The organism is Duganella levis (assembly GCF_009857605.1).
GTDB classification, from domain to species: Bacteria; Pseudomonadota; Gammaproteobacteria; order Burkholderiales; family Burkholderiaceae_D; genus Rugamonas; species Rugamonas levis.
Map to the genome: position 1 here is coordinate 56,435 of NZ_WWCT01000007.1, position 183,766 is coordinate 240,200.

A 183,766-nucleotide genomic window follows, 5' to 3' on the forward strand; every position below is an offset into this window, starting at 1 on the left:
GTTTGATGATAAGACGCACTTGAAAACGCCCATCATCAACCTCATGTCAGTGTAAATCTTTAAAGATTTACACCAATTTTGTGTCATCTGCTCCAAGGGAAATCAGTGTAAATCTTTAAAGATTTACATCGAGTTTGTGCCATTTTCTTCATGGGGAAAGTAACGACACGCCCCTGATATTCCTTCGGACGAGCTCTTGGGCTTCGCACAGTAGATGCGGCACTTAGTCTTGCTTTGGCAATCTGCAAATGCTGCTATTCGTCGCCATAGTTGCGAGGAGAATCATCGCCTGCGGCGATCTTCAAGCTCTTCGTTGAGAAAGTTTTTCGTTCAGTTCCAGATCAGTTAATTTCCAAAAGATCGACGCAATCGAGAACGTTTTCGCGCGACGCTAGAGCAATTCCAAGATTTGCCTTCGCAACCAGCTCCATCGGTTTAAGGTTCTGCACGTAATGACCATGCGTAATGCGATCCATGCCAGCGCCCGCCAGTTTGGCTACCGTCCGTAAGCTCGCCTCCAAAGCGACGCTATCAAGGCGCCCTCCGTGGAGTATCAGGTTACGCTGGCGATAGAGCCGGTGGAAGGATTCACCGATAGCATCCCTGATGGTCTTCAATTCAGGGCCAGGGTTGCCGAGTAGCTTTCTGAGGCGGTCAACTGCTGCTTCATCCGTAACCGAGGGCATCCGTGGCAATGCGCCATCGATAATGAGCTGGGCCAAAATGCGGCATCGGTCGCGGTTGGTCTCAGCATTGACGATATCGCTACAGACCTGAGGATGGGCGCCCTGCGCCTTATACGACAAAGCCGTCAGTTCCGCGCGTGGAAAAGAACAGGTGACCAGAGTCGCAAGATTATCTGCGGCAGACGCCCGGTCGCTTGGGTCCGCCAGCAGTCCTTCAATCGCACCCCAGCCGCCCGCGATCGCGGCCGGCGGGGAACTTCCCTCCAGATGCGCCAAGAGTTCCAGTGCGGCATCAACGCTGTGACTGGCGTCTGGAGAAAATACGCGGTCCTCGCGGAACAATTCTTTAACTCCGACGCCGCGAGCATCTTCCTTGAGAGATGCTGGAGCTATAGCTCCTTTGACCCACAGCCAAGGCACTCGGTTTAAAGGCTCGGCCATTGCAATTAACGAACGTGCAGCATAGCGGTCTGATTCGCTGCGTGCGGCCTGCGCGGCGCCAAATACGTCGCGGGCCTGGACCTTCAAAATGAGCGCGGCCTGCGCGCGCACGCCCGCGATGTCAAATCCGTTTTCCTTCAGCCAAGCGGTGATTGCTGGGCCTTGCAGCCAGCTCTGCGGCAGTCCATTGGGGAACTTCGGGATAGTCACGAATGCCAGGAGTACCTCAAACTCTCGGCGTGGATTTGCATTCACTTCATTCTGTAGCTCGTCGCATAGCTGAGGCAGCGTGATCGGTGCCGCCGCTTTCAAGCGACTCTTTACGAAGTTGTGCAGATAGGCACCGGAAAAGCCGGCGTCCAGCAGATGGGCTGCAACGCTGCGACCAAAGTGTTCTGGTGTAAATCGATTTGCGGTAACGCATTGGCCCCATCTCGCCAAGTAGTCAGCGGCGACTCTTCTTGAGAGGTCGCGAATGCCAAAATGCGAGGCCCCTTCGGCGCGAGGCACCTGCTGCACCTGTTCACGCAGGAATGCTTTTTCTTGATCTGTGAATGCAGGGTGTGCACCGACGCGCCGCTGGAGTGAGGATGCCATGCGTCTAACCGCTCCGTCACTTAGGTGCCCCTGTCTCATGGCAACGCAAGCCTCGAACAGCTCCTCCATCGCCAGGATCACGCCTATTCCCCAGAGCGAGCGGTGCCAAGGACGGGACGGAGACAAGAATTCCAGCAGCCTCACTACTGCGATGTTTTCACGCTGATTGACAAATTGAAGCATAACGCGTATATTATTTTCCGTGTGTTGACTAAATGTTGACCAACCGTCTAAGCGGGGCGCGACCCGGCCGGATAAGGTAGCCTAGCTACTAATTCCTAATGGCTCAAGCCCCCATCTATTGAAGGCCCTGCGTTGCAGGGCCTTTTGCTTTTCCGACGCCTCTCGGCGGACACTTGTATCGCGCCTTCGCGCGCGCTTGTTCTTCGGTGGCCATTAGCCGCTTGTAACAGGTTGAGGTTTGGTGTCAGAATATCTTTGCATAAACGATATGTCATTAAGGCCATGTTCGTCTAGTGGCAAATCGTTCCGCAGCATCCCAAGTCTTTTCCGAAATGGAGTTCCATGAGCACACCACTCGACCGTTTGCGCCAAAAAACTGAAGTCCTGAAGTCGAAGCGCAGCGTGCTCTCGACCCATCTGTTTGATTTGGAAAAAAGTTTGGCAGAGCTTTTCGACGGACTTGATATCAGAGCTCACACGCCCGACGTAACACTTGAGGAATATGCATTTGACGAGCGCACTTATGGCTATCTGTCCTTTTCAGATAGCACTCTGAGGGTCGCGTATCGAACTACAGAGCAGGATCGTGAGGAGGCGATGTATGGAGTACCAGAAGAGGAGCAAGGGTATAGCGTGCGCGCCCTCGCCAAAACATCGTCAGAATGGCTTGAAAAGCTGGCTACACCTGAAAACATCGCCACTCTTACCTCTCGCCTTGAACTAGCGCTCGACACACTGATAGCATCTACCGATTCCTCGATTTCGGCACTGACAAGAGTGTTTGAGTTTCAAACGGTCCAGGTGCATACCGACGCTGTTGAAACGCTGCAGTCCTTCGATTCAAACCTAGTTAAAGCCTGGAAGGAAGCGCACACTCAGATTACGGTCGCCCCGGCTGAATCGATCACAAAGAGCAGCAGTTACGTTGAGTCGATTTGTAAGCATATTTTGGTCGGGCTTGGTACGCCAATGCCGACGAAACAAGTTATGACTTCTCTTATTGGCGAGTGCGAAAAAGCGCTGGGGCTGTCAGAAGACAAACAAGCCGATCTTGACTTGAAGTCGGTAGTTGGCGGCATCAAGAGTATTTGCCAAGGTATTGGTGCGCTGCGGACGCATTTTGGAACTGCACATGGGAAGGAGCCCGGTGCTTATTTGATCAACGAGCACTACGCGCGGCTGATCAACACCTCTGCTGCTGCAGTAAGCGTGTTTTTGGTTCAGCGATATCACGCCAAGCGCCTGAGCAGCAATTCCCAGTCGACTGGCGTTTCGGCCAGCTAGACTTAGACGCCATTCATTGACTGGAGAAGGCAATGTTCTATGCATGGATTGGTGGTGCTTATCGGCAGCCAATCATTACAGGAGAACGCACAATTTGCAATTGCTGCGAGGGCGATTTGCTCGCCGTTGTACCTCACGATAACCGCGCTCATTGGAGGCACAAGGCGGGTGACTGTGACCCTTGGAGCGAGCCCGAGGGTGAGTGGCATTTGGCTTGGAAAGAGAAATTTCCGTTACACTCGCGCGAGGTGCCGATGATCGACCAAACGACGCAAGAACGCCACCGGGCGGATGTTTTTCTGCAGCTACCTGGTTGCGTAGGTACGACTATCGAACTGCAGCACTCTGCCATTTCTGAAAAAGAGCGCGACGCGCGCGAAGTGTTTTATTCAGCGCGGGGCCGAATGTTCTGGCTCATTCACATCCATAGTGAAACGAATTTCAACGCAATCTCGTTCCGGTGTTCATATAGTACGGAGTCGCCGTTCCAGTTCGGTGGATCCACTTTCTATTCGATGAGCTGGTATGGCCGCAGCAAGCAATTTATTGAGAAATGGAAGCGCTCTCGGACACATGTGTACTTCAACATCGACGGACACATTTTTTATCTTGCAACGATGGCGGTTTGTACCGCAGTGGTTCAAACGCAGCGGAAGGGTGAGTTTGCACTTTGCCACGTCACGGAGCAACAATTTCTCAAATCCGCCGGCGTATGAGTCTGGGTCTGCCGTGCAGATCTTGAGCCTCTCTGTAAGTTGGGGCTACCAGCCTAAATTGTAGTGATCACGACTTGATGTGACATTGGGTGTCAGATGAGTTGGAGTGTAAACTTTTTTCAACCTAGGTCATTGATCACTACCAGTGAGCAATCATGAACAATCGTGGACTGAAACGCCGACGCATCCTTTACCGTAGGGCAAAGGCACAGCGAACGATGCCCGCACGTTTGATTCTTACGCCTGAAGACACAGAATGGCTAAACATGTCACCGGTTGGACGGGAGTTTGGTAGCCCAGCGTTTGAAAATACACGATGCCAGTGACAAGCCTGATTGAGCAAGCCTGGATAGCGTCTCATACAGAATTGCTACTCATCTGACAGTTCCAGTCAGGTTCGATCTGAGCCACTACACCTAAACCACACATAGACCGGTCGCGATTACTGCTGGCTAGCGCGTCCCGAATTACGAAGTGTCTCCTTCATGTCCTGAATGCAAAACTGTTCACCGGCGCTTTCTGCCATGCCCTCGCTCGCGACTGAAGATTTTGGCGAATAAATTTCTTCGATGATTCGCGCGTGGAGAGAGTTGTTTGCTTTAGGCTTTTTCTCCCCGGATGACTTCAACATATAGACACCTTTCGCGATGGGGCGCCAATTTTTGCAAGTCGCCCCAATTTGCGCTGCCTGCTGTGCGTTCGGTCGAAAATCCTCCGCATGAGCAGCATTGAAAATCGTGGCCATTGTGACCGGGATCAGGATTGAAACTAGGCGCATTTTTCTTCACTTTCTTGTTAGGTGCTGGCGTGCATCAACTTAGGAATCGATCAGCGCAGCATGTACGGGTCACTATGATAAGCTAGCTCTGGTACCTCTTCGGATGGATCGCGACCCCTTGGTGGAAAATCTCTTCTCAAAAGGCATTTCCGTGGATATCGCATGCACCGATGATGGCAATGTATAAATGGCCCTGTTGATTTGATGAGCAAAGCATGACGAAATTTACCGACGCACAGATGGAGAAGGCGTATGCCCGTTTTCTGGAATCGCACCCATCGAGCAAAGATAGAATCGATAGTTTGGAGCAAGGTGAAGCAGATGCATTGGGCATCACCATGAATGAGCTGCGCAGTACTGAAATTATGCGTGACGTCCGGGCTATTGCTAAATCGCGGGGCATCGATTCGAACGAATTCTTCTGGATGTTCGTTGCAGACACGCGGGAAGAATATGATGAAATGATTGCGAAAAGTACCCAGGCGATGAAGGCTGCACTCGGAATCTAGCCCACTCTGATCTGCAGCTAGCGTCTAGAACAGGGACACCTGTTTGAAGACTGGGGATTCTGTATCTCCGCTATCATCAACTTCCTCATGAGAGCTTTCTTCTTTTGGTGCCGCAAAAGAAGAAAGCTCTTCAGCGGGCAATAACTCGATCAGAGCGCGTGCAAACTCCGGGTTTTTCGATCCGAGCCAATCATCATAGTGCTCTCGCCGGAGGATCGCTACGCCACGCTTTTCTTCACCAGGGCGATGGAATCTTCGAAGCAGTGGATGATGATCGGCATTCAAGGTGAAATGCGTAAAGGCGTTTGTGATCGAGCCGTCTTCCTCCTGCCAAGTCCGCCACATGCCTGGCAATCCGATGGGCTCTTTTGAACCAAGCTCGATTGCCCAGCGTTCGTGTGCTCCAGTTTCCCAATTCGGCTCAAAGACATTCAAAGCCGGCACAATGCAAAGCTGCTGAGCTAGCCAGAAGCGCTTGTAGTTAAGCTTGCTGCCGACTTCTTCGGCCCGGGCATTCATCGTATCCATTCTGATGCGTTTTGGCTTGGGTAAGGGCTTGCCCATCTCCATCGCTCGCTGCACAGCGCGATCGAACTTTTCTTGTTCCTCTTTAGTTAGCTTTTTAAGCGGTCTGTGTCGCTGGGGGACGAATCCGTACGAGCCGACCAGTGCCTTGCGCTGCCCCTGGTCGTCGTGGATGATGAATGGCGCCTTGCGATCCTTGTAGATGTCATTCTCGCGCCAGTCCTGATCCTCCTCAATAGGCGTGCGAAACCAGTCGAAACATATCTGCCGGCTGACCGTGATGTAGTTGACGCACACAGAGAGTCTCCTTTTCAACAATGTTTGATTGAGCCGCGATTTATCGACGGCGGCATATAGTCTTATCGACGACTCGCCGTGAGGTCACCGTCGCTCCCCCCTGAGAAACCTTCTATAGGCAATTTTAGTTGCTCAGGTCGATCTCCGGAAAAGAAGTACCGTTTAAAGCGCTCCCCAGCTCCTCTGGAGAAACCAACTGGCAAAATAAATGCGGCGTCGCTAAGGGTGCATAGATACACCATACGTTGATCGAATGGTGTATCTAAGCGACATCGGTGATAGCATAATGATTACCTGTCTTGGAATGATGAGTCATGCGACACAACCAAACCTTTAATTCTTTTGATGTTCAAAATGCAGCTCAGCGACTTGGCGAGCGTATTCGCGCGGCGAGACAAGCACAGAAACGCACGTTGGTCGATCTTGAGAAAACATGCCGCGTTCACCGGCAAACGCTCGCACGCCTTGAGCGCGGCGATCCCGGTGTTTCCCTCGGCGTTTTCTTGAGTGTGCTTGAGGCGTTGCGGGAACTGTCCAGTATCGAGTTGCTCGTCAGCCAGCCAGATACGCCCGTGCATATGCGGTCGGAATTCCAGGTGCCTCTTGAGCGAAATTTCTGATGGTAATCGAGCTTTGTAGTTTAAGCTGTTTTTGCAATCAAACGGAGCAAGACAACGCTATTGAAAATTCCGAGATTTTGTCGGAATCTCTCCAAGCATCTTGCTCAGGTCAACAAGACGCTTTGCGACCAGATGGGTGACGCCGCTATCGCTCTGCCAGATACCATACACGCCAAGTAGTTCGGCACCCATCACCTCTCGTCGGAACTCGTCAACAATACTGGACCAGCAAATCACGTTCACTGTACCTGCCTCGTCTTCAAGCGTGATGAATACCACTCCCTTGGCGGTGCCCGGTCGCTGCCTTACCGTTACGATACCGCAGCCGCGCGCAAGCTGGCCATTCTGGTAGTGGGCAAGCACATCGCTCGGCACGAAGCGCATGCCAGATAGCTTTTCACGCAGGAACGAGAGAGGATGGCTGCGTAGTGTCAGACCGAGATGCTTGTAGTCGGTTACAACGTCCTCTGCCTCCGTTGGCGCCTCCAGCTCTACGAGCTCTTCCGCAATTTCAGCCCGTCGCAGCAGACCTTTGTCCGGCACACTCGCTTTCGCTTGCCACATAGCTTGGCGTCGGTTTCCCGACAACGAACTAAGTGCGCCACTGCGCGCGAGCGCATTCATGTCGCCAGCATCCAACGTCGCTCTTGCCGCAAGGTCTGTAGCGCTAGACAGTGGCTTTATCGCGCGCGCCTCTTCAATGCGCCACGCCGCATCCTGCTTGAGCCCTTTGACGTTATTCAAGCCCAGCCGCACCGCAGGCTGTGTGCCTTGTGTTGCCGTTTCAAGAGACGCTTCCCAGTTACTGATGCTCACATCAACGGGGCGTACTTCAACCCCATTTCTCCTGGCATCCTGGACTAGCGATGAGCGCGAGTAGAAACCCATCGGTTGGCTGTTAAGGAGTGCCGCAAGAAATGCCGATGGCTCGTGCCGCTTCAACCAGCACGAGGCATACGCCAGAAGCGCAAAGCTGTGCGCATGAGACTCCGGAAAACCGTACGACGCAAAACCTTTCAGTTGCCCGATTATGCCTTTCGCGAAGTTTTCGTCGTATCCTCGCTCCAGCATTCCTGAGAGCAGGTCATCTTCGAACTGCGCCAGGTTTCCCTTGCGCTGCCATGCCGCCATCGCGCGGCGTAATGCATCGGCTTTGCCGGCGGAAAAGCCGGCAGCGACCATTGCGATACTCATCACTTGCTCCTGGAAGATTGGCACACCAAGGGTGCGTTCGAGAACGCCCTGGATTTCCGGGCTTGGGTAAGTGACTGCGTCCAGACCTTGGCGCCGCCGTATGTAAGGCTGAATCATGCCACCTTGAATCGGTCCTGGGCGAATAATGGCAACCTCAATGACCAGGTCATAAAATGTCCGAGGTTTCATTCGAGGTAGCATCGACATCTGAGCCCTCGATTCGATTTGGAAGACCCCCATCGTTTCGCCCTTACATACCATGTCGTAGGTGGCTTGGTCCTCCGCAGGGATATCGCCAAGTTCGAATCTCGAACCACGCTGCTGTGATACGAGATCCAATGTGCGGCGAATGCATGACAGCATCCCTAACGCCAAGAGATCAATCTTCAGCAAGCCGACTGCGTCAAGGTCGTTCTTGTCCCATTGAACCACTGTGCGATCATCCATCGCTGCCGGCTCGATAGGTACAAGCCGAGACAATTTGGTGTGCGATATCACGAAGCCACCAGGATGCTGAGAAAGGTGTCGGGGCGCTCCCATCAGCGCATCGGCAAGGCTATTCCACTTCTCTGCGATTGCTGATTCAGGATCGAAGCCGCAATGGAGCATGCGGCTGAACAAATCCGCCCGGCCACCCCAGGAGTTGCTGGCGCCGGCAATTTTCTCCACTATGCTGAGATCCACGCCGAGTGCCTTACCAACATCACGCAAGACCGACTTGGGACGATAGGAGATTACGACCGCAGTGAGTGCGGCACGCATCCTGCCGTATTTTTGATACACATATTGAAGCACTTCCTCGCGGCGCTGATGTTCGAAGTCAATGTCGATGTCCGGCGGCTCATTGCGCTCCCTTGACATGAACCTTTCGAACAAGAGTGTGCCGCGCGAGGGATCCACTTCCGTGACGCCGAGGCAGTAACAAACGGCACTGTTAGCAGCCGAGCCGCGGCCCTGACAAAGTATTTGTTTGCCTCGCGCGAACCGCACAATATCGAATACCGTCAGAAAATACGACTCATACTGAAGGTCGGCAATGATGTCGAGTTCATGTTCAAGTTGTGCTTGCACGTTTGCAGGGACTCCTTGCGGAAATCGCCAGTGGGCCCCGATATAGGCTTCACTGCGCAGATAGCTAATTGGCGTCTCGCCTTGGGGTACCAGCTCATGCGGGTATTCATAACGCAATTCGTCGAGCGAGAAGCTGCACATGTTAGCTAAACGTACAGTTTCTCCTAATGCCGCTCTTGGATAAAGATTGGCCAGACGCAAGCGCGAACGCATATGCTGCTCGGCGTTGGGTGGTAGCTTAAAGCCGCACTGCGAAACCGGGACGCTATGCCTGATTGCCGTCACCGTGTCGTGAAGCGGCTTATAGGACCTGACATGCATGACCACATCGCCGGTGGCGACGACCGGCATACTGAATTCGTCGGAGATCTCTTGAACAAGCTGACGATGCGCCGCATCCTTGTTGCGGTAGTGAAGTGCCAACGCGATACGCGCACGTCCTGGTGCACACTGCACAAGCCATGCGGCCTGCTGCTCCACGTCTTCATAGTTGGCGCAGTACTTCGGCACCAGAATGAATTGGCAATCAGGCAGGCCACGCAAATGCACCAGGTCGCCAACCGGTGTAGCGATGTCACGAGGACGCAGGAGGTACGAGCCTTTCTCGGCACGCATGCGGCCAACCGTAATGAGCTCGCTCAGGTTCCCGTAGCCGTTCTTGTTCATGGCCAGAATGATGAGGCGAAACGACGGGCTTCCCCCTTCTGGCGTGACTTCGACCTGACTACCGATCAGAAGCGGGAGACCGATCTCCTTAGCGGCGAGGTGAGCACGAACAACGCCGGCAAGCGAACACTCATCCGTGATCGCCAGCGCACTGTAACCAAGAAAATATGCGCGCTCCACAAGCTGCTCGGGCGCAGAGGCTCCGGTAAGAAAAGAAAAATGAGTCAGGCACTGCAGCTCTGCGTACTCAGGTAAAGATGCCGTTTGCGGCGGTATTGAGGATTGAGACTGAGACATAGGTCACGCGAAGAGTCCGTGCAGATACCAAAGAACATCACCTTGTATCCGTTCTCTATAAATCCAGTAGCAACTGGCGTCTGTGGATTGGGCGACGTAATAGTCGCGCGCCTCGATTTGATCACTCCACCAGCCGGCTTCAAGTCGCTCCGGCCCTTCAAGAATTTGAAGCTGACTGATATATACCGGGCGCTCGCCGCGGACCAACAGCTTGATTGGGTTTGGCAGTAACCAGAACGGGCGACCACCGAGTATTCCCTCAATCTGGGATTTAGGTTGTTTGGTCGTGGCCGGCACCCAGCAATTGTAGATCTCAGGACGGTGATCATCGACGCACGCCGGGACGAGGACGTGCTCGGCGCCGAGTCGTGCGGTCAGCAATTCCAATAGGCGTGTGTAATCCTGAGGTGAACCACCGGGTTCAGGGAATAGCGATTCATTTGGCGGCAACATGGGTTCCACATGCAATACCTCCAATCGTAAGGCGATCACCGGTCGTTCCAGCTCAACCTTCGCCAGGCGCTCCTTCAGCAGGCGAATAAGGTGATGCTCATGCCATGCCGGCTCAGCAAGCGCGATTTCAAGCGGAGTGGGCGCCACAGCGGCGCGACCTCGCTCATGCTCCATGAGTATCACGAATGTTCGCACCGATTGCTGGAGTGCTACAAGCCATCCAACGAGCTGGAGAATAAGACTGGTTGCCCCGTAGAGCAGTGCGTCGGCATGCTCGATCCGGTCAAATGTCTCAAGCCTCGCGCTAAACGTCAGAGGCGGCTGTATCCACTCATGCAGTTCAGGCGCTTCGCCATATGCTCGATCCAAGGCAGCAAGTAATTCCTTGCTGGTTCTGCGTAACAGGCCAGCGCGCGGCAACCGGCGCAGTGCCGACAGTCGCTTCGCGCCTACATCATTTAGCCAATCATGAAACAGCGCGGCAGCCGGGACGAGACTGCATGGCAACATGTCAAGGCGCCGATGCAATGAGGCGATTGAAAGTACACGTCGACGCAGGATCATCCCTTTCATACGATAGCTCTGGGCAAGCAGCCACGCAGCTTCAGCCGTTGGCGCAACGCCAAGCTGCGCGCTCAACCCCATAGCCTCAACGCTGGCTGTTACGCGCGCGCAGAGCGCATGGGGGCCGCGAAACAACGTGAGGCTCGCACTAACGTCAAGCAAGACCGAGAAATCCGGCTGAAAAGTTACTTCTGGGGTGAACTGCATCAGGGCCGTAGCGAGTGCATCGAGCGCCACCTCTTCGCGCTCCTGTGCTCGCTCAAGCACAATCGTGTTTGGCGATACAGCCGCGACGCCTGCGCTGCGCATGCCCACCTTCACGCCCTCCATCGCGGCCGATGGAGACATGGATATGACATCCCCTTGATCTACCACCGCAAACGAGCCCGGTTCAGACCAGCGCGGCCGCAAGGCTTCTAGCGGAAGTAGTGGCAGGTGCACGCTTAATAGGAGCTTCATGGTCTTTGTCGAACAGCCGGCGACCTGCAGGCATGTCAATGAGTGGAACGAAAAGAGGCGCTTCGCAAGTAGGTCCGCGTCGTTTAATGATGTCGGCAGAGACGCCACCATGCGCCGGCCTGAGCGCTATACGCAACGGCGATACCGAGGAATCGGCGGCAGAAGCCAATGGTCGAATCAGCCAGATCCAGGTATCAGTGGCCTGAGCGGCAAGATGTAACCGCCTCAAGGCTTCAGGCCGCACATTGGACTGCCAAAGGACCACAGCACCACAGCCGCCATTCTTCAGAATCTGCTCCGCTGACCAGAGGGCATCGGCTGAGCTTTGGGGGCGCAGCCATAGGAGATTTTTATCGTTCATATTCCATGACCGGCAGGCCATTGAGTACGGCAGATATGGGGGCTGGACGAACGCAATCCGCTGCTTCTGCGACAAGGATGCCAGGCTCGGTTTGAGCAGTTGCATTTCGCCTATCCCGTGGCGTTGAACCAACAGCTCAACTAGTTCGGAACGAGGCCATCCTTTGTTCGGTAGCTCTTGATCAAGTTGTACATGACCCGTCACCATCGTGGTAGCGCGAGAGACAGCAAGTTCGCTGGCACGCCAAACATCCCGCATAGCGAGAGCACCCGCCTGTCTGGCGGCGTCGGTGATTTGAAGCGGCGGGGAAAGCATGGCAAGTGTCCGAGGGCTGTCGCTATAATACTGTACATACATACAGTATCCATCATCCCAAACAAATCCGCAAGGTGAGCAGGGTGGATGGTTTTAAGATGGTGTCTTCGAACCAAGAGTAAAATCTGGTCGTGGTGGAGTCGAAGTCAAATTGACAATCTGCGAAGGACGAATAATGAGCGGTCACACTGAACCGGTCCCTGTCTTTGGGCAGGATTTCGAGCAGCTTCAGGCATTTCTTCTTGATGAGGATGGGGCAATATCCCCGATGCGCTTTGCGCGCGTATTCAGTCTTGATCTACCGACGCTGGCTAGTGCCGCACACATTTCTATGGAAAAGCTCAGCGAGACGCCGAGCGACGAAAGTGTTCAACGCTATTTACGCGAAAGCCTTCAAATTACTAGCGCTGCTACTGCAATTGCTCAAAGTGTCGAGCGGGCACTGTTGTGGTTCAAAGATGCGCCTCTCACGCCCTTCGATGACAAGACTGGTCACGAATTGGCGGCAGAAGGCCGGACACGTGATGTATTGCGTTATATCAGCTCCCTGCAGGAAGGATTCGCTGGTTGACGGCGCGCGGCCAGGTCGGGCGTGGCGCACATCAGAAGTAATGTCGCCACGTTATTCAGAAAAGCACTGCTAACGATTTAGCCGCCTATTGCGCGGTGAAGCCACCGTCGACCGAGAGACCGGAGCCAATCACAAAACTCGCACCAGGGCTGCACAGCCAAAGGACTGCCGCAGCCAGTTCGGTCGAATCGCCTAAACGTCCAATCGGCTGCGCTGCGATGACTTGATTCAATTCCTCCGGCTTGCTCTTTTTCATATTGGCCAACATCGGAGTATCGAAGACACCCGGGCATACAGCGTTGACACGTATCCCTCGTGCGGCATACTCAACCCCGGCGCTTTTAGTCAGGCCTAGTACCCCGTGCTTTGTGCCGTGATACGCCGCACGTCCGGCTTGACCGACCAGACCGCCAAGCGAGGAACAGTTGACGATCACGCCGCTACCCTGTTTCTCCATCTGAAGTAGCTCGTGCTTCATGCATGCCCAAACACCACGCAAGTTAACATTGTTGACTGCGTCGTAGGCCTCCGCGCTGGTGACAGTGAACGCTTCATGGGGACCTTGTATTCCCGCGTTATTAAAAGCCATGTCAAGGCGCCCGAATTCAGCAACAGTCTGCTCGACCAGTTTGGCGACATCTGCCTCATTAGCAACGTCACACACGATGGCAAGCACTTCGTGGCCTGCTGCAGCCAATTTCGATGCGGCCGAAGTCAGTGTCTCTTCTTTGTCAGCAGACATTACGACTTTTGCACCAGCTTCGGCGAACGCTTTTGCAGTCGCGAAGCCAAGGCCGGAACTAGCACCCGTTACCAAGGCTACCTGACCAGTAAAGTTGTAAGTTGGATTCATATTTTTCTTTCACTTGATATGGGTTATACGTGCATTACGCTACTGTCGCCGATGGCCGCCCGCGGCATGGGCGCTACCGATAATGCAGTCGGATCGGCATAACCGAACGAGATCCCGAATAGAAGCTTCATCTCATCGGGTATCCCAAGGTGTTCCCGAATCGGATCGGCGAACAAACCCAGTAGTGTTTGAGGTATTCCGGCATAGCCGCGAGCGGTCAGCGACAGGAGGAAGGTTTGGGCATACATGCCAATGTCGGCGGCAACGCGCACACCGTCACCGACGGACGGCATGAATAAGAAGGCGGCATGGGGAGCGCCGAAGAAATCGAGATTACGCAAGATAGCTTCATGACGCCCCGCCTTGTCTTCGCGTGCGATACCCAATGCTTCGTAGTACGCTTTACCTTGGGCGCGGCGCCGTTCATCAAGTCGCCCCGGAAAAGCTGTCTCATCCCAACTAAAGTCGGGTGAATAACTCGCCTTTTCCGCCTGCTCAATTAAAACTTGCGTCAACGACGCGCGCGTTGCGCCGGATACGACATGAACGTGCCACGGCTGCGTGTTGCAATTAGAAGGCGCGCGCTGCGCATCCTCCAGAACAGCCTTGATCTGTGTCGCTTCAAGCGGTTGAGCGAGAAACTGCCGCACTGATTGCCGTCGACGAACGAGGTCGTGAAAAGACTGCGACTGATCCATCATGCTTCCTTTATCGATTTACGTGACAACACTGCGAGCGATGAGGGTTATGATGCGACCACATCGAACCAACCGGGCGTGGCCTTGATAACGTCCCAAAGTTTGCTCGGAATACCTGTACGCGGTACGTCGGCAGCCGAAATCGAAAGGCGAACATCACTAGCTCGGCCATTGCGAGCACAAGCAACCCAATCCGGATTGATCACCAAGCTCTGTCCCACAGCGACGAGCGAAAGCCCCGTGTTGAGCGCGCTGTCAGCCTGGGCTGGCGTCTTGATGCGTCCCGCAGCCATCAGCGGGACGCGATCGCCTATATGGTCGTGCAATATGCCGACGATCGTGGTGCTGTATGTGCCAGACGAAGGCACCTGGTCTAATGCATTACCCAACGACGCGTGGATATAGCTTGCACCAGCGTCAATCACACGTGTGATCAACTGCAGCGAGTCAGCGATCTCCAATCCTCCCTCGATATTTTCCTCAACCGAGATGCGATATCCGAGTGCAAACGGTCCGTCCGCGTGCTCAGCAATTGTGCGCTTAACAGCTTCCACAATTGCTAGCGGAAAACGCATACGGTTCTCCAGCGATCCGCCCCATTGGTCAGTGCGCCGATTCGAATGCGGGGAGAAAAAGTTCTGGATCAGGAAGCCATGAGCTCCGTGAAGTTCGATCCCATCAAAGCCGGCCGCAATGGCACGCCTTGTCGCATCGGCGAATGCTTGCACTACAGCGATGACTTCTTCGTCACTCAACGCCCTGGGCATGACGGCCTGTGCAAACGGGCCGCCATCGCCCGGAACAGCGCTTGCAGCGACTACGTCTGACACCAACGTCGGCAAGGTCTTCACGCCAGCATGGAAGATTTGCAGGATAGCCGGCGCACCGCCGCTTTTGGCTGCGAGCGCCAATTTGCGCAGGCTCGGAATAAATCGGTCGTCGTGAGCGGCAAATTCACCGGTAAAGCCTACGCCATTTGCTTGTACGTGCGTGCAGCCGGTAATGACCAAACCTACGTCTTGAGCCCTTCGACGATAATACGCCTCCTCTTCATCGGACACGGTACCGTCTTCATTGCTGGCCCAAGTGGTCATCGGCGCCATCACGACGCGATTGCGCAATACCAAACCTGGTAGGAGCGCCAACGGCTCAAATAACTCGCTGTGTTTCACGGTATTTCACTTTCATTTAGAGATTGCTAGGCCGCCAGCGGCGGCGCTCTGAGACGTCAAACCGTATAGTCGATCTGGCTCATGTGTGCTTCACCCATCCGATCGCCGAAAACCGGGTATTTTCCCAGCATCGTGTCGATAGCAAGGACATCGGTGGCGGTCAGTTGCACGCGTTGAGCGCCGAGGTTTTCCAGCAGATGCACCTCGGTGCGCGTGCCTGGAATTGGAACGATGTTCGGGCCTTTTGCCAGCAGCCAAGCCAACGAGATCTGGGAAGGTGTCGCGCCTTTTTTCGCCGCATACGCTTTCAGCCATTCGATCAGCGGCATATTGAGTTTCAAGAACTCTTGCGAGAAACGCGGGAAGCCGGCGCGGAAGTCGGTTTTGGGATCAAACTTCGTATTCGTATCGATCTTGCCGGTCAAGAAACCAGCGCCCACCGGCGACCAGGGCACAAAGCCGATCCCTAGTTCCTTGCAGGTATCCAGCACGCCATTCAGTTCCACGTTCCGCGTCCACAGTGAGTATTCCGACTGGACCGCAGCCACTGGCTGCACGGCGTGCGCGCGACGAATAGTTTTCGCGCTCGCTTCCGACAGGCCGAAATGGAGTACCTTGCCCTGATTGATCAACTCCTTGAGTGCACCAGCGACTTCTTCGATCGGCACAGCCGGGTCAACCCTGTGTTGGTAGTACAAGTCGATGTGGTCGGTACGCAAGCGTTTGAGCGACTCTTCCACTACTTTTCGGATATGCTCCGGACGGCTATTTAGGGCGATCGTCCCGTCAATCGCGAAACCAAATTTCGTCGCGATCTGTACCTTGTCACGGAACGGGGCAAGCGCCTCGCCGACGAATTCCTCACTGATATATGGCCCGTAGACCTCCGCCGTATCAAAGAACGTCACACCGTTTTCGTATGCGGTGCGGATGGTTTTGATAGCCTGCTCCTTGGGGACGGGCGCGTTGTAATTGCCCGCGAACGTCATGCACCCGGCGCCGATTTCCGACACCTTCATTGTTCCTAAAGTGCGTTGTTTCATCTCATTTCCTCGCGTTGGTTGAGTGGTTTGATTGGTCTGCGCGCGTGCTGTACTCGCGCCGAGCATCGGACCGATTGCTGCTGATGCGCCAAGCAAGGCCGAGTGCTTCATGAACGCACGCCGTCCTGCATCAGCATTCGCCGAGCGATCGTGTGCCTGCGGCGGCACGCCAGGATTTTGATTTGCTGACATCGACTCTGCCCTTTTATCCGTGTTGAAGAAAAATGCTGTGACTTAATGACTCCAATGTAACCCCGCACGATAGATATGATTAGATGCGATAATCCTCTTGCGCTTATAGGCAAGGGTTATAAATGATTAAAGAGAGCATGGATGATTTGGGGGCGTTCCTGGTCGTCGCGACGCAACGTAGCTTTACGCGCGCCGCAGCTCAGCTCGGAATTTCGCAGCCCGCGCTGAGTGCCAAGATCACTGCGTTGGAGGCGCGACTCGGCGTGCGCTTGCTAACACGTTCAACCCGCAGCGTCTCCACTACCGAGGCAGGCGAGAGACTATTCAATGCGATCGGGCCACACTTCGACGGCATTGCATCGGGATTAAATGAATTGAGCGAGCTACGGGACAAACCTGCCGGAAGCATACGAATTACCTCAGTCGAACATGCGTCGCAGACTATTCTGCTACCTGCACTGGCGACGCTGCTTTCTGACTACCCCGATATCACTGTAGAAATCATCGACGACTACAGTCTTGCCGACATTGTGGCGGACCGGTTCGATGCGGGGGTACGTCTCGGAGAACAAGTGGCGCAAGACATGATTGCTGTACGCATAGGCCCCGACTTTAAGCAATGCGTAGTCGGTTCACCTGCATACTTCAAAAGATGGGGAAAGCCCCAAACGCCTCACGACTTAACTGAACATCGTTGCATTGCGTTGCGCCTGCCGACATCGGGGGGTGTCTGGTCGTGGCCATTTGAAAAAGAGGGCCGAGAATTGAAAGTTCGTCCAGCGGGGCAATTGGCGTTCAATACGATCACATTGCAACTTGGTAGCTGCCTGGCAGGAATTGGTCTGGGCTACCTGCCCGAAGATGTCGTGAAGGAACATATTACGGCTGGCCGCCTGCAACGAGTGTTGACGGAATGGTCGGCGCCGATGTCGGGTTATCATCTCTACTATCCGAGCAGGCGCCAGCACACCGCAGCATTTTCTTTGGTCGTCTCAGCTTTAAGCCTTGGAGGAAGACAGCAACGCACTCGGTAGCTTGCTTGGTCACTTGATGCTGGCGCACTGGTAATTTAGGCAAACGCGGGGAGCATGAATTTGCAATCCCGGAAAATCGAGTGCTCGAAACAAAAAAGCGCCCTGCGGTATTGAGGCTAGTCTTTCCCGACCTCGTTCGGATGAAGCCGTTGCGTTTCGTCGCTAAGAACATTAATCGGCTCCCAGGACAGCAGAGCTGCTGTTCGGTTTATCACCCACATCATATCGGTATCGGATCCCCAGCCGGTCCGAAGGAGGCGTGCTAGATATTGCTGGAGTATTTCCTGACGGGATAAGTGTGCGTACTTGCCTTTCTCGTTCAGCAAGCATCGCTCCACGAACTGATTGGCAAGGTCTTCGCAAAGCTCCCATCGCGCGAGTACTTCGGGCGGGGACGTGCCTGGCTCATAGTACTTACCGCCATAAGAGACCAGCGCGATCTTAGGTTGTGCGCCACTGATTGAAGCGGCCTGAGGTTGAGCGGGGAAGTCCGATGGAATCAGTGCTCGCTTAATCTCGACCTCTAGTGTCGACGAGCGTTCGCAATGAACTTTATCAGCAAGTGCAACTGCGGAACTGATCGTATTTTCAATGTCTGCGGCACTAGCACCTGGGGCGATGAGCAAGGTGGCCAGCAGGGTAGCTGGCGCATTTGCTAAAAATCCGGCGACAGCCGGCACCAAGTTTGGAGTGAGCTCATTTGTCTTTATGGCTCGAATTAGTTCTGCAGCCGCAACCGAGCCATCCAGGGGCAGTGATGCCAGGAAGGTGTCTACCTGATGCTGTGTGTCTGGTGTTGAATGTATGTTCTGCATCTCGATTTCTCCAAAGGCACCAACGAGCAAAATCCGATACGGTAGCGACGAATATCGGTGGCCTTAGTATTCACCACCGATGTGGATGACTTCGCCACCAAGGCTGACGATGCTGCGAAAACCTACTCCCATCCAAGGGCTGCGCAAATAACAGATGGACTCGTGCAAGTGACCATGAAAAGCTCTCTGTACACCTAAGCATTGCGCGAGGTGCGTTATCACCTCAAATCCAAATTCATGCAGACCTGGCGCTTCATGTGTAACCAGCACATCAGCAGACTGCTGGGATAGGTAAAAAACGTCTGCTGGAAAAATTGTAGTGAGGTGACGCAAAGGCAGTCCGCCCCGGAACAGATTACCTTTCCCAAGTGTTTTCGCGTATGCACTACCACTAAGCAGTGGATCGACTGCTACATCAGCTCTCGGATTCCACGGCTTTCTGAAAACTCCGCCCAATCCAGCGATGCGTACGCCTCTGATCGTTGCGACAGAACTGTGCAGATTGATGAAGCCGCTGTTGGTTAGATTGTCCCAATTCGATTCGGAGTCGCTGTCATGGTTACCCGGAATGTAGGCAACTTCAATATTGGCCTGAAGATCTCGTAGCTCGCTCTGTAGCGGACCGCGGCAATCGAGATCGCCTAAGAAGATAATTGCATCCGGGGTTCGATGATCTGTCGCGTTGAGAATGTGCGCGAACTCACCGTGGCAGTCTCCTGCAAACCAGATTTCCGGCATATTCCCGTTGGCGTGCACCATTTCCTCCATTGCCTTTCGTAGTGCTGTCTTTAATGCCGTGTAAAGTCTATCAACTCGTCTAGTCGCCCGGCTGCAGTGGTGACATACGGCAGGGCCTTTCCAATAGGACCGGTATGTCCGAAAGAAGCCACAGGCGCTAGGTACTGTTTTAAAATCGGGAATATGCCTTAGAATCCAACTGAAGAAGGATGCTTGTATGTTAAAGCTGTGGCGGTTATTCCGTATTTATGACGAACGTTCTACCAAGAAAAAAATAGAAGGCGCCAAGGATTCTATCTCAGTCAAAGCCCGTCTCACGCACATCAAACAGTTACGCAGCATCGAGATCGAGACCTCGATGAACCACTATAAATCGTTTACAGCGCCCAATCCGGACATCAAAGCGACTATATATTCCTCGGATCAGGTCGTGGTGGGTCAGGTAACGTACGCGGTATCACCCCTATTCGATAAGCTCTATATATTCGACATCACCATACACGATGCTTTCCGCCGTCAAGGCTTTGGTCTTGCTGTAATTGCGTATCTCGCGAATACGCATCGCCTGCCCATGGCTACGATCAAAGAGGTATTATCGGCAAGCGGATTTTGGCGTGCGGCTCGCCTGGCCAGCGGTCCAATTGAAACCTTATCCCTCAGCGAGATGGACTTAGAGCGTGAACGATGGGCTCATCTCAAGCCCCTGGTGGATCAATTGGATTCTCTAATCTCCGATCGATTGTCCAACAAGCGCGAGTCGTGGGAAATCGCTGTCGGCCGGGGACTACCGGACTGGCCGTCGTCGAAATTTACTCCGCTCGCGACGGCGGATCACTGGGGGTAAGGTGGGCAACTACGTCGCCACACAACATACAGAAACCCGCCTATTCTTTGCAATTACTTTTCACCGCCGAAGTTGGCAGCGTCTGCTCCCTGACTCAAGTCGGTATCCGGAGGGTCCCCAAGTAGGCAGCCTCATCTGAGTGATCTAAGTCGCGCCAGCTCTCATTCACGCCTGCATAGCCTTCGCAGTCGTTAAGGATCAATCCGGCTCGCCCCGCTTTATCGAACGTCAGCTTAGCACGGCAGTTAAGAGTGTCGCCAGTGAACATTCGATCGCCATCGAAATCGTGGTCTCCAGCCATGTCGCCATCTGCGTCAATGCTCCAGGTGACTCTGGCTTCCCACAAATTTTCAGTGGGAGGAATTTTGTAGGGCAGTTCAGCTTCGCTATCGAAAGAGGCATTCGTCTCGGACATGGCCGCTGATACATCATCTGAATTGGTGATCGCATCCACCATGACTTCGCGCGCGTAGTCGTCATAGAAATCGGGAAGATCTTTGTAAACCGGAACAGGTGCTGTGCTCGTCAGGGCAACTACACAAGCTTGAATTAGCTCGGTGATGTGACTTACACCGATCGCAAGTGCACGCTTCTGAGCGGTATCCAGGTTCAGCACCAACATTTCGGCATCGTCGAGATGGTAGGCCCGACTCTCGTCTCGTTCTTCTAAAACCAATGCGGCATAGCTGTGGTAGCCAAGCATGCCGGCTAAGACTTCCGCAATGCGAGAGCGTTTTATTGATTGACCGTTGTTGGTCAGAGAAATGAATGCGGCATGGGCGGCCGCACTAATAAGCGTAGTCATAATATTCTCCATGTTCGCTTGCGCTGGCCGTTTTGTCGCTGTCGAACAGTCGAAAATATGACGATTGGATGAGCGTTGTTTTACGATGCATGCCGTTTCAAGCTGGCCAGAGCTTAGGCGGGTCGCCTTGAGGTCATATTAGCCTGTAAGCAGTTGAAGGGCAACTCTTCTCGCGTATGTGGGCATAGGTTGTTTCAATTTGCGGCGCAGCTCTTTGTTTGGAATAAAATGTCCGAAACCAACTGACAAGAGCACTCGGCAAGATGCACGTCTCATCTCTTAAGCTATGGAATTTCCGTAAGTTCGGCGGCGACGCATTTGACCTGATCGCTCCACACCTCGAAGTGGGCTTCAGCCCGGGCCTCAATGTGCTTATTGGCGAGAACGACTCGGGTAAGACCGCGATCATCGATGCGGTGAGGCTCGTACTGAAGACCCACAGCTACGATTGGTCGAGAGTCGACGGGGACGACTTCCACAAGTCTGGGGAACGTCTGCGCATTGAGCTAACCCTGTCAGGACTAAAGCCAGAGGAAGGCAAAAATTTCACGGAGTTCCTGTGCTGGGAAGATGACAAAGAAGAGGTCAGGCCTTTCCTGAGATTGATACTGGACGTCAGGAAGAACCCAGCTACCGGCCAGATCTTGCCTTACGAGGTTCGAGCTGGTGGCGACGCTGACGGCAAACAGCTAAGTCCTGAGGCCAAAGAGTATCTGAAGGTAACCTACCTTAAGCCGCTAAGGGATGCCGAAGAGGAGCTCGTTGCGCGGAAGAACTCTCGTCTATCTCAAATCCTTATCGGGCACGAGGCGTTCAAGGGAAAGGGCGAAGGCCACGTCCTGATGGACCACTTGAAGAGCTTCAACCTCTCGTTGGAAAATTACTTCGAGGGAAACGACCACGCTGGCGAGCCGATCGATGATCAGCTTGGAAAGGGACTCAAAGACAGCATCGATGGCTATATCAAGCAGCTCTATCAACAGGGCAAGAAGACGGGCCTGTCGGTCACAGAGCGCGGACAATTGAAGGGGCTACTCGAAAAGTTGGAGCTTTCCATACTCGGTGAGACGAGACCCGGCCTGGGAACGCTCAACCGGCTTTTCATGGCGTCCGAGCTCCTCCACCTCAATAAGCTCAACTGGACGGGAATCAGGCTAGGGCTCGTGGAGGAGTTGGAGGCGCACCTTCACCCGCAGGCGCAAATGCAGGCCATAGAAACCCTGCAGAAGCAAACCGAAGTCCAACTCATGCTTACGACCCACAGCCCGAACATTGGATCGAAGCTCGACCTGAAAAACCTTATCGTATGTAATGGTAGCAAGGCATACCCGATGGGAGGCGAACACACCGAGCTCGATGCTGATGACTACGTGTTTCTTGAGCGCTTTCTGGATGTGACCAAGGCGAATCTCTTTTTCTCGAAAGGCGTAATCCTCGTTGAAGGATGGTCCGAAGAACTGTTCCTCGGCGAATTTGCGAGGCTTCTTGGCTACGATTTGACCGAAAAGGGCGTTGCTGTGGTCAATGTCAGCAGCCTTGCCTTCATTCGCTACGCGAACGTCTTCAAGCGGAAGGCTGAGCCCCACTTCGAAATTCCGGTGGCCGTGCTTACCGACGTCGACGTTCCTTTCGACGAAGAGGATGGTACAACGCCTGGCGACAAAGCTAATCTGGCTGCTGCAATAACCGCCAAGCAGAAAAAATACGATGGCCAGTGCGTAAGGTCGTTCATCTCCCCGAGGTGGACCCTGGAATATTGCCTTTCCAAGTCTAATGCATTCAAAGCGAAGTTCGCTGAGATCGTCATGGCAGCCCACAACCGCACAGATTGGACAGACTTCGACGCGACGTTGGCGGATAAGTTGAAACGCCAGGCACTCGCCAAGACTGAGATTTCTGCGCGACTCGCCCAGGCATTATCGAAAGGCGAAATTAAAAAAGAACAGGTGGCCGGCGACGTGCATGTGGAGTACTTAGTAAAGGCAATTGAATATGCCTGTGGAAATTAACCTAACTGAAGACGACATCGCGTATGCCGAGAGCGTGCTGCTGCCCAAAGGCGCGTCTTTCGATCACGAACGGAGGGAATTTATTCGCAACCTCGGCACTCTCGACCTCCAAGCCGTGCCGGGTAGCGGAAAGACGACCGCATTGCTCGCGAAATTGCTGATCCTGGACCGCTACCTACCGTTCGCGGACGGATCCGGGATACTCGTCCTCTCGCACACTAACGCCGCTATTGACGAGATTCGCTCAAGGATCGGGTCCCACTGCAAGGCGTTATTTAGGTACCCGAATTTCGTAGGCACCATTCAAGGCTTCGTGGACGATTTCTTGGCTATCCCCTATTTCACCAACCGATACCACCGCGTACCAGTCCGAATCGACGACGAGATTCGTGAGCAGAGGTTTGCGAACCGCCCGTTTAACATGCAGGGATTTTCCGCGCCTGAGAGCAAACGAGCTTTGCATTTCCTCAGGGTGAATTCGAAGCCTATACGCCTGTCTTATATGGACGGAAACACGGTCCTGACAGAAGGATACAGGGGCCCTAGATTAATAATCAAGAAGCCGCGCGGGAATACGAAGGCGGAAAACTATTCTGATTGGAGTTTGGACGAGAAAGCCAAGGTCGAGGAGTGGGTCACGAAATTTACTCGCAGAGTACTTGCGAGCGGCCACCTGTGCTATGACGACGCTTACTTCCTCGCGGACGTCTTCCTCACTAAAAATTCCCAGATAAAGGAGCTGCTCCAGGCGAGGTTCTCGCACGTCTTCGTTGACGAGATGCAGGACATGGAAATGCACCAGCATGACCTTCTTGAGCGCGTTTTCTTCGACGGAGGAAGCGCAGTGACAGCTTTCCAGCGTGTAGGCGACAAGAACCAGTCGATATACGATGGACGGACGGCCGCTACACAGGGTTTTTGGATTGACAGGGCAACAGTGCTCCAGCTCAACGGCAGCTACAGACTCAGTCCATTGATCGCCGAACTCGTAAGCAATTTTGCCATCGCGCCGCTTCGTATTGACGGGCGCGGGAAGAATTCCGACGGCTCGGAAATATCCGTAAGGCCAAAGTTCATCGTCTACTCGGAGAGTACTTTGGATCAGGTCCTCCCAGAATTCACTCGCGCCATACGCGAGGGACTCGACAACGGCTCGATTCCGGCGGATCCTCACAACAAGTACAGGGCCATAGCTTGGGCAACTAAGCCGGACAATGAAAAAGTCCGGCTTTGTAGTTACCATCCGAGCTTCTCGCGCGAAGAGCTGCGGCAAAAGCCCGACTACACAAATCTCCGGTCCTACATTCTCGCCTGCGATAAGAGGTCCTTAACTTTCGCTTCTGCTGAGCGTGGCATAACCGGCGCGATGCTCCAAGTGCTGAGGATTGAGGGAATCGGCGATGCAAGCGGCCGACCACTCAACAAGGCAAAGCTAAAAGAGTTCCTCGTTGGAGCGGATCCGGAGAGCTGGGCGGCACACGAAGCGAACTTGTACAGATGGTGCGTCCTGGTGGCGAGCGGGAAGGAAGATGACGTGGTCCAAGAAATGAAATCTTACCTGCCTAAACTCCTGGCACTTTTTGACTCCGCCGTTAAACTAAGCGCTGCGTTCATAAACGACACGTCTACAGTCTTCGCTCCCCCCGTGAGCGGAGCTCGCCGCAACGGCGCCAACATCTTCCAAGGCGAGGGTGTGAATATCCTCGTCTCTACCGTGCACGCGGTGAAAGGGGAAACCCACACAGCGACCCTCTACATGGAAACACATTACGAGAAGGGAGGAGGAGGAAGCTATGAGTCCGAACGGCTCGCGAAACAGTTGATAGGCACTCCGCTCGCTCAGAATGCGCATAAACTGGCCAAGCAGTCCGCCAAGATGGTTTATGTTGGTTTCTCGCGGCCCACACATTTACTTTGTTTCGCAGTACATGAGAGCAGGTTCACCGCTCTAGCGGTTTCGGTTAACACCTCCGGGTGGGATGTTCTAAGGCTGGTGGACAAAGCTCCTGTAATCGAGCAAGTGACTTAGGCTAAGCCGAAACACGAAAAATAGGGTCTGTGACAATTTACGAAAAAATGCTGATTTTTAGCGTTGCAAGTTATTGAAAACAAAGGAAATTCAGTCGGACCTTTGAAATAGACGTTGGCCCACGTAGTGGAAAATTATAAATAGCGCTCTGTGACATAAAAAAAACCATGCCCGCAAACGCCCTAAAACAACTTGGCCCGTGCCTGACCACTGAGCTCACTCAACATCTCGTCAAAATTCATGGCATTAGCCAAGCTGCCGCCCGGCAGCGGGTAGCGCGCGCGTCAGGTCCGGTAAAGAAGCTGAAGCACCTCCCGTTCGCGAAGGGGGTGAGATTTGTCTACCTTGAAAAGGATTTTCGTTCGCCGTACTATTGGCAACGACTTTTCGACGCGATCCTCGCAAGCAAGAGCGCTTATGCAAGGGCGCTTGTCGCAGTCCAAGCCAGAGGAATGGTCCAGGTGCCTCACTTCAATGCCGCATGTGGTGCTCCCGTCGCTCAGAAAAAGCACATCTCAGCTGGGACGGTATTGGAACGCATGGTAGCTGCGGGTGTGTTCGAGCGAGTTGACGTTCCGGGCATCGGTGAGTGCATCCTGACTAGGGAGCACAGCGAACGTGTCGAACACATGCCTCCCGATGTAGTTGCGAGGGTTCGGGCGAGATTGATCGCGGAAGGCATACTCCTGGAAAGCGTCAAGGAATGGTTACGCAGGCTAGGAATGGCGAGCTTCAACAAGGTCAAGGTGCGGGGGACCTCATCCGACATGCCCACGGTGGCCACCTACGCGTGGGACATGACTGCTCCCAGCTATCTGGGACCGCTCACCGCGTGGGGGAAAGACCAATCTCTCAAGCCAGGAATGATCGCCTGCGATGTTCTGTTGGCGGGGTCGCTCAGCCTCGCTAGCGCCGAAGCATTCCTCTACAAGGTCGCTGCACTCCAAGCCCTCAAGAATCTCAGCAAGACGTTGTTCATTTATGTGGCGGAGCATTTCTCTGCGGAAGCCTTCCAAGCGCTGCGTAGCGCTGGCGTTTTGCCAGCAACTCCAGAGACCCTATTCGGGAAAGACATGGCCGCCGGCTTCAAGGAACTTAGCAAGGTCCTTGCTGAGGCAGCACTCCGATCGGTCTCGTCGGACCGGTTCGACATGCTCTTTAACAGCCTCGGCAAGCTGGAGGGTGCTATCGGCAACATGAGGGGTTCCCTTTTCGAACTGCTTGTTGCGGAGGTTGCGAGGCGAGACCACCCTGCGGTGGTGGAGCTGAACAAAATATGCAGGGGCAAAGACGGGGCGAAAGCAGAAGTCGACGTTTGGTTTCTTATTCCGAACCGCCAAGCGCACTTCATCGAGTGCAAAGGCCACGCGCCTGGCTCCGCGATCGACGACGCGGAAATCGAGCAGTGGCTCACAAAGCGAATCCTTACAGTTCGCCAACACGTAGAACAATATCTGGACCCGAAGCCAACGGCTCTAATTTTCGAGCTCTGGTTTACAGGAAGGCTTTCCGCCGAATCACTAGCGCGCATAGAAAAGACTCGCGAAGCTAACCGAAGAAAGTTCGATATTGTGTTGGTGGGCCCGGAGGACATCAGATCGAAAGTCCGCGCGTTGCAAGATGTCTCGTTAATGAAGACCTTCGAGCAGCACTTCCTGCCGCCGCAGCATGCTCCAGTAACTTTGCAGCTTCGTAGACAAAGGAATAAACAGGAGGCCACACCTGCTGCGCTACCTCAAGAATCGGAGAGAACTTCTGAGTGAATGCCATGCACCCAGTTTGAGCCCGCCCCCGCATTGCTTGGCGGATGCCGGGTAAGTGGTCGGCAAATCCATTAAATCCCGATTCGCAACAGTTCTAGTTGAGTTGCTTTAAGCGGACCTTGCTTACGAGACTCGGAACGATTTGGTCTTCAGATAACGTAAAAATTGGAAGAGAATAGGTTAATTGCATTGGCATATTGTCAGCTCGATCAACCGCTCACGGATCTCCGACTCTCGGAGACATTTCGACGACTTGTAGCTGTCAAAAGTTGCCACGACAATCGACGCTGCAAGTGAGGTGACCGTGCCTGCGGCTTCCATAACGTATTCAATCATGCCATGCCCTCGAACGCCACAGCGCAGAAACCAAGCGCAGATATCCGATCGCTATATTAGCGAAAGACCTATTGTAATTACCATAGTACAATATTGGTAACCTGTAACCGCCACCATGCTGGTAAAGGCTTCTCTTTCCCGTATTGTTTGGCTGCATCTGATAGATGGTTGCGCACCTACAAACGAGTGGCGCAACGCGTGACGGCAATAACTTACGCTATAGGTGACCTGACTTTGGCCGTTGTTCCAACTCCTCATCCATAGGCATTCCATGAGCAAATTATCCCAAACGAAAATCAGAGTGCTGAATGAATTCGAAGCAAGAAATGATGAATGGTCATTCGGCGTGTTCGAAAGGGAACTCCAACAAGCCATGGGTGATCAATTCGGGAATTTCCAGACCGCAAAAATGACGATCATTGACGCGGACAGGGACGGACGATGGCCCGTAACTGTTGCGCGCTACGTACTGTCGAATTATCGCGCTTTTGGAAACTCCCCGGGCGAACTTGTGGGGATTTTCAGACGGATCTGGCCCATTCTCACCGAACAGGAAAAGGCATATTGGTCACCTAAGATCAATTGACGGACAAACTGCACGCTCCAACTACGGTGGAAATTAGTACTTCCGGGCATTAAGGTTTAAAAATTCTAGATAAGGGGGCGGGCGTGGCATCGAAGAAGAAAAAAGCATCTGGTGTTTCTATAAAGGTGATTTTTGGCTTAGAGCAGGCAGCGAATACTCCGCCGCCAGACGACCATATCCTGATCGTACCTGACAAAGATCGTTGGAATGATTTTAATTTCAGAACCAAAGTTGGCGTATACGCTCGTGTCGGCGGCAAAGATTGGAGTGGATTGGCCTACATTGGATTCTTAACCGATACGGTGGGTGGTCCAGCTGATGTCGATGCTATCACTCAGCAGTTTGATTCAAACAGTGAATTAACTATTCCTGTAATGGAGTCGACGCGGTTTTTCACTATGCTTCCGTCCATGAATGCATACCGAGAAGTCGTGTATACCTATGGCCCAGACATCGCCGTTCGCATACTACGAGCGATGCGCGACTTGGTCGTGTTAAGGGAGTTCCCCACAAAAGCAAACTGGCTGAATTTGGCGATTAATTCGCAGGTCTTTCAGCGATCGTTCATGCGAACATCTGAATCTTTTTTTACGTTTCACAACGCTGGTACTATCCTTCGAGGGCTCGATAAAGAAGAGTCTGGGCACCTGTCGAATTCGATTGGCATAAATTTCAGGCTCCCAGGGAGGGAAAGTGATCATCAACTAGTATTCCATTTTGACCGGCAGGATGATCTCCCAAAACGAATTGCTGTAGTGATCGGCAAGAACGGTGTTGGCAAAAGCCAGACCTTGGGACGAATTGTGACTGCTGCTCTTAAGGGGCATGGTGCGTTAATCGATGCGGACACGGGACATAGGCCGTTTATTAATCGCTTAATGGCTTTTGCTCCCACAAACGAAGCGAAATCTGCTTTCCCCTCTGATCGACAAAGGCGGCCCAGCATTTGGTATAAACGGTTTGCGCTTAATCGGTCAGAGCGCAACTCCCGTGGAGATGGAATAGCAGGCACAATCGTACAGGTGGCTCGATCTGAGGAACACATCCGAAACATATCACGCTGGGAAATATTTTTGGATGCGATTACTGCGATTCATCGCTGGGAAGAGATTCAGTTACCTGGTGTTGATGGATATATGCCAATGCGGGATTTGCGGTCCGCCGGAGAGGCTGAAATATTGCAAAAATTGGCTTTCGTAAATCAGAAAAAAGATCCAGTCCGTGTAATCGCCGGAAAGGGGTACCCGCTAAGTAGTGGTGAAATCTCTTTTCTGCGGTTCGCTGCGCAGGCCAGTTTGCATATCGAAAATGGATCTCTACTGCTATTAGATGAACCAGAAACACATTTACATCCTAATTTTATTAGCCAAATTGTGTTGCTTCTGGATAATCTACTTCGACTTACTAGCTCCGCTGCTATTATTGCAACTCATTCAGTATATTTTGTACGCGAAGTTTTCCCATCGCAGGTCACGGTCTTGAGCGTAGATGAAAGAGGTGGTGTGTTGGCTGTAAAGCCTCGGTTGCAGACCTTCGGTGCCGATGTCGGCTCTATTTCATACTTTGTTTTTGGTGAAGACGAACCATCGCGCCTTGCGTCACGGGTCGAGAGCCAATTGCTTAAAAATTTTAAAAACTGGGATGAGTTGTATCGCCGGTATAAAGACGAGTTGTCGACGGAGGTTTTGGGCGAATTACGCGAAGCAATGGAAGCGCGGGAGAAGAAATGAGAAAAATTCCTTTGCCCGTGTATAACGACAACAATGCATTTACAGCCTTGGCTGGCAATTCAGGTGTGAGCAGTTATCCAAATCTACAGCCTATTCTGCCAATAATTCTCGCCGCATATCAGCAGTACGTTATCGCTGGAGGCAACGCGAACGCGGTCTTAGCCGTGCCGTTAGCTCAGAACATTGCTGACTATTTGAGGGGACACTACAGTTCCCCGAACCAAGACTTGGCACATATCACTACGATGCGGAACGAGTCGGAACATGCTAGTTGCCCAATGTGCGGATCACTTCACAGTGGGACGCTAGACCACTTGTTACCTAAGAATGGTTTTCCCGCGTTTGCAGTGTTTAGCAAAAATTTGGTGCCGGCTTGTAAGTGTAATATAAAACGCAAGGAAATTTTGCTCGGGCCGCTTCCAAACCAGCGAATTCTCCATCCGTATTTTGATCTTTGTTTGGACGATCGATTGATCGGTGCTGAATTTACCGCACTAGGGGCTGTGCCCCTGGTCGCAATCAAGTTGCAGATTCCCCTCACTCACTTGGAGTTTGCAGCCATCAGTTTTCACGTTGAAAAAATTGTTGATCGTACGGGTATCAAGAAGTGGCTGGGTGCCAGATGGGCGAAGCTTTGTCGGAAACCTGGACTCGTTATCCGAGAGCTCAAAAAAAACCCCACTTCGTTATCCAATCTTGTTACCGTCCTTCAGCGCGAGCGAGACAATTTAGACGAACTTCACGATGGCAAAAACAATTGGGAGTCAGTTTTTGTGACGGGGCTTCTAGAGTTACCAGTTAGAACCTGGCTTTACAACAGGATGATTCAGCCAGGACGACCGGCAAACGGCCCACTTATCTGATTACGTTAAGGGCAGCGCAATCGACCCATACGCCTTCAGCTCTCAGGCAGGCAATCAAGCCTGCCAAATCCAGTAAGCAGGGGCACAGCCAAAACACCTTCAAGCGGACGTAGCGAATTGGGATTCAAGGGACCCTTACGACCGCGCGCTAGAGGTCGCAGGGCAATGGAGGGAGGTTCAAACGGAGTGGGTAAATTCGGCGCGCAAACGAATACTATCGGATCAAGTACTGATTTTTGCCCTTTCCTTCTAACCACTTCGGTGCGCGGCCACGACCTGTCCAGTTATCACCAGTTGTCTCGCCCTTATAATTGATTTCCACGGGCTTGCGGACAGTGTTCGTTTGCTCGCAGAATTGCCCCTCTCAGTTTGCCCCTCCGCCATACCCTCGCGAACGCCGCCACCCTGTCGTGAGACTCCTCGAATCCCAATTCCTTCAAGTCTTCATAGATCTGTTTCAGCGTACGCCGCTGCTTGCGTGACTTGGCCGCCTCGGTCTTAAGCAGTGCTGTAAGTTGGAATGCGTATTTATCGATGGCGCGGCCGGAACGCCGCTCAGAGTAAGCTTGCTCGATGGTTTCCGACCGCAGATAGCGTCGGACGGTGTTTCTAGAAGTGCCCAAACGCCTGGCCATCTTTAAGGTCTCGAAGATTTGAAATCAGCTTGTCCGGAGAAGCGGTCACCGACTCCCCCATCGCTACCTTCATGGAGGGGAAGGTCCTTACGTTTTTGCTTCCCCTTACTGACAATCGTCCGCTCTAATTTCTGTAGTGCCTTTCCTAATGCAGTTCCAGTTGCGGTTTCTTTCACACCACCTGGGAACATCCGTTCAAGTGCTTGTAGGCGACCATGTCCGGTGAACTCTTCGAATGCTCGCGCAATTTGAAGCATCACCGCCAAAGAGTCGCATTCACCACTTTCAAACCTCTTGTAGGTACGTATGGAGACCCCTGACTTAAGAGCGAGCTCTTCTTGGCTCAACCGATAAAGTTTTCTTTCGGCACGAACCCGAACCGCTATCCGATTAATCTCTTCTTGAATAAACGTTATCATTGTGACATGCATAAAAGTTAGGTACAGCTAATTATGGGCCATATCTGGCACTTTGCAAAAATATTTTTAGAAAATATTGTTGAAAACTGTGGATAACTTTAATTTGAACGAGTATGATTCATTCAGCGTGCTCATCCACGGCGTTGGTGCCAAAGCACTTTTAAGGAAAATGCAAACTGGGAAGATCGGCGGGTGAGCCGTTGCAGGCGAGTTCTAGGAATTGGTAGTCGTTTTGAAGACTGGGTAGGGGAACGCTTGGCGCAGAAAGTCAAAAGCCACCCCTAAGGATGGCTTTTAGACTCTTCTGCCAACATGGCGTCACCGGCTTGGGTTCCTGCAAAAAATGCGGGAGCGGGAGTGGGATCACATTGGGCTACCGGACAAGTATAAATAATTACTCAAAAATGAGCAACGAAAATCTGCAGCAAAAAAACATCCCCGCAACTCCGGACATTTCTGAGGTGCTGAAAACGGTCGGATCACCTCGCCTCGATCCGTACAGGGTGTTTTTTCAATGCGATTCGGACACTCAACTCCTAGGAGCGTATTTTTGGGGGCAGACAATTAGCGTTGCATTTCAGCCCACTCTTGCGATGTACGAGATTGCACTACGTAACGCTGTCCATCGGTCAGCATCAGATTTTAGCTCTAAAGGTACGAGCGAATCGTATCCATGGTACGACCGAGCTCAGGACGGAGCCGTTCGCATCGGCGGAAAAACGCTTCTTAAATTGAATGAGGTTTTGTACTCCGGCGAACCGCCGCTTCGAAGATCTCCACAGCCATCGCCAGATTCTGTCGTTGCGTCGCTCTCGTTTGGCTTTTGGCCCAGCATGCTCGCCGGGCTATCGAAGCGCGAGCAAACACTCATTTTGAGTAAGGCATTTCGCGCTCATCCAAAGTCACATCCCAGGTTTTGGGGTGTCCAAGAGAACGTCACTGACCTGATCAGCACGTTGAAGGGCATTCAGGATTTGCGCAATGCAGTAGCTCATCACGAACCAATCTGGAAGTCCCACCGCTTAAGCGGTGCGGAAACACACTGGAGTCAGTCGGTCCGAAGCCTCAGGGAAAAGCACGCAGCGATGCTCACAGTTATGGCTTGGTGTTGCCCTGCTTCGGCAGCCGCCGCCGAGCATAGCTTCGCTACCCGGCTATTCAAGAGCATCTGTTCTACGAACGCGGTGCTGGCTTTTAAGGTTGACCCTTTCGGTGCAGGGCGAATGCAGCTGTTTAACCCGCCAGTTTTGACTGCTGTATCTGCTGCGGGCCAGTAGGCTATAGCCGGTCCGACTCTTTGTTTGGCAGCAAACCCCACTGAAGCGCCACTAGGTGACGCCTGAAAGTGGAGACACAGTAGTCCTCAACTATTTTTCAGCGATTTGACAGTTGCTCGTCACTCAAGACACAACAGTCTCTGACTTTAGCTAACCTGGGGCGGTCACCTAAACGTGCTCACGCCCCAGAGTTAGTTCTCGACTATTTTTTGACGGATTATTTTCTATCTACGCAGCGATCAGAAGAACTTGTAGCTGGCGCCGACTTTGAAGTAACGGCCGATTGCGCCGCTTGCATCCATCGGGTTGTAGCTCATGCCGCCGTAGGTCAGCGGATCCAGCGGTGCGACTTTGTCGAACACGTTGTTGACCGAAGCGAACAGTTGGAACTGTTTACTCACGTTCCAACGGGCCGACAGGTCAACCGTGGTGAACGACGCGATTTTGCAACCGTTTGGTGCGTCAGCACCGCTGGCCAGTTTCGATGCGCACAGGTCGCCTTCGAACAGGACGTTTTTCATGTCCGAACGGTAGTTGGCGATAGCGCTGAAGTTCCAGGCCTGGCTAGGATCCCACGATGCGTTGACGCTGATCTTGTCTTTCGGCGTACCGGCGCAGTTCGAGGTGTCGCAGTTGCCGTGGGTGCCAGCAAACTGGTAACGCACGGTGGCGGACTCGGCGCGTACCCACGATGCTACATGGGTCCAGGTCAGGCCAACGCTGCCGCGGCCGTAGTCGCCCAGGCGCAGACGCTGTTTCACATCCAGGTCGACACCTTTGACTTCGGTGAAGCTGGAGTTGCGGTAAGGCGCCTTGGTGATCAGCAGCGTACCGGTGTTAGGCACTACCACGCCGTTGATGGTCAGGTTGTTGTCGGCGCGGATCGCGGTCGGCAGTGCAGCGGCTTCGTTGTACGGCAGCGGGTTGATCTCGTCGGAACGTTTGATCTTCCAGCCGTCCAGCGACAGCGACAGGTCGTTCAGCGGGTCCCACACCATGCCCAGGGTCAGGCCTTTCGAGGTTTCCGGACGCAGGTTAGGGTCGCCGATTTTCACAGCAGCCACGGAAGCCGCGCAATCGGTCGAGGTCGCGCCTGGCAGCGGCGTGCCGTTCGGGCAACGGATCGGATCGCGCACGGTCGAGGTACCGGTCGATTGCGACATCGCGCTGCTTTCTGCCGGGCCTGGCGCGCGGAAGCCTTCCGAGTAAGTGCCGCGCAGAGCGAAGCTCTTCACCGGGGTCCATTTCACGCCGGCTTTCGGCGTGGTCGACGAGAAGTGGTCGTATTTGTCGTAACGCACGGCAGCCGACAGTTCCACGGTTTGCAGTACCGGCGCCAGCAATTCAGCGTAGACCGCCGACACCTTGGTGTCGCCGAACGCTGCCACATAGCTGGCGTTGATGGTGCCGTTTTCGGTACCCGACAGCGATGGGTTCGACAGCTTGTCGCGGCGGTGTTCCGCGCCAACTGCCAGGCCGAGGTCGCCGCCTGGCAGGGTCATCAGCGAACGGGTGGCCTTGAAGTCGATGATGTCCAGCTTGGTCGACGAATGCGAGTAAGCGTGGGTCACCATCGCGGCATACAGCGAGGCCGGATTTTTCGAGGCCTGGTCGCCGATGTAGTACGGGAAGTACTTGCTGGTCGGATCGCCCAGCGCCGCCTTGACCACGGCCATGTTCAGCATATTGCTGTAATCCAGGTCCAGCTTGGACTCGGAGTGGGTGAAGCCGGTGTCGTAGTCCCAGCCCAGTGCCGAGCCCTTCAGGCCGACCACGAAGCGGGTGAAGTTGTTGTCCACGGCGCGGGTGCTTGGGCCGACGTCGAACGCGCTGTAGCGCACGCGGGCGGCGGCGCCGAACGGATTCTGCGGGTGCGACGGGGCCAGCACGATGGTGGTGCCAGCGCCGGAGCCGTAGTTGATCACGCCGGTCGGATTGGTCGCGTTCGGCGGGAACGCCACGGTCGGGGTGATCGACGGCGGGGTCAGGATGAACGAGGTGTTACGCTGCGAATAGCCGGCTTCCGCATACGCCTGGGTATTCTCGTTGACCTGCCAGGTGCCGCGGGTGTACAGGTTGATGCCTTCGATGTTCGGCTGCATCGAGCGGAACTGATCCTGATACCACAGGCAGCCGCCCTTAGGATCTTGCGGCGACGCGGTCGACAGCTTGGAGCAGCCTGGCAGCGACACGTAGTCCAGCGTGGTCGGATTGCGGATCGCGCCGACCGGGCTGGCGGCGGCGTTGTTGTTGCCGCTGATGTAGCCGGACGCGAACTGGGTGCCGATCGGGTAGCCGTATGGACGCAGGTCACCCTTGCCGATGTAGGCGCGGTCCTTGCGGTCGCTGTTCATCAGCGGGTCCGATTTGAAGTACTCGGCGTTGACCACGAAGTTGTACTTGTCTTCGTCCAGGTTGCCTTTGCCGTAGGTGACCGATGCCTTGTGCTGCTGGGCATCGCTGTAGCGCGACGCGCCGGTGTCAGCCTTGAAGGTCAGGCCGGTGAAGTCCTTGCGCAGGATGATGTTGACCACGCCGGCGATCGCGTCGGCGCCGTAGGTGGACGAAGCGCCGTCCTTCAGGATCTCGATGCGCTCGACGATTTGCATCGGCACGGTCGACAAGTCGGTGAAGCTCTTCTGGCCGTCATCGGCACGGGCGAATGGCGCCATGCGGCGGCCGTTCAGCAGCACCAGGGTCGAGGTGGCACCCAGGCCGCGCAGCGAAATGGCGGTCGAACCAGCGGCGAAACCGTTACCGAAACCGGTCGGCAGCGAACCGGCGCCGTCAGCGGTCAGGGTTTGCAGGTAATCGGCCACGGTGGCCTTGCCCGACTTCATCAGATCATCGCGGGAAATCACTTGAACCGGCGATGCAGTCTCGGCAGTTGCACGTTTGATACTGGAACCGGTGATCTCCACACGCTGGATCGGCCCCTGGGCTTCCTGCGCCTGCACATGCGCCATCATGCTCAACGTGGCGATGGCGAGACCGCCTGCAAACATCTGGCGCACCGAATGTGCCAGCACTGTTTCTTTCATCATGAACTGCTCCCTGAAGTGGCTTTTTTTTTGGTTGGTGAATGTTTAAGAAATACATTTTTTCTCAAACGGGATGATGGAAACACCCGTGGAAAATTGCGTCAATGTAGGGATTCCCCTATTTCTGCACTCCGCCACATTCATGCCAACCCTATCGTTGCAAAGCCACAACAGGGTAATTTCGAGCTTTAATCGCTCATTTATCGTCTATCTTCAGCCATTTTTTTTCGAATTAGTAATATAGAAACGCCGCCAACGTGTCAAAAACAGTCATGGCGGCGTGGCGAAAATAAACTACTTGCAATCTCAATCTGTCATTTTTAATCCACACTTTTGTCAGCAAGGCAAGCCTGAGTGAGTAAATTAATGTATCGCTATGCAAGCTTATGTAAATACGGCCCCGATCGGGGCCGTGTAAAACTTTACGATTTGGCGAAGGCCAGGAAGTCGTTGTTGAACTTCTCTTTGTGCGTGTCGGTCAGGCCGTGCGGCGCACCTGGGTAGGTGATCAGCTTGGCGTGTTTGACGATCTTGGCCGAGGCGATGCCGGCGGCTTTGATCGGCACGATCTGGTCGTCTTCACCGTGGATGATCAGCGTAGGCTTGTCGAACTTTTTCAGGTCTTCGCGGAAGTCGGTTTCCGAGAAGGCTTTGATCGAGTCGTAGGTGTTCTTGAAGCCACCTTGCATGCCCTGTGCATACCAGGCCTGGATGATGCCTTGCGATGGTTTGGCGCCAGGACGGTTGTAGTTGTAGAACGGGCCGGACGCCAGATCCAGGTACAGCTGGCCGCGATCCTTGATCGAGGCGGCGCGGATGCCGTCAAACACTTCCAGCGGCGTGCCGTCTGGATTGTCGGCGGTTTTCAGCATCAGCGGTGGCACTGCCGAGATCAGGCCCAGCTTGGCGATGCGTTTGGTGCCGTGACGGCCTACATAACGCGCTACTTCGCCGCCACCGGTCGAGAAGCCGGCCAGGATGATGTTGTTCAGGTTCAGCGCTTCGATCACTTGCGCCAGGTCGTCGGCGTAGTGGTCCATGTCGTTGCCTTCCCAAGGCTGGCTCGAACGGCCGTGGCCGCGGCGGTCATGGGTAATCACGCGGAAACCGTTATTGGCCAGGAAGAACGCTGCCGATTCCCAGCTGTCCGCATTCAGCGGCCAGCCGTGGCTCAGCACGACTGGCTGGCCGTTGCGTGGGCCCCAGTCTTTGTAATAGATCTCGACGCCGTCGCGGGTAGTGATGGTGCTGGCGGTTTTGGTCACCGGGCCGCCCTTGGCGGTAGCGGCTTGCGCTTCGGCGGTGCCCAGGGCAGCCAGCGGCAGGGCCACGGCGGCGGCGGCAGCGCCGGCGGAGTTGAACAGAGCGGTACGGCGGGACAGGTTGACGTTGGCGTTCATGATCTTATTCCTTTTGGTCGATGTATATATAAGCAGTAGTTGTGCTACAGTCTTTTCGTTCTGCAGCTGCGATGGAATGAATCTTAGGCCTCGCCAGACGTTTGTGGAACAGACAAGCCTGCAAGGCCACTTTGCAAAAATGCAGACCCCTCATGCCCACTAGTACCGACTTCGACTGGAACGACATCCCGCTGATCCTTGCCCTGGCCCGCAGCGGCAGCATGAGCGCCAGCGGCCGCCAGTTGGGCGTGGATGCCTCCACCATCAGCCGCCGCATCGCCGCCGCCGAAAAGGCGCTGAAGCTGCGCCTGTTCATCCGCGATAACACCGGCTACCAGCTGACCGACGCCGGCCAGATCTTCGTGGCCCATGGCGAGGCGGTATATGGCAATGTCCAGAGCATGCTGCAAGCCTCGTCGCAGGAAGCCGACGCCACCGCCGGCCCGGTCAACATCACCTCGATCGACTTCCTGTTCGACTACTGGTTGCTGGAGCACGTCCCCGCCCTGCACGCCGAGCACCCGCATGTGCAACTAACCTTGCAAGCGGAAAACCAGAACCTGTCCTTCACCCGCCGCGAGGCCGACTTTGCCCTGCGCCTGGGCAAGCCGGGCGAAGACGCCGCGCTGGTGATGCGCAAGCTGGGCGATCTCGGCTTTGCCGTCTACGGCCATCCCAAGTTTGCCGACACCCCGCGCGCCTGCTGGGGCACCCAGCCGTGGATCGCCTATGCCGACGAGCTGGCCGGCACCACCGAAATGCAATGGCTGGCCGCAATGTCGCCGCAGCCGCGCAAAGTGCTCAAGGTGAACAGCCTCAGCACGATGGTGCGCGCCTGCCACGCCGGCGTCGGCATGGCGCTCCTGCCGTGCATCATGGGCCAGCAACAAGGCTTGCAGCGCATCGGCGACCAAGTCGAGGTGCTGCGCGACATCTGGCTGCTGAGCCACCGCGATGCCGGCTCAATCGCCCGCTTTAAAACCGTCTCGGCCTGGCTGTCGCAGACCTATGCCGCCAGCGAACAGCTGTTGTGCGGCGCAGCTTCGCACCCCTAAAACGCATTCTGTCCCCCGTTTTTCGCAGTTCGTCACATCCCGGTGGATGGACGGGTAGCCCTTGTCTATAGTTCACTCAACGCAACGAACTAACCACCCACAAGGAGCTCAAAATGAACATCGCAAAAAACATGGAAGCCATCTTCGTCGCAGCCATCGTCATCGCTAGCGCCACCTCTTTCGCCACCGCCGCCGTGCGCGCACCGGAAGTCATCAGCGTCAAAGCCGAAGCGACCACGATGCCTACCGTGACCGTCACCGCCAAGCGCCTGACCGCTGAAGAAAAAGCTGCACTGTAATCCCACCGAGCCGACGGAGCGCATGATGAAAACATACCTGAAGGCCGCAATGATGGCGGCGGTACTGAGCAGCGGCAGCCATGCCGCGCTGGCCGACGACATCATCAGCGAGAGCCGCAGCGTGGATGCGCGCACCGTCAAGCTGGAACTGGATGGCGTCATCAGCATCAAGGTGAAGCAAGGCCCGGCGGCGCTGACGATTTACGGCGAACCGGAAGCCATCAAGAAAGTGGTGGTCGAACAAAGCGGCGAGACGCTGCACATCGGCACCCAAAAAATGAACTCGGTCCACTTTGGGAACAAGCGCGAACTGCGCGCCGAACTGACGCTGCCAAATCTGCGCGCGGTCACTTCAGGCGGCGTGGGATCGACGGAAGTCAGTGGATTCAGCGGCGACAATCTGCGCCTCTCGCTCGAAGGCGCGGGCTCGGTAAAAGTCGACGCACAGTATCGCAATCTCGACGTCAGGCTGGGCGGCGTGGGCGGCATCACCGTCAACGGCGGCAGCAGCGACAACGTCGATCTGCAACTGAACGGCGCTGGTCGCATCGAGATGACAGGCCAGGCCAAGCAATTACACGCCTCCCTCGGCGGCGTGGGTAGTCTGGATGCGCAGCAGCTGCGCGCCGACGCCATCGACATCGATATGTCAGGCCTCGGCAGCGCCACGGTGTATGCGAAGACCAGCGCCAATCTGAAATTGACGGGCATGGGGTCGGCCAAGGTGTACGGCAACCCGACCACGCGTAACGCCAGTGCACGCGGCATGGGTAGCGTGAGCTGGAAGTAAGGAATGCGCCGGTGTGTGACACCGGCACAGCAGGAAACACATGGGTGTGTTTTTCACCGTCCGGGAGGCGATCCCTCCTGGACGGTTTTTTTATTTCAGATACCGAATATCGTGACCGAGCACGATGCGCATGTCGGCATACGCCAAACCCGCACGCCGCTGCTCCAGCTGCTGTTCCAGCCGCAGGCCGAGACGCCGGCCCAGCGCCTGCGCCACCTGCCGCTGCGCGCGCGGATACTCGATGCGGCTGACCGGCACCACGAACGGCCGCAGATTCGACAAGCGCACCGTCTTCACGCCATCCCTTTCCAATGACCGCGCCAGCCGCGCAGCAGCGCCGGCAACGCCATTGCCGTTGCTGATCTCCAGCCGCAGCGTCGGCGTCGGCGCAGCTGCCGAATCTCCCGCTGCTTCACCGCTACGCAGCACCTCCACCAGCGCCGGGCCGAGACGCTTGATCTGCGTGCGCGGCATGCCGTTGACCATCGCTTCATCGCGCGCCTGCTTCAGCGTGGCGTAATCCTGCTTCACATCGTAAGTGCGCAGCGACGCCGCTTGCAGATACATGACGGCAGCGCGTTCGCGTTGTCCGGCGATTGCCAACGCCGCAGCCAGTTGCTCCCACCGCGCCGGATCGAGCGGATCGCGCATGCATGCCTGCTCCAGCGGCGTAATGCTATCCGCCACCGGTTCCGCAATCTGCACGCCGCTGCACGCCGCCAGCAGAACGCAGGCGGTGAGAAGTGATTTCTTCATCATGGCATCCTAGTGAGTTTGCTGCATCAAGCGGTAGACCTGAATGCCGGCAGGCCCGATCAGCACCAGCATCAAGGTAGGGAAAATACAGAAGATCAGCGGGAACAGCAACTTCAACGCGATCTTGGCGGCGGCTTCCTCGGCCATCACGCTACGCTTGCTGCGCAGGTTATCGGAATGGACTCGCAGCGAATCGCCCATGCTGGTACCGAAGCGCTCGGACTGGATCAGCATCGCCACCAGCGTATCCACATCCTCCACGCCGCTGCGCAACGCCAGATTGCGCAGCGCGCGCTCCTTGGTGAAGCCGGCGCGCATTTCCATCAGCGCCAGTTGCAGCTCCTGCGCCAGCGCCACGCTCTTGATGTGAATCTCGCCGGCCACCTTGGCCAGCGCGCGTTCCAGGCTCAGGCCCGCCTCCACGCATACCGTCAGCAAATCCAGTGCATCGGGGAAGTTCTCGAAGATATCGCGGCAACGCGCCGCCGCCTTGTGCGCCAATACCGCATTGGGCAAGTAGTAGCCGATGCCGGCCACCAGCAGCAACAGATACATGAAACCCTTCTGCGGCCCGTTCAGCGCAAAGGCGCCGCACAGCGCCACGATGGCCGGCAACGCCAGCGCCAGCACTGTCTTGGCGGCGAAATACAATGACGGCGCCGACGCGCTGCGCCAACCCGCATTCATGAAACGCGTCCGCAGCGGCGACTTCTCCCAGCCCTCCTCCGGTAGCGACAGGCGAGAAAACGGCTGCGCCACGTGCGCGACTTTTTCCACCCAGCCGGTGGCCACCGGATCGGACGCCGCCGCAGCCGGCTCCACCACATCGCTCAGGCGCTCGCGCAGCGCCAGCGGCGAGAACACCAAAAGCCCCGCCACCGCCACGCCGGCAGCCACCAAAAATACAATGGCCAGGAAGATGATTTGCGATCCATCCATCGTCGTCTCCTTCAAACACGGATGCGTATCAGCTTGCGCATCCATAGCACGCCAAACACCGCCACACCAAACGCGTACCACATCAACTTGACGCCAATAGGATCGGTCCACAGCAGGCGCACGTAGGCGGGATTGGAAATCACCATCAGCAGCATCACCCCCAGCGGCAGCACGCCCAGCACCCAGGCCGACATGCGACCTTCCGCAGACATCACCCGCACCTGCGCCAGCAGCTTCAGACGCGAACGTATCAGGCGGCTGATATTGCCTAGCACCTCGGCCAGGTTGCCGCCGGATTCCCTCTGTATCAGCACGGCGATCACCAGATAGCGCAAGTCCGTCAGCGGCACGCGCAGCGCCAGGTTGTGCAGGGCTTCGTTCATCGGCACGCCGTAGTTGATTTCCTCGTAGGCGAACTTAAATTCGCCGGCGATGGGATCCGGCAGTTCTTCGCCCACCATCTGCATCACGTTGGCGAAGGAATGGCCGGCACGCAGCGCGCGGCCGAGGAAGTCAGCCGCTTCGGGCAGTTGTTCTTCCAGCTTGCGCAGGCGCGCGCCGCGGATACGCATCAGCAGCAGCCATGGCAAACCGGTGGCAGCGGCCAGCACGCCGGCCGCCAGCAGCAACGGCATGGCGATCATCTGCAGCAGCACCAGACCTAGCACCATCATCACCAGCGACCCGCCGAGGAACTGCGCCACAGACCAGCGCACGCCGGCCTGCATCAGCAAGCGGTCCAGCGCGGCCAGTCGGGTGATGCGGCGCAGCTGCTTGTCCAGCGCCTGATGGCTGCTGTAAGCGCGGCGCTTGAGGATATCCACCCGCTCGATGCCGCCCTGCCCGGTGGCAGCCATCAGCCGCAGACGCTTGGCGATACGCCGCGCCGCGCCGCCATGCACGCCGGACCACCACAGCCAGGCGCCTTCCAGCATCAGGATCACGGCCGCGAACAGCAGCACGGCAAAGGCAGTAAAGACGCCGTCCATGGCGCTTACTCGTAAACCCGTTCCGGATCGAACACGCTGTCCGGCACACCCACGCCGAACATGCGCAGCCGGTCGGCAAAGCGCGGACGCACGCCGGTGGCGTAAAAACTGCCCTGCACCGCGCCATGCGTATCCACGCCCTTTTGCTCGAAGCGGAAAATCTCGTGCATGGCAATCACCTCGCCTTCCATGCCGGTGACTTCCTGCAGGCTGACCAGCTTGCGCGTGCCATCGGTCAGGCGCGACACCTGCATCACCACCGTCACGGCGGAGCAGATCTGCTGGCGTGTGGCGCGCGGCGTCAGGTTCACACCGGCCATGCCGACCATATTCTCCAGCCGCGACAAGGCGTCGCGCGGCGTGTTGGAGTGGATGGTGGCCAGCGAGCCTTCATGGCCGGTGTTCATCGCCTGCAGCATGTCCAGCGCTTCCGGCCCGCGCACCTCGCCGAGGATGATGCGGTCCGGCCGCATGCGCAGCGCATTGCGCACCAGCGAACGCTGATTGACCTCGCCCTTGCCTTCGATATTCGGCGGCCGCGTCTCCAGCCGTACCACATGCGGCTGCCGCAGCGCCAGTTCCGCCGCATCCTCAATCGTGACGATACGCTCGTGCGCCGGAATAAAGCCGGACAGCACATTCAGCATGGTGGTCTTGCCGGAGCCGGTGCCACCGGAGATCAGGATATTGACCTTGGCCTGCCCCAGCGCCTGCAATACCTGCACCATCGGCGGTGTCAGACTGCGGTATGCCAGCAGGTTGTCGATGCTGAGCGGGTTGACGGCAAAGCGGCGGATCGACAGGATCGGTCCATCGATCGCCAGCGGCGGGATGATGGCGTTGACGCGCGAGCCATCCGGCAGGCGTGCATCCACCATCGGACTGGATTCATCGATACGCCGGCCCACGCGCGAGACGATCTTCTCGATGATCTTCATCAGGTGGGCGTTGTCGTTGAAGGTGGTCTCGGTCAGTTCCAGCTTGCCGGCACGTTCCACATACACCTTGCTGGCGGTGTTGACCAGGATGTCCGACACGCCGGGATCGGCCAGCAGCGGTTCCAGCGGGCCAAAGCCCAGCATCTCGTGCTGGATATCCAGCACCAGGTTATGCCGTTCGTGCTGATTGAGCACGATGCGTTCTTCCTCGATGATGCGTTGGACCAGCAGCGCCAGCTCATGCTTGAACTGCTCCGGCGTCAGGCGCTTCAATCGTTCCAGGTCGATGCGGTCCAGGATCGTCTGGTGCATGCTCTTCTTCAGTTCCTGATACGCCGCAGCGGCCAGGCCCGGTGGGCCGTTGCTGCCATGGTGACTATCGTCTGCGTGTGACAGGCGTTCGCGTAAGCTCATCTCATCCTCCATCGTTACGGCCAAAGATGCGGTCGAACAGGCCTTTGCTCTCCGCCACGCGGCGCGACGCCACCAGTTCCACCAGCTCCGCCAGGCTGCGCGCCACATTGCTGCTGCGCGACAGCTGTAGCACCGGTATTCCCTGGTTGACCGAGTCGGTCGCCGACAGGTAATCGTTGGGCACCGTGTGCACCACGTCCGCGCCCAGCGCCTGCTCCAGGTCCGTCAACCGCAGCTTGCCGCCCTTCTCGTAGCGGTTGACGATCAGGCGCGTGCGCTCGTTGGGATAGCCCAGCGAACGGAAAATATCCAGCAGGCGGCGGCCGTCGCGGATGTCCGGCAGCGCCAGTTGCAGCACCGGGTAGATGGTGTCCGCCTGATCCAACGCCCGCAGCGAGATGGCATCGATCTGGCGCCCCACGTCCAGCACCACGAAGTCGTAGTGCTGCCGGGCGATGCGCAAGATGGTGTCCATGTGTTCCGGCTTCATGTCGACCGTGCGATTCGGGTCGTCCGCCGCCGCCAGCACGCCGAAGTTGGAGGCCACATGCACCAGGCAGGAATCGAGAAAGGCGCCGTCCATGCGGCTGATCTGGGCGCAGATATCGGACAGCGTCATCGCCGGCTTCTGGTCGGAGACATACAGCGTGGCGTCGCCAAACTGGCCGTGCAGGTCGATCAGCAGCACCTTCTTGTCCGCCAGCGCGGCCAGCGCGTAGCCGAAATTGGTGGATAAAAAAGTCGCGCCGCTGCCGCCCTTGCAGGAGATGAAGGCGAGCACCTTGCCTTCGCGGACGGGACTCAGGCCGGCCGCCACTTCAATGCGGTCCATGGCTTCGTGGAAGGCGCGGTGCACCAGCGGCAGCGGCAGCACCTCGCGCATGCCGGCGCGCATGGCGCGTATCAGCAGGTCTTGCTGTGGATCGCGCGTCAGCAGCATGAAGGTGGCGGACGGATACTGCTTGCTCAGGCGTTCAACCAGTTCACCCTCATGGTCCGCGATGTCGCTTGCGTCCAGCACCACCAGTTCCGGCACTTCCGGCAATTGGCGCTCCACCGCATCGCGCAACCCTTTGCGCGACGCCACCAGCTGCACCGGCGGCATGCGCGCCGAACCTTGCGCAGCAATCTCCGCGTGCAGCAGGCTGTCCTTGCTGATCATCAGCGCCTTCATTTCAGACCGCCGTTCATCACGGACGGCTGCTGTTCGCCGTTGGCTTTCTGATAGCGCTCGTAGGCGGCGCGCGCGCTGCGGCCGTCCATACCGGCGACAGGATCGGTGTTGCGGCCGGCGGCCGGATTGGCAATCTGCTGCGCCAGCGTCATGCGCGTTTCAAGGCCAAAGCGGCTGTCCCACTGTGGCGTGGTCTGGACGCATGAAGAAAGTGTGCCTGCCACCAGCAGGATCAAAAGATAGCGCATAGTCATTCCCTGGTTATTTGCGTTCCGTGCCCTGCTCCGGCGGCGCACCTTCCAGCTGGCCGCCGAGGAGCAACCTGGCGCGGCTTGGCGGGGTAACACTGTCGGTCGGCAGTTTGTAGTTGGCCGGTAGCGGTTGCACCAAGTGGGGTGTGACGACAAACAGCAGCTCGGTGCGGTCCTGCTGGAAGTCGGTGCTGCGGAACAGCGCACCGAGCACCGGCAGCTCGCCCAGGATGGGCAGGCCGTGGATGCTGTTGGTCTGGCTGTTTTTAATCAGGCCGCCGATGGCGAAACTCTGGCCATCGAACAGTTCGACGGTGGTGGCGGCGCGGCGCGTGGTGAACAGCGGCAGGATGGCGGCGCCGGAAAAGCCGGCGGCGGTAATGCCGATCCCTTCGCGCGAAATCTCGGATACCTCCGGCGCCACCCGCAGGTTGATGCGGCCGCCCGCCAGTACCGTGGGCGTGAAGCGCAGGCCGACGCCGAATTCTTTTTCCTCCAGCGTGACCTTGTTGTTGTCCTGTGCGACCGGCACGAAGATGCGGCCGCCGGCGAGGAAGCTGCCTTCCTGCCCGCTGATCGCCATCACCGTGGGTTCGGCCAGCATGCGCACCAGCGCGTCCTGCTTGTCGGCGGCGATGCCGCCATGATTGCCGCTGGCGCGGCCGATATTCAGCAGGCTTTTCAGCGTGCCACTGACAAAGTTGGTGTTGAGCGCACCGGCCCAGCTGCCGCCGCCGAAATTGAGCGCGAGGTTGGCTTCCAACTTTTCCAACAGGGACTTGGAGACCTCGGCGATTTTCACTTCCAGCATCACCTGTTGTGGTGCGCCGACGTTGAGGAAGTTGACGATGCGCGTGCTGGCTTGCGCGGCGGAGGCGTTGGCGGTTTGCGTGGCGGCGTTGGAATCCGCACCTTCGCGCCGCGCGCCTTCCAAAGCCTGCGCCGGACGGCGCACGAAGGCGGCAGCCAGTTCCAGCACCCGCGCGACGGTCGGCGCATCATCGACGGTGCCGCTCAGGACCAGCGTGTCGCCGGCGGCGCTGACCTGAATATTTTTCTGATCCGGCAGCAGCGCGGCCAAAGCCTGCTGCAAGGCGGTGGGATCGATGCCGACCACCACTTCGACCACGTTGCACATGCCGCTGCGGCCTTGCACGATCATATTGCTGCTGCCGATGTCGACGCCCACCACGTACAGTGTGTCCGGCGCCACCAGCATCGCCTGCAAGACGGCAGGGTTGCCGACACTGCGCGCCTGCACCGCTTCCGGCATGCGCATCAAAGTGGACTTCCCCAGTTGCAGCGACAAGCTGCCCGGTTGCGCCGCCTGGCCGGTGCAGCGCAGGCCGGGACCGTCGGTTGATAACGGTGCGGCCGGCCCGGCGGCCCACACCGGTCCGCCCAATGTCAGCGCGGCGGCAAACAGCGCCCATGCGTGATGATGAAGGTCCATGGTGCTCTCACAGGCATTCCTGCGTGCGATGCACGCCTGCGATCACACCCACACAGGCGCGCGGCGCAGCGGTGGCTACCTGCACGCGCGGCCTGGCCGCCACCGGCGCCGGCGCCGGCGCCAATGCCGGTGGCTGGGCGGGCGGCGCCGCAGCGGCAGGCTTCTGCATGCCAAGCAGCGTACCCTTGGTCGCGCCGTCCGTGGTGCCGGGACGCGGATCGACCTGGTTGCGCAGCGCCAGCGACAAGGTGCCCACGCTGCGCGCCAGATCCAGGTTCTCGGCCTGCGCCGGCGTCACCTCCAGCGTGACGGCATTGACCACGCGCGGCTTGGTCTCATCGCGCCCCACTTCCTGCGCCACGGCCAGCACCAGTATCCGCTCCAGCACAATCTTGGAGATGGCGCTGTCATTGGCCTGCGTGTTGACGATGATGTCGACAAAATTCCCCGGCAACGCGAAGCCGGCAACGCCCACCACATCGTTGACCCGCACGGTGATGGCGCGCTTGCCTTCGGCGATCAGCGCCGACAGGCCGCCCAGCGTGCCGGCCGGCGCCAGCTTGGCCTCACTCAACGGCTCGTCGCGCAGCACACTGTTTTTCAGCACGCGGCCAACCAGCTTGCCGCCATCGCGCAGCGCCCCGCGCGGCAGCGTGTCGGATGGCCAGTCGATCTGCTTGAGCATCTCCGGCGTCAGGCGCTGGCCCAGATTGACGTCCTGCGCCGCCACCACGATCTTGTTCGAGCCGCCCGGCGTCTGCCGCAGCAGCCAGCGCGAGGCCAGCGCCACCGCCGCCAGGCCGAATACGACGGCCAACGCCATCATCAACAGTGCGCGCCGATTCTTCATGCTATCCGCATCCCGACGTCATCGTCCGCCGCGCGCGTTCCGGTGGCGCCGCCACCGCCGGCGAACATGCTGATCCAGGCCTGGTCCAGCGTGGCGATGGAAATGCGCGCCGGCTCGCCCATGTAGCCGGCAAAATCCGCCACCCGGCCGATGATCTCGCGCGGATAGCAGGCCAGCAGCGGCAGGCCGCAACCCGCGTGCAGTTCATCCAGCAGATAGCGCAGGCCCGCCTCGTCATACACCACACCCATGCTCAGACACTGCTGGCGGAACAGCGTGCGGTAATTGGCGGCGCTCAGCGCGTCCACCGGAATCTTGTAGCCGACGCGGCGCAGCGCCGGCTCGTCCAGCAGCGCCGATGGCGGCAGGCTGGTGGCAAACACCAGCCGCAAACGGCAGGGCACCTGGAAGTGATAGCCGCCCGCCACCGACAGCACACTGCGCTCGGCCTCCTGCGCCTGCGCGAAACGGTTCAGCAATTCGGCGGCCGGCAAACGCTGGCGGCCCAGATCATCGACGATCAGCAAACCGTTGTTGGCCTTCAGCTGCGGCGGCGCGCGATAGCAGCCGCTGGCCGCATCCGCTTGCAGGTCCAGCATCTCGGCATCCAGCGCGCCATCCAGCGCCACCACAGGACGCTGGCACAGCACCCAGCGCGGATCGCTGCTGCGGCGCTCGGGCGTCTGCCGCATCTGGCGCGCCAGCGGCGCGCGGTGCACCGCCGCGTCATACACCTGCACGATGTCCTGTCCCACCACCAGCGCATGCGGCACCGCCACCAACCCTTGCTGCAAGGTGCCCAAGCGGCGCGCCAGCGTCGACTTGCCGCTGCCGGAGGGGCCGTACAGCAGCACGCTGCGACCGGCATGCATGGCGGTGCCCAGCATGCGCTGCACCGCCGGTGTCAGAAAGTCGTCGGCAAATTCGGCCGCCAGTTCATCGGCGCACGGCTGCGGCAACTGCCTGGCCTGGCGCTCGACCATGGCGCGGTAAGCTTCCAGCGTGACCGGCGCCGGCCCGGCGTATGGACTGCGCTCCAGCCACGTGGCGGCGCGCTGTTTGCCGGCGCCGGTCAGCTGGTACTGCACGTCGAGGTCCGACTCGCCGCGCCACGCCACTTCCACCACGTGTTCCGCCACCATGAAATCCAGCACTTCGCGCAGCACGTTGATCGACAGGTGCAGTCTGGTGGTCAGCACCGGCAGGTGGCTTTTTCCACTCTGGTACAGCGCCTTGGCGATCAGCTCCACAATCAGTTGCTGCGGCAGGCCGGTGTCGCGCACCGATTTCGGCGGTGGCGGCAGCATTGCATCCGGTTCGGCGTCCAGCAGCTGGGTGTAGGGGGATGGGGGTTCGAGGGCAAGCATCGTTATCTCCACAAGGCACTAATTTCGGTATGGAATTAGTCTATCCAGCCCTTGCCCCTCGGACATTGACGTGCAGCAAGCCCTGGTCAGTGATGGGTCCAGGCCAGCATACCGGCCGTGCCGAGCGCGATCGCCACGCCATACGGAATGCCGCCGACACTGGCAGTCGGCGCCAGCGGCACCGGCTGTAGCGGCACGCCGAGCAGGCGCAACAGCAGCGGCTTGCAGATCTGCCACAGATTACGGGCGCTGTCGCGCCAGCGTCCGCTGGCGACCAACATCAGCAACGCTATCACGCCGCCAATCAGGTAGGACAGCGCGGCGATGTGCAGCGCCAGCCCCGGCCCGGTGAAACCGCCCACCATCGCCATCAGCTTGACGTCGCCGGCGGCCATGCCGCGCAGCAGGTACAGGGGCAGGAATAAAAAAAAACCGGCGAGGATGCCGGCCAGCCATTGCGATAGCGGCGCCCACGGCGGCCCGCCCAGCAGGTGCAACAGCAGCGCCAGCAGCAAACCGCTCAGCACCAGCACGTTGGGAATCTTGCGCATGGCCAGATCGGTCAGCGCCGCCTGCGTCACCAGGCAGATCAGAATGACTTCAATCGCGTTCAGCATGAAATTTCTCCACGGAAAGACTTTCCAGCCTGGCTGCGGCTGGAAAGCCTGCTACTGTTTACGGCGATTTGATCTTGTTACCGATGGCCTGGAACGCATCGCTCAGCGCCGGCGTCAGGAAACCGAACGCGGCCACCACGGCGGCCACCATGGTCGCCGCGATCAAGCCGTATTCAATTGCCGTGATACCGTCCTCGTCGCGCGCAAACTCTTTTGCAATTGCAATCAGCGAGTTCATGTCGTACTCCTTGCTTGGTTGATGAAAACCTCTGGCGCGCTGTTCTGCGCCATTGCGTTCCACTATACGGACCGCAAATTTATAAGAGTTGACGTCACGCAAGTTTTCCATACGGAATCTTTTTTAGTCTATGATGAAGTCGATTGTCGGAAAAAGGTCTCATTCTTCATTTATGTAGGTTTTTTTTAGCACACAAGAATTGCCTTGATTGCAAAAAGCTATTATGCTGACCAGCTGTTTTTTGGAAAGGCAAATGGATTCCCTACTGAAACACATGGTGGACATGACCGGTCACCGCGATCACACGATGCTCGACATCTCGGTGATTTCGGCGGTGCAGGAGCTTGCTCACGCCACCCAGGTCCGTGTGTTGACGCTTGCCACGGTTAGGGGGAAGGTATTTGTCCGACCACGCGCCATCATCAGCGCAGGCGAAGCTGCGCGCATGGTCGATACCTCGGACCAGCAGCATCCGGGCGATTCCATTGACCTGTTCCCGGCGCTGGCCCAATGCATCGCGCGCCACGAATCCGGCGCCGATGTCGCCAACGAAGCCGACGAGCACACGCTATGGCTGCCGATCTGGCTGGGCGACAAGGCCGATACCTGCCTGGAAATCGTCAACCCGACGCCGTACACCAAGGAAACCATTCACGTCATTGGCGGCATCGTCAGTGTCTACCGCAATTTCCAGAACCTGCTGGACTACAGCGAACGCGATTCGCTGACCGGCCTGCTCAACCGCAAGACCTTTGACGACCAGCTGTCCAAGATGCTGGCTGCCAGCACCGAACAGGACGCGCTGACGCTGCCGGGCGAACCGGAACGCCGCTTCCACCGCCAGGAAGAGAAGCAATGGCTGGCCGTGGTGGATGTCGACCATTTCAAGCACGTTAATGACCGTTTCGGCCATTTGTACGGCGATGAAGTGCTGATCCTGATCGCCAACCTGCTGACCTCGTCATTCCGCGCGCAAGACCGCGTGTTCCGTTTCGGCGGCGAGGAATTCGTCGTGCTGCTGCGCTCGGCCACGCTGGACGACGCCAAGAAAATCATCGAACGCTTCCGCATGAACGTGGCGGGGCACGACTTCCCGCAAGTGGGCAAGGTGACGGTGAGTGTGGGCTTTGTCAGCATCAGCGCGCTGGAGGCGCCGGTGATCATTCTCGGCCATGCCGACCAGGCGCTGTACTACGCCAAGAGTCACGGCCGCAACCTGGTCTGCCACTACGACGAACTGGTCACTGGCGGCCTGCTGCAAGCCATCGAGTCCAACGATACGGCTGAATTCTTCTAAGGCTTACGCCACACTCAGGAAGCGCATCGGATCGACGTTCCACTTGGCGGGCGATTCGTGGCCGACGATTTTATCGCCGCCGCCAAAGCCCAGCCCGCGCGACAGATCCACGGTTTCCGGCTTGATGTAGACATTCTTCTTGGTATGGAAGAACACGTTGACCTTGGGCGCCAGCAGATTGGTCTCATGCGGCTCCACCACTACTCCCAAGCGCCCCGACTCCAGCAGCACCATGGTGCCCACCGGATAAATCCCCACGCAACGCATGAATTCCTGCGCATAGGTCGGGTTGAAGTGGAACTTGCTCCACTCATAAATCTTGCGCAGCGCCGCCGCCGCCGACATGCCCTTGTGATAGCAGCGATCGGCCGTAATGGCGTCGTACACGTCGACAATCGCGGCCATCTGCGCCAATTCGCTGATGTCGTCGTTGGCCTGCTTGCCCGGATAACCGCTGCCGTCGCGCCGCTCGTGATGGTGCAGCGTGATATCCAGCGGAATCGGGCCGATCTCCGGCGTTTGCTTCAGGATCTTGTAGCCATCTTCCGGGTGCTTCTTGATGATGGCGAATTCTTCGTCGGTCAGCGGTCCCGGTTTGTTGAGGATGGCGTCCGGCACCAGCGCTTTGCCGGTGTCATGCAGCAGCCCGCCCAGGCCGGCCTGATGGGTGACATCGGCCGGAATATTGCGCGAGCGGCAGAACGCCACCAGCAGCGTGCATACGCTCACCGAGTGCAAAAAGGTGTAATCGTCCTTGTTCTTGATCCGCAGCAGCCCGACCAGCGCGCCGGGATTGCGCAGGATCGACTCGGTGATGTTCTGCACCACCGGCTGCACCTGGTCCAGCTCGATCGCCTTGCCGAGACGGGCATCCTGCATCACCGTGCGCACCAGCGTCGACGCCTGATGGCGGATCTGCACCGCCCGCTGCATCTCTTCGCCCAGCGATACCCGGGTTTGCACCGGCGCCTTGGCGACGATTTCGACGATCTCGCGTTCGGTGGCGGCTTGCGCTTCGGCCACGGTCGGCGCATCCTGCACATCCAGCCCCTTGGAGCTGTCTATGACAACGTCGTGGATGCCGGCATTGAGGATCTTGCGGATTTCATCGTGGGTGGTGATCAGGAAGCGGTTGCGCACGAAAGGATGGGTCATCCAGTCGCAGCTCAGGTCATGAATATACATGCCCACTTTCAGCTGAGAAGAATCGACTTTCTTTAACATGCGTATACCCATCAGAATAGGGGCTGGAAGACGACCCGCGATGCAAGCAGTATAACAAACTGTGTTTCCCACGGGGATCAAATTTACAACTACAACTACTTTTAAGCAAGTCTCTACCCCTTACTTATTGGATATGGAACTTCGTCAGCTGCGCTATTTTGTTGCCATCGTCGACCACGGATCGCTGTCCCGGGCGGCGCTGATCCTGCACGTCGCCCAGCCCGCGCTCACCCAGCAGCTGCGCCAGCTGGAGGAGGAACTGGGGGTGCAATTGCTGCACCGCTCCGCCCAGGGCGTGCTCAGCACCGACGCCGGCAAGGTGTTCTACGAACACGCCCAGGCCATCCTCAAGCAGGTGGCGGATGCCCGTTCCGCTGTGGCGCAGTCGGCCGAGCGGCCCAGCGGCGCCGTCACGCTGGGGCTGCCGCACAGCATCTCCGGCGCGCTGGCGCTGCCGCTGCTGACCGCCACCCGGGCCCAGTATCCGGAAATCACGCTGCAACTGACCGAGGAATTGACCGGCAACCTGGGCGACCAGCTCAAATCCGGCCGTCTCAACCTGGCCGTGCTGTTTGACGATGGCCAGCTCGGCCAGTTCGCCACCACGCCGTTGGTAGAGGAAGAACTGCGCTTTATCTGCCGAACCGATCGGCCTTACGGCGAGGGTGAGCAGTCACTCACGCTGCAGCAGGCACTGGCCACTACGCTGATCCTGCCGGGATTGCAACACGGCGTGCGGCCGCGCATCGAGAGCGTGGCGCGCGCCGCCGGCCTGACCGTCGGCAACGTGATCGAGATCAACTCCATCGCCATCCTCAAATCCGCCTTGCTGGCGGACATGGGCGCGACCTTGCTGCCGTCCGCGCCTGTCCTGGACGAGCTGCAACGCGGCACCTTGCGCGCCCAGCGCATCGACCAACCGTCAATTTCCCGCACGGTCGTACTGTGTTATTCCCGCAACATCCCGCTGACCAATGCGGCCACCGCCATCAGCAGATTGGTGCGCCAGGTCAGCGAAAGGTTGTGCGTGGATGGGCTGTGGCCGGGTGCTACACCCATATAAGTTATTCTTATACCCCCATCGGCAAACGGTATTTCCGTATACGTCAACTCGCGCCCATACTGGGACCAAGCCGCTAACAATGCGGCACCATGGCTTGTGCCTGGCTCGCTTACCCGGCGTCCTCCAGTCCAAGCGCGATCTGATACCAAAAACGGAGACACCACCATGCCAGACGGCGCCAGCACCCTCACGTCCGTGAGCCTCGACGACAAGTACACTTCCACCAACGGCAAAATCTTCCTGTCCGGCATCCAGGCGCTGGTGCGCCTGCCGATGATCCAGCACGCACGCGACAAGACCGCCGGGCTGAACACCGCCGGCTTCATTTCCGGCTACCGCGGCTCGCCGCTGGGCGGGCTGGACGAAAACCTGTGGAAGGCCAAGCCGCATCTGGAAGCGCACAACGTGCAGTTTGTGCCGGGCGTGAACGAGGATCTGGCCGCAACGGCCGTCTGGGGATCGCAGCAGGTGGACCTGATCGGCGAATCCAAATACGACGGCGTGTTCGCCATGTGGTACGGCAAAGGGCCGGGCGTGGACCGCTGCGGCGACGTCTTCAAGCACATGAACCACGCCGGCACCGCCAGGCACGGCGGCGTGCTGCTGGTGGCGGGCGATGACCATGGCGCGTATTCGTCCACGCTGCCGCACCAGTCGGACCACATCTTCTCGGCCTGCATGGTGCCGGTGCTCTACCCTTGCAATGTGCAGGAGTATCTGGACCTCGGCATCCATGGCTGGGCCATGTCGCGCTTCTCCGGCTGCGCGGTGGCCTTCAAGGCGCTGGCCGACACGGTGGAATCGTCGGCCTCGATCGACGCCGATCCGTTCCGCGTGGAGACCAGGATACCGAAGGACTTCGTCATGCCGGCCGGCGGCCTGAATGCCCGCCTGTCGTCCGTGCCACTGGGCCAGCAGGCGCGCAATCAGGAAGCGCTGATGCAGGACTACAAAATCTACGCCGCACTGGCCTATGCGCGCGAGAACAAACTGAATCACACCACCATCGATTCTCCAGACGCCAAGCTGGGTATCATCGCTTCCGGCAAATCGTATCTGGATGTGCTGGAAGCGCTGGAAGAACTGGGCATCGATGAAGCCATGGCCGCCAAGGTCGGCCTGCGCCTGTTCAAGGTCGCCATGCCATGGCCGCTGGAGCCGGACAGCGTGCGCGAATTCGCGCAGGGTCTGGACGAAATCCTGGTGGTGGAAGAGAAGCGCCAGTTCGTCGAATACCAGTTGAAGGAACAGCTGTACAACTGGCGTGACGACGTGCGTCCGCGCGTGGTCGGCAAATTCGACGACAAGGGCGAGTGGGTGGCGCCGCGCGGCGAATGGCTGCTGCCGCCGAAGGCCGACTTCTCGGTGTCGCAAGTGGCGCGCGTGATCGCCAGCCGCGTGGAGCGTTACATCAGCGACGCCAACATCCACGACCAGATCAAGGCCCGCCTGACCTTCCTCGACGCCAAGGATGCGGTGCTGAAGAAGGCCATCAACACGCCCTTCCGCCCGGCCTTCTACTGCTCCGGATGCCCGCACAATACGTCGACCAAAGTGCCGGATGGTTCCTTCGCGCTGGCCGGCATCGGCTGCCACGTGATGGCCACCTCGATCTACCCGGAATTCAACAAGCTGACCACGCACATGGGCGGCGAAGGTGCGCCGTGGATCGGCCAGGCCGCGTTCTCGAAGATTCCACACGTGTTCCAGAATCTGGGCGACGGTACCTACTTCCACTCCGGCTATCTGGCGATCCGCGCGGCGGTGGCGGCCAAGGTCAACATGACCTACAAGATCCTCTACAACGACGCCGTCGCCATGACCGGCGGCCAGCCGGTGGACGGCCAGACCTCGGTGCCGATGATCGCGCAGCAGATGGCGGCTGAAGGCGTCAAACGCATCGCACTGGTGACGGAAGACCTGTCGCGCTACAGCGACCATTCGGCGCTGCCTTCCAATGTATCGCTGCACGACCGCAAAGACATGGATGCAGTGCAGCGCGAGCTGCGCGAAATATCTGGCGTTTCGGTGCTGATCTACGACCAAACCTGCGCCGCCGAAAAGCGCCGCCGCCGCAAAACCGGCGCGTATCCGGACATCGCCAAGCGCATGGTCATCAACGAAGCAGTATGCGAGGGCTGTGGCGACTGCGGCATTCAATCCAACTGCGTCTCCATCCTGCCGAAGGAAACGGAATTCGGCCGCAAGCGCACCATCGACCAGTCGTCCTGCAACAAGGACTACTCCTGCGTGAAGGGCTTCTGCCCAAGCTTCGTTACGGTGGAAGGCGGCGCGCTGAAGAAATCCAAAGCCGGTGCTACGTCGAGCGATGACGGCTGGGATGAACTGCCAGCGCCAACGCTGCCGGACTGCGAACACCCGTACAACATCCTGATCAACGGTATCGGCGGCACCGGCGTGATCACGGTCGGCGCGCTGATGGGCATGGCCGCGCACATCGAAGGCAAAGGCGCCTCGGTGCTGGACATGACCGGCATGTCGCAGAAAAACGGCTCGGTGACCTCGCACGTGAAGATCGCGCGCACGCCATCGCACCTGCGCGCACAGCGCATCGCCACAGGCGAAGCCGACGTGGTCCTCGGCTGCGACATGCTGACCGCCGGCGCCGCCGATGCAGTATCGAAGATGCGTCCTGGTCGCACGCTGGCCATCGTCAACCTGCACGAGCAGCCACCCGGCACCTTCGCGCAGAACGCCGACTGGGAATATCCCGCCGCCGACGTACGCGCGCTGATCGAGGAATCAGTCGGCGAAGGTGCGGCCGATTTCATCGACGCCACCAAGCTGGCCACCGCGCTGATGGGCGACTCGATCGCCGCCAACCTGTTCATGCTGGGCTACGCCTGGCAACGCGGCCGCATCCCGCTGAAAGAAGAATCGCTGCTGCGCGCGATTGAGCTGAATGGCGTGGCGGTGGCGTCGAACAAGAAGAGCCTCCTGTGGGGCCGCCGCGCCGCCGTGGACCTGAAGCGCGTCGAACGCACCGCCACGCCGGCGCAGCCTATCGTGCTGCAAATGCCGCAAAGCCTGGACAGCATCATCGCCAAGCGCATGGAGTTCCTCACTTCGTACCAGAACGCCGCCTACGCCAGCACCTACTCGGAACTGGTGGCGCAGGTGCGTGCGAAAGAAACCTCGCTCAGCCTGGGCAACAAGCTCTCCAGCGCCGTCGCCAAGTCCTACTTCAAGCTGATGGCCTACAAGGACGAATACGAAGTGGCACGCTTGTACACCGATGGCCGCTTTGTCGAGCAATTGCAGCAGCAGTTCGAGGGCAACTTCAGCGTCAAGTTCAACCTGGCACCGCCACTATTGGCGAAGAAGGACGCCAAGGGCCATCTGGTGAAGGCGGAATTTGGTTCGTGGATGTGGAGCGCTTTCAAGATGCTGGCCAAATTCAAAGGCCTGCGCGGTGGCGCTTTCGATATCTTCGGCTACACCGAAGAACGCAGGATGGAGCGCGCGCTGATCGGTGAGTATCGCGAGATGGTGACGGCGTTGATCGGCCAACTGAACGCGGACAACCACGCGACGGCGGTCGAACTGGCTGCGCTGCCGGAGAAAGTGCGCGGCTTCGGGCACGTGAAGGAAAAGGCTGTCGCCACCTTCCGTACCGAGAGGGCCCGCCTGCTGACACAGTTCAGCCACAAACGCGCAGCTTGACGTTAACGTAAACGTCATATAATCGATAAAAAATATTATTAGGGACACCAATGAACGATCTCTCGACTCCGAAACTCGCGGCCGTCGCTGACGAGCCGCGCGTGCAGAACAAAGTTCGCTTCGTCACCGCCGCCTCACTGTTCGACGGCCACGACGCCTCGATCAACATCATGCGCCGCATCCTGCAATCGAACGGCGTGGAAGTCGTCCACCTCGGCCATAACCGCTCGGTGGACGAAGTGGTCACCGCCGCGCTGGCGGAAGACGTGCAAGGCATCGCCATCTCCAGCTACCAGGGTGGCCACGTCGAATACTTCAAATACATGATCGACCTGCTGCGCCAGCGCGGCGGCGCGCACATCAAAGTATTCGGCGGCGGCGGCGGCGTCATCGTCCCGAGCGAAATCGAAGAACTGCACGCATACGGCGTAACCAAGATCTTCAGCCCCGAAGACGGCCAGCGCATGGGCCTCGTCGGCATGATCCAGTGGATGGTGCAGCAGTGCGATATCGACCTGTCGCAATACTCCCCTACCTCGCTGGCACCGCTGCGCGAAGGCGCCGACGTCGCCGGTCGCCACCGCCCGCTGGCGCAGTTGATCACAGCACTGGAAAACGAAAAGGCCGCGCCAGCGCTGCGTGCCGAACTGCTGGCCGCCGCCGCAGACCTGCCGGTGCCAACGCTCGGCATCACCGGCACCGGCGGCGCCGGCAAATCCTCGCTGACCGATGAACTGATACGCCGCATCCGCCTCGACCAGGGCGATACACTGAACATCGCCATCATCTCGATCGATCCGTCGCGCCGCAAATCCGGCGGCGCGCTGCTGGGCGACCGTATCCGCATGAACGCCATCAATCCATGGGCCGGACAGTCGCATGTGTTCATGCGCTCCCTGGCCACGCGCGAAGCCGGCTCCGAAATTTCGCAAGCGCTGCCCGACGTTATCGCCGCCTGCAAGGTAACTGGCTTTGACCTGGTGATCGTTGAAACCTCAGGCATCGGCCAGGGCGACGCCGCCATCGTGCCGCATGTGGATGTGTCGATGTACGTAATGACGCCGGAATTCGGCGCCGCCTCGCAGCTGGAAAAAATCGACATGCTCGATTTCGCCGACTTCATCGCCATCAACAAGTTTGACCGCAAAGGCGCGCAGGACGCGCTGCGCGACGTCGCCAAGCAGTACCAGCGCAACCGCGAACTGTGGAGCAAGCGTCCGGAAGAAATGCCGGTCTACGGCACGCAAGCGTCACGTTTCAATGACGATGGCGTGACCGCGCTGTATCAAGGCCTGCTGCCCAAGCTGGCGCAATTCGGCCTGAAGGCGCAGGCAGGCAAGCTGCTGGCGACGGACGTGCACCACTCCAGCGGCAAGCACGTGATCGTGCCGCCAGCCCGCGCGCGCTATCTGGCGGAGATTGCCGACACCGTGCGCGGCTACCATCGCTTCACGCGCAAGCAGGTCACGCTGGCGCGCGAACGCCAGCAACTGAGCGAATCGAAACGCATGCTGGCCATCGCCCACAAGTCGGCCGACTTCGATGACCTGATCGCCGAACGCGATGCCGAGATGGACGGCGGCGCGAAAAAACTGCTGGCTCAATGGCCCGACATGCAAGCCAACTACGCCGGCGACGACTATGTGGTGAAAATCCGCGACAAGGAAATCCGCACGCGCCTCGTTCAGCAAACGCTGTCCGGCACGCGCATCCGCAAGGTGGCGCTGCCGCGCTACGAAGATCACGGCGAAATCCTGCGCTTTCTGATGCTGGAAAACGTGCCGGGTTCCTTCCCCTTCACCGCCGGCGTGTTCGCCTTCAAGCGCGAAGGTGAAGACCCAACCCGCATGTTCGCCGGCGAAGGTGACGCCTTCCGCACCAACCGCCGCTTCAAGCTGGTCTCCACCGGCATGGATGCCAAGCGCCTGTCCACTGCGTTCGACTCGGTCACCTTGTACGGCGCCGATCCGGCGCTGCGTCCGGACATCTACGGCAAGGTCGGCAACTCGGGCGTCTCCATCGCCACGCTGGACGACATGAAGGTTCTGTACGACGGCTTTAACCTGTGCAGCCCAAGCACCTCGGTCTCGATGACCATCAACGGCCCGGCGCCGACTATCCTGGCGATGTTCATGAACACCGCTATCGACCAGCAGATCGCCAAGTTCGTCGAAGAGAACAAACGCCAGCCGAGCGCCGACGAAGCGGTCAAGATCAAGGAATGGGTACTGCAAAACGTGCGCGGCACCGTGCAGGCGGACATCCTCAAGGAAGACCAGGGCCAGAACACCTGCATCTTCTCGACCGAATTCTCGCTGAAGGTAATGGGCGACATCCAGGAATACTTCGTCCACCACCAGGTGCGCAACTTCTACTCGGTGTCGATCTCCGGCTACCACATCGCCGAAGCGGGCGCGAACCCGATCTCGCAGCTGGCCTTCACACTGTCGAACGGCTTCACTTTTGTAGAAGCCTACCTGGCGCGCGGCATGCACATCGACGACTTCGCACCCAACCTGTCGTTCTTCTTCTCGAATGGCATGGACCCGGAATACACGGTGCTGGGCCGCGTCGCCCGCCGTATCTGGGCAGTGGCGATGCGCGACAAATACGGCGCCAACGACCGCTCGCAAAAACTCAAGTACCACGTGCAGACCTCGGGCCGTTCGCTGCACGCGCAGGAGATCGACTTCAACGACATCCGCACCACGCTGCAAGCGCTGATCGCCATCTACGACAACTGCAACTCGCTGCACACCAACGCCTACGACGAAGCCATCACCACGCCGACCGACGAATCGGTACGCCGCGCGCTGGCGATTCAATTGATCATCAACCGCGAATGGGGCCTGGCCAAGAACGAGAATCCCAACCAGGGCTCGTTCATCATGGACGAACTGACCGACATGGTGGAAGAAGCGGTGCTGCAGGAATTCGAACGCATCGCCGAACGTGGCGGCGTGCTCGGTGCAATGGAAACCGGCTACCAGCGCGGCAAGATCCAGGAAGAGTCGATGCTGTACGAGCACCAGAAGCACGACGGCACGCTGCCCATCATCGGCGTCAACACCTTCCGCAATCCGAAGAGCGTGGAAGCGCCGGTGCAAATCGAACTGGCCCGCTCCACCGACGACGAAAAGCAATCGCAGCTCAAGCGCCTGGAAGACTTCCATACGCGCCACGCCGCCGAAGCGCCGCAAGCGCTGGCAGCGCTGCAGCAAGCCGCCATCGACAACGCCAACGTGTTCGACAAACTGATGGACGCCGTCCGCGTCTGCTCCCTTGGCCAAATCACCACCGCGCTGTTCGAAGTCGGCGGCCAGTACCGCCGCAATATGTAGGTAGAACTCACAGAGAAGGAGGTAAATCAATGTTTGCCTCCTTCTCTTGTCGGGGCATCAGGACTACACTGAGCGAATATGTCGGGAGTCGATCATGGTCAACCTACAAATTTCTCTACCTGAAGACCTGGCGCAAGACGTCGAGGAGTTAGGGCTGCTAAAGCCTGAGACGATCACAGAAATCCTGCGTGCTGAAGTCCGCAAACTCGCGTCTGAATACCTGCTCAGTATCGCCCCAACACTAGCCGCTGCCGGCGACGTGCCCATGAGTGCAGAGGAGGTGCAGGAAGAAATACGGGCATTCCGACGAGATCAAAATGCGATTCGTTCTTGATACGAACACTGTTATCTCAGGTGCACTGTGGCTTGGGACGCCGCACCTTTTGATGGATGCAGTCCGTGCCAATCGCTTTACTCCGTGTACATGCCGTGAGATCTTATTTGAATTGCTGGGCGTCCTACATCGTCAAAAATTCGCAGCCAGGATGACGCTCAGCGGCAAGAGTGCAAGACGCATCGTGATCGAGTATCGGCGCCTGGCGCTGCTCGTGGTGCTACCACCATTGATTCCGAAAGTATCAAGAGACCCAAAGGATGATGCCATCCTGGCTTGCGCCGTTCAGGCACAAGCAGACGCCATCGTGTCAGGAGATAAAGACCTGCTGAGCCTGGTTCTCTACCAAAAAATTCCTATTTTGACGCCCATTCAGGCACTCAATTATCTGCCGTAAAGCTGAAAGCATTGATCACTAAAAATAGTAGTCGCGCTCGACATTACATCCCCCCAGACAGAGCGGACGATACTTACCGTTCAAAGCTAATTATTAGACTCGATCCGACACTTTCACTATGCCGCTTTGCCATAAAAGCCGCCGGGTTTGTACTTACAACGATTTATTGTAATCCCTTGTAATTCCCGGCGGCGCGCAGCTATTCTGCCTTTACAGCTTGCCCGCGCCGGCGTTGGCGGGAACGGCCGTCAGCGTTGCGGTCGCGGTTTGCAGCGTGTACGCATACGGCGGCGTCCACAGGCTGGCGGCTGGCGGCAGTGCGTAGCCGCATTGGCCATCCACCGCGCTGGTGCCCGACTTGTCGCTGGTGAAGATGTGGCCCGATGAGCGGAAGCCGATGAAGTCTTTACCTTTGATCGCCTTGCCGCAGAATTCCGTCACCTTCAGGCCAGTGAAATTGTAGTACTGGTTCTCCAGCAGCATATTTGACCGGTAGCGCGCATCGGTGCCACTTTCGAATTTGACGTCGGTGTCCTTGGTCGAGGTGCTGCCGGTGATCAGGTTGTTGAACAGGTGGACCTGGCCATAGCGGTTCAGCGGCAAACGCGTGGTCGCGCCATTCCACCAGTTGCCGTTGAAGGTGACATGCAATCGGCCCTCGTCACTCCAGGCCCGGCCAGAGTCGCCATTGCCCACCAGCGTGGTCTTGTGGTGCTTGGCGAAGTAGCTGTTGGCAATGGTGACGTAGTCGCTGCCGCGCACCACATCCAGCGCGCCGTCGTGACGCGTGTCGTAGGTGCCAGTGGCCAGCGAATCCGGCGTATCGCCGTCGCTGATGGTCAGATGGTCGAGGTAGATGTTCTGGCCGCGCGACACCGTCACGCCGTCGGCGTAAGCATTGTCCGAATCCTCCGGGTTCACGTCCCACGGCGTATCAAGCGCCAGGTTACGCACGATGACGTTGCGGGTCCAGGTAGGATAGTCCTCGCCATCCTTGCCATCGGCAATCCACTTCTTGAAGTCCGTCTCGGGATCGCCGCCGGCCGTCAACGGCAGCTCGCCACCGATCAGCAGCGCGGTGCCGGTGATGCGCGCCGGCCGTCCCTGCGCGTCGTTGATGCCGACCAGCGTGGTGTTCGACGGCAGCGCGACCGAGCCGCCATACTTCTGGTCCGAATAGCTGGTGTACTCGCGGAATACGGTGTTGTTCTGGCTCCAGCGCAGATCGATATGGCCGATCACGCGGATGATCTTCGGATCGTTGCCGGCTTCATTGATGGCAGCCACCAGCTGCTGGCCGTTGTACACGGTGTAGACGCGGTTGGCGATGGCCGCGCCGCCGCCGGTCACCAGCACCGCGCCTTTGCGCGACTGCGCGTGCCAGCCGCTGGCCGGCGCCGGATCGCGTTCGAAGGTCAGCACGCCGCCGGTGGGATCGGCGGCGGCAAACTGCCATACCGGCAGCTTGGGCGCCGCCGCGTAACTGGCCGGATCGTGCAGGCCGTTGACCAGTACCGGCGCCGAGTAGTTGCGCACGCCGTACTGCGCGGTTTGCAAGGGCGTGCTGGCGCCGGTCAACGTCCTGGCGTCGATGGTGGCGGCTTGCGCGGATGAAGCCAGCACGATGCCGGCAACGAGTAGTGGATATTTCATGGTTGTCTCCAATGGTGAAATTCACTGACAGCTCGCGATGATCCGTACCCACGTGAACGTGCCTTGCACGTAGCAATCGAGGAAGTGTTATGCGTGGGACGAATCAACATTCAGGCACCTTGCGTACCTGCCGCCATTGCGAAGAGGGTTGAGGGAACCGAGTTCGCGCTGGTCATCCGTTGGGGGTGCAGACTACACCCGCCGACGGTGTGTAAATACTAATCCTGTAGAAAAAATAATGCAACTAGTCGAAATGCGGTCCGGCGCCTTGCTGCGCCATCTCGTCATCGGCATTGCGCAGCGGGCAGGCTTTCAGTGACAGGCACCCGCAACCGATGCAGCCATCCAGCTGATCGCGCAACTGCGTCAGCGTCTTGATACGCTCTTCCAGTTCCTGCTTCCACGCGGCCGACAGACGACGCCAATCGGCGACGGTGGGCGTGCGGCCGGACGGCAACGCATCCAGTGCGCGCGCAATGTCCGCCAGCGGCAGACCAACCCGTTGCGCGACCTTGATCACGGCCAGCCGCCGCAACACCGAGCGCGCGTAGCGGCGCTGGTTGCCGCTGGTGCGGACAGAATGGATCAAGCCCTTGGCTTCATAAAAATGCAGCGCGGAGACGGCGATGCCGGAACGCTCCGCCAGTTCGCCGACGCCCAGTTCTTTGGCAACCATCAAATCTCCTTGACCTCAAGTTAAGTTGAGATTCTATAGTGTCCCCACACTGACTGCACAAAGGACATCATGAAATTCATTAACCCAGAAGGTTTGTACGATCCCCGTCCCAATGGCTACAGCCATGTCGTGGTGGCCGATGCGCCGGCGCGCATCATCTACATCGCAGGGCAAGGAGGCGAGAACGCGAATGGCGACTTATCAGAAGACTTTGGCGCGCAAGTCGACCAGGCGCTGCGCAATCTGCACACCGCGCTGGCCGCTGCGGGCGCCGCGCATACCGAGGTAGCCAAGGTGACGGCGTTGATTGTCGATCATAGCGAGGCGCGTCTCGCCATCTTCAGCAAGGCCTTGCGCGCGATGTGGGGCGACCATCCGGCACCGGCCTGCACGCTGATTCCCGTGCCGCGACTGGCGCTGGATGGCATGCTGTTTGAAATCGAAGCCGCCGCGATTCAGCAGCAGATTTACTGAGCGTGACAGCGCTCGGCGCGATAGAAATAGAAATTATCGAAGTTGAGAAATTCGGTCGCTGCGCCGAAACGGTAGGTAATTTCGCGACGCTGTGCGTTGTAGCCGGTCAGGCCGCCGACGTGTTTGGGCAACTGTTCCTTGTACAGGTCCGCAGGGAACGGCGCCTTGCCGCCGACGGTAATGACCAGCACATCGCCCTCGCGGCGCCAGCTGCTCGGATTATAAAAATCGAAGCCGCCCTTGAACTGCAGGCTGCCATCCGACTGCAATAGCATGCACATGGTCGGAAACTCGGTACCGGTATTTTCCAGCACCTGCACCGTGCGCACAGACGGCGTACTCGCACAGCCGCCTAGCAGCAGCAAAATGGAGCCATAAGCCAGAAGAGGTTTCATGCGCAAGCCCGTAGAAGTGGCGATACCGCCACTCTACCCTATCAATTACCGGTTATCGGTGATCCGGCCCACAGTAGCGCCTTCTAACAACACGGGCTGCCACAGTTCGTGCAAGTCGCTGGCGGGGGTACCGTCGATGAGGGACAGCAGCATCTCGACCATGCGGGCGCCGGCTTGGCGCGGGTCGGGCTGGTCGATGGTGGTGACGTGGGCGCCGGCCAGGGTGTCGGCCATGCTGCCCCAGACTATGACCGACATCTCCTTGCCGATCTCCACGCCCGCGTCCAGCAAGGCGCGCACCGCGCCGACGCCGGACAGATGGTTGTCGACGATGACCGCCGTCGGACGCGGCGAGCAGGCCAGCAGCTGCTGCATGGCCTGGTAGCCGCTGCGGCGGTCCAGCGTGTTGTCGATCAGGTAGCGCGGATCGGCCGCCAGGCCGGCCACCGACAGCGCGGTGACAAAGCTGTCCTTGCGCTGCCGCGCGAAATTCAATTCCAGCGGCGCGCTGATGAGCGCCACGCGCTGGTGGCCCAATCCCAGCAAGCGCTCCATGGCGATGCGCACGCCGGACTCGTTGTCATAGTCGAACCACGCATACGGCACATTCAACTCCGTGCGGCCATGCGCGACAAACGGGAACTTGGCTTTGCTGAGAAACGCGATACGTTCATCGCGTACCAGCGTGCGCCCCACCACCAGGCCATCGACCCGCCGTCCACGCACAATCTGCTGGTACGACGGCTGCTCCGCCGCCGGCGACACCGGCGCGATGATCAGGTTCTTGTTGACCGCTTCCAGCGCGGCCGACATACCGGCCACCACGTCGAGGAACATCGGATCGCCCAGGTCCGTCGGCAGCAGCGGATAGATGATGCCGAAGACATTGGTGCGCCCCAGCGCCAGCGAACGCGCCATCGGATTCGGCTGGTAGCCGACCTCCTTGGCCGCCTTCAGCACCCGCTCGCGGGTCCGCACATTGACTTCGGGGTAACCGTTTAACGCCCGGCTCACCGTGGTCTTGGACATGCCAAGGTGATTTGCCAGGTGCGCGAGGTTCATAGACTTTTTCTTAATGTTGACCGCTGATTATAGCGGTGGCGTCGAACCCACCGCCACCATCATCGACTGCCTTTTTGAAGAAATACAACATCACCAGCACAATCGTGATCGGCACCAGCGTCAGGTAAAACGCAAAGTGACCGCTGAAGTTACCGAACACGTAACCAGTAATCAGCGAACCGGTGGTGCCGCCCAGTGCCGAAAAAATCACCAGCAGGCCGGTCATGGCCGAGTGCTGGTTCTTCGGCAAAGAACTGAGCATCACCGAATTGATACCAGGGTAAATCGGCGCCATGAACAGGCCAATCAGCGGGAACAGGAAAGTCGCCAGCGGCGCGGTGGCCCAGGTGATGCCTGGATTGGCCACCACATCATGCGTCAACGGCAGCGCCAGCAGCACCGTGGCGCCCATGCCCAGCACGCAGCCGTTCATCACCGGATACCAGTTCAATTTGCGCATCAACACGCCGGCCGACAGACGCCCAACAGCCAGGCAGGCGGCGAAGATACTGGTCACTTCCACGCTCATGGCTGCCGGCAGCTTGAGGATTTCGTTGTTAAACGTCGGCAGCCAGGTACCGATGCTTTGCTCGATCAGCACATACAGGAAGGCGGTGATGATGAACACGCACACCAGCGGCTTGATGAACAGTTTGAGCATCGATGCGAAGTCCTGCGCGATGCCGCGATTTTCCGGCAGCGCCGCCGGCGCTTCGTTAAACGGCGTCGATAGAATCAGCAGGAAGGTCGCCGCGCACAGCACCGCCAGCACCCAGTAGGTTTGCAGCCAGCTTTGCGATTGCGGATTGTGCGAGTCGATGAAGTAGCCAAACACCCAGTAGGCGCTCAACACGCCGAGCATGAAGAAGCCCTCCAGCAAATTCATGGTGCTGGCGTGCTGCTTGCGGTCGGCGGTGATCAGGCCCAGGGTCGAATACACCGACACCTTCACCAGCGCGAACGACACGCCAACGCAGAAGAACAGCGCCTTGGTGGTGGCAAACGACGGCAGCAGCGGCATGGCCACGCAGGCGAAAGTGACGATGGCCAGGCCAATCAGCATCGCCTTCTTGTAGCCCACGCGCGGCAGGAACGACGCCACCAGAAAGGACACCACCGCAATCGGCAGATCCTTGAAGCCTTCCAGCACGCTGGCGGCGGACTTGCTCACGCCGTAGTTGCTGATCACCTGCAGGATCACCGTGCCCACGCTGTTCAGCAGGATGGCGAAAACAAAGTAGATCAGGAATAGCGCAAATAGTATTTTGTTGTTCTTCATGCTGCTTGTCTCCGGCGTTTTTATTTTAGTAAGCGGCGAGGTTGAATTCTTTGAGACTTGTAATCACCACATCCGCTTCGGTCAGCACGAAGGGATGGCCTATCCCCAGCGCGAACATGCCTGCCGCCTTGATGGCCGTCACGCCGGCCACCGCGTCTTCCACGCCGAGACAATCTGCCGGCGCCACGCCCAGTTCCCGCGCCGCCTTGAGGAAAATCTCCGGGTCCGGCTTGCCGCGCGCGATGGTGGCGGCATCCACCACGTAGTCGAATTTATCGGTGATGCCCAGGCGCTCCAGCACCGTAAAGGCGTTCTTGCTGACCGAGGCCAGGCCGATGCGCAAACCAGCGCGGCGCACCGTGTCCAGCGCCTCCACCGCGCCAGGCAGCAGATCCTTGGACGACATGGTCGAAATCAGTTCCTGATAGTGCTTGTTCTTGGTGTCCGCCAGCGCCAGCTTTTCTTCCGGCGTGTACTGGCGCTGACGCGCGGCCGACGCCAGGATCAGGTCCAGGGATCCCATGCGGTCGATGCCCTTCAGCCGCTCATTGAACTCGTGGTCGAAGTGGACGCCCTGCGATTCCGCCAGCTCCTTCCATGCCAGATAGTGGTAGTGGGCGGTATCGGTGATCACGCCATCCAGATCGAATATGACTGCTTTAAAACGGCTCATGCCAAACTCCTCGATTGCTTGGGTTGCGACAGGGTCAGTGCGACCGCTTCGCCGCCATGGGTAAAGTCCAGAACCTCGCCTTGCAGCAGGCGATATTCCACCTGGCCCGGTTGCACGTGCACTTCCAGCAGCGCGCCGCGGAAGTGGATCTTGAAGGTGTAGTGCTGCCACTGCTTCGGCAGCTTCGGCGCGAAGTGCAGTTCGCCGCCCACCACCCGCATGCCGGCGAAGCCGTAGGCCACGCCCATCCAGGTGCCGGCCATCGCCGCCGTGTGCACACCGTAGTGCGTGTTGCCGTGCGTGTCGTCCAGATCGAGGCGTGCGGTCTCCATGAAGTAGTCGTAGGCCTTGTCTTCATAGCCCACTTCCGCCGCGATGATGCTGAAGATGCAGGTCGACAGCGACGAGTCGTGCGTGGTCACCGCCTCGTAGTAATCGAAGTCGCGGCGCTTGTCGTCCAGCGAGAACTGGTCGCTGAGCAGCAGCGCCGCCAGCACCACGTCCGCCTGCTTGCAGACCTGATGGCGGTAGATCACCATCGGGTGGTAATTCAGCAGCAGCGGATAGTTCTCCTTCGGCGTATTGGCGAAGTCCCACACCTTCTTCGACAGGAAGCTATCATCCTGCGCGTGGATTTGCAGTGCGTCGTCGTACGGAAGATTCATCAGCGACGCGGCGCGGCGCCAGGCGGCCGGCTCGTTCGCATCCAGCGCCATGGCGGCGGCGATGCGCGTGAATTCGGCCGGCGCTTCCACCTGCAACTGCTCGGCGATGGACGCTGCAAAGTTCAAGTGCATCTGCGCCATCGCGTTGGTGTAGTAGTTGTTGTTGACCAGCGCCGTGTATTCATCCGGGCCGGTGACCTGGTTGATGCAGAAGCGGCCCTCGCGGTCATAGGAACCGATGCCGGTCCAGATGCGCGCCGTCTCCATCACGATCTCGGCGCCGGCCTGGATCAGATACTCCTGATCGTTGGTCGCTTCCATATAGGTCTTGATCGAGTAGGCGATATCGGCGTTGATGTGATACTGCGCGGTGCCGGCCGGGAAATAAGCCGAGCATTCCTCGCCGGCGATGGTGCGCCACGGGTACAGCGCACCTTTGTCATGCGACATCTGGCGCGCGCGCTCACGCGCTTTCGGCAGGCCGGCGTAGCGGTACTCCAGCAGCTTGCGCGCAATCTCCGGCTTGGAATACAGGAAGAACGGGAAGATGTAGATTTCCGTGTCCCAGAAATAGTGGCCTTCGTAGCCTTCGCCCGTCACGCCCTTGGCGGAGATATTGGTCCTGCCGTCGCGGCCCACCGATTGCAGCAGGTGGAACTGGTTGAAGTGCATGCCTTGCTGGAGCGCGTCGTCGCCGGCGATCTGCACGTCGGCCTGCTGCCAGAAATCGGCCAGGTACTGCTCCTGCGCCAGGCGCAGCGCGTCGAAGCCTGCGGCGGCGGCGCTGGACAGCGTGTCCTTGCTGCGCCACATCAGCTCTTTGGCATCGTAGTCGCGCGACGAGTAGTAGCTGCCGTACTTGGTCAGCGTGACCGGCTGGCCGGCGCGCGCCGCCAGCGTCCAGCTTTGCGTCAGGCGCTGGCCTTCCTGCGCGGTCACCGCCGGCAGGCCGGCGCTCAGCACCGACTCGGTGGCGCTGATCAGCGTGAAGCCGCTGTTGTGGGTCTTCTGCACCAGCGCCGCGAAGCTGTCCGACTGTTCGCTGTCGATCATGTGCAGCGTCGGGCCGGAAATCGCCGAGCCCACACGCGGATCGTCGCCCGCTTCCAGGTTCTTCACCGCGCCATCCAGCGCCGACACCAGGCGCAGATTATCGATGTCGCTCAGCGGCGTCACTTCCAGTTCAATCGCAAACAGGTGCTTGTTCTCGAAGCTGACCATGCGGCGGCTGCGTACGCGCACACTGCGGCCTTGCGGCGAAGTCCACTCCACCACGCGCGTCAGAAGGCCGGTGCGGAAGTCCAGCACCCGCTCATAGGTCTGCACGGAACCGGTCAGCAGGTTGAAACGCTCGCCGTCCAGCCACAGCTCGATGCCTTTCGCGTTCGGCACATTCAGCATGAACTGGTTGACCTTGGCCAGGCCGTAAGCCGCTTCCGGATAGACGATCGGCTCCGATTCGTAGAAGCCGTTCAGGTAAGTGCCATCCAGCGACGTGCCGGCCGGACCGCTGTAGCCCTCTTCGCCGGTGCCGCGCAGGCCGATATAGCCATTCCCCAGCGCGAACAGCGTCTCATCGAGGAAGTGGGAGTCGGTATCAAAGCTGGTCTCGCGGATGCACCAGGCTTCAAGAGGATAAGTGTGTTCTTGCACAGCGAATTCCTTAGAAAAGCGATTCAAAGCGGTTTGAATTTCAAAATACGCCGTTTTTTAAGGTTTTTTTGGCGATTTCGGGGAAAAACTAGGTCTGGCGTACCATCAGCGTGGTCGGCAGCATTTCAGAAGCGACCGGCTGGCCTTCGATCAGGCCCAACATCTTCTTGGCCAACAATACGCCGCCATCGCGCAGATACTGGTGCACGCTGGTCAGCGGCGGCACGAAACTGGCCGCGCCGGGCGTATCGTCGTAGCCGATGACGGAGACATTCTCCGGCACCCGCAAATTCTTCTCGGCCAGCGCGCGGATCGCGCCCATGGCCAGCAAGTCACTGGCGGCAAACACGCCGTCGAACGACGCGCCCTTCTTCTTCAGCAGCGCGGAAATGCTGTCGAAGCCTGCCTCGAAGGTGAACGCCTTCGGCCGGATAATGTGCACCATGGCCGCGCCGCCCATGGCGTCGATGAAGCCGGCGCAGCGTTCCTGCACCTCGGCGTGGTCGACGTCGCCCAGGAACACCAGCTTCTGCCGGCCCTGCGCGATGAAGCGCTCGGCCGCGCTGATGCCGCCCTTGCGGTTGTCCGAGCCGACCACGATGTAGTCGCTGCCCGGCTGCGGCGCGCCCCACACCACCAGCGGCATGCCGGTCTGCTGCACCGTGCGCACCGCCTCGCCGTGCGAACCCTGGCCCAGCAGGATCAGGCCGTCGGCGCCCATCACCGGCGCCGTGTTCATCAGCTGCTTGGACGTTAAAACAACACTGTAGCCGGCCGTGGTCAGCTCCTGCGTAATGCCGCCCAACAGCTCCAGCGGATACGGGTCGGACATCGGCCGGCCACGCACCGGTGTCATTTCCACCACAACCGCCACCGAATAACTGCGGCCCATGCGCAGGTTGCGCGCACTGACGTTCAGGCGATAGCCCTGCTGCTCGGCCAGCGCGCGGATTTTCTCTCGCGTCTCGACCGTCACCAGCGGACTATCCCGCAACGCCCGCGAGACGGTGATCTTGGACACGCCGGCCAGCTTGGCCAGGTCTTCCATCGTCAGCGTGGTGGCTACAGTCTTCTTTGCGGGCATCGTTGTTTTTAGGTAAAAAAGCGGGAGTGCGGACGCATTATGACAGAAAAATTTCGTTTGTCGCGGAAAATGACATCGATAACATTTCAATTGACATCGATAACATTTCTTGTTTCAATGGCTAAATCGGCGATGGCGGAACGCTGTCTCCGGAGACGAAACATCCTATAAGAAAGAAGAGACACGATGAAAAACCCGTTCCTGCCATCGGCCATCGCGGCCGCCGTCCTCATCCTGGTCAACCAGACCGCCCAGGCCCAGACTGCCGAAGCCACTGCCCCCGAGCCGTCCAAAGAAGTTTCCAAGGAAATCCAGCAAGTTGTCGTTACCGGCGTCGCCTCGGCGCGCGGCGTGCGCAAGGTCGACTCGGCCTTCTCCATCACCACCGCCAACGAAGAGCAGCTGAAACAGGCCGCCCCGAGCAGCACCGCCGACATCATGAAAATCGTGCCGGGTGTGTATGCCGAATCGACCGGTGGCCAGTCCGGCGCCAACATCGAGGTGCGCGGCTTCCCGTCCGGTTCCGATTCGCCGTTCGTGTCGGTGCAAATGATGGGCAACCCGATCTTCCCGCCGCCGACGCTGTCGTTCTTTGAAGGCTCGTCGGCCTTCCGCCTGGACGACACCGTCGAGCGCGTCGAAGTGCTGCGCGGCGGTCCGTCGACCATCTGGTCCAACGGCCAGCCGGGCGCCACCATGAACTTCATCCTCAAAGAAGGCAGCGACACGCCGGAAGGCACGGTGCGCTTCACCACCGGCACCGGCAGCCTGCGCCGCGTCGATATGTACTACGGCGGCAAGATCAGCGATGGCTGGTACGGCTCGGTCGGCGGATTCTACCGCAAGACCGACGGCGTGCGCGACGCCGGCTTCCCGGCCGACGATGGCCACCAGATCACCGCCACGCTGACCCGCAATCTCGACCAGGGCAAGCTGACCCTGTATGCGCGCAGCACCGACGACAAGAACGCCTTCTACACCGGCGTGCCACTGATCTCCAGCAACAACGGCCACACCATCAGCGCCTTCCCCGGCTTCGATCCGCTGACCGGCACCCTGATGAGCGGCGAAATGCGCAACTTCACCATCGAAGCCGCGCCCGGCAAGACGCTGACCAAGGACCTGGGCGACGGCCGTGGCCTGAAAGCCACCGTATTCGGCGCCAACTTCGACCAGAAGATCGGCGACTGGAGCGTATCGAACAAGTTCAACCGCTTTGATGGCGACCTCAACACCATCGCCATGTTCACCGGTAACAACCCGCTGTCGATGAGCGACTACATCAGCCAGGCGATTGCCTCGGCCAACAGCAACCCGGCGGTAGTAGCGGCAGCCGGCGGCGTGGCGACCTCGGGCACGGCATCGTATGTGCACGGCGGCGCAGTGGCTGGCAACCAGCAGGTGGTGCAAGCCGGCCTGTGGGCGGTGGAGAAGCAACTGAAGTCGTTCACCGACGAACTGCATGTCAGCAAGGAACTCTTCAAAGGCAACACCCTGACCGTGGGCGGCTACTTTGCCGATTACTCGTCGCATGACGTCTGGTACCTGGGTAACAGCCACCTGATGACGGCGCAGTCGCAAGCCAGCCTGATCAATGTCACCCTGAACAACGGCGTGATCGTGTCGAAAAACGGCACCGACGGCCCGGTCAACTTTGCGCCGGTGGCCTCGTATGACGGCCGCAACACGGCTGGTTTCGTCTCGGACGAGTGGCAGATCAACGACAAGATCAAGGTCGATGCCGGCGTCCGCCACGAGCAGCAGAAGATCAGCGGCACCATCTCCAACCTGAGCTCGGGCGATACCGATGGCAACGTGCTGACCGTGTACAACAACGGCACCTCGATGCCGAACGGTTCCAACACCTACCTGAGCCGCACCGACAGCGCCAACTCCTTCACGCTGGGCGGCAATTACAAGCTGGCGGCCAACAGCTCGGTGTTCGTGCGCGCCAACCGCGGCCACACCTTCGTGTCGTTTGACGATATCCGTGGCGCCGGTACGCAAGCAGCCGCCAACGACCGCAGCGTGCTGCCGACGCCTAAAGTCAGCCAGTACGAAATCGGCTTCAAGACGGCAACGCAGCTGTACACCGCGTATATCAACGCCTTCCACACCGATTTTGACGGTATCGCGTTCACCCAGATCCTCACCGACGGCACCGAGCTGCACCGCATCAGCGGCTCCAAAGGCAATGGCGTGGAATTTGAAGTGGCGGTGCGCCCGATTGAAAACCTGCAACTGTCGCTGACCGGCGATTACCAGAAGTCCGAGTACAAGGACAATCCGGACACCGCCGGCAAAGTCGTGCAGCGCCAGCCGAAGCTGCAATTCCGCTTCACGCCGACCTACCGCATTCCTTTCGGCGACGGCAACTCGGCCAAGCTGTACGCCACCTACACCTCGATCGGCGAGCGTTGGGCGGATCAGCTGAATACGCAATACCTGCCGTCCTACCGCACCATCGACGCTGGCGTGCTGTTCTCGCTGGGTGAAAAAATCGAAGTGCGCCTGGCTGGCACCAACCTCAACAACGAGCTGGGCCTGACTGAAGGCAACTCGCGCCTGACCACCGGCGGCAGCGGCCCGATCAACGCGCGTCCACTGTTCGGCCGCACCTGGGAAGCGTCGCTGCTGTACCGCTTCTGATCAGGTAATGTCCCTCTTCAGGCAAGGCGCTGTTGGCCTTGCCTTTTTTATTTTCATGGTCTAATCTACAAGAAACGTGTCCGTATTCTGCATAAGCGAAAAGAAACGTGGCCTCACTGTCCTCCATCAACGCGCTGCAAGCATCGGTTGTCCAGGCTGAAAGGCAGGTACAGCGCGATCAGGTGCGCGTGAGCGAAGACGCCGACCGGCTGGATGCCAGCCGCGATCAACTCAATAAGGACAAGCAGACGCTGTCCGACAATCAACGGGACAGCAATCAGGCTACGCAAGCAACGCAAAAGCCGCTGCCCACCGTCAATCTCACCAGCGCCATCGAAAATCCACCGCGTGCCGAACAGCAGCTGCCGGCGGATCTGGTCGCACCCAAGCCTCAGGTCAATACGCTGGGGCAGACCATCGGCAAGTTCATCAACGTTACCGCCTGATCAGGCGCGCGCAGCCTCGAGCGCGGCTTCCTGCTGCGCCAGCGGTTCCCACCATTTGACCTCGGCATGCGGCTGCTGGATATCCATCGCCTGGCCGATTTCCGGCGTGGCGATCGGCAGACGGCGCTCTTCGGCCAGCTGGGTGATGCGGTCGAACGGATCGTGCCACGCGTGCAGCGACAGATCGAAGGTGCCGTTATGAATCGGCAGCAGCACCTTACCCTGCAAATCGATGTGCGCTTGCAAGGATTCCTCCGGCTGCATGTGCACGTCCGGCCATTGCGGATCGTAGGCGCCGGTTTCCACCATGGTCAGGTCGAACGGGCCGTAGCGGCGGCCGATTTCTTTAAAACCGTCGAAATAGCCGCTATCGCCGCTGAAAAAGATTCGAACATCGCGGTCTTCAATCACAAAAGATGCCCACAAAGTCTTGTTGCGGTCGCCCAGACCACGGCCGGAGAAATGCTGGGCCGGCGTCGCCACCAGCTTCAGGCCGGCGACGTAAGTGCTCTGCCACCAGCTCAGCTGCTGCACCTTCTTGGCCGGAATGCCCCACGAGATCAAACGGTCGCCCACGCCCAGCGTGGTGATGAAATGCTCGGTCTTGCCGGCCAGCTTTTTCACCGCTGCATAGTCCAGATGGTCGTAATGGTCATGCGACAGGATCACGCCCTTGATTGGCGGCAGGTCGTCGATGCTGATCGGCGGCTGGTGGAAGCGCTGCGGCCCGGCCCACTGCACCGGTGACGCGCGCTCGGAAAACACCGGGTCGGTCAGCCAGAAATTGCCATTGAGCTTGAGCAGCACCGTCGAGTGACCGAGACGGAACAGGCTGCGATCCGGAGCAGCCAATAATTGCTGCTGCGTGATCGCGTGAACGGGAATCGGGAGTGTGGGCACCGTGTCTTTCGGCTTGTCGAAAGCAAAGCGCAGCATGATGCCCAGCGTCTTGAGGAAGCCCATCTTGTGCATCTTGACCGGATTGCGGAAACGGCCGTTGCGCGCGCGCGGCGCACTCGGCACGGACAGGTTGTCCAGGCTATCTGCGGTCGATGGAAAAGTCATGATGGCACTCCTGCGAATTAAAATGTACACTACACAGTGTAGTTCCGATTTTTTGAAAAGTAAACTAGCCGGTGTAAAATAAAGCCATGAACGCGCCCCTCAAATTAACCGACCGCAAACGCCAGGCGATTGTCGATGCCGCTATCGGCGAGTTCCGCTCGACCGGCTTCGAATCCACTAGCATGGACAAGATCGCAGCCTCGGCCGGGGTCTCCAAGCGCACCGTTTACAACCACTTCCCCAGTAAAGACGAACTGTTCGCGCAAATATTGCATGAGTTATGGACCAGTATTGCGTCGATGCCGCCACCGCCCTACGACCCGGCAAAGCCGCTGCGCGCGCAATTACTGGATTTGCTGAGCAAAAAGATGGCGGGGCTGCAAGATGGCTATTTCCTCGACTTGGCGCGGGTGGCGATAGCCGAAGCCATCCACTCGCCCGAGCGGGCGCAGGAAATGGTGGCGCGGCTGAGTGTGAAGGAAGAAGCGGTCACCACCTGGCTGCGCGCTGCGCAGGCCGACGGCAAGCTGACCCGCGCCGATCCGGTGCTGGCCTCGCAAATGTTGCAGGGGAATTTAAAAACCTTCGCCTTCTGGCCGCAAGTCACGCTGAACCAGCCGCCATTGGACGAGAAAACACAGCGCCAGGTGGTCGAAACCACCGTCGAGATGTTCCTGGCTTATGCTGGCTGAAGACTAGGCGAACGCCACTGAATAAATCGGCGGCAGATGGGTAGAGATTGTCTGCCACTGCCCGCCGCCATCTTCCGACACCCAGGCGCCGCCGGTGGTCGAACCCATCAGCAAAATCTGGCCGTCGTCGCTGACCGCCAGCCCATGCCGGTACACCAGGTCATAGCAATGCTCATGCGGCAAGCCGCCGCGCCAGGCGGTGAAATGCCGGCCGCCGTCGGTGGTGCGCGTGACTGCCAGCGAACCGTGCGGCGGAATCCGCTTGCTGTCCGCCTCGGCCGGCACAAACCACGCCGTCTCGCCATCGCGCGGATGCACGGCGGTGACGAAACCGAAATTCGACACCGGCGCCGCCGGCTTCACCTCGGTCCACAGCGCGCCATTGTCGACGCTGCGCCAGATGCCATTGTGATGCTGGCACCACAGCTTGTCCGGCTCGCCCGCGCAGCGCACGATGCGGTGCGGGTCCTGGATCGCCTGCGACTCCTGCAACTCGGGCGGCATATAGCTGGCCACCATGCCCCTGGCGCGCAGCGACCAGCTGGCGCCGCCATCCTCGGTCAGCCAGGCACCGCCGCAGGACACGCCCACCAGCACCCACTGGCTATCGCGCGGATCGACGCAGATGCTGTGGATGCCCGGCACATCGTAGCCGCCGCCCATCCACTGCGCGCGCTCCGGCACGTTCCACAAGCCGTCTACCAACTGCCAGCTGTCGCCGCGATCCTCCGAGCGGAACAGGCCGCCCGGCAAGGTACCGGCCCACAGCACGCCCGGCTGGTCCGGACCGCCCGCCGCCAGCGACCAGATCATGCGCACCTTCCACTCGACCGGATCGCTGCTGCCGGCCGGCTTTTCCGGAAACGCCGGCGCCGCCACCTCAACCCAGTCGGCGCTGCCGGCATCGCGCCGGTGCAGCTTGGCGCCGAAGTGGCCCAGGTGCAGCGCCGCGTACAGCGTGCCGTCGCGCCGGTCCGGCAGCACGATCGATACCGGATCGCCGAGAAAATGCTGCCGGTCCAGCCGCCACGCCTCGTGCGTGCGGTAGGCTTCAAACAGGCCCTTGCGGGTGGCGATGTAGGCACGGTCGGACATGGTCAGCCTCCTGACAAAGCTTGCAGAATATAGACTTGGGATTGTGGCGCCAGCGCATCATCCAGCCGGCGGGAATCGCGGGCGCGCTGGCCGTCAATGAAGATCACCACGTTCTCGCGCAGGTGTCCCTGCTCGTCGAGCACGTAGCCGCGCAGCCGTGGGTGGTCGGCAAAGCAAGCGTCCAGGGCGCTGCGAAGATCGGCCGCATCGGTCTCCACCTGCGGCACGGTCATGAAGCGCCCTAATTGTTGTGTAAAGATGAGATGCGCCATGCGCACTGATTCTATGCCGATTGGCGCTAAAATGAAATTGCCGCAACCAATGGAGTCCTGCATGTCGATTACGCCGCAAGAACTGGAACTGCTGATGCAGGAAGTGGAGAAGGAAGATCCGATCGACTTCGCCGACCTGCCCTTTGAAGAACACGATTTGCGCGGACTGATCTCCAACCATCTGTGCGAGATGGCCGAGGCGATGGAAAGCTTCAGCGACGAAGACAAACACCTGACGCTGCTGGCCGTGGCGGCCAAGCTGGTGCTGGAAAACATGGTGCTGAATATCCAGCTGCTGAGACGGCACGGCGTGCCGCTCAGCGAGACCACGGAGGCGCTATTGCAACGCCTCCGCAAGCGCGGGGATGAAGATTAAGCAGCGCGCGGGAAGTCGATTTCCGTCACGTTGACCCGGTTGAACAGGTTGGTGAACGTAATCGACGTGATCGCCAGCAGCGTGTCGACAATCTGCGCATCGCTGTAGCCGGCGGCCTTGACTGCCGACACCACTTCACCCGGCACATCGCCACTGGTTGTCACCACACTGTGCACGAACGTGGCCAGCGCGTTCAGGCGCGCGTCGCCGCTGTCCTGGCCGTAGCGCACGGCCTTGATGGCATCGGCGCTCAGGCCGGCCTTGCCGCCCATCAGCGTGTGCGCGGCCAGGCAGTAGTCACACTTGGCATCCTGGCTGACGGCCAGCTTGACCACTTCGATTTCTTTCGCGCTCAGGCTGCCTTTACGCAGCGCGCCATCCAGGTTCAACGCGGCTTCCAGCGCCACCGGGCTATTGCTGCCGACGGCGGCATAGGCATTCGGCACCTTGCCGATGGCGCCTTTGATGGCGGTGAACAGTTGGGCAGCTTGGCCGGTGGCTTCCGAGACAGGTTGGGTGAACAGACGGGACATGATGTGTTTCCTTTCAAAGTCGGTTGGTATGAGAAACAGTTTATGCCTTGCGGATGCGATGTTGAATACCTAAAATGCTCTATAATTTGCTCTATCGTCTCAGCACTTACTTATGGATCCTCTCAGCCACCTGCTCTCCCTGTACCCCGTGCGCACCGCGCTCGACGTCCGTTGCCGCTTTGGCGCGCCATGGGTACTGGACCACGAAGGCACGCCGCGCGGCGTTGCTCCCTACCACCTGATTGTGCGCGGTGAAGCGCAGGTCGAAGGCCAGACGCTGCAAACCGGCGACATCATTGTCTTCCCGCACGGCCGCGCGCACCGGCTGCACATCGGCGATCCGCAGCACGCCTCGGCCCCGCACAGCGCGCCCGGCGTGCTGCGTTCCCTGGCCAACGACGGTGAAGGTCCGCAGACCGACATCCTATGCGGCGAATTCCGCTTTGATGCGGACGGCAGCGCCGGCCTGCTGGCGGCCTTGCCGGACGTGCTGGTGGTGCACACCGCCGGCCGCCCGGACGCGCAAAGCCTGCGCTACCTGCTGCGCATGCTGCAAGAAGAAGCGGAAACGCCACGCGGCGGCTCGGAAGCCATCATCCGCCAACTCGCATCGGCGCTGTTCGCGCTGTTGATCCGCACCTGGCTGGAGCAGGCGCTGGCGGTGCCCGGCCTGTTCGGCGTGCTGGCCGAACGCCGCCTGCAAGCGGCCCTCAACGGCATGCTGACCGCGCCGGAAAAGCCATGGACTTTGGAAGAGCTGGCCGATACCAGCCATATGTCGCGCGCCACCTTTGCGCGCCTGTTCAAGCAGGCCGCCAACGCCACGCCGGCCGACGTGCTGGCGCAACTGCGCATGGCGCGCGCCGCCCGCCTGCTGGATGATGGCCAGCCGGCCGGCGTGGTCGGTGAAGCGGTGGGATATCAGTCGGAGGCGGCGTTCAACCGCGCCTTCAAGCGTCAGTACGGGGTGGGACCGGGAGCTTACCGGCGGCGGGGGCCAGAATGACCAGGTCGGTCTCGGCGATGGCCACGCAGGGCAGGATGTAGCCCTCGCGTTTTTCATCCGGGCTCAAGCCCGGCCAGTCGATCTTGTAGCGCACCGTGCCGCTGGTGGACTGGCAGATGCAGGTACGGCAGGTGCCATTGCGGCACGAACTGGGCAGACGGATGCCGGCACGGTCGGCCGCTTGCAGCACCGTCTCCGGCGCGTCCGCTTCAAACGTCCATCCCTGCCCTGCCAGCGTCACCTTCATGCCTGCCATCCATATTGCCCATTAAAGGCAATATGATATCAAGCATGCAGCTGCAACCGTGGCTTGCTGCTGACCTGCGGCGGCGGTAGCCCGCCAGCCGGCCGTGGCCGTGCAGCGCGCACAGCGCCCGACCCCTGCTGCAGCTTGAACACCGCCATCGCCTGCGACACGCAACGCGCCTGCTGCGCCAGATTGCCGGCGGCAGCGGCGGCCTGCTCCACCAGCGCCGCGTTCTGCTGCGTGATGTCGTCGATCTTGATCACCGCCTCGTTGACCTGGCCGATGCCCGAACTCTGTTCGCGCGTCGAATTGGAAATCTCGCCCATCACTTGCGACACGCGGGCCACCGACTCGATCACCTCGTTCATGGTGACGCCGGCGTTGTTGGTCAGCGTGGTGCCGGCCGCGACTTTCTGAATCGACGTATCGATCAGCTCCTTGATTTCCTTGGCCGCCGTCGCCGAACGCTGCGCCAGACCGCGCACCTCGCTGGCCACCACGGCAAAGCCGCGTCCCTGTTCGCCGGCGCGCGCCGCTTCCACCGCCGCATTCAAAGCGAGGATATTGGTCTGGAACGCGATGCCATCGATCAGGCCAATAATGTCGAGGATCTTGTTGGACGACGCGCTGATGTCGCCCATGGTCGTCACCACCTGCGAGACGATGCTGCCGCCCTGCGTCGCCACTTCGCGCGCGCGCTCGGCCAGCTCGTTGGCGCTGGCGACGTTGGTAGCGCTCTGCTGCACTGTGGCCGTCAACTGCTCCATGCTGGACGCGGTCTGTTGCAGGCTGGACGCCTGCGACTCGGTGCGGCCCGACAAATCCATATTGCCATCGGCAATTTCATCAGTGGCCAGCGAAATCTGGTCGAAGTTGGCGCGGACGTCGCCGATAATGCTGTGCAGGTTGATATTGGTCTGCCGCAGCGCCGCCAGCAACTGGCCGACCTCGTCGTCGCGCTGGATCTCGATGGTGGACGTCAGATCGCCGCCCGCCATCATGCGCGCGGCCTTGGTGGCGCGCCGCAGCGGCAGCGCAACGTTGACATACAGGTGACGGCAGAACACCAGCATGCCCAGCATCGCCACGATGGCCGCGCCGCCCAGCCAGCCATGCGCCTTGGCAGCGGTAGCATCGTCGATCACCAGCAGCGTCAGCGCCAGCGCAGCCAGCACGCCGACCAGCAGCGTGGTGGCTGCGGCAATCTGCGTGGGCAGCGACATCGCGGTCAGCGCTTTCAACTGCGCGAACACGCCGATCGACACCGCCCGCCCTTTGACGATGCGCAGCTTGCGCGGATTGCCGTTCTTGATTTCACGGTACACCGCATCCGTCTCGCGCACCTGCTCGCGTGACGGTTTGGTGCGCACCGACAGATAGCCGACCGGCTTGCCGTTTTCGATCACCGGCGTGACGTTGGCCAGCACCCAGTAGTAGTCGCCGTTCTTGCAGCGGTTCTTCACCAGACCAGTCCACGGCATGCCGTCCTTGATGGTGTGCCACAGGTCGGCGAAGGCTTCGACCGGCATGTCCGGATGGCGCACGATGTTTTGCGGCGCCCCCATCAACTCTTCTTCCGTGAAGCCGCTGACTTCAATGAAATACGGATTGGCGTAATTGATGTTGCCCTGCAAATCGGTGCTGGAGACGATGGTCTTGCCATCGTCCATCACGTATTCATTGGTGGTGACCGGACTGTTTACTCGCATGACCGCTCCTTGGCTAGGATATCAGGTCAAGAATAAGAGCATTTGCCGGCTGGGAAAATCACCAATTGTCGCATTGCGCCAAATTTTTTTATGTGCTACCACAGCGCACTAGTCAGGTTTGAAATTCTGCCCCAAAGACATTGGCTTATTCAGCAAGATTGTCTGCGGATTGCGGCAGATAATCACTAGCACCACAATAGTGGCGACGTACGGCAGCATCGACAAAAACTCCGACGGAATTGCCAGCCCCATGCCCTGCCCGTGGAACTGCAGCATGGTCACGCCGCCAAACAGATACGCGCCAACCAGCACGCCGCGCGGCTTCCAGGTCGCGAACACCACCTGCGCCAGCGCGATCCAGCCACGCCCTGCGGTCATGCCCTCTACCCACATCGGCGTCAGCGCCAGAGACAGGTAAGCGCCGCCCAGTCCCGCCAGCGCCCCGCCAAACAGCACGGTGCCATAACGCAGGCCGATCACCGGAAAGCCGATCGCGTGCGCGCTGTGCGGCGACTCGCCCACCGCGCGGATGATCAGGCCTAGCCGCGTGCGCGCCAGCATCCAGCCGATCACCACCACCAGCGCCACCGACGCATACACCATCGCATCAAAGCGGAACAGCAGCGGCCCGATAAACGGAATCTCCGACAGCAGCGGGAAATGCAGGTGCGGCATCGGCGCCACTGTCTGGCCAACAAAGCCCTGGCCGATGAAGGCCGAAGCGCCGATGCCGAACAAGGTCAACGCCAGGCCGGTGGCCACCTGGTTGGTTTGCAGCGTCAGCACCAGGAACCCGAAGATCAGCGACATCAACATGCCTGCCGCTGCTGCAGCCAGCAAGCCGGCGATCATGCTGCCGGTGCCCAGCGTGACGCCGAAGCCGACTACCGCGCCGATCAGCATCATGCCCTCCATGCCCAGATTGAGCACGCCGGAACGCTCGGTCACCAGCTCGCCCATCGATGCCACCACCAGCGGCGTGGCCGCGCCGGCGGTGCTGGCGAGGAAAGCGATCAACAATTCAGTGGTCATCATGCCGGCACTCCCGCCACACGCTTGTGCGGCTTGATACGATAGTGAATGAACAGGTCTGCCGCCAGCAGGTAAAACAGCAGCAGTCCCTGGAAGATGCCGGTGATGGCGGAGGGCGTCTGCAACTCGATCTGCGCCGTCTCGCCGCCGATGTACAGCAGCGACATCAGCACCGCAGACAGCACCACGCCGAGCGGATGCAAGCGCCCCACATACGCAACGATGATGGCGGCGAAGCCATAGCCCGGCGACACCGACGGCTGCAACTGCCCCAGCGGCCCCGCCACTTCACCCACGCCGGCAATGCCGGCCAGCGCGCCGCTGACCATAAACGCCAACCACACATTGCGCGGTTCACTGAAGCCGGCGTACAGCGCCGCCGCCGGCGCCATGCCGCTGACCTGCATGCGGTAGCCGGCAAACGTATGCTTGCAGAAGAACCACGCCGCCCCCGCCGCCAGCAGCGACAGGATGAAGGCCGCGTTGACGCGCAAGCCCTCCACCAGCAGCGGCAAGGTGGCCGACTCGCTGAACATCTTCGATTGCGGGAAGTTGAAGCCGGCCGGGTCGCGCATCGGCCCGTGCACCAGGTAGCTGAGCAAGTGATACGCCACATACACCAGCATCAGGCTGACGAGAATCTCGCTGGTGTTGAAGCGTGTGCGCAGCAGCGCCGGAATCGCCGCCCACAGCATGCCGCCCAGCGCACCGGCCAGCAGCATCAGGGGCAGTACCCACCAGGCCTGCACCTCGTCGAAGTACAGCGCCACCGCGCCGGCGCAGATCGCGCCGATGGTTAGCTGGCCGTCGGCGCCGATGTTGTTGACGTTGGCGCGGAAACCGATCGCCAGGCCTACGCCGCACAGGATCAGCGGCGTCGCCTTCAGCAGCAGTTCGCCCACGCTGTACAAGGTGGTCCACGGCTTGACGAAGTAGACGTAGAACGCATGCAGCGGCTCCTGGCCGATGAAGAAGAACAGCAGCGAGCCGGTAAACAGCATCGCCACCGCCGCAATTAACGGCGATGCCAGCATCATGCGGCGTGAGGGTTCGGGACGTCGTTCAAGCCGGGACATGCTCTGCTCCTTGGTAATCGAAATCGCCGCTCATCCACACGCCGATCTGGTTGATGCTGGTGGCTTCCGCCGGCACCGCGCGCGACAGCCGGCCATCGGCCAGCACGGCGATGCGGTCGCTCATCATGAACAATTCGTCCAGCTCCTCGGACAGCACCAGCACCGCCACGCCCTGGTCGCGCATATCGATAATGGCCTGGCGTATCAGCATGGCGGCGCCGATGTCGACGCCCCACGTGGGCTGCGCAAACACCATCACCTTCGGCGCCAGCATGATCTCGCGGCCAACGATGAATTTTTGCAGATTGCCGCCGGACAGACTGGCTGCCGCAGACTGCGCGCCGCCGCACTTGACCTTGAAGCGCTCAATCACCTGCTGCGCAAACGCGCGCACTGCGCCGCGCTGTATCAGGCCGCGTTTGACCATGCCGGTGGCGGCGGCCGGCACGTAACCGGTCAGCAGCGCGTTATCGGCCAGCGACAGCTCGGGCGCCGCGCCACGTCCCAGCCGTTCCTCCGGCACAAAGCCGAGACCCAACTGGCGGCGCTGTGCGGCATCCAGCGTGCCGACATCCCGCGTGACAAGGCGTAGCGTCCCTTCGCGCATGCCCAGCGTGCGCTCGCCGGAAATCACTTTCAATAACTCCTGCTGGCCGTTGCCGGAAATGCCGGCGATGCCGACAATCTCGCCGCTGCGCAGCGACAGGTTGATATCCTTTAGCCTCGTGCCGAATGGATCGCTGCTCTCTACATTCAGATGCTCCAGCGACAGCCGGATTTCTCCCGGCTCGCGCGGCTGGTGCACGCACACTGGCAGTTCGCGGCCGATCATCAACTCCGCCAGCGACTTTGCGCTTTCCTGCTTCGGCAGCGCGGTGCCGGACACGCGGCCGGCGCGCAGCACCGTGGCCTTGTCGCACAGCGTCTGGATCTCATCGAGCTTGTGACTGATATACAGGATGCTGACGCCTTCCGCCGCCAGCCGCCGCAGCGACTCGAACAGCTTGAGCACCGCATCCGGCGTCAATACCGACGTCGGCTCGTCCATGATCAGCAGCTTGGGTGATTGCAGCAGGCAGCGCACAATCTCCACCCGCTGCCGCTCGCCGACCGACATGCTATGCACCCGTCGCTGCGGATCGAGCGGCAGGCCGTATTGTTCCGAGACCTGCTTGATTCGCGGCGCCAGCGCGGCCGGCGACACCTTGTCGTCCAGCGCCAGCGCGATGTTCTCGGCCACGGTCAGCGTCTCGAACAGCGCAAAGTGCTGGAACACCATGCCGATACCCAGCTTGCGCGCATCGTGCGGCGAATTGATATGCACCTGGCGGCCTTCCCACATGATCTGGCCGTCGTCCGGCTTGACCACGCCGTAGATGATCTTCATCAGCGTGCTCTTGCCGGCGCCGTTTTCGCCCAGCACGGCGTGGATCTCACCCGGCATCACAGTCAGGTTCACATCGGCGTTGGCCACCACCGAGGGATAGATCTTGGAGATGCCCAGCATCTGCAAGCGCGGTTCAGTCATCGGCGCCTTCCTTCATCGTATACAAATCGAATACCGCAAGAGACGCAATTAGCATGCCACACACAGCCCTAGGCGGATGCGCTGTTTTGGCAGCATCCTGCACCAAAGAGGGATGCGATGCATCCCAAAAGCGTGCACAGGATGTATCCAGCTTTGTATACGACTTAGCACGCTTCCTGCTTTATAGAGGACAGTATCAACCAGATATGGAGTCCTTCAATGCCTACCAAGCGCGGTACCACCGCCATCGACATGCGCATTTACAAAGCGGTGGTCAACGCCGTCATGAGCCACCGCCTGCCACCCGGAACCCACCTGGGCGAGGCGGATTTCTGCGAGCTGTATAACGTCAGCCGCACCATCGTGCGCAAGGCGCTGCAACGGCTGGCGCACGATCACATTATCGAGTTGCGCCCCAATCGCGGCGCGGTCATCGCCTCGCCCACGCCGCAGGAAGCGCGCGAGATCTTCGCTGCGCGGCGCGCGCTGGAACGCGAGATCGTGCCACTGGTAATACAGAACGCCACGCCGGAATCGCTGAAGCAAATCCGCGCCGCCATTGCCGCGGAAGATGCGGCGCGGCGCAGCGGCGACCGCGCCGGCTGGATACGACTGGGCGGCGAGTTCCATCTGCTGTTGGCGGAACTGGCCGGCAACCACGTGCTGCAACGCTTTATGGCGGAGCTGGTGTCGCGCTGCTCGCTGATCATCGCGCTGTACGAAACGCCCGGCAGCGCCATGTGCGAGAACGATGAACACGAGGATCTGGCCACGCTGATCGAGAAGGGCAAGGTGAAGGAAGCCACGCATCTGATCGAGCATCACCTGCTGGAGATTGAGGCGCGCCTGCGTCTCGCTGAGCAGGACAAGAAAGTGAATCTGGCGGAAGCGTTGTCGGGATTCTGAAAAGTTGGCCCCGATCTGGCCCATATATTGCTAAAGAGGTAGACGAGATTGGATCCAATTAGTAAAACGAATTGAATACAAAAAAAGTGCTTTCAAACCTCAACTACCGGAGTTCGCCTATGTCACATCTCGTACGCACCACTGTTGCTCTCGCCCTCTTCGCAGCTTGCAGCGCGCAAGCCGCCGACTGGACCGACACCTCGCTCAGCTACCGCTACGGCACCAAGTTCGCCGAGCCGTACAACAGCAATGACATCACCAAGAACATCGTCAACCTGAGTAGCGTCTCCGGCTACAAATACGGCAAGAACTTCTTCAGCGTCGACCTGCTGATGTCGTCCGAGCTCGATCCATCGGCGGCCGGTTCCAACAGCGGCGCGCACGAAGCCTATGTGGTGTATCGCCACACGCTGGACTTCGGCAAGATCTTCAACAAGAGCTACGCCTTCGGCCCGGTGCGCGGCCTTGGCGCCACCGCCGGCTTTGACTACAACAGTAAAACCGACGCCGGCTACAACTCCAAGAAGCGCATGCTGGTCGCCGGCCCAACGCTGATGATGGACGTACCGGGCTTCCTCGATATCAGCCTGCTCGCGCTGTGGGAATCCAACGCGCCGTATAACACCTTCACCAACCAGGCCACGCCGCGCTACGCCTATAAAACCCACGCCATGCTGACCGGCGCCTGGGGCATTCCATTCAACGTCGGCATCCCGCTGTCGTTCGAAGGCTACGCCAACTTCATCACCGGCAAGGGCAGCAATGAATTCGGCGGCGGCACCGCGCCGGAGACCAACATCGACATGCAGATCATGTACGACATCAGCGAAACGGTCGGCACGCCGAAGAACACCTTCAAGATCGGCATCGAGTACCAGTACTGGAAAAACAAATTCGGCAACCCGGACCGCACCGTGCCCGGCGCCACCGCCAAGACGCCGATGGTGCGCGCGGAATACCACTTCTAACTCTCTCAACGTAAAGGAAACCGTATGATGAATCGTCGCACAGTACTGGCTACCCTGGCTGCAGCCACCGCCTTCGCCGCCGCACCGTCGTTTGCCGCAGAACCGTTGAAGATCGGCTTCGTCTACGTCGGCCCGGTCGGCGACGCCGGCTGGACCTACGCGCATGACCAGGCCCGCCTGGCGCTGGAAAAAGAATTGGCCGGCAAAGTCAAAACCACCTACGTGGAAAACGTGCCGGAAGGCGCCGATGCCGAACGCGTGATCCGCAAGCTGGTGGCGGAAGGGAACAAGCTGATTTTCACCACCTCGTTCGGCTACATGAACCCGACCGAGAAAGTCGCCAAGTCCGCGCCGGGCGTGGTGTTCCTGCACGCCACCGGCTTCAAGACCGGCAAGAACATGGGCGTGTACGAATCGCGCCTGTACGAAGGCGCCTATCTGGACGGTATCCTGGCCGGCAAGATGACCAAGTCGAACACGCTGGGCTTCATCGCCTCGTTCCCGGTGCCTGAAGTGATCCGCAACATCAATGCCTTCACGCTCGGCGCGCAAAGCGTCAACCCGAAAATCAAGACCAAGGTAATCTGGGTGAACTCGTGGTACGACCCGGCGAAAGAACGCCAGGCGGCAGAAACCCTGGTGGCGCAAGGCGCGGATGTGATGGCCCAGAACACCGACTCGCCGGCCACGCTGCAAGTGGCGCAGGAAAAAGGCGTGTACGCCTTCGGCTGGGATTCGGACATGTCCAAGTTCGCGCCGAAAGCGCACCTGACCGCCGCCACCAACGACTGGTCCGGCTACTACATCGACACCGCCAAAGCCGTCATCGCCGGCACCTGGAAAACCGGCTCCTACAACGGCGGCCTGAAAGAAGGCATGGTCAAGATGTCGAAGCTGAACGCAGTGGTACCGGCCGATGCGGCGAAGGCGTTTGAAGAGAAGAAGGCAGCGCTGACCGCCGGTACCTTCGCACCGTTCACGGGTCCGATCAAGGATCAATCGGGCGCCGTCAAGTACGCGGCCGGCGTCAAGGCGCCTGAGAAGGACCTGATGGGCATGAACTTCTACGTGCAGGGCGTGGACGGCGCCATTCCGAAGTAAGCATGGATACGCTGCTGCTCAACGACTGGCACCCGGTCGCGCTCTCCACGCAGGTTACGGCCGGCGCTATGCTGGCCACCGATCTGCTGGAAACGTGCGTGGTGCTGTGGCGCGACAGCGGCGGCGTGCTGCATGCGTGGGAAGACCGCTGTCCGCATCGCGGCACGCGGCTTTCCATGGGGGCCGTGCGCGACGACACGCTGACTTGTCCTTACCACGGCTGGACCTTTGGCAAGGAGGGCCGCTGCACGCGCATCCCGGCGCTGCCGGAGGCGCCGCTCAAGGCGCAGGTCAATGTGTACCACGTGCAGGAGCTGTATGGCCTGGCGTGGGTATGCCTCGGTACGCCGGCGCATGCGGGGCCGCCGGCGTTTCCGGAGTTTGGCGACGCGCAGCTGCGCAAGGTCTGGTGCGGGCCTTACGATGTGCGCAGCAGCGCGCCGCGCATCATCGAGAACTTCCTCGACATGGCGCACTTCGCGTTTGTGCACGAGGGCATATTGGGTGACCAGCAGCACCCGGTCATTCCCGACTACAGCGTCGAGACATTCGACGAGGCGGAATACGGCAGCGGCGTATGGGCCAGGCAGTGCCACGCCTTCCAGCCGCAAGCCAGCAAGGCCGCCACCGGCGGCAGCGATATCGAATACACCTACCGCGTGGTGCGGCCATTGACGGCGGTACTGACCAAGCATCCGCCGGACAGCATCCGCGAAGCGATCGCGCTGCTGCTGCAACCGCTGACCGAAACCACCACACGCGCATGGATCATCCTCGCGCTCAACGACTTCACCTCCAGCGACGACGCGCTGCGCGCCTTCCAGGACACCATCTTCCTGCAAGACCTGCCGATCCTGGAAAGCCAGCACCCGGCGCGCCTGCCGCTAACGCCGGGCGCCGAAGTATCGGTGGCCTGCGACCGCATGTCGCTGGCCTACCGCAGCTATCTCAAACAACAGAACCTGCAATACGGAGTGATTCGATGACAGCAACCGCGCAAGACCACGACTTCCTGACCCGCGTGCTGGCCCTGGCGCAGCGTTCGCGCGACGAAGGCCACCATCCGTTTGCCGCCATGGTGGTGGCCGCAAACGGCACCATCATCTCGCAAGCGATGAACGCCTCCAGCAGCGATCGCACCGCGCACGCCGAGATGAACGCGCTGCGCCTCGCATCGCAGCAATATGGTCCGGCCGAACTGGCCACCGCCACGCTGTATGCCAATGCCGAACCATGCGCCATGTGCGCCGGCGGCACCTACTGGAGCGGCGTGGGACGGGTGGTGTATGCAATGTCGGAAGCCAGCCTGCTGGCACTGACCGGCAGCGATCCCGAAAATCCGACGCTGTCGCTGCCGTGCCGCACGGTGTTTGCCGCTGGCCAGCGCCCGACCGAAGTGATCGGACCGCTGCGCGAAGACGAAGCGCGCCTTGCGCACGCGGACTTCTGGCACAAATAACAAAGTTCCGCGCCGACTGATGTTTCCGGGCGACACCACACGCATCCGGCCGTTAAACTACATTGATTATTTGGCGTAATCGCGGCACAGTGTCTCCCTAAGCCATGCATCATTGAGATGCGGGGAGACAATCATGAAGCTTTTGCAATTAGCGCTGTTGGCCGCAGTGGGACTGGCGGTGATATCGCATGCCCGCGCGCAAGCGCCAAAATCCGACTCACCATCCGCCCTGCGCGGTGCCGAGCCCTATCTGCCACCGGCGCTGCGCAAGCCCCTGCGCGATGCCTCGACCGGCACCGCGCTGCTGCGCTACCAGCCGATGGAGAAACTGAAGAAACGTTTTGAAGCCGCCGACCTCGACGGCAACGGCGTGCTGAGCCGCGACGAAGCGCGCCAGGCGGGCCTGACCGTGGTCGACAAAAACTTCGATCACATCGACACCGCCCAACGCGGCGCGGTCAGCTTCGACGACCTCAAAGCCTTCCTGATCCAGCGCCGCGAAGAGGCGCATTCACGGTAACTGTCCTCTTTATTGCGGCGGCGCGTCGCGACGCGGCAGGATCAGGCTGAAGGTCGAGCCTTCGCCCGGCTTGCTTTCCAGCGTCAGGCTGCCTTCGTGCACCTCGGCCAGCTGGCGCGAGATGTACAGGCCCAGCCCCAACCCCGCCGGCGCATCGGTGCCGACACCGCGTTCATACGGTTCAAAAATCTTGGCCTGGTTTTCCGGCGCAATCCCCGGACCGCAATCGCGCACGTCGATGCGGGCCCAGTCCTGCTCCACCGTGAGCGTCACGCTGATCGGCTGCTGGCAACCGTAACGCATCGCATTGGTCAGCAGATTCACCACCACCTGCTCGATGCGGAACTCATCCCACCAACCGCTGACCGGCGTGCCCGCTTCCAGCGAAATGCTGGTGCCGGCCGTATTGGCCTGCGGCGTCAGGTCATGCACCACGCGCCGCAGCAGGCCGGACAACTCCACCCAGCCCGGCCGCAACGACAGCTTGCCGCTGCGGATGCGCGACACGTCCAGCATGTCGTCGATCAGCCGGATGATGCTCTGGATCTGGCGGTCATCGCGCGCCACCATGCGCTGCAACTGCTCGGCGCCGAACGCCGCCATATTGCCGCGCTCCAGCTGCATCTTGCGCAGCTGGGTTTCCAGGTACAGCGTGTTGAGCGGCGTGCGCATCTCGTGCGACACCATCGACATGAATTCATCGCGCATCACCAGCGCCCGCTCCAGCTGGGCCTGGGTCGCGGCCTGCTTCTGCTGCGCCGCCTCCAGCGCCTCGACCTGGCGCCGCATCGCTTCGCGCGCCTCGTACAGCGCCACGAATACTTGCACCTTGCCCTTCACCGCGCGCGGATCGAGCGGTTTGTACAGCAAGTCCACCGCACCCGCCTCGTAACCCTTGAACGAGTAATTCAGCTCCTTGCCGGCCGCCGTCACGAACACGATCGGGATGTGGCGCGTCTTGTCGGTGCCGCGCATCAGCTCGGCCAGCTCGAAACCGTCCATGCCCGGCATCTGCACGTCGAGGATGGCGATGGCGAAATCGTGCTGCAACAGCAGCGCCAGCGCTTCCTCGCCGGAACCCGCCTGGAATACTTCGCGGCCTTCGCCGCGGATCAGCGCTTCCAGCGCCTGCAGGTTTTCCGGCAGATCGTCGACGATCAGCAACTTGGTGGGGGATGCGTCTTGCATTAATTATTCTCCAGCATCATCAACAGGGTGTGTATCTCTTCCAACGGCAAAATCAGGTCCGGCGCGCGCAGCCGGATGGCTTGCTGCGGCATGGTCGGCACCTCGGCCTCTTGCGGGTCTTGCACCACGGTCAGGCCGCCGGCCGCGCCGATGGCCGCCAGGCCGGCCGCGCCATCATGGTTGGCGCCGGTGAGCAGGATGCCCACCAGCGCCGGACCGTAGGCGTCGGCCGCCGATTCCATCAGATAATCAATCGCCGGACGGGCAAAATGCAGTGGCGCCTCGCAACTCAGCGAGAAACTGCGATCACGCTCGACCGACAAATGGTAGCCCGAACCGGCAAAGTACAGCGTACCGGAGGCCAGTTCTTCCTTGTCCCGCGCTTCGCGCACCGGCAAGTCCATGCGCTGCTGAAACACCCCGGCCAGATGGCTCTGGCGCCCATCGGGAATGTGCAGCACCGCCACCACCGCGCGGCCATAATCTGCCGGCAGCCCTGGCAGCAGACGCAACAATGCACCGACGCCGCCGGCCGAGGCGCCGATCACCACCGCCTCCACCTTGCGGCCGGCCAGTACTGTGCGGAGTGACGAGGTGTCCATGATCAACGTTTGCGGAACAGGCGTTCGCGCTTCTGCACCGGTTCAAAGTTCGGCGCGTAGGCCGAGAAGTCGATGCTTTCCTTGCTGCCCAGGCCAAGGAAGCCGCGGTGGCACAGCGACTCGTGGAACAGGCCGAAGGCGCGCTCCTGCAACCGCTTTTTGAAATAAATCATCACGTTGCGGCAACTGATCAGCTGCGTTTCCGCAAACACGGCATCGGTCGCCAGGCTGTGGTCGGCGAAGGTGACGTTTTCGCACAGCGACTTGTCGAACAGCGCGGCGTTGTAGGCCGCCGTGTAGTAATCGGAAAAACTGCGGGTGCCGCCGGCCGCCTGGTAGTTCTGCGTGTACTCGCGCATCGCGTCCAGCGGGAACACGCCCTGGCGCGCTTTCTCCAGCGATTTCGGATTGATGTCGGTGGCGTAAATCATGCTGCGTTCCAGCAAGCCTTCTTCCTTGAGCAGGATGGCCATCGAATACACTTCCTCGCCGGTGCTGCAACCGGCGATCCAGATCTTCAGCGATGGATAGGTGCGCAGCACCGGCACCACATGCTCGCGCAGCGCGGCAAAGTAAGTCGGATCGCGGAACATCGAGGTGACCGGTATCGTCAGGTATTGCAGTAGCTGGCTGAAGGCGGCGGGCTCGTGGATCACCCGCGCCTGCAAGGCCGAAATGCTGTCGCACTCCATCTCCTTCAGCGCGTGCAGCACGCGGCGCTTTTGCGAAGCGCCGGTGTAGTCGCGGAAATCGTAGCTGTACTTCAGATAGATGGCTTCCACCAGCATCTTCAGCTCGATATCGGTATCACTGTGTTGCATGGTCAATTCCGTTCAGCATTCGGCATCCAGACGCGCAGCAGTGAGTACAAACGCGACAGGTCGATCGGCTTGGCCAGGTAATCGCTGGCGCCGGCCGCCAGGCATTGCTCCTGGTCGTCCTTCATGGCCTTGGCGGTAATCGCGATCACCGGCAGGCGGGCGAAGCGCGGATCGGCGCGCAGGCGGCGCGTGGCTTCCAGGCCGTCCATGCCCGGCATCATCACGTCCATTAGCACCAGGTCGATGTCCGGCACGGTGTCGAGTTTTTCCAGCGCCTCGAAGCCATTGCGGCCGACTTCCACCAGCGCGCCTTTCTGCTCCAGCGCGCTGGTCAGCGCGAAGATGTTGCGCACGTCGTCGTCCACCAGCAGGATGCGGCGGCCTTCGAACACGCGGTCGCGTGAACGCACCGTCTTCAGCATGCGCTGGCGTTCGCTCGACAGGTCGGCTTCCACCTTGTGCAGGAACAGCGTCACTTCGTCCAGCAGGCGCTCCGGCGAACGGGCGCCCTTGATGATGATCGAGCGCGAATACTTGTGCAGGTCGGCTTCTTCGGCGCGCGACAGGTTGCGGCCAGTGTAGACGATCACCGGCGGGAACGCCGCCAGCGATTCGCCGGCCATGCGTTGCAGCAACTCGTTGCCCTGCATGTCAGGCAGCTTGAGGTCGATAATCATGCAGTCGAAGACAGTGGTGCGCAGCAGCGCCAGCGCTTCCTCGCCGCTGCCGACCGCGACGATTTCCACGTCGTCGTCGGAGATCAGCTGGACTACGCTGTCGCGCTGGCGGTCGTCGTCTTCCACCAGCAGCACGCGCTTGATCTTCTGCGTCAGCTTGGTTTCGATGCGGCGGAACACTTCCATCAGCTGGTCGCGCGTGGTCGGCTTCAGCGCGAAGCCGATCGCGCCCAGGTGCAGCGCAGCCTCGCCGTTTTCGGAGCCGGACACCACGTGCACCGGAATGTGGCGGGTCAGCGCATCGTCTTTCAGCAGTTGCAGCACCGACAGGCCGGAACGGTCCGGCAGGCGGATGTCCAGCATGATCGCGTCCGGCTTGTACTGGCGGGCCAGCGCCAGCCCTTCTTCGGCGTCGAACGCCACAAGGCAATGGTATTGTTTTTCGTGCGCCAGGTCGTACAGGATGTGGGCGAACGGCACGTCATCCTCCACCACCAGCACCAGGCGGCCACGGATGGCGTCCGGCGCGTCCAGCAACTCACGGTCGTCGTCAAACGCGCGCGGCAGGGCCGGCGCTGGCGACGGGATCGGTTCCGGCACGGGTGCGCGTGGCAGCGAGGTCAGGCCGATTTCCACTTCCGCCGAGGAGGTCGAACTGCCGAGGCGTGGACCTGGCTCGGGCGCGGTCCATGCGGTCGGCAAGGTCAGCGTGAAGCAGCTGCCCTTGCCCGGTTCGCTGACCAGGCTGATGGCGCCGCCCAACAGCTGCGCCAGGTCGCGCGAGATCGACAGACCGAGGCCGGTGCCGCCGTACTTGCGGCTGGTGGTGCCGTCGGCTTGCTGGAAGGCGTTGAAGATGCCTTGCTGGTCTTCGGCGCGGATGCCGATGCCGGTGTCCTGCACGGCAAACGCCACGGCGCCGTCGGCGGCCGGCTGTACCGACAGTGTGATCTGGCCGCTGCTGGTGAACTTGAGCGCGTTCGACAGCAGGTTTTTCAGGATCTGTTCCAGGCGCTGGCGGTCGGTAACCATGTGCGACGCCACGCCATCGGCGACCTGCAACTGGAAGGCCAGCTTCTTCTGCTGCGCCAGCGGCTCGAATACCATCGCCATGCCTTCCACCACGTGGCGGGTGGAGAGGTTTTCCGGCACCAGGTCCAGCTTGCCGGCTTCGACCTTGGAGATGTCGAGGATGTCGTTGATCAGATTCAGCAGGTCGTTGCCGGCCGAGTAAATCGTGTTGGCGAAGCGTACCTGCTCTTCGTTCAGGTTGCCGACCGCGTTTTCCGACAGCAGCTTGGCCAGGATCAGCGAGCTGTTGAGCGGCGTGCGCAGCTCGTGCGACATATTCGCCAGGAATTGCGATTTGTACTGGCTGGCGCGCTCCAGGTCGCGGGCACGTTCTTCCAGGTCCTGCTGGGCCTTGGTCAGCTCGGCGTTTTTCTGGTCCAGCGCCACGCCTTGCTCGTTCAGCTGCTCGTTGGTCTGTTCCAGCTCGGCCTTCTGGTTTTCCAGGCTGGCCTGCGATTCTTCCAGCACGCGCGACTGTTCTTCCAGCTCTTCGTTGGCGGTGCGCAGTTCTTCCTGCTGCACTTGCAGTTCTTCGTTGAGCTGCTGGGTTTCGGCCAGCACTTCCTGCAGGCGTTGACGCGAGTGGCTGGCCTCGATGGCGCTACCGATATTGCCCTTCACCAGCGTCAGCAACTCGACATCGCGCTCGGTGATCGGACGCAGCAGGCCCAGTTCGACCACGCCGTTGATATCGCCATCGCTGTCCACCGGCGCCAGCAGCACGCTGGCCGGAGCACCGCCGCCCAGGCCGGACGCGACGCGGATGTAATCGGCCGGCAGCGGCTCCAGGCGCAGCACGCGGCGTTCCAGCGCCGCTTGCGCCACCAGGCTCTCGGCCGGCTTGAGCTGCTGGTCGCGCTGCTCCCATTCATCGCTGAAACCGTACGACGCCACGCGTTGGAAGCTGCCGTCCGGCCGGCGCAGGTACAGCGCGCCGACCACCACACCCATATAGCGCGCCAGGAATTGCAGCAGCGCCGCCGACAGTTGCGGCAGCGCCAGCTGGCCGATGCCCTGCTGCGCCAGTTCGCTCTGGCCGGTACGCAGCCAAGCTTGCTGTTGCAGCATGGTGGCATGCTCGGCATGCTCGTTCAATGCCTTGGTATAGACGCGCGACAGGCTGGTCAGTTCACGACGGCCGAACCAGGCCAGCGCACCGCCGACACCCAGCGTCAACAGCAGGTACAGCACCGCCACCCAGGTGGTGACAGTGCGTGCTTCATCGGCACGGTCCACGCGCATGCGCACTTCGGCGGCAACGAAGGTATCCAGCAGGCGGCGGATTTCATCGAACTGGGTCTTGCCGCGGCCGGTCTTGACCGGGCCGGTGACGTCGCCGTTGGCGGCGCGCAGGCGAATCATTTCCTGCGCATATTGATCCCATTGCTGCTGCTGGTATTGAATGGTGCGCAAGCGGTCTACCTGGGTCGGATTATCTTCGACCAGTTTCATCAGGCCGGCCAGGTTGGACGCCACCTTGGGCTTGGAGACCACATAGGGTTGCAGGAAGGATTCGTCGCCGGCCAGCATGTAGCCGCGCAAGCCGGTTTCCATGTCGACCATCTCTTTGCCGACCTGGTTGGCGTTGCCGATCACCCGTTCACTGTGCTCGACCCAGTTCATGGTGGTGATCAGATAGGCGAGCAGGACGACGAACACGCCTGCGCTGACCACACCGGCTGCCAGCGGCAGCGTAACGTTACGAACAAGGATACGACGGAAACCGCGGTCGTCCAGCGTGGTGGAATTCGGCATGGTCTGGGCCAGATTAACTTAGGAAACAAGAAGTTTATCTCAAACACAAGCTTAACCAACCCACCATTTCAATCGTGCGTGAAGGAAATAACATATCCCTGCATGCAAACCTATTCCACAAACTGCTCGCCGTCCCAATCAGGAATGGCCAAATTTCCACCAAAGCAACTTTCTACGACTTCGCCCCCACGCAGAAAGCCGACCACCCACGAGTAGTCATTCTCCCGGACTGGCATTAGCTCTTTCAATATCGCCGCAATATGGGGTATCTGCGCTTCCAGATTCGATTGCGCCAAATCGTCAATTGCAACAGAAATGAACAGTAGCTGGAAGTCATCCTGTAGCTCGTACTTAAACATTCGGCTGGGGATGCCAGTTTCATTGATGAGACGTTTTAAAGTTGAATTGGCTAGTTCATCATCGACCAACATTTTTATCCTCCCCAGACTTACAGACATCCCATCGCTCTGGCCTTGGCTCGCAACTTTTCTAGTCCTCGCTTCGTAGAGCGGATCATGTCCATATGACCCACGTATGTCCCTTTGCCCGCCATATCGCCAACAGGGTTTGATGAATAGGCACGGTGAAAAAGATCATAGCGGTCTTCTGCGTGTTGTGCTTCTCGTTTCCTTAGTTGCGCCTCCAGATCGCAAATTTTTGCGATTATTTGCTCGCATGAATTCATGCAGAAACCTTGCTGGCTGGTTGTGTACCTGCACAGACTAAGGTTTCTGCAGTCCTCGCTATTTGACCTGGATCGTTATGCGGCCTGTTTCTGCCCGCCGTCGTACCAGATCACGCCGTCGGCGCGGATGGTGGTGCGGTTGAGGATGCGGCGGGTGGACGGCGTGATCGGCGTCGCCTTGTGCGCCACATGCAGGTTGTCGGCCACCACCACGTCACCCGGCAGCCAGTGGTGGCGGTAGGTGGCGCCATCCCGCGAGTAATGACGGTCCACCGCCTCCATCAGCGCCCGCGAATGGTCGGGACTGTAGCCCAGCACGCCCGCCGTCAGGCCGAGGTTCAGGTACAGCGCCGGCACGCCGGTCTTCGGATGCTTCAGCACCAGCGGATGCACCACGCCATTGCGGTGCGCCGTGTTCAGGCCGGCGAACTCCTGCTGTATTTCCGGCTGCAACTCGGCATACGCCCGCTGCAAGTCGGTGAACAGCGTATCGCCGCCCTCCTCCGACTGCACTTCCGAATACCAGAAACTGATCGGCGTCGGATCTTCGCGGAACGAACCGTCCGAGTGCCAGTAGCGACCAACCTCGACATGGCCATCCTCCGGCCGGCTGGCGACACGGAAAATCTCCGGCAAGCCGTTCAGCTGGCCACGCATGGTCGGGAAGGTCTCCAGGCTGCCGAACAGCTGGCTGGCGGCGATCTGCTCCTGCGGCGTGAATGACTGGCCGCGAATGACCAGCAAGCCATATTGCAGCAGCGCCGAGCGCAGCAATTCAGTCGTGCCAGGGTTGGCCTGGCGCATATCGACGCCGTCGATTTCGGCGCCAAAACCTACGGGAAGCGGGGTGATTTTCATACATCCTCCTTAAGCATTGCGGTATGAAATGACTATAATCCCGCCCCGGTCTGCTGATAAGATAGGCAAATTCGCACACACCTTTGCGCAGGACGCAACGCCATGGACCGATTCGCTGAACTGAAAGCTTTTTGCCTGGTGGCCAACAACGGCGGTTTTTCCGCCGCCGCGCGCCAGCTGAACGTGGCTACCTCGTCCGTGACCCGGCTGGTGGATGCGCTGGAACAACGTCTTGGCGCGCCGCTGCTGAACCGTTCGACGCGCAGCATCACCCTCACCGACAGCGGCCGCAACTACTTCGACCACGCCAGCCAGATCCTGGCCGCGCTGGACGAAGCCGATGACGCCGCCGCCGGCCGCGATGCCGAACCGGCCGGCGTGCTGCGCATTGCCGCCCCGGTCACGCTGGCGATCCGCTACATCGCCCCGCTGCTGCCGGAACTGGCGCGCCGCTATCCGCGGCTGGAACTGGACATGCGCCTCAGCGACGCCCTGACCAATATGGTCGATGAAGCGATCGATGTCGCCATCCGCATCGGCAATCCCGAACAGCAGCCCAACCTGATCGCCCGCAAGCTGGCCGGCCACACGCGCCACATCGTCGCCAGCCCGGCCTACCTGGACGCCCACGGCGCGCCGCAGACGCCGGACGAACTCAGCCAGCGCAACTGCCTGCTGTTTGCCTACGGCCCCAGCCGCTCGACCTGGCGTCTGCGCAATGCCGACCTGGCCACCGAAGTGGAAGTGAGCGGCAGCCTGCACGTCAACAATGCAGAGATGCTGCGCCAGGCCGCGCTGGGCGGACTCGGCCTGACACTGCTGCCGACCTGGCTGATCCAGCCCGATCTGGAAGCCGGCACACTGGTGCCGGTGCTCAACGAGTACCAGGCCAATCCGGGAGAAATGGATGTGGGGATTTATGCGGTGTATCCGGCCAACCGGCGCGGCGCATCCAAGATTCGCGTCTTCACCGACCTGCTGGCCGAGGCGCTGGAGAACCGCAGCGGCGACGCGCCGCTGCGGGATGGTACTACTTAGTGCTGCACTTCGGCGTCGATCTGCTTGCGGATCTTCGCCACCTGGCCGGCATCGGCCGCCGACGCCTGGTTACCCCAGCTCTGCCGCACGAAGGTCACCAGCTGCGCCGCTTCCTCGTCCGACAAACGCCATGCAAAGCCCGGCATGCCAAGCGGTGATGGCGCCCCCTTGGTGGATGGCAGCGAACTGCCCGCCAGCACCAGACGGATCAGCGAGGTCGGATCATCCGACAACACCGACGGATTGCCTGCCAGCGCCGGGAATACCTTGGCGTTGGAGGTCGCATCGCTGCGATGGCAAGCCGCGCAGTTGTCCAGATACAGCTGTGCGCCGCGCGTCTCGTCATGGCCCGCCTTCAGGGCCTTGGCGGTGACGTCGCTCACTGCATAGCGCGACTTCTCATCCGGTCCCGGCGTCAGCGATTTCAGGTACACGGCAATGGCCTTCAGGTCTTCCGACGACATGGACTGCGTGCTGTGCAGGACCACATCCGCCATCGGCGAACCGACCACGGCCGAATGCGCATTGCGTGCCTTACTCAGCGTATCGACGATGTCCTGCTCACTCCAACGGCCAAGGCCGCCGGCCGGATTGCTGCGCAGGTTGACCGCCAGCCAGCCATCGATCACCGGGCCGCCGGCCAGGAAGGCTGGATTCGACTCATCCTGCGCCAGCTCCTGCATGGTCGTCGCGCGCGGCGTATGGCAAGCGCCGCAATGGCCCAGGCCTTGCACCAGATACGCGCCACGCGCCAGCGCCTCGCCCTGGTACTTGCTCAGCACCAGTGGCGCCACGGCCGGCGCGTACGTCTTGCGCCAGATCGCCAGCGGCCAGTTCATCGACAGCGGCCAGCTGATGCCGCTGCCATGGTTGGCTTGCGCCACCGGCTGCACGCCATGCATGAAGTACGCATACAGCGCGCGCATGTCGTCGTCGGTGACCTTGGCGTACGATGGATACGGCATGGCCGGATACAGCGTATCGCCCGACGGCGCAATCCCGTGCCGCACCGCGCGGTCGAAGTCGTTCAGGCTGTAGTTGCCGATGCCTGTCGCCTTGTCCGGCGTGATGTTGGAGCTGTACACCGCGCCAACCGGCGTCGCCATCGCCAGGCCGCCGGCGAACGGCTGCCCTTTCGGCGCCGTGTGGCACGCCACGCAGTCGGCCGCGACGGCCAGGTAGCGGCCTTTCTCGATCAACTGCGCGCTCGGCGCCGTCAGATTCTCCGCACCCGCGCCGATTTCCCTGGTGACCGTGGCCTGTTTGGCGTAAGCAAAAGCACCCACCACGCCGACTACCGCCACCGCCGCGACGACCGCGATTCCTTTTTTAACATTGCTCATGTCGTCGTCTCCTTAAGCCTGGACCAGCGGGCCCGGGTTTTTCAAGTACTGCTCGCGGACTGCCTTGGCGCACCAGTACGTCAGCGCGCCGACCATGCCGGTCGGGTTGTAGCCGTTGTTTTGCGGGAAGGCATTGGCGCCCGGCGCAAACACGTTCGACACGTCCCACGATTGCAGATAGCGGTTCAGCGCCGAGGTCTTCGGATCGCTGCCCATGATGGCGCCGCCGCAGGTGTGGGTCGACTGGTACTGCGTTACGTTGTAGTGGTCGCCGTCTTTCTTGGCGTCGCCCTTGATGGCTTTCGGACCGAGCACCTTGCACATGTCCGAGGCTTTCTCCACCAGGTATTGCGACGCCTTGACCTCGTTGTCATGCCAGTCGAAAGTCATGCGCAGCAGCGGACGGCCGAAGGCGTCCTTGTAGGTCGGGTCCAGGCTCAGGTAAGCGTCCTGGTAGGACATGCACGAACCCTGCACCTCGTAGTAGAACGAATGGCGGAAGGCTTCCTTGACGCCCTTCTTCCAGCCGCTGCCCCAGTTCGGCACGCCCGGCGCGGTGGCGATGCCGCGCACCGGACCGCCGCCCGGCTGGCGTGCCCAGACCAGGCCGCCGCCGATGAAGCCGGACTTGGTGCTGTCGTTCTGGTTACCGTTCAAGTCGTCGATGGTGGTGCCGCCGCCGCCGATGCCCATGAACTGGTTGGCGTGCACGGTTTCATCGAAGAACAGCGAAACGCGGTTCAGGTTCTGGTACGAGTAGTTGCGCCCGATGGTGCCGGTATTGCTGACCGGGTCATACGGCACGCCGATGCCCGACAACAGCATCAGGTGCACATTAAACAGCGAGAACGCACACAGCACCACCAGGTCGGCCGGCTGCTCGGTCTCGCGGCCTTGCGCGTCGAGGTAGGTGACGCCGGTGGCTTTCTTCTTGTCGGCGGTCAGGTTGACCTTCAACACTTGCGCCAGCGTGCGCAGCTCGAAGCCCTTGCGGCCGCGCAGCACCGGCATGATGCAGGCGTTCGGGCTGGCCTTGGAGTAGTTCAGGCAGCCGTAGTCGGAGCAGAAGCCGCAGAAGTTACATGGTCCCATCTGACAGCCGTACGGATTCACATACGGGCCGGAAGCATTCGACGCTGGAATCGGATACGGGTGGTAGCCCATCTCGCGCGCGGCCTTGTAGAACATCTCGGCGCCGAGGTAGTTGGGGTTCGGCGGCAGCGCGAATTCACGCGAGCGCGAGCCTTCAAACGGATTGCCGCCTTCGACTTTCTGGCCGTTCAGCACGCCGGCCTTGCCGGAGGTGCCGCACACATATTCGAAGTGGTCGAAATGCGGTTCCAGGTCTTCATACGTCACCGGGAAATCCTGGATGGTCATGCCGGCCGGGATGAACTTCTTGCCGTAGCGCTGTTCCACATTGGAGCGCACCTTGAAGTCTTCCGGCAGCGCGCGGAAATGGCAACCGGACCAGTGGCTGCCGGCACCGCCGACGCCGGTGCCCGGCTTGAACGAGCCCATCTGGCGATACGGCACCGCCGTGTCGTTGACGTTGTGGCGAATTGTGACGGTCTCCTTCGACAGCGATTGCAGGTATTTGCGGTGCACCGAGCCTTCCAGCTCATCGACCACACGCGGGTACGCGAAGTCCGGCTGCGTGTCGCGGTCCGGGCCGCGTTCCAGGCACACCACGCTCAGGCCGGCGTCAGTCAGCTCCTTGGCCATGATGGCCCCGGTCCAACCCATGCCGACAATCACGGCGTCTACTTTGTTTTTTACGATACTCATGGTCTTAACCTCTGCGTCCAGCCAGATCGACAGGGCCGATCGGATATGGTTTGTCACGGACTTCCACCCAGTCCAGATAGTCGGCGCGCATGCCGGGATAGCCGATCATCTTCCACGACCCCATGCCCTTGTTGCCGCCGTGCTTGGGATCGGCGAAATAGCCGTTGCGCACTTCGTTCAGCAGATTGGTGAAGAACAGCTTGGCCGAAATGTCTTCGAACTTCAGCTTGCCGCCTTCGCAGCCCTTGAGGATTTCCTCCTGCTGCTTGCGGTCCAGATCGGCAAACGCCTTGCCGCCGAACTGCGAGGCGCAATAGCCGTCGACATTCTTGATGCCGACGCGGATGATGTCGCGCAGGCCCAGCTTGCCCTGGTAGCCGAACTCCGGCGCCGCTTTCACGAACGGGCCTTGCATATACCAGATGTCGCCGGTGGCGTACGGGGTCTGCATGTGACGGTCGAGGAATTCCAGCACGCCCAGCTCGATGGCGCCGGGGCCGTGTTCATCGTGCGGGATCAGGCGGTCCACGGCGGCGTTGAGGAACTTCCACTCCACCTGGTTGAAAAACGCCGGCGTGTACGCGTCCGGCTTGCCCTCGGGCGCATTGGCGTCGGCCGCAGTGGCCGGTTGCAGTGCGCGCACCGCGCCGGTCGCGGCTACCGCGCCGATCGGTATGAACACCATGCCTTTGATAAGGTTGCGCCGGGACGGCGACTGTGTGTCGTCAGACATTGCTTTCTCCTCGTTGTAAGACGTCAGGGTTGCAGCGCGCTGCGCGCTTCCCATCGATAGCCGACCCCATAAACGGCCGAAATCGCTTCGACCAGGCCAGCCTCCTCCAGTTTCCGGCGCAGGTTCTTCACATGCGTATCGATCGTGCGGTCGTGCACGATGCGCCGGTCCTCATACACCCAGTTGCGCAAGTCATCGCGTGACATGGCTTTGCCGGGTGCGTCGCGTAAAAGTTTCAACAAGCGGAATTCCACCGGCGTCAGCGCGACTTCTTTGCCGTGGACAAAGGCGCGCATGCCGGCGTCGTCGATCTGCAAGCCCGGCTGCGGCGTGCCGGACGGCCGGCGGCGCAGCACGGCCCGCACCCGCGCCACCACTTCGCGTGGGCTAAACGGTTTGCAGATGTAATCGTCGGCGCCGCTGTCGAGGCCGTCTAGACGGTCCTCTTCCTGCGCGCGCGCCGTCATCATGATGATGGGGATATCGCTGTTGGCGCGCAGCAGGCGGCACAGGCTCAGGCCGTCCATGCCGGGCAGCATCCAGTCCAGCAGGATCAGGTCGACATCGCCGGCCGCCACCGTGGCCTGCACCGACAGGCCGTCGTGCTGGGCGCTGGCGCGGTAGCCGGCCGCCAGCAGATAGCTGACCAGCAGGCGCGCCAGCCGTTGTTCATCTTCCACCACCAGCACGTGCGGCGCGTTCATGCGATTTCTCCCGACAGCGGCAGCGTGATGCGGATGGTGAGGCCGCGCGGCGTCGCGGTGTGCGTGTGCATGGCGCCGATGCTGCCGCCGTGCGCTTCGACAATGCTGCGGCAGATCGCCAGCCCGAGGCCGCTGCCGCCGGTGGTGCGGCTGCGCGCGTGGTCGCCGCGCCAGAAGCGCTCGAACAGCATCGGCAGGCCGGCATCGCTGACGCCGGGGCCGTTGTCGGCCAGCGTCAGCACCGCCTGCTGCCGCATGATGTGCAGGCTGATGCGCAACTGCGTGGCGCCTTCGGCATGGCGCAGCGTGTTGTTGAACAGGTTGCGCAGCAGCTGGCGCAGGCGCACCGTGTCGCCGTCAATGATCATGGTGGATGGGCGCTCGACCAGGATCTCGGTGCCGGTCTGCGCCAGCGGATCGCGCCACTTGTGGACCTCGCTATCCAGCAGCGCGGCCAGGTCCAGCGGCTCGCGGCGGTAGTCGAAGGCGCCCACTTCGGACAAGGTGATCTGGCGCATATCATCCACCAGCCGGCTCAGCGTGGCGACCTCGTCCATCAGCGCCTTCAGGCTGCTGGCGTCGATCGGTTCGATGCCGTCTTCCATCGCTTCCAGCTGCGCCTGCAACACCGACAGCGGCGTGCGCAGCTCGTGCGAAATGTCGGCCATGAAGTGGCGGCGCAGCGCCTCGTTGCTTTCCAGCGTTGCCACCATGATGTTGAAGTTGCGCGCCAGCGTGCCCAGCTCGTCGCGCTGCGCATGCGGCACGCGCACGCCGTAGTCGCCGGCCGCCACCTTGGATGCGGCCGCGATCAGCCGTCGCGTCGGCGCCACAAAGCTGCGCGCCAGCAGCATCGCCGCCAGCGCCGCCAGCACCAGCGTGCCGAGGCCGATGAACAGGCTGTCGCGTTGCTGCTGTGCCTGGAAGGTCTGCTCGGCTTCTTCCTGCAAACCGCGCAGCGGCGCGCCGGCCAGCGTGCCGACCATTTTGCCGTCCACCAGCACCGGCTGGTAGCGCAGGTCGGCGCCGGCTTGCAGGTTGCCGGCCAGGTGATTGCCGTGTTCGTCATACAGGCCGAGGCGGCGCGGCGCCTTGTCCGGCACGGCGTAATAGATGGAGTCGCCGCCGGGACGCGGCGAGGTGGCGCGTTCGCGGCCGATGGCGCCGGTGTAGCGCTCCCAGGCTTCGCGGTTATTGCGGATGAAGTCCCAGTTGCCGTGCTCTTGATAGGCGCGCGAAAACTCGAAGGCCATCGCCTCCATGCGGCGCGCCTCCACTTCGTTCAGATAACCCTGGAAGCCGCGCGTGAAACTCCAGCGCGTGCCCAGCCCGACGCCGACTGCGGTCAGCATGCTGACGATCAGCAGTGAAAGAAACAGGCGGGCGGTGATACCGATCTTGACCATCAGGCCATTTAGCCACGATGCCGGATCGGCTTCAAGTGTGCGACAGGAAACTACCGCAATTCTTCACCGAAACTCCACAGTGTTGTGGAAGTGTTTAGTTTTCCGTGCGCGGCAACGTTACAGCGAAGACAACTTGTGGTGCTTCGTAACGGTAGACGATCTGGCCGCCATGCTGCTGGACGATTTCTTGCGCAATGTGCAAGCCCAAGCCGAGGCCGCCGCGATTGCGCACATTGCCGACCGACGCGTGCTTGAGCGGGCTGTACAACGTCGACAGCAGCTCATCCGGAATCGCCGGCGCCATATTGCGCACTTCCAGCAGCACCTGGCCGTCCTGTTCGCTCAGGCTGATCTGGATCGGTTCGCCATGATCGCCATGGTGGCGGGCGTTGCTGACCAGGTTGCTCACCACCTGCACCATGCGGTCGCCATCCACTTGCGCCAGCAGCGTCGGCGGCAGGTTGGCGTCGATGCGCAGGTCGGCGTGCGAGGTGCGTACTTCATCCAGCAGGTCGTGCAGAATCGGCACCAGGTCGACCTCGGTGCGGCTCAGTCCCAGGCCGAGCCCGCCGTTGATGCGGCTCATGTCCAGCACCTGGCTGATCAGCCGCTCCATGCGCGTGCTGGAAGCCTGGATACGGCTGCTCATGGTGCTGGCCGCGCCGCCATGTTGCAGCACGGTCGCCGCCATATTGATCGAATGCAGCGGGCCGCGCAGGTCGTGGCCCAGCATCGCCAGCAGCTGCGCGCGGGCGCGGTCGGTTTCCACGTGCTTGGCCACGCTGGCGCGATGCATCTCGCCCAGCAGCTGGCTGGCCGCCAGTTGCTCGGTGGCTTCCCACGGCACGGCGCGGCCGCGCACCATCTCGCGCCATTCGTCGAAGGAACCGCGCGGCGTCAGGCGCGGACCCAGCGGACCGGCAATCACCACTTTTTCCGGCCGTCCGGCCCAGCGTATCGTATGGATTTGTTCACGGCGCAGGCCCAGCAGCCAGCCCGAGGTGGCCGGGTCGAAGCGCAGCGCCAGCAGGCCGGCCCATTGTCCCAGCGCATCCTGCATCCCGGCCGGCCAGTCGCCGACGGCGGTGCGTTCGATCAGGTCGTGCCCGCCTTCAGGCAAGGACGCCACCATGCGCGCCGCCAGTTCCGCATCGACATCGCCATGCACCATCACCTTGCCGTATTGCGTGACCACCAGCGCTTCCACCTGCAGCGACTGGCACAGCGCCGGCGCATGCTCCAGCAGCGCGCGCGCCGGTTCGTCGTGATGCAGCAGCGCTTCCATCACGCGCGTGCGCACCTCGGCCGACTGTTCCACCAGCCGGGTGCGTTCACGCGCTTCGATCGACTGCACCAGCGAGGCAATCACCTGCGCCATCACGTCGGCCGCCATACGGATCGAATACGGCACCTGCAGCGGCGCCATGTGATGGCAGGCCAGCAGGCCCCACAGGCGGCCGGCCACCACGATCGACACGCTCATCGAGGCGCCCACGCCCATGTTCTGCAAATACTCGATGTGGATCGGCGACACGCTGCGCAGCACGCTGTGACTCAAGTCCAGCGGCGCCTCGCCCTCGCGGCCGACCAGCGGCGACGGCGTATAGCCGACGTCGGCAATCAGCCGCAGCGTGTTGATGATGTACAGGCGGCGCGCCTGCGCCGGGATGTCGCTGGCCGGATAGCGGCGGCCCAGGTACGGCTCCAGGTCGTCGTGGCGCGACTCGGCGGTCACGTCGCCGCTGTCGTCCTGATGGAAACGGTAGGCCATCACGCGGTCGAAGCCGGTGATGGCGCGCACCTGTTCGGTGGCCAGTTGCAGCAGCGCGTCGATCGACTTCTGCCGCTTGAGCCGGTCGATCGCCGCATGCGCCTTCAGCGCGAACGCCGCCACCGCATCGCTGGGCGTGTCGCGCAGCTCGAATTCAATGATCAGGCGCTCGTGATAGGCATGCACGATGCAGTCGAATTGCAAGTCGCCGATGGCTACTTCCAGCGCCGTGGCCGGCGCTTCGCCGTCTTCCAGACTGTCCAGGCATTCGGCCACCGCTTCGTGGACCCCGTCCGGCAGCGGCAGGGCCGCCAGCGGCGTATTCAGCGCCAGCGTCAAACCCAGCAGTTGCGGCGCATTGCCGCTCCAGGCCAGCAGCACACCGGCTGCGTCGAACGCCAGCAATGCGCCATGCGGCTGTATGCTGCCTGGAATGTGGATAGGTTCATCCGCACAATTGTCCAGCGTAACGGGATCGGGTGCGTGCATCGGAGGCGGAATCGCTTTCAGGGGGAGGAAGTGACAATTCTATCACTCCCTCGCCCACACAGACAGCACCGCTGCTGTCTATGTACGCTAGCGTACTTACAGCCGGTAGTTCAAACCCAGCAGGAACTGGCGGCCATACGTGGTATAGCGCTCCGGCGCATACGAGCCGCCCGTGAATGGATCGCCCTGGCGCGTCTGGTATGGCGAATTGTTCAGGTTATTCACCTGGAACAGGAACGACAAGCCCTTGTACGTGCCCTCCTCGATCGCATAGCCCAGTTGCAGGTCGATCTGGCGCTCGGCCAGGATCTCGCTGAAGGCGCGCTGCGCGAACAGGCCGGTGACCTCGCCACGATACGCCGAGCGGTAGCGGCGGCTGGCGCGCGCCGAGTAGCCATCCTTCTCGTAATAGACGGTGAAGTTGGACACCACGCCCGACAGGCCCGGCAGCTTCTCCTTGGTGCCCGGACCGTTCGGATGGATCGAGCTCTCGGTGCCGGACATGCTGCCGGTGACGCCGAAGCCTTCCAGCGGTTGCCACAACAAACCGGCATCCAGCGCGCCAGACAGCTCCACACCTTTGACCTGGCCGCCAGTACCGTTGGCCGGACGGTTCAGCGTGCCGATGTCCTGCAACGGCACCACCGCCGATGGGTTCGGGAAGCCGGCAAAGCTGAACGCGGTCTGCTGGTTGTAGATATAGCTTTGCAACTTCTTGTACCACAGCGCGCCGGCGATGTAGCTGCGCTTGCCGATGTACTTCTCCAGCGACAGGTCATACGAATTGGCGCGCCATGGCTCCAGATCCGGATTGCCGCCGCTGCCGTTCCACATGCGGGTGTTGGTGTCGACGCCGCCCGAAATGCCGGCGCGCATATCGGACATCTGCGGCCGCGCCACGGTCTTGGCCAGGCCCAGGCGCAGGTTGGTGGTGGACAGATATTTTTCCAGATCGAAGTTCAGATTCAGGCTCGGCAGCCAGTCGGTGTAGTTCTTGCCGCCGCTGATGGTGCCCAGCACGCCGGCGTTGACGGTGGCGCCGCGCGACTTCTGGTCGACATTGACGGCTTGCAGACCAAGCGCGCCACGCACCGGAATCGGGCCGAGGTCGGTGTCAATGCCCAGCTTGGCGTAGGCGGTGGCGATCTTCTCGGTCACGCCCCAATCCTGCAAGGCCTGGTCGTCCGGACGGGCCGGTTGCTTGTCGTAATACTTGTTCAGCACGCCCAGCACGTCATAGCTCATCACCGATGGAATGCCGGCGAAGGACAGCGAGGTCGACGGCTGCAGCAGATCGGACGATACGGTGGCCGGCACGCGGCCGTTTTTCAGGAACCAGTAGTTATTGGTATCGGCGTGGGTCTTCTCGCGCTTGCTGTAGTTGAGGCCGCCTTCCAGGCTGCGGAACATGCCGTCCAGCTCTTTCTTGACCGAGAACTTGCCCGAGCTCAGCGTATCTTCGACCACCGGATGGTGCATGTCCGCATCCTTGCCCCAGCCGCCGACGTCGGTCAGCTTGATGATGTTGGGATCGGCGAAGTTGATGCTCGGAGTGAAGGTCGGCAAGCCGCCGGCAGTCGGAATATGGAACTGGAAATTGTTGTCGGTGTTTTTCGAACCTGCAGGGCCGAGGCCGGCATAGGTCTCCAGCACTTCCTCGCGCCGCTTGGCGTTCGAGTACGACAGGTCGCCGACCAGCGTCCAGCCATCCTTCTTGAAGGTGTTGTTCCAGCCCAGCGCACCGAGCTGGTCCTTGCGCTCGTTGTAGTCGTTACGCACGATCGGTTCCAGGTTGGTCAGCACGCCGCCGACCAGCACGCGCGTGCCGCCCACGTTCTCGACCTGCGGATTCAGATAGCGGATCGGATTGTCCTGATTCGAATTCCACATCAGGCCGCGCATGGTGGTGTTTTGCTTGAACTCGGAATAGTACATATCCAGCGTGGTGCGGAATTCCTTCGATGGACGGTATTCGACCACCGCCATCAGGCCGTCGCGCTTTTGCTCGCGCGACGAGGCGGTGACTTCGGCGCCGTTCAGCGTGACCACGTTTTGCATGTCGGCCGGCAGGTTTTTATTGGTGCCCCACCACCACGATTTGTATTCCTGCTGCTGGCCCGGCGAATCCAGATGCGCGTAGCCGACCGCGATACCCAGCGTGTTGTTGAGGAACTGATCCACATACGACGCGCTCACGCGGTTACCATTGGCCGAGGTATTGGAGTTGAGCTTGCCGTTGGAATTGTGCTCGCCGCGCGCATTCAGCACGAAGGTGCGTTGACGGACGTCCAGCGGCCGCACCGTCTGCAAGTCCACCGTGCCAGACAGGCCGCCCGACACCAGCGATGCATCCGGCGTTTTATACACCACCACGCCGTTGATCAGCTCGGATGGATACTGGTCAAATTCGGCGCTGCGGTTATTGCTGGTGGAGACTTGCTCGCGGCCATTCAGCAGCGTGGTGGAAAAGTCCGGCGCCAGGCCGCGAATCGAAATCGACTGCGCACGGCCTTCGACGCGCTGCGCCGTCAGGCCGGCCAGGCGCGAAATCGATTCGGCGATGGAGACGTCCGGCAGCTTGCCGATGTCTTCCGCCGTCACCGCTTCGACGATGGCGTCGGCATCGCGCTTGATCGCCATCGAAGTCTCGATGCTGCGGCGGATGCCGGTTACTACCACTTCCTGCACGGCGCCGTCGTCGGTCTTGTCAGCCTTGGGCGTAGTGGCTTGCTGTTGCGCCATGGCTGGACTGGCGGCAAAAGCCAGTGCAGCACAGGCGGCAGCGATGGGTGTCATCTTGGTCTTCATTTTTCGTCTCCCTTTTATCGTTTTATTTCCAGGTGAAGGTGGCCACACTGGCAGCCGGCAAGGTGTAATCGAAACTGCGCTGGCCGATGCGCACCGCGAACTGGCGCGGCGCCTTGGCCGAATTCACCACCAGCAGCGCCAGCGAACCATCGTCGGCGTTGCGGAAGGCGACCGTGTCGAGTTGGTCGTAGCCGCTGGTGGAAGCGATGCGGCGCGCGCCCTGGCGCACGAAGCGGCTGGCGTGGGCCAGCGCGTAATACTCTTCGTTGCGGGTGATCTTGCCGTCGCGGCTGTCGATGGTGACCACGCCGCGGCATTCCTTGCAGCCGCCCAGGTAGGGACCATCGTTCTCATCCAGCGCCAGATTCCACAGCAGCACGCCCTTGGCCCAGCCGCGCGTGGTGCCAATCACCAAAGTGCGGGCGAAGTGCTGCAAATTGTCCGACCACACCGGCGCCCACTTGCCGCCCGAGCATTCGGTGAAATAGGTTTCTTTGTCCGGCCAGCGGTCGTGCAGCGCCGACTGCACGCGGACGTCGCCGCCGTAGCAGTGCCAGGCCACGCCGCTCACGTACTTGTTGGCGACCGGATCTTTCAGCACCTCGGCCGGCGACCAGGGCTCATCCCAGTTGTGGTCCCAGTCGAGGATTTTGGTATGCGGATGCTCCTTGGCCAGCAGCGGGCCCAGATAGCCGCCGATGAAGGCCGCGCGCTTGGCCGGATCGACGCGCATGCCGGGATAATCCTTGGGCTCGAAGTGCGGCTCGTTCTGCAAGGTCAGCGCGAAGATCGGCACGCCTTCTTTTTCGTAGGCGCTGATATAGCGTGACAGGTAGCCGGCGAACGGCGCGAAGGCTTCCGGCTTCAGCGTGCCCTGGATCAGGCTGTCGGTCGACTTCATCCAGCCCGGCGCGCTCCATGGCGACGCCATCACGCGCAGCTTGGGATTGATCGCCAGCGCCGCTTTGGTGACCGGCAGCACGTCGGCGCGGTTCGGATCGATGGAGAAATGCTGCAAGGTCGGATCGATCTGGCCCGGCGGCATGTCGTCAAAGCTGTAGTGACGGCGTGAGAAATCCGAGGCGCCGATGGTCAGCCGCGTGAAGCTGAAACCGACGCCGGGCGACTGACCGAACAGCTCCTTGAGCAAATCGGCGCGCTGCTGCGGGTTCAGCTTGTTCTGGATCAGCCAGGCCGACGAATCGGTGATGGCGGCGCCGAAACCAACCATTTCCTGGAAGCGCTGGCGAGGGTCGACTTCAATGATGGTAGCGGCCGTGGCGCCGCTGTGGAAACGGCTATCGGCACCGCGCGCCAGCAACTGCGTCTGGTCGCCGGTGGTGATCCAGGCCTGCACGATTTGCGCCTGCGCAGACGTGTGCAGCGCTGCGCCGAACGCACCTAACAGCATGATTTTAAAGAGGGATTTCAAAGACGATGGGCGCAGTTGTCCATCGCCCGGCAAAGCGGGGCTTGCAGTCATGAGTGTGTCTCCTCGCGCAGGCAGCTCGTTGTCTGCCTGTCTCCGTTTGTTTATTTATGAAATAAGTGGAATCGTTTCCACTTGTTGAAGAAACTATAGCACCGGGAAATCTTGAATGTCAACGCGAGCGCGCCAGGGTGTGGGATTTCTGTCAGCAGCTGAAATTAGACGGATTTTTGATGCACATCAAAAAGCACTTAAAGATTTTCGCCCTAATATGGCCGGTAACCATGGGCAAAGAGAGTTCTCGACTGGACTCGTCTGTAATTCACCGCAATGCAAATTGCTGCGGTGGCACAATACAACTGTCCGCAGCTGGCGCAATGTTGGCGCAGCGAGCGTGCCAAGTCATGCACTATCCTGCATAACAGCGCATCCTGATGCGTATGCTAAGTAATTGATTTCTATGGAAAACTTGGTGCGGCTGGCGGGGATCGAACCCACGACCCTTGGCTTCGGAGGCCAATACTCTATCCACTGAGCTACAGCCGCGACAGGGGGATACGCGAATGCGTGCCGTAGGATACCGTTTTTATTGGCAGCCGTCCATGGGCCAATGTCGTTTTGCTTATGTTTGCGTTTCCTTCGCGGCATTCTTGTGTCTATAATCAGCCGTTTGGTGAAGTTTTTTACAAGGTAGCCGCTGATTAACTCTCGCGCCACCCCGGCTGAAATTAGTCTCTTAAGGAAATCATGAGCGACGCACACAACGAACACGAATCCCTCATCCGTACCCCGAAACAGCTGGTTGGCGCTGTGGTCGGCTTCTTCGCGGTCACGATCATCGGCATCATTCTGCTGGTCCAATACGTCACTACCACCAAGCTCACCGGCGCCGGTTCCAACAGCCAGGCGCCGGAAGAGGTGGCTGCCCGCATTGCGCCGGTGGCCAACGCGGGCTATACGCTGAAGGACTCCAACGCGCCGAAAGTGCTGCAATCGGGTGAAGCGGTGTACACCGCCACCTGCGCGGCCTGCCACGGCGCCGGCGTTGCCGGAGCACCGAAGTTCGGCGACAGCGGCGCCTGGAGCGCGCGCATCGCCCAAGGTTACGACACCGTCCTCAAGCACGCGTTGGAAGGCTTGCGCGCCATGCCGGCCAAGGGCGGCAATCCGGATCTGGACGACGTGGAAGTGGCGCGCGCGGTGGTCTATATGGCCAACCATGGCGGCGCCAAGTTCAAGGAGCCGGAAGTGCCGGCACCCGCAGCTGCTGCTGCTGCGCCAGCCGCGTCGGAGCCACCGAAGTAAGCGGCGTCAACACGCCAGTGAACAACCGGCCTTTACGGCCGGTTTTTTATTAGCGGCACAAACCGTAGGCTTTGCGCTCGGGGAAGTAGCGGTAGGTGAAGGTGCGCATCGGATATTTATGCAGCGCGATCTCGAATGCGGGTGGCACCACGTCGAAACGTTCCGGCAGCTTCTCCGTCACGCGCAGGCGCACGCGCCAGATGGTTTCCGCACCGGTGGCGCCGGCGATCAGCATGTCCGGCACCTTGGGGATCGACTCGACGATTTCCGGCGCGGAGTTGGTGGTGCGCTGGTAGAACGTCACCAGCTTGGCCTTGGCCAGCACCGGCCCCTTGGGCTGGGTGACGTTGAAGTCGCGGGTCTGGAACAGCGCGCGCTCGCCGCGCGGCACCAGATAGACGAAGGTGAACTCGGCGCCGCCATCCGGCAGCGTCACCGGCGGCGTGGTCGACACGCTGATCCCGCGCGGCAGCTCGAAGCGCGAACCATCCTGCCAGTCCTTGCACTCCGGCGTCTGGGCCATGTAGACATCCACCGGCGTAAAGGAATCGCCGCAGGCACTCAGCAGCAGCGGCAGGACAACAGGAAGGGTGTAACGCAGGCGCATGGCAATCGGCTTCTTAACATCGGAAGCCGCTAGTTTACTCTGAAATGAAAAAAGGCCGCATCGCTGCGGCCTTTCTTTTTTACCTCATTACCACATGATCACGCGGTCTTTCGGGGCCAGGTACATCTTGTCGCCTGGCTTGACGCCGAAGGCGTCGTAGAAGCCCGGCTGGTTGCGCATCGGGCCGTTGGCGCGGAACTGGCCTGGCGAGTGCGGGTCGGTCTTGATCTGCTGGATCTGCGCCGCTTCACGCATCTTCAGGCGCCATACTTGCGCAAAGCCCATGTAGAAGCGCTGGTCGCCGGTCAGGCCGTCGATCACTGGCGGCTTCTTGCCGTGCAGCGACAGCTTGTAGGCCTTGTAGGCGATCGCCACGCCGCTGTTGTCGGCGATGTTCTCGCCCAGCGTCAGTTCACCGTTGACGTGGTAGCCAGGCAGCGGGCTGAACTGGTTGTACTGGTCGACCAGCATCTTGGTCTTGGCCGCGAACGCCTTGTGGTCGGCGGCGGTCCACCAGTCACGCAGGTTGCCGTCACCGTCGTACTGCGCGCCCTGGTCGTCGAAGCCGTGGCTGATTTCGTGACCGATCACGCCGCCGATGGCGCCGTAGTTGACCGCGTCATCCGCATCGGCGTTGAAGAACGGCGCCTGCAGGATCGCTGCCGGGAACACGATTTCGTTCATCTCCGGATTGTAGTAGGCGTTGACGGTTTGCGGCGTCATGCCCCACTCGTCGCGGTCGATCGGTTTGCCCAGCTTGTTGAGTTCCTTGTTGTAGTCGAACTGGCGCGAACGCAGCACGTTGCCAACCAGGTCATCCTTGCTGATCGTCAGCGCGCTGTAGTCGCGCCATTTGTTCGGGTAGCCGATCTTGTAGGTGAACTTGGCCAGCTTGGCTTGCGCCTGCTTTTTGGTGACCGGGGTCATCCAGTCCAGCTTGTCGATGCTGGTCTTGTAGGTGGCCAGCAGGTTTTTCACCAGCTCTTCCATGCGCGCCTTGCGGTCAGCCGGGAAGTACTGCTGCACGTACAGTTTGCCGACGGCTTCGCCCAGCGCGCCCTGGGTCACGGACACGCCGCGTTTCCAGCGTGGACGCTGCTCGGTCACGCCGCTCAGCACGGTGCCGTAGAAGGCGAAGCTTTCGTCGACGAAGGCTTTGTTCAGGTAAGCCGCGTTGGAACGCAGCAGATGCCATTGGAAGTAAGCCTGCAGCGTGTCCAGCGGCGTGCTGTCCAGCAGCGCGGTCATGCCTTTCAGGTAGCTCGGCTGGCTGACGATCACGTAGCTGACCTTGCCGGCAACGCCGGCGTCGGTCAGGTAGGTGTTCCAGTCGTAGCCTGGGGCGACCTCGCCCAGCTTGGCGATATCGACCTTGTTGTAGGCCTTGATCGGGTCGCGCAGCTCGACCTTGGTCCATTGCAGCTTGGCCAGTTCGGTTTCAAACGCAACGATGGCGTGGGCGGTTTCCGCGCCGTGGGCGTCGCCCGCCAGCGTCAGCATTTTACCCACGTGCAGTTCGTACTTGGCCAGAATGTCGGCCAGTTTCTTGTCGTCGGCTTTCAGGTAGTAGTCGCGGTCCGGCAGGCCCAGGCCGTCTTGCGAGATGTCGGCCACGTACTTGGTCGAATCCTTGTTGTCCTGGTGGATGCCGTAGCCATACGGCGCGCTCACGCCGATCTGGTTGAAGTGGGCGATCAGCGCAGGCAGTTGCTTCTTGTCGCTCAATGCCGCCACCTTGGCCAGTTCCGCGCTCAGCGGTTTCAGGCCCAGTTGTTCCAACTGGGCTTCGTCCATGAAGCTGGCGTAGAAGTCGCCGATGCGCTGCGCTTCCGGACCGCCGGCCTTGTTGCCGCCCGCGCCTTCGATAATCGCGCGCAGCTGCGGCTGGATGTCATCGTTCAGTTTGGCAAAGCTGCCCCAGCTCGATTTGTCGGCCGGAATTTCGGTCGTCGCCAGCCACTTGCCGTTCATGTGGGTGAACAGGTCGTCCTGCACGCGCACGGCCGGGTCGATGTATTCGGTGGCGATGCCGGAGACTGGTTTCTTGCTTTCTTTAGCGCTAACCGGAGCAGTGCTTTTGGCAGTGTCCGCGGCGCCTGCCAAGCCTGCGATCAGGCTCAGCATCAATGCACTTACGAGATGACGTTTCACGAGTTTTCCTTCTGCTATATTAAGTGAAGGCCCATTGCTCACATGGGCCGAACTGCTTTTATATCACATCACCACATGATGACGCGATCCTTGGGCGCCAGGTACATCTTGTCGCCCGGCTTGACGCCAAACGCTTCGTAGAAGCCCGGCTGGTTGCGCACCGTGCCATTGGCACGGAACTGATCCGGCGAGTGCGGATCGGTTTTCAGATACACGATTTGCTGGGCGTCGCGGATCTTGCTGCGCCACACCTGGCCGAAGCCCATGTAGAAGCGCTGCTCGCCGGTCAGGCCGTCGATCACCGGCGCCGGCTTGCCGCCCAGCGAAATCAGGTAAGCCTTGTAGGCAATGGCGGCGCCGCTGTTGTCGGCGATGTTTTCGCCCAACGTCAATTCGCCGTTAACAAAGTAGCCCTTTACCGGACTGAAGCCGTTGTACTGCTTGACCAGCATCTTGGTCTTGGCGGCGAAGTTCTTGTGATCGGCCTTGGTCCACCAGTCGCGCAGATTGCCGTCGCCGTCGTACTGCGCACCCTGGTCGTCGAAGCCGTGGCTGATCTCGTGGCCGATCACCGCGCCGATCGCGCCGTAGTTGACCGCATCGTCGGCATCCGCATCGAAGAACGGCGGCTGCAGGATCACAGCCGGGAACACGATCTCGTTCAGCTCCGGGTTGTAGTAGGCGTTGACGGTTTGCGGCGTCATGCCCCACTCGTCGCGGTCGATCGGCTTGCCCAGTTTGTCGACTTCCTTCTCGTACTCAAACACATGCGAGCGGCGCACGTTGCCGGCCAGGTCATCCTTGACCACCGTCAGCTTGGAGTAGTCGCGCCACTTGTTCGGGTAGCCGATCTTGGTGGTGAACTTGGCCAGCTTGGCTTGCGCCTGCACCTTGGTTTCCGGGCTCATCCAGTCCAGCGTGTTGATGCTTTCCTTGAACGCGGCCAGCAGGTTCTTCACCAGCTGTTCCATGCGCGCCTTGCGCTCGGCCGGGAAGTGCTGCTCGACGTACAGCTTGCCGAGCGCTTCGCCCAGCGCGCCGTCGGTGGCGTTGACGCCGCGTTTCCAGCGCGGCTGCTGCTCATCGATACCGCTCAGTACCTTGCCGTAGAAGGCGAAATTCTCCAGCGCGAAATCCTTGGCCAGGTATGGCGCATTGGCGTGCAGCACCTGCCACTGGAAGTAGGTCTTCCACGTGCTCAGCGGCGTCTTGTTCAGCAGCTTGTTGAAGCCGGTGATGAAGCTCGGCTGGCTGACGATGACGTAATCGACCTTGCCGCCGATACCGGTGTCGTTCAGCCAGGTGGTCCAGTCGTAGCCCGGCGCCAGCTTGGACAGCTTATCCAGCGGCACCTTGTTGTAGGCCTTGACCGGATCGCGCAGCTCGACCTTGGTCCACTGCAGCTTGGCGATCTCGGTTTCCAGCGCGACGATGGCCTTGGCGTCGGCCGCGCCGTTGGGGTTGCCGGCCAGCGTCAGCATCTTGGCCACGTGCTGCTCGTACTTGACCAGCGTGTCGGCCAGTTTCTTGTCCGATTTTTTCAGGTAGTAATCGCGGTCCGGCAGGCTCAGGCCATCCTGGCCGAGGTCGGCCACGTACTTGGTGGAATCTTTGTTGTCCTGGTGGATGCCGAAGCCGTATGGCGCGGTGTAGCCGTTGCGGTTGAAGTGGGCGATCAGCGCCGGAATCTGCTTCTTGTCGCTCAGTGCGGCCACGCGCTCGAAGTCGGCCTTCAGCGGCGCCAGGCGCAGCTGTTCCAGCTTGGCTTCGTCCATATAGCTGGCGAAGAAATCGCCGATGCGCTGGGCTTCGGTGCCGGCCTGCTTGTTCGGCGTGGCGGCGGCCGCTTCGATCAGCGCGCGCAGCTGCGGCTTGGTGTCGTCGTCCAGCTTCTCGAACGAGCCCCAGCTCGACTTGTCGGCCGGGATCTCGGTCTTGGCCAGCCACTTGCCGTTCAGGTTGAGGAAGAAGTTATCCTGCGGCCGCACCGACGCATCGATGTTGGCGAGATCGACGCCCGAAGTTTTTTGTTGTGCCTGTACTCCGGCCGAGGCCAGCAGCGCCAGCATCAACGTGCTAAGCAGATATTTTTTCATTGATACGCTCTCCCTAAGATCCAAAACAATAACAAAAAAGCCACGCAGGGTGGCTTTTTTGCTAGCAATAAACGATTACCAGATGATGATGCGCTGTTCCGGCGCAACATACAGCTTGTCGCCCGGTTTGACGCCAAAGGCGTCGTAGAAGCCCGGCTGGTTGACCACCGGTCCGTTGGCGCGGAACTGGCCCGGCGAATGCGGGTCGGTCTTGATTTGCAGGATCTGCTGGTCTTCGCGCATCTTCACGCGCCACACCTGGCCAAAGCCCATGTAGAAGCGCTGGTCGCCGGTAAAGCCGTCGATCACCGGCGCCGGTTTGCCTTCCAGCGACATCTTGTAGGCCTTGTAAGCGATCGCCATGCCGCTGTTGTCGGCGATGTTCTCGCCCAGCGTCAGCGCGCCGTTGACGTTATAACCCGGCAGCGGGCTGTAGCCGTTGTACTGCTTGATCAGCGCGTCGGTCTTGGCCTTGAAGTTGGCGCGATCTTCCTTGGTCCACCAGTCGCGCAGGTTGCCGTCGCCGTCGGACTGGCTGCCGCCGTCGTCGAAGCCGTGGCTGATCTCGTGGCCGATCACCGCGCCGATGGCGCCGTAGTTGACGGCATCGTCGGCGCGCGCATCAAAGAACGGCGGTTGCAAAATGGCGGCCGGGAACACGATCTCGTTCATGGTCGAGTTGTAATAGGCGTTGATGGTTTGCGGCGTCATGCCCCATTCGTCGCGGTCAACCGGCTTGCCCAGCTTGGCGATCATGCGCTGATGGCGGTAGTTGGAAGTGCGCAGCACGTTGCCCACCAGGTCGCCCTTGATGATCACCAGCGTCGAGTAGTCGCGCCATTTGTCCGGGTAGCCGATCTTCGGCGTGAACTTGGCCAGCTTGGCTTGCGCTTCCAGCTTGGTGGCCGGGCTCATCCAGTCCAGATTGTCGATCGAGGTTTTGTAGGCGGCCAGCACGTTCTTCACCAGCTGGTCCATGCGCGCCTTGCGCTCAGGCGGGAAGTATTCGGCCACGTACAGCTTGCCCAGCGCTTCGCCCAGGCTGCCTTCGACCAGGCTGACGCCGGTTTTCCAGCGCGGCGGCTTGACGGCCACGCCGGTCAGCACGGTGCTGTAGAAATCGAAGTTAGCGTCGGCAAATTCCTTCGACAGGAACGGCGATGCTTCACGCAGCAGCTGCCATTCCAGATACGCTTTCCAGGTCGCCAGGTCGGTCTTTTCCAGCAGCGCGCCAAAGCCGGTCAGGAAGCTCGGCTGGTTGACGATCACATAGTCGGTCTTGTTGGCCACGCCGGCCGCGGCCAGCGCGTGGCCCCAGTCGTAGCCTGGCGCCAGTTCGGCCAGCTGCTTGATCGGCATCTTGTTGTAGCGCTTGACCGGGTCGCGGTTTTCCACCTTGGTCCATTGCGCTTCGGCCAGCGCGGTTTCCAGCGCGACGATTTTCTTGGCGTCGGCGGTGGCGTTATGGTCACCCGACAGACCCAGCACCTTGGCGATGTAGAGCTCATACTTGGCCAGGGCATTGGCCATCTTGGCGTCGTCTTTTTTCAGGTAATAGTCGCGGTCCGGCAAGCCCAGGCCGCTCTGGCCGACGTAGACCGCGTACCTGGTCGACTCGCGCGCATCCTGGCGCACGCCGACGCCGTACGGCGTGGTGACGCCGATCTGCGCCAGGTGGGCGATGATGATCGGCAGGCCTTTCTTGTCCTTCAGCGCGCGGATGCGGTTCAGCTCACCGGTCAGGGGACGGATGCCCAGGTCGTTGAGCTTGGCTTCATCCATGTAGCTGGCGTACAGGTCGGCGATCTTCTGCGGCTCGGTGCCGTTCTTGGCTTTCTCGGCGCCGGCTTTTTCGATCAGGCCGCGCAGTTGCGGCAGCGTGTCGTCGCGCAGCTTGGCGAACGTGCCCCAGCTCGATTTGTCGGACGGGATCTCGGTGGTCTTCAGCCAGCTGCCGTTGAGGTAAGTGAAGAAATCGTCTTGCGGACGCACACTGGTGTCCATGTTGGGGATGTCGATGCCGGAGATCGGTGCGGCAGGTTCGGCAGCGGCGGCGGCGCCGAAGGCGGTCATCAGGCTCAGTGTCAGCGTGGTCAGCAGAAAACTTTTTTTCACAGCAGATCCTTACGGTTAGAACTTCATTTCATATTTGACGCTCCAGACGACGTACGTCTGGTTAATCGTATTGGCCAATTGTGTCAGGCCGTTGGTGCTCACGGTGTTGGCGCCGATGGCGTCTTCCGCCACCAGGTTGTTGGCGGAAATACGCAGCTGGTTGCTGGCGTTGAAGCGCCACAATCCATAGGCGTCAAACGAGCGCTTGCGGCTAGTGTAAACCAGCTGCGACAGGCTGCTCTGGATCAGCGTCTCCGGCGTCCAGTTGAGGCTGCCGCCGAGGGTCAGCGGCAAGTCCTTCATGCGGTAGTCGAGGCCGAGGTTGGCGGTCTGCTTGGGCTGCGCGTCGAGCCGGTTGTTAGGGCCGGGAATATCATCCACGCTGGACCAGAAGCGGCTGTAGTTGGTGCGGAAGTCGATGGCCGGTGCATCCGCCATCAGTTCCTGCAACTGGAACTTGGCTTCCAGCTCGATGCCGGTGCTGCGCGCGCTGCCGATATTGCGCGGCGTCGATACCCAGCGCGGGCCGGTGCTGGTGGTTTCCAGCGCGATGTCGCGCCGGATCAGGTCTTCGATATTGCGGATGAAGCCGCTGGCGCTGAGGATGCCGGCGCGGCCCAGGTAATGCTCGTAGGCCAGGTCTAGGCCGGTAGCCAGTTCCGGCTTCAGGTTGGGATTGCCGGTGCGGTCGGGACGCGTTGCGCTGTTCAGGCGCGACAGCGACGGCAGCGCGATCAGGTCCTGGATATTGGCTGCCTTGTAGCTCTTGGTCAGGCTGGCGCGGATCTGGTCCTTGTCGTGGCCGGGAATGCGGTAGACCGCGTGCAGCAGCGGGCTCAGCACGCTGCTGGTGTTGCTGACGTCACCGGTGCTGGCGCCGCTGCTGGACGTGCGGATGCCTTCCCAGCGCACGCCGGCATAGCCCGACCATTGCGCCGAGATATCCCACTCATCCTGCACGAACACCGCCAGACGGCGCGTATCGGCGGTCAGGTTGTCGCCGGAATCGGCAAACTGCGGCACGCCGTCCTTGTCGAGCGAGGTCTTGGTTTCTTCGCGATGGCCCAGCTCCACATCCCAGCCGGCTGCCAGCGAATGCGCGCGGCCCAGCGGCGTGCTGTACTTGCCGCCGGTGCTGGCGCTGCGGTCGCGCACGGTGGCGGTGTCGGTGAAGCGGTCCAGCAGCGCGCCGCCGTTGTCGTACTGGTAGCGCAGCGAATCGTTGTCGCTGTGGCCGGCGCCGAAGCCGAACTTGACGTCCAGCTTGGCCGCGCCGTCCAGCTTGTGTACCCAGTTGCCGAAGCCGCGCAGGAAGGTCGATTCGGTATGGCCGTCGGTCAGCGCCAGATTGTATTCCGGCGGCAGCAGCAGGCTCGGCGGCACCAGGCCGGGATTCTGCGTCAGGTCGCTGCGGGCCTTGCTGTCGCTGCGGTTGACCATCAGAAACGGCTGGAAATTCAGCGTGTCGCCGCCGTCGAATTTATAGGACAGGCGCGGCGTCAGGAACAGGCCGCGTGTCTCGCGCCGGGTCTCGTCGAGCACGTTCTCGTCCTTGACCACCACGCTGTCGGCGCGGGTGTCGAGATTGTGGGTTTCGGTCTGGTCGTGCTGGTGGTTTTCAAACAGCGAACCGGTCAGCAGCCAGGTCAGGCTGCCGACCTTGCCGGGCACAGTCAGCGATACGTTCGGCGAATGGCGGCCCTGCTCGATCGAGTCGGTCAGCTTGAGCTGCTTGTCGCGCTGCTGGTAGCCGTCACGCAGGATGATGTTGATGGTGCCGGCGATCGCCCGCGTGCTGTGCTCGGCCACCGGGCCGCGCATGATTTCGACCCGCTCCACCTGATCCGGCGCCAGCGATTCCATCGAGAAGCCGGCCGGCGGCCGTTCGCCGTTGACCAGGATCTGCGTGTAGCCGCTGCCCATGCCGCGCATGCGCACGTCGCCGCCACGGCCCGGACGGCCGCCGAGGGTAACGCCGGGCAGGCGCTTGAGGACGTCGCCAAGATTGCTGTCGCCGTTGCGGTCCAGCTCTTCGCGGCCGAAGATCTGCTTGCCCGCCACCGAGTTGCGGCGCTCGTCCATATCGCTGGCGCGGCCGCCGCTGATGGTGACCTGCTGCATTTGCTTGTCGGCTGCAGATTTGTCTGTCGCGGCCTTGACGGCCGGCTGTGCCGCCTGCTGCGGTGCGCTATCGGTCTGGGTTTGCGCGCACGCGTCTGCCGCGCCGAGCATGGCCAGCCAGGCGAGGGGTAGTAATTTGCTCATGTACTCTGTCAGGTGGAATTCTTGCGAAGAATTCTACCGTCATGCCAGCCGGCAAAAGGGCTTGCCGCTGGCTTTTTACTTTACGATACAGTAGCAACAACACTTTTTCTAAGGGTATCCCTTAGCCACCGGTGCCCGGCAAGTTAACGTTGACGCCGCCCGCGCCTACACCGACGCCACCGCCGCCCATACCGCCGCGGCCGCCGCCCTTGCCGCCACGGTGTTCGCCGCCCTCTTCCTTGCGCTCCGGACGCGGTGCGCTGCCGCTGTCCGGCACGCGCTGCAACTGTTCGCTCAGCATCTGCACCACGGCCTGGCGCTGGCTTTCCGATAAGGCATCATTGACCGTCAGCCACCATTCGCGCAGCTGTTTCTCTTCGGCGGTGCTGAGGTTGGTTTCGTCGTCGATGGCCTTGGCCACATCGCGCAGCTCGACGCCGGCGCCCTGTGCGGCGGCCAGCGTGGCCGCTTGCAGGCGCTCGCGGCGGGCCTTGCGTTCACGCAGCAGGTTGCGGGTCTTGGACTCGGTCTGCGACCACAATGTTTGCTGATTGGTATTCAGGCTCAGCGACTTCTTCAGTTCGGCTGCCATCGGCAGGTAGTCCTCGGCGCGCATCTCCATCACCGGCAACGCAAACGCCGGCGACAACAGGGCCGACAAGGCCAGCGCGGCACTGAGGCGGCGCACAACGGATGAGGATGGACGTGACAGAAATCGCATGGAGGCTCCGTAGATAAAAAAAAGCCAGCGCTTGGGGCGCTGGCGAAAAACCACTTCAGGGTAGAGAGAAATACGAGCCAAGTTTAGGCCGCGAAATTGGGTGTTTCAGGGGTTCTTACAATTACTTACTGTCGTCAACGCTAGGGATACACTGTACACAAAAGTGTCAACATGACCCTTCACCTGTCCCGCGTTGATGCGCTTTCAAAGTCAACTAGGAGCGTTGTAAAACGCCGTAAAGGTATAAATCATTTCGTGACGGCTACGACGTTTGCTCGGAATCAGGTTTATACTCAATTCAGCCGCTGCAAATTCGCCGCGGCGATTCAGGACAGGTGAAACATGGGCAAGAAATTAAAGAATTCCGGTCTGGTCGGCTTGGGCGTAGTCGCCGGCGTCGCCATTTCGCTGCAATTTTCCGCCATGGCGCAAAAGCCGGTGGACCCGCCATTGCCGCTGGAAGAGTTGCGCCAGCTGGCCGATGTGTTCGGCCTGATCAAGTCCGACTACGTCGAACCGGTCGAAGACAAGAAGCTGCTGACCGAAGCCATCTCCGGCATGGTGGCCTCGCTCGACCCGCACTCCGCCTACCTGGATAAGAAAGCCTATGCCGAACTGCGGGAAGGATCGCAGGGCAAGTTCGTCGGCCTCGGCATCGAAATCGGCCAGAGCGAAGATGGCTATATCAAGATCGTCGCGCCAATCGAGGATTCGCCGGCCTGGCGCGCCGGCATCAAGCCGGGCGACCTGATCAGCCGTCTCGACAATATGCAGGTCAAGGGCATGTCGTTGGATGAGTCGGTCAAGAAGATGCGCGGCGAGCCCGGCAGCAAGGTCAGCATGACCATCCTGCGCAAGGACGAGGCCGAGCCGCTGGTGTTCAACATCACGCGCGAGGAAATCCACCAGAAGAGCGTCAAGGGCAAGCTGGTCGAGCCGGGCTATGCCTGGGTGCGCATCTCGCAGTTCCAGGAACCGACCGTGGACGACATGGCCGCCAAGATCCTCGAACTCTATAAACAGGACCCCAACATCAAGGGCCTGGTGCTGGACCTGCGCAACGATCCGGGCGGCGTGCTGCAAGGCGCGATCGGCGTCGCCGCCGCCTTCCTGCCGAAAGATTCGCCGATTGTGTCGACCAACGGCCAGTTGCCGGATCAGAAACAGATTTTCTACGGCCGTCCTGAATACTACGAACTGCGCGGCGAGAACGACGCGCTGGCCAAGCTGCCGGCCGCGCTGAAGAAAGTGCCGATGGTGGTGCTGGTGAACACCGGTTCGGCCTCGGCCTCGGAAATCGTCGCCGGTGCCTTGCAGGATTACAAGCGGGCCGACATCATCGGTTCGCAGACCTTCGGTAAGGGTTCGGTGCAGACCATTCGCCAGCTGACGGCCGATACCGCCGTCAAGCTGACCACGGCACGCTATTACACGCCGAACGGCCGCTCGATCCAGGCCAAGGGCATTACGCCGGACGTGGCGGTGGATGAAAACGCCGACGGCGACGGCCTCAACGCGCTGCGCACCCGCGAAGCCGACCTCGACAAGCACTTGGTCAACGACAAGGAAGCCGAAGGCGCCAAGGGCAAGCGCGACGAGCTGGAAGAACAGCTGCGCATCGTTGCGCTGGAGAAGAAACGCAAGCCGCTGGAATACGGCAGCGGCGACGATTTCCAGTTGCAGCAGGCGCTGAATCACCTGAAGGGCTTGCCGGTTCAGCTGGCCAAGCAGGGGACCACAGTGGTGTCGGTGGATAGCGCCGCCGCCAAAAAATAAGCAGTCTGTTGTAGCGAACTCAGCGGCGCCTCAAGGGCGCCGCTTTTATTTGCGCCGAACCTGCAGGCATTGTGTAGAATTTGCCTCATTATTGGCATCTGCCATTGCTTAATTTGAAAGTTTAATCATGAAACAAGCCGTCATCAGCGGTACCGGCCTCTTCACGCCAGCGCAGTCGATCAGCAACGAAGAGCTGGTGATCTGCTTCAACACCTATGTCGAACAGTTCAACGCCGACAACGCCGCCGCCATTGCGGACGGCACGGTGACGGCGTTGGAACCGTCCAGCGTGGCCTTCATCGAAAAAGCGTCCGGCATCAAGGCCCGCTACGTGATGGAAAAAGCCGGCATCCTCGATCCGAAGCGCATGGTCTCGCACATCCCCGAGCGCGCCGACGAAGAACTGTCGCTGCAAGCGGAAATCTGCGTGGCCGCCGCCAACCAGGCGCTGGACCGCGCCGGCCGCACCGCCGCCGACATCGACATGGTGCTGGTGGCCTGCTCCAATATGCAGCGCGGCTACCCGGCCATGGCGGTCGAGGTGCAAGGCGCGCTGGGCATCGACGGCTACGGCTTCGACATGAACGTGGCCTGCTCGTCGGCCACCTTCGGCATCCAGCAGGCGGTGGCGGCGGTGCAGAGCGGCCAGGCGCGCGCGGTGCTGGTGCTGAATCCGGAAATCACCTCGGGCCACCTGAACTGGCGCGACCGCGACAGCCACTTCATCTTCGGCGACGCCTGCACGGCGATGGTCATCGAAGCGGCCGACACAGCCAAGGGTACGCACTGCTGGGAAATCCTGGATACCAAGCTGAAGACCAGCTTCTCCAACAACATCCGCAACAACTTCGGCTTCCTCAACCGCTTCGACGAAGCCGGCATCGGCCAGCCGGACAAGCTGTTCCGCCAGCAGGGCCGCAAGGTGTTCAAGGACGTTTGCCCGATGGCGGCCGAGATGATCAAGGACACCATCACCCACGCCGGCCTGGAAGTCCCGCAGGTCAAGCGCTTCTGGCTGCACCAGGCCAACCTGAACATGAACCTGCTGATCAGCCGCCTGGTGCTGGGCCGCGACTCCGAGCCGGGCGAAGCACCGGTGATCCTGGACGAATACGCCAACACCTCGTCGGCCGGTTCGATCATCGCCTTCCACAAGCATTCCGACGACATGGCAGCAGGCGAACTGGGCGTCATCTGCTCCTTCGGCGCCGGCTACTCGATCGGCTGCGTGGTGGTGAAGCGCATCTAAACAGCACGGCGCGCAGAGCCAGTCATGGATTTTCTTCGGCTGGACAGCAGCGCGGCTGAGCCGCTTTATCGGCAGATTTATACGCGTTTTCGCGGCGCGATTGCGGATGGCTTGTTGCAGCCGGGGGATCGCATTCCGGCTGCACGGGCGTTGGCGGTGGAATTGGGGCTGGCGCGCGGTACGGTGGAATCGGCCTATGCGCTGCTGACGGCGGAAGGCTATGTGGAGGCGCGCGGACAGGCTGGCACGGTGGTGACGCCGGCCTTGGCGCGACGTCCGGCCGGGACCGTGCCTTCGTCATCGCCGGCCTCGGCACCGGCGGCCCGCGCCACGCCCGCCCTCGCACCCGCGCACAGCCAGCTGGGCGACGCCGCCTCGTCCACCAAGCCGTTCCAGATGGGCATTCCGGCGCTGGACGCTTTCCCGCGCAAGGTATGGGCACGGCTGGCCGCACGCGCGGCACGCGCCATGCAGCCGCAGGACATGATCTACCCCGCCTGGGCCGGCCTGCCGGAACTGCGCATCGCCATCGCCACCTATCTGCAACTCGCGCGCGGCATTCACTGCACGCCGTCGCAGGTGTTCATCACCAGCGGCTACCGCAACAGCATGGAACTCATCACGCGCGCCCTGCTCAAGCCCGGCGACAGCGTGTGGGTTGAAGATCCCGGCTATCCGCCCACCAGCGACCTGCTACGCGAAACCGGCATGCAGCCCGTACCGGTACAGGTGGATGCCGATGGCCTGATGGTGGCGCACGGCATCGCCACCGCGCCGCGCGCACAGGCCGCCGTCGTCACGCCCGCGCATCAAAGCCCGCTGTGCGTCTCGTTGTCGCTGCCACGCCGTCTGGCGTTGCTGGACTGGGCTGCGCAAGCCGGCGCCTGGATCGTGGAAGACGACTACGACGGCGAATACCGCTACGTCAGCCGCCCGCTGCCGGCGCTGCAAAGCCTGGACCGCAATGGCCGCGTGCTGTACTCCGGCACCTTCAGCAAGGTGCTGTTCCCGGCGCTGCGGCTGGCCTACCTGGTGGTGCCGCCGGCGCAGGTGCCGCGTTTTGACCACATCAGCCGCACCCTCGCCATGGCCGGGCCGGCGCTGATGCAGCACATCGTCACCGACTTCATGAACGAAGGCCACTTCGCCCGCCACATCCAGCGCATGCGCCGGCTGTACGCCGAGCGCCGCCAGATCACCGCCGACGGCCTGTCGTCGGTGCTGGGCAAGCATATGCAGGTCGAGCCGCAACCGGGCGGCATGCATCTGGTGCTGCGCATGAAAGGCCGCCACACCGACCGCGCGCTGGCGCAACGCATGATCGAACATGGCATGTCGGCGCTGGCGCTGTCCGAGCGCGGCGTGCTGCCGCATACGGCGTCCGCCTCGGCGCTGCTGCTGGCCTTTACCAATATCGATACGCCGGAACGCGCACGTGAACTGGGCAAGAGCATTTTGAAAATCATGGCCTAGTTCAAATGCCTATTTATGGCCCTTCCTGCATGGTCCATGAAAGCGCACAATGATTCCATCGTAACCCACCAAGGACATCATCATGAGCAAGCGTCTGGAAGTATTCAAATTTGCCCCCGCCGCCTACAAAGGCTTCGGCGCCGTCAAGGACTATGTCTCGTCGGCGCTGCCGGGCGAGCTGCTGGAACTGGTCAACCTGCGCGTCTCGCAGATCAACGGCTGCGCCTACTGCATCGACATGCACACCCGCGACCTGCTCAAGAACGGCGTCAAGATCGACAAGGTGGCGCTGGTGCCGGTGTGGGAAGAAGCGGCCGCGCTGTTCAGCGACAAGGAACGCGCCGCACTGGCCTGGGCCGAAGTGGTCACCCGCGTCGAACAAAGCAAGGTGCCGGATGCCGACTACCAGGCCGCGCTGGCAGTGCTGAGCGAACAGGAACTGGCCGACATCACCGTCGCCGTCGCGCTGATGAACGCCTTCAACCGCTTCGGCGTCAGCATGCGCATGCAGCCGGCCGCACTGGCTTAATTGGCCGGCCGTGCTACCCAGCCGCTGTTGGTCTGCTTGATGCGCGCTTTGGAGTGCCTGAACGGCATCAGGATCTCAAACGCGTAGTCGATCACGCCGGCCAGCGGCTGTCCTTGCGCGCCGGTGGTATAGCGCGTGATGATGGTGGCATCCATCATCAACGGCGCGTGCACGGTGACCACCATCTGGCGCGGCGCGCCCGAGGCAGGATCCACCCACAGCTTCATTGTGGCTTTTTGCAAAGCCTGGTCAGCCCGGCTCTCAAACACGGTGCAAGGGACGCCGTCCAGCGACTGGCCGTCGGTGCGCGTCGGCGTGTTGGCCGTCGCCTCCTCTGACAACGTGTTGAATTTATCCAGGAAGCTCAGGTCCGCCGCCGACTTTTTCTCATCCGGCGGCTCCTGGCGCACCAGCGCATACGCCGGCTTGCCCTTCTCCCAGCCGCGCAGCCGCATGCTGGACACCTCGTGTTTCACTACGCCGTCCTTGTCAACGTCACTGACCGTCTCAATCTCGCCAGCCGCCCATTTGCGCGAGGCTTCGAGTTGCGCCAGCGTGCTTTTCCACAGTGCGCCGTTGTCCTGCGCATGCAACGGCGCCAGCGCGCCGGCCAGGATAAGAATGGCTAAGATTTTCTTCATGCGCCAAGCGTAATCCCAACTAGATTTTTAAGCAACGATACCGTTTTGGCAGGCTGGCGGACAGCGTATGTTAATCTCAGGGTTTCCCTTACCATTTTTGAAGGATCCCCCCACGCATGCCCCACAATATCAGCCTGATTACCACGATCGCCGCCGCACTGGGAGCTGGTCTCCTGTTCGGTTATCTTGCAACGCGCCTCAAGCTGCCGGCGCTGGTGGGTTATCTCGCTGCGGGCATTATCATTGGTCCGGCCACGCCGGGCTACGTGGCGGATGCCGCCCTGGCCGGCCAGCTGGCCGAAATCGGCGTGATGCTGATGATGTTCGGCGTCGGCCTGCACTTCTCGCTGGATGACCTGTGGGACGTGCGCAAGGTGGCGCTGCCCGGCGCCATCCTGCAGATCGCCGTCGCCACCGCGCTGGGCATGGGACTGGCCCACTTCTGGGGCTGGACCATCGGCGGCGGCCTGGTATTCGGCCTGGCGCTGTCCGTGGCCAGCACCGTGGTGCTGCTGCGCGCACTGGAAGAACGCGGCATCCTCGATAGCTTCAACGGCCGCATCGCGGTCGGCTGGCTGGTGGTGGAAGACCTGGTGACGGTGCTGGTACTGGTGCTGCTGCCGGCGCTGGCCGGCTCGCTCGGCGGGGAAGTAATCGATGCCGCCGGCGGCCATGGCGGCGGCAGCGGCAACCTGTGGACCACGCTGGCCATCACCCTCGGCCAGGTCGCCGCCTTCATCGTGCTGATGCTGGTGGTGGGCCGCAAGCTGTTCCCGTGGATTCTGTGGCAAGTGGCGCGCACCGGTTCGCGCGAACTGTTCACGCTGTGCGTGATCGCCGCCGCCGTCGGTATCGCCTACGCTTCGACCCACTACTTCGGCGTGTCGTTCGCGCTGGGCTCCTTCTTTGCCGGCATGGTGCTGCGCGAATCGGCACTGGCGCACCGCGCCGCCGAAGAATCGCTGCCGCTGCGCGATGCCTTCGCGGTGCTGTTCTTCGTTTCGGTCGGCATGCTGTTCGAGCCGTCGATCCTGACCGAGCAGCCACTCAAGCTGCTGGCGGTGGTGGCCATCATCATCGTCGGCAAATCGGTGGCGGCCTTCCTGCTGGTGCTGCTGCTGCGCTACCCGGCCAAGACCGCGCTGATGGTGTCGGCCAGCCTGGCGCAGATCGGCGAGTTCTCCTTCATCCTGGCCGCGCTGGGCGTGTCGCTGAAACTGATGCCGGTGGAGGGCCAGAGCCTGATCCTGGCCGGCGCCATCATCTCCATCGCCCTGAACCCGGTGGTGTTCCGCATCACCCAGCCGCTGGAACGCTGGTTGAGCAAGGACCACGGCCTGGCCGCCAAATTCGACCGCACCGCCGACCCGCTGGCCGAGCTGCCGATGAACGTGCCGCACGAGCACCTGCGCGACCAGGTGGTGCTGGTGGGTTACGGCCGCGTAGGCCGCCGCATCGCCGCCTCGCTGAAGGAGCGAGGCATTCCTTACGTGGTAGCGGAGCAGAACCGCGAAGTGGTCGACCAGCTGCGCAAGGAAGGCACGCCGGCGGTTGCGGGCAATGCCGGCGAGCCGGCGGTGCTGATCCAGGCCCACATCGCCCATGCAGCGATGCTGGTGATCGCTACGCCGGATACCTTCCACGTGCGCGCCATGATCGAAACCGCGCGCGCGCTCAATCCCACCATCAAGACCGTGGTACGCACCCATAACGACGCCGAGGCCGACCTGCTGCGCAGCGAACGCGCCGGCGAAATCTTCATGGGCGAGCAGGAACTGGCCAAGGGCATGACCGCCTACGTGATAGACACGCTCAAGAAAACCGACCACGCGCACTGATGAAAAAAACTGTATTTGCCTTGTTGGCGTTCACCGTCTTGAGTGTAGTGACGCCAGCCCAATCGGCCACCCAGTCCGACGAACGGCCGGAGATCCCGGTCTTCATCCCCGAGCAGCTGGAACCGAATGGCCAGCCGTCCGTGGGCATGGTGACCATGAGCGGCCTCATCGATCTGCTGGCGGCTGAATCGGGGCTGAAGCTGGTGGTGCATCCCTATCCGTGGCGCCGCGCGCAGATGAAGGCGAAGAAAGGCGAAGGCCTGCTGTTCGGCGCCGCCGAAACCCCGGAACGCCTCCCCTTCTTCAGCTTCACCAAGCCGCTGTATGAGGTCAACCAGTGGCTGGTGACGACGGCGCAGCGGCCGATCGATTTCCGCAGCTGGGAAGACTTGCGCGGCAAGGTGATCTCGATTACCAGCGGCGCCCAGTTCGGCCCCGAGTTCGAGGCCCAGCGCGGCAAGACCTTCACTGTCGAGGAAAATGCCATCACGCTCGCGAGCCGCTTCAAGATGCTCGACAACGGCCGCGTGGACGCGGTGCTCGTCGATAACAACCGCACCCCGCAGCAGCTGGAAACCCGCCTGAATTGCCTGTTCCCCGGCGCCAGCAAATGGGTGGTGACGACGCGCCCGGTCAACGCCGAACCGGCGGTGATCGCGGTGCCGAAAGCCTCGTCCTTCAATAGCTATATACCGCAGATGAACGAGGCGATCGATCGCCTGAGCAAGACGCACGCGGTGCTGAAGTACCTGGCCAAGCGCAGCGCCGAGATCACCTGCTAGCTGTTCGCTGCTAGAGCGCCGCAGCCAGCTCGGCGCCTTCCTTGATGGCGCGCTTGGCGTCCAGCTCCGCCGCCAGCGCGGCGCCGCCGATCTTGTGGAAGCGTGGCCATTGCGCATTCGCCTTGGCTTCTTCCTCGCTCGGCATCAGCTCCACCAGGCTATCCTGGCCGGCGCAGATCACCACATTATCCACCGACAGCAAGCGCTGTTTGCCGCCCACCGTGATGTGCAAACCCTGGTCGTCGATGCGGTCATACTGCACGCCGCCCAGCATCACCACGCCATTGCGCGCCAGCACCGCGCGGTGCACCCAGCCGGACGTCTTGCCCAGGCCCGCGCCCAGGCGCGAGGTCTTGCGCTGCAACAGATACAGCTGGCGCACCGGCTCCGGCTGTTCCGCCGGCACCAGGCCGCCCGGCGTATCACCCTTCATGCTGACGCCCCATTCCCTGGCCCAGACATCCAGCGCCAGCGGCAGCGGATGTTTAGGATCGTGCAGCAGATATTCGCCCATATCGAAACCGATGCCGCCGGCGCCGATGATCGCCACGCGCTTGCCCACCGGCGCCTTGTCGCGCAACACGTTCAGGTAGGACAGCACCTTCGGATGATCGATGCCGTCGATCGGCGGCTTGCGCACCTTGATGCCGGTGGCGACGATCACATCGTCATAGCCGCCGGCCAGCAGCTGTTCGCGCGTCACGCGCGTGTTCAGTTGCAGCTTGACGCCGGTGATCTCGATCTTGCGCCCGAAGTAGCGGATGGTCTCGGAAAATTCCTCCTTGCCCGGCACCTGCATGGCGATCTTGAACTGGCCGCCGATGCTGTCGGCGCCATCGAACAAGGTCACATCGTGCCCGCATTCCGCCGCCACCGTGGCCGCCGACATGCCGGCCGGCCCGGCGCCCACCACCGCCACGCGGCGCTTCTTCGCGGTCGGCGCGTACACCAGTTCCGTCTCGTGGCAGGCGCGCGGATTCACCAGGCAGCTGGCGCGCTGGCGCGAGAAGGTGTGATCCAGGCAGGCCTGGTTGCAGCCGATGCAGGTATTGATTTCATCGGCGCGGCCCTCGGCGGCTTTCACCACGAAATGCGAATCGGCCAGGAACGGCCGCGCCATCGAAATCATGTCCGCCTCGCCGCGCTGCAAAATGCCTTCCGCCTCGGCCGGCATGTTGATGCGGTTGGACGCCACCACCGGGATCGTGACCTCCAGCCGCAGGCGGCCCGCCAGGCTGGCGAAGGCGCCGCGCGGCACCGAGGTGACAATGGTCGGCACGCGCGCCTCGTGCCAGCCGTAGCCGGTATTCAGGATCGACACGCCGGCCTGCTGCAAGGCCTTGGCCACCGCCACCACATCGTCCCAGGTATTGCCGCCTTCGACCAGGTCCAGCAGCGAGTGGCGGTACATGATGATGAAGTCATTGCCGACTTCCGCGCGGATGCGCTTGACGATTTCCACCGACAGCCGCATGCGGTTCTCGATGCTGCCGCCCCACTGGTCGGTGCGCAGGTTGGTGCGCGCGCACAGGAACTGGTTCAGCAGATAGCCTTCGCTGCCCATCACCTCCACGCCGTCGTAGCCGGCCTCGCGCGCCAGTCTGGCGCAGCGGGCGTAATCGCGGATGGTGTCTTCGATGCCGGCCTCGGTCAGCGCGCGCGGCTTGAACGGCGAGATCGGCGATTTCTTGTCGGAGGCCGACACCACCAGCGGCTGATAGCCATAGCGGCCGGCATGCAAAATCTGCATCAAGATCTTGCCGCCCTCCTCGTGCACCGCCTTGGTCACGCGCCGGTGGTTGATCACATCGCCTTTGAAGTTGAGCGTACCTCCAAAGGGGAGCAGCCAGCCGGACCGGTTGGGAGAGATGCCGCCGGTGACGATCAAACCCACGCCGCCACGCGCGCGTTCGCGATAAAATGCGGCCAGTTTGCCGTAGTGATAGAAGCGGTCTTCAAGGCCGGTGTGCATCGATCCCATCATGACGCGGTTGCGCAGCGTCGTATGGCCAAGATCGAGGGGCGCCAGCAGGTGGGGGTATGGTGTCGTTTTCATAATGCCCGCATTAAATCCGAATTCTCTAGACCTGGGCTACTAAAAAGTCCGTGCGTGCTGCGCTTGTATTCTGCCACCCTTTACCGTACGCTGGCCAAATGATGCGATTCCTTGTGTTTTTGTTGTTGGGTGTGACCGCCCCGGTGATGGCGCAGGCACCAAAGCTTGAATTGCCAAAACTGGAAGTATCGGTCAACCGCGTCGACCATGACGGCCAACATATGTATGAAGTGGACGCCACCGGCACGGTGGCCGCGCCACTGCCCAAGGTATGGCGCATCCTCACCGGCTACGACCGCATGGCGGAATTCGTGCCGGAGATGGAATCGTCCAAGGTGTTGTCGCGCAATGGCGGTGAGGTGATCATCGAACAATTCGGCGTGGCGCGCTTCCTGTTCATGAGCCGCACCATCCACCTGATCGTGCGCGCCGTCGAACAACCGATGTCGTCGATCGACATCTCGCTGATCTCCGGCGACATGAAGCACTATGAATCGCGCTGGGAGCTGGTGCCGATCCCGGAAACCGGCGGCACCAAAATCATCTATCACGGCAAGCTGCTGCCGAACTTCTACGTCCCCAGCCTGCTCGGCTCCAAAATGGTCCGCAACGATATCGAACGCATGATGAATGCCGTGCTGGCGCGCCTGGACCGCCGCGACGCGCCGAAAGTCGAAGCGATCCCGCAGCCCTGAGCGCTGGCTATCTAAGCGAGGTAGGTGTCCTGCGAACGCAGCTCGGCGAAGTTTTCCAGGCTGCCGATCTTGATCAGCACCGGATTCAGGCTCAGTTTCGCCTGCATGGCGCGCCAGGCGAACTGCCATTCCTGTTCTTGAGCTTCAGCGGCGGTCTTGGTGAAAGCCGCGCCCAGCGCCGCGCGCGTGCCGTATTCGACGGCGCCGTCAATCCCGGCCCAGCTTGGCAAGGCACGCTGCACCGCGCGGTGCAGGCGTTCGCCGAATTCTTCGGTGTTGTGGACGATCAGGCAGGCATCCGACGAGAACAGTTCGAACAGCTTGCTGTCCCAGGCCTGGGAAAAACTCAGCGTCAGGCAGCTGGAGGCGGGACGGAGGATGAACTGGCCCTGGGTCAGCGCCAGTTCCAGGTCTTCGCGCACGCCGTAGCGGTACAGGGTGGGCGGGCGTTGATAGTCGTGCATGATGTTCTCACAAAAAAAGTTTAACGCTTGCGGCGGACGTGGCGCTGGGATCGCATCCACGCCGACGCAATAAAGATTTCGCGCAGCAGCGAAACGAAGCTGCCGACCAAACAGGCCACGGCCACCACGAAGGTGCCGGCGATGTACTTGTCGAGGCTGAGGTTGGTGATGTCGCCGAGGAACAGCATGACCACGATGACGCAGACAAACAGCCCACAGGCGGTCGACAGGAAGATCGACATATTGATCAGGTGCGAACGGCCGTACAGCACATCGAGTTCATTCAGGTAGGAATCGCTGTAGGCGACGTCGAGCCGGTCTTCCAGCACGCGCGAGCGGTCGATGATGCGCGCCAGCCGGTTGGTCAGCACGATCAGGTTGGTGCACACGCCCGATAGCAGGAATACCGGCGCAATCGCCAGCTGGATGATGTGACCGATATCCCCGGTCTGAATGTTCATGATGGCCATACAATTTATTCTTATTGATTAGTCTACAGTGTAGCAGCCCGCGTCTCTGACGGGCTGATTTTCAGGCGAACGCGCGCTTGCGCTTGAACTGTTCGGTGGCAGTGACCAGCGCCTGTGCAATGCCTTTTTCCATGGCGCCATGGCCGGCGTCCGGGATCATGTGCAGCACCGAGCCGGGCCAGGCCTGATGCAAACGCCAGGCCGATACCGGCGGGCAGATCACATCATATCGGCCCTGCACGATGACCACCGGCAGGTGGGCGATGCGGCTGACGTTGCGCACCAACTCGTCCTCGCTGAAGAAGCCGAGGTTGGCCATGTAGTGCGATTCCAGGCGGCCGATGCCCAGGTCCAGCGAATCGGATGGCGCGTCGTCCGGCTGCGGCAGCAGGAACACGCGGCGGCCTTCGAAGCGGCTCCAGGCGCGCACCGCCGGCCAGTGCACGGCCGGGTCGTCGCTCATGATGCGCTGCACGTAGGCTTGCAGCAGGTTGCCGCGTTCGGCTTCCGGAATCGGCGCGATGAATTCGGCGTGAATTTCAGGATGGAACCATTGGGCGCCGTCGAGGAACCAGTCGATTTCCTTTTGCGTGCACAGGAAGATGCCGCGCAGCACGAAGCCGAGGCAGCGTTCCGGATGCGCCTCGCCGTAGGCCAGCGCCAGCGTCGAACCCCACGAGCCGCCGAACACCAGCCATTGCTCGATGCCGGCCATCACGCGCAGGCGCTCGATGTCCTCGATCAGCAGCTGGGTGGTGTTGTTGCGGCACTCGCCCACCGGCGTCGACTTGCCGGCGCCGCGCTGGTCGAACAGGATCACGCGGTATTGCTCGGGATCGAAGAAGCGGCGGTGCGCCGGCGACAGCCCGGCGCCAGGGCCGCCATGCAGGAAGATCACCGGGATGCCGTCCGGATTGCCGACTTCTTCCCAGTAAATGGTGTGCAGGTCGTCCACCGCCAGCATGCCGTGGCGGGACGGCGTAATCGGCGGGAACAGGGTGGAGGCAGGGTCGAACATGGAGGCGGTCCTTTGGCTGTGATAGCCAGATTGTACCGCCAACCCACAATACAGCGAAAAGGGTCTGACCCCGTACGGGGCCAGACCCTCGTGTCCGCTTTGCGGGTTAGGACATATGCTGGCCGCCGTTGATGGCGATATTGGCGCCGGTCACGAACGCCGCTTCATCGGACGACAGGTAGGCCACCAGGCCCGCCACCTCGTCCGGCTTGCCCAGACGGCCCATCGGAATCTGCGGGATGATTTTGCTATCCAGCACATCCTGCGGAATCTCCATCACCATCTTGGTGCCGATGTAGCCCGGCGAGATGGTGTTGACGGTCACGCCTTTTTTGGCCACTTCCAGGGCCAGCGCCTTGGTGAAACCGTGCATGCCGGCCTTGGCCGCCGAATAGTTGGTCTGGCCGAACGCGCCCTTCTGGCCGTTGACCGACGAAATATTGATGATGCGACCCCAGCCGCGCTCAATCATGCCGTCGCACACCGGCTTGGTCATATTGAACACGGAATCCAGGTTGGTCTTCATGACCGCGTCCCAATTCACCTTGTCCATCTTCTTGAAGGTCATATCGCGCGTGATGCCGGCGTTATTCACCAGCACGTCCACCGGACCGATGTCTTTCTCGATCGCCGCGATGCAGGCCTGGGCCGAGTCGTAGTCCGCCACGTCGCACGGATAGGCGCGGAAGTTATAACCCTGGTCACGGGTCGTGGCCAGCCATTGTTCAACTTTCGGATTGCCCGGGGAATACGTGGTGACCACGCAATAGCCCAAGGCAGACAACTTATAACTGATTGCTTCGCCCAGACCACCCATGCCACCGGTTACCAATGCTACTCTTGCCATAATTGTCCCCTCGTTTGATGCCAACATTCGAAGTTGGCCCGGCCTTGGGCCGGGCCGCTTTTTTTATAAATTAAGCGCGTTCAATCGCCAGCGCCACGCCCATGCCGCCGCCGATGCACAGCGAGGCCAGGCCTTTTTTAGCGTCACGACGAATCATTTCGTGAATCAGCGTCACCAGGATACGGGCGCCGGACGCGCCGATCGGGTGGCCAATGGCGATCGCGCCGCCGTTGACGTTGATCTTGCTGGTATCCCAGCCCATTTCCTTGTTGACTGCCACCGCCTGGGCGGCGAAGGCTTCGTTGATTTCCAGCAGGTCCAGATCATCCGGCGTCCAGCCGGCTTTTTTCAGGCACAGCTTGGTCGCGGTGACCGGACCCATGCCCATGAAGGCCGGGTCCAGGCCGGACGACGCGTAAGCCTTGATCTTGGCCAGCACCGGCAGGCCCAGTTCCTTGGCCTTGCTGGCGGTGGTCATGATGACGGCGGCGGCGCCGTCGTTCAGGCCGGAGGCATTGCCGGCGGTGACGGTGCCGTCCTTGGCGAAGGCCGGACGCAGGCCGGCCAGGCCTTCCAGCGTCGAACCTGGCTTGATGTACTCATCGCTGTCGAAGACGAAGCTGCCTTTCTTCTGGACGATTTCCAGCGGCAGGATCTCATCCTTGAACTTGCCTTCTTTTTGCGCGGCTTCCGCTTTCAACTGCGATTGCAGCGCGAATTCGTCCTGCTCGGCGCGCGAAATCTCGTATTTCTTGGCGACGTTTTCGGCGGTCGTGCCCATGTGGTACTGGTTGAACGCATCCCACAGGCCGTCAACGATCATGCTGTCGATCGCCTTGAAGTCGCCCATGCGGAAACCATCGCGCGAGCCGGGAATCACGTGCGGCGAGGCGCTCATGTTTTCCTGGCCGCCGGCGATGATGATTTGCGAGTCGCCCGCCTTCAGCGCTTGCGCCGCCAGGTGGGTGGCCTTCAAGCCGGAGCCGCAGACATGGTTGATGGTGAAGCCGGGAATGGTGTTCGGCAGGCCAGCCTTGATGACAGCCTGGCGCGCCGGATTCTGGCCGACGCCGGCGGTCAGCACCTGGCCGAGGATGGCTTCGCTGATCAGGTTAGGATCGATACCGCTCTTGGCCAGCAGGCCCTTGATCACATGCGCACCCAAGTCGGCGGCCGGGGTCTTGGCCAGACTGCCGCCAAATTTACCCACGCCGGTACGGCCAGCGGCAACGATAACTACATCATCCATTTGATTCTCCAATGCGCCAGCCGGAGCCGGCTAAGTTGAGCAACAACGCGAACTTTTATCATACGCTGTCCACCTGCTAGCCGTGGCAGGTTTCAATGCTGCGCTGCCGCGAGAAAAATCGCCAGAGTTGCAAGTCGGGCACTAATCGTATGCGTGGGTTTCAGCGCATACTTTGATGCGCGTCAAACCCACGGTATATATTTTGCAGAAACAATAACTATTTGTCACGATAATAATTTGATACCGTCGAGCGAGGCAGCGCATTGCTCGCGTATCACGTTGACGAAATCGAGCACGTAGGCTTTGTGCTTTTGCGTCTCGGGCACGGAGACGAACAAGTCGCTCCACAGGCCCTGTTCACCGACCGGGCGGGCGATGACATAGTCGTAATCGACATAGTTTTTGATGGCCCAATTGGGCAGCGCAGCAATGCCACGACGGCTTGCCACCAATTGCAGCACGGCCACCGTCAACTCGGCCGTGCGGCGCTGGAAGTGGACGTTGGCCGGGTTCAATACTTCGCGGATCAGGTCGATACGCTCTTCCGGCACCGGATAGGTGATCAGGGTTTCGCCTTCAAAATCGGCCGCGCTCAGGCGGCGCTGCTGCGCCAGCCGATGCTTCTGCGCCATCACCACCAGGATTTCAAAACGGAATAGCGGGAAGGTGCTGAATTCCGGGCCATAGGCCGAACCGATCACCAGATCGGCTTCGCCGCTGCGCAGCAAATCGGCCGGTTCGCTATGAAAACCGGAGACCAGATCGATTTCCACCTCGGGCCAGCGCTTGCGGAACTCGTCCATGACCGGCATCAGCCAGTCGAAGCAGGTGTGGCACTCCAACGCTACCCGTAACTGGCCGGTATCTCCCTGCATCAGGCGCGCAACTTCGCGCTCTGCGGTCTCAATTTCCGGCAACAGCATATCGGCCAGCTTGAGCAGGCGCGAGCCGGTGGCGGTGAAGCCGATCGGCACCGATTTGCGCTCAAACAGCGGCCCGCCGTAGCGATCTTCCAGCAATTTGATCTGATGTGACAACGCCGACTGGGTCAGGTTGAGCAACTGGGCAGCGCGCACCAGGCTGCCGGCCGAGCGCAAGGCGCTCAAGGTGCGTAGATGGCGTATCTCTAGCATGGTCTATTAATTTTTTTCATGTGAACGCACAAAATCTTTCGTTTTGATTATAGACCGGTTTGCCGCACACTTTATATCACCAATATTAAATGCGGATGACAGCACCATGACCAACACTAATAAAACGATATCTACTCACATTCCAGGCTTCCCGCGCATCGGCGCCGCCCGTGAATTGAAATTTGCACTGGAACGCAACTGGCGCGGCGAGTTGTCCGACGCCGAACTGGAAGACGTGGGCCGCGACCTGCGCGCGCGCCATTGGGCCTTGCAGCGCGACGCCGGGCTGGATTTCGTGACGGTCGGCGATTTCGCGTTTTACGACCAGGTGGCCAACCACATCCAGCTGCTCGGCTGCGAACCGGCGCGCTACGGCTTCCAGCCCGACCAGCCGCAACTGAGCCGCTACTTCACCATGGCGCGCGGCCGCAGCGGCTCAGCTGATCACGACGCCGGCTGCGGTTGCGGCGCGCACGACACCGACGCCCTCCCCGCCGCCGCCGCGCTGGAAATGACCAAGTGGTTCGACACCAACTACCACTACCTGGTCCCTGAATTCACGCCGGAAACCGCCTTCACGCTGGCCTGTGAACGCCTGTTCGATGAAGTCGCCGAAGCGCAGGCACTGGGCCATGCCGTCAAAGCCGCGCTGATCGGCCCGCTGACCTTCCTGTGGCTGGGCAAAACCAAGACCGACGGCTTCGACCGCCTCTCGCTGCTGGACAAACTGCTGCCCATCTACGGTCAGATCCTGGATCGCCTGAAAGCCCAGGGCGTGCAATGGGTCCAGATCGACGAGCCCATCCTCGGCCTCGACCTGCCCGCGCCATGGCGCAGCGCCTTTGAAAACAGTTACTGGCAACTGAACCAGGTCGGCGTGCCGCTGCTGCTGGCCACCTACTTTTCGCCACTGGAAGAAAACCTCAGCCTGGCGTGCCGCCTGCCGGTGGCCGGCCTGCACGTGGACGGCGTCCGCGCGCCGCAGGAACTGACCAGCATCGCCGACTGGCTGCCGGTGCACAAAGTGCTATCGGTCGGCATCGTCGACGGCCGCAACATCTGGCGCACCGACCTCGACGCCGCGCTGGCTGTGCTCCAGCCGATCGTCGACAAACGTGCCGGCAAACTGTGGCTATCGTCGTCCTGCTCGCTGCTGCACGTGCCGTTCACGCTGGCCGCCGAAACCGCGCTGGATGCGGAAACCCGCTCCTGGCTGGCCTTCGCCACCGAAAAACTGGCGGAGCTGAACACACTCAAGCAAGCGCTGCACGCCGACGCCGGTGCAGACACCGCACTGGCCACTTCCCGCACGGCCATCGCCAGCCGCCGCGTCAGCCCGCGCGTGCACCAGCAAGCCGTGCGCGACCGCCTGGAACACCTGCCGGCCGGCGCCGACCAGCGCCGCGCCCACTTTGCCGAGCGTCAGGCCGCACAACGCGCGCGCTTCCAGCTGCCCAACTTCCCTACCACCACCATCGGCTCCTTCCCGCAAACGCCGGCCATCCGCGCCGCCCGCGCCAGCTTCAAACGCGGCGACCTCAGCCTGACCGACTACGAAGCCGCGATGCGCGCGGAAATCGCCGACGCCGTGCAGCGCCAGGAAGCGCTCGGCCTCGACGTGCTGGTTCACGGCGAAGCCGAACGCAACGACATGGTCGAATACTTCGGCGAACAGCTGGCCGGCTTCGCCTTCACCCAGCACGGCTGGGTCCAATCCTACGGTTCGCGCTGCGTCAAGCCGCCCATCATCTACGGCGACGTCAGCCGCCCGCAAGCCATGACCGTCAGCTGGACCGTGCACGCGCAAAGCCTGACCGGCAAACCGATGAAAGGCATGCTGACCGGTCCCATCACCATCCTGCAATGGTCGTTCGTGCGCGACGACCAGCCGCGCGCCCGCACCGCGCTGCAGATCGCGCTGACCATCCGCGATGAAGTGGCCGACCTGGAACAGGCCGGCATCGGCATCATCCAGATCGACGAGCCGGCGGTACGCGAAGGCTTGCCGCTGCGCCGCAGCCGCTGGACCGAGTATCTGGACTGGGCTACGCACGCCTTCCGCGTGTCGGCCAGCGCAGTCGGCAACGCGACGCAGATCCACACCCATATGTGCTATGCCGAGTTCAACGACATCCTGCCGCAGATCGCCGCCATGGATGCCGACGTCATCACCATCGAGACCAGCCGCTCGGACATGGAGCTGCTGAACGGCTTCGGCCAGTTCCGCTACCCGAACGAGATTGGCCCTGGCGTGTACGACATCCACTCGCCGCGCGTGCCGGACCAGCAGGAGATGGTGCGCCTGCTGCACAAGGCCAGCGCGGTGATCCCGCCGGCCAACCTGTGGGTCAACCCCGACTGCGGCCTGAAGACGCGCGGCTGGGCGGAAACCGAAAGCGCGCTGCGGAATATGGTGGCAGCCGCCCACCAACTACGCGCCGTCTATTAAAACCCGGTACAGCGGGGTCTGACCCCGTACGGGGTCAGACCCCAGCGCAGGCCGCTGTGCGGGGCGAAATCCCGCACCAGGACTCCACTTTCCTCATTTTCCACAGTAGAATGCTGGTGCCTGCGCATGCGCGCGGGGATAACCCCTGATACTGTCGCCCATGTCCAAGAGCCTGTTTCAAAAGCCCATCGAAATCAAGATTTCCACCGTCGTCGCCGTCTCCGCCATCCTGGCCACGGCTGACCGCATCGCGCTCGACGCCGCGCTGGCCGAAATGACCGGCGGCACCGCCGACTTTTTCGAAGACGACCTGACCGTGATCGACATCGCCGCCTTGCCGGCCGGCTGTGAGCCGATCGACTGGGCCGGCCTGATCACCCTGCTGAAAAAATACCGCCTGAACCCGGTCGCCGTGCGCAACGCGCCGCCGGAAATGGCGGCCGAAATCGCCGCCCATGGCCTCAGCCTGGAAACCGCCGGCGCCAAACCGCGTGAAGAAGCTGCACCCGCCGAGCCGGCCCCGGCCCAAGCATCAGCCCCGGTAGCCGTCGCTGCCGCCCAGGCCCAGCCGCCGGCGCCAGCCAGCAACGGCACCGACGTCATGATCATCGACACCCCGGTGCGCGCCGGCCAGCGCATTTACGCGCGCGGCTGCGACCTGGTGGTCACCGCCGTGGTCAACAACGGCGCCGAAATCATCGCCGACGGCAGCATCCACGTGTACAACACCCTCAACGGCCGCGCGCTGGCCGGCGCCTCGGGCAATGCCCAGGCCCGCATTTTTGCATTGAACATGTCGCCGGAGCTGGTCTCCATCGCCGGCGTCTACAGCACGTTTGAAGACGGTTTCCCCCAGGAATATGCACGCTCGCCGACGCAAATTCGCCTGGTAGGTGACAGAATCGATATATCATCTGTCAATACGGCTAACCGCGCTTGACGCACCCCTCTCTGAAAAGGATTATTCGTGGCAAGAATTATTGTTGTAACGTCCGGCAAGGGCGGTGTCGGTAAAACCACCTCCAGCGCCAGTTTCTCCACCGGCCTGGCCATGCGCGGCCACAAGACCGCAGTCATCGACTTCGACGTCGGCCTGCGCAATCTCGACCTGATCATGGGCTGCGAACGCCGCGTGGTGTACGACCTGATCAACGTGATCAATAAAGAGGCAACGCTGACCCAGGCTCTGATCAAGGACAAACACTGCGACAACCTGTTTATCCTGCCGGCGTCGCAGACGCGCGACAAGGATGCGCTGTCAGAAGACGGCGTGGAAGTCGTGCTGCACGAACTGATCAACATGGGCTTCGAATTCATCATCTGCGATTCGCCGGCCGGTATCGAGCATGGCGCGCTGATGGCGCTGACCTTCGCCGACGAAGCCATCATCGTCACCAATCCGGAAGTATCGTCGGTGCGTGACTCGGACCGCATCCTCGGCATCATCCAGGCCAAGTCGCGCCGCGCCCAGACCGGCGGCGAGCCGGTCAAGGAACACCTGCTGATCACCCGCTACTCGCCGAAACGCGTGGAAGCGGACGAGATGCTGTCGTACCAGGACGTGCAAGAAATTTTGCGTATTCCACTGATCGGCATCATTCCGGAATCGGAACAGGTGCTGCATGCTTCGAACCAGGGTAACCCGGCGATTCACTTCAAGGGCACCGACGTTGCGGAAGCCTACGAAGATGTGGTGGCGCGCTTCCTCGGCCAGGAACTGCCGTTGCGCTTTACCACCTATGAAAAGCCGGGCCTGCTGCAGCGTATCTTCGGGAGCAAGTAATCATGGCACTGCTTTCCTTCCTGTTTCCGCCTAAACCAAAAACCGCGACTGCGGCCAAGGAACGGTTGCAGATCATCATCGCGCGTGAGCGCAGCGGCCGCGCCGGTCCGGACTTCCTGCCGGCGCTGCACAAGGAACTGATCGAGGTGATCTCCAAGTACACCAAGGTCAACGCCGACGACATCAAGATTTCGCTGGACCGCCAGGGCAACCTGGAAGTCCTCGATGTGAACGTGGTGCTGCCGGACGCGTAATTACGCCGGCCGGTGCACGCCGGCCGACAGCAACTCCTGCGCCACCTTAGCGCAGGCCTCCACGTGCTGGTAGCCGATCTGGCGGAAGGCGAAAAAGCCGATGCCGGCCGACGCCAGCTGTCCCGCCAGCGGCACCAGCTTGCTGGCCTGGCGCGCCACCGCCTTGAAACCGGTGCGGCGCAACACCTGCAGGACCACTTCCCGCGTCACCAGTTTTCCCACCAGCATGCCGCCGACGCCAATCGCCGCCTCGTAGGCAATCAGCCGGAACTTCGGCTGCATGCGCTCGATCTGTTGTTCGGACAGGCCGAACTCCTGGTTGATGTCGTCAATCAGCAGCGCGAACAGGCGCAAGTCCGACACCACGTCGAGCCCGGGAATCGGCACCGCCGACACGCCGGCCGACAGCATCGCCCGCCGCCGCACCAGCTGGCGGCAGCGTTCGCGCACCGCCGCGATGTCGCGTTCCGAGACCGGTACCAGTGCCCAATTTGTGTCTTTTTTGCCGCTCATCACACCTCCTGGCCTTCACTGTAAGTTCTTGCCATTTTTCAACTTCTGCATTGAATTCAGGGTTTTTCCAGTGTACCGTGTAATCAAGATGCGGGTCGGCTCAGTGAAAACAAGCGTTGCCAAGAAATTATTGATAGTGTCGAAAGAAAATATTTTTAGCCTTTTTGCTAATCTATTTGTGAATCTCTGTTATATTTGACGTGACTTCTCCTTAACATTTACCAGCAGGCAACAGTATGAGAATTGCCGTACTCGACAACGATCGCAGTCAAGCCGAACTCATTTGCCAGGTGCTCACCGCAGCCGGCCACATCTGTCATAGTTTCCAGACCGCCAAAGACGTGCTGGCGCAGTTGCGCAAGGACAGCTATGACATGATGATTCTCGACTGGCAAGTGGTCGACCTGGGCGGCGCCGAAGTCCTGCGCCGCGCCAAGGAAAAGCTGCCGGACAACGCGCCGGTGCTGTTCCTGACCACCAGCTCGGGCGAGGACGACATCGTGGCCGGCCTGGCGGCCGGCGCCGACGATTACATGATCAAACCGCTGCGCCGCAGCGAAATGGTGGCGCGCGTGCAAGCCCTGCTGCGCCGCGCCTACCCGGCGCAAAACGGCGCCGAACAACTGCAATTCGGTCAGTACGTGTTTGAAACCCGCCCAGGGCGCCTGCTGATGGACGGCATTGTGTTGGATGTAACCCACAAAGAGTTCTATCTGGCACTGTTATTTTTCCGCAACATCGGCCGTCCTTTGTCGCGCGCCTACATCCACGAAGCGGTGTGGATACGCGAAACCGCCGTGCCGTCGCGGACCATGGACACCCACGTTTCGCGCGTCCGCAATAAATTGCAACTCAAACCAGAAAACGGCTTCCGCCTGGTCCCGGTCTACAGCTACGGTTACCGCCTGGAAAAACTCGGCGCCTGATCGATAGCAAGGGGACTGCTATAGCATTAGGCAGTCCCACGGGCAACATGCTGGCAGTAGGGGTATAATGACCGCATAATTATCAGTCTGGACCCGAAATGCAGCTGCTTGCCGTCGGCCTCAACCACAACACCGCACCGGTCTCGCTCCGCGAGCAGCTGGCGTTCGCCCCTGAGCAATTGGGGCAGGCGGTGGTGGCGGCGCGGTCGTGGTTCGAGCGCATCGACCATCGTGGCGGCGACGAGGCGGCGATCCTGTCGACCTGCAACCGCACCGAGTTGTACGCCGCCAGCACCGTGCCCGACCCGCTCGACGCCGGCGCCCATTTCCTCGCCGATTTCCACAAGCTGAACTACGCCGAACTGCGCCCGCACCTGTATATGCTGCCGCAGCACGACGCCGTCCGCCACACCTTCCGCGTCGCCTCCGGGCTCGATTCGATGGTGCTGGGCGAGACCCAGATCCTCGGCCAGATCAAGGACGCCATCCGCACCGCCGATGAAGCGGGCGGCCTCGGCACCTATCTGCACCAGCTGTTCCAGCGCTCGTTCTCGGTGGCCAAGGAAGTGCGCAGCACCACCGAAATCGGCGCGCACAGCGTGTCGATGGCCGCCGCTGCGGTGCGCCTGTCGCAGCGCATCTTTGACAAGATCGCCGAGCAGAATGTGCTGTTCATCGGCGCCGGCGAAATGATCGAGCTGTGCGCCACCCACTTCGCGGCGCAGAATCCGAAAAGCATCACCATCGCCAACCGCACGCTGGACCGCGGCGAGCTGCTGGCGCACCGCTTCGGCGGCCGCGCCATCCGCCTGGCCGATTTGCAGGACAAGCTGCACCAGTACGACATCGTGATTTCCTGCACCGCCTCGTCGCTGCCGCTGATCGGCCTCGGCATGGTGGAGCGCGCCATCAAGGCCCGCCGCCACAAGCCGATGTTCATGGTCGACCTGGCCGTGCCGCGCGATATCGAACCGGAAGTGGCGCGCCTCAACGACGCCTTCCTGTACACCGTCGACGATCTCGGCAAAGTGGTGCAGACCGGCCTGGAAAGCCGCCAGGCCGCCGTCGCCCAGGCCGAAGCCATCATCGAAACCCGCGTGCAGTCCTTCATGCATTGGGTCGACGACCGCGCCGTGGTGCCGGTGATCCAGAGCCTGCAGGAAAACGGCGAAGCGCTGCGCCTGCTGGAACTGGAACGCGCCCGCAAGATGCTGGCCAAGGGCGAAGACATCGACACCGTGCTGGAAGCCCTGTCGCGCGGCCTGACCGCCAAGTTCATGCACGGCCCACAGCAAGCGCTGCGCCATGCCCAGGGCGATGAACGCGCCCAGCTGGCAGAGCTGCTGCCACAGATGTTCCGCGGCCGCCGTTAGCGGCTCCCGCTTGCGGCCCGCGTCCCCGCTCTCCCCTCGCCGCGCCATGCGGCGCCTGCTTCACTCTCACAGAATACGCTATGAAACCATCCATGCTGGCCAAGCTTGACCAACTGGCGAACCGCCTGGTCGAACTCGATGAATTGCTGATGTCCCAAGGTGCTACCGATAACATGGATAGCTACCGCAAGATGACCCGCGAGCACGCCGAAATCGGCCCGCTGGTGGCGGTCTACAAGTCCTATCAGGAAGCGCTGGGCGACATCGCCGCCGCCGAAGAAATGCTGGCCGATCCGGACATGAAGGACTTCGCGCAGGAAGAAATCGAGTCCGCCAAGACCCGCACCGCCGAACTCGACGTCGAGCTGCAAAAAATGCTGCTGCCGAAGGACGCCAACGACGAACGCAACATCTTCCTGGAAATCCGCGCCGGCACCGGCGGCGACGAATCGGCGCTGTTCGCCGGCGACCTGCTGCGCATGTACACCCGCTTCGCCGAGCGCCAGCGCTGGCAGGTAGAGATGGTGTCGGAATCGGCCTCGGACCTGGGCGGCTACCGCGAGGTGATCGTGCGCCTGGTCGGCAACGGCGTGTACTCAAAGCTGAAATTCGAATCCGGCGGCCACCGCGTGCAGCGCGTGCCGGCCACCGAAACCCAGGGCCGCATCCACACCTCGGCCTGCACCGTGGCGGTGATGCCGGAAGCCGACGAGGTGGAAGACGTCAACATCAATCCGTCCGAACTGCGGATCGACACCTACCGCGCCTCGGGCGCCGGCGGCCAGCACATCAACAAGACCGATTCCGCCGTGCGCATCACCCACTTGCCGACCGGGATTGTGGTGGAGTGCCAGGACGACCGTTCGCAGCACAAGAACAAGGCGCAGGCGATGAAGGTGCTGGCCACCCGCATCAAGGACGTGCAGCTGCGCGAGGCGCAGGCCAAGGAAGCCGCCACCCGCAAGAGCCTGATCGGCTCCGGCGATCGCAGCGAGCGCATCCGCACTTACAACTACCCGCAAGGCCGCATGACCGACCACCGCATCAACCTGACGCTGTACAAGCTGGACTTCATCATGGACGGCGACCTGACCGAGATGACCAACGCGCTGATCGCCGAGCACCAGGCCGAACTGCTGGCGGCGCTGGGCGATAATTAACCCCTAGGCAAAAAGGGGTCTGACCCCGTACGGGGGTCAGACCCCGGCATGCGGGCTGCGGGGTGGAATTAAGAGCCGTCTAAGGCCTAACAAGCAACATTGTGCGAAAATTGCGCGCATTACCCCTGACCGGACCACCTCATGATACATACCCGCTCCCTGCTGCTGTCCATCGCCCTCGCCGCCTTCGGCCTGATCGGCGTCGCCCTGTACCTGCAGCACGGGCTGGACATGCTGCCTTGCCCGCTGTGCGTGATCCAGCGCTACCTGTTCCTCGCCATCGGCGTGTTTGCGCTGATCGGTGCTTACACCAGCAAGCCGAAGGCGCTGGCCGGCGTCAGCCTGCTGGCCGCGCTGGGCGGTCTCTATACCGCCGGCAAGCACTTGTGGATCCTGGCCCATCCCGGCCTGTCGTGCGGCATCGATCCGGTCGAGACCTTCCTCAACAAAATCCCTACCGCCACCTACCTGCCGTTCCTGTTCAAGGCCGACGGCCTGTGCGAAGACGCGCTGGCGCCATGGTTCGGCCTGTCGATTCCACAGTGGTCGTTCCTGTGGTTTGCGCTGTTCACGCTGGCGCTGGCCTGGGTCTTGATCCGCCGCGCAAAATGACCAGCACCATCGGCTCCCTGCAACGCCAGTCCGCGCTCGATCCACTGGATAACCGCGTGCTGTTGTGCCACGCGCTGGGCGTCAACCGCATCGCGCTGATTACCCAGTCGGAACGTGAACTCACCGAAGAAGAAGCGCAGCGCTTCGCCGCCCTGGTGCAGCGCCGCCTGGACGGCGAACCGATCGCCTACATCGTCGGCCAGCGCGAATTTTTCGGCCTGCCGTTCGACGTCAGCAACGCCGTGCTGATTCCCCGTCCCGACACCGAACTGCTGGTCGAACTGACGCTGGACCGCACGCCGCGCAACGGCCGCGTGCTGGACATGGGCACCGGCAGCGGCGCCATCGCCGTCTCGGTGGCCCACACGCGGCGCGATGCCGACGTCACCGCGCTGGATGTCAGCGCCGACGCGCTGGCCGTGGCGCAGCGCAACGCCGCCAACAACAACGCCCGCGTCACCTTCCTGCAAAGCGACTGGTACAGGGAACTGCAAGGCGCCGCACCGTTCGACGTCATCGCCTCCAACCCGCCCTACATCGCCAGCGGCGACCATCACCTGTCCGAAGGCGATCTGCGCTTCGAACCGGTCGGCGCGCTGACCGATCACGCCGACGGCCTGTCGGCGCTGCGCACCATCATCGCCGGCGCGTCGCCGCACCTGAAACCGCAAGGCTGGCTGCTGATGGAACACGGCTATGATCAGGCGCAAGCGGTGCGCGCGCTGCTCGCGGCGGCCGGCTACAGCGAGGTGCAAAGCTGGCAGGACCTGGCCGGCATCGAACGCGTCAGCGGCGGCAAGCTGCCAGGCTAATCAAAGCCTGATCTGCAAGCGCCGGCGCAAGGCCGACAGCAGCATGGCCGGCGGCGCCGGCTTGTACAGCACCTCGACAAAATCCATCGGCCGCTGCGGCGGCAGCAGGCCGTGCAGCAGCACCGGCGGCGCATCCTCGCGCGGCCAGATCTCCCACACACTCTCGTCTGCGCACAGGATCAGCGCCGGTTCGCGGTCCTGCGGCTCGTATTGCACGTCGAACTCGGCGCTCTCCAGGATCTCGCTGAGGTAATCCTGCATCGGCTGGTGCGACTCCAGCAGCAGGATGGCGTGGCCGGCGCCGAACGGTTCCGGCCAGTCGAAATGCGGGGTCGGCGGCATCGCATCCTGTTCCTGCGCCAGCGCCGCGCCGACCTCAAACCGCAAGCCACCACCGCTGTGCTGTAAAACGCCGCCCATGGCGCGCACCAGGTGCGCCGCCACCATCACCCCGGGCAGGATGCGTTCGTCCGCCAGCGTGCCGTTAAAGTCGTGCCAGAGGCCGTCCTGTTCGCCGGACTGGAACTGCATGCGCACCTCGTTGCCAGTGCACTGCGCGCGCAACGCCAGCTGGCCGGCCGAGTGGTCGCGCAGCCGCGCCAGCACCTGCCCCAGGCGGCGCGCATCCAGCAGCGCCAGCGCCGGCAGGCCGGCGCCGTCGTGCGACACGTGGCGCATCAAGGCGTGCAGATAAGCCGGCGCCGGCGTCAGTTCGGGCGCTTGCAATTCAAAGCGCGCGCACTCCTGCAAGTCGGACAGCCATTCCAGCTGGCGCCGCGCTTCGTCCTCCAGCGCCGGCAAGTCGGCAAAGCCGGTGCTGGCGCGGGTGGCGATGCGCGCCAGTGGCGCCCGCAAATCGTGGTGCAAGGCCGCCAGCAGGCGGGCGCGGATGCGGGCGGCGTCGCGCTCGGCGTCGCTCACGGTGGCGAATCCTGCTGGACGTCGAACGGCAATGCCTGCTGATTTTCGGCCATCGGCCCATGCTGGCGTATCCCCAGGCGGTACGCGCTGGGCGTGGCGCCTGCCTGTTCACGGAAGGCGGTGGCGAAATTGGCGGCGCTGCTAAAGCCGGTCTGCTCGGCGATCTGCTGCACGCTCAAATCAGTATCGGCCAGCAGCTGGCGGCCGCGCCGGATGCGCGCCTCGCCCAAGTAGGTGAACACCGTCATGCCGGCGTGGCGGCGAAATGCCTGCGACAGCCGCTTCTCATGGGTGCCCAGCGCGCGGGCGATGCCGGCCAGCGTCAGCGGCGCACCCAGGTTGTCGTTGATCAGGCGCATGGCGGCCATCGCCACCACTTCGTCCGGATCGTGCGGCGCGTCCGCCGCAGCAGGCGGTGGCGGCGGTCCGGCCTTGCGCAGCCCGGCCAGCTCCAGGTGGATGCGCACGCGCGCGAACACTTCGGCCGGATGATAGGGCTTGGCGACGAAATCAACGCCGCCCATGGCCAGCCCGGCCACGCGCTCGTCCGGCTCGTCCAGGGCGCTGAGGAAGATCACCGGGATCGGCCGGGTCACCGGATTGGCCTTCAACAGCCGGCAGGCGGCAAAGCCGTCCATGCCCGGCATGCGTACATCGAGCAGGATCAGGTCCGGCGGCGACGCCAACGCCGCCTGATATCCCGCCATGCCGTCGCTGGCGGTGCGCACGTGGTACAGCTGGCGGCGCAGCAAATCGGTCAGGAAGCGTAATTCCTCCCGTTCGTCATCGACGATCAGGATGCCCGGCCGTGCTTGTTCGGTTGTGGTCAAGGCAAGAATGGTGCGCCCCCTGGTCAGGAACTAGCGCCCCATTATGCCGCCGTTTTTTTTCAAATTGTCGAGTCCGTCCTCCGGCAAAACCGCTGCCACAGCGTTCAGAATGCCAACTTACAAGCTACCCACCAGGCTCATGCCGTTAGTGCCGAACTGGCTGCCTACCAGCGTAATATCATGCGCCAACTGCACCGCCAGTTCGCCCTGGTTGTGCGTTTCCAGATACGCGTCCCACTTGGCCACAGTGGCGCCATCGGCCTGCAGACCCGCATTGTGGTACATCAGATTAATGAAGGCGAGATCGTCAATACCGCCATGGCTGCTCTGGAATTCAGTCGAATAAATGAAGCCATTCCCCAGCGTACCTCCCTGCAAACCGCTGCCCAGCCAGTACAGGAAGCCGTCCAGGTCACCCGCGCGACCCAGCGTCAGGTGATACAACATGCCTAGTTCCTGCATTGTGCCGGCACCCGCCTGAGTGAAGCTGAGGTCGCGCGTGACGCCGTTGAATTCGCCCAGCTCGATCTGGCGGATGGTGTCGGTGCCGCTATCGGCGCCGCTCAGCATGACGTCGCCCGCCTTGCTCAGCAACACGCTGTACTGGCTGGCGTCAGCGTTGTAGACCACCGTATCGGTGCCGTCGCCCCCCACCAGCAGGTCGTTACCGGCGCCGCCGTCCAGACGGTCATCGCCCGAGTTGGCAATCCAGCCCTGCTCCTGCGTCAGCAGTTCGCGGCCCAGCCCCAGACCGTTGCCGGTGTCGTAGGCAGCACGGTGTGCACTGCTCAGGGCGATGTCGGCAAACACCCCGGCGCGGGTGGCCAGATCGCCGCTGGCGGCTGCGTCCAGCCGCGCCAGGTAAGGCGTCAGTGCTGCGGCGTCCGGCGTGATGCCAAGTGCGTTGTGCAGCAGCGTGGCCACATAGTCGTGGTTGCTGAGGGTCATGATGCCGTGCACCGCCTCGTCTGCTTCGAGTATGCTTTGCGCCTGCTGTTGCACGCTGAGGTTGTACTGCACCCAGAAATTCAGGCCCGGCAGATCCGGCACGCGGTCGAAAGCGGCGTGGTACATCAGCGACAGCATGTCCAGCTTGACGGCGTTGGTGCCGGCAAACTTGAGGATGGCCTCGCCCTGATTGAGCTCGGCCGCCGTCAATGTCTCGGTAGCGGTGGCGTTGGCCAACGCGGTCTGGTGGATGCCGACCACCTTGCCGCCCTTCAGGTAGAACTCCCACAGGCCGGCGTCGCTGCGGCCCCCCTGCAGGACGTCGTTGCCGGTGCCGCCATGCAGCGCATCGTTGCCGGCGCCGCCGGCCAGCTGGTCGGCGCCATCGCCGCCGTCCAGATAATCGTTGCCGGCCGCAGTGATCAGGATGTCGTCGCCGCCGTTGCCGTACAGCGTGTCGTTGTCGCTGCCGGTGGTCAGCACGAAGCGCTGCGCCGCACCGTCGCCGATGAAGAAGTTGGCGCCGGCGCCACCCAGGATCGTCGCCTGGCCGATGACGGCGGCAAACTGCACATTATCCAACTGCAGGCCGATGCCCTGCGCCAGCGCGTGGGCGTCAATCACCAGCGCGGTGGCGGTATTGTCCGGCGTGGTGTCATGCTGGGGATTGCCACCGGCGGGCGCCAGGTCGCTGCCGTCGATGATCACCACACCATTGGCGGTGTTCGGCGCCGCGCTCATGGTCAGCGTGGCGTGCTGCAGCTGCACCTTGGCGCCGAGGCCGGCCAGGAATTCCTGCGCCTGCGCCTCCATTGCCACCCGGGTGGCCTGGCCGGCTGCCGTGTGGTCGTCGATGCGGCCGATCAGGTCGGTCAGCGCCATGCTGCCGCTCAGCAGCGATGCTGGCCCGGCCGCCTCGAAACCTACCCCTACCGGCAAACTGACCACCAGGCTGGTACCCGGATTACCGCCGCTGGCGGCAATCCCGATCGGGATGTCGGCCAGGTTGGCATGCTCGGTGCTGCTGTCTTCCGGCCGCGTGGCGGTAACGGTCGGCACGCTGATGGTGCGCGACGGCAGGCCGGTGCGGCTGTCGATGCCGGTCACGGTGGTCAACATCACGCCGTCCACTGTCGATGGCGTGCCCGGATTGACAGGCGTGTTGGTGTTGACGCTCACCACCAGCGGCGTCGCCGGCGTGTTGGCGTTGTTGGCGGCGTCGCTGAACAAACCGCCGCCGAGATTGACCGTGATTGGCGTGGTGCTGTTGGCCGGCGGCGTGATCACCACCGTGTAAGTGGTGCCGCTGCCGCTGAAGCCGCTGACGACGCCGCCGGTCACCACCAGGTCGGCCGCGGTCAGCACGCCGGGATCGCTCAGCGTCAGGGTGATGGTGGTACTGCCGCCCTGCCCGACCGTGGTGGCGCTGCTGCTCAGCGTGACGGTCGGCGCGGTGATGTCCAGCGTGTATTGCGCGGTGTGGGTGGCGCTGACGTTGCCGGCCGCATCGGCCACCCGCACCATCAGCGTGCGGGTGCCGGGCACCAGCGTGCTCGCCAGCAACCAGGTGGTGCCGTTAACCGTCGCCAGGTGCCAGGTCACACCGCTGTCGACCGAGACCTGCACCACGTCGCCGGCCGCCAGCGGCGCGCTCAGCGTGCCGCTCAGCGTCTGCGTCGGGTTATTGGTGATCAGATCGCCGCCGGCGCCGCTGTCGTCGGAGAAGGCGATGCCGCCGCTGGCCGCCGCCGTCGGCGCCACGGTGTCGATCTGCAGCGACGGAATCGCGGCGCCCCCGCCGGTGTTGCCGGCAACGTCGGTGTAGCCGCTGACGCTGATGGTGGCGCTGCCGGCGGCGACGCCAGTGGTCGGCGTGAAGGTGGCGGTATAGACCAGCGGATTGCTGGTCGGCGTCAGCGTGCCCAGCGTGCCGCCGCCTACCGTCACATTGCTGCTGCTAAAGCCCAACGGCGCTTCGGAGAAGGTGAAGGTGATGATGGCCGGCTCCACGCCGTTGGCCACCGCCACATTGCTGCTGATGACCACCGTTGGCGCGCTCTGGTCGAACACATACGGCGTGCTGGTCGGCGCGCTGTAATTGCCGGCCGCGTCGATCACGCGTACCTGCAGCACGCCACTGGCGGTCAGCGTATGCGCCACGCTCCAGTTGCTGCCGTTGATGGTGGCGGTATTCCAGGTGCTGCCATTATCGAACGACACCTGCACCGATTCGCCGGCGCCCGGCGGCGCCGACAGCGCGCCGCTGACCGTCTGCGTCGGATTGGAAGTGATCAGGTCGCCAACGACGCCGGTGTCGTTGCTGAACACCGGGGTGCCGATGGCAGCCGACAGCGGCGGCAGCGTATCCAGACTGAGCGACGGCGTGCTGGCGCCCAGCCCGCCATTGCCGGCCAGGTCGCTGTAGACATTCGGCGCCACGCTGATCACCGCGCTGCCGGCGTTGAGGCCAGGCGTCGGCGTGAACACCGCCGTGTAGACCAGCGGATTGGCAGTGGCGGTGAAGCCGCTCAGTGTGCCGCCGGTGGCGGTGACGTCGCCGGCGGCAAAGCCCAGCGGCGCCTCATTGAAGGTAAAGGTGATCAGCGCCGCGTCGCCCAGCTTCAGCGACGCCAGGCTGCTGCTGATCAGCAGCGTCGGCGGCGCCGCGTCAATGCTGATCGGACTGCTGACGGCGCCGCTGCCAGCGTTGCCGGCAGTGTCGGTATAGCTGCCGGTCAGCACCGAGACCGCAGCCGGCAGACTATAGCCGGCCGCCGGCGTAAACTGCGCGGTATACACCAGCGGATTGGCAGTGACGGTAAAGCCGCTGATGCTGCCGCTGCCGGGCGGCAGCACGATGTCGCCGGTGACGAAGCCCTGCGGCGCTTCGCTGAAAGTGAAGGTCAGCGTGGCGCTCTCGCCGGCCTTGAGGGCGGCGGCGTTGCTGCTGATGGCCATCGTTGGCGGCGTGGTGTCCAGCACATACGCGGCCGAGTAGGCGGCGCCGTGATTGCCGGCGCCGTCGGTCACGCGCACCTGCAGTGTGCCACTGCCGCTCAGGAACACCGGCGTTCCCAGTGCCCAGTTGACGCCGCCCACCGGTGCCACCGCAGTGGTCCAGCTGGCGCCATTGTCCACCGAGACTTCCACGCTATCACCGGCCTGCACATTGGCGTCCAGCGTGCCGCGTATGGTCTGCACCGGACTGCTGGTGATCAGGTCGGTGTTGCTGACGCCGGTATCGACGCTGAATTCCACCGTGGCGATGCCGGTGTTGGGCGCCTGAGTGCTGTAGGTGATCGGCGTGATGGCGGCCGCCAGGCCGGCATTGCCGGCGGCGTCGAGGAAGCTGCCGGCACTGACCACGATGGTGCCGCTGCCGGCGCTCACGCCCGGCGTCGGCGTGAACAGCGCGGTGTACACCAGCGGATTGGCGGTCAGGCCGAAACCGCTCAGGGTACCGCCGGCCACCGTGATGTCGCCCAGCGTGAAGCCGATTGGCAGCTCGCTGAAGGTAAAGGTGACGGTGGCCGATTCGCCGATCTTCAGGCTGGCGGCGCTGCTGGTGATCTGCAGCGCCGGCGGCGCGGTATCGAGCGTGATCAGGGGCGAAACGGCGCCGCCGCCGGCATTACCGGCCAGATCGGTGTACAGACCGGCCGCCAGCGTGACGCCGGCGCCCACGCCGGACAGCCCGGCAGTGGGCGTCAGCTGCACCGTGTAGACCAGCGGATTGATGGCGTTGAAGTTGCTCAGCGTGCCGTTGAGGGCCACCAGGTCGCCCACCGCAAACCCGCTCGGCGCCTCGCTGAAGGTAAACGTCAGCGTGGCCGACTCGCCGGCCTTGAGCGTGCTGGCATTGCTGGTGATGACCATGGTCGGCGCCACCAGGTCCAGCACATAGCCGGCCGAGAACACCGAACCATGGTTGCCGGCGGCGTCGCTGACCCGCACCTGCAGCGTGCCGCTGCCGGTCAGCAGCTGCGGCAGCAACGCCCACTGGCCGGGCGCCGGGGTCACCGCGTTCAGCCAGGTGGCGCCATTGTCCAGCGACACCTGCACAAATTCGCCGGCGCCTACCGGCGCGTTCAGCGTGCCGCTGATGATTTGCGACACGGCGTTGGTGACCAGATCGCTATTGCTGGGGCCGTTGTCGGCCGAGAAGCTGAGCGCCAGCACATTGGCGGTCGGCGCCAGCGTGTCGAGCGCGATCGGCGCGCTGCTGACATTGGCGCCGGTGTTGCCGGCGGCGTCGGCATACACGCTGCCGGCCACGCTGATGACGGCGTTGGCGCTGGCGATGCCGGCGCCCGGCGTGAAGGTGGCGGTGTACACCAGCGGATTGCTGGTGGCGCTCAGGCCGCTCAGGGTGCCGTTGCTGGCGCTGATGCTGCCCAGCGCGAAGCCGGTCGGCGCATCGCTGAAGGTGAAGGTGACGGTGGCCGTTTCGCCCACCTTGAGCGCGCTGGCGCTGCTGGTGATGGACAAGGTCGGCGCCAGCGTGTCGACGCTGATCGATGGCGAGCTGCCGCCGCTGCCATCGTTGCCGGCGGTGTCGGTGTACAGGTTGTTACCCAGCGTGACGCTGGCGCTGCCGTTGAAACCCGGCGTCGGCGTCAGCACCACCGTGTACACCAGCGGATTGGCGGTCGCGGTGAAGCCGGTCAGCGCGCCACCGGTGGCGATCAGGTCGCCCAGCGTGAAGCCGGACGGCGCTTCGCTGAAGGTAAAGCTGATGGTGGCGCTCTGGCCGACCTTGAGGGTGCTGGTATCGCTGCTGACGACCACCGTCGGTGCGGTGGTGTCCAGCGTGTAGTTGTGGATGCCGACCGTGCCATGGTTGCCGTTGGCGTCGCTGACGCGCACCTGCAGCGTGCCGTTGCTGTTCAGCGTCTGGCCGAACAACGCCCACGAACTGCCGCCCACCGTGCTGCTGGCCGTGGTCCAGCTGACGCCGTTGTTGAGCGAAACTTCGACGATGTCGCCGGCCGCCAGCACGCCGCCGTTCAGCGTGCCGGCGATGTTTTGCGCGGCGGTGCGGGTGATCAGGTCGACGCTGCTGCTGCCGGTGTCGGCCGAGAACAGCACGCTGCCGCTACCCAGCAACGGCGCCAGCGTGTCGATGCTGATGCCGGGCGAGACGCCGGCGTTGCCGCCATTGCCGGCCAGGTCAGCATAGGCGCCGGCCGCCACGCTGACCACCGCGCTGGCGCCGGCCACATTGGCGGCCGGCGTGAACACGGCGGTGTACACCAGCGGATTGGCGGTCTGCACCAGGTTGCTGACGGTGCCGTTGGTGGCGCTGATGTCGCCCAGCGAGAACGCGGCCGGCGTCTCGCTGAAGGTAAAGGTGATGACGGCCGTGCCGCTGCTGTTCAGCACACCTTGGCTGCTGCTGATCGCCAGCGATGGCGCCAGCGTGTCGATGGCGATGGCCGCCATGCTGCCGCCCACGCCCAGGTTGCCCAGGGTGTCGGTATAGCTGCCGCCGATCACGCTGATGGCGCCGCTGCCGCTGGCCACGCCGGCGGCTACGCTGAACACCGCCGTGTAGACCAGTGGATCGGCGGTGGTGCTCAGGGCGCTGAGCGTGCCGCCGCTGACCAGGACGTCGGTGAAGTCGAAGCCGGTCGGCGCGCTGCTGAACTTGAAGGTGATGTTGGCGGTATCGCCGGCCTTCAGCGCGCTCACGTCGCTGAGGATGGCCACGCCCGGCGCCACGGTGGCATAGGTGATGGTCGGCGTGGCCCCGGCCTGGCCGTTGTTGCCGGCCAGGTCGGTGTAGGCGCCAGACGCCACCGTCACCGAGCCGACGCCAGCCGCCTGCCCGGCGGTCGGCGTAAACACCGCGGTGTACACCAGCGGATTGGCGGTGGCGGCAAAGCCGGTCAGCGTGCCGCCGCTGACCGTGACGCTGGCGGCGCTGAAGCCCACCGGCGCTTCGCTGAAGGTAAAGGTGATCAGCGGCGCGTCGGCGCTGTTCAGCACCGATTTGCTGGTACTGATCGCCAGCGTCGGCGCCGTCTGGTCCAGCGTGTAGGCGGCGCTGTAGGCGGCGCCGTGGTTGCCGGCGGCATCGCTGACGCGCACTTGAATATTATGGCCGGCACCGGTGGTCAGCGTTTGCCCTGCCAGGCTCCAGCCGTTGCTGCCGGCGCTGGCACTGGCCGAGATCCAGGTGAGGCCGTTGTTGAGCGAGACTTCCACCGTCTCGCCGCCCAGCAGATTGGCGCTGAGCGTGCCGCTGAGGTTTTGCGCGGCCACATTGGTGACCAGGTCGGCCGCGCCGCTGTCGGCGGAAAACACCACGCTGGCGCCACTGGTGGTCGGCGCCTGGGTATCGACGCTGATGCCGGGCGAGCTGGCGCCGCCGCCGGCGTTGCCGGCCTTGTCGGTATAGCTGCCGGCGGTCAGGGTAATGTTGTCGGTGACGCCGTTGACGCCCACCGCCGGCGTGTAGGTGGCGGTGTACACCAGCGGATTGGCGGTCGCGGTCAAGTTGCTCAGCACGCCGTTGGTGGCGCCGATGTCGCTCAGGGCGAAGCCGCTCGGCGCCTCGCTGAAGGTGAAGGTGATGGTGGCGGTCTCGCCGATCTTGACGGCGGCGACATTGCTGCTGATGGTGGCGGTCGGCGGCGTAGTATCCAGCACGTAGCTGACCGAGTAGGCGGCGCCGTGATTGCCGGCGGCGTCGGACACGCGCACTTTCAGCGTGTCGCTGGCGGTCAAAGTCTGGCCGGCCAGCGACCAGGCGCTGCCGGCGCCGGTGGCGGTCGTCCAGCTGGCGCCATTGTCCAGCGACACTTCAACATACTCGCCGCCGCCCAGCGACGTGGCCAGCGTGCCGCTGATGGTCTGGGCGCTGGCGTTGGTGATCAGGTCGGTGCCGCTGCTGCCGCTGTCGGCCGAGAACACCACGGTGTTGGCGATGGCGGTCGGCGCCTGCGTATCGATGGCGATCGGCGGCGTCAGCGCACCGCCGGCCGCGTTGCCGGCCGCATCGGCGAAGGCGCCGGCGGCGATGGTGATGCTGGCCGCCGTGTTCTGGATGCCGGCGGTCGGCGTAAAGGTGGCGGTGTAGACCAGCGGATTGGCGGTCACCGCCAGCCCGCTCAGCGTGCCGCCGGCGGTGACCACGTCGCCGGCGGTAAACCCGACCGGTAGTTCGCTGAAGGTGAAGGTCACGGTGGCGGTCTCGCCAGCCTTGACCGCCGTCACGTTGCTGGTGATGGCCACGGTGGGCGCCAGCGTATCGATATTGATCACCGGGCCGCTGGCGCCGCTGCCGCTGTTGCCGAAGGCGTCGGTGTAGGCGCCGGCGCCGACGCTGATGTCGGCCGTGCCGCTGCCGACGCCGGTGTTGGGCGTGAACACCGCCGTGTACACCAGCGGATTGGCGGTGGCGGTAAAGCCGCTCAGCGAACCATTGTTGTAGATGATATCGCCGCTGGTGAAACCGGTCGGCGGCGTGCTGAAAGTGAAGGTCAGCGTGGCCGCCTCGCCCGACTTGAGGGCGACATCGTCGGCGGTGATCAGCAGCGACGGCAGCGTGGTGTTGATGGCGATCGGCACCGTCAGGCTGGCCTGGCCGTTGTTGCCGGCGGCGTCGATATAGCCGCCGGCGTTGACCTGCACGGTGGCGGTCACGCCCAGCTGGCCGGCGGCCGGCGTGAAGGTAGCGGTGTACACCAGCGGATTGCCGGTGGCGGCCAGGCCGCTGATGCTGCCGCCGGTGACGGTCAGTGACGAGGCGCTGAAGTTGGACGGCGCTTCGCTGAAGGTGAAGGTCAGGGTGGCGCTCTGGCCGGCGCGCAACGCACCGAGATCGCTGGTGGCCAATACCGTAGGGGCGGTGGTGTCCAGCACATAGGCGGCGCCAGCGGTGGCACCGTGGTTGCCAGCGGCATCGTTGACGCGCACCTGCACCGTGTTGCTGCCGGTCAGCGTGATGCCGGCCAGGCTCCAGCTGGCGCTGCCGACACTGCTGCCGGCATTGCTCCACGTGACGCCGTTGTCGAGCGACACCTGCACCGTTTCACCCGACACCAGTGCCGCGTTCAGCGTGCCGCTGACGGTCTGCGCCGCAGTGCGCGTGATCAGGTCGGTGCTGCTGACGCCGGTATCGCTGGAGAAGCTGAAGCTGGCGCCGGTGGTGGTCGGCGCCACCGTGTCGATACTGACCGACGGCGACGGCCCGGCCGTGCCGCTGTTGCCGATCAGGTCGGTATAGCTGCCGCCGGCCACCGTAATGCTGGCCGCGCCGCTGGCGATGCCGGCCGACGGCGTGAACACCGCCGTGTACACCAGCGGATTGGGGGTGGCCGTGAAGCCGCTCAGCACGCCGCCGCTGACCGCCACGTCGCCGGCGACGAAGCCCAGCGGCACTTCGCTGAAGGTGAAGGTGATGTTGGCCACGCTGCCGGCATTGAGCGAGGCCAGGTCGCTGGTGATGACCAGCGTCGGCGCCTTGGTATCGACCAGGATCACCGGCGTCACGCCGCTGCCGCCCAGGTTGCCCAGGCCGTCGGTATAGCTGCCGCTGGCGACCGTGATGCTGGCCGGCGCGCTGACGTTGGCGCCCGGCGTGAACAGCGCGGTGTAGATGCCGCCGCCCAGGTTGGTCAGGCCGCTGATGGCGCCGCCGCTGACGCTGATATCGCTGGCGGTAAAGCCGCTCGGCACGCTGGTGAAGGTAAACGTGATGTTGGCGGTTTCGCCGGTTTTCAGCGTCGCCGCATCGCTGGTGATGACCACGCTCGGCCCCAGCGTGGTGATCGAGATCGCCGACGAGGTGGCGCCGCTGCCGTTGTTGCCGGCCAGGTCGGTGTAGCTGTTGTTGGTCAGCGTGACACTGCCCAGCAAACCGCTGAGGCCGGCGTTCGGCGTGAATTCCACCGTGTACACGCGCGGATTGGCGGTGGCCACCAGGTTGGCCAGCGTGCCGCCGTTGGCGGTCAGGTCGCCGAGCGCCAGGCCATCCGGGGTTTCGCTGAAGGTCAGCGTGATCACCGCACTCTCGCCGCTCTTCAGCACGCTGACGTTGCTGCTCAGCGATACCGTCGGCGCGGTGGTATCCAGCTGGTAGGCGCTGCTGGCGGCGGCGCCGGCGTTGCCGGCCGCATCCACCACGCGCACTTGCAGCGTGTTGCTGCCGGTCAGGGTCTGGCCGGCCAGCGACCAGGCCGCGCTGCCGCTGCTGCCGCTGGCGGTGACCCAGGTGCTGCCGTTGTTGAGCGACACTTCCACATGCTCGTCGGTTCCCAGGTTGGCGCTCAGCGTGCCGCTGATGGTTTGCGCCGCCGTTTTGGTGATCAGGTCGCCCGGCACGCCGGTGTCGGCCGAGAACGCCACGCTGGCCGAGGTGGTGGTCGGCGCCGTGTTGTCGATCGAATAGCTGGCGCTCAGCGGCGTGCTGCTGCCGCCCGGGTTGGTCACGCGCACCTGCAAGGTGCCGGAGCCGTTCAGCGTCTGGCCGTTCAGCGCCCAGCTGGTGGAGCCGGTGGCGGCGGTGGCGGTGGCCCAGGTGCTGCCGTTGTCGAGCGAAACTTCGACCTTCTCGTTGCTCAGCAGCGCACTGCTGAGGGTGCCGGTAATATTCTGCGCGGCGGTCTGCGTGATCAGGTCGGTATTGCTGACGCCGGTATCGGCCGAGAACGTCACGCCCAGCGCGGTGGTGCCGCTCGGCACCGCCGACACCACGGTGGTGGCGTTGTTGCTGACGATGACGCTGCCGTCGTTGATCGAGACCGTGAAAGTGGTAGTGGCGCTGATCCCGGCCGCGCTCTTGAAGATCAGCGCCTGCAAGGCTGCCTGCGCAGCGCCGGGCGCGGCCGACGACAGCGTGTAGGTGACGCCGCCATCGGTGGTGACAAAACCGGACGCGCTCAGCGATGGCGGCGTGAATGCGCCCTTGGCGGCGCTGTCGGGCGTAATGGTGACGATCACCGACGCGCCGACATCCGGATCGCTCAGTGTGATGGCGGAGAACGGATGCAGCGTGCCGCCGGCGGTGACGTTCTGCGCCGCCGCCGTGCCGGCCAGCACCGGCGCATCGTTGACCGAGGTGGCAGTGATGACGGTGGAAGTATTGGTAACGGCGGCGCCGTTGGCGTCGGTGGCCACCATGGTAAACGTGGTGTTGATGTTGACGCCCACCGCCGCCTGGTTGGCGGTCGGCGTGAAGGTCAGCGCCTTCAGCGCGGCGGTCAGCGCAGCCGGCGTGGCGGCGCTCAGCGTGTAGCTGCCGTTGCTGCCGGACAGGCCGGCGCCGCTCAGCGTGCCGTTGGCGGCGTTGAAGCTGATCGTCATGCTGACGTTGTCGCCGTTGATATCGGCCACGGTCACGCCGGAGAACGGCTTGATGGTGGCGTTGTCGCCGACGCCAGCGGTGGCCGTGCCGGTGATGGTCGGCGGGCTGTTGCTGGTGTTGTTGACCACCACGATGGCGGCGCTGACAGCGGTGTTGGCATTGCCGATCACGCTGTTCCAGTCATCGCCCGCCGACAAGGTATAGGCGGTGCCGCCGGCCGAGATGCTGCCGTTCTTGTTCAGCAGCGCTTCGACCGCCGCGATGTCGGCCCCCGACAGCGTGACCGAGAACGAGGTGGAACTGTTGACCTCGACATTGCTGCTGGTGTTCAGGAAGCGCGTGGCGCCGCCCTCGCCGGTCAGACCCAGCTTGGCGACGGTGATGTCGTTGTTGGCGCCGACCACGCCCACCAGGTTGGCACCGGTAACCGTCAGCACATGGGTGGCGGCGTTGTAGCTGGCCGAGTTGATGGTCGGCAGCTGCACATTGGACACCGCAATCGGATTGCCGGTCAGGTCGACGCCGTTGCTGAGATTGCCGTCCCAGTTGGCGGCTGCCGCCAGGTTGAAAGTGGTGCCGTCGACGCTGGCCGCGCCGTTGTTGTTCAGCAGACCGTTGAGGGCCAGCTTGTCGGCCGCGTTCAGCGTGATCGAGGCCGCCGTGGTGCTGCCGGCGCTGACCACGGACGAGGTCAGCGTGTAGCTGGCGCCATTGGCGCCGGTGATGGTCAGCTTGGTCGGATCGATGGCGTCGCCAGCGCGGATGCCGACCGCCGTCAGGTTCAGCACGCCGTTGCCGGCGTTGTAGGCGGCCGAGGTGATGCTGTTGGCGGCGCGCGCATTGGCGATCTGCAAATCGTCGATCGCCACCTCAAAGCCCAGCGGGTTGACGATGCGGATGCCGTAGATGCCCTTGAAGTTGGCCATCGAATCGAAATTCAGCAGGCCGTATTCATTGACAAGCAAGCTGGTCAGCGAAACGCCGACGCCGGTTGGCTGGTAATTGGCGTCCAGTGCGTAGACCGTGTAGATCACCGTCCCCAGCAGGTTGCCCAGCAGGCTGCCGCTGCCCAGGTTGAGGCTGACGGCGTCGAACACGCCGCTGTTGGCGCGCAGGTCGACGTAGCTGACCGGCGATAGCAGCGAGCCGTTGACGGTCAGGCGGTCGTCGCTGAGCGGAATGCCAATCAGGTTGCTGCCGTTGACATTTACCACCTGCACGCCGCCGCCGTTGGTGCTCTGGGCGTACAGGTCCAGGCCGAGGCCGAGGATGTTGTCGACGTGCACCACGGTGCCGGCCGCCAGCCCGGTGGCGTTGAGCAGCGTGACATTGAGGTTGGTGGTGAAAGTGATGGTGCCGTTGCTGCCATTGTTAACCAGCGCCAGGTCGCCGGCATAGGCCTGTTCGGCGGCGGCGGTCAACGCGGAAGCGGCCTCGATGGCGCCGCTGTGGTATTCCAGGTCCCAGTTGCCATGCACGCCGGTGATATCGGTCGAGGCCGCCACGTCGGCGCCGCTGACAAAGGCCAGCGCCTCGACAAAGCTCTGGCCGGTCACGCCGGCGGCCACGTCGCAACCGAACAGCAGCAGGTCGCCGTCATCGGACAGGGCGGCGCCCCATTCGCGCACGGCTACCTGATAATCCTCCAGGTGTGCGCTGTCGAGTATGGTGTTACCGAGTTGCAATTGGCCGGCCGCGCCGTGCGACACGATCTGGATGCTGTCCAGGCCTTCATAGTTACGCAGCACGGTGGCGATTTGCTCGACGCCATCGCGCCATGAAGCCAGTTTCACGACCAGCACATCATCGGCAACGCCGGCTGCTAGCGCGTCGGCATTGACCACGCTGGCGTCGATGAATAGCACTGAGCTATAGGTTCGATTGGGGCTGCTCATATTGCTTCTCCGCATCATTCTTGCCGATAACTGATTATGAGTAGCTTCAAATGGATTACAAAATTTTCCTGTTTGCCAAACGTTCTGTCCGGTGTGGCAAATGCGGAGGTCGCTTGCCGCACAAAGAAAAAGCAGCGCTTTTTGTTAAAATGCTCTTCTTGCCGCCTTTCGGCGAGTTCAGCCAATATCGGTTACTCTCTGCACCAATAATTTATTAGCTGCACCAGAAAGGATTTCAAATTGCCAACTCTTTTGACACGACGCCTGGCCTTGCTGGCCGAAGAAAAACACCGCGCCGTGCTGGCGGGCGGGCTGCGGGGCATCGAGCGGGAGACCTTGCGCGTGGACCGCGCCGGCCATCTGGCGCACACGCCGCATCCGGGGGCACTGGGGTCGGCATTGACGCATCCGCAAATCACCACCGATTACGCCGAGACGCTGCTGGAATTCATCACCCCGGCTGAAAAAGATATTGGCGTCACCCTCGCCAAGCTGGACGGCATCCACCGTTACGCCTACAGCAAGCTGGGCAACGAACTGCTGTGGAGCCAGTCGATGCCGTGCACGCTGCCGGCCGAGGAAGACATCGAGATCGCCTGGTACGGCACCTCCAACCTGGGCACGCTCAAGCATGTCTACCGGCGCGGCCTGGCGCTGCGTTATGGCAAGGCGATGCAGTGCATCGCCGGCATCCATTACAACTACTCGCTGGACGAACGCCTGTGGCGCGTGCTGGCCGAGCATGAAGCCAAAGAACAGCCCGACGGTAAGCGCCTGACGCCGCGCGCCTTCCAGTCGGAAGCCTACCTGGCCACCATCCGCAACTTCCGCCGCTACAGCTGGCTGCTGATGTATCTGTTCGGCGCCTCGCCGGTGCTGTCGTCCGGCTTCCTGCGCGGCCGTCCGCACAAGCTGCAAACGCTGTCGGCCGACACGCTGTACCTGCCGTACGCCACCAGCCTGCGTATGAGCGACCTCGGCTACCAGAACGACGCGCAGTCGGGCCTGAGCCCGCACGAGAACTGTCTCGACAGCTACGTGGCGGCGCTGACCAAGGCCGTCAACCAGCCGTACGAACCGTACGCCAAGCTGGGCACCAAGCGCGACGGCGAATGGATACAGCTGAGCACCAACGTGCTGCAGATCGAAAACGAGTACTACTCCACCATCCGTCCCAAGCGCGTGATCCAGACCGGCGAACGACCGATCCAGGCGCTGTGCGCGCGCGGCGTGCAGTACATCGAAGTGCGCTGCATGGACGTCGACCCGTTTGAACCGGTCGGCATCAGCGAAACGGCCGGCCGCTTCCTCGACGCCTTCCTGCTGTTCTGCGCACTGGAAGAAAGCCCGCAGATCACGCCCGAGCAAAGCGCGCGCTACACCGAGAACTTTGCCCGCACCGTCAAGGAAGGCCGCCGTCCGGGCTTGACGCTGCACAATGGCGACGCCGAAGTGCCGCTGCCGATATGGGGCGCCGACCTGCTGGAACGCATCCGTCCCGCCGCCGCCTTGCTGGATACACTGCGCGGCGACAGCATCCACGGCGACGCCCTGGCGGCGCAGTCGCTGAAGCTGAACGACCCGACACTGACGCCATCGGCCAAGGTACTGGCGGCGCTGGACGCGCACGGCAAATCGTTCAATGCCTTCGCGCTGGCGCAAAGCGAACAGCATGCGGCCTACTTCCGCAGCCATCCGCCGAGCGCCGAGGAAGCTGCCTACTTCGACGGCCTGGCCGCCGTCTCGCTGGCCGAACAGGCCGAGATGGAAGCCGCGCCGCAGGCCAACTTCGACGACTACGTCTCGGCCTACCGCAACAGCAACTTGTGCCAATCGAAGCAGGGCGCTGACTGACCTTCCGATGCTCACCTTCTACAACGAACTGCACGCGCAGCACAAAGGGCGCCACGAGATGTTTCGCGGCGAACTGGTGCCCTGCTTTGAAAAGCCGGAGCGTGCGGATGCGGTGCTGGCGGAACTGGGCCGGCGTGGCCTGGGCCGCATCGTCACGCCGCATGGCGTGCCGTTGATGTCACTGGAGCGGATTCATACCCCGCGTTATCTGCAGTTTTTGCGCGGCGCGTGGAATGAATGGGTGGCGCTCGATCCGGCCAATGCGAAGAAGGACGCGTTTCCATCGGTGTGGCCGGTGCGCACGCTGCGCAGCGATATCGAACCGGAGAATTTTGCCGCACGCATGGGGCTGTATTCGATGGACAGCGGCACGCCGCTGACCGCCGGCACCTGGACCGCCGCCAAGACCGGCGCCGATTGCGCAGTCAACGCCGCGCATGCGCTGCGGCTGGGGGAGCGCGGCACGTTTGTGTTGAGCCGTCCACCGGGCCATCACGCCGGCGCAGATTTTTTCGGCGGTTCCTGCTTTCTGAATAATGCCGCGCTGGCGGCGCAGCACCTGCTGGATGACGGCGCGCGCAAAGTCGCCATCATCGACATCGACTACCACCACGGCAACGGTACCCAGAGCATTTTCTACGGCCGCGACGACGTGCTGTTCATCTCGATCCACGCCGATCCGCGTGGCGAGTATCCGTTTTATCTCGGCCATGCGGATGAACGGGGCCAGGGCGCCGGCATGGGCTACAACCTGAATCTGCCGCTGGCAGCGGGCAGCAGCGCGCAGGCGTGGTTCTCGGCGCTGGAGACGGCCTGCATCCGCATCGGCAGCTTTGCGCCGGATGCGCTGGTGGTATCGCTGGGCGTGGACACGTTTGCCGGCGATCCATTCTCCCGCTTCAACCTGCAAAGCGCCGACTACCTGAAAATCGGCGAACGCCTGGCCTGGCTGAACGCTCCCACCGCCTTCATCTTCGAAGGCGGCAACGTCGTCAAGGAACTCGGGGTGAACGTGGTGAACGTGCTGGAAGGCTTCGAGACAGCGTTATAAAACGTTTTTTATGGAGGCGGCGACGCTATATTGCCAGCCTTCCCATTGACTATCTGGTATGGCACACGCACCGCACTTGCGCCAAAGTCGCGCGGATTACGAGTTACCAGCGTTCTCAGACTCACGTTAGCTGTAGCACCGATGATTGCATCAGGAAGCTTGATATTGCGCTTAGGAAGAGCCGCCAGCCCTGCCGCACGAATCTGCGCAGCCTGCATGGAAATCGCGTGATCTGTATGGATGACTTGCACGCCGGTGTTGATGAAAGCCAGCAGTTGCGGCATCGTCCCCATCTTGATGCATCCGACCGCGAGCTCCATCAGCGTTATCGCGCTCACTGCGACATCCGAGTAATAAGACACCTCGTCCGCTGACTGAGGTACTCCGTTCAGCAGATCAATAATGATGTTGGTATCAAGAAGAGCTCTGGTCTTCACCATTCAGACCGCATCTCCTCTTGATACGCCAGTCCATCGACAGGCGCCTTGGGGTGATCCTTCCAGATGCCGAAAATCGTACTGATCGCTTCAAGTCGCTGCTCGCGGTTCAAAGATGCCCAGCTTGCGGTCTCGATGGGGCGTTTGGATTTACTAGCCTGCAGTTGTGGTAATGGTTTACTAGCCATAGCACGCCTCGCAATCTCATTGAATAAAGCCAGTTTACACCGGTTTCAACGGAGCTTGGTTAATAGATGTCGCGGCGGTAGCGGCCATCTTCAGCCAGTTGCTCCAGCTGCGCGCGGCCGATGATGTCGGCCAGGGCTGCATCCACGCCGCCCGCCATGCCCTGCAAGCTGCCGCAGACGAAAATCACCGCACCATCGGCAATCCACTGGCGCAGCGTCTCGGCGCGCTCTTGCAGACAATCCTGCACATAGCCGCCGCCGGTAACATCGCGCGAATACATCAGATCCAGCTCCGGCAGGAAACCCTGCGCGCGCCAGCCTTTGATCTCGTCCGCGCAAATGGCGTCATGCGCCTGTTGACGTTCGCCGAAAATCAGCCAGTTGCGCTGCGCGCCTTCCAGCACCCGCGCGCGCAGATGCGAACGCAGGCCGGCAATGCCAGAACCATTGCCGATATAGATCGCCGGCGCCGGCTGCGGATACGCGTCAAACGACGGATTCGCGATCAGGCGCACGCGCACTTCGTCGCCGATCGCCGCCTGGTCGGTCAGCCAGCCCGAGGCCAGGCCCAGTCCGCGCTCACACTGCACCTGGCGCACCACCAGCTGCAGGCTGCCGTCCTGCGGCACCGACGCCAGCGAGTAGCGGCGCGGCGCCGCATCCACGCCGTAATGTCCCGGCCAGATATCCACCAGCGCACCCGGACGCCAGCCATCGCCGATATCACCACCCAGCGTAATCTGGTACAAGGGGAAGCCGATGCTGCCCGGATTGAGCAGCACGCGCTGGTCCAGACGCCAGCTGACGTAATCGCTGTCATCGGCGGCAGCGCCCAGCGTCACCTCCGCCGCATCGGCCGCGCCCTCGCCCATCAAGCCGCGCAGCGCATTGCCCCAGCGCGCCAATGCGCCGGCATCGCCGTTGTCCATTTCAATCATCGGATGCAGCGGCTGCGCACCCATGAAACTCAGGCGCTGATCCAGCGTGCGGCCGAAGCCACAGAACTCCGCGTAGTTGCGGTCGCCCAGCGCCAGCACGGCGTACTGCACATGCTGAAGTTCTTCCTTGGCCGCGTGCAGCAGACGGCTGAAGCGGCGCGCGCTATCCGGCGCTTCGCCTTCGCCAAAACTGCTGGCGACGAACAGCGCGCGGCGGTATTTGCCCAGCTGCGGCGGCGTCAGTTTTTCCAGCGAATGCACATGCACCGCCACGCCGGCCTTTTGCAGCGCGGCCGCGCTTTGCAGCGCCAGACGTTCGGCCTGGCCGGTCTGGCTGGCATAGGCCATCAGTACCGGATCATCCTGCGCAACGCCAGCCGGCGCTAACGCGGCAAACTGCGCGCGCTCGGCGCGGGCGATGCGTTTCTGCTTGCGGCGATTCAGATACAGCATCCAGCCGGTGATGCCAAAGCCCGGCAGCGCCAGCGCGGCGATGAACACGATGAGTTGACCAATCACGCCGAAGTAGGTGCCAAGGTGCAGTGGATAGATGGTCGATTGCAGACGCGCGCCAACTGGCTTGTCCGCATACAGTTCATTCTTCAGCAGCGCCCCGGTTTGCATATTGATCGACATGCTGCTGCGCGCGCGCACATGCGGCGCATCCTTGGCCACCCACAGGACCTGCAGCGGCGCATTGGCGCGCTCTGGTGGCCGCAGGAAGGCCATCTGCCAGTTCGGCGCGGTCTGCTCGAAGGTGGCCCAGCTTTGCGTCAGGTCGGCCGGTTCGGCCTTGGGCGGCTTGGCCGCCTTGGGCTTGGGTGCAGCCGCTTCACGCGGCGGACGCAGGGTGCCCATCCAGCCATCCGCCATGTCGCGGATTGGATCGAAGGCCCAGTACACGCCGGACACGGTGAACACCATGAACACCACCAGCACCCACGTACCCACCACCGAGTGCAAGCCCCACAGGAAGGAACGGCCCTTCATGCGCGTATCGAAGGTGAGCCAAGTGCGCCAGTCCCACACGCGGCGCGGCCAGCGCAGATACAGGCCGCTCAGCGCAAGCCCCATCAGGCAGAAGGCCAGCACGCCGCTGACCATCTTGCCCGGATCGCGCGGCAGCAGCAGGAAACGGTGCAGCTGCTCGGTCCACTCGAAGAAGCCTTCGTACTTCAGCTCCGGCAGCAACGCGGCGGTGTAGGGATTGAGATAAATCGTTTCGCCCTTGCGCTCGCCCGGCGCTGGCGCCAGGCCGATGCGGGCACTGGAGCCCGGCGTGTCGTACAGGATGATGCTGGTGACGCGTTCGTGTGGCTTCAATTCGCGCGCGGCCAGCGCAAACTGCTGCGGCGTCAGCACCGGCGCGCTTTGCACGGCTACCGCGCGCACGCCGGGATTGAGCGCATCCAGGATCTGCTCGCGGAAGGCGAGAATGGCGCCGCTCAGGCCGATCACCATCAGGACCGTGCCGGCGGTGATGCCGACAAACCAATGCAGCTGGAACCAGAGCTTTTTCACAGTTCCACCTGCGCGTTCAGTTTAACGGCAGGCAGAGCGAGGGACGGAGGCAGATGGCGCATGGCATTGATCGGTAAGAAGAATGCCATCGATTTTACATGTAATGAGAATGATTATCAATTAATGAAAATCAGAACTCTTCCCAGTCGTCGCTGGCGTGCGTGGCCTTTTTGACAGCTTTGGCGGCAACCGGACGTGCCGTGCTCAACTGGCGCGGCGCCGGTGTCTTGCGGGCGAACACCGGCGCGGCCTTGGCAGGGGCGTTGATCTTGAACACGCCGACCGCTTCGGCCAGGCGGGTAGCCTGCTCTTGCAGCGAACCGGCGGCAGCGGCGGCCTCTTCCACCAGCGCGGCATTCTGCTGGGTAGCCTGGTCCATCTGGCCAATGGCGCCGTTGACCTGCTCGATGCCGCCGGTCTGCTCCTGGCTGGCACTGGTGATCTCGGCCATGATGTCGGTCACGCGGCGGATGCTGCTGACCACCTGTTCCATGGTCACGCCGGCGGTGTCCACCAGCTTGGCGCCGGCATCCACATTGGTCACCGAGGCGGTGATCAGTTCCTTGATTTCCTTGGCGGCGGCGGCCGAGCGCTGGGCCAGCGTGCGCACCTCGCTGGCGACCACGGCGAAGCCACGGCCCTGCTCACCGGCGCGGGCGGCTTCCACGGCGGCATTCAGCGCCAGGATGTTGGTCTGGAAGGCGATGCCGTCGATGACCGAGATGATGTCGACAATCTTCTTCGACGATTCGTTAATCGCGCTCATGGTGGTGACCACTTCGCTGACCACGGCGCCGCCCTGGGTCGCCACTTCCGATGCGGCGATGGCCAGCTGGTTGGCCTGGCGCGCGTTGTCGGCGTTCTGGCGCACGGTGGTGGTCAGTTCTTCCATCGACGCGGCGGTTTCTTCCAGCGCGCTGGCCTGCTGCTCGGTGCGCGACGACAGGTCCAGGTTGCCGGCGCTGATTTCATGCGATGCGGTGGCAATGGTGTCGGTACCAACGCGTACTTCACTGACGATGCCCACCAGGCTGTCGTTCATATTGCGCAGTGCGCGCAGCAGTTTGCCGGTCTCGTCGTTGGTGCGGGCGTCGATCACGTGCGTCAGGTCGCCGGCGGCCACCGTTTCCGCCACCGCGACGGCGTCCTGGATCGGTCGCACGATGCCATGGGTCAGCAGCCAGGACAGCACGGCGCCGACTGCCACTGCGATCACGCTCAGGATCACGATCAGCATGCGGCTGTGGCTGGTGTTGTCGTCAATGGCGCGGGCGGTGGCGTCGATGCTCTCACGCTGCATGGTCACCAGTTGTTGCAGCAGATCCTGATAGAGCTGCGCAGCCGGCGTGAATTTCTGGTCCAGGATGCGCGCCGCTTCCTCGGCGTTACCTTCGCCCTTGGCCTTGACGGCGCCGTCGCGCGACGCGCTGTAGGCCTTGCGCTGTTCCAGGATGCGCGCGAACAGCTCGTGCTCCGGACCGGTTTCCGCGATCAGCGGCTCGATGCCCTTGAGCAGCTCAGCCGCCTTCTTGACCGATTCGGCCGAATCGGCCTTGAAATAGGCGCCCAAGGACGGGTCTTCGCTCTTGACGATGGCTGCAGTACGGCGGATCGAGGCGAAATTGAGGCTATACCAGTCGGTAATCATGCGCTCCTTGGTGAGCGGCGCCGCCATCATGGTGCGGGTCGAATCGCCGACCTCCGCCAGGCGCCAGACACCGACCACGGCGATCAGTACCGTCATCGCCAGAATGAGGAAAAAGCCTAATCCCAGGCGTTTTCCGATATTGATATTAGAGAGAAATCCCATAATTGCCGTCCTTTTGCATATGCTTTAACTGAATGTATAAGATTTTACGCTAACCAGTTCTTCAAAGAAACAATAAATTCATTTATGTAACATTTGGTTGTAAAATGTATCGCATCCTTCCTCAACCCTGAAGCGAGTTCCCCATGAAATCTCCCCGTTTGTTCCGCCGCACGCTGCTGGCTGCCTGCCTGATCACAGCCGCCGCCAGCCAGGCCGCATCGCTGCCCGCCCCATTGGCCGCCCAGTTGACCGCCGATTACCCCAAACTGGCCAGCTTCTACCAGGACCTGCACGCGCATCCCGAGCTGGGCTTCAACGAACACGAAACCGCCGCCAAGCTGGCCGAGCGCGCCAAGGCGCTGGGCTTTGACGTGACCACCGGCGTGGGTGGCACCGGCGTCGTCGCCATCCTGCGCAACGGCCCCGGCCCGACCGTCATGCTGCGTACCGAAATGGACGCGCTGCCGGTGCTGGAAAAAACCGGCTTGTCGTTTGCCAGCTCGGTTACCACCAAAAACGCCGCCGGCGACACCGTGCCGGTGGCCCATGCCTGCGGCCACGACCTGCATATGTCGGCCTGGTATGGCACGGCGAAACTGTTGTCGGAAAATCGCAAGGCCTGGAGCGGCACGCTGATGCTGGTCGGCCAGCCGTCGGAAGAGCCGCTGAACGGCGCCGCCGCCATGCTGAAGGACGGCCTGTTCACGCGCTTCCCGAAACCGGACTACGCGCTGTCCATGCATGACGACGCCAGCATGGCTTCCGGCACCATCATGTGGCACGCCGGCGCCTTCCGCGCATCGGCCGACACCGTCACCATCACCATGTTTGGCCAGGGCGGCCACGGCGCCGTGCCGCATGAAACGCGCGATCCGGTGGTGATGGCGGCGCGCCTGGTGCTGGCGTTGCAGACGCTGGTGTCGCGCGAGAACAATCCGCTCGATCCGGTAGTGATCACGGTCGGCAGCATCCAGGGCGGCACCCAGGCCAACATCGTGCCGGACCAGGTCAAACTGGCGCTGACGGTGCGCACCTTCCGCCCGGAAGTGCGCCAGCGCGTGCTGGCCAGCATCGCCCGCGAAGCGCGCGGCGAAGCCATCGCAGCCGGCGCGCCGAAAGAACCGCTGGTTGATATTAAGCCAGGCACCGATTCGGTCTACAACGATCCGGAACTGATGGCGCGCGCCATCAAGGCGGTGGAAAAAGCTGTCGGTCCGGAGTTTGTGAAAGAGATGCCGCCGAAGATGACGTCGGAAGACTTCGCCATGTACGGCCAGCAGCCGGGCGTCAAAGCGCTGCTGATCCACGTCGGCGCGGTGGATGCCGACCGTCTGGCAGCCGCGAAGAAAGCCGGCCAGCCACTGCCCGGCACCCACTCGCCACAGTGGGCGCCGGACCTGCAGCCGACCTTGATGAACACCATCAAGGCCGAGACCGCGATCCTGCTCGACCTGATGCCGCCGAAGCGCTAAGCAAACCGAGGTCTGGGGCCGCGCTCCGGACCTCAACTTTAGCGCGACGGCGATTGCCGTATCTGCTCATTTGGCTTAATCTGTCTGCTCAAGCGAACATCTTGAGCATGGAGGTTTAACGTGAGCAAATTCGCAGTAAAGCGGCTCTTTACGGGAACCGGAGCGGCGAAGATTCATGATTTTCGTTCACTTTACCTGTCCTCGCCAGAGGAGCGTATCCAGATCATCCGTGCAGGTGTTGGCGCCACCGAAACCAAGGCTTTTGCTGTCGACCTTGGTATTCCACTAGACCGATTTTTCCGCATGTTCGGCATCGCCCAAGCGACGGTCACGCGGAAAGCATCGAAGCAGCAAACGCTGTCGACCGAGGAAAGCGAAAAGATCGTGGGTATGGCAAAGCTGGTTGGACAGGCCCAGACCATCCTCGAACAGTCAGGCGACCCCGAGCTGACGAAAGATTTCGATGCGCCGAAGTGGCTGGCGAAATGGATAGAGGAACCGGTTCCTGCCCTGGGCGGGAAACGCCCTGCCGACTACATGGACACCATCGAGGGCCAGGAAATGGTATCGCGACTGCTCTCGATGATGCAGACGGGAGCTTATGCGTGATCGTCTGGCGAATCGCTACCGATACCCCTGATTACACAGCGGACGATATGTCGGGTGTCGGCGCCAAGGTTTCCGGATGACGTCTGGAACAAGGCGCATGACATGCGCCATCCTCCAGTAGGATGGGATGCGATCCCTGCAGCAGCAGTCAGCCTCGACGCTGGAGATAGCTGGGTCAAGGCGCAGAGCAGTACGCTGATGATCGTACCCTCCGTTATCGTCCCCGAAGAGTACAACGTACTGATCAATCCACTACATTCCGACACTCCAAGCTCCGCGCAAAGAAGGTGCGCAAGTGGCTCTATGACTCACGCTTAGCAAAGCGTTGACCATATTGATACGCTTACTGCGCCGCCATCGCGGAGGCGAATTCGCGATAGGTGTGCAAGGGGCGGCCGAGCAGCGTGGTCAGGCGCGCTTGGTCACCCGCTTCCGGCAGCATGCCATCGTTGACAAAGCGTTCGGCCATCAAGCGCATCTCATAGGCCATCCATTTCGGCATGAAGGTGGCCAGGTTTTGCTCGAAACCGGTGGGGTCATCGCCGCCATAGACCACCGGGCGTCCCAGCACCTCGGTCCAGATTGCCGCCACCGCCGAACCGGTCAGCGTGTCCGGGCCGACCAAATTGATGATCTGGTTCGGCAGCTTGCCGGGCGCCTGCTCGCGGCGGATCAGCTCAAGCGCTGCGACTTCGGCAATGTCACGCACATCGATCATCGCAATCCCCTTGCCGCCAATCGGCATTGGATACACGCCATGGTTGACGATGACGTCCTTGACCATGTGCTCGTTGTCGATGAAGTACGCCGGCCGCAATATCGTGGCGCTGAAACCCATCTGTTCGATCATGCGCTCGGCGCCCTGCTTTACCGCGAAGTGCGGCACGTTGACGAAGCGATCGCTGTGCAACACCGACAGGTAGACCACGCGGTCGACGCCGCAGGTGCGCGCCATGTTCAATGTGATCAGCGCCTGGGTGAACTCGTCGCCCGCAACGGCGTTGAGCAGGAACAGCGTGTTGACGCCTTCAAACGCGGCACGCATGGCGTCGAGATCGAGCAAGTCGCCTTGCACCACCTCCACGCCGGCGGGAAACGCGGCTTTGGATGGATCACGCACCAGCACGCGCACTGCTGCGCCGCGCTGAACGAGTTGCTGAACGACTTGGGTGCCTACACGGCCGGTGGCGCCAGTAACGAGGATGGTCATGGTATTTCTCCTTGAGGTATGGTTGAAAGATGAATCCATGTTATCCGTCTTGCAGTCGGTCCGAAAGCTGGTATATTGAGACACTTTGTCTCGCTGGTGGAACACATGGATTTGCTTGCTCTCACGGATTTCAACCTGGTCGCCAGGCACGGCGGCTTCGGCAAGGCAGCGCGTGCGAGCGGCCGGCCCAAGGCCACCCTGTCGCGCCGGGTGGCGGAACTGGAGACCAGCCTGGGCCTGCGCCTGCTGGAACGCGGCGCGCGCACCCTGAAACTGACCGAGGAAGGCCGCGCGCTGCACGAACGCACCGGCGCATTGCTCAGCGAAATAGACGAAGCTGCGACCGACATTGCCGCCGGTGGCGCCACGCCACGTGGACGGCTGCGCATCAGCGCACCGCTGCTGTTTTCGCAGACGGCGATGGGCAGGTTGGCCGCCGAATTCGCGCTGAAGCATCCACAAGTGCGCCTGGAAGTGACGACGGAGGATCGCCCGGTGGACATGGTGGAGGAAGGCTACGATCTGGTGATCCGCGTGAATCCGAACCGCGACGAAACTCTGGTCGGACGCATCTTCGTGCGCGACCGTCTGGTAGTGGTAGCCGCGCCGCAGATGGCCCGGCCAGCGCATGATGACGAGCCAGTCCCGGCCGTGGTACGCGGCGCCAATGGCGATAAGACGTTGTGGCAGGTTAGTGTAGCCGGTGCCACTGCACGGATCGCAGTCCAGCCCGTCCTTCAACTCTCATCGCTGCTGATGGTGCGGGACGCGGTACGAGCCGGTGTCGGCGCCGCCCTGCTGCCGGTCTCGCTGGTGAGCCATGATCTGGCCGCCGGCACGCTGGCCCACTGGGGCGACATCGACGGTTCCGAGATCGCCTTGTGGACCCTGTATCCCTCCCGACGCCTGCTAAGCAACCGCGTCTCCGCCTTCCTCGACTTCATCAAGCAAGCGTTCCCCCAAGGTACACCGGACGAACTGGCGGCTTACAGCACGCGATAAAAATCGCTGTTACAAACCGATACAAATATAGCTTGCTATTAAATCGTGCACTATGTATAGTGTGTACATGGGCGCTGCAAACAGCGCGAGTTGTAGTAGATTAGCAAGCTATACTCCCAGATGGTAGATAGTAAGCGATTGAATAGCCAACTAAACTTAACGGTATCACTCACTGAAAGGAAATATCATGTCGCTCGAAAAAGTCCTCTACACTGCACACGCTAAAACCACCGGCGGCCGCGAAGGCCAATCGGCTTCGTCGGATGGTCACCTGTCCGTCAAACTGAGCACCCCGAAAGAACTCGGCGGCGGCGGCGGTGAAGGTACCAACCCAGAACAACTGTTCGCTTCCGGCTACGCTGCCTGCTTCATCGGCGCCATGAAATTTGTCGGCGGCCGTGACAAGATCGCCATTCCAGCCGACCTGTCGGTGGAAACCGCCGTCGGCATCGGCCCACTGCCTACCGGTTTCGGTATTCAAGTTGAGCACAAAATCTCGCTGCCAGGCATGGACCGCGAAACCGCGCAGAAACTGGTCGACGCAGCGCACATCGTCTGCCCTTACTCGAACGCCACCCGTGGCAACATCGACGTGACCCTGACCATCGTTTAAGCGATTCAGCACCACATCCGGCCAAGGCCGGCCCTCTTCGGAGGCGCCGGCCTTTTTCACATACAATCAATGCTTTGATCCTAACGAGACGCGCAATGATTGAGTGGCACTGGCTGGCTTTTGACGACATTCCCCGCAACGACTGGTATGAGGTGCTGCGCCAGCGGCAGGCCGTCTTCATCCTCGAACAAACCTGTTTATATCCCGATATCGACGGCTGCGATCCGGTCTGCCATCACTTGATGGGCTGGCGCGAGATCGACGGCCAGCGCACGCTGGTGGCCTATCTGCGCTGCGTGCCGCCGGGCGTGAAGTTTGACGAGATGTCGCTGGGCCGCGTGCTGACCACGCAGGCCGGCCGCGGCACGGGCGTGGGCCGCGAGTTGCTGGCCAAGGCGATTCCGCTGTCCGAGCAGCTGCATCCGGGCTATCGCTTCCGCATCGGCGCGCAGGCGCACCTGGAAAAATTCTACGGCAGCTTCGGCTTCGAGACGGTGACTGCGCCGTACGACGAAGACGGCATCATGCACGTGGATATGGTGCGTTAAAACGTCAGGATGAAACGCGCGCCGACGCCGACCGAGCGCGCGTGACGCACCGTGCCGCCGTTGGCGTGCACCAGGTGGCGCACCATCGCCAGGCCAATGCCCCTGCCCTGCTTTTTGGTCGAAAAGAACGGCGTGAAAATGTGAGCGGCCAGCGCTTCCGGCACGCCGGGACCATTGTCTGCGACTTCGATGCGCAACCGTCCACCGCGACTGAGGCGCGCGCGCACCTGCGCTTGCGTGCCGGCTTCCAAAGCGTTCTTCAGCAAATTGATGAGGGCTTGTTCCAGCTGCCCTGGATCGATCATCACTTCCAGCGACGCCGGTTCGACCGAGAAGGTCAGCTTGCCCTCCCATTGCGGTTCCAGCAGCGCCTTCAGGCGATCAAACAATTCTTCCAGCAGCACGCGCTGCGCCTCTGCTTGCGGCACGGTGGACAGGCTGCGGTAGCTGCCGACAAAGTCGACCAGGCTGGCGGCGCGGCGGGCGATGGCGTCCAGCGCGGTGCCCAGGTCGGCGTGAATGTCGGCCGGCAGGTTGGCCTGGGCTTCGTCCAGCAGGCCGCAGGCGGTGCGCGACAGCGATGCTACCGGCGTCAGGGAGTTCATGATTTCGTGCGTGAGCACTTGTACCAATTCGCGCCAGGCGTTGAGGGCTTCGGCTTCCAGTTCGCTTTCCACCGGCATCAGGGCCGCGAGGCGTTGCGATGCGCCTTGCAGCGCCAATGCAGAGACGGCGACCAGCGCACGCTCGGCGCCGCGTTCGGTGTCGAAGCTGACCAGTTGACGGTGACCGACCGGCTGTGCGGCCAGCAGTTGATGAAGGTCTTGCGGGGCGCTGGCGCGGCCTGGGGCCAGCAGGCGGCGGGCGGCGGCGTTCAGCGGCGATACTGCGCCGGCGCCGGCCGCGTGGTCGATGCGGAATAGCGCGATCGGCGCGTGTTCAAGGCGGGCTTCCAGCGCGAGCATGGTGTCGGTCAATGGCGGATGTGCCACACTGGCTCGGGCGTCGGCGCTGTAGGCCGTCGGCCGCGCGGTGTCGTCGTCGGTAAAGCGGCTATGCGCCGTCTCCATGCGCGGTGAGCGCGGGGCGAGGCGGCGCAGGCATTGCCACAACAGAGCGGCCGGTGCAACGGCCAGCAGGCCGCACAACACGATGCGGCGTGGCTCGGGTGTTGACGACAGCAGGTCGGCGGCGACCGACAATGCCATCAGGCCCGTCGCGCCGGCCGCCACGCCCAGCTTGAGCATGCGTTCAGATGCCATGCTTGCCCAGCTTGCGGTACAGCGCTGCGCGGCTGATGCCGAGCGTCTTTGCCGCGTGGCTGATGTTGCCGTTAAATTGCGCCAGCGTCGCCGCAATCGCTGCGCGTTCGATCGCGTCCAGCGTGGTGTCGCCGGAAGAAGCGCTTGCTGGCGCGTCGGCCAGCGCCGGCACGACAACGATGTCGGCGGCGGCCGGTGTGGTGGCTTGCGCCAGGCTGGGAAGGCCAAAATCGGCAACGCTGTATTCCGCGCCCTGGCCAAGAATCACCGCGCGCTCGCAGGCATGACGCAACGCCCGCACATTACCGAGCCAGTCGTGCAGCACCAGCGTATCCAGCGCCCCGGCAGCCACATTGCGCGCCGGCCGCTGGTACTGGGTCTCATACATCTTCAGATAATGCGCCAGCAGCAGCGGCACATCCTCGCGCCGCTCGCGCAACGGCGGCACGCGGATCACGATCGTATTCAGCCTGAATAACAAGTCCGCCCGAAACACCGACGGATCGAACAAACGCGCTTCATCCAGATTGGTGGCGCTGATGATGCGCACATCGATCGCCTCCGGCTTGTCGGCGCCGATCGGCGTCACTTCGCGCCGTTCCAGCGCCGTCAGCAGCTTGGCCTGCGCGGCCAGCGGCATATTGCCGATTTCATCCAAAAACAGCGAACCGCCGCGCGCCGCCTGGAAGCGCCCCGCCCTGTCAGCCTTGGCATCGGTGAACGAGCCTTTGCGGTGGCCGAACAACTCGCTCTCAAACGTCGATTCCGGCAACGCCCCCATGTCCACCGCCAGCAGGGTGCCGCTGGCACGGCGCGACGCCGCGTGAATCGCCCGCGCCACCAGCTCCTTGCCGACGCCGTTCTCGCCCAGCACCATCACATTAGCCTCGGTCGGCGCCACGCTGGCGATCAAGGCTTTCAACTCGCGCATGGCGCGCGACTCGCCCATCAACTCCGGCGAACCGGCCGATGCGCCGCGTCCTGCCTCCCGCCGCGCCAGCGCCTGATCCACTGCCGCGATCAATCGCGCGTTACCCCACGGCTTGGTGATGAAATCTCCCGCGCCGCGCTTGAGCGCTTCCACGGCCAGCGGCACGTCGGCATACGCAGTCATCGCGATCACCGCCGGCGGATTCGCCTGCGCGCGCAGCACGTCGAGCAGTGCCAGGCCTTCCGCACCGTTGATGCGGCCAGGCGTGAAGTTCAGGTCCAGCAGCACCACGTCCGGCACGCCGCGCGCCAGCAAAGCCGGCAAGCTGGCTGGATCGCATAGAGTGGCCACTTGGCCATAGCGCCGCCGCAGCAGCATCTGGGCGGCAGTGGCGACATCGGCATCGTCATCAAGGATCAGGATATAGGCAGACATGCAAGCATTCTAGCAGCCACTCGGCCGCTGTAAACGCCCACTTCCAACAGCTGTTCAGTTGCGAACAGCGTGCACTGTCCGGAAATGAACACCCGGCCGGCGCAAGCGGATAAAAACCGCGTTTTCAGCATGGCACAGCGTTTGCTGTAAGACCGCTATGCACATCAAAAAAAAATTTGAAACCACCGCCCCCCACCTCCCCGCCAGCGGCGTGGCCATGGACGCCGTGGTGCCGCGCCGGCGCGGCAAGCGCATCGCCATCATCATTGCCAGCGTGGTGGCGACAGCAGTCGCAGCATACGCATTGTGGTCGTGGATGCCACGCGGCCTGCAAATCGACGGCGCCGACCTGCGCATCGGCCAGGCCACGCGCGGCGTCTTCGTCGACGACATCATCGTGCGCGCCAATGCCGAACCGCTCAACTCTGTGATCCTCGACGCGGTGGAATCGGGCCGCGTGGAAGAAGTGTTTGCCGTCGATGGCGCGCTGGTGAAAAAAGGCCAGCTGTTGTTCCGCATCTCTAACCCGCAACGCAACCTGGAGCTGCTGGCGCGCCAGTACGAACATTCGGTCAGCGTCTTCAATCTGTCCAACCTGCGGGTAGCACAAGAGGCCAGCGCCAGCGACCACCAGCGGCGGCTGGACGACCTGCAATTCGCGCTCGATCAGGCACGCAAGCAGCATGCGCGCAATGTGCGGCTGGCAGCGCAAGGCTTTATCTCCGGCGTGGCACTGGAGGAGTCGGAAGACAAACTCGCGCAGCAGGCGCGCGCCCTGAAACAGGAACAGCAAGCCAACGTGGCCGAATCGCGCGTGCGGCAAAGCGCCGAACAGCAGATGGAGAGCTCGATCCAGGGCCTGAACTCGGGCCTGAAACTGGTCTCCGCCACAGTGGATGCGCTGGCGGTGCGCGCGCCGGTCGAAGGCCGGCTGACCAACTTCCGCCTGCAAGTGGGCGAGTCCATCTCGACCGGCAAGAACATCGGCCGCATCGACGATCCGACGCGCTTCAAACTGTCGGCCAGCGTGGACGAGTATTACCTGAACCGCATGGCGGTCGGCCGCCATGGCAACGTGCAGCAGGATGGCCGCAGCTATGCCGCCGACATCAGCACCATCTACCCGCAGATCAAGGACGGCCGCTTTACGGTGGAGATGGTGTTCACCAACGGCCAGCCGCCGGTGCTCAATCCCGGCCAGAGCCTGGACGCGCGCATCACCCTCGGCGAACCGGCGCCGGCGCTGCTGCTGCCCAACGGCGCCTTCATCAACGATAGCGGCGGCGCCTGGGTCTATGTGCTGGACGCCACCGGCCACAGTGCCCAGCGGCGCGCAGTGCGCACCGGCCGCCGCAACAACAGCCAGATCGAAGTGCTGGAAGGCCTGAGCGTCGGCGACAAGGTGATCCTGTCCAGCTACGCCGCTTACGGAAATTCACCACGGCTGCAAATTCCGCAGTAACCTCTCTTTACCTCACCATAAGGCACACGCAATGCTCAAACTCGTCGGCGTCAGCAAAGTTCATCAAGCGGGAGAAATCCAGACCACGGCCCTGGACCGCATCGACCTGGAAATCGAAGCCGGCGAATACGTCGCCATCACCGGGCCTTCCGGCTGCGGCAAATCGACCATGCTCGGCATCCTCGGCCTGCTGGACGTCCCGACCCGCGGCGAATACTGGTTTGAAGGCCAGAACATCGCCGGCTGGAGCGAAGCGCAGTTGAACAAGCTGCGGCGCGGCCGCATCGGCTTCATCTTCCAGAGCTTTAACCTGATCGAAGAACTGACGGTGTTCGAGAACGTGGAACTGGCGCTGGAATACAACGGCACGCCGGCACGCGAACGGCGCGAGCGCGTCACCGCGATGCTGAACAAGCTGGGGGTCGGCCACCGTGCCGGCCATCGGCCGTCGCAGCTGTCCGGCGGCCAGCAGCAGCGCGTGGCGATTGCGCGCGCGCTGGTGTCCGGCCCTGCCGTGCTGCTGGCCGATGAACCGACCGGTAACCTGGACAGCGCCCACGGCGATGAAGTCATGCGCCTGCTGCGCGACATCAACGCCGAAGGCACGACGGTGGTGATGGTGACCCACTCGCCCGATCACGCGGCGCAAGCCTCGCGCACCCTGAACCTGCTGGACGGCCGCGTCATGGTCGATGCGCTGCAAGCAGCATGATGCTGCGCGACTTCCGCATCGGCTGGCGGCTGCTGTTGCAGCAGCCGGCCTACTCGCTGGTAGTGATCGGCGGCCTGGCAATCGGCTTTGCCGCCTGCTTCCTGCTGTTCGGCTACGTGGCCTTCTGCCTCAACTTCAACAGCAGCATCCCGGATAGTGAACGCGTGCTGGCGATCAAACAGCGCGTCAACGTGTTCCCGCGTCCCGATTGGCAGTTGCGCGCACCGATGCAGCTGCGCGACGTCGCCATCAACAGCGGCGCCGTCAGCGAAGCAGCTTTCGTCAAGAGCCTCGACACGCCGCTGCGCGCCGGCACCGAGTTGCGCGCCTTGCAGCTTTATGCGGTGGACCCGGCATTCCGCAGCATCTTCAACCTGCAGGCGCAGACGGGCGATGTGCAAGCGGCGCTCATCCAGCCGGATGGTCTGGCGCTGACGCAAAGCGCCGCCGCCAAGCTATTCGGCGCCGAACCGGCGCTGGGCCGCACCGTGCGTCTTGAGAACACCACCTTGCAGGTGCGCGCCGTGATGCCCGATCCGCCGGCCAACAGCACCCAGCAATACGAAGCGCTGATTGGCACCGGCAGCACTGCCTGGGCAGAGCGCAACAGCGCGCGTGATTCCTGGGTCACTGGCATGGTCTACCTGAAGATCAAGCCCGGCGCCACCACGGACGGCTTGACGGCGCAACTGCAAACGGCGATTGAAGCGTCTCCGCTTAGCCAGCGTGTGCGCAAGGGCGCCATGGGCAAGGGGCTGAATGGACGCAACGTGTCAGATATCCGCCTGCAATCGCTCAGCGATGCCTATTTCGACCCCGACCTGGCCGCCAGTCGCGGTGGCGACGCCTATGGCAGCATCAGCGGCGTATTCGGCCTGGCCGCCGGCGGCTTGCTAATCCTGCTGCTGGCGGCGATCAACTACGTCAACCTGGCCACCGTGCGCACGCTGCGCCGCCAGCGCGAGATCGGTTTGCGCAAGCTGCTGGGCGCCAGCACCGGCCAACTGCTGCGGCAGTTCCTCAGCGAGTCGGTGCTGACCGCCATGCTGGCCGCCATCGCCGGCATCATGCTAGCGTGGCTGCTGCTGCCGACCTTCTCGAACCTGGTCAACCGCCATCTGGAAGGCATGGTTACCCCGCTGGCCTGCCTGATCGCATTGGGCTTCAGCGTGATCATCGGTCTGGTGGCCGGCGCCTATCCGGCGTGGCTGGCGCAGCATGCGCGTCCCGCCAGTGCACTGGCAGGACGCGGCAACAGCGAGACCGTCTCCGGCCTGTGGCTGCGCCGCTTGCTCACCGTGCTGCAATTCAGCAGCGCCATGGCGCTCAGTGCGGGCACGCTGGCGGTAGCCTGGCAGACCTGGTACGCCAGCCATGCATCACCCGGTTTCGATCCGGCGCACCTGCTGATACTGGACCTGCCCCGCGATAGTGAAGGCAAGCCGTCCGCCGATGCCATGCTCGAACAACTGCGCCGGCTATCTGGCGTGCAGGGCGTCGCCACCATTTCGGAAGCCGTGGGACGCGATGGCATGAAGTTAACCAATCTGGTCGCCACGCGCGACGGCGGTGAAATTCCGCTGGAGGCCAAATTCGTCAGCCCTAACTGGTTTGAAGTGAACCGCCTGACGCCCGTCTTCGGCCAAAGCTTCAATCCCGCGCTCGACCCGCACGATGAGAGTGACAAAGGCGGCGTGATGCTGAACGCCGCCGCTGCGGCAGCGCTGGGATTCGCCACGCCGCAGGAAGCGGTGGGCGTGACCATGCCGAAGGGCTTCCGCATCATCGGCATTGCGCCGGACTTGCGCTTCCAGGGCCTGCACGCACCGTCCAAAGCGCTGATCTACCGCGTGCGGCCAAGCAGCGTAGCGATGATACGCACCAGCGCCACGATGGAACAGGCGTACGACATGATCGACCCACTGTGGCGCCGCAACTTCCCCAACGCGATCATGACGCTGACTACGCAAGAAACGGTGCTGGCCGACCGCTACGCCGCCGACGCGCGGTTGATGCGCATCCTCGCCATCAGCAGCATCACGGCGATTGCGCTGGCGGCGTTCGGCATCTATGTACTGTCGGCCTACAGCGTGCAGCGCAGCCGGCGCGAGATCGTCCTGCGCAAACTGCACGGCGCTGCCGGCAAGCACATTGCGCTGATGCTGGCGCGCGAGTTCTCGGTGCTGGTCGGCGCAGGCGCCATCATCGGCCTGCCGCTGGCGGCGGTGGCAACGCAACGCTACCTTGCCAGCTACACCGAGCACGCACCGGTCGGCGTCTGGACACTGGCGGCGGCCTTGCTGCTGGCAGTCCTGGTCGCGCTGCTGGCCACCACCCGTCACACGCTGACAGCAATGCGCATGTCGCCGCTCCTGGCACTCAAGGACTAAGCGATGAAAAATTTTCGCCTCGGCTGGCGCCTGCTGTTACGGCAGCCTTTCAATACCGCCGTCGAACTGTTCGGCCTCGCCGCCGGTTTCGCGGTGTGCTTTCTGCTGACGGCGTTTTTGTACTACTCCTTCAGCTACGACCGCGATGTGCCGCAGCGCGAGCGCGTGTTCGTCATCAAGCACCGGCTGAACTTCATCCCGCAGCCGCAGTGGATGGAGTACACGCCGTTCGCGCTGCGCGAGGTGGCGCTGCGCAGCGGCCTGCCGCTGCAGGCCAGCGTCTGGTGGCCCAGCAAGGCGCAGCTGAACCAGAATGGCGCGCTGCGCGAGATCGACATCACCGCCGTCGATCCGGCATTCGAGCAGATCGCCGCACTGCGCGCGCTGCAAGGCGATCTGCGGCAGGCGCTGGCCACACCGGACGGCCTGGCGCTGACGCAGCAGGCGGCGCTGCAATTGCTGGGCACTAGCAAGGCGCTCGGCCGCACCGTCGTCATCAACCAGCAAGTGCTTCAGGTCCGCGCCATCCTGCCGGACCGGCCGTCCGCCAGCACCATGCAGTTCGGCGCGCTGGTCGGCATCGGCAGCACGCTCTGGTCTGAAAAGGAGCGCCAGCAGGTGTTGTCCAACTGGATGGGCATCGCCGGCCGCATTTACGTGAAAACCGACGCCAGCCCGCAGGCGTTGCAAAAAACGCTCCAGGACGTCGTCGACAAGGCGCCGTGGGACAACCTGGCGACGCCCGAAATGAAGGCCGCGCTGGCCGCGCGCAAAATGGTGGATATCGGGCTTGGACCGTTAAGCGAGGCTTACTTCGACCGCACGGTCGCCAACACCATGGGCGCCGGCCCGCGCGGCGACATGCGCATGGTGCTGGCGCTCGGCCTGGCCGGTTTGCTGATTCTGCTGCTGGCGGTGGTCAACCACATCAATCTGGCGACTGTGCGCACCTTCGGCCGCCAGCGCGAGATCGCCATGCGCCGCGTGCTGGGGGCAAGCACGCGTCAGCTGCTGGTGCAGTTCATGGCCGAGGCCATGCTGCTGTCGACCACCGCCGCCGCACTGGGCCTGTTGCTGGCGTGGCTGCTGCTACCGCTGGCGTCGGAACTGCTGCAACGTCCTCTGGATGGCGTGTTCACGCCGTTCGCTGCCGGCGCCGGGCTGCTGTTCGGCGCGGTGGTGGGGGCGTTGTCGGGCTGGTATCCGGGCTGGCTGGCGCGCGGCGTCGACATGCGCGCCACGCTGGCGCAGCGCAGC

Annotated in this window: 149 protein-coding genes and 1 tRNA gene; 65 read left to right on the forward strand and 85 right to left on the reverse strand. The window is 61.6% G+C overall.

Annotated elements, in window-relative coordinates:
• Window positions 1-341 precede the first annotated feature (341 nt).
• Entirely contained in the window at window positions 342-1,907 is a 1,566-nt protein-coding gene (locus GTP69_RS11065) for an integrase (RefSeq protein WP_161054957.1), read from the reverse strand.
• Window positions 1,908-2,249: 342 nt separating this feature from the next.
• Between GTP69_RS11065 and GTP69_RS11070 the strand changes: the two genes are divergently transcribed.
• Complete coding sequence (locus GTP69_RS11070) at window positions 2,250-3,191, forward strand: abortive infection family protein (protein ID WP_161054958.1); 942 nt, start codon at window positions 2,250-2,252, stop codon at window positions 3,189-3,191.
• A 32-nt stretch (window positions 3,192-3,223) separates the two neighbouring features.
• Window positions 3,224-3,907, forward strand: a complete 684-nt coding sequence (locus GTP69_RS11075; RefSeq protein WP_161054959.1) for a competence protein CoiA family protein — start codon at window positions 3,224-3,226, stop codon at window positions 3,905-3,907.
• A gap of 442 nt (window positions 3,908-4,349) precedes the next feature.
• On the opposite strand, the gene GTP69_RS11080 is transcribed toward GTP69_RS11075, so the two are convergent.
• Window positions 4,350-4,685, reverse strand: coding sequence for a hypothetical protein (locus GTP69_RS11080; RefSeq protein WP_161054960.1), 336 nt, complete (start codon window positions 4,683-4,685; stop codon window positions 4,350-4,352).
• A gap of 215 nt (window positions 4,686-4,900) precedes the next feature.
• Here GTP69_RS11080 and GTP69_RS11085 point away from each other — a divergent pair, with 215 nt between their 5' ends.
• Window positions 4,901-5,194 carry a DUF6388 family protein gene (locus tag GTP69_RS11085; RefSeq protein ID WP_161054961.1) on the forward strand — a complete coding sequence of 98 codons (294 nt, stop codon included), beginning with the start codon at window positions 4,901-4,903 and terminating at the stop codon, window positions 5,192-5,194.
• 24 nt (window positions 5,195-5,218) lie between these two features.
• Here GTP69_RS11085 and GTP69_RS11090 read toward each other — a convergent pair whose 3' ends face one another.
• Complete coding sequence (locus GTP69_RS11090) at window positions 5,219-6,016, reverse strand: SOS response-associated peptidase family protein (RefSeq protein ID WP_161054962.1); 798 nt, start codon at window positions 6,014-6,016, stop codon at window positions 5,219-5,221.
• Between the two features lie 314 nt (window positions 6,017-6,330).
• On the opposite strand from GTP69_RS11090, the gene GTP69_RS11095 reads away from it, so the two are divergent.
• Window positions 6,331-6,636 (forward strand): helix-turn-helix domain-containing protein, encoded by a 306-nt coding sequence (locus tag GTP69_RS11095; protein ID WP_161054963.1) that lies wholly within the window; start codon window positions 6,331-6,333, stop codon window positions 6,634-6,636.
• 57 nt (window positions 6,637-6,693) lie between these two features.
• Here GTP69_RS11095 and GTP69_RS11100 read toward each other — a convergent pair whose 3' ends face one another.
• From GTP69_RS11100 to imuA, 3 genes are read right to left on the reverse strand one after another with little or no spacing between them, the layout of a single operon-like run.
• Window positions 6,694-9,864, reverse strand: coding sequence for an error-prone DNA polymerase (locus GTP69_RS11100; RefSeq protein WP_161054964.1), 3,171 nt, complete (start codon window positions 9,862-9,864; stop codon window positions 6,694-6,696).
• Between the two features lie 3 nt (window positions 9,865-9,867).
• On the reverse strand, window positions 9,868-11,340 hold the full coding sequence (locus tag GTP69_RS11105; protein ID WP_161054965.1) for a Y-family DNA polymerase: 1,473 nt from the start codon (window positions 11,338-11,340) through the stop codon (window positions 9,868-9,870).
• Entirely contained in the window at window positions 11,273-12,058 is a 786-nt protein-coding gene (imuA, locus tag GTP69_RS11110; RefSeq protein WP_308494425.1) for a translesion DNA synthesis-associated protein ImuA, read from the reverse strand. Before imuA ends, GTP69_RS11105 begins: the two co-directional genes overlap by 68 nt.
• Window positions 12,059-12,191: 133 nt before the next feature.
• Here imuA and GTP69_RS11115 point away from each other — a divergent pair, with 133 nt between their 5' ends.
• Window positions 12,192-12,587, forward strand: coding sequence for a DUF2384 domain-containing protein (locus GTP69_RS11115; RefSeq protein ID WP_161054967.1), 396 nt, complete (start codon window positions 12,192-12,194; stop codon window positions 12,585-12,587).
• 85 nt (window positions 12,588-12,672) lie between these two features.
• On the opposite strand, the gene GTP69_RS11120 is transcribed toward GTP69_RS11115, so the two are convergent.
• The 4 genes from GTP69_RS11120 to GTP69_RS11135 are packed head-to-tail and all read right to left on the reverse strand — an operon-like array spanning window position 12,673 to window position 16,353.
• Complete coding sequence (locus GTP69_RS11120) at window positions 12,673-13,440, reverse strand: glucose 1-dehydrogenase (protein WP_161054968.1); 768 nt, start codon at window positions 13,438-13,440, stop codon at window positions 12,673-12,675.
• Between the two features lie 23 nt (window positions 13,441-13,463).
• Window positions 13,464-14,141 (reverse strand): nitroreductase, encoded by a 678-nt coding sequence (locus GTP69_RS11125; RefSeq protein ID WP_161054969.1) that lies wholly within the window; start codon window positions 14,139-14,141, stop codon window positions 13,464-13,466.
• A 44-nt stretch (window positions 14,142-14,185) separates the two neighbouring features.
• On the reverse strand, window positions 14,186-15,310 hold the full coding sequence (locus GTP69_RS11130; RefSeq protein ID WP_161054970.1) for an NADH-dependent flavin oxidoreductase: 1,125 nt from the start codon (window positions 15,308-15,310) through the stop codon (window positions 14,186-14,188).
• A 56-nt stretch (window positions 15,311-15,366) separates the two neighbouring features.
• The gene (locus GTP69_RS11135) at window positions 15,367-16,353 is read right to left on the reverse strand and encodes an aldo/keto reductase (protein WP_161055085.1); all 987 of its coding nucleotides are present in this window, start codon (window positions 16,351-16,353) and stop codon (window positions 15,367-15,369) included.
• A 314-nt stretch (window positions 16,354-16,667) separates the two neighbouring features.
• Between GTP69_RS11135 and GTP69_RS11140 the strand changes: the two genes are divergently transcribed.
• Entirely contained in the window at window positions 16,668-17,579 is a 912-nt protein-coding gene (locus GTP69_RS11140) for a LysR family transcriptional regulator (RefSeq protein ID WP_161054971.1), read from the forward strand.
• A 116-nt stretch (window positions 17,580-17,695) separates the two neighbouring features.
• Here GTP69_RS11140 and GTP69_RS11145 read toward each other — a convergent pair whose 3' ends face one another.
• Together GTP69_RS11145 and GTP69_RS11150 are read right to left on the reverse strand one after the other, a co-directional pair.
• Window positions 17,696-18,394: a hypothetical protein gene (locus GTP69_RS11145; RefSeq protein WP_161054972.1), complete on the reverse strand. Its 699-nt coding sequence runs from the start codon at window positions 18,392-18,394 to the stop codon at window positions 17,696-17,698.
• A gap of 63 nt (window positions 18,395-18,457) precedes the next feature.
• Window positions 18,458-19,162, reverse strand: a complete 705-nt coding sequence (locus GTP69_RS11150) for a metallophosphoesterase family protein (protein ID WP_161054973.1) — start codon at window positions 19,160-19,162, stop codon at window positions 18,458-18,460.
• A gap of 187 nt (window positions 19,163-19,349) precedes the next feature.
• Here GTP69_RS11150 and GTP69_RS11155 point away from each other — a divergent pair, with 187 nt between their 5' ends.
• Window positions 19,350-19,976, forward strand: coding sequence for a GNAT family N-acetyltransferase (locus tag GTP69_RS11155; protein WP_161054974.1), 627 nt, complete (start codon window positions 19,350-19,352; stop codon window positions 19,974-19,976).
• A 94-nt stretch (window positions 19,977-20,070) separates the two neighbouring features.
• On the opposite strand, the gene GTP69_RS11160 is transcribed toward GTP69_RS11155, so the two are convergent.
• Window positions 20,071-20,781: a hypothetical protein gene (locus GTP69_RS11160; protein WP_161054975.1), complete on the reverse strand. Its 711-nt coding sequence runs from the start codon at window positions 20,779-20,781 to the stop codon at window positions 20,071-20,073.
• A 263-nt stretch (window positions 20,782-21,044) separates the two neighbouring features.
• On the opposite strand from GTP69_RS11160, the gene GTP69_RS11165 reads away from it, so the two are divergent.
• The 6 genes from GTP69_RS11165 to GTP69_RS11190 all read left to right on the forward strand — a co-directional run bounded on the left by GTP69_RS11165 (window position 21,045) and on the right by GTP69_RS11190 (window position 30,097).
• Window positions 21,045-22,790, forward strand: a complete 1,746-nt coding sequence (locus GTP69_RS11165; RefSeq protein WP_161054976.1) for an ATP-dependent nuclease — start codon at window positions 21,045-21,047, stop codon at window positions 22,788-22,790.
• Entirely contained in the window at window positions 22,774-24,819 is a 2,046-nt protein-coding gene (locus GTP69_RS11170) for a UvrD-helicase domain-containing protein (RefSeq protein WP_161054977.1), read from the forward strand. The genes GTP69_RS11165 and GTP69_RS11170 overlap by 17 nt, the downstream gene beginning before the upstream one ends.
• Window positions 24,820-24,986: 167 nt before the next feature.
• Window positions 24,987-26,582: a hypothetical protein gene (locus GTP69_RS11175; protein ID WP_161054978.1), complete on the forward strand. Its 1,596-nt coding sequence runs from the start codon at window positions 24,987-24,989 to the stop codon at window positions 26,580-26,582.
• Between the two features lie 607 nt (window positions 26,583-27,189).
• Window positions 27,190-27,504 (forward strand): hypothetical protein, encoded by a 315-nt coding sequence (locus GTP69_RS11180; RefSeq protein ID WP_161054979.1) that lies wholly within the window; start codon window positions 27,190-27,192, stop codon window positions 27,502-27,504.
• Between the two features lie 83 nt (window positions 27,505-27,587).
• Window positions 27,588-29,234: an AAA family ATPase gene (locus GTP69_RS31830; protein ID WP_161054980.1), complete on the forward strand. Its 1,647-nt coding sequence runs from the start codon at window positions 27,588-27,590 to the stop codon at window positions 29,232-29,234.
• Window positions 29,231-30,097 (forward strand): hypothetical protein, encoded by an 867-nt coding sequence (locus GTP69_RS11190; protein ID WP_161054981.1) that lies wholly within the window; start codon window positions 29,231-29,233, stop codon window positions 30,095-30,097. Before GTP69_RS31830 ends, GTP69_RS11190 begins: the two co-directional genes overlap by 4 nt.
• A 214-nt stretch (window positions 30,098-30,311) precedes the next feature.
• On the opposite strand, the gene GTP69_RS11195 is transcribed toward GTP69_RS11190, so the two are convergent.
• Window positions 30,312-30,419 (reverse strand): H-NS family nucleoid-associated regulatory protein, encoded by a 108-nt coding sequence (locus GTP69_RS11195; protein WP_161054982.1) that lies wholly within the window; start codon window positions 30,417-30,419, stop codon window positions 30,312-30,314.
• A 315-nt stretch (window positions 30,420-30,734) separates the two neighbouring features.
• Window positions 30,735-31,151 carry a helix-turn-helix transcriptional regulator gene (locus GTP69_RS11200; RefSeq protein ID WP_161054983.1) on the reverse strand — a complete coding sequence of 139 codons (417 nt, stop codon included), beginning with the start codon at window positions 31,149-31,151 and terminating at the stop codon, window positions 30,735-30,737.
• A gap of 404 nt (window positions 31,152-31,555) precedes the next feature.
• On the opposite strand from GTP69_RS11200, the gene GTP69_RS11205 reads away from it, so the two are divergent.
• Window positions 31,556-32,428 (forward strand): Abi family protein, encoded by an 873-nt coding sequence (locus GTP69_RS11205; RefSeq protein WP_161054984.1) that lies wholly within the window; start codon window positions 31,556-31,558, stop codon window positions 32,426-32,428.
• A gap of 239 nt (window positions 32,429-32,667) precedes the next feature.
• On the opposite strand, the gene GTP69_RS11210 is transcribed toward GTP69_RS11205, so the two are convergent.
• Both GTP69_RS11210 and GTP69_RS11215 read right to left on the reverse strand, forming a co-directional pair.
• Window positions 32,668-35,472 carry a TonB-dependent receptor gene (locus GTP69_RS11210; protein WP_229260900.1) on the reverse strand — a complete coding sequence of 935 codons (2,805 nt, stop codon included), beginning with the start codon at window positions 35,470-35,472 and terminating at the stop codon, window positions 32,668-32,670.
• A 419-nt stretch (window positions 35,473-35,891) separates the two neighbouring features.
• Window positions 35,892-36,869 (reverse strand): alpha/beta fold hydrolase, encoded by a 978-nt coding sequence (locus GTP69_RS11215; protein ID WP_161054985.1) that lies wholly within the window; start codon window positions 36,867-36,869, stop codon window positions 35,892-35,894.
• A gap of 152 nt (window positions 36,870-37,021) precedes the next feature.
• On the opposite strand from GTP69_RS11215, the gene GTP69_RS11220 reads away from it, so the two are divergent.
• The 3 genes from GTP69_RS11220 (at window position 37,022) to GTP69_RS11230 (ending at window position 39,013) form a co-directional block, all read left to right on the forward strand.
• The gene (locus GTP69_RS11220; RefSeq protein WP_161054986.1) at window positions 37,022-37,924 is read left to right on the forward strand and encodes a LysR family transcriptional regulator; all 903 of its coding nucleotides are present in this window, start codon (window positions 37,022-37,024) and stop codon (window positions 37,922-37,924) included.
• A 113-nt stretch (window positions 37,925-38,037) separates the two neighbouring features.
• On the forward strand, window positions 38,038-38,223 hold the full coding sequence (locus GTP69_RS11225; RefSeq protein ID WP_161054987.1) for a hypothetical protein: 186 nt from the start codon (window positions 38,038-38,040) through the stop codon (window positions 38,221-38,223).
• A gap of 22 nt (window positions 38,224-38,245) precedes the next feature.
• On the forward strand, window positions 38,246-39,013 hold the full coding sequence (locus GTP69_RS11230; RefSeq protein ID WP_229260901.1) for a GIN domain-containing protein: 768 nt from the start codon (window positions 38,246-38,248) through the stop codon (window positions 39,011-39,013).
• 90 nt (window positions 39,014-39,103) lie between these two features.
• On the opposite strand, the gene GTP69_RS11235 is transcribed toward GTP69_RS11230, so the two are convergent.
• From GTP69_RS11235 to GTP69_RS11285, 11 genes are all read right to left on the reverse strand, one after another.
• Window positions 39,104-39,769, reverse strand: coding sequence for a LytR C-terminal domain-containing protein (locus GTP69_RS11235; protein WP_161054988.1), 666 nt, complete (start codon window positions 39,767-39,769; stop codon window positions 39,104-39,106).
• A gap of 9 nt (window positions 39,770-39,778) precedes the next feature.
• Window positions 39,779-40,708, reverse strand: coding sequence for a type II secretion system F family protein (locus GTP69_RS11240; RefSeq protein WP_161054989.1), 930 nt, complete (start codon window positions 40,706-40,708; stop codon window positions 39,779-39,781).
• An 11-nt stretch (window positions 40,709-40,719) separates the two neighbouring features.
• Window positions 40,720-41,697 carry a type II secretion system F family protein gene (locus GTP69_RS11245; RefSeq protein WP_161054990.1) on the reverse strand — a complete coding sequence of 326 codons (978 nt, stop codon included), beginning with the start codon at window positions 41,695-41,697 and terminating at the stop codon, window positions 40,720-40,722.
• Between the two features lie 5 nt (window positions 41,698-41,702).
• The gene (locus GTP69_RS11250) at window positions 41,703-43,049 is read right to left on the reverse strand and encodes a TadA family conjugal transfer-associated ATPase (protein ID WP_202424383.1); all 1,347 of its coding nucleotides are present in this window, start codon (window positions 43,047-43,049) and stop codon (window positions 41,703-41,705) included.
• A gap of 1 nt (window position 43,050) precedes the next feature.
• Window positions 43,051-44,223, reverse strand: coding sequence for a CpaE/TadZ family protein (locus GTP69_RS11255; RefSeq protein WP_161054992.1), 1,173 nt, complete (start codon window positions 44,221-44,223; stop codon window positions 43,051-43,053).
• On the reverse strand, window positions 44,220-44,471 hold the full coding sequence (locus GTP69_RS11260; protein ID WP_161054993.1) for a hypothetical protein: 252 nt from the start codon (window positions 44,469-44,471) through the stop codon (window positions 44,220-44,222). Before GTP69_RS11260 ends, GTP69_RS11255 begins: the two co-directional genes overlap by 4 nt.
• Before the next feature lie 13 nt (window positions 44,472-44,484).
• A complete protein-coding gene (locus GTP69_RS11265; RefSeq protein WP_161054994.1) occupies window positions 44,485-45,927 on the reverse strand; it encodes a type II and III secretion system protein family protein in 1,443 nt (480 codons plus the stop codon).
• A 7-nt stretch (window positions 45,928-45,934) separates the two neighbouring features.
• Window positions 45,935-46,777 (reverse strand): Flp pilus assembly protein CpaB, encoded by an 843-nt coding sequence (gene cpaB, locus GTP69_RS11270; protein ID WP_161054995.1) that lies wholly within the window; start codon window positions 46,775-46,777, stop codon window positions 45,935-45,937.
• Window positions 46,774-48,144, reverse strand: coding sequence for a DUF8689 domain-containing protein (locus GTP69_RS11275; protein ID WP_229260902.1), 1,371 nt, complete (start codon window positions 48,142-48,144; stop codon window positions 46,774-46,776). The genes cpaB and GTP69_RS11275 overlap by 4 nt, the downstream gene beginning before the upstream one ends.
• An 86-nt stretch (window positions 48,145-48,230) precedes the next feature.
• Window positions 48,231-48,761 carry an A24 family peptidase gene (locus tag GTP69_RS11280; protein WP_161054996.1) on the reverse strand — a complete coding sequence of 177 codons (531 nt, stop codon included), beginning with the start codon at window positions 48,759-48,761 and terminating at the stop codon, window positions 48,231-48,233.
• A 58-nt stretch (window positions 48,762-48,819) separates the two neighbouring features.
• The gene (locus GTP69_RS11285; RefSeq protein WP_161054997.1) at window positions 48,820-48,999 is read right to left on the reverse strand and encodes a Flp family type IVb pilin; all 180 of its coding nucleotides are present in this window, start codon (window positions 48,997-48,999) and stop codon (window positions 48,820-48,822) included.
• Window positions 49,000-49,252: 253 nt separating this feature from the next.
• On the opposite strand from GTP69_RS11285, the gene GTP69_RS11290 reads away from it, so the two are divergent.
• Window positions 49,253-50,296 carry a GGDEF domain-containing protein gene (locus GTP69_RS11290; protein ID WP_161054998.1) on the forward strand — a complete coding sequence of 348 codons (1,044 nt, stop codon included), beginning with the start codon at window positions 49,253-49,255 and terminating at the stop codon, window positions 50,294-50,296.
• A gap of 3 nt (window positions 50,297-50,299) precedes the next feature.
• Here GTP69_RS11290 and GTP69_RS11295 read toward each other — a convergent pair whose 3' ends face one another.
• A complete protein-coding gene (locus GTP69_RS11295; RefSeq protein WP_161054999.1) occupies window positions 50,300-51,520 on the reverse strand; it encodes an HD-GYP domain-containing protein in 1,221 nt (406 codons plus the stop codon).
• A gap of 133 nt (window positions 51,521-51,653) precedes the next feature.
• Between GTP69_RS11295 and GTP69_RS11300 the strand changes: the two genes are divergently transcribed.
• The 5 genes from GTP69_RS11300 (at window position 51,654) to GTP69_RS11320 (ending at window position 60,339) form a co-directional block, all read left to right on the forward strand.
• A complete protein-coding gene (locus GTP69_RS11300) occupies window positions 51,654-52,583 on the forward strand; it encodes a LysR substrate-binding domain-containing protein (protein WP_161055000.1) in 930 nt (309 codons plus the stop codon).
• A gap of 165 nt (window positions 52,584-52,748) precedes the next feature.
• On the forward strand, window positions 52,749-56,267 hold the full coding sequence (locus GTP69_RS11305) for an indolepyruvate ferredoxin oxidoreductase family protein (RefSeq protein WP_161055001.1): 3,519 nt from the start codon (window positions 52,749-52,751) through the stop codon (window positions 56,265-56,267).
• Between the two features lie 50 nt (window positions 56,268-56,317).
• Complete coding sequence (icmF, locus tag GTP69_RS11310) at window positions 56,318-59,608, forward strand: fused isobutyryl-CoA mutase/GTPase IcmF (RefSeq protein WP_161055002.1); 3,291 nt, start codon at window positions 56,318-56,320, stop codon at window positions 59,606-59,608.
• A gap of 94 nt (window positions 59,609-59,702) precedes the next feature.
• On the forward strand, window positions 59,703-59,942 hold the full coding sequence (locus GTP69_RS11315; protein ID WP_161055003.1) for a hypothetical protein: 240 nt from the start codon (window positions 59,703-59,705) through the stop codon (window positions 59,940-59,942).
• Window positions 59,926-60,339: a putative toxin-antitoxin system toxin component, PIN family gene (locus GTP69_RS11320; RefSeq protein ID WP_161055004.1), complete on the forward strand. Its 414-nt coding sequence runs from the start codon at window positions 59,926-59,928 to the stop codon at window positions 60,337-60,339. Before GTP69_RS11315 ends, GTP69_RS11320 begins: the two co-directional genes overlap by 17 nt.
• A 210-nt stretch (window positions 60,340-60,549) precedes the next feature.
• Here GTP69_RS11320 and GTP69_RS11325 read toward each other — a convergent pair whose 3' ends face one another.
• Both GTP69_RS11325 and soxR read right to left on the reverse strand, forming a co-directional pair.
• Entirely contained in the window at window positions 60,550-61,992 is a 1,443-nt protein-coding gene (locus GTP69_RS11325) for a pectate lyase family protein (protein WP_161055005.1), read from the reverse strand.
• A gap of 244 nt (window positions 61,993-62,236) precedes the next feature.
• Window positions 62,237-62,668, reverse strand: coding sequence for a redox-sensitive transcriptional activator SoxR (gene soxR, locus GTP69_RS11330; protein WP_110846214.1), 432 nt, complete (start codon window positions 62,666-62,668; stop codon window positions 62,237-62,239).
• Between the two features lie 69 nt (window positions 62,669-62,737).
• Here soxR and GTP69_RS11335 point away from each other — a divergent pair, with 69 nt between their 5' ends.
• Entirely contained in the window at window positions 62,738-63,142 is a 405-nt protein-coding gene (locus GTP69_RS11335) for a RidA family protein (protein WP_161055006.1), read from the forward strand.
• Here the strand turns inward: GTP69_RS11335 and GTP69_RS11340 are convergent.
• The 6 genes from GTP69_RS11340 to GTP69_RS11365 form a co-directional block, all read right to left on the reverse strand.
• Window positions 63,136-63,537 carry a hypothetical protein gene (locus tag GTP69_RS11340; protein ID WP_161055007.1) on the reverse strand — a complete coding sequence of 134 codons (402 nt, stop codon included), beginning with the start codon at window positions 63,535-63,537 and terminating at the stop codon, window positions 63,136-63,138. The two genes, GTP69_RS11335 and GTP69_RS11340, sit on opposite strands and share 7 nt — an antisense overlap.
• A gap of 45 nt (window positions 63,538-63,582) precedes the next feature.
• Window positions 63,583-64,599 (reverse strand): substrate-binding domain-containing protein, encoded by a 1,017-nt coding sequence (locus GTP69_RS11345; protein ID WP_161055008.1) that lies wholly within the window; start codon window positions 64,597-64,599, stop codon window positions 63,583-63,585.
• Window positions 64,600-64,609: 10 nt separating this feature from the next.
• On the reverse strand, window positions 64,610-65,878 hold the full coding sequence (locus tag GTP69_RS11350; RefSeq protein WP_161055009.1) for an MFS transporter: 1,269 nt from the start codon (window positions 65,876-65,878) through the stop codon (window positions 64,610-64,612).
• A gap of 25 nt (window positions 65,879-65,903) precedes the next feature.
• Entirely contained in the window at window positions 65,904-66,551 is a 648-nt protein-coding gene (gene pgmB / locus GTP69_RS11355; RefSeq protein WP_161055010.1) for a beta-phosphoglucomutase, read from the reverse strand.
• Entirely contained in the window at window positions 66,548-68,869 is a 2,322-nt protein-coding gene (locus GTP69_RS11360; protein ID WP_371867901.1) for a glycoside hydrolase family 65 protein, read from the reverse strand. Before GTP69_RS11360 ends, pgmB begins: the two co-directional genes overlap by 4 nt.
• 88 nt (window positions 68,870-68,957) lie before the next feature.
• Window positions 68,958-69,953 carry a LacI family DNA-binding transcriptional regulator gene (locus tag GTP69_RS11365; protein ID WP_161055012.1) on the reverse strand — a complete coding sequence of 332 codons (996 nt, stop codon included), beginning with the start codon at window positions 69,951-69,953 and terminating at the stop codon, window positions 68,958-68,960.
• A gap of 186 nt (window positions 69,954-70,139) precedes the next feature.
• Between GTP69_RS11365 and GTP69_RS11370 the strand changes: the two genes are divergently transcribed.
• On the forward strand, window positions 70,140-72,602 hold the full coding sequence (locus tag GTP69_RS11370; protein WP_161055013.1) for a TonB-dependent receptor: 2,463 nt from the start codon (window positions 70,140-70,142) through the stop codon (window positions 72,600-72,602).
• A gap of 107 nt (window positions 72,603-72,709) precedes the next feature.
• The gene (locus GTP69_RS11375; protein WP_161055014.1) at window positions 72,710-73,048 is read left to right on the forward strand and encodes a hypothetical protein; all 339 of its coding nucleotides are present in this window, start codon (window positions 72,710-72,712) and stop codon (window positions 73,046-73,048) included.
• Here the strand turns inward: GTP69_RS11375 and GTP69_RS11380 are convergent, their stop codons facing one another.
• On the reverse strand, window positions 73,049-74,113 hold the full coding sequence (locus GTP69_RS11380; protein WP_161055015.1) for an MBL fold metallo-hydrolase: 1,065 nt from the start codon (window positions 74,111-74,113) through the stop codon (window positions 73,049-73,051). It lies immediately after the preceding gene.
• 86 nt (window positions 74,114-74,199) lie between these two features.
• Between GTP69_RS11380 and GTP69_RS11385 the strand changes: the two genes are divergently transcribed.
• Window positions 74,200-74,805 carry a TetR/AcrR family transcriptional regulator gene (locus tag GTP69_RS11385; protein ID WP_161055016.1) on the forward strand — a complete coding sequence of 202 codons (606 nt, stop codon included), beginning with the start codon at window positions 74,200-74,202 and terminating at the stop codon, window positions 74,803-74,805.
• A gap of 3 nt (window positions 74,806-74,808) precedes the next feature.
• On the opposite strand, the gene GTP69_RS11390 is transcribed toward GTP69_RS11385, so the two are convergent.
• The gene (locus GTP69_RS11390; protein WP_161055017.1) at window positions 74,809-75,900 is read right to left on the reverse strand and encodes a WD40/YVTN/BNR-like repeat-containing protein; all 1,092 of its coding nucleotides are present in this window, start codon (window positions 75,898-75,900) and stop codon (window positions 74,809-74,811) included.
• Window positions 75,901-75,902: 2 nt separating this feature from the next.
• Window positions 75,903-76,172: a MoaD/ThiS family protein gene (locus GTP69_RS11395; protein ID WP_161055088.1), complete on the reverse strand. Its 270-nt coding sequence runs from the start codon at window positions 76,170-76,172 to the stop codon at window positions 75,903-75,905.
• Between the two features lie 61 nt (window positions 76,173-76,233).
• Between GTP69_RS11395 and GTP69_RS11400 the strand changes: the two genes are divergently transcribed.
• Complete coding sequence (locus tag GTP69_RS11400; protein WP_161055018.1) at window positions 76,234-76,548, forward strand: hypothetical protein; 315 nt, start codon at window positions 76,234-76,236, stop codon at window positions 76,546-76,548.
• On the opposite strand, the gene GTP69_RS11405 is transcribed toward GTP69_RS11400, so the two are convergent.
• On the reverse strand, window positions 76,545-77,081 hold the full coding sequence (locus GTP69_RS11405; protein WP_161055019.1) for a carboxymuconolactone decarboxylase family protein: 537 nt from the start codon (window positions 77,079-77,081) through the stop codon (window positions 76,545-76,547). The genes GTP69_RS11400 and GTP69_RS11405 overlap by 4 nt on opposite strands.
• 112 nt (window positions 77,082-77,193) lie before the next feature.
• Here GTP69_RS11405 and GTP69_RS11410 point away from each other — a divergent pair, with 112 nt between their 5' ends.
• A complete protein-coding gene (locus GTP69_RS11410) occupies window positions 77,194-78,087 on the forward strand; it encodes an AraC family transcriptional regulator (RefSeq protein ID WP_161055020.1) in 894 nt (297 codons plus the stop codon).
• Here the strand turns inward: GTP69_RS11410 and GTP69_RS11415 are convergent.
• The 5 genes from GTP69_RS11415 to GTP69_RS11435 form a co-directional block, all read right to left on the reverse strand.
• Window positions 78,032-78,343, reverse strand: coding sequence for a 2Fe-2S iron-sulfur cluster-binding protein (locus GTP69_RS11415; protein WP_161055021.1), 312 nt, complete (start codon window positions 78,341-78,343; stop codon window positions 78,032-78,034). The two genes, GTP69_RS11410 and GTP69_RS11415, sit on opposite strands and share 56 nt — an antisense overlap.
• 29 nt (window positions 78,344-78,372) lie before the next feature.
• The gene (locus GTP69_RS11420; protein WP_161055022.1) at window positions 78,373-80,043 is read right to left on the reverse strand and encodes a methyl-accepting chemotaxis protein; all 1,671 of its coding nucleotides are present in this window, start codon (window positions 80,041-80,043) and stop codon (window positions 78,373-78,375) included.
• Window positions 80,044-80,151: 108 nt separating this feature from the next.
• The gene (locus GTP69_RS11425) at window positions 80,152-81,078 is read right to left on the reverse strand and encodes an ABC transporter permease (RefSeq protein WP_161055023.1); all 927 of its coding nucleotides are present in this window, start codon (window positions 81,076-81,078) and stop codon (window positions 80,152-80,154) included.
• The gene (locus GTP69_RS11430) at window positions 81,075-82,151 is read right to left on the reverse strand and encodes an ABC transporter permease (protein WP_229260903.1); all 1,077 of its coding nucleotides are present in this window, start codon (window positions 82,149-82,151) and stop codon (window positions 81,075-81,077) included. Before GTP69_RS11430 ends, GTP69_RS11425 begins: the two co-directional genes overlap by 4 nt.
• Window positions 82,138-83,679: an ABC transporter ATP-binding protein gene (locus tag GTP69_RS11435; protein ID WP_161055024.1), complete on the reverse strand. Its 1,542-nt coding sequence runs from the start codon at window positions 83,677-83,679 to the stop codon at window positions 82,138-82,140. The genes GTP69_RS11430 and GTP69_RS11435 overlap by 14 nt, the downstream gene beginning before the upstream one ends.
• 219 nt (window positions 83,680-83,898) lie before the next feature.
• On the opposite strand from GTP69_RS11435, the gene GTP69_RS11440 reads away from it, so the two are divergent.
• The 6 genes from GTP69_RS11440 to GTP69_RS11465 all read left to right on the forward strand — a co-directional run bounded on the left by GTP69_RS11440 (window position 83,899) and on the right by GTP69_RS11465 (window position 88,633).
• A complete protein-coding gene (locus tag GTP69_RS11440; protein ID WP_161049259.1) occupies window positions 83,899-84,585 on the forward strand; it encodes a GntR family transcriptional regulator in 687 nt (228 codons plus the stop codon).
• A 119-nt stretch (window positions 84,586-84,704) separates the two neighbouring features.
• Window positions 84,705-85,553 carry an outer envelope protein gene (locus tag GTP69_RS11445; protein WP_161055025.1) on the forward strand — a complete coding sequence of 283 codons (849 nt, stop codon included), beginning with the start codon at window positions 84,705-84,707 and terminating at the stop codon, window positions 85,551-85,553.
• A 24-nt stretch (window positions 85,554-85,577) separates the two neighbouring features.
• Window positions 85,578-86,654 carry a BMP family ABC transporter substrate-binding protein gene (locus GTP69_RS11450; protein WP_161055026.1) on the forward strand — a complete coding sequence of 359 codons (1,077 nt, stop codon included), beginning with the start codon at window positions 85,578-85,580 and terminating at the stop codon, window positions 86,652-86,654.
• A 2-nt stretch (window positions 86,655-86,656) separates the two neighbouring features.
• Entirely contained in the window at window positions 86,657-87,640 is a 984-nt protein-coding gene (locus tag GTP69_RS11455; protein ID WP_202424384.1) for an aromatic ring-hydroxylating dioxygenase subunit alpha, read from the forward strand.
• Window positions 87,637-88,113: a nucleoside deaminase gene (locus tag GTP69_RS11460; protein ID WP_161055027.1), complete on the forward strand. Its 477-nt coding sequence runs from the start codon at window positions 87,637-87,639 to the stop codon at window positions 88,111-88,113. The genes GTP69_RS11455 and GTP69_RS11460 overlap by 4 nt, the downstream gene beginning before the upstream one ends.
• 133 nt (window positions 88,114-88,246) lie before the next feature.
• A complete protein-coding gene (locus GTP69_RS11465; protein WP_161055028.1) occupies window positions 88,247-88,633 on the forward strand; it encodes an EF-hand domain-containing protein in 387 nt (128 codons plus the stop codon).
• A 9-nt stretch (window positions 88,634-88,642) separates the two neighbouring features.
• Here GTP69_RS11465 and GTP69_RS11470 read toward each other — a convergent pair whose 3' ends face one another.
• The 6 genes from GTP69_RS11470 to GTP69_RS11495 form a co-directional block, all read right to left on the reverse strand.
• Complete coding sequence (locus GTP69_RS11470) at window positions 88,643-89,821, reverse strand: hybrid sensor histidine kinase/response regulator (RefSeq protein WP_161055029.1); 1,179 nt, start codon at window positions 89,819-89,821, stop codon at window positions 88,643-88,645.
• A complete protein-coding gene (locus GTP69_RS11475; protein WP_161055030.1) occupies window positions 89,821-90,423 on the reverse strand; it encodes a chemotaxis protein CheB in 603 nt (200 codons plus the stop codon). The genes GTP69_RS11470 and GTP69_RS11475 overlap by 1 nt, the downstream gene beginning before the upstream one ends.
• 2 nt (window positions 90,424-90,425) lie before the next feature.
• A complete protein-coding gene (locus GTP69_RS11480) occupies window positions 90,426-91,244 on the reverse strand; it encodes a CheR family methyltransferase (protein WP_161055031.1) in 819 nt (272 codons plus the stop codon).
• Window positions 91,245-91,246: 2 nt separating this feature from the next.
• Window positions 91,247-94,747: a response regulator gene (locus GTP69_RS11485; protein WP_161055032.1), complete on the reverse strand. Its 3,501-nt coding sequence runs from the start codon at window positions 94,745-94,747 to the stop codon at window positions 91,247-91,249.
• 110 nt (window positions 94,748-94,857) lie between these two features.
• Complete coding sequence (locus GTP69_RS11490; RefSeq protein WP_161055033.1) at window positions 94,858-95,178, reverse strand: hypothetical protein; 321 nt, start codon at window positions 95,176-95,178, stop codon at window positions 94,858-94,860.
• A 329-nt stretch (window positions 95,179-95,507) separates the two neighbouring features.
• Window positions 95,508-96,290, reverse strand: coding sequence for a TauD/TfdA dioxygenase family protein (locus GTP69_RS11495; RefSeq protein ID WP_161055034.1), 783 nt, complete (start codon window positions 96,288-96,290; stop codon window positions 95,508-95,510).
• Between the two features lie 102 nt (window positions 96,291-96,392).
• Here GTP69_RS11495 and GTP69_RS11500 point away from each other — a divergent pair, with 102 nt between their 5' ends.
• Complete coding sequence (locus tag GTP69_RS11500) at window positions 96,393-97,328, forward strand: LysR family transcriptional regulator (protein ID WP_161055035.1); 936 nt, start codon at window positions 96,393-96,395, stop codon at window positions 97,326-97,328.
• Here the strand turns inward: GTP69_RS11500 and GTP69_RS11505 are convergent.
• The 9 genes from GTP69_RS11505 to GTP69_RS11545 form a co-directional block, all read right to left on the reverse strand.
• A complete protein-coding gene (locus GTP69_RS11505; RefSeq protein WP_161055036.1) occupies window positions 97,325-98,671 on the reverse strand; it encodes a cytochrome c in 1,347 nt (448 codons plus the stop codon). The genes GTP69_RS11500 and GTP69_RS11505 overlap by 4 nt on opposite strands.
• Before the next feature lie 12 nt (window positions 98,672-98,683).
• On the reverse strand, window positions 98,684-100,459 hold the full coding sequence (locus GTP69_RS11510; RefSeq protein WP_161055037.1) for a GMC family oxidoreductase: 1,776 nt from the start codon (window positions 100,457-100,459) through the stop codon (window positions 98,684-98,686).
• 4 nt (window positions 100,460-100,463) lie between these two features.
• On the reverse strand, window positions 100,464-101,192 hold the full coding sequence (locus GTP69_RS11515; RefSeq protein WP_161055038.1) for a gluconate 2-dehydrogenase subunit 3 family protein: 729 nt from the start codon (window positions 101,190-101,192) through the stop codon (window positions 100,464-100,466).
• A 23-nt stretch (window positions 101,193-101,215) separates the two neighbouring features.
• Window positions 101,216-101,896, reverse strand: coding sequence for a response regulator (locus GTP69_RS11520; RefSeq protein WP_161055039.1), 681 nt, complete (start codon window positions 101,894-101,896; stop codon window positions 101,216-101,218).
• Window positions 101,893-103,302 carry an ATP-binding protein gene (locus GTP69_RS11525; protein WP_161055040.1) on the reverse strand — a complete coding sequence of 470 codons (1,410 nt, stop codon included), beginning with the start codon at window positions 103,300-103,302 and terminating at the stop codon, window positions 101,893-101,895. The genes GTP69_RS11520 and GTP69_RS11525 overlap by 4 nt, the downstream gene beginning before the upstream one ends.
• A 94-nt stretch (window positions 103,303-103,396) precedes the next feature.
• On the reverse strand, window positions 103,397-105,562 hold the full coding sequence (locus GTP69_RS11530) for an ATP-binding protein (RefSeq protein ID WP_202424385.1): 2,166 nt from the start codon (window positions 105,560-105,562) through the stop codon (window positions 103,397-103,399).
• 96 nt (window positions 105,563-105,658) lie between these two features.
• Window positions 105,659-108,370 (reverse strand): TonB-dependent receptor, encoded by a 2,712-nt coding sequence (locus GTP69_RS11535; protein WP_161055041.1) that lies wholly within the window; start codon window positions 108,368-108,370, stop codon window positions 105,659-105,661.
• Window positions 108,371-108,392: 22 nt separating this feature from the next.
• On the reverse strand, window positions 108,393-109,853 hold the full coding sequence (locus GTP69_RS11540; protein WP_161055042.1) for a glycoside hydrolase family 30 protein: 1,461 nt from the start codon (window positions 109,851-109,853) through the stop codon (window positions 108,393-108,395).
• Between the two features lie 416 nt (window positions 109,854-110,269).
• A tRNA-Arg gene (locus tag GTP69_RS11545) sits at window positions 110,270-110,345 on the reverse strand.
• A gap of 201 nt (window positions 110,346-110,546) precedes the next feature.
• Here GTP69_RS11545 and GTP69_RS11550 point away from each other — a divergent pair.
• A complete protein-coding gene (locus GTP69_RS11550; RefSeq protein WP_161055043.1) occupies window positions 110,547-111,104 on the forward strand; it encodes a c-type cytochrome in 558 nt (185 codons plus the stop codon).
• Window positions 111,105-111,153: 49 nt separating this feature from the next.
• Here GTP69_RS11550 and GTP69_RS11555 read toward each other — a convergent pair whose 3' ends face one another.
• From GTP69_RS11555 to GTP69_RS11580, 6 genes are all read right to left on the reverse strand, one after another.
• Window positions 111,154-111,711: a hypothetical protein gene (locus GTP69_RS11555; protein WP_161055044.1), complete on the reverse strand. Its 558-nt coding sequence runs from the start codon at window positions 111,709-111,711 to the stop codon at window positions 111,154-111,156.
• Between the two features lie 87 nt (window positions 111,712-111,798).
• Window positions 111,799-113,835, reverse strand: a complete 2,037-nt coding sequence (locus GTP69_RS11560; RefSeq protein ID WP_202424392.1) for a M13 family metallopeptidase — start codon at window positions 113,833-113,835, stop codon at window positions 111,799-111,801.
• Window positions 113,836-113,930: 95 nt separating this feature from the next.
• Window positions 113,931-115,958 (reverse strand): M13 family metallopeptidase, encoded by a 2,028-nt coding sequence (locus GTP69_RS11565; RefSeq protein WP_161055046.1) that lies wholly within the window; start codon window positions 115,956-115,958, stop codon window positions 113,931-113,933.
• Between the two features lie 75 nt (window positions 115,959-116,033).
• Window positions 116,034-118,031 carry a M13 family metallopeptidase gene (locus GTP69_RS11570; RefSeq protein WP_161055091.1) on the reverse strand — a complete coding sequence of 666 codons (1,998 nt, stop codon included), beginning with the start codon at window positions 118,029-118,031 and terminating at the stop codon, window positions 116,034-116,036.
• A gap of 57 nt (window positions 118,032-118,088) precedes the next feature.
• Window positions 118,089-120,338: a TonB-dependent receptor plug domain-containing protein gene (locus tag GTP69_RS11575; RefSeq protein WP_161055047.1), complete on the reverse strand. Its 2,250-nt coding sequence runs from the start codon at window positions 120,336-120,338 to the stop codon at window positions 118,089-118,091.
• Between the two features lie 121 nt (window positions 120,339-120,459).
• Window positions 120,460-121,059 (reverse strand): hypothetical protein, encoded by a 600-nt coding sequence (locus GTP69_RS11580; protein ID WP_161055048.1) that lies wholly within the window; start codon window positions 121,057-121,059, stop codon window positions 120,460-120,462.
• Window positions 121,060-121,401: 342 nt separating this feature from the next.
• Between GTP69_RS11580 and GTP69_RS11585 the strand changes: the two genes are divergently transcribed.
• The 4 genes from GTP69_RS11585 (at window position 121,402) to GTP69_RS11600 (ending at window position 126,086) form a co-directional block, all read left to right on the forward strand.
• On the forward strand, window positions 121,402-122,835 hold the full coding sequence (locus GTP69_RS11585; RefSeq protein ID WP_161055049.1) for a S41 family peptidase: 1,434 nt from the start codon (window positions 121,402-121,404) through the stop codon (window positions 122,833-122,835).
• 127 nt (window positions 122,836-122,962) lie between these two features.
• Window positions 122,963-124,084 carry a beta-ketoacyl-ACP synthase III gene (locus tag GTP69_RS11590; protein WP_161055050.1) on the forward strand — a complete coding sequence of 374 codons (1,122 nt, stop codon included), beginning with the start codon at window positions 122,963-122,965 and terminating at the stop codon, window positions 124,082-124,084.
• Window positions 124,085-124,108: 24 nt separating this feature from the next.
• On the forward strand, window positions 124,109-125,557 hold the full coding sequence (pdxR, locus tag GTP69_RS11595; RefSeq protein ID WP_161055051.1) for a MocR-like pyridoxine biosynthesis transcription factor PdxR: 1,449 nt from the start codon (window positions 124,109-124,111) through the stop codon (window positions 125,555-125,557).
• A gap of 82 nt (window positions 125,558-125,639) precedes the next feature.
• The gene (locus GTP69_RS11600; protein ID WP_161055052.1) at window positions 125,640-126,086 is read left to right on the forward strand and encodes a carboxymuconolactone decarboxylase family protein; all 447 of its coding nucleotides are present in this window, start codon (window positions 125,640-125,642) and stop codon (window positions 126,084-126,086) included.
• Here GTP69_RS11600 and GTP69_RS11605 read toward each other — a convergent pair.
• Window positions 126,083-126,727 (reverse strand): hypothetical protein, encoded by a 645-nt coding sequence (locus GTP69_RS11605; protein ID WP_161055053.1) that lies wholly within the window; start codon window positions 126,725-126,727, stop codon window positions 126,083-126,085. The two genes, GTP69_RS11600 and GTP69_RS11605, sit on opposite strands and share 4 nt — an antisense overlap.
• Before the next feature lie 116 nt (window positions 126,728-126,843).
• Between GTP69_RS11605 and GTP69_RS11610 the strand changes: the two genes are divergently transcribed.
• Window positions 126,844-128,565: a cation:proton antiporter domain-containing protein gene (locus GTP69_RS11610; RefSeq protein ID WP_161055054.1), complete on the forward strand. Its 1,722-nt coding sequence runs from the start codon at window positions 126,844-126,846 to the stop codon at window positions 128,563-128,565.
• Entirely contained in the window at window positions 128,565-129,347 is a 783-nt protein-coding gene (locus tag GTP69_RS11615) for a substrate-binding periplasmic protein (protein ID WP_161055055.1), read from the forward strand. Before GTP69_RS11610 ends, GTP69_RS11615 begins: the two co-directional genes overlap by 1 nt.
• A 10-nt stretch (window positions 129,348-129,357) precedes the next feature.
• Here the strand turns inward: GTP69_RS11615 and GTP69_RS11620 are convergent, their stop codons facing one another.
• On the reverse strand, window positions 129,358-131,403 hold the full coding sequence (locus GTP69_RS11620) for an NADPH-dependent 2,4-dienoyl-CoA reductase (RefSeq protein WP_161055056.1): 2,046 nt from the start codon (window positions 131,401-131,403) through the stop codon (window positions 129,358-129,360).
• A gap of 98 nt (window positions 131,404-131,501) precedes the next feature.
• Here GTP69_RS11620 and GTP69_RS11625 point away from each other — a divergent pair, with 98 nt between their 5' ends.
• Entirely contained in the window at window positions 131,502-132,098 is a 597-nt protein-coding gene (locus GTP69_RS11625) for an SRPBCC family protein (RefSeq protein WP_229260904.1), read from the forward strand.
• Between the two features lie 11 nt (window positions 132,099-132,109).
• On the opposite strand, the gene GTP69_RS11630 is transcribed toward GTP69_RS11625, so the two are convergent.
• The 6 genes from GTP69_RS11630 to GTP69_RS11655 all read right to left on the reverse strand — a co-directional run bounded on the left by GTP69_RS11630 (window position 132,110) and on the right by GTP69_RS11655 (window position 137,279).
• On the reverse strand, window positions 132,110-132,562 hold the full coding sequence (locus GTP69_RS11630; RefSeq protein WP_161055057.1) for a hypothetical protein: 453 nt from the start codon (window positions 132,560-132,562) through the stop codon (window positions 132,110-132,112).
• A 20-nt stretch (window positions 132,563-132,582) separates the two neighbouring features.
• Window positions 132,583-133,023, reverse strand: coding sequence for a DUF2721 domain-containing protein (locus tag GTP69_RS11635; protein WP_161055058.1), 441 nt, complete (start codon window positions 133,021-133,023; stop codon window positions 132,583-132,585).
• 70 nt (window positions 133,024-133,093) lie between these two features.
• Window positions 133,094-134,050: a prolyl aminopeptidase gene (gene pip, locus GTP69_RS11640; protein ID WP_161055059.1), complete on the reverse strand. Its 957-nt coding sequence runs from the start codon at window positions 134,048-134,050 to the stop codon at window positions 133,094-133,096.
• A gap of 106 nt (window positions 134,051-134,156) precedes the next feature.
• A complete protein-coding gene (gene phbB, locus GTP69_RS11645; protein ID WP_161055060.1) occupies window positions 134,157-134,897 on the reverse strand; it encodes an acetoacetyl-CoA reductase in 741 nt (246 codons plus the stop codon).
• A 70-nt stretch (window positions 134,898-134,967) separates the two neighbouring features.
• Complete coding sequence (locus GTP69_RS11650; RefSeq protein ID WP_161043296.1) at window positions 134,968-136,146, reverse strand: acetyl-CoA C-acetyltransferase; 1,179 nt, start codon at window positions 136,144-136,146, stop codon at window positions 134,968-134,970.
• Window positions 136,147-136,370: 224 nt separating this feature from the next.
• Complete coding sequence (locus tag GTP69_RS11655) at window positions 136,371-137,279, reverse strand: LysR family transcriptional regulator (protein WP_161055061.1); 909 nt, start codon at window positions 137,277-137,279, stop codon at window positions 136,371-136,373.
• 106 nt (window positions 137,280-137,385) lie between these two features.
• On the opposite strand from GTP69_RS11655, the gene metE reads away from it, so the two are divergent.
• The 4 genes from metE (at window position 137,386) to minE (ending at window position 141,765) form a co-directional block, all read left to right on the forward strand.
• A complete protein-coding gene (gene metE / locus GTP69_RS11660; RefSeq protein WP_161055062.1) occupies window positions 137,386-139,728 on the forward strand; it encodes a 5-methyltetrahydropteroyltriglutamate--homocysteine S-methyltransferase in 2,343 nt (780 codons plus the stop codon).
• Between the two features lie 160 nt (window positions 139,729-139,888).
• A complete protein-coding gene (minC, locus tag GTP69_RS11665; RefSeq protein WP_161055063.1) occupies window positions 139,889-140,668 on the forward strand; it encodes a septum site-determining protein MinC in 780 nt (259 codons plus the stop codon).
• A gap of 27 nt (window positions 140,669-140,695) precedes the next feature.
• Window positions 140,696-141,511 (forward strand): septum site-determining protein MinD, encoded by an 816-nt coding sequence (gene minD / locus GTP69_RS11670; protein ID WP_110846148.1) that lies wholly within the window; start codon window positions 140,696-140,698, stop codon window positions 141,509-141,511.
• Window positions 141,512-141,513: 2 nt separating this feature from the next.
• On the forward strand, window positions 141,514-141,765 hold the full coding sequence (minE, locus tag GTP69_RS11675; protein ID WP_072782712.1) for a cell division topological specificity factor MinE: 252 nt from the start codon (window positions 141,514-141,516) through the stop codon (window positions 141,763-141,765).
• Here the strand turns inward: minE and GTP69_RS11680 are convergent, their stop codons facing one another.
• Window positions 141,766-142,278 carry a hypothetical protein gene (locus tag GTP69_RS11680; protein ID WP_161055064.1) on the reverse strand — a complete coding sequence of 171 codons (513 nt, stop codon included), beginning with the start codon at window positions 142,276-142,278 and terminating at the stop codon, window positions 141,766-141,768.
• Window positions 142,279-142,514: 236 nt separating this feature from the next.
• On the opposite strand from GTP69_RS11680, the gene GTP69_RS11685 reads away from it, so the two are divergent.
• From GTP69_RS11685 to prmC, 5 genes are all read left to right on the forward strand, one after another.
• Entirely contained in the window at window positions 142,515-143,204 is a 690-nt protein-coding gene (locus GTP69_RS11685; protein WP_110846146.1) for a response regulator transcription factor, read from the forward strand.
• Between the two features lie 98 nt (window positions 143,205-143,302).
• Window positions 143,303-144,577, forward strand: a complete 1,275-nt coding sequence (gene hemA, locus GTP69_RS11690; RefSeq protein ID WP_161055065.1) for a glutamyl-tRNA reductase — start codon at window positions 143,303-143,305, stop codon at window positions 144,575-144,577.
• An 80-nt stretch (window positions 144,578-144,657) separates the two neighbouring features.
• Window positions 144,658-145,737: a peptide chain release factor 1 gene (prfA, locus tag GTP69_RS11695; protein ID WP_161055066.1), complete on the forward strand. Its 1,080-nt coding sequence runs from the start codon at window positions 144,658-144,660 to the stop codon at window positions 145,735-145,737.
• Between the two features lie 141 nt (window positions 145,738-145,878).
• Window positions 145,879-146,349 carry a disulfide bond formation protein B gene (locus GTP69_RS11700; protein WP_161055067.1) on the forward strand — a complete coding sequence of 157 codons (471 nt, stop codon included), beginning with the start codon at window positions 145,879-145,881 and terminating at the stop codon, window positions 146,347-146,349.
• Window positions 146,346-147,161 carry a peptide chain release factor N(5)-glutamine methyltransferase gene (gene prmC / locus GTP69_RS11705; RefSeq protein WP_161055068.1) on the forward strand — a complete coding sequence of 272 codons (816 nt, stop codon included), beginning with the start codon at window positions 146,346-146,348 and terminating at the stop codon, window positions 147,159-147,161. Before GTP69_RS11700 ends, prmC begins: the two co-directional genes overlap by 4 nt.
• On the opposite strand, the gene GTP69_RS11710 is transcribed toward prmC, so the two are convergent.
• The 3 genes from GTP69_RS11710 to GTP69_RS11720 form a co-directional block, all read right to left on the reverse strand.
• Entirely contained in the window at window positions 147,162-148,082 is a 921-nt protein-coding gene (locus GTP69_RS11710; RefSeq protein ID WP_161055069.1) for a histidine kinase, read from the reverse strand. It abuts the gene before it with no gap.
• Window positions 148,079-148,912 (reverse strand): response regulator transcription factor, encoded by an 834-nt coding sequence (locus GTP69_RS11715; RefSeq protein ID WP_202424386.1) that lies wholly within the window; start codon window positions 148,910-148,912, stop codon window positions 148,079-148,081. Before GTP69_RS11715 ends, GTP69_RS11710 begins: the two co-directional genes overlap by 4 nt.
• A 117-nt stretch (window positions 148,913-149,029) precedes the next feature.
• A complete protein-coding gene (locus GTP69_RS11720; RefSeq protein ID WP_161055070.1) occupies window positions 149,030-162,064 on the reverse strand; it encodes an Ig-like domain-containing protein in 13,035 nt (4,344 codons plus the stop codon).
• A 240-nt stretch (window positions 162,065-162,304) separates the two neighbouring features.
• Between GTP69_RS11720 and gshA the strand changes: the two genes are divergently transcribed.
• Together gshA and GTP69_RS11730 are read left to right on the forward strand one after the other, a co-directional pair.
• Window positions 162,305-163,918, forward strand: coding sequence for a glutamate--cysteine ligase (gene gshA / locus GTP69_RS11725; protein ID WP_161055071.1), 1,614 nt, complete (start codon window positions 162,305-162,307; stop codon window positions 163,916-163,918).
• A 7-nt stretch (window positions 163,919-163,925) separates the two neighbouring features.
• Window positions 163,926-164,969, forward strand: coding sequence for a histone deacetylase family protein (locus GTP69_RS11730; RefSeq protein ID WP_161055072.1), 1,044 nt, complete (start codon window positions 163,926-163,928; stop codon window positions 164,967-164,969).
• Window positions 164,970-164,977: 8 nt separating this feature from the next.
• Here the strand turns inward: GTP69_RS11730 and GTP69_RS11735 are convergent, their stop codons facing one another.
• From GTP69_RS11735 to GTP69_RS11745, 3 genes are all read right to left on the reverse strand, one after another.
• Window positions 164,978-165,409 carry a PIN domain-containing protein gene (locus GTP69_RS11735; RefSeq protein WP_161055073.1) on the reverse strand — a complete coding sequence of 144 codons (432 nt, stop codon included), beginning with the start codon at window positions 165,407-165,409 and terminating at the stop codon, window positions 164,978-164,980.
• Between the two features lie 244 nt (window positions 165,410-165,653).
• Entirely contained in the window at window positions 165,654-168,053 is a 2,400-nt protein-coding gene (locus GTP69_RS11740) for a PepSY domain-containing protein (protein ID WP_371867905.1), read from the reverse strand.
• 130 nt (window positions 168,054-168,183) lie between these two features.
• Window positions 168,184-169,863 (reverse strand): methyl-accepting chemotaxis protein, encoded by a 1,680-nt coding sequence (locus tag GTP69_RS11745; RefSeq protein ID WP_161055074.1) that lies wholly within the window; start codon window positions 169,861-169,863, stop codon window positions 168,184-168,186.
• Between the two features lie 143 nt (window positions 169,864-170,006).
• Between GTP69_RS11745 and GTP69_RS11750 the strand changes: the two genes are divergently transcribed.
• The 3 genes from GTP69_RS11750 (at window position 170,007) to GTP69_RS31835 (ending at window position 172,262) form a co-directional block, all read left to right on the forward strand.
• Window positions 170,007-171,335 carry an amidohydrolase gene (locus GTP69_RS11750; RefSeq protein ID WP_161055075.1) on the forward strand — a complete coding sequence of 443 codons (1,329 nt, stop codon included), beginning with the start codon at window positions 170,007-170,009 and terminating at the stop codon, window positions 171,333-171,335.
• A 120-nt stretch (window positions 171,336-171,455) separates the two neighbouring features.
• Complete coding sequence (locus GTP69_RS31715) at window positions 171,456-171,944, forward strand: Xre family toxin-antitoxin system antitoxin (RefSeq protein WP_161055076.1); 489 nt, start codon at window positions 171,456-171,458, stop codon at window positions 171,942-171,944.
• 54 nt (window positions 171,945-171,998) lie between these two features.
• On the forward strand, window positions 171,999-172,262 hold the full coding sequence (locus GTP69_RS31835; RefSeq protein ID WP_371867906.1) for an RES family NAD+ phosphorylase: 264 nt from the start codon (window positions 171,999-172,001) through the stop codon (window positions 172,260-172,262).
• 25 nt (window positions 172,263-172,287) lie between these two features.
• Here GTP69_RS31835 and GTP69_RS11760 read toward each other — a convergent pair whose 3' ends face one another.
• Window positions 172,288-173,154, reverse strand: coding sequence for an SDR family oxidoreductase (locus tag GTP69_RS11760; protein WP_161055077.1), 867 nt, complete (start codon window positions 173,152-173,154; stop codon window positions 172,288-172,290).
• Window positions 173,155-173,259: 105 nt separating this feature from the next.
• On the opposite strand from GTP69_RS11760, the gene GTP69_RS11765 reads away from it, so the two are divergent.
• The 3 genes from GTP69_RS11765 to GTP69_RS11775 all read left to right on the forward strand — a co-directional run bounded on the left by GTP69_RS11765 (window position 173,260) and on the right by GTP69_RS11775 (window position 175,317).
• Window positions 173,260-174,156, forward strand: a complete 897-nt coding sequence (locus tag GTP69_RS11765; protein ID WP_161055078.1) for a LysR family transcriptional regulator — start codon at window positions 173,260-173,262, stop codon at window positions 174,154-174,156.
• A gap of 187 nt (window positions 174,157-174,343) precedes the next feature.
• Window positions 174,344-174,769: an organic hydroperoxide resistance protein gene (locus tag GTP69_RS11770; RefSeq protein ID WP_110846126.1), complete on the forward strand. Its 426-nt coding sequence runs from the start codon at window positions 174,344-174,346 to the stop codon at window positions 174,767-174,769.
• A gap of 95 nt (window positions 174,770-174,864) precedes the next feature.
• Window positions 174,865-175,317: a GNAT family N-acetyltransferase gene (locus tag GTP69_RS11775; protein ID WP_161055079.1), complete on the forward strand. Its 453-nt coding sequence runs from the start codon at window positions 174,865-174,867 to the stop codon at window positions 175,315-175,317.
• Here GTP69_RS11775 and GTP69_RS11780 read toward each other — a convergent pair.
• On the reverse strand, window positions 175,314-176,579 hold the full coding sequence (locus GTP69_RS11780) for a sensor histidine kinase (protein WP_161055080.1): 1,266 nt from the start codon (window positions 176,577-176,579) through the stop codon (window positions 175,314-175,316). The two genes, GTP69_RS11775 and GTP69_RS11780, sit on opposite strands and share 4 nt — an antisense overlap.
• Window positions 176,569-177,945 (reverse strand): sigma-54-dependent transcriptional regulator, encoded by a 1,377-nt coding sequence (locus tag GTP69_RS11785; protein ID WP_161055081.1) that lies wholly within the window; start codon window positions 177,943-177,945, stop codon window positions 176,569-176,571. The genes GTP69_RS11780 and GTP69_RS11785 overlap by 11 nt, the downstream gene beginning before the upstream one ends.
• Window positions 177,946-178,102: 157 nt before the next feature.
• On the opposite strand from GTP69_RS11785, the gene GTP69_RS11790 reads away from it, so the two are divergent.
• The 4 genes from GTP69_RS11790 to GTP69_RS11805 all read left to right on the forward strand — a co-directional run.
• Window positions 178,103-179,407 (forward strand): efflux RND transporter periplasmic adaptor subunit, encoded by a 1,305-nt coding sequence (locus GTP69_RS11790; RefSeq protein ID WP_229260905.1) that lies wholly within the window; start codon window positions 178,103-178,105, stop codon window positions 179,405-179,407.
• 31 nt (window positions 179,408-179,438) lie between these two features.
• Complete coding sequence (locus tag GTP69_RS11795; RefSeq protein ID WP_110846122.1) at window positions 179,439-180,119, forward strand: ABC transporter ATP-binding protein; 681 nt, start codon at window positions 179,439-179,441, stop codon at window positions 180,117-180,119.
• The gene (locus GTP69_RS11800) at window positions 180,116-182,509 is read left to right on the forward strand and encodes an ABC transporter permease (RefSeq protein ID WP_161055082.1); all 2,394 of its coding nucleotides are present in this window, start codon (window positions 180,116-180,118) and stop codon (window positions 182,507-182,509) included. Before GTP69_RS11795 ends, GTP69_RS11800 begins: the two co-directional genes overlap by 4 nt.
• Window positions 182,510-182,512: 3 nt before the next feature.
• The coding region (locus tag GTP69_RS11805) for an ABC transporter permease (protein ID WP_161055083.1) at window positions 182,513-183,766 on the forward strand (1,254 nt) is incomplete at its 3' end.

Coding starts and splice junctions, on each gene's coding strand:
- GTP69_RS11065 (WP_161054957.1), bottom strand. CDS start 1,907: ATGCTTCAATTTGTCAATCAGCGTGAAAACATCGCAGTAGTGAGGCTG.
- GTP69_RS11070 (WP_161054958.1), top strand. CDS start 2,250: ATGAGCACACCACTCGACCGTTTGCGCCAAAAAACTGAAGTCCTGAAG.
- GTP69_RS11075 (WP_161054959.1), top strand. CDS start 3,224: ATGTTCTATGCATGGATTGGTGGTGCTTATCGGCAGCCAATCATTACA.
- GTP69_RS11080 (WP_161054960.1), bottom strand. CDS start 4,685: ATGCGCCTAGTTTCAATCCTGATCCCGGTCACAATGGCCACGATTTTC.
- GTP69_RS11085 (WP_161054961.1), top strand. CDS start 4,901: ATGACGAAATTTACCGACGCACAGATGGAGAAGGCGTATGCCCGTTTT.
- GTP69_RS11095 (WP_161054963.1), top strand. CDS start 6,331: ATGCGACACAACCAAACCTTTAATTCTTTTGATGTTCAAAATGCAGCT.
- GTP69_RS11100 (WP_161054964.1), bottom strand. CDS start 9,864: ATGTCTCAGTCTCAATCCTCAATACCGCCGCAAACGGCATCTTTACCT.
- GTP69_RS11105 (WP_161054965.1), bottom strand. CDS start 11,340: ATGAAGCTCCTATTAAGCGTGCACCTGCCACTACTTCCGCTAGAAGCC.
- imuA (WP_308494425.1), bottom strand. CDS start 12,058: ATGTATGTACAGTATTATAGCGACAGCCCTCGGACACTTGCCATGCTT.
- GTP69_RS11115 (WP_161054967.1), top strand. CDS start 12,192: ATGAGCGGTCACACTGAACCGGTCCCTGTCTTTGGGCAGGATTTCGAG.
- GTP69_RS11120 (WP_161054968.1), bottom strand. CDS start 13,440: ATGAATCCAACTTACAACTTTACTGGTCAGGTAGCCTTGGTAACGGGT.
- GTP69_RS11125 (WP_161054969.1), bottom strand. CDS start 14,141: ATGATGGATCAGTCGCAGTCTTTTCACGACCTCGTTCGTCGACGGCAA.
- GTP69_RS11135 (WP_161055085.1), bottom strand. CDS start 16,353: ATGAAACAACGCACTTTAGGAACAATGAAGGTGTCGGAAATCGGCGCC.
- GTP69_RS11140 (WP_161054971.1), top strand. CDS start 16,668: ATGATTAAAGAGAGCATGGATGATTTGGGGGCGTTCCTGGTCGTCGCG.
- GTP69_RS11145 (WP_161054972.1), bottom strand. CDS start 18,394: ATGCAGAACATACATTCAACACCAGACACACAGCATCAGGTAGACACC.
- GTP69_RS11150 (WP_161054973.1), bottom strand. CDS start 19,162: ATGGAGGAAATGGTGCACGCCAACGGGAATATGCCGGAAATCTGGTTT.
- GTP69_RS11155 (WP_161054974.1), top strand. CDS start 19,350: ATGTTAAAGCTGTGGCGGTTATTCCGTATTTATGACGAACGTTCTACC.
- GTP69_RS11160 (WP_161054975.1), bottom strand. CDS start 20,781: ATGACTACGCTTATTAGTGCGGCCGCCCATGCCGCATTCATTTCTCTG.
- GTP69_RS11165 (WP_161054976.1), top strand. CDS start 21,045: ATGCACGTCTCATCTCTTAAGCTATGGAATTTCCGTAAGTTCGGCGGC.
- GTP69_RS11170 (WP_161054977.1), top strand. CDS start 22,774: ATGCCTGTGGAAATTAACCTAACTGAAGACGACATCGCGTATGCCGAG.
- GTP69_RS11175 (WP_161054978.1), top strand. CDS start 24,987: ATGCCCGCAAACGCCCTAAAACAACTTGGCCCGTGCCTGACCACTGAG.
- GTP69_RS11180 (WP_161054979.1), top strand. CDS start 27,190: ATGAGCAAATTATCCCAAACGAAAATCAGAGTGCTGAATGAATTCGAA.
- GTP69_RS11190 (WP_161054981.1), top strand. CDS start 29,231: ATGAGAAAAATTCCTTTGCCCGTGTATAACGACAACAATGCATTTACA.
- GTP69_RS11200 (WP_161054983.1), bottom strand. CDS start 31,151: ATGATAACGTTTATTCAAGAAGAGATTAATCGGATAGCGGTTCGGGTT.
- GTP69_RS11205 (WP_161054984.1), top strand. CDS start 31,556: ATGAGCAACGAAAATCTGCAGCAAAAAAACATCCCCGCAACTCCGGAC.
- GTP69_RS11210 (WP_229260900.1), bottom strand. CDS start 35,472: ATGATGAAAGAAACAGTGCTGGCACATTCGGTGCGCCAGATGTTTGCA.
- GTP69_RS11215 (WP_161054985.1), bottom strand. CDS start 36,869: ATGAACGCCAACGTCAACCTGTCCCGCCGTACCGCTCTGTTCAACTCC.
- GTP69_RS11220 (WP_161054986.1), top strand. CDS start 37,022: ATGCCCACTAGTACCGACTTCGACTGGAACGACATCCCGCTGATCCTT.
- GTP69_RS11225 (WP_161054987.1), top strand. CDS start 38,038: ATGAACATCGCAAAAAACATGGAAGCCATCTTCGTCGCAGCCATCGTC.
- GTP69_RS11230 (WP_229260901.1), top strand. CDS start 38,246: ATGATGAAAACATACCTGAAGGCCGCAATGATGGCGGCGGTACTGAGC.
- GTP69_RS11235 (WP_161054988.1), bottom strand. CDS start 39,769: ATGAAGAAATCACTTCTCACCGCCTGCGTTCTGCTGGCGGCGTGCAGC.
- GTP69_RS11240 (WP_161054989.1), bottom strand. CDS start 40,708: ATGGATGGATCGCAAATCATCTTCCTGGCCATTGTATTTTTGGTGGCT.
- GTP69_RS11245 (WP_161054990.1), bottom strand. CDS start 41,697: ATGGACGGCGTCTTTACTGCCTTTGCCGTGCTGCTGTTCGCGGCCGTG.
- GTP69_RS11250 (WP_202424383.1), bottom strand. CDS start 43,049: ATGAGCTTACGCGAACGCCTGTCACACGCAGACGATAGTCACCATGGC.
- GTP69_RS11255 (WP_161054992.1), bottom strand. CDS start 44,223: ATGAAGGCGCTGATGATCAGCAAGGACAGCCTGCTGCACGCGGAGATT.
- GTP69_RS11260 (WP_161054993.1), bottom strand. CDS start 44,471: ATGCGCTATCTTTTGATCCTGCTGGTGGCAGGCACACTTTCTTCATGC.
- GTP69_RS11265 (WP_161054994.1), bottom strand. CDS start 45,927: ATGGACCTTCATCATCACGCATGGGCGCTGTTTGCCGCCGCGCTGACA.
- cpaB (WP_161054995.1), bottom strand. CDS start 46,777: ATGAAGAATCGGCGCGCACTGTTGATGATGGCGTTGGCCGTCGTATTC.
- GTP69_RS11275 (WP_229260902.1), bottom strand. CDS start 48,144: ATGCTTGCCCTCGAACCCCCATCCCCCTACACCCAGCTGCTGGACGCC.
- GTP69_RS11280 (WP_161054996.1), bottom strand. CDS start 48,761: ATGCTGAACGCGATTGAAGTCATTCTGATCTGCCTGGTGACGCAGGCG.
- GTP69_RS11285 (WP_161054997.1), bottom strand. CDS start 48,999: ATGAACTCGCTGATTGCAATTGCAAAAGAGTTTGCGCGCGACGAGGAC.
- GTP69_RS11290 (WP_161054998.1), top strand. CDS start 49,253: ATGGATTCCCTACTGAAACACATGGTGGACATGACCGGTCACCGCGAT.
- GTP69_RS11295 (WP_161054999.1), bottom strand. CDS start 51,520: ATGTTAAAGAAAGTCGATTCTTCTCAGCTGAAAGTGGGCATGTATATT.
- GTP69_RS11300 (WP_161055000.1), top strand. CDS start 51,654: ATGGAACTTCGTCAGCTGCGCTATTTTGTTGCCATCGTCGACCACGGA.
- GTP69_RS11305 (WP_161055001.1), top strand. CDS start 52,749: ATGCCAGACGGCGCCAGCACCCTCACGTCCGTGAGCCTCGACGACAAG.
- icmF (WP_161055002.1), top strand. CDS start 56,318: ATGAACGATCTCTCGACTCCGAAACTCGCGGCCGTCGCTGACGAGCCG.
- GTP69_RS11315 (WP_161055003.1), top strand. CDS start 59,703: ATGGTCAACCTACAAATTTCTCTACCTGAAGACCTGGCGCAAGACGTC.
- GTP69_RS11320 (WP_161055004.1), top strand. CDS start 59,926: ATGCGATTCGTTCTTGATACGAACACTGTTATCTCAGGTGCACTGTGG.
- GTP69_RS11325 (WP_161055005.1), bottom strand. CDS start 61,992: ATGAAATATCCACTACTCGTTGCCGGCATCGTGCTGGCTTCATCCGCG.
- soxR (WP_110846214.1), bottom strand. CDS start 62,668: ATGGTTGCCAAAGAACTGGGCGTCGGCGAACTGGCGGAGCGTTCCGGC.
- GTP69_RS11335 (WP_161055006.1), top strand. CDS start 62,738: ATGAAATTCATTAACCCAGAAGGTTTGTACGATCCCCGTCCCAATGGC.
- GTP69_RS11340 (WP_161055007.1), bottom strand. CDS start 63,537: ATGAAACCTCTTCTGGCTTATGGCTCCATTTTGCTGCTGCTAGGCGGC.
- GTP69_RS11345 (WP_161055008.1), bottom strand. CDS start 64,599: ATGAACCTCGCGCACCTGGCAAATCACCTTGGCATGTCCAAGACCACG.
- GTP69_RS11350 (WP_161055009.1), bottom strand. CDS start 65,878: ATGAAGAACAACAAAATACTATTTGCGCTATTCCTGATCTACTTTGTT.
- pgmB (WP_161055010.1), bottom strand. CDS start 66,551: ATGAGCCGTTTTAAAGCAGTCATATTCGATCTGGATGGCGTGATCACC.
- GTP69_RS11365 (WP_161055012.1), bottom strand. CDS start 69,953: ATGCCCGCAAAGAAGACTGTAGCCACCACGCTGACGATGGAAGACCTG.
- GTP69_RS11370 (WP_161055013.1), top strand. CDS start 70,140: ATGAAAAACCCGTTCCTGCCATCGGCCATCGCGGCCGCCGTCCTCATC.
- GTP69_RS11380 (WP_161055015.1), bottom strand. CDS start 74,113: ATGACTTTTCCATCGACCGCAGATAGCCTGGACAACCTGTCCGTGCCG.
- GTP69_RS11385 (WP_161055016.1), top strand. CDS start 74,200: ATGAACGCGCCCCTCAAATTAACCGACCGCAAACGCCAGGCGATTGTC.
- GTP69_RS11390 (WP_161055017.1), bottom strand. CDS start 75,900: ATGTCCGACCGTGCCTACATCGCCACCCGCAAGGGCCTGTTTGAAGCC.
- GTP69_RS11395 (WP_161055088.1), bottom strand. CDS start 76,172: ATGGCGCATCTCATCTTTACACAACAATTAGGGCGCTTCATGACCGTG.
- GTP69_RS11400 (WP_161055018.1), top strand. CDS start 76,234: ATGTCGATTACGCCGCAAGAACTGGAACTGCTGATGCAGGAAGTGGAG.
- GTP69_RS11405 (WP_161055019.1), bottom strand. CDS start 77,081: ATGTCCCGTCTGTTCACCCAACCTGTCTCGGAAGCCACCGGCCAAGCT.
- GTP69_RS11410 (WP_161055020.1), top strand. CDS start 77,194: ATGGATCCTCTCAGCCACCTGCTCTCCCTGTACCCCGTGCGCACCGCG.
- GTP69_RS11415 (WP_161055021.1), bottom strand. CDS start 78,343: ATGGCAGGCATGAAGGTGACGCTGGCAGGGCAGGGATGGACGTTTGAA.
- GTP69_RS11420 (WP_161055022.1), bottom strand. CDS start 80,043: ATGCGAGTAAACAGTCCGGTCACCACCAATGAATACGTGATGGACGAT.
- GTP69_RS11425 (WP_161055023.1), bottom strand. CDS start 81,078: ATGATGACCACTGAATTGTTGATCGCTTTCCTCGCCAGCACCGCCGGC.
- GTP69_RS11430 (WP_229260903.1), bottom strand. CDS start 82,151: ATGTCCCGGCTTGAACGACGTCCCGAACCCTCACGCCGCATGATGCTG.
- GTP69_RS11435 (WP_161055024.1), bottom strand. CDS start 83,679: ATGACTGAACCGCGCTTGCAGATGCTGGGCATCTCCAAGATCTATCCC.
- GTP69_RS11440 (WP_161049259.1), top strand. CDS start 83,899: ATGCCTACCAAGCGCGGTACCACCGCCATCGACATGCGCATTTACAAA.
- GTP69_RS11445 (WP_161055025.1), top strand. CDS start 84,705: ATGTCACATCTCGTACGCACCACTGTTGCTCTCGCCCTCTTCGCAGCT.
- GTP69_RS11450 (WP_161055026.1), top strand. CDS start 85,578: ATGATGAATCGTCGCACAGTACTGGCTACCCTGGCTGCAGCCACCGCC.
- GTP69_RS11455 (WP_202424384.1), top strand. CDS start 86,657: ATGGATACGCTGCTGCTCAACGACTGGCACCCGGTCGCGCTCTCCACG.
- GTP69_RS11460 (WP_161055027.1), top strand. CDS start 87,637: ATGACAGCAACCGCGCAAGACCACGACTTCCTGACCCGCGTGCTGGCC.
- GTP69_RS11465 (WP_161055028.1), top strand. CDS start 88,247: ATGAAGCTTTTGCAATTAGCGCTGTTGGCCGCAGTGGGACTGGCGGTG.
- GTP69_RS11470 (WP_161055029.1), bottom strand. CDS start 89,821: ATGCAAGACGCATCCCCCACCAAGTTGCTGATCGTCGACGATCTGCCG.
- GTP69_RS11475 (WP_161055030.1), bottom strand. CDS start 90,423: ATGGACACCTCGTCACTCCGCACAGTACTGGCCGGCCGCAAGGTGGAG.
- GTP69_RS11480 (WP_161055031.1), bottom strand. CDS start 91,244: ATGCAACACAGTGATACCGATATCGAGCTGAAGATGCTGGTGGAAGCC.
- GTP69_RS11485 (WP_161055032.1), bottom strand. CDS start 94,747: ATGCCGAATTCCACCACGCTGGACGACCGCGGTTTCCGTCGTATCCTT.
- GTP69_RS11490 (WP_161055033.1), bottom strand. CDS start 95,178: ATGTTGGTCGATGATGAACTAGCCAATTCAACTTTAAAACGTCTCATC.
- GTP69_RS11495 (WP_161055034.1), bottom strand. CDS start 96,290: ATGAAAATCACCCCGCTTCCCGTAGGTTTTGGCGCCGAAATCGACGGC.
- GTP69_RS11500 (WP_161055035.1), top strand. CDS start 96,393: ATGGACCGATTCGCTGAACTGAAAGCTTTTTGCCTGGTGGCCAACAAC.
- GTP69_RS11505 (WP_161055036.1), bottom strand. CDS start 98,671: ATGAGCAATGTTAAAAAAGGAATCGCGGTCGTCGCGGCGGTGGCGGTA.
- GTP69_RS11510 (WP_161055037.1), bottom strand. CDS start 100,459: ATGAGTATCGTAAAAAACAAAGTAGACGCCGTGATTGTCGGCATGGGT.
- GTP69_RS11515 (WP_161055038.1), bottom strand. CDS start 101,192: ATGTCTGACGACACACAGTCGCCGTCCCGGCGCAACCTTATCAAAGGC.
- GTP69_RS11520 (WP_161055039.1), bottom strand. CDS start 101,896: ATGAACGCGCCGCACGTGCTGGTGGTGGAAGATGAACAACGGCTGGCG.
- GTP69_RS11525 (WP_161055040.1), bottom strand. CDS start 103,302: ATGGTCAAGATCGGTATCACCGCCCGCCTGTTTCTTTCACTGCTGATC.
- GTP69_RS11530 (WP_202424385.1), bottom strand. CDS start 105,562: ATGCACGCACCCGATCCCGTTACGCTGGACAATTGTGCGGATGAACCT.
- GTP69_RS11535 (WP_161055041.1), bottom strand. CDS start 108,370: ATGAAGACCAAGATGACACCCATCGCTGCCGCCTGTGCTGCACTGGCT.
- GTP69_RS11540 (WP_161055042.1), bottom strand. CDS start 109,853: ATGACTGCAAGCCCCGCTTTGCCGGGCGATGGACAACTGCGCCCATCG.
- GTP69_RS11550 (WP_161055043.1), top strand. CDS start 110,547: ATGAGCGACGCACACAACGAACACGAATCCCTCATCCGTACCCCGAAA.
- GTP69_RS11555 (WP_161055044.1), bottom strand. CDS start 111,711: ATGCGCCTGCGTTACACCCTTCCTGTTGTCCTGCCGCTGCTGCTGAGT.
- GTP69_RS11560 (WP_202424392.1), bottom strand. CDS start 113,835: ATGCTGAGCCTGATCGCAGGCTTGGCAGGCGCCGCGGACACTGCCAAA.
- GTP69_RS11565 (WP_161055046.1), bottom strand. CDS start 115,958: ATGAAAAAATATCTGCTTAGCACGTTGATGCTGGCGCTGCTGGCCTCG.
- GTP69_RS11570 (WP_161055091.1), bottom strand. CDS start 118,031: ATGACCGCCTTCGGCGCCGCCGCCGCTGCCGAACCTGCCGCACCGATC.
- GTP69_RS11575 (WP_161055047.1), bottom strand. CDS start 120,338: ATGAGCAAATTACTACCCCTCGCCTGGCTGGCCATGCTCGGCGCGGCA.
- GTP69_RS11580 (WP_161055048.1), bottom strand. CDS start 121,059: ATGCGATTTCTGTCACGTCCATCCTCATCCGTTGTGCGCCGCCTCAGT.
- GTP69_RS11585 (WP_161055049.1), top strand. CDS start 121,402: ATGGGCAAGAAATTAAAGAATTCCGGTCTGGTCGGCTTGGGCGTAGTC.
- GTP69_RS11590 (WP_161055050.1), top strand. CDS start 122,963: ATGAAACAAGCCGTCATCAGCGGTACCGGCCTCTTCACGCCAGCGCAG.
- pdxR (WP_161055051.1), top strand. CDS start 124,109: ATGGATTTTCTTCGGCTGGACAGCAGCGCGGCTGAGCCGCTTTATCGG.
- GTP69_RS11600 (WP_161055052.1), top strand. CDS start 125,640: ATGAGCAAGCGTCTGGAAGTATTCAAATTTGCCCCCGCCGCCTACAAA.
- GTP69_RS11605 (WP_161055053.1), bottom strand. CDS start 126,727: ATGAAGAAAATCTTAGCCATTCTTATCCTGGCCGGCGCGCTGGCGCCG.
- GTP69_RS11610 (WP_161055054.1), top strand. CDS start 126,844: ATGCCCCACAATATCAGCCTGATTACCACGATCGCCGCCGCACTGGGA.
- GTP69_RS11615 (WP_161055055.1), top strand. CDS start 128,565: ATGAAAAAAACTGTATTTGCCTTGTTGGCGTTCACCGTCTTGAGTGTA.
- GTP69_RS11620 (WP_161055056.1), bottom strand. CDS start 131,403: ATGAAAACGACACCATACCCCCACCTGCTGGCGCCCCTCGATCTTGGC.
- GTP69_RS11625 (WP_229260904.1), top strand. CDS start 131,502: ATGATGCGATTCCTTGTGTTTTTGTTGTTGGGTGTGACCGCCCCGGTG.
- GTP69_RS11630 (WP_161055057.1), bottom strand. CDS start 132,562: ATGCACGACTATCAACGCCCGCCCACCCTGTACCGCTACGGCGTGCGC.
- GTP69_RS11635 (WP_161055058.1), bottom strand. CDS start 133,023: ATGAACATTCAGACCGGGGATATCGGTCACATCATCCAGCTGGCGATT.
- pip (WP_161055059.1), bottom strand. CDS start 134,050: ATGTTCGACCCTGCCTCCACCCTGTTCCCGCCGATTACGCCGTCCCGC.
- phbB (WP_161055060.1), bottom strand. CDS start 134,897: ATGGCAAGAGTAGCATTGGTAACCGGTGGCATGGGTGGTCTGGGCGAA.
- GTP69_RS11650 (WP_161043296.1), bottom strand. CDS start 136,146: ATGGATGATGTAGTTATCGTTGCCGCTGGCCGTACCGGCGTGGGTAAA.
- GTP69_RS11655 (WP_161055061.1), bottom strand. CDS start 137,279: ATGCTAGAGATACGCCATCTACGCACCTTGAGCGCCTTGCGCTCGGCC.
- metE (WP_161055062.1), top strand. CDS start 137,386: ATGACCAACACTAATAAAACGATATCTACTCACATTCCAGGCTTCCCG.
- minC (WP_161055063.1), top strand. CDS start 139,889: ATGTCCAAGAGCCTGTTTCAAAAGCCCATCGAAATCAAGATTTCCACC.
- minE (WP_072782712.1), top strand. CDS start 141,514: ATGGCACTGCTTTCCTTCCTGTTTCCGCCTAAACCAAAAACCGCGACT.
- GTP69_RS11680 (WP_161055064.1), bottom strand. CDS start 142,278: ATGAGCGGCAAAAAAGACACAAATTGGGCACTGGTACCGGTCTCGGAA.
- GTP69_RS11685 (WP_110846146.1), top strand. CDS start 142,515: ATGAGAATTGCCGTACTCGACAACGATCGCAGTCAAGCCGAACTCATT.
- hemA (WP_161055065.1), top strand. CDS start 143,303: ATGCAGCTGCTTGCCGTCGGCCTCAACCACAACACCGCACCGGTCTCG.
- prfA (WP_161055066.1), top strand. CDS start 144,658: ATGAAACCATCCATGCTGGCCAAGCTTGACCAACTGGCGAACCGCCTG.
- GTP69_RS11700 (WP_161055067.1), top strand. CDS start 145,879: ATGATACATACCCGCTCCCTGCTGCTGTCCATCGCCCTCGCCGCCTTC.
- prmC (WP_161055068.1), top strand. CDS start 146,346: ATGACCAGCACCATCGGCTCCCTGCAACGCCAGTCCGCGCTCGATCCA.
- GTP69_RS11720 (WP_161055070.1), bottom strand. CDS start 162,064: ATGAGCAGCCCCAATCGAACCTATAGCTCAGTGCTATTCATCGACGCC.
- GTP69_RS11730 (WP_161055072.1), top strand. CDS start 163,926: ATGCTCACCTTCTACAACGAACTGCACGCGCAGCACAAAGGGCGCCAC.
- GTP69_RS11735 (WP_161055073.1), bottom strand. CDS start 165,409: ATGGTGAAGACCAGAGCTCTTCTTGATACCAACATCATTATTGATCTG.
- GTP69_RS11745 (WP_161055074.1), bottom strand. CDS start 169,863: ATGGGATTTCTCTCTAATATCAATATCGGAAAACGCCTGGGATTAGGC.
- GTP69_RS11750 (WP_161055075.1), top strand. CDS start 170,007: ATGAAATCTCCCCGTTTGTTCCGCCGCACGCTGCTGGCTGCCTGCCTG.
- GTP69_RS11760 (WP_161055077.1), bottom strand. CDS start 173,154: ATGACCATCCTCGTTACTGGCGCCACCGGCCGTGTAGGCACCCAAGTC.
- GTP69_RS11765 (WP_161055078.1), top strand. CDS start 173,260: ATGGATTTGCTTGCTCTCACGGATTTCAACCTGGTCGCCAGGCACGGC.
- GTP69_RS11770 (WP_110846126.1), top strand. CDS start 174,344: ATGTCGCTCGAAAAAGTCCTCTACACTGCACACGCTAAAACCACCGGC.
- GTP69_RS11775 (WP_161055079.1), top strand. CDS start 174,865: ATGATTGAGTGGCACTGGCTGGCTTTTGACGACATTCCCCGCAACGAC.
- GTP69_RS11780 (WP_161055080.1), bottom strand. CDS start 176,579: ATGGCATCTGAACGCATGCTCAAGCTGGGCGTGGCGGCCGGCGCGACG.
- GTP69_RS11785 (WP_161055081.1), bottom strand. CDS start 177,945: ATGTCTGCCTATATCCTGATCCTTGATGACGATGCCGATGTCGCCACT.
- GTP69_RS11790 (WP_229260905.1), top strand. CDS start 178,103: ATGCACATCAAAAAAAAATTTGAAACCACCGCCCCCCACCTCCCCGCC.
- GTP69_RS11795 (WP_110846122.1), top strand. CDS start 179,439: ATGCTCAAACTCGTCGGCGTCAGCAAAGTTCATCAAGCGGGAGAAATC.
- GTP69_RS11800 (WP_161055082.1), top strand. CDS start 180,116: ATGATGCTGCGCGACTTCCGCATCGGCTGGCGGCTGCTGTTGCAGCAG.